We start from the raw sequence: 190,550 nt of genomic DNA, 5'->3' as shown, positions 1-190,550 counted from the left end.
GCTCTCGCCTTGCGCGCGAAAGCGCGCGATCAGCTTGTGCCCGCAGGTCCGGCCGATCCCGAAGCGACGGCACAGCGCACTCACATTCGCACCCGGCGCCAGCGCCAGGCGCACAAATTCTTCCTTCTGGTTCATCACGCTCCTGGCCTCGAATGGCANCACGAACCTCCCCGCGCAAAGCGCACGAAACTGTTCGCGATGTCTTCGCACACCTGTTCGCGATGTCTCCGGTCCAAACAGGGGGGAGATTGGCAGCTGTTGCGGCGGCACTTGCTTTACGACCTCTGCGATTGGCGAAAGCCATAGGGACAGCCGATCTCCCCCCTTGAGGGGGAGATGGCCGGCAGGCCAGAGGGGGGTGCCTTGGCGCGGCATATCAACCAATCCACTCACAGCAGCGCCTCCAACAACCCCGCCGCCTTTTCCGGCCCGTTCTGCACGTGCATCTGCGCCGAGGTCTTCGCCAGCTTCGCCTTTATCCTCGGATCAGTCAGGCATGCTTCGATCTTCGCGACCAGCTCGGCATCGTTCCAATCGTAACGCGGCATGCCGAAGCCGTGGCCGGTTTCCTCGACGCGGGTGGCGTTGTCGTGGCCGTCCCATACATAGGGCATGATGATGGCCGGCTTGCCGAAATAGAGGCACTCGGTGAACGAGTTGTTGCCGCCATGATGAATGACCGCGTCGACCTGCGGGATGACCGAGGGCTGCGGAAACCAGCTATCGACGATGATGTTGCCGGGCACGTCCGTGTACTGGTCCTTGTAGCCGCCGACATTGACCAGCGCGCGGTAGCGCGTCTTGCCGAGTGTAACGATGATGCGCTTCAACAGCTCGACATCGCCGGCGCCGAGGCTGCCGAAAGAGACATAGAGCAGCGGGCCGTCATTATTCTCCGCGAAGGTCGGTACAGCGTAAGGTTTCTCCTGCCGCACGCAGCCTTCCAGATACTGGAATTGTCGGGGATCAAGCGGATGCCGGCGCTTGAACTTTGCCGCTTCGGGATAAAGCAGCAGATTGAGATGGGGCGAGGCCTCGAAGAACTGGCCGACCGGATAGGGCGCCTCGTCGTTGGCGGTGAGGAAGGCGTTGAAGTCGTCATGGATCGGCTTGATCACCGCGTTGAAATGGTCGCGGTAGCGCTGGTGACCGGCATGGTCGCTCTCGCCGCAGCCGGAGAGATGCGGCGGGATATCCTCGTCCTCGATCTCGTTTTCCGAGCAGGAGATGACACGCACCCACGGCTTGCCGAACTGCTTGATGGCCGGGAACAGGATGACGTTATCGACGCAGATGACATCCGGTTTGATGGTGGCCAGAACGCGCGGCAGATCCTTCTGCGCCCATTTGGCGCTGTCGACGATCGCCGTCCAACAGTCCTTCACATAGTTGTCGACCTGGTCGTAGGGCGACTTGCGGAAATTCGGGATGTGGCCGTTGATGAAGTCCTCCCAGAACTTGGCCATCTGCTCGGGCGGCATCGGCTCCGACAGGTTCACCGGATGCGCCTCGAAGCCATAGCCCCTGTAGACCTCGACAAAGCCGGGATCGGACAGGAACACGGCCTTGTGGCCACGGGCCTCGACGGCTTGCGCGATGCCGACGGAATTGAGCGCCGGGCCGTAGGCGGCTTCCGGGAAAAAGGCGATCGTCTTCTGCGCCATCAGGCTTCTCCTCTATTCCTCAAAAATTCTGACATCGGCGGCATCCCAGCCGAGCTCGACCTGGTCGCCCGACGCCACCGGCCGGCGGTCGGCGGCATCTGCGGTGACACGCACCAGGAACGGTTTTGGTGACAAAGGCGTGCGGACATGCAGTTGCAAATCGAGCCCGTGATACGCCAGTGCCTCGACCGTGCCGGTGGTGCGGTTTGCGGTCTCGCCTGATGGGAACAGCCTGATGCGCTCGGGGCGCACGGACGCGACGGCGGGCGCGCCAGGCGAAAGTGCGGCGGGAACCTTACCGGCGATGCGCGCGCCATTCACGGCGACCACGCCATCGGATGACGCTTTGCCGGGGACAAAATTCATCACCCCGATGAAGTCGGCGACGAAACGATCCGCCGGATGTTCATAGATCGCGTGCGGCGTGTCGCATTGCAGCAGCTTGCCGTCCTTCAGCACCGCCATGCGGTCGGCCATCACGAGGGATTCTTCCTGGTCGTGGGTGACGATGACGAAGGTGATGCCGACCTCGTGCTGCAGGCGCTTCAATTCCAGCTGCATGGCGCCGCGCAGTTTCTTGTCGAGCGCGCCGAGTGGCTCGTCGAGCAGCAGCAGCCGGGGCCGCTTGACCAGCGCCCGGGCGAGCGCGACACGCTGCTTCTGGCCGCCGGACAATTGCTCGGGCTTGCGATCGGCGAACGGGACGAGTTCGGTGGTCGCCAGGATGGCATCGACGCGGGAGCGGATTTCGGCCGCGGGCAAACGCTCCATTTCCAACCCGTAGGAGACATTGGCGCGGACGCTCATATGCGGAAACAGTGCATAGGACTGGAACATCAGATTGACCGGCCGCTTGTTGGGCGGGGTCCGGGCGATGTCGTGGCCATCGAGCAGGATGCGCCCGTCATTCGGCGTCTCGAAACCGGCCAGCATGCGCAGCAGCGTGGTCTTGCCGCAGCCGGAGGGTCCAAGCAGCGCGAAGAATTCATTTTCGCGGATATCGAGCGAGATGCCGTCGACGGCGGTGACCTGGCCGAACTTCTTTGACACATGATCGATGGCCAGCAGCGTGCGTGGTTCGCTCATTGGCCGATGATCCCACGGTTAAGGCGCTGCGACAGGGTCAGCGCGGTGATCGAAACCGCCATGACGATCGTCGCCAGCGCGTTGATCTCGGGCGTGATGCCGAAGCGGATCATCGCGTAAATCTGCATCGGCAGCGTGGTCGAGGCGCGACCGGCGCCGGCGGTGAAGAAGGCGATGATGAACTCGTCGACCGACAGCGTGAAGGCAAGCAGCGCGCCGGCGATCACCGCCGGCGCGATGACCGGCAAGGTCACCCGCCGGAAAGTGGTGAGCGCGGATGCGCCAAGATCGGCGGAGGCTTCGACGATCGACCAGTCGAAACTCTTCAGCCTTGCGCGCACCACCGAACAGACGAAGGCGAGGTTGAAGACGACATGGGCAAGGATGATGGTGTGCAGGCCCATGGTCAAATTGAGCATGGAAAAGAACGACAGCAATGCGATCGCCAGCACGATGTCGGGGATGATCATCGGCGCGAAGATCAGCGCTTCGAGCCCCATGCCATATTGCCGGCGCATCTCGACACCGATGGCCAGCAGCGTGCCGAGCAGCGTGGCGATGGCCGTCGAAACGACAGCCACGATCAGCGTGTTGAGCGTTGCGGACAGGATCGCGGAATTGTGGGCTAGGGAGACATACCATTTCAGCGAAAAGCCAGTCCGCCTTCGTTGAAGGATAGCGCCACCAGTACGGCGATCGGGATGTAGAGGAAGGCGAAGACGAGGACGAGCGCGAGCCAGAGCGTGCGCCGCGTGGCGGGGGAGCGCTCAGCCATCGGCTTGACCTCTAGCCTCAGCAGCACGCCCGGCGGCGCGGTCGGTGGCCAGGGCCTGCGCCATCAGCACCAGGAGCATGATGGCGATCAGCGCCATGGCGAGAGCGGCTCCGAAGGGCCAGTCATTGGCGGTCAGGAACTGGTCGTAGACGAGATTGCCGATCATCTGGAAGCGGCCGCCGCCGAGCAGCGCCGGGGTGACGAAATTGCCGATCGACAGCACGAAGACGAAGACGGCGCCGGCGGCGATGCCCGGCACGGTCAGGGGCAGGATGACACGGCGGAGGGTGGTGGCGGCGGAAGCGCCAAGGTCGCGCGAGGCTTCGGCGAGTTCCGGGTTGAGGCGCGACAGCGGTGCGTAGCAGGCGAGGATGACGAAGGGCAAATAGTTGTAGACGAGGCCGGCGATGACGGCGCCCTCGGTGTAGAGCATTGACGGCGGCTCGCCGGTGTAGCCGAACCAGCGCAGGAGCTGGGTGATCAGGCCCTCGCGGTTGAGCAGCACGATCCAGGCGTAAGTCCGGATCAGATAGTTGGACCAGAACGGCAGCACGGCAAAGAACAGGAACACCGGCTGCCACCGACGCGGTGCCGCCGCGATGGCGTAGGCGGCGGCATAGCCGATCACCACCGCGATCAGCGTCGCGGTGCCGGCGATGCGCGCCGAATTGAGGAAAATGCCGGCATAGAGCGGGTCGAAGACCAGCCCGAAATTCTCCAGCGTGAAGGTGTAGTCGATGCCGCCATAGATGCCGCGCCGGAAGAAGGCCAGCGCCAGAACCAGCGCGCACGGCACCACCATCAGCGCGGTCAGCCAGACCAACGCGGGAGCCATCAACAGGGAGGAGCGGGAGGGTTGGTACTTCACGAAGTAACCCCCTCTGCCCTGCCGGGCCCGGCCCTCCGGTGTCGCTCCGGGCGTTCGTCGTTCGGAAAGCCAAGCAATTGGCTTCCCGTCCGCTGCGCGGACCATTCCTCACCCCCCTCAAGGGGGGAGATCGGCAGTTCCGACCTCCCGCCTGCCTTCAAAAGTCGGCGATTTGCAAAAGCGATGCCACAGCCAATCTCCCCCCTTGAGGGGGAGATGGCCGGCAGGCCAGAGGGGGGCGCGACGAAACGCAAGCTTGCTTCCAGGATGCCGTTGGAACCGTCCTTACTGCGCGGCCTTGATCTCGCTGACGATCTTGGAATAGTCGCGCTGGGCTTCGCCGACGTCACGCAGCTGTTCGAACTTGACGAGGTCGGCGACCGGCATCGCCATGTTGGGGAATTTTGCCAGGAAATCGGCCGGCAGGCTTTCCATGGCCGGCTTGTTCGGCACCTTGTAGTCGATGTTCTGCGCTGCCCAGGCGTGGTTCTTGGCGTCGAGCATGAAGTTGATGAACTTGAAGGCGTCGTCCTTGTGCTCGGATGCCTTCATCACCACCATCGTGTCGACCCACAGGTCCGACCCCTCCTTGGGGATGACGTATTTGATCTCGGGCTTTTCGGCGATGCCGTAATTGCACCAGCCATCCCAGGCCTGCACCATCAGCGCCTCGCCGGAAACGAGCTTCGAATAGAAGGTGGTGTCGTCATAGGCGAGCAGGGTCTTCTTGGCTGAGATCAGCAGGTCCTTGACCTCGGCCATCTTGGCCGGGTCCGTCTCGTTGACGGAAAAGCCTTTGTCGAGCTGCCCGGCGGCCAGCAGCCAGCGATCGGTCGCCAGCATGGTGGTCTTGCCCTTCAGCGCATCGGAGGGCGCGAGCAGATCGCTCCAGCTCGTCGGCGCTGTCTTCACCAGGTCCGAGCGGTAGCAGAGGCCTGTCGTGCCCCAGGTGTAGGGCACGGAGAAGGCGTTGCCGACATCGTGCGGCAGTTTTGTCGCCTCGGGATAGAGGTTGGCGAGGTTGGGAATTTTGGCGTGGTCGATCGGTTCGGTCAGGCCGAGCTTGTTCAGCACCTCGGCGAAGGGCGAGGAGACGAAGACCACGTCATAGCCCTTGCCGCCGGCGGCAATCAGCTTGCCCATGATCTCTTCGTTGGTGGCGTGCACCACCACCTCGCCGGAGACGCCAGTCGCGGTCTTGAAGGAGGCCATGGCGTCGGGAGCCATGTAGCCGTCCCAGTTGGAGATGACGAGGTCGGCGGCACCAGCCGGCGCCGACAGCGCGAGGGCAAGGCCGAGAGCGATTGAAGAAACCTTGAGCGCACGGCGCCGCGGGCTGGTAGCGGTCATGGCAGGCTCCCATTCCGGTTGATCGTCGAATTCTGTGCTGGATCCGGCGCGGCCCATGCCGCAGCTCTCGATCCTGTTCCCTCGGTCTTTTTGCTGCCGATTGCAAAGACAGTACTATTGCAGAAAAAAGTACGTCAATCCATAATCTGCCAATCGACCGAGGAATCTGGCTGATTGCGTCCGCGCCGGCGATCGGTCAAACCAATAAGGTCATGTCCGCCACCCGAGACCAGTCATGCAAGCCACAGCCCGACGACCTCGCACCAACCATCTCGATCTGGCTCAGCGCATCCTCGATGTGGCGCGCCAGCGCGGCTTCGAGCCTGGCGCACGGCTGCCCGAGCAGCAGATTGCCTCGCTCTGCAATGTCTCGCGCACGCCGGTCAGGGCGGCGCTGAGCCTGCTCGCCGAACGGGGTGTCGTGCGCTGGGAGGCCGATACCGGCTATCATCTGGCTGTCGACCTTGCCGCGCAGTCGGCAATTGCCACCGAATTGCCCGCTGCGGAGGAGGACGAACTCGCAGAAGCGATCCTGCGCGACCGGTCGGCGCGGCGGCTGGACCAGACGGTGACTGCCGCAGGGCTGATGCGCCGGTACAGCGCTGAGCGAAAGACGGTACTAAAAGCTCTTAATAAACTGACAGAAGAGAATCTGCTGGACCGCGCGCCCGGCCAGTCCTGGCTTTTCCGCCGTGCGCCCGACGATCCGGAGGCGCAAGGTGAGAGCTATGAGTTCCGGCTGCTGCTTGAGCCCGCGGCAATCCTGACTCCGGGCTTTCGACTGGATGGCGCGCGGGCGGCGGCGTTGCGCCAGGGCATGGACGCGTTGTCGGCGCTGCCGGATGCCGTCTTCGACACGCGCGAGTTCCAGCGGCTGGACATCGATTTCCACGGCATGATCGCAGAGGGCTGCGCCAACCGCTTCATCACCGATGCACTGTCCGATCATCTCAGGCTGCGCCGGCTGCCAGGCATCTACGGCGGTGTCAACGTCTTCCGGCTGCGGCAATCCTTGCTGGAACACCTGAACATACTCGACCATCTTGAAAGCCGGCAGTATGAGGTGGCGGCCGACCTGCTTCGCATCCACCTGCGGCTCTCCCGCAACCAGCGACCGCAAGCGGCCAGTCGCGGCGCGCCCGCGCTGTTCGGCATGATCAGCCGGCCGGAATGAAGAGGATTAATTGACGCGTAAAGCCAGCCCGACCATCGCGCTGTTTCCCGAAGCAAGCTTCGGTGCGGCGTTGAATTGCGTCGGCATCGCGCAGGCCTTGCGCGCCAGGGGCGCCCGGCCCGTCTTTATCTGCCATGCCGGCTTCTCCGGTGTCTTTGCCGACTATGGGTTCCAGGAATACCAGCTGCCGACCGACGAGCCGCTGAGCGACAGCGAACGCCAGAGCTATTGGCAGGCTTTCGTGCGCCGGCACCTGCCGCATTTCCGGCTGAGCCCGATCGACCAGCTCGAAACCTATGTCGCGCCGACCTGGCAAGCGATCGTCGACACCGCTGTCAACGCCGAGTCGCCTTTGCGCCAATTGCTGGCACGGCTGAAGCCGGACGCCGTGGTGCTCGACAATGTCATCATGTTCCCGGCGATCGCGACGGCTGGCTGCCCCTGGGTGCGCGTCGTCTCCTGCGCCGAGACGGAATTGCCCGACGCTGAAGTGCCGCCCTATCTCTCGGGAATGGGTGCGGACGACCCGCAACGCGCGGCGTTCGAGGCGCGCTATCTCTCGGCCTCGGCGCCGGCGCATGACCGCTTCAACCGTTTTCGCGTCGATGCCGGCCTGGCACCATTGCCCAAGGGCCTGTTCCTGGAAAGCTCGCCCGACCTCAATCTGCTGCTGACGCCGGCGATCGTGCGGCGCGAACGGGCCGAACCGCTCGACCCGCAGCGCTTCGTCTATCTCGAAGGCTGCGTGCGGTCGGAAGGGCCGTTCGAGGTGCCGGTCTTCCCGCGCAATGGCGGGCCGCTGGTCTATGTCGCCTTCGGCAGCCTCGGCGCCATGGATGTCGGGTTGATCGAGCGCATGCTTGCCGTGTTCGACAGGCTGCCGGCGCGCTTCATCGTCAATGTCGGCGGCCTGCGCGATGCCTATCGGGCGGTGCCCGACAATGTCTATCTCGACGCCTGGTTTCCGCAGCCTTCCGTGGTGGCGAAGTCCGACCTGTTCATCCATCACGGCGGCAACAACAGCTTTTGCGAGGCGCTGCGTTTCGGCGTGCCGTCGCTGATCATGCCCTATTGCTGGGACGGACACGACAATGCGCGCCGCGCCGGAGAGACCGGTGTTGGCGACCATATCGGCCGGGATGCCTGGACCGAAGGAGTATTGGAGAGAGCCATTCTCGGCCTGCTGGCCGACGATGCCATGCGCGCCCGCCTGAGGGACAATGCAGCCCGGATGGCGTTGCAACCCGGAACGGACGTGGCCGCGCAAGCCATACTCTCTCTGATACGGACTTGAACGAAATGCCCGACAAAAACACGAATATCGCCTCCAACGACCCCAAGGCCTGGCTGATCCAGCACGGCATCAATGAAGTCGAGTGCCTGGTGCCCGACATGAACGGCGTGCTGCGCGGCAAGGCCTTGCCAACGGCCAAATTCCTCAAGGCCCTGGAAGACCGCGCGCTCTACCTGCCGAGCAGCGCCTTCCTGGTCAGCATCGATGGCCGCTATACCGGCTCGATCGATGAGGGTTTTGCCTATTCGGACCCGGACATGCGCATGGTGCCCGATGTCTCGACGCTCTGCCTGGCGCCGGGTGCCGGCGCTGGCAAGGCCTACGTCTTCGCTGACGCCTTCCACATGGACGGCAGGCCATGGATGACCTCGCCGCGCCATGTGCTGCGCGCCGTTCTCGATCTCTACCGCCAGCGTGGCTGGCGGGCCGTGGTGGCGCCGGAGCTTGAATTCTATCTCACCGCGCCCAATCCCGATCCGGACAGACCGCTGACCGCGCCGGTCGGCGCCAATGGCCGCGCGGAGGGCGTGCAGCATCCCTATGATATGGCGGCGCTGGAAGAGTTCGAGCCGGTGATCCGTCGCGTCTATGATTATGCCGCTGCCGCCGGGTTGCCGCTCGACACCCTGATCCATGAATCGGGCACGGCGCAGCTGGAGATCAATCTGCTGCATGGCGACGCATTGCCGCTGGCCGACCAGGTGCTGCTGTTCAAGCGGCTGACGCGCCAGGCCGCGCAGCAATGCGGCATGCATGCCACCTTCATGGCCAAGCCGATCGCGGCGCAGGCCGGCAGCTCGATGCATCTGCACATGTCGGTTGTCGATGAGAAGACTGGCAATGCGCTGTTTGCCAGCTCTGACGATGCCGACACCGAAATGTTCGGCCATTTCATCGGCGGCCTGCAGAAATATGTGCCCGAGATCATGCCGCTGTTTGCACCCAACGTGAACTCGTTCCGCCGCATAAGGCCGAACCACAGCGCGCCGGCCAACATCGAATGGTCGCATGACAATCGTTCTTGTGGTTTGCGCGTGCCCGCAGGAGGACGCGCGGCGCGCCGGGTGGAGAACCGGTTGCCGGGTGCTGATTGCAATCCCTATCTGGCGATCGCCGGCTCGCTGCTCGCCGGCTATCTCGGTGTCCAGCAGAAGTTGGCGCGTTCGGCGGAAGCCACGGGCAATGCCTACAAGGTGAAGAGCACGCTGCCGAAGACCATGGAGGAAGCGCTCGACCGCTTCACCGCTTGCGAACCGGTGCGGGCATTGCTCGGCGAGGATTTCTTCCAGACCTATCTGCGCGTCAAGAGCGTCGAACTCGATCTGTTCCAGAGCGTGGTGACGAGCTGGGAACGCGACCATTTGCTGCTGAAGGTGTGATCATGACATCTTCAACGGGTTTCAATTCCGGTCTCGATGTCGGCAAATCCTATTATGTCGCCACCGCCAATACGGCTCCGGACTATCCGGCGCTCGCCGGCGATGTCGACGCCGACCTTGTCGTCGTTGGTGGCGGCTGCACCGGCCTGTCGGCCGCCCTTCATGCCGCCGAGCGCGGCCTGAAGGTGGTGCTGCTCGAAGGTGGCAAGATCGGCTGGGGCGCCTCGGGCCGCAATGGCGGCCAGATGATCCCCGGCCTGCGCAAGGGAGCCAAAGGCCTAGTCAAGCTCTATGGGCCCGAACGGGCGAAGGTGCTGTTCGACCTTGCCTTCGAAGCGCGCGGACTGGTGCTCGACATCATCGAGCGCCATGCCATTGATTGCGATGTCAGGCTGACCGGCCATCTGGTCGGCGCAGTCAACGGCTCCGACCTCAAGGATTTGGAAGACGAAGCAAAGTGCCTCGAGAGCGTGATGAATTTCCGCGACGTCGAGATCCTGTCGGCGGCCGACGCCCGGGCCAAGGTCGACACCCCTTACCATGGCGCGATGTATGAGCCGCTGGGCGGCCACATGCATCCGCTGAACTACACGCTCGGCCTTGCCCGCGCGGCAGTGGCCGCCGGCGTCGTCATCCATGAGAATTCGGTGGCGGTGAAACTGGAGCGCGAGCCTTCGATCCGGGTCTCGACGTCAAAGGGTTCGGTCAAGGCCAAGCATGTCGTCTTGGCCGGTGATGCGCTGCTCAATGGGCTGGAGCCGCGCGTCAACAGCCGCATCATGCCGGTCGGCAACTACATCGTCGCTACCGAGCCGCTGGAAGGCAAACGCAACGTCATCCCGACCAATGTCGCGGTGTCGGACACGCGCTTCGTCGTCAACTACTACCGCATGTCGGCGGATGGGCGGCTGCTGTTTGGCGGCGGCGAGCGCTACACGCCGTCGCCGCCGGCCGACATTGCCGGCTTCGTGCGGCCGCATATGGAAGCCACCTTTCCGCAGCTCAAGGGTTGCCGCATCGATCATGCCTGGGGCGGGCTGGTGTCGGTGACGACGTCGCGGCTGCCGCATGTCGGGCACTATGGCGAGGTCTATTTCGCGCATGGCTATTCCGGCAAGGGCGTCATCCTGTCGACGCTGTCGGGCAAGCTGCTGGCGGAAGCGATTACGGGGGATGCCTCACGGCTCGACCTCTTCTCGACGCTGACGCCGATGCCGTTTCCCGGTGGAACGACGCTGCGTGGTCCGCTCTACGTGCTGGGCATGCTTTGGTACGCGATGCGGGATCGCATCAAGCATTGAGGTCGACCTAAACCACGAAAAAATCCTCAATGCGCTGCCTGGCCTCAAGCAGCGCCGGCAGGATTTCCCGCTCCATCTCCGCGACCGAAAATCGCGCCGATTGCGTCGAGACATTGATGGCCGCGACCGTGCGTTCCGCCCGGTCGCGGATCGGCACGGCGATGGAACGCAGGCCGAGCTCCAGCTCCTCGTCGACGATGGCAAAGCCGGCGGCCTTCGCTCTGCCGATGGCGCCGGCAAGCAGCCTAATGTCGACGATCGTCTTCGGCGTCCGTCTCTCTATGGTCGCTTGGCTGAGAAATGCCTCCAATTCCCCTGGTGTCAGCCCAGCCAGCAGGATGCGGCCCATCGACGTGCAATAGGCCGGCAGCCTGGTGCCGACATCGAGCGATACACTGAGGATACGGCGGCCGGGAATGCGGGCGACATAGACGACATCGTGGCCCGACAGGATCGCCGCCGAGCAGGCCTCGTTCAGCTGCGCCGCCACCGCGCGCATGGTGGGCGCGGCAAAGCTCCACAGCGAGCCGCCGCCGAGCCAGGTGCGTGCGATGGTCAGCAGGCGCGGCGACAGCGAAAACACACGGCCGTCCTGCGTGGCATAGCCGGTGGCAACAAGCGTCAGCAGGAAACGACGGGCGCCGGCGCGGGTCAGGCCGGCTTCCTCGGCCATCTCGGTCAATGTCATGCCCGAGGGATGACGTGCGAGGATTTCCATGACGGCAAGGCCACGCTCGAGCGAGCCGACATGGTCACGGGAAACAGCCTCGTCGTCCATTCGTGTCCTCGGAACGGCATCATTGCCGGGATTGACTCTGTGCCATCCCCTAGCATAGAAAGTATCGCATATAATACATATGTTCGCAATGCGAACTTTTTGAATCCGGAGCCAATGCGATGGTCAAGTTCCTGCCGCTCAAACAGGCCGTTGCGGAGAATTTGAACAATGGCGACTCCGTCGCCTTCGAAGGCTTCACCCATCTGATCCCGACGGCGGCGGCACACGAGGCGATCCGCCAGGGGTTTCGCGACCTGACCCTGATCCGCATGACGCCGGACCTGATCTACGACCAGATGATCGGCATGGGCATGGCGAAGAAGATCATCTTCTCTTATGTCGGCAATCCGGGCGTCGGCCTGCTGCGGCGCGCCCGCGACGCCATCGAGAACGGCTTTCCCCGGTCGATCGAGGTCGAGGAGCACAGCCATGCCGGCATGGCCAATGCCTATGAGGCGGGCGCTGCCGGTCTGCCCTGCGCGGTGTTTCGCGGCTATCGTGGCGCCGGTTTGGCGGCGGTCAATCCGAACATCAAGTCGGTCACCTGTCCGTTCACCGGCGAGGTGCTGGCGGCCGTTCCCTCGATCCGGCCTGACGTCACCTTCATCCATGCGCAGAAGGCCGACAAAAAAGGCAATGTTCTGGTCGAAGGCATCATCGGCATCCAGAAGGAAGCGGTGCTGGCCGCCAGGCGCGCCGTGGTGACGGTCGAGGAAGTGGTCGACAATTTCGACGATCTGCATCCCAATCTGACCGTGCTGCCGCGCTGGACCATCGCGGCGATATCGGTCGTGCCCGGCGGCTCGCACCCGTCCTACGCCCACGGCTATTATGCGCGCGACAACGCCGCCTATCTGGAATGGGACGAGATCGCCGCCGACCGGGAAAAGTTCCAAGCCTGGATGCAGGCAAACGTCATCGAAAAGAGCGCCGACGATTTCGCGGCCCGAGTCGAGCATCTGAGGAAAGCGGCATGAGTGGGCTGGGCTTCACCCCCAACGAGATGATGACCATCGCCGCCAGCCGCGCGCTGGGGAATGACGATGTCTGCTTTGTCGGCATCGGCGCGCCTTCCGCCGCCTGCAATGTGGCGCGGCTGACGCATGCGCCTGGCATCACCTTGATCTATGAGAGTGGCACGATCGGCACCGCGCCCGATGTGCTGCCGCTCTCGATCGGCGATGGCGAATTGTGCGAGACCGCGGTCACCACCGTCGCGGTGCCGGAGATGTTCCGCTACTGGCTGCAGGGCGGCCGCATCTCGATCGGTTTCCTCGGTGCCGCCCAGCTCGACAAGTTCGGCAACATCAACACCACGGTCATCGGCGACTATTTCCATCCCAAGACACGGCTGCCCGGTGGCGGCGGCGCGCCGGAGATCGCGACCTCGTCGAAGGAGATCTACATCACCATGGCGCAGACCAGGCGCGGCATGGTCGAAAAGATCGACTTTTTTACTTCGTTCGGCCATGGCGAAGGCGGCGATCACCGTCAGCGACTGGGCATCGATACTGCTGGCCCGACCTTGCTGATCACCGATCTCGCCATCTGGAGGCCGGACCCGGCGACGAAGGAATTCACCGTCGTGTCGCTGCATCCGGGCGTGACGCGCCAGCAGGTGCAGGAAACCTGTGGCTGGATGGTCAAGTTCGCCGCCGCACTTGACGAAACCCCGCCGCCAAGCGAACTCGAACTCAAGACATTGCGCGACCTGCAGGCCCGTACTAAGGCGGCGCATGAAGGAAGCGGAAAAGGGAAAGCTGCCTGACATGGCCGAGGCCTATATCTGCGACTACATCCGCACGCCGATCGGCCGTTTCGGCGGCTCCTTGTCTTCCGTGCGCGCCGACGACCTCGGCGCCATCCCGCTGAAGGCGCTGGTCGATCGCAATGCCGGCATCGACTGGCAGGGGATCGACGACGTCGTCTATGGCTGCGCCAACCAGGCCGGCGAGGACAACCGCAACGTCGCGCGCATGGCGCTGCTGCTGGCCGGCCTGCCCAAGGAAATCCCAGGCTCGACCGTCAATCGCCTGTGCGGCTCGGGCATGGATGCGCTGACCATCGCCGCGCGCGCCATCAAGGCTGGCGAAGCCGAGTTGATGATTGCCGGCGGCGTCGAATCGATGAGCCGGGCGCCCTTCGTCATGCCCAAGGCCGACACGGCTTTTTCGCGCAATGCCGAGATCTACGACACCACCATCGGCTGGCGCTTCATCAACCCGCTGATGAAGAAGCAGTATGGCGTCGATTCGATGCCCGAGACCGGCGAGAACGTCGCAGAGGATTTTTCCGTCTCGCGCGCGGATCAGGACGCCTTTGCGGTGCGCAGCCAGGACAAAGCGGTCGCGGCACAAGCCAATGGAAGGCTGGCCAAGGAGATCACCCCGGTGACGATCCCGCAGCGCAAGGGCGATGCCGTTGTTGTCAGCAAGGATGAACATCCCCGCGCGGGCACCACGGTCGAGGCGCTGGCCAAATTGCCGACGCCGTTCCGGCAGGGCGGCACGGTGACAGCCGGCAATGCCTCCGGCGTCAATGACGGCGCGGCGGCGCTGATCGTTGCCTCGGAAGCAGCGGTCAAGAAATACGGCCTGACGCCGATCGCCCGCATCCTCGGCGGGGCCGCCGCCGGCGTCGCGCCGCGCATCATGGGCATCGGTCCGGCGCCGGCGACGCAGAGGCTGTGCGCGCGGCTTGGCCTGACGCCGAAACAGTTCGATGTCATCGAGCTCAACGAAGCCTTTGCCTCGCAAGGCATCGCCGTGCTGCGCCAACTCGGCATTGCCGAGGACGCCGAGCAAGTCAACCCGAATGGCGGCGCCATCGCGCTCGGCCATCCCTTGGGCATGTCGGGCGCCCGCATCTCGGGCACGGCGGCACTGGAGCTGCGCGAACGCGGCGGCCGCTATGCGTTGGCAACAATGTGTATCGGCGTTGGCCAAGGCATCGCCATCGCGCTCGAACGGGCTTGATCTGAAGCCCTTTCGGCAGGCCAGATGGGAGATTCCATCTGGCCTGACAAATTTGACCATGTGGACAAAAGTCCGGACCCGTTCCATAGTTCCCCGTCTGACATTTTCGTGAACAACCGGCTCGACACGGCTGTCGAACAGAGGGGAATGCAATGGAAAACCGGAACAACAAATTCCAGATAAAGCGCGACGGGCTGTCGCGGCGCAATGTGCTGGAGCTTGGCGCGCTGGGTCTCGCCGCGGCGATGCTGCCGGGCGCCGCCTTCGCCAAGGACAAGAAGCTGAAAGTGGCGGCGATCTTCGCCACACCGATCGAGGAGCCGTGGGACAATCAGGTCCATGTCGCGCTGCTGAAGGCGCAAAAGGAACTCGGCATCGAATACAAATGGTCTGAAAAAGTGCAGACCGCCGATTTCAGCCGCGTCATGCGCGAATATGCGCAAGGCGGCTACCAGCTGGTGCTGGGCGATGCCTTCGCGGCCGAGCGCGAGTCGCGGCGCACGGCCAAGCAGTTTCCGAAGACCGCCTTCCTGTTCGGCTCAGGCGCCGGCCCGGCCGAACCCAATTTCGGCGTCTTCGACAATTGGATCCATGAGCCCGCCTATCTCTCCGGCATCATCGCCGGCAAGATGTCGAAGTCGGGCACGGTCGGCGCCGTCGCGGCGATGGGCATTCCGGAAGTGAACCGGCTGGTCAACGCCTTCTTCGCCGGCGCCAAGGAGGTCAATCCGAACATCAAGAAGAAGGTTTCCTTCATCGGCTCCTTCTTCGATCCGCCAAAGGCCAAGGAAGCCGCTGTCGCGCAGATCGATGCCGGTGTCGATGTCATCTATGCCGAGCGTTTCGGCGTCATCGAGGCGGCGGTCGACAAGAAGATCCTCGCCATCTCCAACATGTCCGACCAGTCGAGCCTCGGCCCCGATACGGTCATCACCGGCCCGGTCTGGGACATGTATCCGACGGTCGAACAGGCGATCAAGCTGGTCAAGGCCGGCGTCTTCACCGCGCAGGACTATGGCGATTTCTCGCGCATGGCCAAGGGCGGCTCGTTCCTGGCGCCCTACCACAAGTTCGACAAGACGCTGCCCGCCGACGTCAAGGACCTGGTCGAGAAGAAGAAGGCCGAGATTCTGGAAGGCAATTTCCGCGTCGATGTCGACGAGAACACGCCGGTTTCGGATTGATGTCGGGTTTTAGGGGGTAGTGCGCGGCGCCCCCCTCTGGCCTGCCGGACGTTCGTCATTTGGAAAGCCAAGCAATTGGCTTTCCACCCGCTTCGCGGACCATTCCTCAACCCCCTCAAGGGGGGAGATCGGCGGCTTCGTCGATAGCGCTCTTCTTCGACGTGGAAAACTAGCGAAAGCCGAAAGTGACATCCGATCTCCCCCCTTGAGGGAGATGGCCGGCAGGCCAGAGGGGGGTACAGCGCAACCCTATCGGTCAAAGCTGAATTGTGAAGCGATCAGGAGTATCCTTGCCGACGCCCGGCCCACTCATCGAAATGCGCGGCATCACCAAGAGCTTCGGCGCCGTCAAGGCGAACGAGGCTGTCGACCTCAGTGTTGCGCCGGGCGAGATCCTCGGGCTGCTGGGCGAGAACGGCGCCGGCAAGACGACGCTGATGAATGTGCTGTTCGGCGCCTATGCGCCGGATGCCGGCGAGATCCTGATCCAGGGCCAGAAGGTGCGGATCACCAGTTCGGCCGATGCGCTGGCCGCCGGCATCGGCATGGTGCACCAGCATTTTCATCTGGCGCCACGGCTGACGGTGCTGGAAAATCTGCTCATCGGCATCCCGGGCAAATCGGGGCGGCTAGACCGTGCCGGCGGGTTGGCGCGTCTCGCCGAAATCAGCCGCCAGCATGGGCTGACGCTGGATCCCGACTTGCCGGTCTCGGCGCTGTCGGTCGGCGAGCAGCAGCGGCTTGAGATCGTCAAGGCGCTGTTTCGCGGTGCCAAGCTGCTAATCCTCGACGAGCCGACGGCGGTGCTGGCGCCTCGCGAGGTCGACGGGCTGTTCTCGGCGCTGCGGTCGATGGCAGCGCAAGGCCTCGGCATCATCTTCATCTCGCACAAGCTCAACGAGGTGCGGGCGCTGACGCATCGCTGCACGGTGCTGCGGCTTGGCCGTGTCGCCGGCCGTGTCGATGACCCGGCCAACACGACGTCGGCTGAAATGGCGCAACTGATGTGCGGCCACGAGATCGTGCCGCCGGCGCGGGGACCATCGACGCCCGGCGCAGCGGTGCTGACGCTTGACGGCATTTCCACCTCAAAGCATTCGGGCACGGTGCTGCGCGACGTGTCGCTTGCAGTTCGTGCCGGCGAAATCCTCGGCATTGCCGGCGTGTCGGGCAATGGCCAGCGGGCGCTCGCCGAGGTGATCTCCGGCGTGCGCGCGCCCGATGCTGGCCAAATGACGATCGCCGGCCAGAAGGTGTCGCGGTTTTCGCCGCGCGAGGTGCAGGCGCTCGGCCTCGGGCGCATCCCGGAAGACCGCATGACGACCGGTCTGGTGACCAATTTGCCACTCGCCGATTCCATGGTGCTGCCGCGCATCGGCACCGCCGCCTTTTCAGCCAAGGGCCTGCTCAAGCCGGATGCGATCCGCGCCTTTGCCGAAGAACAGATCAAGGCCTATGACATCAGGTGTCCCGGGCCGATGACCCGCGCCGGGGCCCTGTCCGGCGGCAACCTGCAGAAGGCGCTCTTGGCGCGCGAACTGGCTTTCGACCCGAAGGTGTTGATCGTTTCGCAGCCGACGCGCGGCCTCGACATCGGTGCCGCCCGGTTCATCCATGAAAAGTTCCTCGACATGCGGGCCAAGGGCTGCGGCATCATCGTCATCGGCGAGGATCTGGAAGAGCTGCTGGTGCTCTGCGATCGCATCGCGGTGATGTATGAGGGCCGCATTGTCGGCACGCTGGACAGCGCTGATGCGACGATCGCGCGGCTCGGCCTGCTGATGACCGGGGCGGAGGGCCACAGCTGATGTTTCGCCTGGAAGTCCGCACGTCAACGCCCGCCTGGTTCAACCTGGCGCTGCCGCTGCTGGCGATCGTAGCGACGCTTGTGCTTTGCAGCGGCCTGATCGCGCTGGCTGGCGCCGGTGTGCTCGAATCCTATGGCGTGATGTTCACGGCGTCCCTCGGGGATAGCTATGCGATCACCGAAACGCTGGTGCGCGCGGCCCCGATGATCTTCACCGGGTTGGCGGTTGCCGTCGCGTTCCGGGCAAAGTTCTGGAACATCGGCGCCGAGGGGCAGTTGCTTGCGGGTGCGGTGGCGAGCTGCTTCGTCGGTGCCATTCCGATGCCGGGGCCGCTTGCCATGCTGCTGATGGCAATCGCCGGTGCCGCGGCGGGCGCCGCGGTCGCGCTGGTGCCGGCGACACTGCGGGTAAAATTCAAGGTCGATGATGTCGTCAGCTCGCTGCTGCTCAACTCGGTCATCTACTACGCGCTGATGGCGCTGATCGAAGGGCCATGGAAGGATAGCTTCAGCGGTTATCCGATCTCGCCGCCGATCGAGGATTCGGCGAATTTTCCGGTGCTGATCGAAGGCACGCGGCTGCATCTTGGTGTCGTCGTGGCGCTGATCGCGGCACCGTTGATCTGGTTCCTGATCGTGCGCACGACGCTAGGTTTCAGGATTCGGGTCACTGGCGAGAATCCCGAAGCCGCACGCTATGGCGGCATCAACGTCGAACGGGTGCTGATCTCGACCGCGTTGCTGTCCGGCGCGCTGGCCGGCTTGGCCGGTGTCGGCGAAGTCGGCGGCGTGCATTTCCAGGTGATGAGCGACATCTCGCCGGGCTACGGTTATTCCGGCATCGTTGTTGCCATGCTGGCGCGGCTCAATCCGTTTGGCGTCGTGCCGGCGGCGATCTTTCTGGCCGCGGTGATGACCGGGGCCGAGGCGATGTCGCGCGCGACCGGCGTGCCGGCCTTCCTCAGCGACGTCATCCAGGGCACCGCGCTGCTTGCCATGCTGGTAGCGCTGCTGTTCACCGCCTATCGCGTCCGCCGCGTCGGGGCTGCCCGATGAGCGCGGTGTTCGAACAGATCTTTCAGGTCGGCTTTTTGGCCGCCATCATCCGCATCGCCACGCCGTTGGCTCTCGCGACGCTCGGCGAAATGTTCTCCGAGCGGGCCGGCGTGCTCAATCTCGGCATCGAAGGCATCATGCTGCTCTGCGCGATGACCGGCTTCACCGCCACCAGCCTCAGCGGCAGCCTGTGGCTCGGCGTGCTTACGGCGGTGCTGACCGGCATGCTGATGGGCGCGCTGCATGCGCTGTTCACGGTGGCGCTCGGCCTCAGCCAGCATGTCTGCGGCATCGGCGTGACGTTGTTCTCGTCGGGCCTCGCCTATTTCCTCTACCGGCTGATCTTTGGCCAGCAATCGGTGCCGCCGAGCATCAAGGGTTTTCAGACGGTTCCGATCCCGATCCTTTCCGACATTCCGGTGCTGGGGCCGGCGGTGTTCAACCAGTTCGCCCTGGTCTACGTGGCGATCATCGCCATACCGCTCGCCGCCTTCGTGCTCTACCGCACGCCCTGGGGCCTGTCGGTGCGCATGGTTGGCGAGAACCCGCGCGCGGCGGACTCTGCCGGCGTCAGCGTCATTGCCACCCGCTTCCAGGCCGTCATTCTCGGCGGTGCGTTGATGGGGCTGGCCGGTGCCTTCCTGTCGATGGCGCAGTTCAACGCCTTCACCTTCGGCGTCGTCTCCGGGCGCGGCTGGGTGGCGATCGCGCTGGTTGTGTTCGGCCGCTGGGATCCGTGGCGCTCGGCAGGGGCCGCGCTGCTGTTCGCTTTCGTCGATGCGCTGCAACTGCGCATGCAGGCGAGCGGCCTCGGGCATATCCCTTACGAAGCGTTCCTGATGCTGCCCTTCATCTTCACCATCGTCGCGATGGCTGTGATGTCGCGCAACGCGGTGGCGCCGTCGGCGCTGTTGAAGCCGTTCCGCAGGGAAGAACGGTAGGGCAATAGGGCTTGGCATCCGTTCCTCTGGTAGAGGAGGGGCCAAGCTGTCCCTGGGACGAAGAACCTGAAAATAAGCCCATAGGTCCATTTCAGCGCTTAGGGTGATGTGGGCGGCTCTGCCAATCGACCTCCCAGACAGGGCCTCTCAGCAATCGGCAACCAATTAGGTGGCGCATAAGGAAAAATTATTCTGCTTATGGCTCGAAAATAGCAATCGACAAAGTCTACAAGTTTTATAGATTAACGGGCGAGACGGAGGTCGATATGTCCTATATCCAGAACGCTCAGACTGACAGCAGCGGCCAGAGGCTGGCCAATGCCCAGACCTTTCGCCCGGCCTATGCCGGAGCGTTCGCCTATCTCGTCTTTGCCCTTGCGTTTGTGTTCACCGGGGCCGTTGTTCTGGGCCTTATTCCCTAAGGCACCAGATCGACGGGGGCCAGTTTCCCCGCTGTATCAGGCAATCGGAGTTGAATGAACCGGATCCCGGTGCGTTTGCGCGCAGCCGTGGTTCGAATTTCACCGCATCCATGATTCCAGAGATGGAGGAGATGACAATGCCGATCGAATTCACGCATGTCCCCGGCAAGACCGCCGCTGCCGCCATTCCATTTTTCTACGATTTTGCCGAGACGGCAACCAAGCTCGGGCTGATCGAGGATGGCGGTTTCCAGAAGATCGTCGTCGACGATCCGGCCGGACTGCTGACCAACATGGATCTTGCCGCCCAGGTGCTGGATCGCACCTCATCGCTGGAGGTCGTTCTGACCCACTGGGCAGGCGTGGTCGAGCCGACGGTGGCGGCCCGCCAACTGGCATCGATCGACACGAAAAGCGGCGGACGGCTGGCGCTCAGGATGATCAGTGAGCCGCTGAACGACGACGACGCCGAAACACGTCCGGTCGGGCACACGGTCATCTGGCAGCGCATCGATGAATATCTGGTGCTGCTCAAGCGGCTGTGGTCGAACGATCGGCCGTTCGACCATGAAGGCGCTTTCTACAGCATCAAGGGCGGCTATATCGAGCGCAAGGGTCCGCATGGCGCGGACCTCGTCATCCGCATGGGCGGACAGTCTGGAACGGCGCTGAAAGTGGCCGGCCGGCATGCCGACGTTTTCGAACTGGCGCCGGGCTCGATCGATGAGGTCCGGCAGCTGATGGAGCGGGCGCGTGGTGCTGCCGCCGAACATGGCCGGGCGGGCAAGCTGCGCTTCGCGCTGCCGGTCCGGATCCACCGGGGCGCTTCCGCCACGGGCCACAAGGCGGTCGACCTGTCCGGGCCGCCGGCCCAGGTCGCGCTGTCGTTGCTTGCCTATGCCGGGCTAGGCATCGATGAATTCATGATCGTCGGCGTCGACGCACCGCGCGAGATCGCGACAGTCGGCCGGGAAACGCTCGCCCTGCTGCGCAACTCCCTGGCGCGCCGCGAACATGATGCCTTCCAGCCAGGCGCCTATGCGCCTCGTGCCGGGCTGGAGACGCGTGCGGCGGGCTGAAGCCGTCAGTCTTTCGTTGGCCTGTCGCCAAGCCGCGACAGGCCGTCGATGACAGCGGTGGAATCTGCCAGCGCGCCGAAGACGCCGTCCTCGACCGTCACCATGTGCAGGGCCGCCTCGTGGGCTCCCTGGTCGCCGCTGGCACAGGCATCAGAGATCGTCAGGCACTGAAAATTGCGGTCGCAGGCCTCGCGCAGCGTGGTGTGGACGCAGACATCGGTCGTGCATCCGGAAAACATGAGATGCGTGATGCCTTGCGCGCGCAGCACAAGCTCGAAATCCGTATAGGTGAAGGCGCTGTTGCAGGTCTTGTCGACAATGATGTCGTCAGGTGCGACGTCGATCTCCGGGACGATCTGAAAACCCGCGCCCGAGCGCAGCAGGATGTCGGTGCCGTCGAGACCGGAGCGCTTGCGGCGCCATTTCTCGTAGGGTGTCATGTCGGCCATGTCAGCGCGGTAGCCCTGCCTGGTGTGGATAATCGTGACGCCGGCTTTGCGTGCGGCTGATATCAGCCGGTTCACGGTTGGCAGGATCGCCCGCAGCGGCGAGGGGTCATATCCCTGTTTGGCGAAGTAGCCCGTGGTCGACAGGAAATCCTGCTGCAGGTCGATGACGATGAGCGCAGTGTTCTTGGCCATCAGCCTGCCATCATAGGGGTAGTCGAAGGGCGTTGCCTTGATCATCCGCGGTTCTCTCTTCGCCGATTGCGAGGCCCCATCGTGACTGGCGAAGGCGCGGTCGTCTACCGGGTGATGGCCTAAACGCGAAGTTGCCGAGCGCCGTGGCGCCTGCCGGGCAGATGTCGCGCGCCCGTTCGCTATACGCCCGTCGCAACGATTTGTTGACTGTTGCAGTCATCTTAAATGTTGACTAGTAAGGTCATGTTTTATAGTCAACCGGGCATCGGACTGTTGAGGTCAAAAATTGGAAATGCGGGCGGTCGCACGGGAGAAGAGCCATGACCGTGGCTGGAATCGATACCGAGATCGCTTTCCATATCGATGCGGTGCGGTTTGCCGTCGGCGAGCGGACGCTGCTCGGCCCGGTCTCGCTCGAGTTGCAGCGTTCGCGCGTCTATGGGCTGATCGGTCACAACGGCTCGGGCAAGTCGACGCTGATCAAGCTTCTGGCGCGCCAGCAGCCGGCAAGCTCGGGCGCTATCACCTTCGCCAAACGGCCGCTGCCGCAATGGGGCGCCCGTGAGCTCGCCCGCGCGCTCGCCTATTTGCCGCAGACGACGCCGGCGGCAACCGGCCTCACGGTGCGCGAACTGGCAACGCTCGGGCGCTATCCCTGGCATGGCGCGCTCGGCCGTTTCAGCTCCGAAGACAGACGGCATGTCGAGGAAGCGCTTGTGCTGACCGACATGGAAGGTTTCGCCGGCCGGCTGGTGGATGAATTGTCCGGCGGCGAGCGCCAGCGCGCCTGGCTTGCCATGCTGGTGGCGCAGAATGCCGGCGTCATGCTGCTCGACGAACCGATCTCGGCGCTCGACATCGCCCATCAGGTCGAGGTGCTGGGGCTGGTCAGGGAGCTCAGCCGCAAGCGCGACCTGTGCGTCGTCGTCGTGCTGCACGATCCCAACATGGCGGCGCGCTACTGCGATGAGCTGATCGCGCTCAAGGAAGGCAAGCTGCTGACACGCGGCACACCGAGCGAAATCATGCGGGGCGACGTGCTCAAGGGCATTTTCGGTGTCGAGATGGGCGTGTTCGCGCACCCGGTCACCGGTCAACCCGTCGGCTATGTGCAATGACGATTTCGGCGGCGGAAGCGGCTGGCCGCTGTGAGAACAAGGAAGAAGCTCTTGTCTAGACATGGTTTGTTGGCGGCGTTGGTCGCATCGGTGATCCTGGCGGGCGGCAGCGCGACCGCCCAGGAGCAAGCGGCCGGCTCTGCCCCCGCGATCGAGGCCCCTGCCGCGCCCACTGCTGCCGCACCCGCTGCTCCAGCCGCATCAGCGCCCGCCCCAGCTGCCCCCGCCGTACCAGCGCCTGCCACGCCAGAGCCTGCCACACCGGCGGCAGCCGCACCGGCCGAGGCTGCGGGAAGAATGGAGCTGAACCTGCCTCACGATTTGTCGCCATGGGGCATGTTCATGGCTGCCGACATTATCGTGAAGGCGGTGATGATCGGACTGGCTTTCGCGTCGCTCGTCACCTGGACGATATGGCTGGCAAAATCGCTGGAGATTTTCGGCGGCAAGCTGCGCATCCGCCGTGCCCTCCGCGCGATCGGCGATGCCGCCACGCTGAAGCAGGCGAGCCGAGCGCTCGACCGCAGCGGCGGCCCCGGCGCGCTTCTGGTCAAGGCAGCGCAAGAAGAGGCCGTGCTTTCGGCTGGAGCCCTCGACCACGTGTCCGGCGATGGGTTGAAGGAACGGGTCAGCTCGCGCCTGTCGCGCATCGAGGCGGCGGCGTCGCGGCGAATGTCGCGCGGCACCGGCGTGCTGGCGACGATCGGTTCCACCGCGCCTTTCGTCGGCCTGTTCGGCACTGTCTGGGGCATCATGAATGCCTTCATCGGCATTTCGCAGGCGCAGACCACCAATCTCGCCGTGGTCGCGCCGGGCATCGCCGAAGCGCTGCTGGCCACCGCCATGGGCCTCGTCGCGGCAATTCCGGCCGTGGTGATCTACAACGTCTTCGTCCGCTCGATAGCCGGCTACCGGCAGATCCTCACCGATGCCTCGGCGGGCGTCGAACGGCTGGTCAGCCGCGACCTCGATTTCCGCACGATAGCGCCGGCGACGGCCCTGGCGGCGGAGTAGCGTCATGGGAAGCAGAATCCGGCAGAATATGGACGACGATCTCGAGGAGAGCCACGAGATCAACGTCACGCCCTTCATCGATGTCATCCTGGTGCTGCTGATCATCTTCATGGTCGCGGCGCCGCTGGCGACGGTGGATGTCGATATCGACCTGCCGGGCTCGATGGCGAGACCCGCGCCGCGGCCGGAGACACCGCTGTTCCTGACCTTGAAGGATGATCTTACGCTGGCGATCGGCAACGACACCGTGCCGCGCCCGGCCTTCGCCGCCACGCTGGACAGCAGGACAAAGGGCGACAAGCAGACGCGTATCTTCCTGCGTGCCGACAAGGCGGTCGCCTATGGCGACCTGATGGAGGCGATGAACCTTTTGCGTGGCGCCGGTTACCTGAAAGTCGCGCTGGTCGGCCTGGAGGCGGCACCCGCGGCCGATGCACCGGCGCCCGCGACGACGGGAACCGTGATGCCATGATGCAATCGGCCGGTTCTCCCACGGTAGAGCTGTCGCGCCTTCGCGGGCGCGATCTCGGTCTGTGGGTGGGGGCGGCCGCTTTGGTCCTCGGAGCGCATGTTGCGGTTGCCTATGCCGTGCAGAACTTCAGCATGGTCAATGAAGCGGATGGCGGCCCGCCACCAGCCCAGGTGATTGAGATGGCGCCGATGACGGTGATGCCGGCTGTGGAGGAACAGGTCGCGGCGCTGGATGCGGTGACGCCTGACCAGAGCGAGCCAACGCCAACACCGACGACGGAACCGACACCTGAACATGTCGAGAAGGCTGAACCGATTGTCGAACAGCCGGAAGCTGTTGCGCCCGACGAGACCGAGCCCACCCAGACCGAAATGGCTGAGCAGATCGATCAGCCACCGCTGGATGAGGTGATCCCGGACATTGTCGAGGCGGTCGCCCCCGATGTGGTCGTTCCGTTACCTCAGCCGAAGCCGGTCGAGGCGCCGAAGGACAAGAAACCGGTTGAGGCCAAGGCTAAAAAGCCTGTCGACAAGCCTAAACCCAAGAAGGAAAAAGCGGCGCCGCCCAAAACGGTAGCCGCCGCCAGCGCCGATGCCAAGGCTGCGGCCAAGACAGCAGCGCCGAAATCGGCGGAAGCGACGGGGCGATCCGGCGACTCCAGCAAATGGGATTCAAGACTGCGCTCATGGATCAATCGACATACGCGCTATCCGAGTGCGGCGAGAGCCCAACGCGCCGAAGGCAGTGCATACGTAACGTTTACAGTCGACTCGTCCGGCCGGGTGCTGTCTGCCAGATTGACCCGTTCCTCCGGCAATGCCGACCTGGATCGCGCGGCACTTTCCGTGCTCCAGGGAGCTTCCGTTCCGGCACCCCCGCCTGAGCTTGGTGGGCGCCAAAGCCGCACGGCGCCGTTCGTCTTCAACTTGCGCGATTAGCGCGTCCTGGGGCACCGAAACGGTGGTGCCATTGGCCCTCGCGCAGACAGTGACCGATCAGCGGCTCATCGACCGGCAAAGCGCTTCGACCTGTTCCAGATAGAAGCGGCACTTCGTGCGCAGCGTCCTGAGGTTCGGGTCTTCGGCACCATTGATCTCGATGGTCTGCATCATGAAGTCGAAATGGGCGTGAAAGGCATCCGTCGCGCCCCACAGGCTGTCGGCCTGCCAGGTGTCGGCCATTGCCATCGAGACGAGCTGGCGGGCTTCGATGCGCGCGCTATCCGGTGATGGCGGACGGCGAGCGATCAAGGCGTGGAGCTGGCCGAAAATGCCTTCGCTGGCGTCGGCGCTGCTGATGGTTGCGATCATGTTCATCGGCGGGTCCCCCTCAAATCTGCGTGCATTAATGTCGACCTTGCGGGCTGCTGGCGATCAAGGTCGGAATCGCTGCCGTATCGGATGGTCGGCCTCGGATCAGGTTGGTGGCCTCGGCCTCTGCCTGCTCGAACCAGTAGACCATTTCGGCATGGCCGAGGTCGGCGGCGGCCTTCTTCAGGAGCGGCAGCAGACCTTGTAACGCACAAAGTGTCTCCCACCGGTTCGGCTGCGAGCCGGCCGGCGCGCATAAGGCTGACGGTTGCATCCGCTACGCTCTCCTTGGCTGAGCGGGGCTATCCTTTGCATGCATCGGGTTGCCGCTGAGTTGGGCATGTCTTGCCGGCCGCGCGCCGCGCAGCACATCGAAGGCTTCGGCATAGGCCATGCCGAGCAGATAGGAGATCATGGGAAAACGGCTTGCTTCGGCCATCTGCACCAGCTCATTGGTCATCGATGCGATATATTGGAGACTATCGATCTCTGACTGACGTAGGGTCTGATTTGGCACGTGCTTCTCCTGTCATCTGGTGGAACTCAGGGAACGCGTACTGGCTACAACAGACATAATAAGACGGCTAATTAATTGACTGACCCGCGGAATGCGGGCCTGGTTCAGGGGTCGAGAGGGTCAACGCATAGATCGGCGCGTCGGTGAGGCGGTCGAGGCCGAGAAGGCGGTTGATCGCAGAATGGCTGAGCGCCGCCGTGGGACAGGCCGACAAGCCATGCCTGGTCGCGGCCAACATCACGTTCTGGCCGATATGGCCAGCCTCGATCAGCACGACGCGGTAGGCGTTGGCATCCTCATATTTCCACATGGTACGGTCTAGCCTGGCGCAAAGCAGGATCAGGCATGGCATGGCATCCGCCCATTCCTGCCCACCGACCAGCTCGGAGATCTTTGGCAGATGGTTGGCCGGGATCCTGCCGAGATCATGATCGACGGCGGAATAGTGATAGACGCCGGGCTCCAGACCCTCGACGCCAAGTGCTACCACATAGGCTTCATAGGGGTTCCGGGCGCCGCCCGAAGGGGTCATGCCTAGCGGCAGGGCGCCGACGCAGTTGCTGGTCTCGCCGGTAATGCCCATGCCCGCGAACAGGCAGTCGGAGAGCTGCTGCGCGGTGATGGTGGGTGCGGCCGCGGTGCGGTTGGTGCGGCGCCGCGCCATCAGGCTCAGAAGCTCGTTGTCGTCGAGCGCGTTCGGCAGCCGAATGGCGCCCATGGCATTCTTGAGCACGAGGTCGGGCTGCGCGACGTGCCCGGCACGGTCGATCTGGTGTGTCTCGGCCTGTTCAATAGTCATGAACTCTGCGTCCTGGACGCAGAAATGCATCAGCGCGGTCGGGATGCCCCACCTCCACTGTCCGGAAAATTTCGTTTCCTGCTCGGCCAGCGGCGAGCCGGCGGTGACCAGGGCGGAAAAATCAAGTAATTGCGGGACGACGGCGTTGAGGTCGGATTTCGACCATCCTTGGGCGCGCGCGATTTCCGTCGTGGAGGCCCATTCGTCCCAGGACGCAAGAAGGCCAATCACTTCGGGGCTGCATTCGAAGACGCTTCTGGTCAGGAAATTGCACGCCGTGACCTTGTTGGTCCCGGGATAGAAGACAAGCGTTTTTGAAGAGCGCATTTTCATGATGCTGGATGCCGTTTCGTGAATGCGAAGCGCCGACTGGCTGACAGCCCGTCGGCGCCGAGCGGCTTCAGCGCTTGTTGTAGTGCATGCCCTGCGAGAAGAAGACGGTCTGCGTGCCCGCGGTGACCGTCAGCTTCGGGGCATTGGTTACTTTCTTGGCCATTTTTCGTCCCTTTTCCCGACCCCCAATGGGATCTGTTGAGAGATCCCCACAGCAGGATCCGCGAGAAGAAGGGTAAGGTCGAAAGAGTTAATGATTTGTTAAAATTGTAGTAAAGCCAACGTGATCTAAAATATCTTTCCTAACGTTAAAGTCTAAAAAATCGATTTTTCTCAGATAGGGAGTAGGCGTATGCTAGCATACGCTTTTTCGAGATATTCTTATTCTTATTTAGCGTAAGCGAGCGGTTGCTTGATGGCGCGCAAAGGCGTCCTCCGGCTTTGGGGGATCTAGTGGATGGAAACAAGGACCTTAAGCGCGTCGCCACATTCGTTGCGACGCGACGCGCGCTTCAGCCCAGCCAGTCCCGGGCAAGGCTGGCGACAAGTTGATCCATGCCCGGGTCGTCAAGCCTGACGACATGAGCCATGCGGATCGCATGCCGCGGCCGGATACCGGACATATCCTGGCGCATGATGACCGATACGAACGCCGGCCCAGCCTCGGTCAGCAGCATAGCCTTGCCTATCAGCACCGGTTCGGAGATGGGGGCCCATTGCACCGAGATCAGCGACGGTTCGCCGGTCTGACGACGATTGATGCCGCTGAAATAGATCCAGTTCAGGCGCGAGATCGCCACGCCATAGTGGTTGCCGCGCGCCCGCGCCCATGTCGAGCCACGCCGCTCCGACCATCCGGTGACCCTGCGGAATGTGACCAGTTCAGCTTCGCGACGCACGAAGGTCACCGACCGCATCAAGAGGTCGGGACGGGCCGGGATAGAAAAGTAGGTGAAGTAGGTGCCGCCCGCGATCGACGGGGCGGGTGGGCGGATCATCTGGTTGAACAGGCTTTCCGAGATCGGCGGCAGGCCGGGATTCCTGGGCTCGGGAGCACCAGGATCCTGGTAGAGTTCCGCTTCGTCGATGCGGAAATAGTCGCAGATCAGCTTGGCGGTCGCCTTGTTCGGAACGGTCTGGCCCTGCAGGTAACGTTCGAACTGCGTGCGGTTGATACCCAACTCACGGCATACCGCGCTAACCGAAGCATGGTCCTTGCAGAGCCGTCGGAGATTTGCAGCGAGGTTCTCGCGAATGGACACGGTGTTGCTTTCGCAGGCGAATTCATCATTTCAACTCAAGAATCCATATAGCGCCTTCGGTCGCCCCCGCCGAAACGCCTTGTCACAACGCACAGAAAAAACTGATTTGAGAGCCCCAGTCTAATGGGACAGCTTCCAAAAAAAATAGCGCCAATCCGGCAACGGCCATCGCCATAAGTCCAATTGACAATTGCCATGCATCGGAATCGCGCGAAATCGTGTATGGCCTTTTTTGGGAGTATCGGCGCTGCGTCGCATCGCGCTCTATCGAACGGTGCCCGAGCCTTGGCGGCGCGGCAGAGGCGGAGAACCGATTATCCCGCTGGTGGAGCTGAGGAGGATCGAACTCCTGACCTCGTCATTGCGAACGACGCGCTCTCCCAGCTGAGCTACAGCCCCGTCCAACGGATGGCGCATTTATCGGGCGCGGCGGATTTCTGTCAAGGCGGCGTCTTGCCGAAATCCTTGTTGCCCGGAGCGTCGGCTGCCGGCCCTTGCCGGTTTGGCGCGCAATGGCTACATGTCGGCAACAATCGGAGACCGGCATGCTCGCCCTCATTCAAACCATCGTCATGGCGCTTGACCTCTACTGGTGGATCATCATCGCCTCGGCGATCTTTTCCTGGCTGTACGCCTTCAACGTCGTGAACTCGCGCAACCAGTTCGTCGGCAGCATCGGCAATATGCTCTACAGGCTGACCGAACCGGCGCTGCGGCCGATCCGCCGCTTCATGCCGGACCTTGGCGGCGTCGACATCTCGCCGATCATCCTGCTCTTGATCCTGTTCTTCGTCAGGCAGTTCATTCTCACCACGGTAGCGCCGCTGGTGCTGTGAACCCGTCGCTCGCATGAGCACGCCGTTTCGCATCCGCGAGAACGGCATCGACCTGTTCTTGCGGCTGACACCAAAGTCTTCCGTGGACAGGTTGGAAGGCGTCGAGACATCGGCGGACGGGCGAAGCCATCTGAAAGCGCGGGTCCGCGCCGTGCCGGAAAACGGCGCCGCCAATCAAGCGTTGCAGAACCTGGTCGCCAAGGCACTGGGAGTGCCGGCATCGTCCGTCTCGGTCGTCGCCGGCGGCACCGCACGGCTCAAGACGTTGCGTATATTGGGTGATCCCGAGATGCTGGCGCGGGACGTCGAAGCGCTCAGCGGCCAGTCGTCCGGCTGAAGTTCAATCGCCTAACGGCAGGCGGGGATCGTCGACCTTCAGCGTGTTCACGCTTTGCTTGATGCGGCGCAAATTCTCCAGCACCTTGGGGCCACGCGCCTCGGCAACCGATGTCACGATCATGTCGACGATCGCCAGCAGCGCGTAGCGCGACGATGTCGGCTTGTAGATGTTGCCGTCCTCGAGCGGCTGCAGATGGATGACCGTGTCGGCGGCCTTGGCCAGCGCCGAATCAGGCGCGGTGACGGCGATCGTGGTGGCGCCATATTGCTGGGCGACCTGCACCGCTTCGATGACCGAGCGGGCATAGCCTGACACCGAAAAGGCGACCAGCGTGGTCTCCGGCGTGGCAACGGCGGCGTACATGCGCTGCAACTGGCCGTCGATCTGCGCCAGCACCGGCAGGCCGAGCCGGAACAGCCGGTTCTGCATTTCGGTCGCCATCATCGAGGAGATGCCGCCGGAGCCGATGCACAGCACATTGCCCGACGTCGCCAGCCGCTCGGCGACAGTGACCAACGTCGTCATGTCGAGGTTCTCGCTGGCGCGCTGGATGGCTGATATCGCGGCTTCGGTGATGGCCGAGGCGATGCGCTGCTCACGCGCGTCGCGGCTCAGCGGTTCAGGCGACAGATATTGGCCGCCGATGGCGATGGCCTGCGCCAGATAGAACTTGAAATCGCGCAGGCCCTCGCAGCCGAGATTGCGGCAGAAGCGGGTCACCGTCGGTTCGCTGACCCCGACGCGCGCGGCAATTTCGGAGATTGCCGCCTTGGATGCGAAGTCGAGGTCGGACAGAACGAGGCTGGCCAGCCGGCGATCGGATTTGGTGCCGTCCTGCGACATCAGCTGCAGCCGCGTGATGATGTCGGCCGGCGTTTTCATGCCCGTGTTTTCGTCTTCATGTTGCTCGCTTCGTCTTCACGCGATTGCCTTCGCAGGGGTAGGCGTTATAGCGGCAGGCCCGTCGCCTTGTCGAACAGATGGATGTTGCGGGGATCGACCGAGACCGGCAGCAGGTCGCCCGGCCTGACTGGCACCCGGTCGCGGAACACGGCGCGCACCGTATCGGCGCCAATGGCGCCATAGACATGGGTCTCGGAACCCGTCGGCTCGACGACATCCACCTTGAGCGCCATGGCATCGGCCGCTTCACCGATGATGAAGTGCTCGGGCCGGATGCCGGCCTCCACCGCGCTGCCTGCCGGCGCCGCCTTGCCGGCAAGCGCAAGACGCCCGCCGCCGGCCGACTCGAACCAGGTCTTGTCAGGCGTGGTCTTGAGGGCCCCGGACACAAAACTCATCGATGGCGAGCCGAGGAAGCCGGCGACGAACTTGTTGGCCGGCCGGTCATAGAGCTCCAGCGGCGCTCCCACCTGCTGGATCCTGCCGCGATCCATCACGACGATGCGGTCGGCCATGGTCATGGCCTCGATCTGGTCATGGGTGACATAGACGATGGTCGATTTCAGCCGCTGGTGCAGCGCCTTGATCTCGGTGCGCATCTGGACGCGCAACTGGGCATCTAGGTTGGACAGCGGTTCATCGAACAGGAACACCGACGGCTCGCGTACGATGGCGCGGCCCATGGCGACACGCTGGCGCTGGCCGCCCGACAACTGCCGGGGATAGCGATCGAGATAGGAGAACAGGTTGAGGACGCCGGATGCCTTCTTGACCTTTGCATCGATGGCGGTCCGCGCCTCGCCACGGATCTTCGGGCCGAAACCGATGTTGTCGGAAGCCTTGAGATGCGGAAACAGCGCATAGGACTGGAACACCATGGCAATGTTGCGCCGCTGCGGTGGCAGATCGTTGGCGCGCACGCCGCCGATCAGTAGATCGCCAGAGGTGATCGTCTCCAGGCCCGCCAGCATGCGCAGCAAGGTCGACTTGCCGCAGCCGGACGGGCCGACCAGCACCACGAACTCGCCGCTCTTGATATCGAGGCTGATGTTTTCCAGGATCTTGTGCTGCCCGAACGATTTCGACAGGTCGCGGAACTCGACGTCGGTCATGGTTACGCTCCCAAAATGTCGTCGATGAAGGGCAGGCAGCCGGCGGTCAGCCCGGCGTCCACGGGCATCACCACGCCTGTTATGCCCGATGCGCGATCCGATGCAAGGAAAGCCACCGCTTCCGCCACTTCCGCGGCATTGACGATGCGGCCGAGCGGATAGAGCCGCTGCAGCTTGCCAAGGATTTCAGGGTCCTTGGCAAGGCGATGGTCCCAGGCGGCGGTGCGGATCGATCCCGGACAGACGACATTGGCGCGCACGCCGCTGCGGCCAAGCTCGACGGCGATCGATTTGGCATAGGCGTTGATGCCGGCCTTGGCCGCGGCGTAGACGGGATTGCCGAAATGCGCGATGGCATTGACGGAAGAGATGAAGACGACGCTGCCTGAACCGCGTGCGGCCATCGCCTTCACCAGTGGGTCGGCGAAAGTCATCACCCCGGTCAGATTGAGGTCGAGCTCGTGCTCTATTCTGTCGGCGTCGAGCGCGGCAAGCGTCTCGGCACGTGTCCAGCCGGCATTGTTGATCAGGATGTCAGGCACGCCGTCCCGGTCGAGGACAGCGGCGATCCCTGCCTCGATGGAAGTCCGGTCGAGAAGGTTGAAGACATGGCGCGAGGCAAGCTGCGGGCTTGCCAGCGCCGCGTCCGACTGGTCGCAGCCGACCACGCGTGCGCCCCTATCGGCCAACAGCGCGACAATCGCCGAGCCAAGGCCGCCGCCGGCGCCGGTGACAACGGCAGTTCTGCCTTCGAATTCGGCTCTCGAAACCACAGGGATGCTCCTCCAGCATGTCAGGCGGATGCCGGCAGGCTATCGAACGGAATGTAATTAAGCAACACGATAATCTGCTTGCATGCGGCCAATTCATCGATAATGTAGGAAAGTCACATAAATCTGGCGCCAGCCATCGGCACCAAGGGCGCATATGCGCGGACCAAAAATGGGAGAGATCAGATGAACCTTGCCAAATGGACTGTCGGCCTGATGGCCGGAATGAGCATGCTGGCCTTCGCGGCGCAGGCGGAGGCTGGTGAAGTGCGCGTCACCGTTGCCGAATACAGCGCCAAGACCGGCCCGTATTTCGAAGCGGTGAAGAAGGAATTCGAAGCCGCCAATCCGGGCATCACCGTCAAGTTCGAAGTCGTGCCGTGGGATGTGCTGTTGCAGAAGCTGACAACCGACATCACCGCCGGCACCAATGCCGATCTCTCGATCATCGGCACGCGCTGGCTGATCGACTTCGTCCAGCAGGATGTCGCCGAGCCGCTCGACGGCTATATCACGCCCGAATTCAAGGGCCGCTTCATCGACACCTTCCTGTCGCCATCGATCATGGGCGGCAAGACCTACGGCCTGCCGATCGCGGCTTCGGCGCGCGCCATGTATTACAACAAGGACCTGTTCGAGAAGGCCGGCATTGCCAAGCCACCGGCGACCTGGACCGAGTTGCAGGACGATGCGCGCAAGATCAAGGCGCTGGGTTCCGGCACGTTCGGGTTCGGCCTGCAGGGCAAGGAGATCGAGACCGACGTCTATTACTACTACGCCATGTGGTCGCAGGGCACCGAGATCCTCAACAAGGATGGTACGTCGGGCCTCGGCACGCCGGGCGCGCTCGAAGCCGCCAAGCTCTACAAGTCGATGATCGACGAAGGGCTGACCGAACCTGGCGTCACCTCCAACAACCGCGAGGATGTGCAGAATCTGTTCAAGCAGGGCAAGGTCGGCATGATGATCACCGCGCCTTTCCTGTCCAACCAGATCAAGGATGAGGCACCGACCCTGAAATATGGCGTCGCTGCCATCCCGGCTGGTCCGACAGGCGCGCGCGGCACCTATGGCGTCACCGATTCCATGATCATGTTCAAGAACTCCAAGAACAAGGACGAGGCCTGGAAGCTGATGGACTTCCTGTTCACCAAGGAGCAGCGCGCCAAGTTCACGCAAGGCGAAGGCTTCCTGCCGGTGAACAAGGAAGAGGCCAAGATGGACTATTACGTCAACAATGCGGATCTGGCCGCCTTCACAGCGCTGCTGCCCGACGCCCGCTTCGCGCCGGTCATTCCGGGCTGGGAAGAAGTCGCCCAGATCACGTCGGATGCGATGCAGAAGATCTATCTCGGCGGCGACCCCGAGGCAGGCCTGAAGGACGCGGCGGCCAAGGCCAATGCAGTGCTGAAGAAGTAGCTCAAACAAATAGGGCGTATCTCCCTGCGCCCGTGGCGCGCCCCAGACTCAGGCGGGGCGCGCCACTCCCTTGGTTTCCCGCCTGGTGCGGCGGATCCGAAATTCGCATAGAAACTTCTGATCCACGCGCCGAGGCGCAGGCCAGCCGATGCAAAATCGTTTCTTGCCCTATCTCCTGACCTTGCCCAGCCTGCTCCTGGCGGCAGTGGTCATCTTCTGGCCGGTCTGGGACCTGATCCAGATCGCGACGCATGACGTCAACCGCTTCGGCCAGTTGCGCGAGTTCAGCGGCCTTGCCAATTTCGCGGCACTTGCCGCCGATCCGGACTTCGTGGCGGCACTCTGGCGCACCGGCCTTTGGACCGTGCTGGTGGTCGGCGGCGCGCTGCTGCTGTCGGTCCCGGTGGCGATGATCCTCAACACCGATTTCTATGGCCGCGGCATTGCCCGTGTCATCATCATGCTGCCCTGGGCGGTGTCGCTGACCATGACGGCCGTGGTCTGGCGCTGGGCGCTGAGCGGCGAAAGCGGCATGCTGAATTCGGCGCTGCTTGGCCTCGGCATCATCGACCACAACATCCAGTGGCTGGCGCAGGCCAGCACTGCCTTCCCGATGCAGGTGCTGATCGGCATATTGGTGACTGTGCCGTTCACCACGACGATCTTCCTCGGCGGCCTGTCGTCGATCCCGGACGATCTCTACGAGGCGGCGGCGCTCGAAGGGGCGACGCCGCTGCAGCAGTTCCGCGAGATCACCTTTCCGCTCTTAAAACCGTTCATCAACATCGCCATCGTGCTCAACACCATCTACGTCTTCAACTCGTTTCCGATCATCTGGGTGATGACGCAGGGCGGGCCGGCCAACTCGACCGACATCCTGGTCACCCACCTCTACAAGCTGGCCTTCCGCATCGGCAAACTGGGCGAGGCGTCGGCGGTGTCGCTGGTGATGTTCGCCATATTGCTGGTCTTCACCATGATCTATGTGCGCCTTGCCATGCGGGAGCAACGTGCATGAGAAGCAAACTCAAACGCACCATCATCGCCTGGCTGCTGCTGGCGCCGCTGATCGTGGTGACGATCTTTCCCTTCGCGGTGATGTTCCTGACGGCGGTCAAGCCACGGCAGGAGGTGCTGTCGCCGACATGGTGGCCAAGCGAGTTCCGCTGGTCCAACTTCTCCGACATGTGGGTGGCGACCGGCTTCGGCCGAGCGCTGGCCAATTCGCTCTATGTCTCGGTCATCGCTACCGTCGGCGCGATCCTCATCTCCGTTCCCACCGCCTACGCCATGTCGCGCTTTCGCTTTGCCGGCTATGGCGCCTTCCGCCAGTTCCTGTTGATCTCGCAGATGATCTCGCCGATCGTGCTGGTGCTTGGCCTGTTCCGGCTGATGGCGGCCTGGGGACTGGTCGAAAGCACCACGGCGCTGGGCTTCATCTACATGGCCTTCAACGTCGCCTTCACCGTGTGGATGCTGCAGAGCTATTTCGACACCATTCCGCGCGATCTCGAGGAAGCCGCCTGGATGGAAGGCGCCGGCCGCTGGCTGACGCTGCGCAAAGTGTTCCTGCCGCTCTGCCTGCCGGCGATCGCGGTGACTGCGATCTTCACCTTCATCAACGCCTGGAACGAGTTCGTCGTGGCGCTGACCATGCTGCGCAGCCAGGAAAGCTACACGCTGCCGATCCAGGTGTTCTCGCTGGTCGCCGGCCGCTATACGATCGAATGGCATCACGTCATGGCGGCCACGCTGCTGGCGACCCTGCCGGTGGCGATCCTGTTCATCTGGCTGCAGCGCTACCTCGTGCGCGGGCTGGCGCTCGGGGCGGTCAAATAGCAATTCCGGGAAAACTCTGCATGCGCATCTTCACCGCCTCGCTGGCGACCGAAACCAACACTTTCTCGCCGGTGCCGACCGACCGGGCCTCGTTCGAGATGGCGTTCTATGCCGGGCCGGGCAAGCATCCGGAGACACCGACGCTGTGTTCCTCGCCGATCGTCGCCTTGCGCCGGCGCGCGGCGAAGGAGGGGCTGACCGTGATCGAAGGCACCGCCACCTGGGCGGAACCCGGCGGCCTGGTGCAGCGGCAGACCTATGAGGCGCTGCGCGACGAGATCCTCGACCAGTTGCGGGCAGCGTTACCTGTCGATGCGGTCATCCTCGGCCTGCACGGGGCCATGGTGGCGCAAGGCTATGACGATTGCGAAGGCGATCTGCTGGAATGTGTTCGGGCAATCGTCGGGCCTGGAGTGGTGATCGCTTCCGAGTTCGATCCGCACAGCCATCTGACGCCGAAGCGCGTGTCGGCGTGCGATATCATGGCCTATTTCCTCGAATTCCCGCACACCGATTTCTATGAGCGCGGCGAGCATGTCGTCGAGCTTGGGCTGGCGGCGGCTCGCGGCGAGATCAAGCCTGTCATCTCGACCTTCGACTGCCGCATGATCCAGGTGCTACCGACCAGCCGCGAGCCGATGCGCTCCTTCGTTGATCGCATCAAGGCGCTGCACGGCAAGGACGGCGTGTTGTCGGTCTCGGTCATTCACGGCTTCATGGCGGCCGATGTGCCGGAAATGGGCACGCGCATCCTGGTCGTCACCGACAACGACAAGGCCAAGGGCGATGCATTGGCGGAGCGTCTGGGACGCGAGCTTTACGAGCTGCGCGAAAAGACGGCGATGACGATGCTGAACACCGACGATGGCATCGATCGGGCGCTGACCGTTCACGCTGAAAATCCGGGCAAGCCGGTGGTTATCGCCGACATCTGGGACAATCCCGGCGGCGGCGTCCCCGGTGACGGCACTTTCGTGCTGCGCCGGATGCTGGCGCGGGGCCTGGGCAGATTCGGTGTGGCGACGATCTGGGATCCGATCGCCGTGACCTTCTGCCTGGCAGCCGGCGAGGGCGCCGTCATCGACCTGCGTTTCGGCGGCAAGGCCGGCCCGCAGGCCGGCGAGCCGATCGACGCGCGCGTGCGTGTGCTGAAGGCCGTCAACGAGGGATGGCAGAGCTTCGGGCCGAGCCGGGTGACGCTTGGGCCGACCGCGCAGGTCCGCATCGAGGGCACCGAGGTCGACATCATCCTCAACACCAACCGCACCCAGACTTTCGAGCCGGACATCTTTTCCAACATCGGCGTCGATCCGCTCAGCAAGGACATCCTGCTGATCAAGTCGACCAATCATTTCTACGCCGGCTTCGAGCCGATCGCGGCCGAGATCATCTATGTGACGGCGCCGAGTTCATATCCGAGCAATCCGGCGGTGACGGATTACAGAAAGCTGACACGGCCGGTGTGGCCAAGGGTGGCGGATCCTTGGAAGGGTGCCGAGGGCGACGCTGCCGATCTCCCCCCTCGTGGGGGAGATGACTGGTAGGGCAGAGGGGGGTGCGAAGGATCGCGGCTTCACCGGTCCTGCGGGCAAGAAATCGAACGAAGATCGCAGAGCGCCTCGCGGAGGGGTCGGCGGGACAGCGCGCCCCTCTGGCCCGCCGGCCATCTCCCCCACGAGGGGGGAGATCGGCTAATCAGACCAATCCGCGCTTCACCATCATCGCTTCCGGCGAGGGCATCTTGCCGCGAAACGCCGTGTAAAGCTCCTCGGGATCCTTCGAGCCGCCGGCGGCGTAAATGTTCTTCCTCAAGCGTTCGGCCAGCGCCGGATTGAAGGGATCGCCGGTCTCCTCGAAGGCGGCGAAGGCGTCGGCGTCGAGGACTTCCGACCACATGTAGGAATAGTAGCCGGCCGAGTAGCCGTCACCCGAAAAGACATGGCCGAAATGCGGTGTGCGGTGACGCATCGCGATGGTGTCGGGCATGTCGAGTTTTGCCAACGTTTCGGTTTCGAAACGAAGCGGCTCTGCCGGGGCGTCGGGCCGAGCGTGATAGGCCATGTCCATCAAGGCGGAGGATGTGAATTCGACCGTGGCGAAGCCGGCGCCAAAGGTCCGCGTGGCCAGCATCTTGTCGAGCAGCGCCTTTGGCATCGGCTTGCCGGTCTTGACGTGCAGCGCATGCTTTTCCAGCACCGCCGGCACCGTCAGCCAGTGCTCATAAAGCTGCGAGGGCAGTTCGACGAAATCGCGGCTCACCGCGGTGCCGGCGACCGACGGCCAGGTAACATCGGTCAGCATGCCGTGCAGCGCATGGCCGAATTCATGGAACAGGGTTTTCGCCTCATCGACCGACAGCAGTGCCGGCTCACCTGCCGGCGGCTTGGCGAAATTCATGACGTTGTAGATCACCGGCTTCGAGCCATGGCCGAGCTTGTAGCCGGACTTCAGCGCGCTCATCCAGGCGCCGGAACGCTTCGAGGGCCGCGCGAAGTAATCGGCGAGGAACAGGCCGCGCTCGCTGCCGTCGGCGTTTTTCACCACGAAGACACGCGCGTCGGGGTGCCAGGCGGCAATGCCTTTCTTCTCCTCGAAGGTGATGCCGAACAGTTTGGTCGCCACGTCGAAGCAGGCGTCGATGATGCGGTCGAGCTGCAGGTAGGGTTTCAGCTCGGCCTCATCGAAAGCGAATTTTTCGGCGCGCAACTTCTCCTGGTAGAAGCGCCAGTCCCAGGCGGCGAATTTCTCGTTGCTGCCGGCTTCCGCCGCCAGACGCTCCAATTCCTTCTGGTCTGCGGCGGCCTTTTCCAGCGCCTTTTCCCAGACGGGATCGAGCAGCGCATGCACCGCCTTTGGCGTCTTGGCCATGGTGTCGTCGAGCTTCAGGGCAGCGAAGGAGGCGTAGCCGAGCAGATTTGCCTTTTCGGCGCGCAGCTTCAGCATGTCGCGGACCACGGACGTGTTGTCGGTGGCGCCGCCATTCTGGCCGCGCATGGTGAAGGCGCGGAAGGCGATCTCGCGCAGGTCGCGGCGTTCCGAGAAGGTCGTGAACGGCTCGTAGATCGAGCGCGACAGGGTGACGGCGTAGCGGCCCTTCTGGCCACGCATCTCGGCGGCCTCGGCCATCGAACTCCTGACGAAATCCGGCAAGCCGGCAAGGTCGGCCTCATCAAGGAACAACGCCCAGTCGCGTTCGTCGGCCAGCACGTTCTGGCCGAAGCTGGTGCCGAGCGAGGACAGATCCTCGCTGATCTTGGCCAACCGCTTCTTGCCTTCGGCATCGAGCTTGGCGCCGGAACGGACGAAACCTTTCCAGGTCTTCTCCAGCACCCGCAGGGTCTCGGCATCGAGGCCGAGGCTCTCGCGGCGTTGATAGAGGTCGTCGATGCGGGCAAACAGCTTCTCGTTCATCGAGATCGCCGAGAAATGCCGCGACATTTTTGGCGAGATGTCGCGCTCCAGCGCCTGGATGGTGTCGTTGGTGTAAGCGCCGGCGCGGCACCAGAAGATCGACGACACATGATCGAGCGCCTCGCCGCCAAGCTCCAGCGCTGCAAGCGTGTTCTCGATGGTCGGCGCGTCCGCGTTGGAGGCGATCTCGTCGATCTCGGCCTCATGCGCTTTCAGCGCAGCGTCGAAGACCGGGGAAAAATCGCCGTCACCGATATCGGCAAAATCCGGCAGGCCGAGCGGCCCTTGCCACGCGGTCAGCGGATGGGCGGCGAGATCGACGGCTTTCGTGGAGGGCATGGAGGGTCTTTCGCTGGCGTCAAAGAGGTGGGTGTCACCGATGTAGGGCGCTGCCCGCGGGCTCGCAATATGGCAGTTGGCCGATCCGCTTCAGAAGCCCTCGCAGTTTTCGGCGATAGCCGCTTGCGAGTTGGCGGTGATGCGGTTGTTGGCCACCGCGAAGGTCTCCTGCATAAGGACGTCATTGTCGGGGAAGTCGTAGCAGGCGATCACCGTGGTGACGCCGCCCTCGCTCTTCTCGATCCGGTGGCGGATCGCGGCACCGGCAACAGCGCCTTTCCATTCGTCGAGCGAGGTGATGAACTCCTGCTTGCTCTGGACGACGCCGAGGTCATCGAGTTTGATGCGCACATCATCAGCAAGCAGGTCGGCAAGTTCGGTGCGGTCGGCGACCAGCAGCGCCGAATACCAGCGGCTGATGATGGCGCCATCATCGGCGCGGGCGGCAATGATGGCTACCAGCAGTGCGGCCGCCGTGAAAACGACCGAGCGGACGTTCATCACCTGGCGCACCGCTGCGTTCATTCCAGTACCGGCCGCTCGAAATCGCCGGTCTCCTTGTTCATCACCCAGAGCTCGCCGGTCGAAATGTCGAACCAGGCCCCGTGCAGCGACAGCCGCCCCTTGCCTTCGAGGATCGAGACACAGGGGAAGGTCCTGAGGTTGGCGATGGAATAGCGGATCGAGATGCGTTCAAGCGCAGTCTGGCGCTCCGTTGCCGTCATGAAGGTGCTGGAGGAGACCGTTTCGGCGGCCGGTGCGATCAGGCTCATCCATTTGCCGATGAAGTCGCCGGGGGACAGCGGCGCGGAATTCGGGTCGAGAGCGGCGCGGATGCCGCCGCAGCGGCCGTGGCCCATGACGACGATGTTCTTGACCTTGAGGCTCTGCACGGCGAATTCGAGCGCGGCCGAGGTCGAATGGAACTCGCCGTCCGGCTCGTAGGGCGGCACCAGATTGCCGACATTGCGCAGCACGAAGAGTTCGCCCGGCCCGGCGTCGAAGATCGCTTCGGGGGCCGAGCGCGAATCGCAGCAGGCGACGATCATGGTTTCCGGGGCCTGCCCCTCTCGGGCGAGCTCGCGATAGCGGCCGCTCTCGGTGAGGTAGCGGCCATTCATGAAATTGCGGTAGCCGGCGAGCAGGTGGTCGGGAAGATGAGGCATGGGAGGCTAAGGCCTTTCCAGGTTGGAGGCGGCAGCTCTTTGCGGTCGAGAAAAGGCTCTAACGGCAAAAGCCCGTTACGAGCAATGCAGAATTGTGGGGGCTGACCATAAATGCCATGCGCCAAAGCGGGGTGTCCGCCGACATTGTCATGCCCAGATGGCGATCGGTATGCCAAAACCGTCAGCGCGTGGCGGGTCCGGAAACGGCCTGGCCTTGCCGCTGGCGATGCGGCCGGCGATCAGCATCATGACGGCCGCATCGAGGAAATCATCGGCGGCCGCGCCACGCGGCGGCGGCTGGTCGAGGAAGTCCATGGCATAGCCGTGCCGGCAAAGCAGCGCCTTGCGCTCCGCCATGCCGGCCGGATTGACGCCGCCCTTGATCTTCTTCGGCAATTGCATGGCCTGGTCGCCGTTCAGGCGGCAGAAGGCGACTTCCGGATGCGATTCGAAGACCCGGCCGCGCAGATCGGGACGCGCGATCAGCAATGTGTCGATCTCGCGGATTTTCGAAAAGATGCCAAAGGCCTGGATGGAAACGCCGCGCGGCGGGTCGGATGTGGCCCTGGCCACCTCGCTTGCCCTGCGATGCGCGGCATACCAAGCTTCGACTGTGGTGAAGTCTTGCGTGTCGGCATAGAGCGCGGCGCGGGACGGGATCGAAAAGATGCTGGATTGGCGCGCCCCGAGCAGTGGCCTGACCACGGCCTCCGGTCCGCGGCCGCCTTTGCTGGAGAACTCGGGCAGGCCGATCGGCATGTCGACGGCGACAATCGCATCCTTGGGATTTGCCGCGAGCAGTGCGGCGAAGCTGGCAAAGACCTCGACGGTCGGTCCCATGCCAGGCCCGCGCCGCACGGCGATCCAGCCGGCCTTGCAGCCATCGGCGCCGACCAGCACGATTTCGGTCGAGGTCACGCCCGGCGGTCTCGCCCCGGATGCGTGAGGTGGCGCAGCTGCACCATGGCCATCGGATGCGACAGGCTCTGCGCATCGGTTTCGAGCTGCAACTCGTCGCCGCCGCGTTTTGCCGTGCGCGCCAGGATCTCGTAGACCGCCGCCGTGGTCGACTGCAGCGCCTTGATCGGCGGCTGGCCGGAGAGGATGCGAGCGAGGTAGACGGCGGCCGTGAGATCACCCAGGCCGTTCGGCGGCTTGTCGATCAGGCGGTGCTCGGCGAGCAGCGCCTGGGTGCCGTCGAGCAGCAGATTGCCGGTGCCGCCTGAAATCATCGACTGTGCCGAGGTGACCAGCATCGTCGACGGTCCGGCATGGAGTGCCGCCGAGATCACCGATTTCAGGTCCGGCAAGGGAACGCCGGCCATCCATTCCAGCTCATAGCGGTTGGGGGTGGCGATGTCGGCAATCGGCATCAGCAGGTCGCGCATGGCGGCGGCGGTCGGCTCGGGCACGTAGAGGCCACCGGAATCGCCCATCACCGGATCGCAGATATAGATGGCGTCCGGCGTTCTGGCCTTCACCGCGGCGACCAGCGAGGCGACGGCCTCGGCCTGGCCGGCTTCGCCGAGATAGCCCGACAGCACGGCGCCGACCTCGCCCAGCCATGGCGCACGCTCCAAATCGGCCATCAGCGCCTTGAACTGGTCGAGCGGCGGCACGATGCGCGTCGCCCGACCATGGCCGGGATGCCAGGGCAGCGTGACCGTGGGCACCGCCCAGACCGGAAAGCCCAGCGTTTCCAGCGCAAACACAGCGGCACGGTTGCCGACCGAACCGCGCACGACATGGCTGGAAATGACGATGACCGCACGCGGCGCGTCGGTTTGCTCGGCGCTCATTGTTCTTTGATTCCTAACTGCCCCGGATGACGTAAAGCACGAGCCAGACCATCAGGCCCAGCGTCAGAAGCAGGCCGAGTGTTCGGCCAATGCGGGTGCCCCAGATTTCGATCGGATCGTCGCGGTCGGCATCGGCCGCGGAGACGTGGTCGCGCACGCCTTTCGTGGTCCGCGCCACAAACGAGGTACCGGACGGATCCGTTTCGCGCGCGACGCGCTCGAGGATACGGCGCGATTCCCTGTCGCTGTCCTGGCGTTCCGCCATGATGATGTCCCGTTTTGATCGGACCTTATCGCTTTCGCGCGGCCAATCACAGGGCCTTGCGAGGCGCGGGGCATTCCGGGCCGGCCGTTGCCGCCCGAAGCCGTTTTCTTGCGCGCCGATTGTGGTAATGCTTCGCATGCAACTTCTGCCGAGGGATCCCATCATGCTTGCCCAGCGCCTTGCTCGACCATCGACATTCCGCACGCTGCCCGCCTTCCTGATGATGGCAATCGTGCTGCCGCTGCTTGCCGGCTGCGGCTACAACACGATCCCGACGGCGGAGGAAAACGCCAAGGCGGCATGGAGCGAGGTGCTGAACCAGTACCAGCGCCGCGCCGACCTCATTCCCAACCTGGTCGAGACGGTCAAAGGCTATGCCGCGCATGAAAAGGACACGCTCGACGCGGTGGTCGAGGCGCGCGCCAAGGCGACGCAGATCACGGTGACGCCGGAAACGCTGAAGGATCCCGAAGCGCTCAAGAAGTTCCAGGATGCCCAGGCCGGGCTGACCAGCGCGCTGTCACGGCTGATCGCCGTGTCCGAGGCCTACCCCGATCTCAAGGCCAACCAGAATTTCCTGGCGCTGCAGGCGCAGCTCGAGGGCACCGAGAACCGCATCGCGGTAGCGCGGCGCGACTACATCCAGGCGGTCAGGGACTACAATCTGACACTGAAGACCTTCCCGTCGGTGCTGTGGGCGACCTTCTGGTTCCGCAGCAATGAGCCCTACGCAAATTTCACCGTCGACGAAGACAAGATGCAGCCGCCGAAGGTCGATTTCGGTACGAAGCAGGGCGGGTGAGCGTCGACAGTCGTTGGAATAAATCCCGCGAAAAGACGGACCGCTGGCGTGCAAACACCCCCCTCTGTCCTGCCGGACATCTCCCCCTCAAGGGGGGAGATCGGCCGTGGTCCAAGCTTTCGCCAATTTTCAACCTCTCAAAATGAGAGCCGGCAGCGCCGCCGCCAATCTCCCCCCTTGAGGGGGAGATGTCCGGTAGGACAGAGAGGGGGGCCTCGCGTTTACCTCACCTTTCTTGGCCTTCTTGCCTGCATCCTTTCCCTGCCCCTAACCGCCTTCGCCGCCGATCTCCCGGCGCTCACCGGCCGCGTCGTCGACAATGCCGGCATTATCGATGCCGCGACCGAGGCGGCGCTGACGCAAAAGCTTGCCGACTTCGAGAAAAAGGATTCCGACCAGATCGTCGTCGCCACTGTCCCCAGCCTCGACGGCGAGGAGATCGAACCCTATGCCACCCGGCTGTTCCGCTTGTGGAAACTCGGCCAGGCGAAGGAGAACAACGGCGTGCTGTTGCTGGTGGCGCTGAACGATCGCAAGATGCGCATCGAGGTCGGCTATGGGCTGGAAGGCACGCTCACCAATCTGCAGAGCAAGCGGATCATCGAAAACGATATGGTGCCGGCCTTCCGTGCCGGCGATTTCTCCGGCGGCATTTCCAAAGCCGTTGACGATATTGTCATAGTGCTGGAAGGCGGCAGGTGACGACATGACCGCTTGCATAACCAGCTTCTCCCGGCACAGCCGTTACGTGACCCTGACAGCCGCTGCCTTGCTGGCCATGGCGGTCTTGCTCGTCGGCTTCACAGCTCTCGCCGCCGACCTGCCGGCGCTCACGGGGCGCGTCGTAGACAATGCCGGCATCATCGATGTCGAGACCAAGGCGGCGCTGACGCAGAAGCTGGCTGACTTCGAGACTAAGGGCTCCGACCAGATCGTCGTCGCCACCATCCCCAGCCTCGACGGCGAGGAGATCGAACCCTACGCCAACCGGCTGTTCCGGGCCTGGAAGCTCGGCCAGGCGAAGGAGAATAACGGCGTGTTGCTGCTGGTCGTGCCGAACGACCACAAGATGCGCATCGAGGTCGGCTATGGGCTGGAAGGCACGTTGACCGACCTGCACACCAAGCTGATCATCGAAAACGACATGGTGCCGGCCTTCCGCGCCGGTGATTTCTCCGGCGGCATCTCCAAGGCCGTCGACGACATGGTGATGGTGCTGGAAGGCAATCCGGAAGAGCTGATAGCGCGCGGCGAGCGCAATCAGCAGCCGCCGGTCAACACCGACAATCTGTTCTTCAGCGTCTTCATCGGCATATGGGTCATTATCTTCTTCGGTAGCGTTGCGATCAGCGTGCTCTGGCCGAAGTTCGGCCGCAAGATCGGTCCCGGGCGCTACATCTGGCTTGGCACGACGTTACAGATGGGCGGCGGGTCGTCCCGATCAGGGAGTTCCGGCGGCGGTTGGTCATCGGGTGGCGGTGGTGGTGGCTTTTCCGGCGGTGGCGGTTCGTCCGGTGGCGGCGGCTCTTCGGGCAGTTGGTGATCTCATGACAATCCTTGCGATGGAACCGTTCAAATCCTCTCGTTTGGCAGCGACAATCGGCGCTGTGCTGATAGCTTTGACGGTTCTGCTCTTCGGATTTGCCGCCTTCGCCGCCGACCTTCCCGCCCTGACCGGTCGTGTCGTCGACGATGCCGGCATCATCGACGACGCCACCAAGGCTGCGCTGACGCAGAAGCTTGCCGATTTCGAGAAAAAGGGCTCCGACCAGATCGTCGTCGCCACGATCCCCAGCCTCGATGGCGAGGAGATCGAGCCCTATGCCAACCGGCTGTTCCGCTTCTGGAAGCTCGGCCAGGCCGGCGAGAACAACGGCGTGCTTTTGCTGGTTGCCAAGAACGACCACAAGATGCGCATCGAGGTCGGCTACGGGCTGGAAGGCACGCTGACCGATCTACACACCAAGCTGATCATCGAAAACGACATGGTGCCGGCCTTCCGCGCCGGCGATTTCTCCGGCGGCATCTCCAAGGCCGTCGACGACATGGTCATGGTGCTGCAAGGCAATCCGGAGGAGCTGGAAGCGCGCGGCAAGCGCAATCCGTCGCATGCCGCTCCGATGGATCCCATCGTCGCGGCGTTCCTGATCCTGTGGGCGACGATGTTCTTTGGCGGACTTGGGATGGCATTCCTGCCGCCGATGTTCGGCACAAAGCTGTCGCCGGGCGTGTACAAATGGCTGGGCATGACGTTTCGTTACGGCCGGGGGCCAAGCGGGTCATCCTCGGGTTCCAGTGGCTGGACATCCAGTTCGTCAAGCAGCAGCTGGTCGTCGGGAAGCTCCAGCAGTGGCTGGTCGTCGGGGTCGAGCAGCGGTGGCGGCGGGTTTTCGGGTGGCGGCGGCTCGTCCGGCGGTGGCGGTTCTTCAGGAAGCTGGTGAGACAAGATCATGGCAACACGACCGATCAGCCCGCAAGATCATGAGCGCATCGCCGCTGCGATCCGCACCGCCGAGGCCAAAACCGACGGCGAGATCTACTGCGTGGTGGCGCACGCCAGCGACGGCTATTTCGCCCCCGCGGCCCTGATGGCGACGCTTGGCATGCTGATCGTCAGTCTCGCCGTCGCCTATGGGCTGGAGGCATGGTGGCTCACCATCCGCCTGCCGCATTTCGTCATCGCCGAGCTTCTGGCGCTGGCTTGCGTGCTGGCCCTGTTGTGGGCGCTGCCCGGCCTGCGTATTCACATGGCGCCGAGACGGATGCGCTATCAGGCGGCACATGCCAATGCGGTCAAGCAGTTCCTAGCCCGCAACGTCCACCGCACCACGGCGCGCACCGGCGTGCTGGTCTTCGTCTCGATCGCCGAGCGCTATGCCGAGGTGGTCGCCGATGCGGGCATCGACGCCAAAGTCGGCCAGCATGTCTGGGACGGTGTGGTGCGCGATTTGACGGCGCATGCCGGCGATGACCGGCTTGCCGACGGCTTCGTCAAGGCGATCGAGCAGGTGGGGGCGGTTCTGGCCGAGCATTTCCCGGTCACGTCGGGCGACACCAACGAGCTCGACGACCACCTCGTCGAAATCTGAGAGCTTGCCGGCAGGCGCCACTTAGCCGGCTCCACCCGATGTCAGCAGTGTCATGATCGCCTGTGAGAAAGCAGCCGACGAGCCGCCCGGACTCTTGCAATCGGCCGACGCGGGTTTATGGTTAACAAATCATGAATACGCTGACGATCGACATCCGCAAAGCCGACCCGCGCGACGCTGAGGCCATCGCCGAAGTGCACCTGGAAGCGTGGCGCGGCGCTTATTCCGGCATCATTCCGCACCGTACACTGACATCGATGATCAACCGCCGCGGCGCCGACTGGTGGGCGAATGCGATTCGCCGCGCCGCCACCGTTCTGGTGGTCGAGATCGGCGGCACGATCGCCGGCTATGCGACAATCGGCAAGAACCGGGCCCGGGAGCTCAAGCAGCAGGGCGAGATCTACGAATTGTACCTGCGCCCGGAATATCAGGGCATCGGCCTCGGCCGGCGGCTGTTTTCGGCAGCCAAAGCGCGTCTTGCCGATCATGGCCTGAAAGGCATGGTGGTGTGGGCGCTGGAAGACAACCAGAACGCGCTGGCCTTCTACGCCGGTGCCGGCGGCCGTGATGTGGCGGAAGGCGTCGAGATCTTCGAGCAGAAGGCGCTGAAGAAGGTTGCTTTCGTCTGGGAATGACCGTTGAGCGATGATCGCCGAGGCCAAGGCCGATACGCCGTGCGTATCCCGGTGAAATCACGACGCTGAAACATCTTGTGCTGATGATTGAACGAGTCTGATACCATCGGGTCTCGCCTGACGGGCGTGAACACCATTCGCCGCATTGCGCCATTGTGCGCCGCCCGCTATCTCCTCTCAATCGAGAGAGGGACAAAGCCATGCGCATTGAAGCCATAGCCATCGGAAAGAATCCGCCTGAGGACATCAACGTCATCATCGAAGTGCCGATCGGCGGCGAGCCGATCAAGTACGAGATGGACAAGGAAGCCGGCACGCTGTTCGTCGACCGCTTCCTGCACACCTCGATGCGCTACCCCGGCAATTACGGCTTCGTGCCGCACACGCTGTCGGGCGATGGCGATCCGATCGACGTGCTGGTCTGCAACACGCGCGCGCTGGTGCCGGGCTGCGTCATCAACGTCCGGCCGATCGGCGTGCTGGTGATGGAAGACAATGCCGGCCAGGACGAAAAGGTCATCGCCGTGCCGTCACCGAAGCTGACACTGCGCTACGAGAACGTCACCGAATACACGCAACTGCCCGACATCACGCGCCAGCAGGTGCAGCACTTCTTCGAGCACTACAAGGATCTCGAGCCCGGCAAATGGGTCAAGATCGAAGGCTGGCACGATTCCAAATATGCCAAGAAGATGATCGTCGACGCGATCGCGCGGGCGAAGGCGGCTAAGTAGCGCTCAGTTATCGACCCGCCCAAAGGGCGGCACATTGCCGATGACGGTGTGCCGGTCCTTGCCGCAGGCGAAGGTGCGCGCCTTCTCGTCGGCGAGCTTGCGTGCCTGATCGTTGGCCTGTGGGTTGCCGGTGGCCAGCACCAGGCCAACGGTGCAGCCATCGCGGGCATCCATCTGTGCGACCTTGGCAACGAGCAGCACGTCCGTCGATTTCTTCTCATCCTCGGGATTGCTGACCGTGCGGCGGTGGATGACCGCGAAGGGCACGGCCTTGTCGCCGGTCGTTTCGATGCGCCATTCGATCTTGCCACCGGATGAGTTGAAGGCGGAAAAACTCTCCCACGCTGACATCATGTCGTCGCCGGGCGGAAACCCGTAGAACAGCGACTCACGGTCGTCGTCATAGGCGATCAGCACGGGATAGCCGCGATAGCCGGAGCAGGCGAGATCGGCCCAGTCGCCGTCGCTTTCTCCGGCCTGCGCATAGGTCACGCAGTCCTTCTTCGAGTCGAGGTCGGTGTAGGCGCTTGATATGTCGCCGGCATGAGCCGCCTGGCAGAGACCGGCGAGAGTGAGCGGGATCAACAGGCTGCGCATGGCGGACCTCTGGTTCGGGCCGGAGCAGCGTACCGCCAATCGCTATTTCTTCAAGCTTGCTTCGATCAGCAGATCGGCGTTCGTCGCCACAGACTGGGCCGGACCGCCAAGGCCGAACAGCTGGCCGCTGATATAGGCGCCCTCGATCAGGAGCAGCAGGCCGTCGCCCAGAGTGTCGGCGTCGTCAGCGCCCATAGCAGCCGCCATGGCCCGCAGGCGGCGGCGCAGTTCCTGCTTGTTGGCCTCGCTGACCACGCGCGCCGGATGGGTGTGTTCGGGATATTCGACAGCCGCATTGGTCATACCGCAGCCGCGGTACTCGGCCACTTGCGTGCGCTTGCCGATGCGGGTCAGGAAAGCCTTGATCTGGGCGCGCGGGTCGCCGGGATGGGCGTTTACCGCCTCGTCGAAACGCTCCCAGTATTCAAGATCGTATTGCCGGAGGTAGGAAGCGGCCAATTCGTCCTTGGAGGGAAAGCTGCGGTAGAGGCTGGGCTTGGTGACGCCGGCGCGCTTGACGATCTCGTCGACGCCTATCGCCCTGATGCCCCGTCGATAAAACAGGTCATAGGCGACATCGAGGATTTTCTTGGCGGCCTTGGGCGGCGCCGATGCATGATCATCGCTGATGGTCAGTTCAATATTTTTGTCGGTTGGCATGGTGTAACTCGATTGACGTGTACCGATCGGTACGTGTAGATGTTCTCACCCTGCAACGTACCGGTCAGTAACATGATAACTCAATCCCGCCCCTTTGGCCAGCGCTACGCTTTCGTGGTGGTCGGTGTCATCTTTCTTTGCCTGCTGGTCGCGGCCGGGCTTCGCTCCGCCCCCTCGGTCATGATGCTGCCGCTTGAAAACAGCTTCGGCTGGCGGCGCGACGTCATCTCGCTGGCCGCCGGCGTCGGCATCCTGCTCTATGGCCTGACCGGTCCATTCGCCGCCGCGCTGATGGAAAGGATCGGGCTGCGCCGCACGCTGCTTGCCTCGCTGGTGATCATGTCGGGCTCGACGGCGCTCAGCCTGCTGATGACCAAGCCCTGGCATCTCTTCATCACTTGGGGCGTCTTCTCGGGCATTGGCTCCGGCGCCGTCGCCAGCGTGCTTGGCGCCACCATCGTCAATCGCTGGTTCAAGACCAATCGCGGTCTCGTCATGGGGCTGATGTCGGCCTCCAGCGCGTCGGGCATGCTGGTGTTCCTGCCGCTGATCGCCGCGTTGGCGCAATCGGGCGGCTGGCGGCCGGTTGCCATTGCGGTCGCAGTCGCCACGGCGGCCATGATACCGTTCGTCTGGCTGCTGGTGCCGGAGCGGCCGGGCTCGATCGGCATGGTGCGTTATGGGGCCGATGCCGATGACGTGCCGCCGACATCGCCGGCATCGCAAGGCAATTTCCTGGCACATACGCTCAACACGTTGCGCCGCGCCGCCGGCACAAGAGTGTTCTGGTATCTGTTCGCCACCTTTTTCGTCTGCGGCTTCACCACCAACGGCCTGGTCGGCACGCATCTGATCGCCTTCTGTGGCGACATGGGCATCGGCGAGGTGCAGGCCGCCGGTCTGTTGTCGATGATGGGCATTTTCGACCTGATCGGCACGACGCTGTCGGGCTGGCTCACCGACCGTTTCGACCCACGCAAGCTGCTCGGCGTCTACTATGCCATCCGCGGCCTATCGCTGATCTACCTGCCCTATTCCGGCTTCTCGGCGACCAGCCTGATCATCTTCGCGGTGCTCTACGGCCTCGACTGGATCGCCACCGTGCCGCCGACGCTGCGGCTCGCCAACGAGGCATTCGGCGACCGCAGCGGACCGATCGTGTTCGGCTGGATCGTTGCAGGCCATCAGGTGGGTGCGGCCACCGCGGCTGCCTTCGGCGGCACCATGCGCGAGCTGCAGGGCAATTACGAGCTGGCCTTCCTGATCGCAGGCATGACGGCGATCGCCGCTGCCTGTATCTCGCTGCTAATCAATACCAGCCGGCCGGCGTTCGATCCGGAGCCGCAGGCCGCATAGCGGCTGAAATTACGATCGAAGGCGATCTGACGGCAGTCAGGTCGCCTTTCCGTTTCAGGGAGCATCTACGATTGCGTCAAACGGCAAACGGGGCTGACGCCAGTCAATCCGGGTAGCAGATCATCGGAATGTTCGGCCACACCGCGCTGTCGCAGTTGGCACTGACTTGCCTCTGCTTGAAGGCGGTGCTGACCGGTCCCGTCACCATGGGGTCAACGCCATCAGGCGCATCGGCAAAGGCCTGCTCGGCGGTCTGGGTGTCGGACTGCGCAACAGCACGCGCGCCCTTCTGTGTCGCGGCAGCAGACTGGGCGGCGTTGACCGCCAGCAGGACGGCAAAGGCGGCGGACGCAATGAGGGGCCAAAATCGGTTGAGTCTATCGGTCATGATGGTCGAACTGCCCGGGACCTGAATGGTTCCCGCCTTGGTTAACAAAATCATCTCACACGCAGATGCTTAAGATTTGATGAGTATTTGGTGTCGCGCGTCCCCTTTCGCAACTGCGAAAAACCCTGTATGAGCCGCGCAACCGAAAGAGGCAGCGCCTTTGGCCTGCTGCCTGCAACGCTTCCGAGACCAGAACATGAAAATTCGTAATATCGCGATCATCGCGCACGTCGACCATGGAAAAACCACCCTCGTCGACCAGTTGCTCCGGCAATCCGGCTCCTTCCGCGACAATCAGCGCGTCGCCGAACGCGCCATGGATTCCAACGACCTCGAAAAGGAACGCGGCATCACCATCCTGGCTAAGGCGACCTCGGTCGACTGGAAGGATACGCGCATCAACATCGTTGACACACCCGGCCACGCCGATTTCGGCGGCGAGGTCGAGCGCATCCTGTCGATGGTGGATTCGGCCATTGTGCTGGTCGACGCCGCCGAAGGCCCGATGCCGCAGACCAAATTCGTCGTAGGCAAGGCGCTCAAGGTCGGCCTGAAGCCGATCGTCGTCATCAACAAGATCGACCGTCCGGACGCCCGCCATGTCGAGGTCGTCAACGAGGTGTTCGACCTGTTTGCAGCGCTCGACGCCACCGACGAGCAGCTCGACTTCCCAATCCTTTACGGCTCAGGCCGCGATGGCTGGGTCTCCGAGAACCCGGAGGGCCCGAAGGATCAGGGCCTGGCGCCGCTGTTCGACCTGGTCATCAAGCATGTCCCGGAGCCGACGGTTCATCCCGGCCCGTTCCGCATGATCGGTACCATCCTGGAAGCCAACCCCTTCCTCGGCCGCATCATCACCGGCCGCATCGAATCCGGCACGCTGAAGGCCAACCAGGCGGTCAAGGTGCTGCATCATGACGGCACACAGATCGAAACCGGCCGCATCTCGAAGATCCTTGCCTTCCGTGGCCTCGAACGGCAGCCGATCGAGGAAGCCCAGGCGGGCGACATCGTCGCCATTGCTGGCCTGTCGAAGGGCACCGTCGCCGACACGTTCTGCGACATGGCGGTGACCGAGGCGCTGCATGCGCAGCCGATCGACCCGCCGACCGTGACAATGTCCTTCCTCGTCAACGATTCACCGCTCGCCGGCACCGAAGGCGACAAGGTGACCAGCCGCGTCATCCGCGACCGCCTGCTGCGCGAGGCCGAAGGCAATGTCGCGCTGAAGATCGAGGAATCGCCCGACAAGGATTCGTTCTTCGTCTCCGGCCGCGGTGAATTGCAGCTCGCGGTGCTGATCGAGACCATGCGCCGCGAAGGCTTTGAAATCGCCGTGTCGCGTCCGCGCGTCGTCATGCAGAAGGGCGAGAACGGCGAATTAATGGAGCCGGTCGAGGAGGTCGTCATCGACGTCGACGAGGAGCATGCCGGCGTCGTTGTGCAGAAGATGTCGGAGCGCAAAGCCGAGATGGTCGAACTGCGCCCGTCCGGCGGCAACCGCCAGCGCATCGTCTTCCACGCGCCAACGCGCGGCCTGATCGGCTACCAGTCGGAACTGTTGACCGACACGCGCGGCACCGCGGTGATGAACCGGCTGTTCCACGCCTACGAGCCCTACAAGGGCGAACTGCCCGGCCGCACCAATGGCGTGCTGATCTCCAACGAGCAGGGCGAAGCGGTGGCCTACGCCATGTGGAACCTGGAAGACCGTGGCCCGATGGTCATCGATCCGGGTGTCAAGGTCTATCAGGGCATGATCATCGGCATCCATTCCCGCGACAACGACCTCGAAGTGAACGTGCTTAAGGGCAAGAAGCTGACCAACATCCGCGCTGCCGGCAAGGATGAGGCGGTCAAGCTCACCCCGCCGATCCGCATGACGCTGGAACGCGCACTGGCCTGGATCCAGGACGACGAACTGGTCGAGGTGACGCCGAAGACCATCCGCCTGCGCAAGCTCTATCTCGATCCCAACGAGCGCAAGCGCTTCGAGAAGTCGGCCAAGGTGGTCGGCGCGGCGTAATTTTCTGACTTCTGATTGCTTACGAGAGGGGCGGAGCAGCTGATACTTCGCCCCTCTCTTGTTTACCCGCCGGCCGAGCGGATGATGGCTTCGTGGTCCGGCTCGCCGGCCAGATCGACGCGGACCGTCATTCCCGCGCGGGCCGGCTTTCGCAATGCCTTGGCGCCGTCCGGATCGACCACCAGCAGGCGCCGTTCCTCCAGCACCTGAAGCCGCGAGCGCGAAATGCCGAGTTCACTGGCTAGCAAGCGGTCGAGCCGGAGTGATGTCGGCATTTCCAGCCCAAGCTGGAGTTCCAGCGCCGCGCTTTCCCTGGTGCCGCCGAGCACCCGTTTTTGCACGACGACATCGGGAAACTCCTCGAGACGCCCCACCCGATTTCGCAGGGCGATGACATCGAAGGCATGGCGCCGCGCCAGCCCCGGGTCATTGCTCTCGAGCGCCTGCAGCAGCGCCGGTTCGATGTCGCGGCGATTGCAGCGTTCGAAAATGCCGAAATTCCAGGAATTGTCGCAGTCGACGCAACGATAGATCAGCCAGACGTCTATGCGCTTGCCGTTGGCGTTGACGCGAAATTTTCCGCTGCAGCGATAAGCCTTCACAGTGCCGCAGCGATTGCAGTTGATCAGCGGTTGAGGAGCGATTTCGGGCGCAATCGCCCAGTGGATGCGCAGGGTAGAAGACATGCCGGTAAGCCCTTCCCGTCGGGAAGTTCATCAGGCCGGCGATGTCGAGATGCCCATGCGGGCGCGGCGTGGCGGTAGGCTGCGGAGATGGCGAAGTCAGGTGCCGCTGGCGGAAAGCGCGCGACAACGGTTCAGCAGTGCCAAACCGGTCTCGAACCGCCGCCCAGAAGAACACATGAACATGAAGCAGGCACCACGAATGCGGCGCCATCAGGTGTGTCGGGGGAGTTGACGAGACCGGCGGTTACTGGGGCAAAGTGAAGCTCGAAATTGTTTCGCGGCGGGTCTTCTAGCGGGGAGATGTCGAACCGACAAGCGTTTTTGTCGGCGCTACCGCAGCTCAACCGCTTGCGCTAATGTCAGGCCTCAAACGTTGTCGGACAGAGTTCCCCACCATGCATCTCACCTCACTGCTGATTTTCGCCGCCGCCCTGTTTGTTGCCGCCGGTTCGCCCGGCCCTTCGATCGCCGCACTCGTTGCACGTGTCATCTCGAAAGGCTTTCGCGACGTGTTTCCGTTCCTGCTCGCCATGTGGATCGGCGAGGGCATCTGGCTGTCGCTGGCGGTGTTCGGCCTGGCCGTGGTGGCGCAGACTTTTCACTTCGCCTTCGTTGTCGTGAAATGGGTGGGTGTCGCCTATCTAGCTTACCTCGCCTGGAAGATGTGGACGGCACCTGTCGATGCGAAAGAGGGCGAGATGCCACGCGAGGATTCGGCGATAAAGCTGTTTTTCGCCGGCATGGCGGTGACGCTCGGCAACCCCAAGATCATGATGTTCTACCTGGCGCTGCTGCCGACCATCATCGACCTTGCTTCCGTCAGCATTGTCGGCTGGGTCGAGCTGACGGCGACCATGGCGGTGGTTTTGATCGCCATCGATCTCGCCTGGGTGCTCGCCGCCTCGCAGGCGCGTAAGCTGTTGAAGAGCAAGCGCGCCATGAAGATCGCCAACCGGATCAGCGCCACGACGATGGCAGGTGCCGCGGCGGCTATCGCGGCGCGATCCTAAGCCTCACCTTGCCATGGCGTGGTATTCGTCGTTCGGGCGCATGTCGATTGCCGCGGCCACCCGGTTCGACATGTTGAAGAAGGCTGCTGTCGAGGCGATGTCCCAGATGTCGCGGTCGGAGAAACCGGCCTGACGCAGGGCGGCCCGGTCGGCCTCGACGATCTTAGCCGGCTCCTCAGTCAGCTTGACCGCGAATTCGAGCATTGCCGCTTGCCTCTGTGACAGCGCGGCGGCGCGGAAATTCATCACCATCATTTCGCCGAGCGCCGGGTCGCCGGACAGTTGGCGCACCGCCGCGCCATGCGCGGTCAGGCAATAGTAGCAATGGTTGATGGAGGAGACGACGACCGCGATCATTTCGCGCTCGAGCTTCGACAGGCCGGACTCCCCCAGCATCAGATCATTGTACATATCGGTGAAGGCGCGCAGCTTCTTGTCGTCGAAGGCGTAGGCCTTGAGCACGTTGGGAACGAGGCCGAGCTTCTCCTCGCATTTGGCGAAATAGGTTTTCGTCGCGTCGCTCAGCTCTCCTGAGGCCAGATCAAGCGCTGAAATCTTGCCGGTCATGGGTCACTTCTCCTCTTTGGGCACTGCCTTGCCGCCGAATTCCGATAATTCTTGGCAAGCCGTCAAACCTTTGTCGCCAAACAGCGGTCATCTGCTACGATAGTCGTAAAAGCATTCGACGGGAGGGAATAGCGTCATGGCCAGCGTGAAATCCGCAGCTAAGCCAAAGAAAAAAGCCACATCCGCGACAAAGACGGAGGAAAAGCCAGCCAGGCTTGCCGATTATCTGCTCGCCCGCGCGCCCTCCGAAGACATCGCCACCTATGACGCGGCCGCCCTCGAACGCGCCGCCGATCTCGCCGGCCAAGCGGTCGCCGGCCACAAGAAGGGCGAGTGCGTCGTTGCCGTCGATGCCGATTCGGGCGTCACCCGCGAGGGCCGGCCGGTGACGGTCATCACCGTCGTCAACGACAACATGCCGTTCCTGTTCGATTCCATCCTCGGCGAGATCACCGAGACATCAGGCGAACCGACGCTGGTCACGCATCCGGTCATCACCGTTCGCCACGGCAAGCGCGGTGTCGAGGAAATCCTCGGCGACGGCAATTTCGCCAAGGACGACGGCAATCACGACCGGCTGAGCGTCATCCACGTCCATATCCCGCGGCTGACGGCGGAGGCGGCGAACGGCTTGACCGGGCGGCTGCGCAAGATGCTCGGCCAGGTTCACGCCGCAGTCAACGACTGGCGGCCGATGCTGGCCAGGCTTGACCAGGCGATTTCGGAGTTTCGCTATTCGGCGGTGCCGCTCGACAAGAAGAGCGTGGCCGAGGCGATCGCCTTCCTGGAATGGCTGCGCGACGACAATTTCACCTTCCTCGGCATGCGCGAATTCAAATACACCGGCGGCGAGGAAAGCGGCAATCTGGAGCGCGCCGACAAGCCCGGCCTCGGCATCCTGTCCGATCCCGACGTGCTGGTGCTGCGGCGCGGCACTGAAGCGGTGACGACGACGCCCGAGATCCGCGCCTTCCTGCATGGGCCGGAGCCGCTGATCGTCACCAAGGCCAATGCCAAGTCTTCCGTGCACCGCCGCATCTATCTCGATTATATCGGCGTCAAGACCTATACACCCAAGGGTACGCTTGCCGGCGAACTGCGCATCGTCGGCCTGTTCACCTCGACCGCCTACACGCGTTCGGTGATGAAGATCCCGTATCTCCGGTCCAAGGCCGAAACCATCATCGCCAAGTCCGGCTTCGACCGGCACGACCACTCCGGCAAGGCGCTGATCAACGTGCTGGAAAGCTATCCGCGCGACGAATTGTTCCAGGTGCCGGTGCCGATCCTGCGCAAGCACGCCGCAGCCATCCTCGGCCTGGTCGAGCGGCCGCGCGTGCGGGCGCTGGTGCGCGCCGACCAGTTCGACCGCTTCGTCTCGATCCTCGTCTTCGTGCCGCGTGACCGCTATGACAGCGTCGTGCGCGAGAAGATCGGCGCCTATCTGAAAACCGTGTTCGAGGGCCGGCTGTCGGCCTACTACCCGGCCTTCCCGGAAGGCGGGCTGGCGCGCGTGCATTTCATCATTGGCCGCTCCGGTGGCAAGACGCCGAAGGTCGAGCAGGCGACCATCGAGGCGGCGATACGCGACATCGTGCGCACCTGGGAGGATGCCCTTTCCGACGCGGCGGACGCCGATGGCGGGGACCAGGCGTTGACGGCCATCGCCGCGCGGCTGCCTGAAAGCTACCGCGATTCGTTCAGCGCGGCGGTGGCGCTGACTGATGCCGGGCGCATCGCCAAGATCAACGCCGATAATCCGATCGCCATCGACTATTATCGCCATGCCGAGCAGAAGCCGCATCAGGCGGCGCTGAAGATCTATCACCATGGCAGCCCGGTGGCGCTGTCGCGGCGCGTGCCGGTGCTGGAAAACATCGGCTTCCGCGTCATCAGCGAGCGCACGTTCGAGGTCGGCGACGAGCAGTCCGGCCTGGTCTTCATCCATGACATGGAGCTGGAGAACAGCTACGGCAAACCGATCGACCTGACCGATGGCGGCGCGCTGTTCGAGGACGCGTTCCTGTCGGTCTGGCGCGGCGAGATCGACAATGACGGCTATAACGGCCTTGCCCAGACCGCCGGCCTTTGGTCCGGCGAGATCACCATCTTGCGCGCCTATGGCCGCTATCTGCAGCAGGTCGGCATCCCGCAAAGCCAGGATTTCATCGCAGCAGCGCTCAACCGCTATCCCGACATCGCGCGCGGCCTGCACGCGCTGTTCATCGCAAGGCTTGGCCCGACGGCCGAGGGCGAAGGCGTGGTGGCGGCCAAACATCTCAAGGCCAAGATCAAGGACGCGCTGGAAGATGTGCCCAACATCGATGACGACACCATCATCCGCCGCTACCTCAATCTGATCGAGGCCTCGCTGCGCACCAATCATTTCGTTGCCGATACGAAACAGAAGGGCCAGTCACTGGCGATCAAACTCGATTCGCATGCGGTCGAGGGATTGCCGGCGCCACGGCCATGGCGCGAGATTTTCGTCTACGGTTCCGAGGTCGAAGGCCTGCATCTGCGCTTCGGCCCAGTGGCGCGCGGCGGCCTGCGCTGGTCGGACCGCGCCCAGGACTACCGCACCGAGGTGCTCGGCCTGGTTAAGGCGCAGCAGGTCAAGAACGCCGTCATCGTGCCGGTCGGCGCCAAGGGCGGCTTCTTCCCCAAGCGCCTGCCGGCAGGCGGCAGCCGCGACGCGATATTCGAGGCCGGCACCTCGGCCTACAAGAATTTCGTCTCCAGCCTGTTGTCGATCACCGACAATATCGGGCTGGACGGTGTCATTCCACCAGCCGGCGTCATCAGGCGCGACCCTGATGATCCCTATTTCGTCGTTGCCGCAGACAAGGGCACGGCGACCTTCTCCGACACCGCCAACGCCATCTCGGAGAAGCATGGCTTCTGGCTCGACGATGCCTTCGCCAGCGGTGGCTCGGCCGGCTACGACCACAAGAAGATGGGCATCACCGCCAAGGGCGCCTGGGAAGCGGTCAAGCGGCATTTCCGCGAGATCAACCGCGACATCCAGACCTCGCCCTTCACCGTCGTCGGTGTCGGCGACATGTCCGGCGACGTGTTCGGCAATGGCATGCTGTTGTCGCCGAAAACGAGGCTGATCGCCGCCTTCGACCATCGCGACATCTTCATCGATCCCGATCCGGATATGGCGGCCTCGATGGCCGAGCGCGAGCGCATGTTCGCTCTGCCGCGTTCGAGCTGGCAGGATTACGACAAGACCAAGCTGTCGGAAGGCGGCGTGATCGTCTCGCGCAGCCAGAAGTCGATCACCTTGCCGACAGCGGCAGCAGCCGCGATTGGCTTGGCCAAGACAACCGCCACGCCGGTCGAGATCATGACCGCCATCCTCAAGGCGCCGGTCGACCTTCTGTGGTTCGGCGGCATCGGCACGTATCTCAGGGCTTCGACCGAGACCAATGCCGAGGTCGGCGACCGTGCCAACGACGCCATCCGCATCACCGCGCTCGACGTGCGCGCCAAGGTGATCGGCGAGGGCGCCAATCTCGGCGTCACGCAGCGCGCGCGCATCGAGTTCGGCCTGAATGGTGGGCGCTGCAATTCCGACGCCATCGACAATTCGGGCGGCGTCAACTGTTCCGACGTCGAGGTCAACATCAAGATCGCGCTGGCGTCGGCCATGCGCAAGGGGTCGCTGACGCGCCCGGCGCGCAACAAGCTGCTGGCGGAGATGACCGAGGAGGTCGGCGGACTCGTCCTGTCCAACAATTTCGAGCAAACGCTGGCGCTTTCGATCGCGCGCAAGCGCGGTTTGGCCGACATCGCGCATCAGAGCCGTTTCATGACGGCGCTGGAAGCACGCGGCCTGCTAGATCGTGTGGTCGAGACGCTGCCGTCGCCGGCCGCCCTTGCCGAGCGCGAGGCGCGCGGCGAGCCGCTGACCCGGGCCGAGCTCGGCGTGTTGCTCGCCTATGCCAAGATCGTGCTGTTTTCCGACATCGTCGCCAGCGACGTGCCTGACGATGCGCATTTCGACCGCGACCTGATGGGCTATTTCCCCGACCGCATGGCGAAGAAATACGCCACCGAGATCCACGGCCACCGGCTGCGCCGCGAGATCATCGCCCGCGTCGTCGCCAACGATTTGGTCAATCGCGGCGGCCCATCCTTCGTCAACCGGCTGCAGGAAGCCACGGGGCGCACCGCCGCCGACGTGGTGCGCACCTTCGCCGTGGTTCGTGATGGCTTTGCGCTGCCGGCGCTCTATCTCGAGATCGACGCGCTCGACAACCAGATCGACGGCCAGGTGCAGCTCGATCTCTACCAGATGGTCAGCCGGCTGATCTACGTCACCAGCGGCTGGTATCTGAAGAACGATGCCGGGACGGCACCGCTCGGCCAGCGCATCGCCGAACTGCAGGACGCGCGCAAGGCGCTGGAGCCGAAGCTCGCTTCGCTGCTGCCGGCGTTTTCGCGGGAGCGGATCGAGGAGAAGCGGCATGGGCTGTTCAAGGCCGGCGCGCCGGAAAGGCTCGCCGAGCAGCTGGCGCTGAGCGAGGTGGCGGAACTCATTCCCGACATCGCGCTGACGGCGCGTACGGCCGGTGCCGACATCGTCGCCGCAGCCAGGGCGTTCTTTGCGGTCAGCGATGCCTTCCGCATTCCCCGCGTCGAGGATGCGGCACGCTCGATCACGCCGTCGGACTATTATGATCAGCTCGCTTTGTCCCGAGCCACCGACACGATCGGCGCAGCGCGGCGCGGAATTGCGGTCGCAGCACTCACCAGCCATGCCAAGACGGCGGACCCGGTGGCGGCGTGGCTGGAGGCAGGCGGCGAGCGGGTGGCGCGCATCCGCGAGCGGCTGCAGGCGCTGACTGAAGGCGGCGACATCACCGTGTCACGGCTGTCGGTGGCGTCCGGTTTGATGAGCGATCTGACAGGGATGTAGCGGTTTGACCAGAGGCCATCGGGCGAGCGTCGGGCGACAAGTCAGCTGGGTGTTCCTTGTGGCCGCTCGGCTTGAGATGATGAACCAACGATGAGCGAAGACATCTACGACCCGGTGTTCGTCAAAGGTGTCTTCGATCGTTGTTCCGACCAGTACGTCACCTTCAGCTGGATATGTTCATTCGGCTTTACCGAGCGCTGGCGCCGGCAATGCGTCGAGCTGATGCCCGAGCCGCCTGCTTCGGAGCCGAAGGGCTACGATCTGATGGCCGGCACCGGCGAGGTCTGGCCGCATTTGCTCAAACGCTTTCCCGGCATTGGTTCGATAACGGCGGTCGACATCTCGTCGGGAATGCATCAGCGCGCGATGGAACGCCTGCACGCGCACCGTGCCCACAAGATCGCCTTCATCGAGGACGACGTTCTGGCCAGCGACCTGCCGAAAGAAAGCGCCGATTTCATCATTTCCACGTTCGGACTGAAGACCTTCAATGGCGCGCAGCATGCGAAACTCGCAAAGGTGGTCGCGCACTGCCTCAAGCCTGGCGGCGTCTTTTGCATGATCGAAGCGTCCGACCCGAAAGGGTGGTGGTTGAGACCGCTTTATCTCTTCCACTTGAAGGTCATGCTGCCACTGATCGAAAGAACGCTGCTCAGGGGCGCGCAGGATTTCGCGAAGATCGGCACCTACTCGACCAATTTCGGCGACGCCTCCGCCTTTGCCGAAATGCTGCGGGCGGAAGGGCTGCACGTCGAATTCAAACGCTTCTTCTTCGGCTGCTCGACAGCGGTTGCGGGCAGCAAGCCGGCCGCATTTGCGCGGTCATGAAAAAAATGCAGACATGGCGCCCGATGCGGGCGGGGCCGGGGGAATCATCATGGCGGTAGAGACAGTGCAGCGTGCATCCGGGCGCGGCATCTGGGGATGGATGTTCTTCGACTGGGCGGCGCAGCCATTTTTCACGGTCGTCACCACCTTCATCTTCGGTCCGTATTTCGTCTCGCGCATGGCAAGCGATCCAGTCACCGGCCAGGCGGTCTGGGGCTACGGCATCGCTGCCGCCGGGCTGGTCATCGCGATACTGTCGCCGATCCTCGGTTCGATCGCCGACCAGACCGGGCCGCGCAAGCCGTGGATCGGATTTTTCGCCGCGATCAAGATCACCGGCCTCACCCTGCTTTGGTTTGCGGCGCCCGGCTCGAACCTGTTCCTGATCGTGGCGCTGTTCTCGCTGGCGTCGGTAGCTGCGGAATTCTCCACGGTGTTCAATGATTCGATGATGCCGCGGCTGGTGCCGAAGAGCGAGATCGGCCGCATCTCCAACATGGCCTGGGGCCTCGGCTATCTCGGCGGCATGATCGTGCTGATCTTTGTCGTCACCTGTCTCGCCGGCTCGCCGGAAACCGGCAAGACGATCATCGGCATCACTCCGCTGTTCGGGCTCGACCCGAAGCTCGGCGAGGATGCGCGCGCCACCGGGCCGCTGTCGGCCGGCTGGTATTTCCTGTTCATCCTGCCGATGTTCTTCTTCACACCGGATGCCATCAAGGGCATCCCGATAGGGCCGGCGGTGCGCGAAGGCCTGTCGGAATTGAAGTCGACTCTGGTCGAGGTGCGCAAGCGCGGCGGCATCTTCCGCTTCCTCGTCGCCCGCATGATCTACCAGGACGGCGTCAACGCGCTGCTGGCGCTCGGCGGCACGTTCGCGGCCGGCATGTTCCACTGGTCGATCACCGAGATCGGCATGTTCGGCATCATCCTCAATGTCGTCGCCATCTTCGGCTGCTGGATCGCGGCGCGGCTCGACACCGCGCTTGGCTCCAAGGCGGTGGTGATGATTTCGCTGGTCTTGCTGTCCATCGCCACCATCGGCGTGGTGTCGACCGGTCCGGGCTTCACGCTGCTCGGCCTGATCCAGCTCTCGACAGCCGACTCAGGTGGTCTGTTCGGCACTGCGGCCGAGAAGGCCTATATCATGTACGGCTTGCTGATTGGCGTGGCTTTCGGGCCGGTGCAGGCGTCGTCGCGCTCCTACATGGCGCGCAGCGTTACGGCCGCGGAATCCGGCCGCTATTTCGGCATCTATGCGCTGGCGGGACGGGCAACCAGTTTCCTGGCACCATTCCTGGTCGCGACGATCACCGCGCTGAGCGGCTCGGCGCGGCTTGGAATGGCTGTCATCATCCTGTTCCTGGCGATCGGCATGGCGATTTTGGTTCGCACGCCCTATCCGGCGGATCGGCCGGAGGAGTAGCGCCACTTCCTTCCCCCCTTGTGGGGGAAGGTGGCCTCGCTAAGCGAGGTCGGATGAGGGGTGTTCCAGGGAACACCAGCGTCTCACTCCGCTGGAACACCCCTCATCCGTCGCCTGCGGCGACACCTTCTCCCGCAGGGGGAGAAGGAAGAAGGCGCTCAGTGCCGGAAATGCCTGATCCCCGTAAACACCATGGCAATACCGTGTTCATCAGCGGCGGCGATGACGTCCTTGTCGTTCATCGAGCCGCCCGGCTGGATGACGGCGGTGGCGCCGGCGGCGACCGCGGCAAGCAAACCATCAGCGAAGGGGAAGAAGGCGTCGGAGGCGACGACCGAGCCTTTGGTGAGCGGTTCTGCCATGCCTGCGGCCTCAGCGGCATCAAGCGCCTTGCGGGCGGCGATACGGGAGGAATCGACCCGGCTCATCTGGCCGGCGCCGATGCCGACGGTGGCGCCGTCCTTGGCATAGACAATGGCATTCGACTTGACGTGCTTGGCGATGCGGAAGGCGAATTTGAGATCGGCCATCTCGGCCGGTGTCGGTGCGCGTTTGGTCACCACCTTCAGTTCGAGGTCATCGATCACGGCATTGTCGCGGCCCTGGACGAGCAGGCCGCCGGCGACGGATTTGACCGTCGTGCCGGGCGAACGCGGGTCCGGCAGGCCTGCGGTAACCAGCAGGCGCAGGTTCTTCCTCGCCGCGACGATTGCCACTGCCTCGTCGGTCGCATCGGGCGCGATGATGACCTCGGTGAAGGTTTTCACGATCTCTTCCGCCGCCTCGGCATCGAGGGTGCGATTCACAGCCACGATGCCGCCGAAGGCCGAGACCGGGTCGCAGGCGAGCGCCTTGCCATAGGCTTGTTTCAGCGAGGTGCCTTCAGCGACGCCGCAAGGGTTGGCGTGCTTGATGATCGCCACCGCCGCGGAGTGGTCGGGATCGAACTCGCCGGCCAGTTCGAAGGCGGCGTCGGTGTCGTTGATGTTGTTGTAGGAGAGCTGCTTGCCCTGCAACTGCCGTGCCGTGGCGACGCCCGGCCGCTTGTCGCCATTGACGTAGAAACCGGCGCTCTGGTGCGGGTTCTCGCCGTAGCGCATCACCTCGGCCAGCCTGCCGCCAAAGGCGCGCCAGGTCGGATGCTCGATCTCCAGCGCTTCGGCGAACCAGCCGGAGATCGCCGCGTCATAGCTGGCTGTGCGGGCAAAGGCCTTGGCCGCCAGCTTCTTGCGGAAATCCAGCGACAGCGAGCCGATGTTCATCTCCAGTGCGTTCAGCACCGAGGCATAATCGCCTGGGTCGGTGACGATGGCGACATAGGCGTGGTTCTTGGCCGAGGCGCGGATCATCGCCGGGCCACCAATGTCGATGTTCTCGACGATCGCGGCATAGTCGGCGCCGGAGCGACGGACTTCCTCGAACGGATAGAGATTGGAGACGAGGAGATCGATCGGTTCGATGTGGTGTTTGCGCATCGCCGCCGCATGCTCGGGGTCGTCGCGCACGCCAAGCAGCGCGCCATGCACCGACGGGTGCAAGGTCTTGACGCGGCCGTCCATGATCTCTGGAAAACCGGTGAGCTCGGAGACGTCGCGCACCGCCAGACCCGCCTCGGCAATCGCCTTGGCGGTGCCGCCTGTCGAGACCAGTTCGACCCCGGCCGCAGCCAAGGCCCTGGCGAAGTCGATGAGGCCGGTCTTGTCGAAAACGGAGAGCAAGGCACGGCGCACAGGAACGAGGTCCGGAGCGGGAATGTTCTTGGCGGCGACGGCCATGGGCTGGCGGCCTTTCACGGCTGGTGTGATGGATGCCCGCGCCGTAGCACATGATACCGGGAAATCAAACCGGAAGCCTGCCTGGCTGGCCCGCTCAGTTGTTTTCCGGATAGCCGGCGATGCTGGTGCGGGTCAGCTGCCAGTGGACTTCGGTCACTTCCGAGGCCTTGAAGGCAAGCACGATCTGCCGGCTGCGGCGCGGGCCGCCAAGGCCGGCGAAATAGATCGATTCCTCGACCTCAGGCACGACTTCCGCACAGGTGAATACCCAGGTATCGGCCAGATCGGCGGCCAGGACCAAACGATCGTGCTCGTCCTGCAGCAGATTGATGTCGGGGTGGACATGGAAGCGCACGGTGATGAAGTCACGGCCATTGTTGCGGATCGCGGCATTGCCGGGCCGCTGGAACCGGTCCCTGCCCGCTAGCACGTTGCCATTGGAGGAGAGCTTCAGCTCGCGCTCGTGCAGGAAGCCAAAGCGCGGGACGTAGCCGTCATGGCGGGCGACGAAACCGTGAACGCCCTTCTGGTCGATGCGTTTGCACTGCATGTGCTGCGGGCCGCCGATCAGCGGCGAGCCGAGCAGGTCGTTGACCCGTATCGAATGGCTGAAGCGCGCCGACGAGGTGTCGTTGATGGTGGCGGTCGAGTGCGCGGCGGTGGCGCGCGCCAGCGGCCGGAACTCGGCGGCGCCATAGGTGTCGATGCCGGCATTGACGATGTAGTGCTGGCGACCGGACGACAGTTCGAAGGCGAGGCAGCCGGCATGTGCTGCGTTTGACACGTCGACCGGCGGCGGCAGGCCGGTGTCGGCGATCACGGTCGTGCCACCCATCGACAGCCGCTCATAGCCCGAATGCGGCGCATGCAGCAGCGGCGCGCCGGCGGTGTCGTCATGGCGCAATATGGTGGCGATGCGGTCATGGATGGTGGCGCCCATGCCGTTGAAGCGGGCAAGGCTGCCGTCCTGGTGGCGGAAGAAGCGCAGCGCCGGCAGCATGCGGTCGATGGCGCCGATCAGCGCCTGCGGCGGAGTTTCCGCCTGGTTGGCATAGGTCTGGCGCAGCGGCAACAGGTCGGCGAGGATTTCCAGAACCGCCATCGGATTGCGCGAGATATGGCCGCCATCGGCGAGGATCTGGCGGTTAAGTTCCTCGGCGAGGTTGCGGGTGGCGCCGCGCAGCGCCGAGGCAGGCGCCGGCAGGGAAAGGGCGGCGAAGGCCAGCGCGATGCGGGCACGCAGCCGGTCCTTGCCGTCGGGCATTTCGCGCGCCATCGATCTGAGGTAGCGGATCTGGACAGCCAGCGATTTCAGGAAGGCGCGGTAGAAGGGGAACTCGGCCCCCTGCAGCACGACGGAGGAATGCTGCAGCCAGGCGATGATGCGCTTCGCCGTCGTGCCGGGCTCCCAGGCGACGCCGGCAATGTTGTTGCCATGCATGGCGATCCAGTCGGACACCAGCGCGCGGGCATTGGCGGCGGCAAGCTCGGTGCCGGCGGCGCGCATGTGGCGCAGCCAGCGAAAACCATGCAGCGTCTTTTGCCAGCCATGGTTGGGCACATTGATCTGGAATGGCGATTTGCCGCCGGTTTCGACCAGATGTCCCGACAAGGGATAGCGGCCGTAATAGATCTCGAGCGCGATCTGCGGGTCGGCGAGGCGCAGGTCCGGCGGCGCGATCAGGACGCGTTCGGGCGTGCGGCCGGAATAGCGCCAGCGATAGACCGGCCCGGCACGCAGGCGCCGGCGCGTCTTGCGCCAGAACTCCTTCGCGACGAGCGTCCACAGACGCGTCGTGTTGCCGGCAGCAAGTGCCAAAACCCCTCCTGAACGTCCTCTACCCCAGCGCCGAGTTTACATGATTGAACGAGTCGTGCGAAGGCGAATTCCTGGGAAGGGATACGGTCCCCCATACCCTCCCTAAAAAAGTCAGCAAATACGGATAGTTAAATCGTTAGGTGGCTCGGCGCATACGCGCGGCGAAGAAGCCATCCAGACCCGAGCGCTCCGGCGCGCCGAGGTCGAGATCGGCGGGCGTGGTGCGCAGTGTGCCTTGTTTCGTGAGGAACGAATCGATGCCGGCGATCTCGCCTTGCCGCAGCGGATCGTCAACCACATCAGGCGTCGCTTTGAGGAAAGCGCGATGGAGATCCTCGCCTTCCAGCGGATCGAGCGAGCAATTGGAAAAGACGATCCGTCCGCCGGGCTTGACCAGCGTGACCGCGCGGGCGAGCAGCCTGCGCTGCAGGTCCGCGAGCTTTTCGACATCGGCCGCCGTCTTGGTCCATGGCACATCGGGATGCCGCCGCACCGTGCCGGTCGACGAACACGGCGCGTCGAGCAGCACGGCGTCGAACAGTTCTTTCGGCTCGTATTTGATGAGATCGGCCTGGACGATGTCTGCGGCTAGGCCAAGGCGGTCGAGATTTTGCGCCAACCGTGCCAGCCGGTTCTTCGAGGTGTCGACGGCGGTGACCCTGGCGCCGGCCAGGATCAACTGGGCGGTCTTGCCGCCGGGTGCGGCGCAGAGGTCGGCAACGCGCAATCCGCTGACATCGCCGAACAGCCGCGCCGGCAAGCTGGCCGCCGCATCCTGGACCCACCACGCGCCTTCCGCGAAGCCGGGCAGTTCGGTGACGGCGCCGGCAAGATTTTCCACGCGCACCGTGCCGGTCGGCAGCACGATGCCGCCGAGTTTTTCGGCCCAGAGTTCGGGATCGGCCTTGACCGAGAAGTCGACTGGCGCCTCAACGCGATGCGCTTCGAGAATTAGCTTCGCCTTATCGGCGCCGTAGGTGGTCTTCAGCCGGTCGGAAAACCATTTTGGCGCTTCGTCGGTCGCGGCCAGAGCAGCTGGCAATTCCGCGTCCTTGGCGCGCGCCAGCGTGCGCAGCACGCCGTTGACGAGGCCGGAGAAGCGCTGCGTGCGCGGATCGGACTTGGCGTGCGTCACGGCAAGGTCGACAGCGGCGCTGTCGGGAATGTCGAGGAACAGGATTTGCGCTGCCGCCACATGCAGTATGTGAGACAAAGCGGTGGCGTTGGGCGGTAGCGGCTTTTCCAGCCTGCGCGCCAGCAGCCCCGTGATGGTCATGCGGAAGCGTAGTGCGGTGACCAGGATGGCGCGCACCAGGCCACGGTCGCGCAGATCGAGCGCCTTGTATTGCGGGTGGCCGTTCTCGTGGTCGGTCAAACCGTCCAAAGGCGTTCTTGCGTCGATGACGGCAGCGAGCAGCCTTGCCGCTGCCTTGCGGGCTGCGAGACCGGCAACGAAATCGCCGCCGTCCTTGTGGTCCTGATCGCCTGAGCCTGTGGGTCGAGGATCTCTCACGCTCACGACCACCGGCCTTTAGGCCCGGTCGGGTTGCGACCCCACGGATTGGACTTCGGCTTCTCAGGCTCCGCCGGCAACTCGGGTTGCGCGACCTGACCCCACGGGCCGGACGGCTGTTGTTCCTCGGCCTGCCGCTGCGCGGGTGCTTGGCGCGGAGCGGTCTTGATGTCCCCGTCCTCCATGTCACGTGCCATCGCCTGAAGCGCGGCGATGCGGTTGTCGGTGCTCGGGTGGGTGGAGAACAGGCTGTCCATACGCTCGCCGTGCAAGGGATTGATGATGAAGAGATGCGCCATCGCAGGATTGCGCTCGGCATCAGGGTTGGGGATGCGTTCTGCTCCACGGGCGATCTTGTCAAGGGCGGAGGCCAGCCAGAGCGGGTGTCCACAGATTTCGGCACCGCGCCGGTCGGCCTCGTATTCGCGGGTGCGGCTGACCGCCATCTGCACGATCATGGCGGCAAATGGCGCCACGATCATCGCCGCCAGCACGCCGACAAAGCCGAACGGGCTGTTGTTGCGGTTGCCGCCGAGGAAAAAGGCGAAATTGCCGAGCATCGAGATGGCGCCGGCAAAGGTGGCGACGATCGTCATGGTCAGCGTGTCGCGGTGCTGGACGTGGGCGAGCTCGTGCGCCATCACGGCCGCGACCTCTTCATGGGTCAGCCGCTGCAACAGGCCGGTGGAGGCGGCGACCGCCGCATTCTGCGGGTTGCGGCCGGTGGCAAAGGCGTTCGGCTGGGGATTGTCGATCAGATAGGTCCTGGGCATCGGCAGGCCGGCCTGCTTGGCCAATGCCTGGACGATGGCGTAATATTCCGGCGCGTTCTTCTCGTCGACCTCGACGGCATGGTTCATCGACAGCACCATCTTGTCGGCATTCCAGTAGCTGAACAGGTTGGTGCCGGCGGCGATCACCAGAGCGATCATCATGCCGCCCGAGCCGCCGATCAGGAAGCCGACGCCCATGAACAGTGCCGTCATGGCGGCCAGAAGCATGGCGGTGCGAATGGTGTTCATCGTCTGCTCCTGTCCAGATAGCTGTGAAAAGGGGTCGATCGTCCTGGGTTCATGGCTATATGATGGGAAACGCCTGCCCCTGTTTCAATCTGCGGGGAATATCGCATGACCGATGAAACCAGCAAAACGCCCGCCGGCTCGGATGACGACGCGTTGCCAAAAGAGCTGACACCTGCCGCCCGTCGCGCGCTGGCCGAGGCCGAGGCACGGCGCACCGCATACCGCGAGAAGGAAGCCACGCTGCCGAAGGAGATCGGCGGCCGTGGCGGCAAGGAGCCCGGCCGCTACGGCGACTGGGAAGTCAAAGGCCTGACCAGCGATTTTTAGGGATTGATCTAGGCTGCATTGCGCCGAGGCTGCAGTGCAAGCCAGCCGCGCTCATCCACGGTGATGCCAACATTGTTGTAACCCGCAATCGCGGGATGCGGCGTCGCGATTGGATGCTGGTGCGTGGCGTTGATCACCATGACCGAAGCTTGCGCCGCCTCGGCCGCCGCGATGCCGGCCGGAGCATCTTCGAACACCAGGCAGTCGCGCGCGTCGACGCCCAGCTGTTTTGCACCAAGCTGGAAGCAGTCCGGCGCCGGCTTGCCGCGCGAAACATCTTCCGCGGCAACGAGCACTGCGGGGACGGGAATGCCGGCAACCTTCATGCGTGCAAGCGCCAGCGAGCGTGGCGCCGAGGTCACGATCGCCCAGCGTTCCGGAGGCAGCGCCTTGAGAAACGCCACGGCACCAGTGATCGGGAGAATGCCATCGAGATCGGCGGCCTCTGCTTTCAGCAGCACGTCGGCCTCATGCGCGGGGTCGACGCCTGGAAGGGCAAGGCGGCCGACCGTCTCGATCGCCCGCACGCCATGGATGGTCGGCAGGAAGGCGGCGACGTCGAGGCCATGGCGGCGCGCCCAGTCGCTCCAGACCCGCTCAGCCGAGGCGATGGAATTGATGACGGTGCCGTCCATGTCGAAGAGGAAGGCGGCAAACTTTCTGCCAGCAAACATGATTTTCCTTGAAATAGGGAAGGTGTCGAGGGAGCGCCCAACCGTAACGTCCAGGCGCTTGCATGGGAAGGCGCGGCCGCGTCTTTTCGACGGTCCAGGGAACCACGGCAAACCTGCGACGTTTGACCAGAACTGTTTTTCCTGACGATCGAAGGGGACCTGCAATGCTGATCCGGCTCGGCTACGAAATCGCCATTGAATGCACCGAAGCCACTCCTGTGATTTCGCTGCTCGAGATCCACAAGGACAGGCAGGCCGATATCAAGCGGCAAACGCGCGTTCTGACATCGCCCTCGGTGCCGACGAAGCTCTACCAGGATGTGCACGGCAACGCCTGCCGCCGTTTTACCGCTCCCGCCGGCGGCTTTCGTATCCTTTATGATGCCGTCGTCGAAGACGGTGGCGAGACGGATGAGGTCAATACGCTCGCCAGGGAAGTGCCGGTGGCGGAGTTGCCCGACGAAGCCCTGATCTATCTCCTGGGCAGCCGCTATTGCGAGACCGATCATCTCAGCGGGATGGCTTGGCAATTGTTCGGTCAAGTCCCTGCGGGATGGGCGCGGGTGCAGGCGATCGTCGACTATGTCCATAACCGGCTGTCTTTCGGCTATGGCTACGCGCGCTCGACCCGTACGGCCGCGCAAGCGCATGAGGAACGGGTTGGTGTGTGCCGCGACTTCGCCCATCTGGCGATCACGCTCTGCCGCTGCATGAACATTCCGGCGCGTTATGTGAACGGCTATCTCGGCGACATCGGCGTGCCGGCCGATCCGGCGCCGATGGATTTCTCGGCCTGGATGGAGATCTTCCTCGACGGCAAGTGGTACACGTTCGATCCACGCCATAACCAGCCCAGGACCGGCCGCGTCGTCATCGCGCGCGGTCGCGACGCCACCGACGTGCCCTTGCTGCACAGCTTCGGCCCGCACCGGCTCAGCCTGTTCAAGGTGTGGACCTATGAACAGGAAGGCAATCTGTTCAATCCGCCTCATCACGGCATCGACAGGACGGCCAGCGCGCAGATGCTGGCGTAGTCCTTCGTAGCGTTCTGCGTCCCAAATCTCGGGACAATTGGTCCGCTTCGGCACAGCAGGCCTGTGCCGCAACAGGACGTCGCTAAGCGTTCCGCGATTGCCAGGCTTCGAGCATGGTAAGCGGTTCGTAAACATGGCCGAAGCCGCGTTTCCCCGTTTACCGGTCATTCACCTTTGTAAAGAGCGAAATCCAGTAAAAACAACGGGTTGAGAACGACGAGCCGGTTCTGGCGCGTTGCGGGCGTCGTCCGGCTGGAATCCTGCATTGCCTTCATTGCGGCGACGAGGCCGAGGCATGCGGAGGCTGTTGGATGCGAAATTACGGGGGTCTTGTTCACGCGGTCGGCGGGTTCGCCAGACACAGCGGTGGAAATTTCGCAATCCTGTTCGGCCTTGCTGCCTCGGTCTTGGCGCTAGCCGCCGGCTTCTCGGTCAACATCTCACAGCTCTACAATGCCAGATCGAGCCTGCAGGGTGTGGTCGACGCCGCGGTGACCTCGACGGCGCGCGACATCACGACCGGCGCCATTAAGGAAGCCGATGCCAACAAGTCGGTGAAGGCTTTCCTTGACGCCAATGACACCGCCGGAATTCTGCAGCCTGGGCAGATCGTCCTTGACCAGCTGGTCGTCGACAAGATCGCCAAGACGGTGCAGGTGGACGCCCATGTCGATGTCCCCCTGTTCTTCCCGATTTTCGGCAGCGGCGATACGAGGCGCGTCACCGCTTCGACGACATCGCTTTATTCGGACAAGACCATCGAAGTGGCGATGATGCTCGATGTCACCGGCTCGATGGCCGGTCAGAAAATCAAGGATCTGAAGACTGCCGCGGCCAATGCGGTGGACAGTTTCCTGGGCAGCCAGGATCCGAACAAGCCACGGGTTCGCGTTTCGATCGTGCCCTATGCCAATTCGGTCAATGCGGGTCAGCTTGCCGCCAGCAGCGTTTACGTCGAAACCAACGCCAGCCAGCGCAAACAGGCGCCCGGCAATGCAAGTGTCCAGCTGGCTTCGGCTTCGCCGCGCCCAGACAATTGCGCCACCGAACGCAAGGGGATCGATCAGTATTCGGATGCGGGTCCTGACTCCAGCATGGTCAATCGGGACTTTCTGTTGTCGGGCTTTGCCACGAATACACGCACGGCCGCTTGCCCGGTCGCCGCACTCGTCCCTTTGACGGCCGATGCCACCACGCTCAAGAATGTCATCAGGGATCTTGTCGCTTCAGGCGGAACCGCCGGCCATATCGGCGTCCAGTGGACATGGTACATGCTCTCGGAAAGCTGGGGCAGCGTGCTCAATGCTTCGCAGCGGCCAGCCAAGTTCGATCCAAAGAAGGTTGGCAAGTACGCGATCCTTATGACGGACGGCGAATTCAACCTGTCCTATTTCGACGCCACCAGCGTTGGCGAGGTTTACAATGATGCCGGCAAGGAAACGACCCGCACGGCGGCGACAAAACTCTGTGCTGCCATGCGTGACAAAGGCATAGAGATTTTCACGATCGGCTTCAAACTCGATGAGCCGAATGCCGCTTCGACACTCCAGAGTTGCGCCAGCCCCGATACCGGTTCGGTCAAGCACTTCTACCAAGCCGCCGACGGCGGCGAACTGGATGCCGCCTTTCAGACGATCGCCCGCAATATCGAAACCCTTGCGTTGACGAAGTAGGACTTAGCACAAAAGGAAAAGGCCGCCGCTTCTTTCGAAGCTGGCGGCCTTCCGTGTTTCCGTCCGTGGCGCGGCCTGTGGCTGCAACCCCTTGGGGTTACCCGCCGCGCATCTCGCGCCTTAACGGGAAGACTGCTTCCCGAAAGTGCAATCCTGCGAGGCCACGTTCTGGAAAACGAAATCACTCGACATCGGATCACCTCCTTTCGATTTGTTGAACACACACTCATGATGGGGTGCGTCGCAGCAAATGACAAGTGCCATGCAAAAAAAGGCACTCCTGTCGGAAAATGCCGCCAACCAGATCCGCATCCCTCGGCTTGCAGTCCACGGCTCAAACGGACAAGATCGGGCATCGGGCCGTGGGGGGGGAACGAGCATGGACGCCACCGAAAGAGCAGCGCGCATCGTCCGAACGGTGATCGAGGCCCTGAAACCAGGCTTTGCCGTCAGGCTGTGGACCGGCGAGCGGATCGGCCCCGCCGGCGGTCCGGTGCTTGCCATCAACGATCAGGACATCGTCTGGCAGCTGGCCCGCCGGCCGAATTTCTCGACGCTGCTGGAAATGTGGATTTCCAGGACGATCGACGTCGAGAACGGATCGCTGTTCGATCTCTATGCTTTGCCGTCACAGGGAAAGCTACGGTTGAAGGCGTTGCCGAAGCTGGCGATCCTGCGCGACCTGCCCGCCGTTCTGTTCTCGCGACGACAGATGACGAAGCGGTCTGATCTTGCCGGCCGCAATCCTTTCGTCAGCGGCTCCAACAAGCAGGCGATCGAACATCACTATGACATTTCGAACGCCTTCTACCGGCTCTTCCTCGATGAGCGCATGGTCTATACCTGCGCCTACTTCACCGATTTCGCCAATGGCATCGACCAGGCGCAGAAAGACAAGCTCGACCATATCTGCCGCAAGCTGAGGCTGAAGCCGGGTGACCGGCTGCTCGACATAGGCTGCGGCTGGGGAGCGATGCTGATCCATGCCGCCAAGCATTATGGCGCCATCGGCCATGGCGTCTCGCTGTCGCAGGAACAGACGCTTTTGGCACGTGAACGCATCCGCGCCGAAGGGCTGGAGGACAAGATCATCATCGACATCAAGTCCTACACCGATCTCGACGGCAGTTACGACAAGATCTCGTCCATCGGCATGTTCGAGGCCGTCGGCCTTGCCAACCACGCCACCTATTTCTCGACCGTGCACCGGCTGCTGAAGCCGGGCGGCATCTATTTGCACCACGCCATCACAAGGCGCGGCAAGGGCGGCACGAGGAAGACGCTGCGCAAGGGCGCGGAATACAGGGCGCTGATCAAATATATCTTCCCCGGCGGCGAGGTCGACACGATCGGCATGACAACAGGCAATCTCGAGGCGCATGGATTTCTCGTCGCCGACGTCGAGAATCTGCGCGAGCACTATGCCCGCACCTGCAGGCTGTGGGCGGAGCGCCTGCATGCGCGATTCGATGAGGCCATCGCCGAGGTCGGCGAACCCAAGGCGCGGCTATGGCTGCTCTACCTGACCGGCTGCTCGATCACCTTCGATCGCGGCTCGGCGCAGATATTCCAGACTGTCGCCACCAAGCGCGCGCGGGGCCCGAGCGGCCTGCCGCCGACGCGGGCTGACCTGTATCGATAGCGAGCGACCCGCTCGCGCCTATTCCGCAAGGCCAAGCGAGGCGATGTAAGCCGCGGAAGCCAGTATCTTGGACTTGTCCTTGATCTCGATTATGAGGCGCGGGTTGCTTTCGAGCTTGGCAAGCGCGGCAAACACCGAGCGCCATGGAAGCGTGCCTTCACCCAGGCTCCAATGGCGATCGGCATAACCGTCGGCATCCTGCAGGTGGACGTGACGCAGGCGGTTGCCGGCGGCGTGTATATAGTAATCAACCGGGGGAGCACCGGTCGAGCCATGGGCATAATAGGCGTGACCGGTGTCTATGGAGACGGCGACCGCAGGTGAGTTGAAGCTGTCGGCCAACGCCACGCGGATGTGCGGGTCCTTGTCCTCGATGTTTTCCAGCACCATCGTGCAGCCGATGTTCTCGGCCTGCCTGACGGCATCGCGAAGCGTCAGATGGCAGTACTTGATTATCTTCTCCCGCTCGCCGGGATTGTTGTCGAGATTGTTATAGGACCACGTCGTATAGGGGCTGTGGACGACCATATGCGTCGCGCCGATGGCGGCGCAGACCTCAATACCCTGGATGAGACGTTTGCTGACGACAGCGCGGATATCGGGGTCCTGCGAGGCGATGGTGAAACCCCAGAAAGGCCCGTGAATGCCGAGCCGGCCTTCATGTCCGTCGAGAAGCTTGTTGGCGCGGGCGGCGAGCGGTGCCCAATCGCCATTGAGGACATCAGCATCGGCGAAGCTCTGCAGTTCCAGGTCGCGCTGCTTTTCGAGAAGCCAGCCACGGTGGGTTTCGACGTCGGCCAGCGTCATGGCGGCGCCAAGAATGGGTAGGGAGGTCATCGGGACTCCGGTTGATAAGATTTCAAGGTGTCGGGCAGCAAGACAGATCGCGCCGAGGCTGTATGACGCCGTTTTCTGTCATGCATATTACACGCTAAGCCAATCCCGCGACGAGGCGCCGGGACTGCCCTAGACGAACCGCATCGTCGCGCCGACCTCGACCCGCGCCGGCCGGTCCACCGTGCAATAGACGCCGAGATTATGCGCGTTGTGGCGGACCAGGTTGCGCAGGATTCCAGCATCGTGCTCGAAGCCGTCCTGGCTGATGATGGTGAAGCCGCAGCGGCGGCACGGTTCGGAGATGGTCACCAGCAGGTCGCCGATGGCGAGCTTGCGGCCGATCCATTCGGTCTCGGGAAACGAGCCTTCGACCGCCGCCATGTCGACGACGATGTTGGGGCGGAAGCGGCGCGGGTCTGGACTGCCTTCCGGATGCAACGCCTTCAGCCTTGCCAGTGATGCCGTGGTCAAGAGATGGATCGGCGCCTTGCGGTAGCGCGCCGCGGTCAGCGGGCCGGTATAGCCGGGCGCGATGTCCTGGCTGAATGGCCGGATCGAGGCAGCAAAGCCAAGATAGGCTGAGACGGCGTGGTCGCATTCGGCACCTGGCACGGCCAGCCAGTCGCCGTCGGGAACGGCGATCTCCAGGTCTCTATCGCTGGTCAGCCGGGTGCGGATGCGCGGCACCTTGTGCCATTTCACGTCGCGATCGGGCCGGGCGATCTCGTTGTCCGAGACATCGACGAGGCCGAACATGCGGTCGCCGTCGATGGTCTCCAGACTGACTGAAATCGCGTCCTGGCGCTCTCCGGCAAGCGAACTTGCTGGATAGCGCCACAACTGGGTGACAGAGCCTAGTGCCGCCTCGTTCCGCATCAGCCCTTCTTGTTCTGTCGGTTGGCGATGAGGTCGTCGACAACGGCCGGATCGGCAAGCGTCGAGGTGTCGCCGAGCGCGGCAAAATCATCCTCGGCGATCTTGCGCAGGATGCGGCGCATGATCTTGCCCGAGCGCGTCTTGGGCAGGCCGGGCGAGAACTGGATCTTGTCGGGCGAGGCGATGGCGCCGATCTCCTTGCGGACATGGGCGATCAGCTCCTTGCGCAGCTCCTCGGTCGGCTCGACCCCCTTCATCAAGGTGACATAGCTGTAGATGCCCTGGCCCTTGATGTCGTGGGGATAGCCGACGACGGCGGCCTCCGAGACCTTGTCATGGCTGACCAGTGCCGATTCGACTTCCGCCGTGCCCATACGGTGGCCGGAGACGTTGATGACATCGTCGACGCGGCCGGTGATCCAGTAGTAGCCATCGGCATCGCGCCGGCAGCCGTCACCGGTGAAGTACTTGCCCTTGTAGGTCGAAAAATAGGTCTGCACGAAGCGGTCGTGATCGCCATAGACGGTGCGCATCTGGCCCGGCCAGGAATCGGTGATGCAGAGATTGCCGTCGGCGGCCCCTTCCAGCACCTTGCCTTCACCGTCGACCAGTTGCGGCTTGACGCCGAAGAAGGGCCGAGTCGCCGAGCCGGCCTTGAGGTCGGTGGCGCCGGGCAGCGGCGTGATCAGGATGCCTCCGGTCTCGGTCTGCCACCAGGTGTCGACGATCGGCACCTTGCCGTTGCCGACGACGTTGAAATACCACTCCCAGGCTTCCGGATTGATCGGCTCGCCGACCGAGCCCAGCACGCGCAGCGACTTGCGCGATGTCTTCGTCACCGGGCCGTCGCCGGCGCCCATCAGCGCGCGCAGCGCCGTCGGCGCGGTGTAGAAGATGTTGACCTTGTGCTTGTCGATGACTTCCCAGAAGCGCGACTGCGACGGGTAGTTCGGCACGCCCTCGAACATCAGCGTAGTGGCGCCGTTGGCGAGCGGGCCATAGACGATGTAGCTGTGGCCGGTGACCCAGCCGACATCGGCGGTGCACCAGTAGATGTCGCCGTCATGGTAGTCGAAGACATATTGGTGCGTCATCGAGGCATAGACGAGATAGCCGGCGGTGGTGTGCAGCACGCCCTTCGGCTTGCCGGTCGAGCCCGAGGTGTAGAGGATGATCAGCGGGTCTTCCGCCTTCATCTTTTCGGGCTTGCACTCAGGCTTAACCGTCGCGACCTCGTCGTGGTACCAGAGGTCGCGGCCGGGCGCCCAGCCGATCTTGCCGCCGGTGCGGCGCACGACGACGACGTTCTTGACCATCACATCCTGCCTGGCGGCGATGTCGATGGCCTTGTCTGTGTTTTCCTTCAGCGGGATCGGCTTGCCGCCGCGCAGGCCCTCGTCCGACGTGATGACGAAGGTCGATTCGCAATCGACGATACGCCCGGCCAGCGCATCGGGCGAAAAGCCGCCGAAGACGATCGAATGGATGGCGCCGATGCGCGTGCAGGCCAGCATCGCATAGGCGGCTTCCGGGATCATCGGCATGTAGATGGTGACGCGGTCGCCTTTCTTGACGCCGTGCTTCTTCATCACATTGGCGAGCCGGCAGACATGCTCGTAAAGCTCGTTGTAGGTGATCTTCTTGTCGTCGTAGGGGTTGTCGCCTTCCCAGATGATGGCGGTCTGGTTGCCGCGCTTCTTCAGGTGGCGGTCGATGCAGTTGTAGGAAACATTAGTCAGCCCGTCCTCGAACCATTTGATCGAGACCTTGCCGTCGAAGGAGGTGTTCTTGACCTTGCTGAAGGGCTTGAACCAGTCGATGCGCTTGCCGTGCTTGCCCCAGAACTTGTCCGGATTCTTGATGCTGTCGGCATACCATTTGAGATACGTGTCGTTGTCGATCAGCGCATTCTTCTTCCACGCCGGCTGGACGCGATGGACATGAACTTCGGACATTCCTGACTTTCCTCCCGAACCTTTACGCCGGCTTGAAACGCCGGCGGGATCGCGGCGACGCAGCCGCGAATTCGCCGGCATTATTACCAGTTCCGCCGTGACGGCAACATTAGACGTTCGGTTTGCGTGGCGGGATGCCGCACGGGCATCGCCAAGTGCTGTCAGCACTCGGCCTAGCTCGCTGCTAACTGTATGTTTTCGCGTCGAAAAGCCTGTTTCGATCAGGAAAAATCAATAGACAGTTAAGCAACGGCGCGCACAATCTGACGTTGGGAGGAAAGGAGACTCAACCTGGGGACCGCCATGCGCGACCATTCCGAAATGGACCTGATGCTCAAAGGCTATGGCCTGACCACGGCCAAGATTCTCTATCATTTTCCCGATCATCCGCACCTGCTGCAGAGCTTCATCTGGCAGGACTACGACCTGGCGCCGAAGTTTCCGGTGCTGATCCGTTTCATCGAATTCTGGAAGGCCAAGCTCGACGGGCCGCTGCACTCGGTCGTCTACACGCACCAGAAGCTGATCGCGCCGAATGAATGGCGCAAGGTGGATGGCGAGTTCGTGCTGCACTGAGCGTGCCGCAGACGGTCTGTTTCCATTCTCGCGCGGCGACAGCAAGGCGGCTGTCGGCTATCCTCAACCGGCGGCGCGGCAAGGCAGGGTGCCCAAAGCGGCGTTCGCGATTGGGAGAACGGACATGACCGCTTTCGACTATGCCGCGCTGCTGCTTCGGGTCAGCGTCGGCGGCCTGTTTCTTGCCCATGCCTATCTGAAATACTTCGTCTTCACGCCCAAGGGCACGACCGACTATTTCCAGTCGCTCGGCGTGCCCGGCTATTTCGGCTTGATTTCCATTGCCGCCGAAACGGCTGGCGGGCTTGGCCTGATCTCCGGCGTCGCCACGCGGCTGGCGGCCATCCTGCTCATTCCCCTGATGGCGGGCACGATCGTGCTCGTTCACGGCAAGAACGGGTTCTGGTTCACCAATGCGGGCGGCGGCTGGGAATATCCGGCACTGTGGATCGTCTGCCTGGTCGTTATCGCCTTGATCGGCAGCGGCCAGGCGGCACTTTGGCCGATCTGGGGATAGGGTGTTTCCGGGTGCCCGGGTCGCGCGTCACGCGGCCCAGGCAAGGAGATGTCAGACCGCTGGCGGGTTCAGCCGGGCAAAGCCTTCCTGGCGGCGATAGGGGAAATACGGGTAGGGCGCGGTGACTTCGCTTGCCGCGTCGAGTTTTTTTACCTGTTCCGGTGTCAGCATCCAGCCGACGGCACCGAGGTTCTGCCGCAGCTGCTCCTCATTACGGGCGCCGATGATGACCGATGACACGGTCGGGCGCTGCAGCAGCCAGTTGATGGCGATCTGCGGCACGGTCTTGCCGGTTTCCTGCGCCACCGCGTCAAGTGCGTCCATGACCCGGTAGAGATGCTCGTCCGCGACCGGCGGACCGAAGCTTGCGGTGTCATGCAGCCGGCTCTTTTCCGGCAGCGGCTGGCCACGGCGGATCTTGCCGGTCAGCCGGCCCCAGCCGAGCGGGCTCCACACCAGCGCGCCGACGCCCTGGTCGAGGCCGAGCGGCATGAGCTCCCACTCATAGTCGCGGCCGACCAGCGAATAGTAGACTTGGTGCGCGGCGTAGCGCGGGTAGCCGTGGTTGTCGGCTTCGGCCAGCGACTTCATCACTTGCCAGCCGGAAAAATTCGAGACGCCGACATAACGCAGCTTGCCGGCGCGCACGAGGTCATCCAGCGTCGACAGCACCTCGTCGATCGGCGTGCCGGCATCGAAGGCGTGGAGCTGCAACAGGTCGATGTAATCGGTGCCGAGGCGCTTCAGCGCGGCGTCGACGGATTTGATCAACCGCGAACGGGAGGAGCCGCAATCGGCCGGGCCGTCGCCCATTGGCAAAGAGGTCTTGGTCGAGATCAGCACGGCATCGCGACGGCCGTTTATCGCTTCGCCGAGCACCTCTTCGGAAGCGCCGTTCGAATAGACGTCGGCTGTGTCGAACAGATTGACGCCTGCCTCCAGGCAGATGTCGACGAGCCGCCGCGCTTCCTTGGCGTCGCTGTTACCCCAGGCGCCGAACAGCGGACCCGAGCCGCCGAAGGTACCGGCGCCGAAGGAGAGTGCGGGCACTTTCAGGCCCGATGCACCGAGACGTCGATAGTCCATTTTCTTACTCCTGGTGGTGTGAAAGGGAGGGTGTCGAAAGCAAACCGGTTTGCGGAAGGCGTCAGGACCGGACGGAGACAGGCGCGCCGAGCGCGTTGGTACGGTCGAGGCGTAGCGCCAGTCCCGCCACGCCGAGTGCCGCGACCGGCAGCAAGGCGGCGACCCAGGTGAGCGAACCCAGGCCAAGGCCATGGGCGATGACCGCGCCGCCAAGCCAGGCGCCGGCGGCGTTGCCGAGATTGAAGGCGGCGATGTTGAAGGACGAGGCGAGGCTCTGGCCGGCCCCTTGTGCCTTCTCCAGCACCCACATCTGCAGCGGCGCCACGGTGGCGAAGGCGGCGGCACCGAGCAGGCCGACATAGATGACGGCCATGATTTGGCTGTGGATGGCGAAGCTCATGGTTGCCAGCACCAGGGCCAGCACCACGAGGCTGCCGAGCACCGCCGGCACCAGCCAGCGGTCGGCAATCTTGCCGCCGGCGAGATTGCCGGCGATGAGGCCGCCGCCGAAGACGAGCAGGATCGGCGACACGGCTGTTTCCTTGAAGCCGCTTATCTCGGTCAGCAAGGGAGCGATGTAGGTGAAGACGGCAAAGACGCCGGCATAGCCGAGCACGGTGGTGGCAAGGCCGAGCAGGACCGGCGTGCGGCGCAGCACGGCGAGATCGGCGCGCAAATCGTTCTTCTCGGGCGCTGCCTGGCTGCGCGGCACCAACGCCAGAATAACGGCGAAGGCCGCCAGACCAACCACGGTCACCGCCCAGAAGGTGACGCGCCAGCCGAAAGCCTGGCCGAGCCAGGTGCCGAAGGGCACGCCGAGGATGTTGGCGATGGTCAGGCCGGTGAACATCAGCGCGATCGCCGAAGCCTTCTTGTTGGGCGCGACCAGGCCGGTGGCGACGACCGAGCCGACGCCGAAGAAGGTGCCGTGAGCGAAGGCGGTGATGATGCGTGCGCCCATCAGCGTCCAGTAGTCGGGCGCCAGCGCACAGGCGAGATTGCCAATGGTGAAAATCGCCATCAGCGCCAGAAGGACCGTCTTGCGCGGCCAGTTGCCGGTGGCGATGGTCAACAAAGGCGCGCCGATGACGACGCCCAACGCATAGCCTGAAATCAGCTGGCCGGCGGCCGAGATCGAGACGCCGAGATCTTTGCTGACATCGAGCAGCAGGCCCATGATGACGAATTCGGTGACGCCGATGCCGAAGGCGCCGGCGGCGAGGGCATAGAGAGCAAGAGGCATGGCGGTTCCCACTTCGAAGGTGACGAGCGCCTTGTCCAAATCCGCGCCCCGACCGGAAAGATCGTGTTGCCATGCACTGTGAACCAGACTTGCACTGGGCACATTGTCTGTGAAATAGATTCACAGATGGCCAGGTCCGACACAAACCGCTCCGGCGAGATCGAGGTTTTCGTACGCGTTGTGGAAGCGGGCAGCTTCTCGGCTGCGGCACGCGACCTGCGCATGACGCCATCCGCGGTCAGCAAGCTGATCGCGCGGTTGGAGGCGAGGCTCGGCGCGCGACTGGTCAGCCGCTCGACTCGCAAGCTGCAGCTGACGCCGGAAGGGTCGGCTTTCTACGACAGCGGGCTGCGCATCCTGGCCGACATAGCAGCAGCCGAGCGCGAGGCGGCGGCGGGTGCAGCACCGCGCGGGCGGCTGCGCGTCAACACCTATGTGCCTTTCGGCGTCCACCGGCTGATCCCGCTACTGCCACGTTTCCTCGAACGCTACCCCGAGATTTCGGTTGATCTGGTGCTGACCGACAGTGTCATCGACCTGATGGCCGAACGCGCCGATGTCGCCATCCGCGCCGGGCCGCTCGGCGAATCCCGGCTGGTGGCGCGCAAGCTCGGGCAAAGCCCGGTGGTGGTGGTTGCGGCACCCTCCTACCTCGAAACGCAGGGCACACCGCTGACGCCGGCCGATCTCGACGGCCACAACCGCATGGGCTTCGGCTTCGTCAGGCATATAGACGGCTGGCCGTTCCGCGACGCAGAGGGCCGCGTGATCATGGTCCCGATCACCGGCAACACGCTGGTTGGGGACGGCGAGGCGATGCGGCTGATGACGCTGGCCGGCGCCGGCATCGCCCGGCTCGCGCGCTGGCACGTTGCGGCCGATATCGCCGCCGGGCGACTGGTGCAGCTGCTGGAGGATTTTAATCCAGGCGACGAGGAGGCCACCCACGCGGTCTATGTCGGCCAGGGCCGGCATCTGCCGGCGCGGGTGCGCGCCTTTCTCGATTTCCTGGCCGAGAGCGTGCGGCTCTGACGAAGCGCGGCGTTCGAAAAATCGTGTTGCGATGGAGATGAAGCGCCGGTCGACCAACGCGCCATCAAGTCCAAGGCTGGTTCGACAACCCGGCGGCAGCAGGATATGAAATCCCGTCCGTCATCGCTGACACCTCGCGCCCAGGCACCGCGAGCGTTGGCAATTCGGGAGGCGTGAATTGGTCCGCTTGTCCTTGGTCACGGCGTCCCTGCTTGCCATCGCGACGAGGCCGCACGCCCCAACGATCTCCGAGGCTGCCGAGGTCGCGAAAGTAGCCACGCCTGCTGCAAACGCTGGAAATGACAACGTAAAACAGCTCCTTTCTGTGGTTCTGGCGGAAACCGAGGATTTCTGGGGCGCCACCTTCAAAGCCGGCGGATCGACCTATGAGGAGCCCAAGCTGGTTTTGTTCACCGGCCTCATCGCTACCGCATGCGGCCCTGTTTCAGGAACATTGTACTGTGCGGCGGACCACAAAATTTATCTCGATCCGGCGTTCCCCGAGCTTCAACAGATCGGCTTGACCGGCGATTTCGCCAAGGCGTTGATTGTGGCCCGAGAGGTTGGGCATCATGTGCAGACCATCTCGGCCGTTCCGCACGCTGATATCACCGACGGTAACCTGGAAGCCGCCATCATTCGATCGGAACAGGTCGAGCTCCAGGCCGATTGTTTTGCCGGACTGTGGAGCCGCTATGTCTGGGACCGGCATCTGCTTGAGGACAGCGATCTGACCGAGGCCAGGGACCTGCTGCGATCGCTTGGAGACGATCAGGTTGCCAATGCCTCCAAAGGTTCGACTGCAACGCGGAACGGCACCTCAGAACAGAGGATCCGCTGGTATGATCGGGGCCTTGCCGGAAAAGCGATCGCGGACTGCAACACCTCCGACAATCCGCTTTGATGCCGGGCCCATACATCGCCCTGTCGGGCACCCTCATTGGCCGATAGACGTCAATGCTGTTCGGATCTTTTCAACGACGGCGCCGATGTCCGATCTCCCTGACGTGTATTCCCCGTCCGGGTCGTAATATGCGTCTCGCAGCCGCTCCAAGCGCGCAATGACGGCGGCTCCGTAGTCATGCGCCGTACCAGCGACGACGACCTTTTCGAATTCGCCTTGTGCTGCACTGACGGCGCCGACGCAGACTTTCCAGTCGTAAGGGCTGGCAGAAGCGGCGGCTTGGCGATCAGCCATGATGGCAACGATCCTGTCTCGAAACTCCTCAGCGGATGGTGCCATCATCGCCCCTGACATCCCGGTGTGCTGCTCCGATGATGATGCTAGCCGCGAAACCGTGTCCGGTACAGGCGACCAGCGGCCTTGACGAAGCGCGAAAAACGCCGCGCGCCCGAACGGACACGCGGTCTTCCGGAGCATCGCTTTGGAGACGGATCAGGCCTGCGGTGTGAACGGCGCCGGGCGCCGGCCGGCACTTTGACGCTCAAGCATCCAGCCGGGATATTCGGCCGGCAGTGCGCTGACCTCGTCGAGGCGAACCAGATCGTCGGTGTCGAGCTTCAGCTGGGTCGCGGCAAGGTTCTGCTCGAGTTGATCCATGCGGCTGGCGCCGATGATCACGCTCATCACGAAAGGCTTGGCCAGGACATAGCCGAGCGCCACCGTGGCAACGCTCACATCGTGCTTGCCTGCGATCTCGCGCATGACGGCGACGGCCGCCCAGGCACGATCCTCGTTGACCGGCGGAAAGTTGAAGGACGCGCGGCGGCCCTCGCCATTGCCGGGCGCGCCGGGACCGTATTTACCCGACAGCAGGCCGCCGGCCATCGGCGACCACACCATCAGGCCGAGTTTCTCCTCAGCGATAAGCGGCACGATCTCGCGTTCGAGGTCGCGGCCGGCGATCGAATAATAGGACTGGATGGTCTCGAAACGGGCAAAGCCCTTGCGGTCGGCGATGCCGAGCGCCTTGGCGACGCGCCATGCCGCCCAGTTGGAAACGCCGACGTAACGGACCTTGCCGCTGGCAACCAGATCGTCGAGCGCCCGCAGCGTCTCGTCGATCGGCGTCACCGTGTCGGTGCCGTGCAGCTGATAGAGATCGATATGGTCGAGCTGCAGCCGTTCGAGGCTGGCATCGACGGAATCCATGATGTGGCCGCGCGAGGAGCCGCGCTGGTTCGGGCCGTCGCTCATGGCGCCATGGACCTTGGTGGCGATGACCACGCTCGACCTGGCAACGCCGAGATCCCTAAGCGACTGGCCGAGCAGCCGCTCTGTCTCGCCGAAGGAATAGACGTCGGCTGTGTCGAAGAAATTGACGCCGGCGGCGATCGAGCGGCCGACGATCTCGTTGACGCCCTTCTGGTCGAGGCTGGCAATCAGGCCCCATTGGGCATTCTGGCCGGCGGCGCCGAAGGTCATGGTGCCGAGGCACAGTTCGGAGACGAACATCCCCGTATTTCCAAGCTGGTTGTAACGCATGGCGAAGGCTCCAGGGTGATGACACAAAACAAATAGGAACGGTACGTTTCGTTTCCAGTGGTGGCTCAGCTGACATGCCAGACTGGACTAACACTAGCGGCTTGTCAGCGGCTCCCAAAAATTGCCGAGCCGACCCTGACGCTCGTAGCGCCGAAGGCGATGGCCGTCTCATAGTCGCCGGACATGCCCATCGAGAGCTTTTCGACTCCAGCCTCGCGCCCAAGCTTTTCCAGCAATGCAAAATGCGGGCCGGGGTTCTCGTCGGCCGGTGGGATGCACATCAGGCCTTCTATCGCTAGGCCGTGGACATCGCGGCACCGGGCAACGAAAGCGACCGCCTCGCGCGGCTCGATTCCCGCCTTCTGCGGCTCGGAGCCGGTGTTGACCTGAACATAGAGTTTTGGTGCGCGGCCTTGCCGGGCAATCTCCTTGGCGAGTTCAGCGGCGATCTTCTCGCGATCGACGGTCTCGATGACATCGAACAATGCCACCGCCTCCTTGGCTTTGTTGGACTGCAGGGGGCCGATAAGATGCAGCTCGATGTCGGGAAAAGCCTGCTTCAGATCAGGCCATTTGCCTTGTGCCTCCTGCACGCGGTTTTCGCCGAAGACGCGCTGGCCAGCCTCGATGACCGGGCTGATCTCGGCGGATTCAAAAGTCTTGGATACGGCCACCAGCGTCACCGCGCCGGCCTCGCGGCGGGCTTCCTGCTCGGCGGCGGCGATCTTCGCCATGACCGCGAAAAACTGCTGAACCGTGTCACCCATATGCAAATCCCGCTGTTTTGACCCGCGTTTTTAGTCGCCGCGATGCCCATATGGTTGACGGGTTTGCCAAACCATGGTGAACACCCGGACCACATTCCCTGAACTGCCGAGCTGTCGCCCGCGGTTCGCGCATGCTTTTAAGTGAAAAACGCCCCATGGCAACCGAACGATACAATCCGCGCGCGTCAGAGCCCAAATGGCAGAAGGCCTGGGCCGAGAAGAAGCTGTTCGAAGCGCACAATGACGATCCCAAGCCGAAATACTACGTGCTCGAGATGTTCCCCTATCCGTCGGGGAAGATCCATATCGGCCACACCCGCAACTACACGATGGGCGACGTGGTGGCGCGCTACAAGCGGGCCAAGGGATTCAATGTGCTGCACCCGATGGGCTGGGACGCCTTCGGCATGCCGGCCGAGAACGCGGCGATGCAAAACAAGGTCCACCCCAAGGAATGGACCTACCAGAACATCGCCACGATGCGCGAGCAGCTCAAGGTGATGGGCCTGTCGCTGGACTGGGCGCGCGAATTCGCCACCTGCGACGTCGATTACTACCACCGCCAGCAGATGCTGTTCCTCGATTTCGTCGAGAAGGGGCTGGTGACGCGCAAATCCTCCAAGGTCAATTGGGATCCGGAGGATATGACCGTGCTGGCCAACGAGCAGGTCATCGACGGGCGCGGCTGGCGCTCGGGCGCGCTGGTCGAACAGCGCGAACTGACGCAGTGGTTCTTCAAGATCACCGACTTTGCCCAGGATCTGCTGGATTCGCTCGACGGCCTCGACGAATGGCCCGAAAAAGTGAAGCTGATGCAGCAGAACTGGATTGGCCGTTCTGAAGGTTTGCTGATCCGCTGGCCCCTGGCCTCGGACATTGCCAGCGAGCACGAGCTGGAAGTCTACACGACGCGGCCCGACACCATTTTCGGCGCCTCCTTCATGGCGATCGCCGCTGATCACCCGCTGGCCAAAAAAGCTGCCGAGACCAATCCAGAACTGGCGAAGTTCATCGACGAGGTCCGCCATATGGGCACTTCGGTGGCAGCGCTGGAGACGGCGGAGAAGAAGGGTTTCGATACCGGAATCCGCGTCGTCCATCCGTTCGACGACAGCTGGACGCTGCCTGTCTATGTCGCCAATTTCGTGCTGATGGAATACGGCACCGGTGCCATTTTCGGCTGCCCGGCGCACGACCAGCGCGACCTCGACTTCGCCAACAAATACGGCCTGACGGTGGTGCCGGTGGTGATGCCGGAGGGCGAGAATCAGGCGACCTTTCAGATCATCGACGTGGCGTATGGCGACGATGGCGCGATGATCAATTCGCGTTTCCTCGATGGCATGAAGCCGAGCCAGGCGTTCGACGAAGTCGCAAAACTGCTGGAGGAGAAGACGATCGGCAACCGGCCGATGGCCGAGCGCAAGGTGAATTTCCGCCTGCGCGACTGGGGCATTTCGCGCCAGCGCTACTGGGGCTGCCCGATCCCGATGATCCATTGCGAGCATTGCGGCGTGGTGCCGGTGCCGAAGGCCGACCTGCCGGTCAAGCTGCCCGACGATGTCGATTTCGACCGGCCGGGCAATCCGCTCGACCGGCATCCGACCTGGCGGCATGTGACGTGCCCGCACTGCGGCAGGGATGCGCGCCGCGAGACCGACACGATGGACACGTTCGTCGATTCGTCCTGGTATTTTGCCCGCTTCACTGCGCCTTGGGCGCATGAGCCGACCGATCCCAAGGCGGCCAACGAGTGGCTGCCGGTCGACCAGTATATTGGCGGCATCGAGCATGCGATCCTGCACCTGCTCTATTCGCGCTTCTTCACCCGCGCCATGCGCGAGACCGGCCATGTCGATCTGGCCGAGCCGTTCAAGGGCCTGTTCACGCAAGGCATGGTGGTCCACGAAACCTATCGTGTCGGATCGGCATCGAATGGTCGCTGGCTGGCGCCGACCGAGGTGCGGCTGGAAGGCGTCGACGGTGAACGCCGCGCCTTCGACATCGCCACGGGCGAAGACGTGACGATCGGCCCACTCGAAAAGATGTCGAAGTCGAAGAAGAACACGGTCAGCCCGGAAGACATTACCGACGGCTACGGCGCGGACACGGCGCGCTGGTTCATGCTGTCGGACTCGCCGCCCGAGCGCGATGTCGAATGGACCGATGATGGCGCTGCCGGCGCGCATCGCTTCATGCAGCGCATCTGGCGGCTGGCGGCGACAGCGGCCGAGGCACTGGCAGGCGTCAAGCCCGCCGCGGCCGACGCCGGTGAGGCGGGAGCGGTCTCGAAGGCCACGCACAAGATCCTGAAGGCGGTCGGCGAGGACATCGAGAAACTCGGCTTCAACCGCGCCATCGCCCGCATCTATGAACTGGCCAATGTGCTGACCGCGCCGCTCAACGAGGTGGCGGAAGGCAAGGCCGATTTGGCACTGCAGGGCGCCTGCCGGCAGGCGGTGGAGATCCTGGTGCATCTGGTCGCGCCTGTCATGCCGCATCTGGCCGAGGAGTGCTGGGAAACGCTCGGCGGCACCGATCTGGTCGCCGAACGGCCGTGGCCGGTCTTCGATCCGGCGCTCGTCGTCGACAATGAAGTGACCTATCCGGTGCAGGTCAACGGCAAGAAGCGGGGGGATTTGACAATTGCCCGCGACGCGGACCAAGGTGCGGTCGAAAAAGCGGTATTGGCTCTCGACTTCGTGCAGAAAGCACTTGAAGGTAAAGTTCCGCGCAAGGTGATCATCGTGCCGCAGAGGATCGTCAATGTCGTTGCCTGATCGGGAAAAGACAGAGCGGAGCCATTTGCTGCGCCGCATCGCGGTTGCCGGGCTCGTCGGCTCGCTGGCGCTGGTTTCGGCCTGCACGGTGCGGCCGCTCTATTCCAACGCGCCGTTGTCGACGGGCTCGAACGCTACAGCCAATTCCGAACTGGCGTCGATCGCCATCAAGCCGGTCAAGACGCGTTATGCCCAGCAGGTGCGCAACAATCTGATCTTCGGCTTTGGACGTGGCGCCGGCGAGCCGGCCTCACCGCTCTATTCGCTCGATCTCAGCGTGACCGAAGCCGTCGAATCCTCGGCCCTCGTGCAAATCCAGACCGATGAAGACGAGCCGACCGCAGGTTCAGTGACGTTGACCGCCAGCTATACGCTGACCGATGCGAAAACCGGCGCCGTCGTCACGGTCGGTAAGCGCGCGATCACCTCGTCCTTCGACAGGCCGCGGCAGGAATTTGCCTCGTATCGGGCACAGATCGATGCCGAAAACCGCGCAGCGCGCGAACTGGGCGAGGCCCTGCAACTGTCCATCGCCCAGGATCTGGTCCGGCACGGCAAGAGGGCTGGCTAGAACCATTTTTCGCCTCTAGAAAGACGCCATCTCGATCCTGGTGCTCGGCCCGCTTTGCGCTGGCCGAGATTTTTCTTTTTGGCCCTGTGCATGTCGATGAACGGATGATCGTGGGATGACGATCAACGGTTCGAATCCGGCTCGTCCGCCATCGCTGCGAAAGGCACATTTCGTTCGCTCCAACGTGCTGACGGGAAGCAACTGTTAACCACTCGCTCCCTATTGCTCAGCAGACGTTTCAGCGTGAGTCTTGAGAATGGAATCCAAGCGTTTTCCTCGGGTCAATTCATTGAAGCCAGCTTCGCCCGATGACCCCGACGGAAAGCGTTTTGACGGCATTGGCGGCAAGGCGGATGGCCAGCGGACCGGCGCAGCCAAAGCCACCAATTCCCCACCGCCCGTCGATCTCGGAGGCAATGAGAGCCCGGCCTGGCAGGACTATTTCTTCCTGGCGCCCAATGTGCGATTCACGCGCACGCCAGATTACGAAGCGAGCACACGCCATCCACGGCACGAGCAGAATGGCGTCGCGCAAAACGAGCCGCTGGCGCAGCCGGCGCCGCAAACCATCGCAAAATCCGCTGTGGCGTCGCACGCCGCTTCGCCGGCACCGATGAGCAGCCGGAATCCTGCTTTGGATGCTGCCCGACCCGGCAACAGAGCCCCGAACCATGAAAGGCAGCCTGTCGTGCCATCCGGTCCAGCCGGGAATAGCGGCGAAAAGGCGCGGTTGCCGGCGGTGCCGCGGACAGCGGTGACTGCACGTGCATCTGCCCAGGCAATGGCGGCGCCGGTCAAGACACCGGGCCACGAAACCGTGCGCTGGCCCTATCTGTCGGACCACGTCTTTTTCGAGGTCATGGCGCCGTACATGATCGAAGCTCCGTTAGCAGCGCCACGCGCGGTCCCGCGTGCAGCCGCGCCTGATGTCGCCCAGCGGGTCGACGTTCGCGCCGCGCCCACGGCCGATCCCACGGCGCTGTTCCGTGTCATCGAATGCCGTCCGGGCCTGCAAGCTTCGCCGGCGCAGCCGGACGTTCGTCCGGCCAACTCGAACGAAGCCGTGAGCCAGCCGGCGGTGAGCAGCGCGGCGCAGCGAAAGCGGGCGGCGGTCGCAATTCCAGCCGCTGCCAGCAACGCCGTCGTGGCGCAGGCCGCGCAAGGCGTGGAGGAGACCGCCCAGGCTCCGGCCCTGCGCGCATCTTCGCCGCTGCCCATGGTCGGCAAGATCGTGCCAGCCACGACTGGCGAGGCGTATGAACTTCCCTCGGAAGAGCTGCTGCAGCAGCCGCCGGAAGGACAAGGCTTCTATATGTCGCAGGAGCGGCTTGAACAGAATGCCGATCTTCTGGAAAGCGTACTCGAGGATTTCGGCGTGCGCGGCGAGATCATCCATGTTCGCCCCGGCCCGGTCGTCACCCTTTATGAGTTCGAGCCGGCGCCGGGCGTCAAATCGTCACGCGTCATCGGTCTCGCCGACGATATCGCCCGCTCCATGTCGGCGGTTTCAGCGCGCGTCGCTGTCGTGCCCGGCCGCAACGTCATCGGCATCGAGCTTCCCAACGAAACACGCGAAACTGTCTACTTCCGCGAGTTGATCGAATCGCAGGGTTTCCGCAACACCAGCTGCAAGTTGGCGCTTTGCCTCGGCAAGACGATCGGCGGTGAGCCCGTTATCGCCGAACTGGCGAAGATGCCGCATCTGCTCGTCGCCGGCACCACCGGCTCGGGCAAGTCGGTCGCCATCAACACCATGATCCTGTCGCTGCTCTACCGGCTGAAGCCGGAAGAATGCCGGCTGATCATGGTCGATCCCAAGATGCTCGAACTTTCCGTCTATGACGGCATCCCGCATCTTCTGACCCCCGTCGTCACGGATCCAAAAAAGGCCGTCACCGCACTCAAATGGGCGGTGCGCGAGATGGAGGACCGCTACCGCAAGATGGCGCGGCTCGGTGTGCGAAACATCGATGGCTACAATGAGCGCGCCGCCGCCGCGCGCGACAAGGGCGAGACGGTCGTCATGACGGTGCAGGCCGGCTTCGAAAAAGGCACCGGCGAGCCACTGTTCGAGCAGCAGGAAATCGACCTCTCGCCGATGCCCTACATCGTCGTCATCGTCGACGAGATGGCCGACCTGATGATGGTCGCCGGCAAGGAGATCGAAGGCGCCATCCAGCGCCTGGCGCAGATGGCGCGCGCCGCCGGCATCCATCTCATCATGGCAACACAACGCCCATCCGTCGATGTCATCACCGGGACGATCAAGGCCAACTTCCCGACCCGGATTTCCTTCCAGGTGACATCCAAGATCGACAGCCGCACCATCCTGGGCGAGCAGGGCGCCGAACAGCTGCTCGGTCAGGGCGACATGCTGCACATGATGGGTGGTGGGCGCATTTCGCGCGTGCATGGGCCCTTCGTGTCCGATGCGGAGGTCGAGCATGTCGTGGCGCATTTGAAGGCGCAGGGCCGCCCGGAATATCTGGAGACCGTGACCGCCGACGAGGATGAAGAGGAGGTCGACGACGATCAGGGCGCGGTCTTCGATAAAGGATCGGTGGCGGCCGAAGACAATGATTCCACTTATGACGAGGCGGTCAAGGTGGTGGTTCGCGACAAGAAGTGCTCGACGTCCTACATCCAGCGCCGCCTTGGCATCGGCTACAACCGAGCGGCTTCCCTGGTGGAACGCATGGAAAAGGAAGGTCTGGTCGGCGCGCCCAACCATGTCGGCAAGCGCGAGATCATCATGGGCCGGCGCCCACAGGCAGCCCTGCCTGACGATGACGGCGCGGATTGACGGACAGGCTCTCTGTCATTCGCACTGCATAAAAAAGGCCGGTTAACCCGGCCTTTTTCCTTTGAATCCGTGAGACTTCAGCCGATCTTCTGGCCGGTCTTTGCCCAATCGGCGGCGAACTGGTCCAGGCCCTTGTCGGTCAGCGGGTGCTTGACCAGCGCCTTCAGCGTCGCCGGCGGTGCGGTCACGACGTCGGCGCCGATGAGGGCTGCCTGCTTGACATGGTTCACCGTGCGCACCGAAGCGACGAGGATCTCGGTCTGGTAATCGTAATTGTCGTAGATCTGCCGGATCTCCTGGATCAGCTCCATGCCGTCCGAGCCGGTGTCGTCGATGCGGCCGACGAAGGGCGAGATGAACGAGGCGCCGGCCTTGGCGGCGAGCAGCGCCTGGTTGGCCGAGAAGCACAGCGTGACGTTGACCATGCGGTTCATCTGGGTGCGGATCGTCTTGCAGGCCCTCAGGCCGTCCAACGTCAGCGGCACCTTGATGCAGACATTGGGCGCGATCTTGGCCAGCACCTCGGCCTCCACCATCATGTCCTTGTACTCGCTCGCCACGACTTCGGCTGAGACCGGACCTTCGACGATATCGCAAATCTGCTTGGTGACTTCGGCGATCTTGCCGCCAGATTTCAGGATCAGCGACGGGTTGGTGGTGACGCCGTCGAGCAGACCCAGATCGTGGAGCTCGCGGATGTCCTTGATATCGGCGGTGTCGACAAAAAATTTCATGACGGGTCTCCTGACGATTTCGTCGTGCTTGGGGAAGGCACGTTCAGCGTTGCTCTTTGATCTAGACCAAAGTCGGGGCAAGGTCACGCCTCATGATCGAAGATTCGCCCTTTGTCGCGGCCGCACCGGTGCTGGTGCCGATGCCAGCCGAACGCCCCTACACCTATGCCGTGCCTGCCGGCATGCGTGTGGTACCGGGGTCGATCGTGCGGGTGCCGCTTGGGCCGCGCCAGGTCGCCGGCATCGTCTGGGATGGCGCGATCGAAAATATCGACGCCAAAAAGCTGCGCCCGATCGAACAGGTCTTCGACTGCCCGCCGATCGACCGGGCCATGCGCCGCTTCGTCGACTGGGTGGCGCAATACACGCTGTCGGCGCCGGGCATGGTGGCGCGCATGCTGCTCAGGGCGCCTGAGGCTTTCGATCCGGAACCCTGGATCGAAGGCTTGCAGCGCACGCTCATCATTCCGGACCGGATGACGGATGCGCGGGCGCGTGTGCTGGAGACGGCTGAGGGTGGCCTTGCTTGGACGCGCTCGGGGCTTGCGCACGCCGCCGGCGTGTCGTCGACGGTGATCGAGGGTTTGAAGGCGCAAGGCGTGTTCGAGACGGTGATGATTCCGCCGCGCCCGGTGGTGGCCGCGCCCGACCCGAGCTATGCCGTGCCCGAATTGATGCCGGACCAGAGCGACGCCGCATTGATGCTGCGCGCCAATGTCGCGGCCGGCGTGTTCAATGTTGCGTTGCTCGACGGGGTCACCGGGTCCGGCAAGACGGAAGTCTATTTCGAGGCGGTGGCGGCCGCGCTCGATCGGGGCAAGCAGGTGCTGATCCTTTTGCCGGAAATCGCGCTGACCCACGCTTTCCTCGAGCGTTTCCAACAGCGCTTCGGCGCCAAGCCGGGTGAATGGCATTCCGACCTGCCGCCCCGGATGCGCGAAAAAGTCTGGCGGCAAGTGGCGGAGGGCAGCGTGCGCGTCGTTGCTGGCGCGCGCTCGGCGCTGTTCCTGCCGTTCAAGGAGCTTGGCCTGATCGTCGTCGATGAGGAGCACGACCCTGCTTACAAGCAGGAAGACCGCGTCTTCTACAATGCGCGCGACATGGCGGTGGTGCGCGGCCATATCGGCGGCTTTCCGGTCGTGCTGGCATCGGCGACGCCATCGGTCGAAAGCCGGGTCAATGCGAGCCAGGGCAAATACAGCAGAGCCATTCTCTCTGCCCGTTTCGCTGAAGCCGCACTGCCACAGCTGAGGTCGATCGACATGCGGCGCGCGCCGCCGGCACGGGGCGGCTTCCTGTCGCCGGTGCTGATCGACCATATACGCCGGACGCTGGAGAAGAAGGAGCAGTCGCTGCTGTTCCTCAACCGGCGCGGCTACGCGCCGCTGACGCTATGCCGGGTTTGCGGCCACCGATTCGGCTGTCCGGTCTGCTCGGCCTGGCTGGTCGAGCATCGCTTTCGCGGCCAATTGGTCTGCCACCATTGCGGGCACAATGAGCGCCGCCCCGAAGCCTGCCCTGAATGCGGCACGCTCGATCATCTGGTTGCGTGTGGCCCGGGCGTCGAGCGCATCGCCGAGGAGGTCGTCACGCATTTTCCCGATGCGCGCACAATCGTTCTGTCATCCGATCTGATGGGCGGCGTGCGGCGGCTGCGGCTGGAACTGGAGGCGATCGCCGATGGCGAGGCCGACATCGTCATCGGTACGCAGCTCGTCGCCAAGGGGCATAATTTCCCAAACATGACGCTGGTCGGCGTCGTCGACGCCGATCTTGGTCTTGCCAATGGCGATCCACGCGCCGCCGAGCGCACCTTCCAGCTGCTCAGCCAGGTGACCGGCCGCGCCGGCCGCACTGGCAAGAAGAGCCTTGGCCTGCTGCAGACCTTCCAGCCCGACCATCCGGTGATGCGGGCGATCGTCTCCGGCGACGCCGAGGCTTTTTACGAGCGCGAGATCGCCGAGCGTGAACGGGCGGCCTTGCCGCCCTTCGGTCGGCTGGCCGGCGTCATTGTCAGCGCAGTGACGCGCGCCGAAGCCGAGGGTCATGCCCGCGGCCTGCGCCGCGCCGCGTCCGAGGCCACCGATTTGTTCGTGCTGGGGCCGGCGGAAGCGCCGCTGTCCCTGCTCGGCGGCCGCCACCGCTTCCGCCTGCTGATCCAGGGCGAACGCCGCGCCGACATGCAAGGGTTTATCCGCGCCATGCTGGCCAATGGGCCGAAGCAGCGCGGCTCGGTCCGGGTGCAGGTCGATATCGATCCGCAGAGCTTTTTGTGAGGTCGCGCTTTCAGCGTTACGCTGCCTGCAACGAAAAACGGAAGATCACATGAAAACCCTTGGCCTTCTCGGCGGCATGAGTTGGGAATCGACAGCCATCTACTATCGCCTGCTCAACGAGATCGTGCGCGAGCGCCTCGGCGGGCTGCATTCGGCGAAATTGCTGCTCTGGTCGTTCGACTTCGCCGAGATCGCCGAGCGGCAGCATCATGGCGACTGGGATGGTGCCGGCGCGCTTCTGGTCGAGGCCGCGCGCAAGCTTGAGGCGGGTGGTGCGGAGGGGCTGCTTTTGTGTACCAACACCATGCACAAGCTGGCCGACCAGGTGCAGACGTCCGTCTCCATTCCGCTGATCCACATCGCCGACGCCACCGCGGTTGCGGTCAAGCGTGCCGGCATGCAGCGCCCGGCACTGCTAGCGACGCGGTTCACCATGGAGCAGGATTTCTACAAGGGCCGGCTGGCCGAGAAATACGGCCTGTCACCCGTGGTGCCCGATGCTGCCGGTCGCGACATGGTGCATCGCGTCATCTATGATGAGCTCTGCCAAGGCATCGTTAACGACGCTTCGAAGGCTGCCTACATCGCCGAGGCTGAGCGCCTGCGCCGCGAAGAGGCCGCCGACAGCATCATCATGGGCTGTACTGAAATCACCATGTTGATCGGCCAGCGCGATTTCGACATCCCAGTGTTCGACACGACACGCATCCATGCCGAAGCAGCTGTCGAATTCGCGCTCGGTTGATGCGCTGATCCTAAAGTGCCTGATGCCATCTAGCGCGGCGTCTTTCCTCCGCTAGAATGCCCGGAATTCAAAAAAGGCATTTCGAGGGGACAAGATGGATTTTGCGCTTCCATGGCCGACGAGCCAGGGCGAATGGCTGGCATGGTCGAGCGCCGTCGTCACCGTGCTGCTCGGGCTTCTGTTTTTCCTGGCGCCGGGCCTTGCCTTCCGCATCCTGCGCCTGCAGGCCAGACCGGATAAGGCGGCGGCAATTGCCGAGGGGCGCGGCCGGATGTCGGGCTTCTATCTCGGTGTCGGCTTGTGCTGCCTCCTGCTCGCGCAGCCGCTGGTTTACATGGCGCTCGGCTTTTCCTGGCTGTTCACCGCCTTCGGCCGGCTGCTGTCGATGATGTCGGATGGCGCCAACACACCTTTCAATTGGGTTTCCATTGTGGTGGAATTGGCTTTGGCGGCGTTGCCGCTCGCCTTTGCCTTCGGCTTTGTGCCCTGAATCCTTCGCTATTCCGGGGCGCAAGGCAGGCGACTTTCGCCGGATGCGACAATAGTGCCTGAAAACCATGCGGAACGACGCATTGCGGTCTTAAAATGCCTGTGCTAGACGGCAATCGACTTTCGGCCGGGGATAGCGGAAGCCGCGCCTCCGTGCTTGGAAAAATGCAGTAAGGTCAAAGATTTAGCCAGAGTTTTTGCTCGCGCCAACAATCTGCGGCCTGTCAGACAAGAGAAAAGACGGTCCGTGGCCCAATCGTCATCGCCAATCTCAGGTGTCGCAGAACGCTATGCTGGTTCGCTGTTCGAACTGGCATCGCAGGCAAATTCGGTCGCCAAGGTCGAGGCCGACCTCACCAGTTTCGAAACGATGCTGGCCGGTAGCGCCGACCTGACCCGGCTGATCAACAGTCCGGTGTTTTCCAGCGAGGACCAGGCCAAGGCGATCGCTGCGATAGCCGACAAGGCCGGCATCACCGGCCTCGCCGGTAATTTCCTGCGTGTCGTTGCCCAGAACCGGCGGTTGTTTGCCGTTCCCGGCATGATCAAGGCGTTCCGCCAGATCGCGGCCGAAGCCCGGGGCGAGACAGCTGCCGAGGTGACGTCGGCTCACGAGCTGACCGCTGCCCAGCAGACTGAACTCAAGGCGGCGCTGAAAAGCGTTGCCGGCAAGGACGTGTCCATCTCCGTCACCGTCGATCCGTCGTTGCTCGGCGGGCTGGTGGTCAAGATGGGCTCGCGCCAGATCGATACGTCGCTCAAAACCAAACTCAATTCGCTCAAGCTTGCACTGAAAGAGGTCGGCTGATGGACATCCGCGCCGCGGAAATTTCCGCAATTCTGAAAGACCAGATCAAGAATTTCGGCAAGGAGGCCGAGGTCTCCGAAGTCGGACAGGTGCTGTCCGTCGGTGACGGTATCGCCCGCGTCTACGGCCTCGACAATGTCCAGGCCGGCGAAATGGTCGAATTCCCCGGCGGCATCCGCGGCATGGCGCTCAACCTCGAAGCCGACAATGTCGGCGTCGTCATCTTCGGCGCCGACCGCGACATCAAGGAAGGCGACATCGTCAAGCGGACCGGCGCCATCGTCGACGTTCCGGTCGGTCCGGGCCTGCTCGGCCGCGTCGTCGACGCGCTCGGCAATCCGATAGACGGCAAGGGTCCGATCAAGGCAGTCGAGCGCAAGCGCGTCGACGTCAAGGCGCCCGGCATCATCCCGCGCAAATCGGTGAACGAGCCGATGTCAACCGGCCTCAAGGCCATCGATGCGCTGATTCCGGTCGGCCGCGGCCAGCGCGAGCTGGTCATCGGCGATCGCCAGACCGGCAAGACCGCCATCATCCTCGACACGATGCTCAACCAGAAGTCGGTGCACGACAACGGCCCCGAGAAGGAAAAGCTGTACTGCGTCTACGTTGCCGTCGGCCAGAAGCGCTCGACCGTGGCGCAGTTCGTCAAGGTCCTGGAAGAGCGCGGCGCGCTCGAATATTCGATCATCGTCGCTGCCACCGCGTCCGATCCGGCGCCGATGCAGTTCCTGGCGCCGTTTGCCGGCGCCACCATGGGCGAGTATTTCCGCGACAATGGCATGCATGCGCTGATCAGCTATGACGATCTGTCGAAGCAGGCCGTCGCCTACCGCCAGATGTCGCTGCTGCTGCGCCGCCCGCCGGGCCGCGAAGCCTATCCTGGCGACGTCTTCTATCTGCACTCGCGCCTGCTCGAGCGCGCCGCCAAGCTCAACGACGATCTGGGCGGCGGTTCGCTGACCGCTCTGCCGATCATTGAAACGCAGGCCAACGACGTGTCGGCCTATATCCCGACCAACGTGATCTCGATCACCGACGGCCAGATCTTCCTCGAAACCAACCTGTTCTTCCAGGGCATTCGTCCCGCGGTGAACGTCGGCCTCTCGGTCAGCCGCGTCGGCTCGGCCGCGCAGATCAAGGCGATGAAACAGGTCGCCGGCTCGATCAAGGGCGAGCTCGCGCAGTACCGCGAAATGGCGGCCTTCGCGCAGTTCGGCTCGGATCTCGACGCCGCCACGCAGCGCCTGCTCAACCGCGGATCGCGCCTGACCGAGCTCCTGAAGCAGCCGCAGTTCTCGCCGCTGAAGACGGAAGAACAGGTCGCGGTGATCTTCGCCGGCGTCAATGGCTATCTCGACAAGCTGCCGGTCAACCAGGTCGGCAAGTTCGAGCAGGGCCTGCTCAGCCACATGCGTGCGGCCGGCAAGGACGTTCTCGATGCCATCCGCAAGGAAAAGGCGCTGTCGGACGATCTGCGCGCCAAGCTGAAGGCCGAGATCGACGCTTTCGCCAAGACCTTCGCCTGAGCGAAGCGACAAGACGGGATCAGGTTTGAAGCATGCCTTCATTAAAAGACCTTCGTAACCGTATCGCCTCGGTCAAGGCGACGCAGAAGATCACCAAGGCGATGCAGATGGTCGCCGCGGCGAAGCTGCGCCGTGCGCAAGAGGCCGCGGAAGCGGCGCGCCCCTATTCGGAGCGCATGGGTTCCGTGCTGGCCAACATCACCCAGGCGATCGGCGGCGGCGGCGACGCCCCGGCGCTGATGACCGGCACCGGCAAGGACAACGTGCACCTGCTCGTGGTCTGCACCGCCGAGCGCGGCCTGTGCGGCGGTTTCAATTCGCAGATCGCCCGTCATGCCCGCGATCATATCCGCCGGCTTTTGGCCGACGGCAAGCAGGTCAAGATCATCTGCGTCGGCAAGAAGGGTTTTGATATCCTGCGCCGCGACTATGCGTCGATGATCATCGACCGTGTCGACCTGCGCGAGGTCAAGACGCTCGGCTTCGTCAATGCCGACGCGATCGCCAAGAAGGTCATCCATCTCTTCAGCGAGGGCGCCTTCGACGTCTGCACGCTGTTTTATTCGCAGTTCAAGTCGGTGATCAGCCAGATCCCGACCGCGCAGCAGATCATTCCGGCCGGTGTGGCTTCGGCTCCCGCAGCAGTGGTGGATGGCGGCAACGCCGTCTATGAATACGAACCGGAGCCGGGCGAAATCCTCTCCGACCTCATCCCGCGCAACATCTCCGTGCAGGTTTTCCGGGCGCTGCTCGAAAACGCCGCCGGCGAAATGGGCGCCAAGATGAGCGCCATGGACAATGCGACGCGCAACGCCGGCGAGATGATCAACAAGCTGTCGATCACCTACAACCGTCAGCGGCAGGCGCAGATCACCAAGGAACTGATCGAAATCATTTCGGGCGCCGAGGCGCTCTAGGCGTGGTCCGCGGGTCAATCTGCCCGCGACCGGACCGCGTGAGAAACAAAGGACGAAAAGGGTAAAGACGATGGCGAAAGCAGCGACCCCCAAGACGGCGGCCCCCAAGGCAGCAGCGCCCGCGAAGGCGGCAAAGGCACCGGCAGCAGCAGCCAAGGCGGCTCCGGCCAAAGCGGCAGCAGCCCCCGCAAAGGCAGCAGCGGCCAAGACATCGGCAGTGGCCACCAAGGCAACCGGCGTTGTCGGCAAGGTCCGCCAGGTCATCGGTGCCGTCGTCGACGTGCAGTTCGGCGATCACCTGCCGGCGATCCTGAACGCGATCGAGACCACCAATGTCGGCAACCGACTGGTGCTCGAAGTTGCCCAGCATCTGGGCGAAAACACCGTGCGCTGCATCGCCATGGACTCGACCGAAGGTCTGGTGCGCGGCCAGGAAGTGCGCGACACCGGCGCGCCGATCACCGTGCCGGTCGGCCCGGGCATGCTCGGCCGCATCATCAACGTCATCGGCGAGCCGGTCGACGAAGAAGGCCCGGTCGATGCAACCGAAATGCGCTCCATCCACCAGCCGGCTCCGACCTATGTCGAGCAGTCGACGGAAGCGCAGATCCTGATCACCGGCATCAAGGTGCTCGACCTGCTGGCACCCTACGCCAAGGGCGGCAAGATCGGCCTGTTCGGCGGCGCCGGCGTCGGCAAGACCGTGCTGATCCAGGAGCTGATCAACAACATCGCCAAGGCGCATGGCGGCTACTCGGTGTTCGCCGGCGTCGGGGAGCGCACCCGCGAGGGCAACGATCTCTATCACGAGTTCATCGAATCCGGCGTCAACAAGAAGGGCGGCGGTGAAGGCTCCAAGGCTGCACTCGTCTATGGCCAGATGAACGAGCCGCCGGGCGCGCGTGCCCGCGTCGGCCTGACCGGCCTGACGGTTGCCGAGTATTTCCGTGACCAGGGCCAGGACGTGCTGTTCTTCGTCGACAACATCTTCCGCTTCACGCAGGCGGGTTCGGAAGTGTCGGCTCTGCTCGGCCGTATCCCGTCGGCCGTCGGCTATCAGCCGACGCTCGCCACCGACATGGGCGCGCTGCAGGAACGCATCACCACCACCACCAAGGGTTCGATCACGTCCGTGCAGGCGATCTACGTGCCGGCCGACGACTTGACCGATCCGGCACCGGCGACCTCGTTCGCCCACCTTGACGCGACGACGACGCTGAACCGCGCCATCGCCGAAAAGGGCATCTACCCGGCCGTCGATCCGCTGGACTCGACCTCGCGCATGCTCGACCCGCTGGTTGTCGGCGACGAGCACTATGGCGTCGCCCGCCAGGTGCAGTCGATCCTTCAGCGCTACAAGTCGCTGCAGGACATCATCGCCATCCTGGGCATGGACGAGCTGTCGGAAGAGGACAAGCAGACCGTGGCCCGTGCCCGCAAGATCGAGCGTTTCCTGTCGCAGCCGTTCTTCGTCGCCGAAGTGTTCACCGGCGCGCCGGGCAAGCTGGTCGACCTCGCCGACACCATCAAGGGCTTCAAGGGCCTCTGCAATGGCGACTATGATCACCTGCCGGAAGCTGCCTTCTACATGGTCGGCGGCATCGAGGAAGCGGTCGAGAAGGCACAGCGCCTGGCGGCTGAAGCGGCATAAGAAGCGAATAGCGAATAGGGAGTAGCGAATAGGGCAAGACGAGCCGGCCGAGTTTTTTCTACTCGCTACTCACTATTCCCTATTGGCTAAATTGATCATGGCTGAAGCTTTCAAGTTCGAACTGGTCTCGCCGGAGCGCCTGCTGGTTTCCGCAGAGGTAGAATCCGTCGTCATTCCGGGCGCCGAAGGCGAGATGACCGTGATGGCGCACCACGCGCCGGTCATGACCACCATCAAGCCGGGCGTCGTCACGGTGAAGAACGCCTCGGGCGGCGAGGATCGCTATGTCGTGTTCGGCGGTTTCGCCGACATCGTCCCGACCGGTTGCACGCTGCTGGCCGAATCGGCCGTCGCGGTCAAGGATGTCGACCGCGCGGATCTCGCCCGTCGCATCCAGGAAGCCAAGGAAGATGCGGCCGATGCCAAGGACGATCAGTCCCGCAGCAAGGCGGAACAGTTCCTTAGCCAGCTCACCACGCTGGAAGGCGCGATCCTGCCGGCGTAAAATTCGCTTCAGATGATTTGATGAAAAGCGGGGCTTGCCTCGCTTTTTTGTTAGATGCCCAGCGCGGCGAAGGCCAGTGTCGGACCATCGCGCCGCAGGTGCACCAGATGCACGGCCACCAGTTCAATCAGCGTCTGGCGCTCGGCGTGATCCCTGGCGAAGCCGGCCAGGTCGAAGACTGCCGTCACGGTTTCGTTCGCCGGCAACTCCTGGCTCAAAAGCGCGGTCAGCGGCACGTCGAGCGGATCGGTGAAATGGTTTTCGGGCAAGGTTTTTCCGCGCGCGGCGCAAGCGGCGATCCAGGCCGCCACCACCAGTGTGAGATGCACGAACTCAGTACCGGCCTCGAGGCACTCGATGGCGGACGCGATGATACGTTGTGGCAGTTTCTGGCTGCCGTCATTGGCGATCTGCGCCGTGCGGTGGGCGAGCGCGGTGTTTGAAAAACGCTCCGCGAGTTCCTCGGTATAGGTCTTCGTATCGAGCCCGGCGTCCTCGGGCAGGGTCGGGATTGCCTCGGCCCATAACGCATCGACGAACTGCCGGATTGCCGGATCGGCGAAGGCGCGATCGACCGTGGCATGGCCGCTGAGCAGGCCGAGATAGGCGATGCCCGAATGCGCGCCATTGAGGAGCCTGAGCTTCATGTCCTCGAATGGGGCGACATCTCCGACCATGGTGACGCCGAATTTTTCCCAGGCCGGCCGGCCCGCCGGGAAATTGTCTTCGATCACCCATTGGCGGAAGGGCTCCGTCATGACAGGCCAGGCATCCGCGATGCCAAGTTCGCCGGCGATCCGTGCCCGGTCGGTATCCGTGGTTGCCGGCACGATGCGGTCGACCATGCTCGAGGGAAAAGCGACTTCATTGGCGATGTGGCCGGCGATGCCAGTACCGCCCCTCAGGCCAAGTGCGGCATCCCGCAACGCGGCGAATTCGGTCAGCAGCCGATGCAAGGTGGCGCCGTTGGCCGGCAGGTTGTCGCAGCAAAGCACGGTAAAGGGCGAGGTACCGGCGGCGCGCCGCCGGGCAAGCGCCTCGGTGAGAAAACCATGCGCCGTCTTCGGGAAATGTAGGTTCGCCAGGTCATGGGCAATGTCCGCGTGGGCAGCGTCCAGGCCGCCGCCGGCTGCCCTGAGATAAGCCTTTTCGGTGATGGTCAGCGTGACGATCCGGGTGCGCGGATCGGTCAGCGCGGCCAGCACCGCGCCGGGGTCTTCCGGCGCCACCAGCAGCGAGCCGATCGAGCCGATGACGCGCGGCTCCTCCTTGCCGCTGCTGCGGATCGCCAGCGTGTAGAGCCCGTCCTGCGGCGCCAGCGCATCGCGCGTGTCCGCGCTGCGCAATGAGACGCCGACGATGCCCCAGTCCGTCTCGCCCGCCGCCAGGCAGTCGTCGACATAGGCGGCCTGATGGGCGCGATGGAAGGCGCCGACGCCCAGATGCACGATGCCCGGGGCGATCTTGCGCCGATCATAGCCCGGGATCGAGACCCTCTCAGCTAGCGACCGTAGCGTGGTGTCGGACAAATGGCTGCTTGTCATCATATCACACGGGCTGAGGGCTTCGGATGGTGCGTCATGGAGATATCCCTGCGCAGCGGATGACAGGCGGCGTAACACCTGTTTGTGCCTGCCGCAAGGATGCCCGTTTCCGACAGTAAGTTGACTTCGATTCCGCCCGAACGTACCGGTATCAAACTTGGAAGGAGACGCTTTCCCATGGTCGCACTGAACGATCCGGACCTGCTGTTTCCCCCAGAAGCGCATTCTCGCTCGATCGCCCGCGATCTCTATGCCGGCATCAAGGGCCTGCCGATCGTCAGCCCGCATGGCCATACCGATCCGCGCTGGTATGCGCTGAACGAGCCATTCCCGGATCCGGCGCAACTGCTCATCGTGCCCGACCACTACATTTTCCGCATGCTGTTCAGCCAGGGCGTGCGGCTGGAAGATCTCGGCGTGGCGACCCTCGATGGCGCGTCGGCCGAGACCGACGGCAGGATGATCTGGCGGCGCTTTGCCAAGCACTATTATCTGTTCCGCGGCACGCCGACCCGGCTCTGGTTCGACCATGTGCTGGCCGACCTGTTCGGCATCGAAGAGCCATTGAGAGCTGAGACAGCTGATCGCCACTACGACACGATCGCAACGCTGCTGCAGTGGGAGAATTTCCGTCCGCGCGCTTTGTTCGAACGTTTCAACATCGAGGTCATCGCGACGACCGAAGGCGCGCTCGACGATCTCAGATGGCACAAAATGATCCGCGACAGCGGTTGGGAAGGGTGCGTCATCACCGCCTATCGGCCGGACGCGGTTGTCGATCCTGATTTCGAAGGGTTTTCGGCCAATCTCGACCGGCTCGGCGAAATCACCGGCTGCGACACGGGCAGCTGGGCCGGCTATCTCGATGCGCATCGCCAACGGCGTGCCTTTTTCAAGAGCTTTGGCGCGACTTCGTCGGATCATGGCCATCCGACGGCCGAGACCGCCAATCTCTCCGATGCGGCGGCGCAGGAGCTGTTCAACCGCATCCGACGCGGCTCCGATGACGAGCGCGAGCGCAAACTGTTCCGCGCCCAGATGCTGACCGAAATGGCCAAGATGAGCCGGGATGACGGGTTGGTGATGCAGATCCATCCCGGCTCCTGGCGCAACCATTCGACTGACATTTTCAAGAAGTTCGGCCGCGACAAGGGTTTCGATATTCCGACGCGGACCGATTATGTGACGGCGCTGAAGCCGCTGCTCGACTGCGTCGGGCTGGAGCGTGACCTGACCATTGTGCTCTTCACGCTCGACGAAACCAGCTATGCGCGCGAACTGGCACCGCTCGCCGGCGTCTACCCGGCGCTGAAGCTCGGCCCCGCCTGGTGGTTCCATGACAGTCCGGAAGGCATGCGCCGCTTCCGCGAGATGACCACCGAGACGGCCGGTTTCTACAACACCGTCGGCTTCAATGACGACACCCGCGCCTTTCCCTCTATCCCGGCCCGCCACGACGTGGCGCGCCGGGTCGACTGCGCGTTCCTGGCGCAGCTCGTCGCCGAGCACCGGCTGCGCGAGGACGAGGCGCATGAGCTGGCAGGGGAATTGGCCTATACGCTTGCCAAGAAAGCCTATCGGCTCTGATGCATGCCGATGCGATTACCGTTGGCCAGCCGTCGACGATGAGGAGATGACGATGACAAAGATCTTCGCCCATGCCGGCGAGAGCGACTGGACGTCGACGCCAGACGGCAACCGCCGCCGCGTTCTCCTCTCCACCGATGAGCTGATGCTGGTCGAGTTCGGCTTCGACAAGGGCGGTGTCGGCGCCCTGCATTCGCATCCGCATGTCCAGTCAAGCTATGTCGCCGAAGGCCGTTTCGAGGTGACGATAAATGGCCAAACCGAAATCCTTGGGACCGGCGGCAGCTTCATCGTGCCATCCGGTCTGGTGCACGGTGTCAAGGCGCTGGAAGCGGGGCGGCTGGTCGACAGTTTCACGCCGCACAGGGCTGATTTTCTCGCCTGAAGGCGGATCGCCGCCGCCGGCCCATCATCCCGGTATTGAAGCGGCGACGCTGGTCAGGTGATGTGCCTGAGCAGGGCGAAAAGCCGCTCGAACGTCTTGCCGTAAGGTGGGCGCAGCATGGCTCCCGCGCTCAGGCGTGACTGCAGGAAAACCGGCTTCTCCTTGCTGAAGGTACGGAACCCCCATTCGCCATGATAGGCGCCCATGCCGCTGGCGCCGACACCGCCGAAGGGCTGGTTTTCCTGCACCAGATGCAGCATGCAATCGTTGATGGTGACGCCACCGGCGACGGTCTCGTGCAGGATGCGTTGCCGGTTGCCACGGTCGTTGCCAAACCAGTAGAGCGCCAGCGGCCGGTCGGCCCGGTTCACATGGTCGATGGCGTCATCGACGGTGGTGTATTCGACGATCGGCAGCACCGGTCCGAAAATCTCCTCGCGCATCAGCCGCAGGTCCGGGCCGGCATTGCTGACCAGGGTCGGCAGAAGCTTCCGGCTCGTGGCGCCGAATTCTTCGCCGGCCGGGTTGATTTCGGTGACTTCGGCACCGGCGTCGCGGGCTTCCGCGATCATGGCTCGCAGGCGCTGAAAGTGCCGGTCGCTGATGATGGCTGTATAGTCGGGATTGTCGCGCAAAGTGGGATAGAGCCGCGCCACCGCGGTTGCGAGCTTGGCGGCGACGGTACCGGCCTGTCCCTTCGGTACCAGAAGATAATCCGGCGCGATGCAGGTCTGCCCGGCATTGAGCAGCTTGCCATAGGCAATGCTGGCCGCGGCCGCATCGAGGTCACACGAGGGATCGAAGATTGCCGGCGACTTGCCTCCGAGTTCCAGCGTGATCGGCGTCAGGTTGGCGGCGGCGGCGATCGCGACCTGGCGGCCGACCGCGGTCGAGCCGGTGAACAGCAGATGATCGAACGGCATTGAGACGAAGGCTTTGCCCATTTCGGCATCGCCGGTGATGACGCTCAACTCGTCAGCGGCAAAATGCTCGCCGGCAAGTTTTGCCAGCAGCTCCGAGAAAGCCGGTGTCAGTTCGGACGGCTTGACCAGCACACGGTTGCCGGCGGCAAGCGCGGCCGTGACAGGCGCGACGGCGAGCTGAAAGGGGTAATTCCACGGCGAGACGATGCCGACCACACCGAGCGGCTGCGGTACGAGGCGGTTTTTGCCAGGCAGGAACGGCAAGGTGGTGGCGACGCGACGCTCCCGCATCCAGCCCTTCAAGTGGGACAGTGTGTGGCGGATGCCGGCGCGCACGACAAACAGTTCGGCAAGGCGCGTCTCGTGTTTCGAGCGGCCGCCAAAGTCGCTGTTGATGGCGGCGCAGATCTCCGCCTCATGCCGCTCGGTCAGATCCAGCAGGCGCTTCAGGCGGTCTTTCCGCACGCTCAGGTCTGGAAAGGGCTGCTTGTCGAAGGCCGCGCGTTGCAAACGGAACAGTTCGCCAAGGACGTCCTGTCTCACCTGCAGCATCGTGCCCTCCCTGGCTCGTCTGGCGAAGCTTACATCCTAGCGCGTGAAGGAATCCAGCGGGGGTGCAGGTGTCGCTGGGGAAGCTGCTCGCCGAGCGTTTCCGTGGAGGCTTCTGGCGGCAAGCGACAGAGTGGCCGTCGAGGCATTGGTCCCACCCCGATTGACTCACAGCTAGGTTGCTAGCATACTAGCCAAATGAGCGATGAAGAGGTCAAGCAGTTCAACGTCTATCTGCCCATCGGCCTGATCCGGCGGGTGAAACATCATGCGATCGAGGCTGAGCAATCGCTGTCAGCTTTGGTTGCCGACGCGCTGCGGGCCTATCTCGACGCCTACCAACAGCCCGGAAAATCACCGGGGAAGGAGCGCTTAAATGACGACTGAAGGAATCCAAGCCGTCTATCTGACGACGCACAATTGGGGAAAAGCCGCCAAGTTCTTCCAGGCGCTCGGCTACACCTTGGAGTTCGACACCGGCCACAATTCCGGACAGCTCCGCAATGGGGTCAATCCCTACATCTTCATCGCCGAGGTTCCGCAGACCGAAGAGCCGGCAACGCGTCTTGTCTTTCGCGTACCCAATGAGAGTGCCGTGCCCACGGATCCCATCGTGGAGGTGGTCACGCCATTTTCCGACACCCACTGGGGCAGCAGGGAGATGACCATGCGTGATCCGGACGGGCGCCTCTGGAATCTGGAAACACCGCCAAAGGGCTGACGAGCAGGAGCCGGGCATTGGGGGTGCGAAGGAAAGCAGATGCGTAACCCAGGAAAGCTAGCGCCGGACGATACGGCATTGCGCGTCGCCCTGTGGCGCGCGCTGCACGTCGAGGTCGATCCGCCGCCACATGTCATCGAGGACAGGGTTGGCCTCGATCTCGCGGCGCCGGGGGAAGATTGGCGCGGCCGTCCCGACATGGAGCCGGTCGCGACGAAGTTCTTTCGCGCCTCCATCGTTGCCCGCGCTCGCTTCGTCGAGGATCTTGTCGTCGACCAGGTCGGCCAAGGGGTCAGCCAGTATGTCATTCTCGGCGCCGGTCTCGACAGTTTTGCCCAGCGCAAGCCCGAGATCGCCTCGCGCCTCAAGATCTTCGAGATCGACCGACCGGGCACCCAGGCCTGGAAGCGCCGTCGCCTGGTCGAGCTCGGCTACGGCATACCGGACTGGCTGCACTTTGTGCCGGTTGATTTCGAGGCGGGTGGTTCCTGGTGGAAGGAATTGGTGGCTGCCGGTTTCGATGACGGCAAGCCGGCAATCATCGTCTCCACCGGTGTCAGCATGTATCTCGGCAAGGACGCGAACATGGCTACGCTGCGTCAGGTCGCAGCCCTCGCCCCCGGATCGGTCTTCGCCATGACATTCCTGCTGCCGCTGCAACTGGCGGATCCCGAACTGCGTCCTGGGCTCAAGATGGCGGAGAAGGGAACGCGGGCAAACGCGACGCCTTTCATCAGCTTCTTCACGCCGGTGGAGATTCTGGCGTTGGCTCGCGAAGCCGGCTTCAGCCAAACGCGGCATGTTTCATCGGCCGAGCTTGCCGAGCTCTATTTCGCCGGCAGAACAGACGGCCTGCGGCCACCGAACAATGCCGAGGAGTTTCTGGTGGGGATAGCGTAGCTATCCCTGATATGGCGCCGAGATCGTTTTCTTCAAGACTGTCGGAACGCCGGAAATTCGCATAGTTATGTCGCCCCTTCGGTAAAATCGGGGCGTCCATGAACCACACCAATTCCTCTCATGACACGACTGCAACGCGTTCACCCGAGATGAACGCGACCGCGACGCGTTCACCCGGGATGCTGCCCGCTTTCAAAAGTGATGCGCTCAGAGACCGCTACATGGCGGCTTACGATGCCATGCTGCGGGACTGGCCGGTCGCCTTTGAGGAGTTTGACCTGACGACCCGCCTGGGGCCGACGCATGTCATCGCCAGTGGCCCACCGGATGCGCCGCCGCTCTTGTTGTTAACCAGCTTTGCCGGCACCGCCACGGTCTGGCGCCTGAACGTTGCCGGCCTCAGCCGCCGCTACAGGACGTATGCGGTCGACGTCATCGGCCAGCCGGGCAAGAGCCTGGCGAGGCGGCGGCTGCGGAACCGCCACGACTATGCCGAGTGGCTCGGCGATGTCCTCGATGCGCTGAACATCAAGCGCACTTCGATCGTGGGCTGCTCTTTCGGCGGCTTTCTCGCTCTGAACCAGGCGTCGCTGACACCGGAACGGGTCGACCGCGTCGTGCTGATCAGCCCGGTCGGCACCTTTGCCTCGCAATTCTGGAAGCTGACCTGGTCGGCGCGGATCAAGCGACCCGTCGTCAGGCTGTTGCGCCGCATGACTGGCCGCACGCGGGCGCCCAGCATGGCCGATCTCGGCATCCGGCCACCTCGTGATGCGACCTGGGGCGCGTTGATGGCGGCAACGATGGGTGCGGTGTCGAAGCTGAGCATCATTTCGCCTGCAGTGCTCAGCGGCCGCGAGCTGCGCGCCATCCGTGCACCGACATTGCTTCTGATCGGCGACGGCGAAAAGCTCTACGGGCCGGCTGCGATGCTGGCGCTGGCACGGCGGCGGATGCCTGGCATCGAGGGCGCGATCGTTGCGGGAGCCGACCACATCGCAGCCATGGCGCAACCCGATGATGTCAACGAGCGGATCATCGCGTTTCTGGAAAGGGGCGTTGTGGTTGGATGACGGCTGCGCTACTCCAAGGCGTCACGCGGAGAGTCTCTTGATCGGTTTCCACATCCTCTCCAATCTCCGAAAAATCGCTTCCCGTCGGGTCTCTGCCTGATGTCGGCACAGGCGGCGAGCATTCGGGCCGAGGATCCCAAGCGGCGCGTCCTGAAGGACGTGTTCGGTTTCGACGATTTCCGTCCCGGCCAGGCCGATGTCATGGATGCGCTTCTCGGCGGGCGCCATGTGCTGGCCGTGATGCCGACGGGCGCGGGCAAATCGCTGTGCTACCAGGTGCCGGCGCTGGTTCTGGGCGGGCTCACCATCGTCGTGTCGCCGCTGGTGGCGCTGATGCAGGATCAGGTCGCCGCCTTGCGCCTGGCGGGCGTGGCCGCCGATACGATCAATTCCTCGATCGACCGCGAGGCCAATGTTGCCGCCTGGCGGCGTGTGGCTTCCGGCCAGACGCGGCTGCTTTATCTGGCACCGGAGCGGCTGATGACCGAGCGCATGCTCGATGCGCTCGCAAGGCTCGACGTCAGCCTGATCGCCATCGACGAGGCGCATTGCATCTCGCAATGGGGACCGGCTTTCCGGCCTGAATATGAGGATTTGTCGCGGCTGCGGCACATCTTCCCCAACGTGCCGATCATCGCGGTGACGGCGACGGCGGATGAGAGCACGCGCAGCGACATCGAAGCACGGCTGTTCGCCGAGCGGGTCGAAACGCTGGTGCTCGGTTTCGACCGGCCCAACATCAAGCTGGCGATCGCGGCCAAGCAGGACAGCAAGCGGCAATTGCTCAACTTTATCGAGCGTCATCCAGGCCGCAGCGGCATCGTCTACTGCCTGTCGCGCAAGAAGACGGAAGAGATGGCGGCCTTCCTCGAGAAGAACGGCGTCACCGCACTCGCCTACCATGCCGGCATGAGCAAGGAGGCGCGTGAGGCGAACCAGAACAGCTTCATGACGCTGTCCGGCGTCGTCATGGTGGCGACTATCGCCTTCGGCATGGGCATCGACAAGCCTGATGTCGCCTATGTCTTCCACACCGATATGCCGGGCAGCCTGGAGGCCTATTATCAGGAGATCGGTCGTGCCGGCCGCGATGGCCGCGATGCCGAGGCGCATATGCTGTTCGGTCTCGGCGATATCCGCATGCGGCGGTTGTTCATCGACGACGAGGACGCATCGGCCGAGCACAAGAAACGATCGCACCAGCGGCTCAACACCTTGATCGGTTATTGCGAGACGGCGCAATGCCGGCGCCAGGTGCTGCTCGGCTATTTCGGCGAGGAGGCGCAGCCCTGCGGCAATTGCGACAACTGCCTCGACCAGGTGCCGCGCGCCGATGGCGGCGCCGAGGCGCGCATCATCCTGGCTGCGGTCGCCCAGAGCGGCGAACGCTTCGGCGCCACGCACGTCATCGACATCCTGATTGGCCATGAAACCGAAAAGGTGCTGGCCAGGGGCCATGAAAGGCTCGCCTGCTTCGGCAGCGGCGTGGCGCAGAAGAAGGATTTCTGGATGTCGCTGATCCGGCAGCTGGTCGCCGGCGGTTTCCTCGAGCCGGACCCGAGTGGCCATGGTGGCCTCGCCATCGCCGAGCAGGGCAATGCGCTTGGCCGGGGCGAGGTAGCGTTCCGCTATCGTGTCGAATTGCGCAGCCGTGCCATGCGCAAGATGCGCGCGGCCGAGGGTTCAGGCGCCGAAGGCGTTGATGCTTCGCTGCTGGCGACGCTCAAGACACTTCGCCTGCGTCTGGCGAAGGAGCGCCAGGTGCCGGCCTATGTGGTGTTTTCCGATCGCACGCTGATCGACATGGCCGAACGCTGTCCGCGCGACCTTGATGCCTTCGCTGAAGTGAACGGCGTGGGCGCTGCCAAGCTCAAGGAGTTCGGCCAGGTTTTTCTGAGCGCAATCGCCGCGCACCAATCGGGCGGCTTGGCCTGAAGGCCGGCCCTGCAATCTTCACATCTGTATCGACATGCCGCCATCGACGGTCAGGACGTGTCCGTTGACGAAGGAGGCCGCATCGCTGGCAAGGAAAAGCGCGGCACCGGCGATCTCCTGCGGCCGCCCCCATCGCTGCAGCGGAACCCGCTGGCGGGCGAAGGCAACCAGATCGGGATTTGCCGCCATCGCGGCATTGGTCTCGGTGGCGAACATTCCCGGTGCGATGGCGTTGCTGGTCACGCCGTGGGCGCCATATTCGACGGCCATGCTGCGCATCAGCCCGGTCAGCCCCTGCTTGGCGGCTGGGTAGATGGCATCGCCGGGGCGCGCCATCTCACCGACGATCGAGGTCACGGCGATCAGCCGGCCATGGCCCTGGGCCTTCATGATCTCCGCCGCATCGCGTGACAGCGAGATCGCCGACAAGAGGTCCGTCCGGATCAGATCGAGGATGTCGTCGTCGTTGAAGGCGGCGAGCGGCCGCCTGTCGCGGGCACCGACATTGTTGACGAGGATATCGAGCCGGGCACGGCTCTTGCGGATGTCGGCGATCATCGCACGGCCTGCCCCGATGTCGGCGACGTCGAAGACCGCAGCCTGCGCACTGCCGCCATCTCCGGTGATGGCGGCAACGGCGGCGTTCAGCGTTGCGGCAGTGCGTCCCGTTACCACGACATGGGCTCCGGCTTCGGCAAAGGCGCGCGCGATCTCGAAACCGAGGCCGCGTCCGCCGCCGGTGATCAAGGCCACACGTCCCTCCAGGGAAAATCGGTCGAAAACGCTCACAACAGGCGGCCTCTGCACGCATGCGACGGGAACCGATCCCATCCGGCAATCGGCGGCTTGGTCTCAAGCCTATCGTTCAATCGAAGCCGGTCAACTGAACTTAATGCGCGGAGGAATGCGTTTTGCCGGGGAGTGCCAGTGCATGGGATGGTCCGCGACCGCGCGCTGATCGACATGGCCGAGACGCTGTCCGCGCGATCTCGACGCGTTCGCCGAAGTGAATGGCGTTGGAGGGGCGAAACTCAAGGAGTTCGGGAAGATTTTTCTGAGCACCACTGCGGCGCACCAATCCGGCCAGTTGAGCTGAAGAAGCGTTTCACGCTTCACGTCACTTGTTGAAATTCGCGATAAACTGTCCGAATTGCTGGGTGGGGGCGCGCGCGAACATCTCCTTTGGCTCACCCAGGCAATCCACCTCGCCCTTGTGCAGGAACATCACCTTGCTCGATACGTCGCGGGCAAAACTCATTTCGTGCGTTACCACCAACATGGTGCGCCCTTCCTCCGCAAGCGAGCGCATGACCCGCAGCACCTCGCCGACCAGTTCCGGATCGAGCGCGGATGTCGGCTCGTCGAACAGCATCACCTTGGGGTTCATCGCCAAAGCGCGCGCTATGGCGGCGCGCTGTTGCTGGCCGCCCGACATATGCGGGGGATAGTAGTTGCGACGCTCCCATATCCCCACGCGCTTCAGCAATGCCTCGGCCTGCTCCAGGCACTCCGCCCGGGGACGCTTCAGCACATGCGTCGGGGCGGCGACGAGGTTCTCAAGCACCGTCATGTGCGACCAGAGATTGAAGCTTTGGAAAACCATGGCGAGGTTGGCGCGGATTCGCTCCACCTGACGGATATCGGCCGGCACCTGATTGCCGTCTCGTCCAGGCTTCATCTTGATGAGTTCACCATCCACACGCACTTCGCCGGAGTCCGGGGTCTCCAGCAGGTTGATGCAACGCAGCAGCGTGCTTTTGCCTGAACCCGACGAACCGAGGATGGAGATGACATCGCCCTTGTGAGCCTCGAGCGAAATGCCTTTGAGCACCTCGTGATTGCCGAAACACTTGCGCATATCCTTGACGCTGATGGCTGACGCCTCGTCGGGGGACGATGCCGCATTCGCGGCAGCGGCAAGACTTGCCGACATCACAACACCTCCGGGACGGGTTTGATTTGCTGGGACTGGTCAGGCGCGGGGCGCAGATGCGGTGAAAGCGAATATTCAACCCAGGCAAACAGCCGGGCGATCGACAGGTTGAGCAGCAGGTAGATGACACCGGCGCAGGTCAGCACCTCGATCGGCCGGAACGTGTCGTGCTGGATTTTCTGCGCCGTCCCCATCATCTCCATGATCGTGACCACGGAAGCGAGAGCGGTCGCCTTCGTCATCAGGATGATCTCGGTCGAATAAGCCGGCAAGGCCAGGCGCAGCGCTATGGGCAATGTCACAATGCGGAACCGTGTGAATGGAGACATGCCGAAAGCCTTGGCAGCCTCGATCTGCCCGACCGGCACGGCACGGAGTGCGCCGCGGAAAATCTCGCTCTCATAGGCGGCGGTGTTCAAGGCCATGGCGACGATCGTGCAATACATGGGGTCGCGCAGGATCGGCCACAGGATAGGGCTGTGGCGCACGAAATCGAACTGGGAAAGTCCGAAATAGATCAGATAGAGCTGCACCAGCAGCGGCGACCCACGGAAGACGAAGACATAGGCGCGGGTGAAATACTCGCCGGATTTGGAGCCCGAGGCCCGCAGCCAGGTAAGGCCGGTGGCGATGATCAGGCCGAAGGCTATGCCGAAGAACCAGATTTCAAGCGTCAGCGGCAGTGCCTTCAGCACGCTCCACATGGTCGAAAGGTAGAAGTCGTAATCCACCGCCACCTCTTACTTTGGACGCAGAAAGCTGCGTGAGGTGTAACGCTCGGCCTTGTCGAAGATCGGCGTCGAGATCGACGTCATCACGAGGTAGAGGATGCCGGCGACCGTGTAGAAAAGCAGCGAATGGTGTGTTGAACGCGCGGCCTTGTTGGCCGTCAGCATAAGCTCGGCGACGCCGGTGACCGAGATCAAAGCCGAATCCTTGATGGTCAGCTGCCACACATTGCCCAGCCCCGGCACCGCCAGGCGCAGCACCTGCGGCATGATCACGAGGCGAAAACGCAGCCAGGCCGACATGCCGTAGGCCCGCGCCGCTTCCAGTTCGCCGCGCTGGATCGCCAGAAACGACCCGCGGAAGACCTCGGCCTGATAGGCGCCCGAAATGATGCCGACCGCGAGCACGCCGCCGAGGAAGCTCGGCATGTTCAAAATGTCGGTCGAACCGATCGATCCCGTGGACCGCGCCACGCCGGTCAGGATCTGCGTGCCGCCATAGTAGAAAAGGTAGATGATCAAAAGCTCCGGCTCACCGCGGAACACGGTCGTGTAGCTCTCGCCGATAAACCTCAGTCCGCCTCGATGCGATAGCTTGGCCGCCGCCACGAGCGATCCCAGCGCAGCGCCGATCAACATCGAAACCATGGTGACGGCGAGCGTCCAGCCAATACCCCAGAGCAGCTGCAAACCCCAGCCGGCAGCCAACAGCTCATAGGCCGTCGACAGCTGATCCTTGAGACTGTTGAGAAAGCCCACCTACGCCTCCCCGGGCGTCAAGATACGCATCGACGGGCTGATCCCCCTCAATGCAAAACGGGAGCAGCCTTGGCTGCTCCCGTTGCGACATTACTTGGTAATGTCGATCTTGAACCACTGCATCGAGTATTTCGACACCGAGCCGTCATCGAGAGCGGCCTTGAGCGCCTTGTTGTAGATATCCTGCAGGTCCTTGTCGGTCTTGCGGAAGGCAGCACCGATGCCCGGTCCCAGGATCGGACCGCCCTTGAACTGCGGCCCGACAAACTCCAGGTCCTTGGCGTCGGGCTTGGCCAGCGTGCCGAGGAAGTAGGTGGTGTCGGCGAAGGCCACGTCGAGGCGCCCGGCCATCAGGTCGAGGTCATGCTCGTCGGTGGTCTTGTATTCATGGACGTTGGCGACATCCTTGAGATATTTGTCGGCAAACGTCGCCTCCGTGGTCGAAACCTGCAGCCCGACATTCTTGCCGGTCAACTCCTTGCGCAGCGTATCGAGCGCCGCCTTGGACTCGGCGTCATCCTTGGAAAGATCGATCATCTTGCCGCTGTTGGACAGCTGTGCCAGCGGCCCACTCTTGTCGGCAAGGAAAGCCACCGGCGATGAGGCATAGGGGATCGAGAAGTCGATGGTCTTCAGGCGCTCATCGGTGATCGACATGCCGTCCATGACAACGTCGAACTTGCCTGCGGTCAGGCCCGGAACGACGCCGTCCCAATCCTGCGCCACGATGTTGCATTCGAGCTTCGCGCGGGCGCAGACGTCGTTAAGGATGTCCACCTCGAAGCCGACGATCTTGCCGCTGGCGTCGGTCTGGTTCCACGGGGCGTAGGAACCCTCCATGGCGACAGTAACGGTCTTCCAGTCCTTGGCCAACGCCGGGGCGATAGCTGAGGTTGAACAGGTCAGTGCCAGCGCGGCAAGCGCGATCCAGCGTGATGATGTCAAGATATGTTCTCCCATTTTTTGTTCTTTGAACCCTCTGATACCAATTGCTTAACCCAGCCCCAATTCTGCGACAAGGGCTGTTTTCCGCTCCGCATTGAGCGCATTCCTGACGTTGCGCGGGTGCAAGCCCTGCGGCACCGGGAAAACCCGGCGCGATGGCGGGGTTACCTTGCTAAGCTACTGTCTTGCCGAAGTAAGCTATCGCGCGGTGCGGCCCGCCGGCTGTTTACAGCCTTCGCCCTTGCGCCATGGCTGTGCGTGATCGGCGCCAGGCGTGCCATCAAGATATCGTGAACCGGCGAAGTCCTTTGAAAGCCCTCGGGTACGTTTCAAGGGCGAATGGTCCGGCACAGGCTTCATCGGCGCCGCTCGAGGATCATCCCGGCATGATGCAGGACATCGTCAATAAAGTCGCCATCGGCCGTGAAACCGGTGTCGTCCCAATAGTCGACGTGATTGCCCGTGACGACATAGCGGCCCTGATAGGCCTTTTCACGCTTTCCACGGGCTTCGACATAGCGGCCGTTCGGCAGCAGTTCATGGCGGATAAGGCCGTCTTCGGTCACCCAAAGGCCGGCATAATTGTGCGGTTGGTTGTTCATCTTCTCATCTTCCTCGGCAATGGCAAATTGGGCTGATATCAAACAGAGCGACGTTGCAATGATGAGGCTGCGCATCAGAGCAGGATGGATCCTGCCCGGGGTCATGCTCAGTGCGCCGCCCGTGTCGGACGCACGACTATCTCGTTGACGTCGACGTCGTCGGGCTGCTCGATGGCGAAGCGCACAGCCCGGCCGATGGCATCCGGCTGCAGCGCAATCGCGCGGTAGGTCTTCATCGCCTGAGCGGCAATCGTGTCGGTGATGGTATCGGCCAGTTCGCTGTCGACCACGCCGGGGTGGATGCAGGTGACGCGGATGTCGTCCCGCTCCTGTCGAAGGCCGTCGGAGATGGCTCGCACCGCATATTTTGTGGCGCAATAGACCGCCGCCGTCGGCGAGACGGTCAGCGCGCCCACCGAGGCGATGTTGATGATGTGGCCGGCTCCCCGTGCCGTCATCTGCGGCAGCACGGCGGCGATGCCGTGCAGTACGCCCTTGATGTTGACGTCGACCATGCGGTCCCATTCGTCGACCTTCATCGATGCCATCAGCGACAGCGGCATGATGCCGGCATTGTTGATGATGACGTCGACCTGCCCCCAGGCCTGGCGCGCGGCTTGCGCGAAGGCGGCGACATCGGCCCGGTCGGTCACGTCGAGCCTGCGGGTCATCACTTGCCCGCCCTTCGCCCGGATCTCGTCCGCCAGTTCTTCCAGCCTGTCGGTGCGGCGCGCACCCAGCATCAGCCTGGCGCCGGCAGCCCCCAACTCGCGGGCAATGCCGGAGCCAATCCCGCTGGAGGCTCCGGTGATGAGAACGACCTTGTCGAGTGCCATTGCAAAAATCCTTTCGTCTTCGATGGGATCAAGATTGCCCTGACTGTATCTTTCAGCCATTGTTGCGATAAGGCATCTAATTGTTGCCGAAGTGGAAAGCTGAGCTAACCAATGTTGCCTGATCTCAATATGCTTTCGGTGTTCGCACTCGTCGCCGAGGAACGCAGTTTTCGGGCGGCGGGCGAACGGTTGGGGGTCAGCCGGTCAGCGGTCAGCCAGACGATCCGGCGGCTGGAGGAAAACCTCGGCATCGCGCTGGTTTCGCGAACGACGCGCAGCGTCAGCCTGACCGAGGCGGGAGAGCAGCTATACGAAGATGTGGCGCCGGCCATCGCCGACATGCGCACGGCGCTCAGCCAGACCGAACAGTGGCGCGACCGGCCGCGCGGACAATTGCGCCTGGCCGTCTCCTCGATCGCCGAGCGCTTCCTGTCGGGACCGTTTCTCGCCGGCTTCGCCGAGGCCAACCCCGAAATCCAGCTCGATGTCACGGTGACAGACGAGGAATTCGACATCGTCGCCGAAGGCTATGATGCGGGTGTCCGGCTGGGAGAGGTCATCGAACAGGACATGATCGCTGTGCCCGTCGCCGGCGACGAACGGCAGGTGACGGTCTGTTCCCCGGCCTATCGCGACCGCTTCGGCATCCCTGCGCATCCCGCCGAGCTTGCCGCGCATCGCTGCATCGGCTGGCGGCCCTCACCCAAGGCGGTTCCCTACCGCTGGGAATTCACCGAGGACGGCAAGGATTTCAGCGTCGCGGTCGCGCCTGAAATCACCACCAACGACATGGCGCTGATGATCAAGCTGGCCGTGGCCGGTGCCGGCATCACCTTCGGCATGGAAGAGAGTTTTCGGCCCTTCATCAAGCGGGGGGAACTGGTTCCGATCCTCGATGACTACTGCGCGCGCTTTGCCGGTTTCTATCTGTATTATCCCAGCCGCCGGAACGCCGCGCCAAAGCTGCGTGCGCTGGTCGAGCATGTGAGGCGGCAGGAATGGTGATCGCCGTCAGTTGGGTTCTGTCCGCCAAAACTGCTTTCTTGCGAAGGTCTTGCCCGATCCCGTCTTGAAGTATCGCTCGAGTTGCCGTGCGTTGGCCTTGGTCTCGACAGCAACGTAAGTTTTCAAGGTTACGGGCAGATAGGTCTTGGTCGATATTACATGGCCCATCGATGCGATGCGATTCAAGCCGACGTCGAAGGTCGTTTGTCGATCCGACATAGATATCGCCGTTACGGAGTTGCAGGAAATACACGCACCACATAGTCCCCCTGCGCTACTTCGTAGCTTCGGGCGACACTCCTAAGCCCGATTGCGTTTTCGGGTGGCCCGCCACCCGAAAACCGCAGGGCATAGGGTGGCGGAGAGGGAGGGATTCGAACCCCCGATGGGCTTGCACCCATGCCGCATTTCGAGTGCGGTGCATTCGACCACTCTGCCACCTCTCCGCGGTCATGGTCGGCCGTTGCCGGCGCGGCGCACTAGATAACGGCTGAACGGGCAGGTTACAAGGCTAAATCCGCCGATATTTGGCTTGTCATCCGGCCTGTCGGGCAAGCAGCGGATTCAAGGCGTTATTTGCCGGTCACTGGCCCGGCACGCCATAGGCGGCCTTGGCGGTCATCGCCGCGATGACGCTTTTCTCCAGGGCGCCATAGACCTTGCCGTCATTCTCGCCGGAAAAGATCACCACGGCGGCATAGCCGGCTTCGTTGACGAAGAAGAACGAGCCGCCGGTCTTGGGGTAATCGGGCATGTGATGGTGCAGCAGGCCATCATGGTAGTACTGGGTGCCAAGCGCGGTGTGTTTCATACAGACGCCGAGGGCGTAGCTCGGACTGCCCTGGAAACGCGGGCAGGGCGCCTGGGTCGGCGGTGATTTCTGCCCCTTCGCATAGCCCGGATCGCCCGGCAGGGCGTCGAGCCATTGGCGTGTCGTCGGGCCGAGAACGCCGGACTGCTTGTCGAAGGCGTAGAGGAATTTGGCGTAGTCCTGAGCCGAAATATCCCAGCCGCCATTCGGTCCCCGCGCGGTAAGCGTGTCGTCGATGACGCCGGCATTCGCCGGCATGCCAAGCCTGGTGAAGACCTTGCCGCAGGCCGTGCGGTAGGCCTGGTTGCCGAGCACCTGCGCGATATAGCCCAAAATTAGATAGCCACTGTCACTGTAGGAGATCGTGCTGCCGGGGGCGAAGTCGAGCATGGCCTGTGCCGCCGACTTGAACGAAGCACTGACCGAATGGTCGTTCTTGTCGTCGAAGGCGTTTTTCGTCAGGCCGGCGCGATGGGTGAGCAATTCGTCGATGGTGATGGTGGTAAAACGTGGATCGGTCGGCGCGTTGGCGCCGTTGTTGCGCTTGAAATAGCCGGCCAGCACGCTGCCCAGCGTATCCGTGAACGCCAGGCGCTTGTCATCGACCAGACCGGCGATGCAGACGCCGGTGATGGCTTTCGACAGGCTGGCGATCGGGTGCCGTTCGGTCGGTTTCCAGCCATGGTCGTAGGAGCCGACCAGGTTCTGGTGCAGCGCGACGGCAACCTCTGCGTCCGCGATATGATGGTCCTTCATCCATGCGGTGACGACGCCATCGACGCTTTCGGCAACCGGATTTGGCGCAGACAGCGCGGGCTGCCATGCCAGCAGCATCAAACCAAGGCAGAGTCTCCACCAGCCACGCATCCCAGCCTCCCCCGACGGCAAACGTCTGGCCATGTTGGCACGGCTGGTCCGCGCCGGCCAATAACAGTCTCGGCAACGGCTGTTTGCCTTGACTCACATCAAACCTTCGGTTAGGGACAGCGCGCAATCGGCGTGGAGGGTTCTTCCACGCCGCTTGTTTTTTGAACCCGCAGACTGACAAAAAGACGGCCGAACCGCCAGAGGCGGTTCATCAAGGCCGACCGAACAGCGAAAGGCAAAAAATGTTCGCAGTCATTAAAACGGGCGGTAAGCAGTATCGCGTTGCCGCCAACGATCTCCTGAAGATCGAAAAAGTCGAAGCCAATGTCGGCGATATCGTCGAAATCGGCCACGTTCTCGCGCATGGCGAGGGCGAGAATGTCACGTTCGGCGCGCCGTTCGTCAACGGCGCTCTGGTTACCGCCGAAGTCGTCGAGCAGGGCAAGAACCGTACGGTCATCGCTTTCAAGAAGCGCCGCCGTCAGAATTCGCGCCGCAAGATTGGCCATCGCCAGCTTTTGACCACCGTGCGGATCTCCGAGATCCTGCTGGACGGCGCAAAGCCGACGAAGACGGCAGCGGTGAAGGCACCGAAGAAGGAAGCCAAGGCCGAAGTGGCCCCCGAGGCGAAGGCCGAGGCCGCGCCGAAGGAAGCCAAGGCCAAGAAGGAAGCTGCCCCCAAGGCTGAAGTGACGGCCGAGACGGCTGCCGCGCCGCTGTTCAAGGCGCCGAAGGGCGAGCCGGACGACCTGACGGTGATCAAGGGCATCGGCCCGGTCGCTGCCAAGGATCTCGCCGAGCAGGGCATCATCACCTTCGCGCAGCTCGCCAAGCTCTCCGACAAGGATGTCGCCAAGATCGACGAGCACATGCCCTTCAGCGCCGACCAGATCAAGGACTGGCGCGAACAGGCCAAGGAACTGACGAAGAAGTAATTTTTCCGGCGAAACATCAGCCGGATCGGACTTGAAACGGAACGCGAACGCGTTCATAAGGCCTTTTAGGCGCCTTGCGGCGCAACGGAGTTAGTTAGATGGCACACAAGAAAGCTGGCGGCTCGTCGCGCAACGGTCGCGACTCGCATTCCAAGCGTCTGGGCGTGAAGAAGTTCGGCGGCGAAGCCGTCATCCCGGGCAACATCATCATTCGTCAACGCGGCACGACCTGGCATCCGGGCGTCAATGTCGGCATCGGCACTGATCATACCCTTTTCGCGCTCGAATCCGGCGCCGTGACCTTCAACAAAAAAGCCAATGGCCGAACCTACGTATCGGTCAACCCGATTACCAAAGCCGCGGAGTAGCCGGTTCCGCACTAGAACACCGGCGCCCCATCTCGGGAACCGGTGTCTGGAGAAGCCAGAAAAAGGATCAGGGGAGATGGGTTTCCATCTCCCCTTTTTCTTGCGCCTGGAGAACTCAAATGGTTGCCGAAGCTGAAGACACCGAAGACGAAAGTTACGCGATAGACTGCCCGGTGCTGGTCACCGAGCGCATGGTGATGCGTGCGCCGCGCGAAAACGATGTCCCCCAGCTGGTCGAACTTGCCGACAACCGTCACGTCGCCGAAATGCTGGCGCGCATGCCGCACCCCTATGGCGAGGCCGAGGCGCGCGCCTTTCTCGCCATGACCCGGTCGCGCCGCGCCGGCATCGCCTATGCGCTGACGCTGGCCGGCACCGACACCTTCGTCGGCTGTGCGGGCTTGAACACCACCGATCGCGGGCTGGAACTCGGCTACTGGATCGGCGAACCCTTCTGGAAGCGTGGCTATGCGACGGAAGCCGCCCACGCGCTGGTCGACCTAGCCTTCCAAAAGACATCGATCCAGGTGCTGCATGCTTCGACCCGGGTCATCAATCCGGCCTCGCGCCGGGTGATCCACAAGTGCGGCTTCCAGTATGCCGGCCAGGGCATGCTGAACTCGATCGTCGCCGGCCAGGTGCCGGTCGAGCGCTACAGGTTGGACAGGAAGACGTGGACCAGCCTGCGCAACTGGGTCCACTTCTAGATGGGTCGATATTCAGGTGAGGCCGGCCTGCGAATGGCGGCCTCCTGCGCTTCCGGTGCTCACGTACTTAAGTACGCTGCGCGCCGGTTCTCGGAAGCCACCATTCTCGGCTCGGCCTGACCTGAATCTCGACACACCTAGGCGCATGGTGCCAAAGTAAAAAGCCAGGACCAAGTTTGGACTCAGCCCAGTTCGACCCATACCGGCAGATGGTCCGAACCGGTCGCTTGCCGGTCGACCCACAGGCGCTTCAGCGACCGGGCGAGCGAGGCGCTGGTGAAGACATAATCGAGGCGCTTGTAGCGGCTGGCGTTGGTGGGGTCTTCGGGGTCGACCCAACTGACGAGATCGTCGCCGGTGGCGTTGAGGCGCATGGCGGCATCGACGGCGAAGTCGGCGGTCAGCGGCATGCCGAATTCATGGTCTGGCCGGCCGGCGAGTTCGACATATTCGGGCGAGCCAGCCAGCATGTTGAAATCGCCCATGCCGACAAAGGCTTCGGGATGGGGCAATTCCGGCAGGCCGATCTCGGCGACGCCGGACAGCGCGCCGCCTTCGAGCGCATAGTTCAACAGGCGCTGGCGCAGGAACTGGATCTGGCTGGCGCGTTCGACCGGGCTGCGGTGATCGAGATGGATGGAATAGAAGCGGATGAAACCAAGCGGCGTCTCGATCAGTGCTTCCAGCGCGCCACGCTGGAAGTTCATCATCTCGAAGCTGCGGCTGCGCGGCAAAAGCAGGTTGCGCGACAGATGAATGGGTGTCTTCGACAGCATCATATTGCCAAGCTGGAACGTCGTGGTGATGGCGCGGCCGCTCTCGATGCGCGAGCCGATATTGGCCTCGAAATTGCTGCCATAGACGGCGAAATAGTCGGGCAGCGCCTCGCCGATCTCGGCGACCATATCGCGGCTGCCGTTCCTCGGGTTGTTGCGGGTGACCTCCTGCAGCGCGATGACATCCGCGCCGCGCACGGCATCGGCGATGCGCGCGACATCGTACTGGCCATCAAGACCGATGCCGTACTGGATGTTGTAGGTTACAAGCTTCATTCCGACATTTCTCCGGCCAACCCCACGCGGCCATTGTCACAAAACGGCCTCGCCCTTCGCCGCGCCTTGGTTTAGATCAAGGCCCAAGGTTTAGAGCAATGCCGCAAGGCCAATAAAAGAAACTGCACTCCCATGAAATTTCTCGATCAAGCCAAGGTCTATGTCCGCTCCGGTGACGGAGGCTCCGGTTCGGTGTCGTTCCGGCGCGAGAAATTCATCGAGTTCGGCGGGCCGGATGGCGGCGATGGCGGCCGTGGCGGCGATGTCTGGCTGGAAGCGGTCAATGGGCTGAACACGCTGATCGACTATCGCTACCAGCAGCATTTCAAGGCCAAGACCGGCGTCCACGGCATGGGCCGCAACATGACCGGCGCCAAGGGCGCTGACGTCACGCTGAAGGTGCCGGCAGGAACGCAGGTGTTCGAGGAAGACAATGAGACGCTGATCTGCGACCTGACCGTGGTCGGCCAGCGGTTTCTGCTCGCCAAGGGCGGCAATGGCGGCTTCGGCAACCAGCATTTCAAGACCTCGACCAACCAGGCGCCGCGCCGCGCCAATCCCGGCCTTCCCGGTGAAGAGCTCAACATCTGGCTGCGGCTGAAGCTGATCGCCGATGCCGGGCTGGTCGGGCTGCCCAATGCCGGCAAGTCGACATTCCTTGCCGCCGTCACCGCGGCCAAGCCGAAGATCGCCGACTATCCGTTCACGACGCTGCATCCCGGCCTCGGCGTCGCGCGCATCGACGCGCGCGAATTCGTCATCGCCGACATTCCCGGCCTCATCGAAGGCGCGCATGAGGGCGTCGGCATTGGCGACCGCTTCCTTGGCCATGTCGAGCGCACGCGCGTGCTGCTGCACCTGGTCTCGGCGCAAGAGGAAAATCCGGGCAAAGCCTACAAGACCGTGCGCGCCGAACTCGAAGCCTATGGCAACGGGCTGACCGACAAGGTCGAGATCGTGGCACTTTCCCAGGTCGACACGCTCGACGCCGATGCGCGCAAGAAGAAGGTCGCCTCGCTGAAGCGTGCGGCCGGCCGCGCGCCGATGCTGTTGTCCGCCGTCACCGGCGAAGGTGTCGAGGCGGTGCTGCGGGGGTTGATGACGGTGATTGCCGAGGCGCGGGCACTGGCCACTCCGGTGGTCGAGACGCGCTGGGACAAGTAAGGCCATGCAGTCGCTGAAAAAATACCGGCGCATCACCGTCAAGATCGGCTCGGCGTTGCTCGTCGACCGCGCGAGCGGCCTGAAGCGCGACTGGCTGGCCTCGCTCGCCGACGACATTGCCCTGCTTGCGCAGGGTGGCGCTGAGATCCTTGTCGTGTCGTCCGGCGCCATCGCGCTTGGCCGCACCATCCTTGGGTTGGGCAAACGCGCCCTGAAGCTCGAGGAAAGCCAGGCGGCGGCGGCCGTTGGACAGATCGCGCTCGCCGGTGCCTGGTCGGATGCGCTCGGCAAGGGCTGCCTGAAGTCGGGTCAGATTCTTTTGACCCTCGGCGATACCGAGGAGCGCCGCCGCTACCTCAATGCGCGGGCGACGATCTCGACGTTGCTCAAGATGAAGGCGGTGCCGGTCATCAACGAGAACGACACGGTGGCGACCTCCGAAATCCGCTATGGCGACAATGACCGGCTGGCCGCGCGCGTCGCGACAATGATGGGCGCTGACCTCCTGGTGCTGCTCTCCGACATTGACGGGCTCTATACGGCGCCGCCAGCGCGTGATCCCGATGCAAAATTCATTCCGGTGGTCGACCGCATCACCCCCGATATCGAGGCGATGGCGGGCGCGGCCGCCTCCGAACTGTCGCGCGGCGGCATGCGCACCAAGCTCGACGCCGGCAAGATCGCCACCGCCGCTGGCACCGCCATGATCATCACCTCGGGCACGCGGCTGTCGCCACTGATGGCGATCGAGCGCGGCGAGCGTGCCACATTCTTCAGGCCGAGCGCCAATCCGGTCAAGGGCTACAAGACCTGGATCGCCGGTCAGCTCGAACCGGCTGGCCGGTTGACGGTCGATGCCGGCGCCGTCGGCGCGCTGACATCGGGCAAATCGCTGCTGCCGGCCGGCGTCAAGCTGGTCAGCGGCAATTTCTCACGCGGCGACACGGTGGCGATCCTGTCGCCCGAGGGACGCGAGATCGCGCGCGGACTGGTTGCCTATGATGCCGCCGATGCCGTAAGGATCGCTGGCCTGAAGACGGCCGAGATCGAAACCGTGCTCGGTTACGAAGCGCGTTCGGCGATGATCCACCGCGATGATCTGGTGGTGAGTCACGCTGGAGGCGACATAAGCGGAGGATGAGCCATGCTGAAGCTGCATGAAAAATCCGGGGACGACACCGTGGCGCTGATGGCCGATATTGGCCTCCGCGCTCGCGCTGCCGCCCGACCGTTGGCCGTCGCCACCACCGCCGCCAAGAATACCGCACTCCGTGCCATGGCAGACGCGATCCTTGCCCGTGAGCAGGACATTCTCGACGCCAACGCAATCGATGTGTCGAATGGCGAGGAATCGGGCCTGTCCGGATCCTTCATGGATCGGCTGAAGCTCAATCCGGCGCGCATCCGTGCCATGGCCGATGGCATCCGCGAGATCGCGGAACTCAAGGATCCGGTCGGCGACGTGATCGCCGCGTGGGAGCGGCCGAACGGTTTGCAGATCGAGCGCGTTCGCACGCCGCTCGGCGTCATCGGTGTCATCTATGAAAGCCGGCCGAATGTGACGGCGGATGCCGGCGCGCTCTGCCTCAAGGCCGGCAATCCGGTGATCCTGCGCGGCGGTTCGGATTCGCTCAATTCGTCCGCCGCCATCCATGCCTGCCTGGTCGAAGGCCTGAAGGCTGCCGGCCTGCCGGAAGACGCCATCCAACTGGTGCCGACCACCGACCGCGCCGCTGTCGGCGAGATGCTCAAGGGGCTAGGTGGCGCGCTCGACGTCATCATTCCGCGTGGCGGTAAAAGCCTTGTCGGGCGGGTGCAGAGCGAGGCGCGGGTGCCGGTGTTTGCCCATCTCGAAGGCATCTGCCATCTCTATATCGACCGATCGGCCAATCTCGACATGGCGGTGAAGATCGCCGTCAACGCCAAGATGCGACGCACCGGTGTCTGTGGTGCGGCCGAGACGCTCCTGGTCGACCGTGCGGTGGCATCAACCCATCTTGTGCCGATCCTTGGCGCACTGCGCGCGGCCGGCTGCGAGATCCATGCCGATGCCGAAGTGCTGAAGGTGTTTTTCGATGCCAAGCCGGCCACCGATGCCGACTGGGTGACGGAATATCTCGACGCCATCATCGCGGTGAAGCTGGTCGACGGGATTGCCGGCGCCATCGACCATATCGAGACCTTCTCCTCGCATCACACCGAGGCGATCATCGCCGAGGACAGCCAGGCGGTGGAGCGGTTCTTCAACGAGATCGATTCGGCGATCCTGCTGCACAATGCCTCGACGCAGTTCGCTGATGGCGGCGAGTTCGGCATGGGCGCCGAGATCGGCATCGCCACGGGCAAGATGCATGCGCGCGGCCCGGTTGGCGTCGAGCAGCTGACCTCCTTCAAGTACCGCGTGCGCGGGTCGGGACAGGTGAGGCCTTGAAGCTTTTCGTTCCTAGAGCCTGAGGCGTTGCGCGCGCGGACCCCCCTCTGCCCTGCCGGGCATCTCCCCCTCAAGGGGGGAGATTTGATGTTGTTTCGGGTTTCGCCAATCGCTGCCGTCGCAGAGTTTCTGACGTCAATAAAGTTGCCAATCTCCCCCCTTGCGGGGGAGATGTCCGGCAGGACAGAGGGGGGTGCCTAGCGCCATGCTGTCGTCGTCCCCAACCCCTGTTCCTTCCCACTACCTGAAAATGCCGCACGCCGAAAAAGGCCTGGCCGTCGGCCTGTTCGGCGGCTCGTTCAACCCGCCGCATGCCGGCCATGCGCTGGTCGCCGAGATCGCGCTCAGGCGCCTGGCGCTCGACCAGCTGTGGTGGATGGTGACGCCGGGCAACCCGCTGAAGAGCACGCGCGAGCTAGCGCCGCTGGCAGAGCGGCTGCAACTGTCGGAGAAGATCGCCAGGAACCCGAAGATCAAGGTCACCGCTTTCGAGGCCGCGCACAATGTGCGCTACACCGCCGACACGCTGGCGCTGGTCAAGGCGCGCAATCCCGGCATCGACTTCGTCTGGATCATGGGTGCCGACAGTTTGCGCGACTTCCACCGCTGGCAGCGCTGGCGCGAGATCGTGCTCACCTTCCCGATCGCGGTTATCGACCGGCCGGGCGCGACGCTGTCGTTCCTGTCATCGGTCGTCGCCAAGACCTTCGATTATGCCCGTATCGATGAAGGCGACGCGCCGCTGCTTGCCCGCATGCAGGCGCCGGCCTGGACCTTCATCCACGGCCCGCGCTCATCGCTGTCGTCGAGCGCGATCCGCAGGATGGCGAAGTCGTGATAGATCCCGGTCTGCCCACCGTCCACGCTTTCTGGATCGGCGGGCCGCTCGGGCCGATGCAAGTCGCCTGCCTCAAATCCCTCGTCCGCCTTGGTCACCGCACCGTGCTGCACGTCTACGATGATCCCGGCGATGCGCCGTCGGGCGTAGAGCTCGCGGACGCGACGAACATCCTGCCGCGCCAGCGCGTTATCGTCCACCGCAATGGCAGCTATTCGCTGTTCGGCAATATCTTCCGCTACAAGCTGCTTACCACCGGGGCCGAGATCTATGTCGACTGCGACATGTATTGCATCAAGCCCTTGCCGCGCCGTCCTTACATGTTCGGCTGGGAGAGCCCGACCCGGATCAACAATGCGGTGCTGAGCCTGCCCGTGGACTCGCCGATCCTGGGCGATCTCGCCGGGATGGTCGATCATCCCGAGCGGTTTCCGGAATGGTATTCATGGAGCAAGCGGTTGCGCTTCGGCGCTCGGCGCGCGCTCGGGCAGCTCAAGGGGTTCGAGAACCTGCCGCATGCCTCGCTCGGGCCGCCACTGCTGACCCATCTGGTGCGCAAGCACGGGCTACTCGACCAAGCATCGGCCCAGAATGTGTTCTATTCCAATATCGAAGGCCAGGGCACGCTGCTCGATCCGCAACGGTCCATCGCCGACCTGATCAAGCCAGATACTTTGGCAATCCACCTCTGGCGCGGTTCGTTGCGCAAGCTGTCGTTCGCCGACGTGCCGCCGACCTCGCCGCTCGGCGAAATCCTGGCCATGTGAAGTTCCGCACGGCCGCCCGTCCGGCGATGTCGCTTTTGCGGCGGCTTTTCGCCGTACACTGGGCGATGGTGCATGAATGCTGGACAAGAACCGGGCCACGATCGAGCGAGATCACGACAGCGCGCCGACGCCGCTGATCGCGATTGCCAGCGTCATCGTGTCGATGGCGCTGATCGCCGTCGGCAACGGGCTGATGTTTGCCTATATCCCGGTCCGGCTTGGTGTCGAAGGCTTCGATCCGACCTGGGCCGGGCTCATCATAACCGGCCTTTCGGCCGGCGGCCTCGCCGGCTGCATCCTGACCGGGCCGCTGGTGCGCAGGGTCGGCCATGCCCGCGCCTTCATGGTGCTGTCGGCGCTGATCGCGCTGGCCAATGCCGCCGTCGGCGCCGGGCCGCATCCGGTTTTCTGGATCGCCGCCCGTGCCCTTTACGGCTTTGCCATATGTGGCCTGTTCATCGTCGCGCAGAGCTGGCTTAACGATGCCGTCGCCAATGCCATACGCGGCCGGGTGATGGCCTTTTTCTACGTCGCCTATGTCGCCGGGCTAGGTGTTGGCTACGCGACGCTGGCGCTGGTCGACGTCAGGACCGCGGATGCGCCGTTGATCGGCATCGTCTTCACGGCCCTGTCGATCCTGCCTGTCGGCATGACGCGGCTGGCGCAGCCACCGGCGCCGCAGGCGGCCTCAGTGGCGCTGCGCCGGGCATGGCGGATTTCGCCGGTCGGCGTCGCCGGCATGCTTGCGGTCGGCGGCCTGTCGATGGCAATCGCCGGCTTCGCGCCGATCCATGCCACAGCCAAAGGCTACAGCCAGGGCGATGTGGCGCTGCTGCTTTCGGCGATGCCGGTCGGCACGCTGATCCTGCAGATCCCGCTCGGCTGGATCTCCGACCGCACCGACCGTCGCTACGTGCTGATCGCGGCTTCCGCGCTCGCCATGGTCGCGGGTGTTTTGGCGCTTGGCTTCGACGGTGGCGCGCTGAGTGCACTGGTGGCGATCTACATCATCTGGGATGGCGCGTCGGAATCGATTTATTCGCTCTCCAGCGCACATGCCTCCGACCGTGCCGGCAAGGAGGACATGGTGGCGCTGTCCAGCTCGCTCTTGTTTGCATGGTCGCTGTCGGGGTTCATCGTGCCGGGCATCGTGACCGCGCTGTCGGCCGTCTTTGGAACGCAGGCGTTCATCTACGTGGCGATCCTCATCGCCGCCATCTTCTGCCTGTTCGTGCTGTTGCGCGTGTTCACCACGCAAGCCGTTCCGGCCACCGAGACCGGCAGCTTCGCGCCGATGACGGCGCAGGCGCCGCTGCCGGTCGAACTCGCCTATGCGCCTGAAGATAGTACCAGGAAATCGGGCTGACCGCTGGCCGACGAGGCTTCGCTCTTGATGCCTGGCGACTATGCTTCCACGTCTGCGTCTTGAAACTGTCAGGGAACTCTGCCTATCTAAGCGGTGTCACCTGCTTTAGGGGGTGATTTGGTTGTTCTTGCTGCGAAAGGAAATACACTGAGAACAGCACTGCGGAAGAAGGCCGATATCATGCCTTCGCCGGCCGGGATCAGCGTAGACGACGCCGTGTCCCGTGCCATCAAGACGGTCCTTGCCAGTCTGGAAGACTCCAAGGCCGAAAATATTGTCTCAATCGACATTCAGGGGAAATCGAGCCTCGGCGACTACATGGTTGTCGCGTCGGGTCGATCGCACCGTCATGTCTCGGCTGTCGCCGACCATCTCCTCAAGGCGCTCAAGGATGCCGGCCTCGGCACGGCGCGCGTCGAGGGGCTGTCCGGTGCCGACTGGGTCCTGATCGATTCAGGCGATATTATCGTCCACGTCTTCCGCCCCGAAGTCCGCGACTTCTACAATCTCGAAAAGATGTGGCAGTCACCGGATCTCGAGGAAGAGACCCTTCACTAAGCTGCTCTGTGTCGTTGCCCAAAATCGGATTTCAGCTTTGGGCGACATGCACTAACGGCTTATAGAGGCGGGATGAAGATTTCAGTTCATGCCGTGGGCCGGATGAAAGCCGGCCCCGAGAGGGAACTTGCCGACCGCTATTTCGAGCGGTTCGCCAAGAGCGGGCCTGCGGTCGGGCTCGAATTCGCCGGGATTACCGAGATCGCCGAGGGCCGGGCGCAGAGCGCTGCCGAGCGCCAACGTGACGAGGGTTCAAGGCTGCTGGTGCAGCTGCAGCCGGGCACGGCCCTGATCCTGCTCGATGAGCGCGGCAAAAACCTTTCCTCGCAAGATTTCGCCAATCGCATCGGGCAGTTGCGCGATGGCGGCCGCAAGGCGCTGGTGCTCGCCATAGGCGGCGCCGACGGTCACGATCCGTCGCTGCGCGACCAGGCCGAACTGAAGCTGTCGTTTGGCGCGCTGACTTGGCCGCATCAGCTGGTGCGCGTGATGCTGGGAGAGCAGCTCTACAGGGTGGCGACGATCCTCTCCGGCCACCCCTATCATCGCTCGTGAGCCTGCCGCTACAGTTGCCGCCAGCTGTGATTCGTTGCCTGTCGCCCGGATTTCCGCCCCAATGCCGCGCAAGATCGAAATCTCTGGTTTTTGTGCATGTCGTTTTCCCAAAACCGGGGACCATTTTGGGCGACATGCATTCGGGGCGGGCTCTTCAAACATGGTTGATGGTTCGTTAACGATGCCGCGGATAGAGTCGATGGCGAATGTCTGAAGGCTGGAAATCGACACTGAGGTTATTAACGGGGGGCTCAACAAGTAGCTCCTGGCGCGCGCGCTGCGGTATCGCGGCAGCGGCGATGCTTTTGTCGTTCAATGCAACGCGAGCCGAGAACACGCTCGACATGGCGCCCGATCCGGACCAGAGCCGTGCCGAATATGAACAGGTTTCCAAAGAGATAACGCTGTCGTCGGAACGGCTGGCCAAGCTTGCCGCCGATATCGCCGCGGTCAAGAAGGACCATGCCTCGATCACAGCCGCGCTGATCCAGTCGGCAATGACCGAGCAGAAGCTTGGCCAGGACATCGAGGACATCGGCGCCAAGCTGGAGGGGCTGAAGGGCCAGCAACAGAAGATCCGCGCTTCGCTTGTGGCGCGCCGCGACGTGCTGGCCGAAGTGTTGGGCGCGCTGCAGCGCATGGGGCTCAACCCGCCGCCGGCGATCCTGGTCAAGCCGGAGGACGCACTGTCGTCGGTGCGCAGCGCCATCCTGCTCGGCGCCGTGGTGCCGGAATTGCGCCAGCAGACCGACAGCCTGCTGGCAGACCTCAAGGAACAGACCCGGGTGACGGCCTCGATCGAGGCAGAACGGGCGCGGCTGACGGATGCCGTCGGCGAGCAGACAGCGGAAAAGAAGCGGCTCGGCATGCTGCTCGAAGCCAAGCAGAAGCTCGAGGCTGATACGCAGGCGCAAATGGCGGCCGAACAGCAGCGTTCCGAGCAACTGGCGGCAAAGGCCTCTAGCCTCAAGGATCTGATCGCCTCGCTCGAAGCGCAGGCCGACAAGACCCGCAAGGCCGCGGATGCCGCAAAGGCAGCCTCCGCGGGGGATGGCAAGACGGATGGTGACACAACGGCATCGCTGGCGTCATTGCCGGTTCCCGAAGGCAACCAACTCACCGCGACAGCGCCCTTTTCAGCGCTGCAGGGGCAGATCGCGCTGCCGGTCACCGGCCGAATCAAACGCCGGTTTGGCGCCGATGACGGTAACGGCGCGGTGATGCTTGGAGACATGCTTGCGACACAATCGGGAGCCATCGTCACCGCTCCGGCGGATGGGAATGTGCTTTATGCGGGGCCGTTTCGCTCTTATGGTCAACTCTTGATCCTCAACGCTGGCGACGGCTATCATGTCGTTTTGGCGGGGATGAGCAGAATCAGTGTCGTGACCGGCCAGTCGGTGCTCGCAGGAGAGCCGGTCGGCGCGATGGGAGAGGCCCGGGTGGCAAGCACCTCGGTTTCGAAGAATGGAAATGCCACGCCGGAACTTTATGTCGAGTTCCGCAAGGATGGAAAACCCGTCGATCCGGCCCCATGGTGGGCGGACCGTTTTTCTGGAAGGACGTGAAATGATGCGGAAACTGTCGCTTCTGTTTGCCGGTGCGCTGATGGGCGCGTCCGCCATGAGCCTTGTCTATGGCGCTCCTGGCGCGTCGGCGAACGCTGCGGGGTCGGAGACCTACAAGCAACTGGCGATCTTCGGCGACATCTTCGAGCGGGTGCGGGCACAGTATGTCACGCCGCCCGACGACAAGTCGCTGGTCGAGAACGCCATCAACGGCATGTTGTCCTCGCTTGACCCGCACTCCTCCTACATGAACGCCGAACAGGCGCAGGACATGCGCGTCCAGACCAAGGGTGAGTTCGGCGGCCTCGGCATCGAGGTCACCATGGAGAACGACCTGGTCAAGGTGATCACGCCGATCGACGATACGCCGGCCGCCAAGGCTGGTGTGCTGGCCGGCGACTACATCGCCAAGATCGACGGTGAGGAGGTTCGCGGCCTGACGCTCAACGACGCGGTCGAGAAGATGCGCGGCCTGGTCAACACGCCGATCAAGCTCACCATCCTGCGCCAGGGCGCCGACAAGCCGATCGAGCTGACGGTGGTGCGCGACATCATCAAGGTCAAGGCGGTCAAGTTCCGAGTCGAGAACGACATCGGCTACATGAAGATCACCTCCTTCACCGAAAAGACCTATGACGACCTCGAGAATGCCATCGACACCATCAAGAAGCAGGTGCCGGACGACAAGCTCAAGGGCTACGTGCTCGACCTGCGCCTCAATCCGGGCGGCCTGCTCGACCAGGCGGTGAGCGTGTCCGACGCCTTCCTGAAGCGCGGCGAGATCGTCTCGACGCGTGGCCGCGATCCGAAGGACGTCACCCGCTTCGACGCCAAACCGAAGCAGGTCGACGACGTCAACGGCAAGCCGATCATCGTGCTCGTCAATGGCGGCTCGGCCAGTGCGTCTGAAATCGTCGCCGGCGCGCTGCAGGATCTGCGCCGCGTCACGGTGGTCGGCACGCAGTCCTTCGGCAAGGGTTCGGTGCAGACCATCATTCCGCTCGGCGAGAATGGTGCGCTCAGGCTGACGACGGCGCTCTATTACACGCCGTCCGGCAAGTCGATCCAGGGTAAGGGCATCACGCCCGACATCAAGGTCGACCAGCCGCTGCCGCCGGAACTGCAGGGCAGGGACCTGACCCGTGGCGAATCGGACCTCAAGGGTCACATCAAGGGTGCCGACGAGAGCTCGACCGGCTCGGGCTCGGCAGCCTATGTGCCGCCGGATCCGAAGGATGATCTGCAGCTCATCTTCGCCGAACAGCTGCTGCGCGGCCAGAAGACCGATCCGGCCTTCCCGCCCAATCCGGACAAGGCCGTGCTCAACCAGTAAGGGCCAGTCTGGCCGGTTGAACGAAGCAATGCGATGCTGCCGGGACCGAAAGGTTCCGGCAGTTTGATTCGGGGGCAGGCGAGGCCCCGAGATGCGGCGCCAGGGTGCGCCCCGGGGACAAGGCTTGGCTGATATCGGCAAGGACATCGAACGCCCGCTTGGACAGACTGTCCGGGCGCCGCGTGCTGCCCACAAGGTGAGCACCGGTGCGGTCGCCACAGCATTTGTCGTTGTGGCCGTGGTCGGCATTTCCGGGGCGATCGCGCTCAGGGAAAAGCCGTTCCGCAAGCCGCAAGAGGTCGCCGTCTCGACGCCGAAAGTGACGGCGGCGGCCGAGCCCGCTGCCGCGCCATCCGCTTTGGCCCCGGTCGCAGCGCCAAAGGTTGAAACGCCAACCAAGACCGGTGGTCCCCAGATCATCCATGTGCAGAAGGAGGAGGGCGATGGTCCTCCACAAGCGGCCATCGTCATCCGCGATCCGTCTGCTGTCGGGCAGAACCTGAAGATCGCGCATCTTCCCGACAAGGCACTGATCGAAGCCAGCGACACCGGACCCTTGCCGATGCGCTCCGCTGACGGAAGGCGGCCGTTCGATGTGTATGCGCGGCCCTGGTCCGGCTCACGTGGCGCGCGCATTGCGATCGTCATCGGCGGACTTGGCGTATCGCAGACCGGCACCCAGGCGGCCATCGCCAGGCTGCCGCCGGAAGTGACGCTGGCCTTCGCGCCGCAAGGCAACAGCATCGGCCGCTGGATGCAGGCTGCCAGGCAGAGCGGCCATGAGATCGTCATGCAGGTGCCGCTCGAACCGTTCGATTATCCCAAAGTAAACCCCGGCCGCAACACGCTGACGGTGGCGGCGAGCGCGGACGAGAACATCAAAAATTTGCACTGGGCGCTGTCGCGGACGACGAACTATACCGGCGTCATGAATTATATGGGCGCGCGGTTTTCCGCCGACACGGCGGCGATGGAGCCGTTCATGGCCGAACTCGGCAAACGCGGGCTCGCCTATATCGATGACGGCTCCTCGGCGCGCAGCCTGGCGCCTGATCTGGCGCTGAAGGACGGTGTGCCCTTCGTCGCCGGCGACATGGCTATCGACGCGGTGCAGGATCGTGGCGCCATCCTGAAGAAACTGGACAGTCTCGAAGCCACCGCGCGGGCCAAGGGCTCGGCCGTCGGCATCGGCTCGGCCTTCGACCTGACGGTCGACACCGTCACGTCGTGGATCGCCGAGGCCAAGAAGCGCGGCATCGAGATCGTGCCGATTTCAGCGGTGGCCATCGATCCGCAAAAGGGCTAGCCACGCCTGATCGCAAATTTCTCGAAGGACAGATGATGGCAAAGAAAGTCGATCGTGAAACGCTGCCTTATCGCCCGTGTGTCGGGCTGATGATCCTCAACGCCGAGGGCCTGGCCTGGGTCGGGCATCGCATCGTCGAGCCCGATAGCGAGTTTGCCGGCGCCACGCAGCTCTGGCAGATGCCGCAAGGCGGCATCGACAAGGGCGAAGAGCCGCTGCAGGCGGCGGAGCGCGAGCTTTACGAGGAGACCGGCATGCGCAGCGTCTCGCTGATGGCCGAGGCGCCGGACTGGATCAACTATGATCTGCCGGACGACCTCGTCGGCATTGCCTTGAAGGGCAGGTATCGCGGCCAGACGCAGAAATGGTTTGCCTTCCGCTTTCACGGCGATGCCAGCGAGATCCAGATCAACCCGCCGCCGGGCGGCCACACCGCCGAATTCGATGAATGGTCATGGCGACCGATGCAGGACCTGCCCGACCTGATCGTACCGTTCAAGCGCAGGGTCTATGAGGAGGTGGTGGCGGCGTTCAGCCATCTGGCGCGGTAGAGACTCTGGCTAAGGTTGCCGCGCCGCGGCGCTGGTCGTATTGATGGCTGATGCAACGAGGGTCGCCATGAACGACGCCGTCAACCGGACTGCTGGGAACACCGTCACCCGTTGGCCGGTCAGCGATGCGGCGGCCGGGGCGATCCTGACCGTCGATCTCGTCGCCATCCGTGAGAACTACCGGCGGCTGAAGGCAAAGCTGGCCGGCGTGCGCTGCGCCGGTGTGCTCAAGGCCAATGGCTACGGCCTTGGCGCGGCACAGGTGGCTGAAGCGCTGGCCAGCGAAGGCTGCGACATCTTCTTCGTCGCGCTGCTGGCCGAGGGCATCGACTTGCGCCGGGCGGTCGGGGCTGGCCCCGAAATCTACGTGTTGAACGGGCTGCCACCGGGTTCCGAACCGGAAGCGGTTGCGGCCAGGCTTTGCGCTGTCATCAACAGTGCCGGCCAGCTGAAGGCCTGGCGCGAGGCGGCACGCGGCGCCGGCCGCGCATTGCCGGCCGCCATCCAGGCCGACAGCGGCATGTCGCGGCTTGGCATGGCGCCGGCGGAGGTTGCGGCGCTGGCCGGGGACGCCGGTGCTTTCGACGGCATCGACGTCAGATATGTGATGAGCCACCTCGCCTGCGCCGACGAGCCGCGCCATCCGGCCAACGAGCAGCAGCGACTGGCGTTCGAGCGGCTGCGCGCCATGCTGCCCCGGGCGCCTGCCTCGCTTGCAAACTCCTCCGGCATTTTTCTTGGGTCCTCTTACCACTACGATCTCGCCCGCCCCGGGGCCGCGCTTTACGGCATCAACCCGACGCCCGGCGAACCCAATCCGATGCTGCCTGTCGTGCGGCTGCAGGCGAAGGTGGCGCAGACGCGCAGCGTCGAAAAAGGCGCCGGCATCGGTTACGGCCATACCTATCACGCGCAGGGCCCGCTCAGCCTGGCGACCATTTCGTTCGGCTATGCGGATGGCTGGCTGCGCCGCTCCGCTTCGGCAGCCTGGTTCGATGGCGTGCGCTTGCCTTTCCTTGGGCGCGTGTCGATGGATTCGATCATTCTCGACATTTCCGCTCTACCGCCCGGCAGGCTGCACGAGGGCGATCTGGTCGAGTTGCTGGGTCCCTCGCAGAGCGTCGACGATGCCGCCGGCCATGCCGGCACGATCGGCTATGAAATCCTGGCCAGTCTCGGCTCGCGCTTTCACCGGCGCTACGTCAATGAATAGCCCTTAGGGCTAGCCCCTTGGCGGGCGCGGCAAAATCCGGCAGACATGGAACGATGTGGCCGATATCGGCGGCGTGGAGCGTGACGCGATGAAGATCATGGTGCTGGGTGGTGGCGTCATCGGGGTGACCACGGCCTATTATCTCGCCGAGGCCGGCCACGAGGTGACGGTGCTCGACCGCCAGAAGGGCCCGGCGCTGGAAACCAGCTTCGCCAATGCCGGTGAGATTTCGCCCGGCTATGCCTCGCCCTGGGCCGGGCCCGGCATTCCGCTGAAGGCGATCAAATGGTTGCTGATGAAGCATGGCCCGCTGGTGGTGCGGCCGGCCTTCGACCCGCATATGTGGACGTGGCTGGTCAAGATGCTGCGCAACTGCACGGCCGAGCGCTATGCCATCAACAAATCGCGCATGGTGCCGCTGGCCGAATACAGCCGCGATACGCTGAAGGCGCTGCGCGAGGCGACCGGCATCAGCTATGACGAGCGGACCCAGGGCACACTGCAGCTGTTTCGCGCGCAAAAGCAGCTCGACGGCACCGGCGGCGATGTCGAGGTGCTGAAGAAATATGGCGTGCCTTACGAAATCCTCGACCAGGATGGCTGCATCGCGGCGGAGCCTGGGCTGGCCGGCGTGCGCGAGAAGTTCGTCGGGGGGTTGAGACTGCCGCATGACGAGACCGGCGACTGCAAGATTTTCACCGAGAAATTGGCCGAACTCTGCGTGGCGCGTGGCGTGAAGTTCGAATACGACACGACGATCTGGCGCGTCACCCGCAGCCGCAACCGCATTTCCAATATCAGCACCAGCAAGGGGTTCAAGGCCTCCGAAGCCTATGTGATGGCGCTGGGCAGCTACTCTGCGGGTTTCATGCGCAAGATGAAACGGTCGATCCCGGTCTATCCGGTCAAGGGCTATTCGATCACCGTGCCGATCAAGGATGCCGCCCTGGCGCCGGTGTCGACCGTGATGGACGAAACCTACAAGGTGGCGATCACCCGGCTTGGCGACCGCATCCGCGTCGGCGGTACGGCGGAGATTTCCGGCTTCGACCTTCGGCTGCATGAATCGCGGCGGCGCACGCTCGAACATTCGGTCGGCGATCTCTTTCCGGGCGCCGGCGCCATGCGCGACGCGACCTTCTGGTGCGGGCTGCGGCCGATGACGCCGGATGGCCCGCCGCTGATCGGCCGCACCGAACTTTCCAATCTCTTCCTCAACACCGGCCATGGCACGCTTGGCTGGACCATGGCCTGCGGCTCGGCCAAGGTGCTGGCCGACATCATGTCGAACAAGGTGCCCGACATCGATGCGCGCGCCCTGGCGCAGGAGCGCTACCTGAAATAGGTCGCTGCGTCCTCTTGGGTGGATGCAATTCCCAAGGGAAAGCGCTACGCGCTTTTCCCGGGAAAACCGCTTCACACTTTTCTTGGAATTGCATCAGAACGCCTGACTGACCCAGGCCTCGTCGAACAGCAGCCGGTAGGCCCACGGGATCGTCACATCAGTCGAAACCGGGTTAGAGTGGGCGAGATAGTCGTCATAGACCGGCTTCATCCTGACATAGAAGGCGGGATCGAGCACCATCATGCCGTTCTCCGAATCGTGGAAGAAGCTGCGGTTGTTGAGGTTGACCGATGAGATGGCGACCAGCCTTTCGTCGATCATCATGATCTTGGAATGCAGCACCACATCGGGCGCCTTGAATTCGCGGATGTTGATGCGGTCGCCATATTTCTCGACGAACAATTTGTTGAGCGCGGTGAGGAATTTGCCGCCAATATCGCCCTTGAGGTCGATGCGGCCGACGATATCGATCTTGACGCCACGGGCAAGCGCCCGGTCGACGGCCTGGGCGAGGCCGGGCGTCAGATTGAGGTAAGGGTTGACGATCTGGATATCGTGCCGGGCGGCATCGACCAACTCGACGAAATAGGCCTCCAGCGCATGGTCATCCTCATAGGGCACCGAGATGAAATGCCGGGCATTGCCCCGGGGGCGGCCATCTCCGCGCACCGGGATCGAGAAGGAGCGCGCCAGATTGGTGTCGGCGTCGCGCAACCATATCGTCGACAGATGCGCGGCGAGCGTCTCGACCGTGGCACTGTCGGCGAACTCGATGTCGAAGTCGCTCCAGTTCGAATAGTAGTTCAGCGAAAGCCCGTCGGTCTTGCCGTATTGCTGCAGGTCCGGGTAGCGCGACAGGTCGATCGGCTGATGGAACAGGAAGCCATCATGGATGTTGCGGCCGCCGATGATGACGCGCGAGCGCGCCGGGTCCTGCGCCAGCGTCGCTAGCATCTTGATGTGCAGGACCTTGTGCAATTGCGAGATCTGTTCGTCGATCGGCGCGCCATGGTCCGCGCGCCAGCGGTATTCCTGTAATTCGACATTGGGGAATTCGGCCGCCAGCCGGTGCAGCATGGCGTCGTCCTTTTCGCGCTCCAGCACATCGGTGACCATGATGCGCACCTTGGTGCCAAGGGCCGCATGATGGCGGATCAGCCGCTCGATGATGCGGCCGGAAAAGTCGGCCTTGAATTCGAGCGAGGACAGATAGATCAGCTTCAGCCTTGGCGCCCTGGAGAAATCAAGCGGCAGTTCCGGGTCGCCCTTGTCTATTGCCGCATCGGACAGCGGCGCGCCCATCAGCGCCTCGACCTTGGCGTTGAAGCCGTCACGCGATTTGCGCAGCAGCCTGGGCTCGCCGATCGGCAAGGCGCAGGTCTGCGACAGCCAGCGGCTGGCATAGAAGGCGCGCTCAAGCGGATCGAGGTCGGCGCTGTTAGGGACCGGGCAGCGCTGGTAGCGGCTGTCGAGGCTCGCGAGTGAGGGATCAGCGGTCTCTTCGCGCCGGATGGTGAGCGGCGCGCCGGCCGGGGCAATGCTTGAACGGATCCTTGCCATGCAGCGGTTCAGGCTGTCGCTCGGAAACAGGCTGACCGTGTCGTCTTCGCCCGACAGGCGAAAACGGAACGTCGCGCCGGCGCCGATGGTGCGTGAGGCCCCGACGGCCCGGATCGCCAACGCGCCATCGCAGGTAGCCTCGATGTCGGCCGGCTGCTTGCCGGCCTGGCGCACGACGATCTCGGTGCTGCGCGCCTGCAGGCCGGAGAAATCGAACGTCTTCGGGGCCGTGGGCCGCGCCGCCGCATCGATGTAGAGCGTCTGCCGCGACACCCGCCAGCTTCCGTCGAAATGGCCCTCGCCGCCGCCATCGCCGGTTGGCGCCAGATGTGCCTTCGCGACCGGCCCGGCCAATTGCTGCAGCGTGGAATAGGTCGCCTGGAAGTCCCTATTCTGGACGTCGCGGCGGTTGCGCCCGAACGGGCCGGTGCCGTTGGCGCGATCCATGGCGCCGAGCTGGTTGTGGGCGAGGAGCGCCAGGAACCGCCTTTGGTAGTCGCTGCTCCCGGCATCGCCGAAAAATTGCGACGCCGCGACCTGCGGCCCGGGCGTGCTGGCCGACAGAGAGGGGCGCGCGCAGGCTTCCTGTCCCGGCAGAAGGTCGCAGGCATTGCGGCTTGTGCCGGCACAACCGGCAAGGACGGCGATCGCCAACCCGAACAAAGCGAGGATGATGGATGCGCGGCTATTCACCCAGTCACTCCGGCCTTCATCGCGCTCAACTGCGCCGGGTCGCGCGGCGGCATGAAGCCCTGGGGAAAGATCTTGCAGACGGGGATGGCGAAGGTAGCGATCAGCAATTCCGCCTCGTCGCGCATCTTGCGGGGCGCCGTCTTGTCGTCGCGGATCGTCCTGGCCGAGGCGACGAGCGCGCCATCACAGTCGCAATGGTTGTGGCGGGCGATGTAGCAGGCGTCATGGGTCTGGCAGACCGCGTCGAGGCGGTCGACCGGGCGGGCCGACAGATCGCCGGTGCGGGTGCCGGGTCCACAGTAATTGCCGATGACGAAAGGCGAGGGGCGCGCCATGGCGTAGCGGATCGGCTTGGGCAATTCGGCTTCCGGTACCTTGGTCCATGGGTTGGCACAGGCCGAGACAAAAACCAGCGGCAGGATGGCAAGAACGGCTCGCATTTCTATCCGCGCCAGCTTTCTAAACGATTTCCCCACCCGGCGATCCGGCCCATGGCTCGTGATCGCACGCCCTGATGCCACACTGGCCGGTTTTGTGGCAAGGAAAAGGCGGCGGGTGGTGAGCTCTTTCGTTCTCGATGGACCCTGACAGCGCTTCTACAGGAAGAGGCCCCGCTCCCGCTCAACCGCCCTGGTGATGAAGCTGGCGACGATCTGGATGCGGCGCAGCGGCCGGACCGATTCGTGATAGACCAGCCAGTAGGCGCGGCGGATGGGTGCCACCACATCGACGGCCACCAGTTCCGGCATCGAGCGGGCGACGAAGGTGTGCAGGATGCCGATGCCGGCGCCCGAGCGCACCGCTTCGGCCTGGCCGAGCGCCGACGAGATGGCGAAGCTGGTGCGCCAGTCCGCGCTGAATTCGGCGGCGTAGTCGAGCGACGGGCTGACGATGAGGTCAGGCACATAGCCGATGAGCGTGTGCCGACCGATCTCGGCTGGGGTTTTGGGCAAACCATGCGTGTCGACATAGCTGCGGGAGGCAAACAGACCGAGGGAATAGTCAACCAGCTTTCCCGCCACCAGCCGGCCTTCGGTCGGCCGCTCGACCGTAATGGCGATGTCCGCCTCGCGCCGGGATAAAGAGAAGGAGCGCGGCACCGGCACGAGCTGGATCGTCAATTCGCGGTGCAGCGCGGTCAGTTCACCGAGACGCCTGGCGAGGAAGGCGACGCCAAAGCCGTCCGGCGCGCCGATGCGCACCGTACCCGAGATGTCATCGCCTTCGCCCGATATGGTCGAACGCGCGGCGATCATGTCGCCTTCCATGCGCTCGGCAATATCGAGGAAGCGCATGCCGGCCGGCGTCAGTTCGCTGCCGGTGGTCAGCCGACGAAACAGTTTCGTGCGCAACGCCTCCTCGAGTGCTGCGATGCGGCGCGAGACGGTGGCGTGGTTGAGTTCCAGCCGTTTGGCGGCGCCAAGGATCTGGCCGGCGCGGGCGACGGCAAGGAAAACACGAACGTCATCCCAGTTCATGGAATCCCCAGGAGATATCTTGTGACGCCCCATTTGCGGGAATTGATGCACACTCGTCAATCGATATCTAATTTACGCACAACGGTTGCGTTCTCCCTCGCGTTGCCATCCGACGATCAAAGGCAGACAATGCAGCATCACAAACAAAGGGAGAGAAAGCATGATCGAATACGGTCATTTCATCGGCGGCAAGCATGTCGCCGGCACCAGCGGACGCAAGCAGGACGTCATGCAGCCGATGGACGGCACCGTGCGCGGCACGGTGGCGCTGGCCTCGCAGGCGGAACTGCGTGCGGCGGTCGAGAACGCCAAGGCGGCGCAGCCGAAATGGGCTGCGACCAACCCGCAGCGCCGCGTGCGCGTATTGATGAAATTCCTCGAACTGGTCGCCCGCGACTATGACGAACTGGCCGATATCCTGGCGCGCGAGCATGGCAAGACGATCGCCGACGCCAAGGGCGACATCCAGCGCGGCCTCGAAGTGGTCGAAGTCTGCATCGGCGCGCCACACATGATGAAGGGCGAGTTCACCGATGGCGCCGGTCCCGGCATCGACGTCTATTCGATGCGCCAGCCGCTCGGCGTCGTCGCCGGCATCACGCCATTCAACTTCCCGGCGATGATCCCGCTGTGGAAGATCGCGCCGGCAATCGCTTGCGGCAATGCCTTTATCCTGAAGCCTTCGGAGCGTGATCCCGGCGTGCCGCTGCGCATCGCCGAACTGTTCCTCGAGGCTGGCCTGCCTGCCGGCATCCTCAACGTCGTCAATGGCGACAAGGACGTGGTCGACGCCATCCTCGACGATCCCGATATCAAGGCCATCGGCTTTGTCGGCTCGACGCCGATCGCTCACTACATCTATTCGCGCGGCACAGCGGCGGGCAAGCGCGTGCAGTGCTTCGGTGGCGCCAAGAACCACATGATCATCATGCCCGACGCCGACATGGACCAGACCGTCGACGCGCTGATCGGCGCCGGCTACGGCTCGGCCGGCGAGCGCTGCATGGCGATCTCGGTGGCTGTTCCGGTCGGTAACGACACGGCCAACCGGCTGATGGAAAAACTGATCCCGCGCGTCGAGAGCCTGAAGGTCGGCCCGTCGACGGATTCGTCGGCCGATTTCGGGCCCGTCGTGACGGCGCAGGCGCTGGAGCGCATCAAGGGTTATGTCGACACCGGCGTCAAGGAAGGCGCCAAGCTGGTCGTCGACGGCCGCGGCTTCAAGATGCAGGGCTACGAGAATGGCTACTATATGGGCGGCTGCCTGTTCGACAATGTGACGGCCGATATGCGAATCTACAAGGAAGAGATCTTTGGGCCGGTGCTCTCGGTGGTGCGCGCGCCGACCTATGAGAACGCCATCCAGCTCGCCAACGACCATGAGATGGGCAACGGTGTTGCGATCTTCACCCGCGACGGCGACGCCGCGCGCGACTTCGCAAGCCGTGTCCAGGTCGGCATGGTCGGCATCAACGTGCCGATCCCGGTGCCGATCGCCTACTACACGTTCGGCGGCTGGAAGGCGTCGTCCTTCGGCGACCTCAATCAGCACGGCCCGGATGCGTTCCGCTTCTACACCAAGACCAAGACGGTGACCTCGCGCTGGCCGTCCGGCATCAAGGACGGTGCGGAGTTTGTCATCCCGACGATGAACTGATTTCAGGATACATATTGGGACTTGAGAAGAGCGCGGCGAGAGTCGCGCTTTTTCTTTTCTGGCTTATCGCGTCGCAGCCACCTCGGCATGGCCGCGCAGCAGCGCCATCAGCCGCTTGGCATCCTTGGCTGCGGCCTCTTCGTCGCCGTCGAGGATCGAGCGGATCAGCGCGACGTGATGTTCGGCTGACTCGGCGAGGCCTGTGTCCGCCTTGTAGCGGAACCAGAAGCGGCGGCTGTGGGTCTGCAAGGGGGCGGCCAGCCGGGCGGCGAACGGGTTGTCGGCGGCCATCGCCAGCGCTTCGTCGAGCGCCTTGTCGGCCTGGATGAAGGCAAGCACATTGCCTGATATGACCGCCTTCTGCATGGCAAGGGCGGCCTCGTGGAACAGGTCGGCGGCCTCACGGGTGACGAAGCGGGCGGCCGAACGGGCCAGCACCACTTCCACACCGCGGCGGGCGTCGAGCACGCGCAGCCAATCGCCGGGATGCAGTGGCGCGATCGCTATGCCGGCGCGTGGTCTGACGTCGAGCAGTCCTTCCCAGGCCAGACGCTGGATCGCCTCGCGCAACGGCGTGCGGCCCAGTGCCAGCCTTTCGATCAGCGCCCCCTCGGTGACAAAGCTCGCCGGTGCCAGTTCCAGTGTGACGATCATATTCTCGAGCACGCGGTAGGCCTTGGCCGCCGCCGGCTCGGATGCGGTACTTGCTTCCATGGATATCAAAGGCGATCTCCTGATATATTTTAGATATATCATAAGAGAATCCGCATTGACAGCCGGTTTCTTAACAGATATACCGCTGATATATCAGATGGAGAAATGACTATGTGGACCGGAGTTTTCCCCGCCGTCACGACCAAATTCACCGCCGACGATCGCCTCGACCATGCCGAGATGGAGCGCTGCTTCACCTTGCAGATGGAAGCCGGCTGCGACGGCATCATCGTCTGCGGCTCGCTCGGCGAAGGGCCGATGCTGTCGCCTGACGAGAAGATCGAGGTGCTGAAGACCGCGCAGAAAGTCGCCGGCAAGAAGCCGGTGCTGCTGACGGTCAACGAGGCCGGCACCCGCGAGGCCGCCAGCATCGCCAAGCGCGCCGCCAAGGAGGGCGCCAACGGCTTGATGGTGGTGCCAAGCCCGATCTACCACACCAATGCGGAAGAGACGGTCGCGGCCCTTCGCGCCGTAGCGCAGGCCGGCGACCTGCCTGTCATGATCTATTCCAATCGGCTTGCCTACCGCGTCGACGTCAGCGTCGACCAGATGGAAGAGCTGGCTTCGGACAAGCGCTTCGTCGCCATCAAGGAGTCTTCCGACGACATCAGGCGCTCGACCGAGATCATCAATCGGCTCGGCGACCGCTACGATCTTTTCACCGGCGTCGACAACCTGGCCTTCGAGGCGCTGTCGGTCGGTGCCATCGGCTGGGTGGCCGGCCTGGTCACCGCTTTCCCACGCGAGACCGTCGCCATCTACCAGCTGATGAAGCAGGGCCGTCGTGAGGAGGCACTCGCCATCTATCGCTGGTTCCGTCCGTTGCTCGACCTCGATGTCTCGACCTATCTGGTCCAAAACATCAAGCTTGCCGAAGTGTTCGCGATCAACACAAATGACCGCGTGCGCATGCCGCGCCAGCCGCTGTCGGGCGAGCGCCGCAAGGCGGTTGAAAAGATCATCAAGGACGCGCTGGCGGTGCGGCCGACCTTGCCGCAGTTCTGAGGGCTCTCTTCTCCTCGTTAACGGGGAGAAGATGGCGGCAGCCAGATGGGGGCAGCGCCGACGTGACAGGAAATTCCAAGCTGACAGATGTGGGGCGCCGCCCCCCATCCGCCCTTCGGGAACCTTCTCCCCGGGAAGAAGGTGAGGAAATCGCCATTGTCGGCGGCGGCATCATCGGCATCTGTGCTGCTGCCTTCCTTGCCGAGGCAGGGCGCAGCGTGACAATCTTCGACCGCACCGGCATCTGCGAGGAGACGAGCTCCGGCAACGCTGCCGCCTTTGCTTTCTCCGACGTGCTGCCGCTGGCGCACAAGGGCATGATCAAGAACCTGCCGAAATGGCTGGCCGATCCGCTCGGGCCGCTCAGCATTCCACCCGCCTATCTGCCAAAGCTGCTGCCCTGGCTGATCCGCTTCTGGCGCGCCGGCGCGCCGGCGAAATACGAGGCGAGCCTTGCCGCCCAGGCCGGCATGATGAAGCTCGCAGAAGCGGAATGGATGGACATGCTCGATCGCTCCGGCACGCGGCCGATGCTGCGCGAGGACGGCTCGCTCGAACTCTACGAAAGCGAAGCGGAGTTCCGCGCCGGGCTGGTGGGATGGTCGGCGCGCCAGCGTTTCGGCATCGGCTTCCGCCATGTCGGGGGTGAGGAACTGGCACGCTTGCAGCCGGGGCTGTCGCCGCGCTTCGTCAAGGGCACCTTCGTGCCCGGATGGAAAACGGTCGCCGACCCAAAATTGCTCGGCAAAGCTATATGGGCTTACGCCGAGGCCAAGGGCGCCCGCTTCGAAAAGGCTTTGATCAGCCAAGTCGCGGCTGACCAGGATGGCGTGACATTGACGCTGGCCGACGGCACGACCCGGCAGGCCATGCACCTCGTCGTCGCTGCCGGCGCCTGGTCACATCTGCTGGCAAGGCAACTCGGCGATCGTATTCCGCTGGAAACCGAACGTGGCTACAACACGACACTGCCGAAGGACGCCTTCGACGTGCAGCGGCAGCTGATCTTTTCCGGCCATGGCTTCGTCATCACACCGCTGGAAACGGGCCTGCGCGTCGGCGGTGCCGTCGAACTCGGCGGCATCGAGCGGCCACCCAATTACAACAGGTCGAAAGCGCTGCTGCAGAAGGCGCAAAAATTCCTGCCGGGGCTCGATCCCTCAGGCGGGCGCGAATGGATGGGGTTCCGGCCCTCGCTGCCGGATTCGGTGCCGGTCATCGGCAAGGCGTCGGGAAGCCGGCCGGTGGTCTATGCCTTCGGTCACGGTCATCTCGGCCTGACTCAGGCGGCCGCAACCGGACGGTTGATCCGGGAACTTGTCCTGGGGCAGACTCCGTCTGTTGATCTGGCCCCCTTCAGCCCACAACGTTTTTGAGTTCATCGCGGTTTTGAATCTTTCGAGGAACGACATGGCCAAGAAATCCTTCTTCTGCATCGACGGCCACACTTGCGGCAATCCGGTGCGGCTGGTTGCCGGCGGCGGGCCGCTGCTGCAGGGCTCGACGATGATGGAACGGCGCGCGCATTTCCTCGCCGAATATGACTGGATCCGCACCGGACTGATGTTCGAGCCGCGCGGCCACGACGTGATGTCGGGCTCGATCCTCTACCCGCCGACACGCGAGGATTGCGATATCGCCATCCTGTTCATCGAAACATCCGGCTGTCTGCCGATGTGCGGCCACGGCACCATCGGCACGGTCACGATGGCCATCGAACACGGGCTGATCAAGCCGAAGACGCCCGGCATGCTTCGGCTCGACACGCCGGCCGGCCTGGTCATCGCCGAATACAAACAGGTTGGCGATTATGTCGAGGAGGTGCGCATCACCAACGTGCCGTCCTTCCTTTATGCCGAAGGGTTGACAGTCGAATGTCCCGGCCTTGGCGAGATCACCGTCGATGTCGCCTATGGCGGCAATTTCTACGCCATCGTCGAGCCGCAGAAGAACTTTCGCGACATGGCGGATCATTCCGCCGGCGACCTCATTGCCTGGAGCCCGGTGGTGCGGCAGCGGCTCAACGAGAAATATTCCTTCGTGCATCCGGAAAATTCCGGCATCAACCGGCTCTCGCACATGCTGTGGACCGGCAAGCCGACTGTCGAGGGGGCCGACGCCCGCAATGCCGTCTTCTACGGCGACAAGGCGATCGACCGCTCACCGTGCGGCACCGGCACTTCGGCGCGCATGGCGCAGCTTCATGCCAAGCGCAAGCTCAAGGCCGGCGACGCCTTCGTGCACGAATCGATCATCGGTTCGCTGTTCAAGGGCAAGGTCGAAAAGGAGGTCACCGTCGCGGGCAAGCCGGCGATCATTCCCTCGATCGGCGGCTGGGCGCGGATGACCGGATTGAACACGATCTTTATCGACGACCGCGATCCGTTCGCGCATGGCTTTGTCGTCAAGTGATAGAGGCAGACCGCTGATCATCAGCATCGACCGAGACCTCCCGGCGAAACCAGTCGGCGAAGGTGATCGCGGCGGGTGAAGCATCCTCCGACATCGTCAGGAAATAGCTCTTGTCGCGGTTGGTCGAGATATCAGACAGAACCACCAGGTCGCCGCGCTTCAGCTCGTCGCGAAAAACGTCGACCGGACAGAGTGCTACGCCATGGCCGGCGATGACCGCCGTGGCGAGGATGTTGAAGTCGGCGAAGACCGGACCGTTGCCGACATCGACATCGGGCACGCTGGCTTCGGAAAACCACTCACTCCAGCCCAGCCGGTTCTCGTCATGCAACAGGTCCGCGGCGGCGATCCCCGAAGGCGTTCGCAGATGCTCCTTTCGGGCCAGATAATGCGGGCTGCACACCGGCCGGTTCAGGCGTGAAAACAGTTTGAGGCTGGTGACGCCAGGCGTCGGATCGGCTCCGAGCGTGATCAGCACATCGTTCTCATCATCTGCGAGCCTGTCCTCGGCTTTGGCATAGGCGACCCGCATGCCGATATCGGGATGGCTGGCGGTGAAATCCGGCAGGCGGGGTACGAGCCAGCGGCTGGCGATGGACGGTATGCAGCCTACGGAAATTGTCACCGATGCTGTATTACGGCGGATGCGCCGGCACGTGGCGCCAAGCTCGGCAAGGGCGCCGCTTGCGGACGCCTGCAGGATCACGCCGGCATCCGTCAGCCGGACCTTGCGTGCGTCCCTGTGGAACAGAGGCACGCCCAGCCACGCCTCTAGCCGCCTTATCTGGTGGCTGATGGCCGGGTGCGTGACGTGAAGTTCTTCGGCGGCCGCCGAAAAGCTCAAGCGACGGGCGGCGGCTTCGAAAGCGCGGATGGCATTCAGCGGGGTATAGTCCATCTGTAAAATTTACTAACATGTCGGGTGAGAAGCAATCATTTGAATGTCCGGCTCCACTGCGGCACTCCTGTATCCATTCCACAGGCCCTGTTGCCATTCCTGGCTAGGGCCACGACCTGCGGGGGAGAAAACGTGTTCACCAGACAATTGGCTGATGTAGAAAAATCTGACTTCTTCGTGAATTGGGGCAACGGCACCAGCCACCGCCTGCTGACACAACAGGACGGCATGGGCTTCACCGTCTGCCACACGGTCGTGCGTGCCGGCAGCGAATCACGGCTCCACTACGTCAGGCATTTCGAGGCCTGCTACTGCATCGCCGGCGCCGGTGAGGTCGAAGACATGTCCGGTGAAGTGCATCGTATCGAGCCGGGCACGATCTATGTGCTCAATGAACATGACGAACACTTTCTGCGTGCCGACGCTGCAAGCGATATGATCCTGGTCAGTGTCTTCAACCCTCCGCTGCAGGGCACCGAGCGGCATGCGCTGAGTGAGAATGGGGGATCAGCGTATTGATCCGGAATAGGGCAATTGTTCCTCGATCGGTAGCCAGGCAAGCGCAGCTGCATTGAACACCATCGCCGTCGAGGCCAGCCAGTCGTTCACGCACGGCTTTGAGGTCAGGCAGGAGGAATCCTGACCCAACGGAAAGGAGTGTGGCGGAAAAGTGAACCGTGTCAGGAACGCAACGATTCTTCTCATCACCTAATTTTGACGGTGGTTTCTTCGAGACGAAGCGCATTATGTGTCTGAATCATCAAAGACATTGCGTTATGCCAATGATAGGGTCCGCGATAGTCCAGGGGTCGGGTACAAAAAACGGGCGATCGGAAAGGCGTGCTTCGAAAACACGCATGGCGATCAAAAAATCACGTTGCAATCCGGGCTCGAAACTTTACGACTAGGGGAAATACGAAAAGGAATGCGTCTGCATGGGCGACATTCCAGGGGAGCCATGTACACATGCAGTATTTTGTCCAGCAGCTTATCAACGGGCTGACGCTGGGATCGATCTATGGGCTGATCGCGATCGGCTACACGATGGTCTACGGCATCATCGGCATGATCAATTTCGCCCATGGCGATATCTTCATGGTGGGCGCCTTCGCGGCGCTGATCGTTTTCCTGATCCTCACGTCGCTGTTTTATTCGGTGCCCGTGGTCATCGCGCTGCTGGTCATGATGATCGTGGCGATGCTGCTGACCAGCCTCTACAACTGGACGATCGAGAAGGTGGCCTACCGGCCGCTGCGCGGTTCGTTCCGGCTGGCGCCGCTGATCACCGCCATCGGCATGTCGATCGCGCTGTCGAATTTCGTCCAGGTGACGCAAGGCCCGCGCAACAAGCCGATCCCGCCGATGGTATCGCAGGTCTACAACATCGACGGCGTCAGCGTGTCGCTGAAGCAGATCATCATCGTCGTCGTCACCGCGCTGCTGCTGGCGCTGTTCTGGTACCTGGTCAACAAGACCTCGCTTGGCCGCGCCCAGCGCGCCTGCGAACAGGACCGCAAGATGGCGGCGCTGCTCGGCATCGATGTCGATCGCACCATCTCGATCACCTTCATCATGGGCGCCGCGCTTGCCGCCGTCGCCGGCACGCTGTTCCTGATGTACTATGGCGTCGTTGCCTTCTCCGACGGCTTCACACCTGGTGTGAAAGCCTTTACGGCGGCGGTGCTCGGCGGCATCGGCTCGCTGCCGGGTGCCGTGCTCGGCGGGCTGTTGATCGGCTTCATCGAGAGCATGTGGTCGGCGTATTTCTCGATCGACTACAAGGACGTCGCGGCGTTCTCGATCCTGGCGATCGTGCTGATCTTCCTGCCTTCCGGCATTCTGGGCCGGCCAGAAGTCGAAAAGGTCTGAGATCATGGCCGTCACCGTATCTCCCGAGCGCGACACCGTCGCCACCCCTGTCCAACGCGCCCTCAAGGAAGCGTTCTATGCCGGCGCCATCTCGCTTGGCCTGTTCGTGCTGTTCATCGGCCTGAAGACCGGTCAGAACATGCGCAATGAACTGGTCGTGACGACGCGCTGGGGCCTGCTCGCGGCCGTGGTGATTGCCACCGCCGTCGGCCGCTTCCTCTATATCGCCTATGGCCAGCCCTTCATGGCCAGCCAGAAGATAACCAACGTTGCCACCGGCCTGTTGCCGGCCAGCGTGGCGTCACGATTCTTCCAGTTGCCGTGGTTCATCGCGGCAGCCGTCGCCGCGGTGCTGCTGTTCGCGGTCAATAGCTCTCTCGCCGGATGGGTTGGGGCAGAACCGGCCGGTTATCTGCAGTTCCTGCGCGCCCTGGCGGTCATCTATGTGCTGGCTGGCGTGATCTACTATTTCCGCGCCTTCATCCACACCAACTTCACCAAATTGGGCATCACAGCGTTGGTGCTGTATCCCATCCTGGTGGTCGTGGTGCTGTCGCTGAACGCCTGGTCGATCACCGGCGGGCTGCAGGGTTCGCTGAAATGGGTCGACAATTTCGGCATCCAGATCCTGATCTATGTGATGCTGGCCTGGGGCCTGAACATCGTCGTTGGCCTCGCCGGCCTGCTCGATCTCGGCTACGTCGCCTTCTATGCACTTGGCGCCTATGCGTATGCGCTTCTCGCCACGCAGTTCGGCCTGTCGTTCTGGATCCTGTTGCCGGCCGCTGGCGCCATGGCTGCCCTGTGGGGCGTGCTGCTCGGCTTCCCCGTGCTGCGCCTGCGTGGCGACTATCTGGCTATCGTGACGCTGGCTTTCGGCGAGATCATCCGCCTGGTGCTGATCAACTGGCGCGAGGTCACCAACGGGTCGGCCGGCATTTCCGGCATTCCCAAAGTCAGCTTCTTCGGCCTGATGTCGTTCAACGTGTCGGACCCGAACTACATCGCCAAGGTGCTGCACATCGCCCAGTCAGGTGCCTACTACAAGATTTTCCTCTACTACCTGATCCTGGGCCTGTGCCTGCTCACCGCCTTCGTCACCGTCAGGCTGCGCCGTCTGCCGGTCGGTCGCGCATGGGAAGCGCTGCGCGAGGACGAAATCGCCTGCCGCTCGCTCGGCATCAATACGACGACGACCAAGCTGACGGCCTTTGCCACCGGCGCCATGTTCGGTGGCTTTGCCGGCTCTTTCTTCGCCGCGCGGCAAGGCTTCGTCAGCCCGGAATCCTTCGTCTTCCTGGAATCGGCCATCATCCTTGCCATCGTCGTTCTCGGTGGCATGGGCTCCCTGGTCGGCATCGCGGTGGCCGCGATGGTGATGATCGGCGGCACCGAGGCGCTGCGCGAACTCGATTTCCTCAAGCAGATCTTCGGGGACGATTTCACCCCGGAACTCTACCGCATGCTGCTGTTCGGCATGGCCATGGTCATCGTCATGCTGTGGAAGCCGCGGGGCTTCGTCGGCAGTCGTGAACCAACCGCCTTCCTCAAGGAGCGAAGGGCTGTCTCCGGATCCTTCACCAAGGAGGGTCACGGCTGATGAACGCGACCACGCAAATGAACGGCGCTATCCTGCAGGTCGATCACCTGTCGATGAAGTTCGGCGGCCTGGTCGCCATCGGCGACCTGTCCTTCACCGCCAAGCGCGGCGAGATCACGGCGCTGATCGGGCCCAATGGTGCTGGCAAGACCACAGTGTTCAACTGCATCACCGGCTTCTACAAGCCGTCGGAAGGCATGATCACGCTCAACCGCGCCGACGGCTCAAGCTTCCTGCTGGAACGTCTTCCCAATCATGAGATCCCGGCGCGCGCCAAGGTGGCACGCACCTTTCAGAACATCCGCCTGTTCTCCGGCATGACGCTGCTGGAAAACCTTCTGGTTGCCCAGCACAACAAACTGATGAAGGCCTCGGGCTATACGATCCTTGGCCTGTTCGGTTTCAGCAGCTACCGCAAGGCCTCGGCCGAATCGGTGGAGCTTGCCAAGCACTGGCTGGAGAAGGCCGATCTCGTAGACCGTGCCGACGACCCGGCCGGTGACCTGCCCTATGGCGCGCAGCGGCGCCTGGAGATTGCGCGTGCTATGTGCACGGGGCCGGAGCTTCTGTGCCTCGACGAGCCGGCGGCCGGCCTCAATCCGAAGGAATCGGCGGCGCTCAACGAACTGCTGATCGACATCAAGAACACGTCGGGCACCTCGATCCTGTTGATCGAGCATGACATGTCGGTGGTCATGCAGATTTCCGACCATGTCGTGGTGCTGGAATATGGCCGCAAGATTTCCGACGGCAATCCGCAGTCGGTGCGCACCGATCCGCGCGTCATCGCCGCCTATCTCGGCGTCGACGACGATGAGGTCGAGACCGTTCTGACCGAGGTCGGCGACGAGGATGTCATCGAACAGCTCGATACGGGCCCTGACTCCGCGCATGGCCCGGGGACATCGTCGTCATATCTTGCCGGACCGGTGAGCGACACCGTTGGCCACAGCACCGGCGAACGTGTCACCGTGTCGAAGGGCGCCTCGAAGGCGGCGCAAGTCGATGCCCGTGCCGCCAGTGTGGCGAGCAAACCTGTTGTGGCGGCGCCGACCCCGGCCAAGCCAGCCGCGAAGGCGGGCGCGGCGAAAGCGGCACCGAAGAAAACGGCAGCCAAGGCGCCCGTGGCAAAGGCTGCAGGCGTTTCGAACCGGCTGCCGGCTCCGCGTGGCGGCAAGGCCGACAATCTGACCCGCATCAAGGGCATCGGTACGGTCAACGAGAAGAAGCTCAACGAACACGGCATCTTCCATTTCGACCAGATCGGCGCCTGGAAGAAGACCGACGTCGAGGCCGCCGAAGCCTATCTTGCCTTTGATGGACGCATCACGCGCGAGGAATGGGTCAAGCAGGCCAAGTTGCTCGGCCAGGGCAAGGATACGGAATTCTCGCGCCGCGTCGATGCGGGTAAGGTGGCGACCAGCCATGCTGCCGCAAAGACTGCCGCTGTCAAACCCGCGGCGGGCAAGCGCGGAGGGAGCAAGTGATGGCCGGGACAACGCTGCTCGATATCAAGGGTGTACAGACCTACTACGGCAACATCCGGGCGCTGAACGGGGTCGATGTCTCCGTCAATGAGGGTGAGATCGTGGCACTGATCGGCGCCAATGGCGCCGGCAAGTCGACGCTGATGATGACCATCTTCGGGGCGCCCCGCGCCCGCACGGGTACCATAACTTTCGCCGGAACCGATATCACCCAGTTGCCGACGCACGAAATCGCCCGCATGCGGATTGCCCAGTCACCAGAGGGGCGGCGTATCTTCCCGCGCATGACGGTGATGGAAAACCTGCAGATGGGCGCCAGCCTCGACAACCTCAAATACTATGGCGAGGATGTCGAGAAGGTGTTCACGCTGTTCCCGCGGCTGAAGGAGCGCATCGCCCAGCGCGGCGGTACGCTGTCGGGCGGCGAGCAGCAGATGCTATCGATCGGGCGCGCGCTGATGGCGCGACCGAAACTGCTTCTGCTCGACGAGCCGTCACTGGGCCTGGCGCCGCTGATCGTCAAGCAGATCTTCGACGCCATCCGCGAGTTGAACCGCACGCAAGGGCTGACCGTGTTCCTGGTCGAGCAGAACGCATTTGGCGCGCTCAAGCTCGCCACGCGCGGCTATGTCATGGTCAACGGCAATGTGACGATGAGCGGCACCGGCAAGGAACTGCTCGCCAATCCCGAAGTGCGTGCCGCCTATCTCGAAGGCGGACATCACTGAGTTCAGGAGACTTCCCCATGCAAGGCATTCTCTACGAGGAACCGTCGATCTGGCAGTTCTTCTTCGTCACGTGCCTGCTCGGCGGCTGGGCGGCATGGATGACCGGCAAGGCCAGCGCCCAGACATGGCGCAGCTTTCCGCAGCTGTTCGTCTATATGCTCGGCCTTGGCATCGGCATCCGTTTCATCCATCACGCGCTGTTCAACGGCACGATGTTTTCGCCGCACTACTATATCGTCGACACCATCGTGCTGATGATACTGGGCTTCGTCGGCTATCAATACACACGAACCAACCAGATGGTCACACAGTATAATTGGCTCTACGAAAGAGCTTCAATCTTGAGCTGGAAACCGAAAGGTTGACGTTCATCATTAACGCCGCTTCAGGGATGAATCGGCGTGACAAGTGCCTGAAAATCGGCAAACTATGCCTTCTGCGATAAGGGTGGGCATCGCATGAAAGCTTCATCCACGCCCACTCCGTTAATGGGAGCGTTTAAATGAAAAAGTCACTTTTGTCCGCCGTGGCCCTGACCGCGCTTGTCGCGTTCAGCGGCAACGCGTGGGCTGATGTATTGTTCGCCGTTGCCGGTCCGATCACCGGCCCGAACGCGGCCTTCGGCGCGCAGCTGCAGAAGGGTGCCGAAGCGGCGGTCGCGGCGATCAATGCCAAGGGCGGCATCAATGGCGAGCAGATCAAGCTCGAAATCGGCGACGACGTCTCCGATCCGAAGCAGGGCATCTCGGTCGCCAACAAGTTCGTCGGCGACGGCGTCAAGTTCGTGATCGGCCACTTCAACTCGGGCGTCTCGATCCCGGCCTCGGAAGTCTACGCTGAAAACAACATCGTCGAAATCACGCCGGCCGCAACCAACCCGAAGTTCACCGAGCGCGGCTTGTGGAACGTGTTCCGCACCTGCGGACGCGACGATCAGCAGGGCAGCATCGCCGGCGGCTATATCGCCGCGAATTTCAAGGATGCCAAGGTCGCGATCGTGCACGACAAGACCCCTTACGGCCAGGGCCTTGCCGATGAAACCAAGAAGGCGATGAATGCCGCCGGCGTCACGGAAGTGATGTATGAAGGCATCAATGTCGGCGACAAGGACTTCTCGGCGCTGATCGCCAAGATGAAGGAAGCCGGCGTCACCCTGATCTACTGGGGCGGCCTGCACACCGAAGCCGGCCTGATCATCCGCCAGTCCGCAGACCAAGGCCTCAAGGCAACGATGATGTCGGGCGACGGCATCGTGACGGACGAGCTTGCAGCGATCGCGGGCGACGCCGTCGCCGGTACGCTCAACACGTTCGGACCCGATCCGCGCCTGATCCCGGCCAACAAGGAACTCGTCGAGAAGTTCCGTGCGCAGGGCTTTGAGCCGGAAGCCTACACGCTCTACGCCTATGCCGCCGTGCAGGTGGTCGCCGAGGCGGCCGCTGCCGCCAAGACGAACGACCCGCAGGCCGTTGCCAAGGCGATGCATGAAAGCGGTCCGTTCCCGACCGTTCTGGGCGATCTCGCCTATGACGCCAAGGGCGATCCGAAGCTGCCGGGCTACATCATGTACGAGTGGAAGAAGAAGGACGACGGAAAGTATTCCTGGTTCCCGAAATAAGCCACTCAGACAGGTCTGAGACCAACGATGCCCGGCGCCTTGCGCCGGGCATTTTCTTTGGCGCGTTCCGGCGCCGATGACCTTCCTTGATGGGTCTTCGTAGCCGAGCGAGATCGCATCCAGGATCGAAATTGTCGCCCTTGTTTCCGTCCGTTCGGGCTGAGGCGTGCGAGTGTTGGCCGGATAATTGATTTAAATCGGTTTAAATCAGCGTTGATTTTGTTTGCACTGCAGCATTTTCACGCTAATCATTGCACCGATTTCCCGTTCCTTCCGCTGCTGGAGCCCAGTCCTTGGCCATCACGAAGATCCTCGTCGCCAACCGGTCCGAAATCGCCATCCGCGTCTTTCGCGCGGCCAACGAGCTGGGCCTCAAAACCGTGGCGATCTGGGCCGAGGAAGACAAATATTCGCTGCACCGCTTCAAGGCCGACGAAAGCTACCAGGTCGGCCGCGGCCCGCATTTGACCAAGGATATGGGGCCGATCGAGAGTTATCTGTCGATCGAGGAAGTGATCCGCGTCGCCAGGCTTTCAGGTGCCGATGCCATCCACCCCGGCTACGGGCTTTTGTCCGAAAGCCCCGAATTCGCCGAAGCCTGTGCGCAAGCGGGCATCACCTTCATCGGCCCGAAGCCGGACACGATGCGCCGGCTCGGCAACAAGGTCGCCGCGCGCAACCTCGCCATCGAGGTTGGCGTGCCTGTCATTCCCGCCACCGATCCGTTGCCTGACGACATGGAGGCGGTCAAGAAGCTGGCCAAGGAGATCGGCTATCCGGTGATGCTGAAGGCGTCGTGGGGCGGTGGTGGGCGCGGCATGCGCGCCATCCGCGCAGAGACCGACCTTGCCCGCGAAGTGATGGAAGGCAAGCGCGAGGCGAAAGCCGCCTTCGGCAAGGACGAGGTCTATCTCGAAAAGCTGATCGAGCGTGCCCGCCATGTCGAGGTGCAGGTGCTTGGCGACACGCATGGCAGTGCCGTGCATCTGTTCGAGCGAGACTGCTCGATCCAGCGCCGTAACCAGAAGGTCGTCGAGCGGGCGCCGGCGCCATACCTGCAGATGTCGCAGCGCGAGGAGCTTTGCGGCTACGCGCTGAAGCTCGCCCGTGAAACCAGCTATATCGGTGCCGGCACGGTCGAGTTCCTGCAGGATGCCGACAGCGGCAAATTCTATTTCATCGAGGTCAATCCGCGCATCCAGGTCGAGCACACCGTCACCGAGCAGGTGACCGGCATCGACATCGTCAAGGCGCAGATCCACATCCTCGACGGCTTTGCCATCGGCACGCCGGAATCGGGCGTGCCCGCGCAAAGCGACATCAGGCTGAACGGCCATGCCTTGCAGTGCCGTATCACCACCGAGGATCCCGAGCACAACTTCATTCCGGATTATGGCCGCATCACCGCCTATCGCGGCGCTACCGGCTTCGGTATTCGCCTCGACGGCGGCACCGCCTATTCCGGCGCGGTCATCACCCGCTTCTACGATCCGCTGCTGGAGAAAGTGACGGCATGGGCACCGACGCCGGCCGAGACGATCGCGCGTATGAATCGCGCGCTGCGCGAGTTCCGCATCCGTGGCGTCGCCACCAACCTGACCTTCCTCGAAGCGATCATCAACCACCCGAGCTTTGCCGACAATTCCTACACGACCAGGTTCATCGACACGACGCCGGAGCTGTTCCAGCAGGTCAAGCGCCAGGACCGGGCTACCAAGCTCATCAACTACCTGGCCGACGTCTCGGTCAACGGCCATCCCGAGACGCGCGGCCGGCCGACACCAAAGGCCGATGCGGCCGCACCTGTCGTGCCCTACCTCAACGGCAATGTGCCGGGCGGCAGCAAGCAGAAGCTGGACGTGCTCGGCCCGGAGAAGTTCGCCGCCTGGATGCGCGAGCAGAAACAGGTGCTGGTCACCGACACGACGATGCGCGACGGCCATCAGTCGCTGCTGGCGACGCGCGTGCGCACGCATGACATTGCCGGCATTGCCGGCACCTATGCGCGGGCCTTGCCGCAGCTGTTGTCATTGGAATGCTGGGGCGGCGCCACTTTTGACGTCGCCATGCGCTTCCTCACCGAGGACCCTTGGGAGCGGTTGTCGCTGGTGCGTGAAGCAGCCCCCAATCTGTTGCTGCAGATGCTGCTGCGCGGCGCCAATGGCGTCGGCTACACCAACTATCCCGACAATGTCGTGCAGCATTTCGTCAAGCAGGCGGCTGCCGGCGGCATCGACCTGTTCCGCGTCTTCGACTGCCTGAACTGGGTCGAGAACATGCGCGTCGCCATGGACGCGGTCGGCGCCGAGGGCAAGCTGTGTGAGGCGGCGATGTGCTACACCGGCGACATTCTCGATCCGGCGCGGGCCAAATACGACCTGAAATATTATGTCGGCCTGGCCGGCGAATTGCAGGCCGCCGGCGCCCACATCATCGCCGTCAAGGACATGGCCGGGCTCTTGAAGCCGGCTGCGGCGCGCGTGCTGTTCAAGGCGCTGCGCGAGGCGACCGACCTGCCGATCCATTTCCACACCCACGACACGTCAGGCCTGTCGGCGGCGACCGTGCTGGCGGCGGTGGAGAGCGGCGTCGACGCCATCGACGCTGCGATGGATGCCTTCTCCGGCAACACCTCGCAGCCTTGCCTGGGCTCGATCGTCGAGGCGCTGAAGGGCACCGAACGTGACCCCGGCCTCGACCCGCAATGGATCCGGAAAATCTCGTTCTACTGGGAAGCGGTGCGCAACCAGTACGCCGCCTTCGAAAGCGACCTGAAGGGGCCGGCCTCGGAAGTCTATCTGCACGAAATGCCTGGCGGCCAGTTCACCAACCTCAAGGAGCAGGCGCGCTCGCTCGGGCTGGAGACGCGCTGGCACGAAGTGGCGCAGACCTATCACGACGTCAATCTGATGTTCGGCGACATCGTCAAGGTGACGCCGTCATCCAAGGTCGTCGGCGACATGGCGCTGATGATGGTCAGCCAGGACCTGACCGTCGCCGATGTCGAGAACCCGGCCAGGGACATTGCCTTCCCGGACTCGGTCGTCTCGATGCTGCGCGGCGATCTCGGCCAGTCGCCGGGAGGGTGGCCTGAATCGCTGCAGAAGAAGGCGCTGAAAGGCGACAAGCCGATCACGGCGCGGCCCGGCTCGCTGCTCAAGCCCGCCGATCTCGCGGCCAGCCGCAAAGAGATCGAGGAGAAGCTCGAGCGCAAGCTCAGTGAGTACGAATTCGCCTCGTGGCTGATGTATCCGAAGGTGTTTACCGACTTCGCCGGCGCGCAAGAGACTTACGGCCCGGTCAGCGTTCTGCCGACGCCGACCTATTTCTACGGCATGAAGTCCGAAGATGAGATCTTCGTCGACATCGAGAAGGGCAAGACACTGGTGGTGCGTTGCCTCGCCATCGGCGATGTCGACGACAAGGGCATGGTCACCGTGTTCTTCGAGCTCAACGGCCAGCCGCGGCGTGTCAAGGTGCCCGACCGGGCGCATGGCGCGTCCGCCGCCAAGGCGCGCCGCAAGGCCGAGCCTGGCAATGAGGCGCATGTCGGCGCGCCGATGCCGGGCGTGATCTCGGCCCTTTCGGTCGCTGCCGGCCAGGCGGTGAAGGCGGGTGACGTGCTGCTTTCCATCGAAGCGATGAAGATGGAAACGGCGTTGCATGCCGAGCGCGACGGCACCGTCGCCGAAGTGCTGGTCAAGGCCGGCGATCAGATCGACGCGAAGGATCTGTTGATCGCCTTCGGTTAGTCGACATCTTTCCACGGGGTGGCTGTCTGCATCATGGCGGCAGCGTTGGTTCGACCGTCGATAACGGCTTGACCCGATGCCCCCGGTCGGGCATCGAACCGCTGAATTTGCTGCGGCCTGTTTTCCCGAGTCGCGGCACGGAATCAATTTTTGGAGAAAAACATGGCCGACGATATCACCGATACCAGCCAGACTGTTGCCGCCGGCCAGCTGCGTGCCCTCATCGAGCGCATCGAGCGGCTCGAAGAAGAAAAGAAGACGATCGCCGACGACATCAAGGAAGTGTTCGCCGAGGCCAAGGGCACCGGCTTCGACACCAAGGCGATCCGCACCATCATCCGGCTCCGCAAGAAGGACCAGGCCGAGCGCCAGGAAGAGGACGCCATCCTCGACCTGTACATGGCCGCGCTCGGCATGGTGTGATGCCAAGCCTCTCATGACTTCCCGAGGCGGTCATGAGTGAATTCGACTTCGGTGGCCGCCGGGCCTCGGAATTCCGCCATCGCGGCTTCTGGACGCTGTTCGCTGAGCGGCACCCTGAGGAAATAGTCCGGCTGGTAAGGCGCGGACCCTGGTTCTGGCAGCGCGGGCTGCCCGACTTCGCTTTGGTTCTTTCCATGTATGTCGCGCCGGCGCAGAACCATGTCGGCGTCTTCTTCGGCCGCAACGAAAAGTTCGGCGCCACGCAAAGCTGGTCGCGGTTGAAGCCGTTCCAGCCGGCGATCGAGGACCGGCTGAAGCTCAGGCCGGAACAAAGCAGCGAGGGCCTCGGCATCAATTCGATGTGGCGGGTCAACTGCTATGCCGAGGACAATTGGCCTGCCATGACCGACTGGTTGGTGACGGAATGCTCGCGTGTCGAGCGCGCCGTCACCGAAGTGCTTGGACAGGAGTAGGGCGTCGATGTCCGCGGATTTCTTCCGCTCGCGTTGGCTTGGCCAGGTGCCGCTCGATCGGTTATTCTGGCGCGACATGCTGCTCGTCGGCACCATGATCAGCATGGCCTCGTCAGCGCTGGCGCTTGTCCTGCTTGGACTGAAAATGCCGCTCTGGCTGGTTTTGGCAGCGCATTTCGCGCCTGTGCCCTATACCATCTTCCTGACCATTTCCGTCTGGCGAACGGCAGAGAAATCGGGCGGCGCCAGGGCTTCGCTGATGATGCTGGGCTCGGCGCTCTGGCTTATCGCCACCGTGGTCGTTTGAAGCAGCGCGCATACGAAAAAGGGCGGCCGAAGCCGCCCTTTGCTGAAAGCTTGCAGAATGCCGGTCAGGCCGCCGGCTCGAATTTCAGCGCCACGCCGTTGATGCAGTAGCGCAGGCCGGTCGGCGGCGGGCCGTCCTCGAAGACGTGGCCGAGATGGCTGCCGCAGCGGGCGCAATGGCATTCGGTGCGGACCATGCCATAGCTGCGGTCGACGGTGTTCTCGACCGAACCGGGCACCGGGTCGTTGAAGCTCGGCCAGCCGGTGCCGCTCTCGAACTTCAGCTTGGATTCGAACAGCGGCTGGTCGCAGCCGACGCAGGAAAATGTGCCGGCGCGCTTCTCGTAGAGCAGGGCGCAGCTTCCCGGCCGTTCGGTGCCATGATTGCGCATGACCGCATACTGCTCCGGCGTCAGCCGGGCGCGCCATTCGGCGTCGGTGCGGGTTACGGGGTAGGTGTGGGTGTCCATTTGATCTCCTCAGCCTTGGCGGCTCGTTGTTGATTGCAACCGGATATTCGCACCAACATAGGCATTTGTTACGGGTTTGCCCAGATTCAGGTGATGCAGGCCTGCAAATGGCAGCGCCCTGCGCTTCCCCATTCTACGGCGTCGCAGTAGAACTGAGCTCACGTACTTCAAGTACGCTCCGCTCCGGCCTTCGCCGGCCGAAGCCCTCAGAAATGCCTCCGCTCTATGAAGGCTACGGCCGGCGAAGGCCGGTTCTCGGTATCAACCATTTTCGACTCGGCCTGACTTGAATCTCAGCCGTCAGCCGGTAGATCAATGCTTCCTCGAAAGCTGTTTCGTCGCGCTTTCGAGCCCGGCCAGGGTCAGCGGGAACATGCGGCCGCCGAAGATGTCGCGGATCATCGCGATGGAATGGGTGTAGCCCCAGTTCTTTTCGTTCTCGGGATTGAGCCATACCGCGTTCGGCCATTGCTGCAACAGGCGGCCGAGCCAGACGGCGCCTGCCTCCGGATTCCAGTGCTCGACCGAGCCGCCGGGATGGGCGATCTCGTAGGGGCTCATCGAAGCATCGCCGACGACGATCACCTTGTAGTCCGGGCCGTATTTGTGGAGGAGGTCGAAGGTCGGGATCACCTCGGCATGGCGGCGTCGGTTGTCCTTCCACACGCCCTCGTAGAGGCAGTTGTGGAAATAGAAATATTCGAGCTGGCGGAATTCGGCGCGCGCGGCCGAAAACAGTTCCTCGACGCTCTTGATGTGGTCGTCCATCGAGCCGCCGACATCGAAGAACATCAACAGTTTTACGGCGTTGCGCCGCTCGGGCCGCGTCTGCACGTCGAGATAGCCGTGCTCGGCGGTGGCGTGGATGGTGCCGGGCAGGTCGAATTCTTCCTCCGCGCCCTCGCGCACCCAACGGCGCAGCCGCTTCAGCGCGATTTTGATGTTGCGGGTGCCAAGCTCGACGGCATCATCGAAATTCCTGAACTCGCGCTTGTCCCAGACCTTCACCGCGCGGCGGTTGCGGCTTTCGTGCTGGCCAATGCGCACGCCTTCGGGATTGTAGCCATAGGCGCCGAAAGGCGAGGTGCCGCCGGTGCCGATCCATTTCGAGCCGCCCTGGTGGCGGCCCTTCTGCTCCTCGAGCCGCTGCTTCAGCGTCTCCATCAGCTTTTCGAAACCGCCCAGCGCCTCGACCAGTTTTTTCTCCTCCTCGCTCAGGTGCTTTTCGGCGAGCCGGCGCAGCCATTCCTCGGGGATATTGGCGACGTCAACCGCATCCGGACCACCCATCGCCTCGATGCCCTTGAAGACATGCGCGAACACCTGGTCGAAGCGGTCGATATGGCGCTCGTCCTTCACCAATGCAGCACGGGCAAGGTAATAAAAACCCTCGACATCATAGTCGACCAGCCCGGCCTCCAGACCCTCCAGCAGCGACAGATATTCCCTTAGTGAAACGGGAACACGCGCTGCCTTAAGTTCGAGGAAGAAGGGGATGAACATTCTTCTATCTACAGCAGATCATACTCGATGAAGCCGGTGCGGCGTGCGACATGGTCGTACAGCTTGCGGGCGGTGGTGTTGGTCTCGTGCGTCATCCAGTAGACGTTCTTGACGCCGATTTTTTCCGCCTCTTCCTTCACTGCCTTGATCAGGGCCGCACCGATGCCCTTGCCGCGCACATCCGGGTCGGCGAACAGATCCTGCAGATAGCAGTTGTTTTTCTCGGACCAGCCGGAGCGGTGATAGAGGTAGTGAGTGAGGCCGACCGCCTTGCCGTCGAGCGTGGCGACAAAACCCTTGGGCTCGAACTCACCCGCCGTGAACAGCCGCTTCCAGGTGACGGCGTAGACCTCTTCCGGAAGCTTGGTATCGTAGAAGGTGAGGTAGTCGGTCCACAGACGCCGCCAGTCGGCGTGGTCGGCCTGCACCAGGGGGCGGACGGTGATCTCGGTCATTTCGGTTCCTCCAAAGTCTGATCCGGACGGAATCAGGCCGGACACAGCTTCGCCTAAACCGCAGCCGAATTGTACTCGCGAAATGCGGTGGCCAGCACATGCAGCACCTCGCGCGCCCGCGGCACCAGTGTGTGCGAATGCAGGACCACTTCGGACGGGTCAAGCGGCGGCAGGCCAAGCTTGCGGCCAATCTCGACCAGGCCGGGAGGAACGACGCGGTAGGCCAGCGCCGAAACGGCGAAGCCCGCCGAAACCGCAATGTTGACGGCCGCGCCGCCGCCACCCACAAATGCCTCCTCCCAAGCGATGCCTGCCTTGTCCAGTGTCTCGACCGCCCGCACACGATCCGGGCAGCTGCATATGGTGCTTAGAAGCGCCAGGCGCAGCGGCGTCCCGCGCTGCCATTCGAAGGAAGGGGTCGCGAACCAGCCATAGTGATTGCGCGACAAGGTTTTGCCCGGACGGCTGTCGCCTTCGCGGTGAACGATGATCGCATCGAGTTCGCCGCGATCGAACGCTTCTTTCAGAATGGTTGAGGTGTCGATCCTCAAACTGAGCGTGAGCGATGGATCGTGCGCATGGAGCTGCGCGATCAGGACGGAAAGCTCGGGGCCGGCGACATGGTCGACAAAGCCGAGCGCGAGCCGGCAAGGGGCTTCGGCGAACTCGGCCATGGCGCGCTCATGCGCGGCCAGGAAATCGCGTGCGGAGGGCAGGAAAACAGCGCCCTTCGCCGACAGGCTGACGCGGCGCGGCGTGCGCTCGATCAGCCGAGCTCCGAGCTTTTCCTCGAGCCGGCGCAGCTTGACGCTGATCGTGGCCTGGGTGCTGCCGAGCGCTGCGGCGGCACGGGTGAAGCTGTGCAGGTCCGCCACCATCACGAAGGTGCGGACGGCATCGACATCGAGGGTGGTCATTTAAAAGCTTTCCATTGGCCAGCATGCCAATTTGTCATTTCTGATATAGCCAACCATAGCCTTTTTTCATGGTCAAGTCTCATCTATGTCAGCCTGACCGCGGTTTGAAGTGCGCCGCCTCTCCCTGTTTCGATGGAAAGTGACCGATATGCCATTTCAGATTGAACGAAACACCGTTGCGCTTGTGGGGGCTTGCCTTGCCTCGCTGCTGTTTGGCCTCGAAATCTCCAGTGTCCCGGTGATCCTGCCGAAACTGGAAAGCGTGCTTGCCGCCGATTTCAAGGATTTGCAGTGGATCATGAACGCCTACACCATCGCCTGCACCACGGTGCTGATGGCGACGGGAACACTGGCCGACCGTTTCGGCCGCAAACGCGTGATGGTGATCACCACCATTGCCTTCGGCGTGGCCTCGCTGCTGTGCGGTCTTGCACAAAGCGCTTCGCTTCTGATCGTCGCGCGTTTTCTGCAAGGGCTGGCGGGGGGCGCGATGTTCACCTGCAGCGTGGCGGTGCTGTCCCACCAGTTCCAGGATGGCGGCGCCCGCGGCAAGGCCTTTGTCGCCTGGAGCGTCGTCTCCGGCATCGGGCTTGGGTTTGGTCCAGCCACTGGCGGATTGATCGTCGCGTTCTCGAGCTGGCAGTGGGTGTTCCTCATCCATGTACCGCTGGCGATGCTGGCCCTTGCCTTCATCGTCGCCGGGGTCACGGAATCGCGCGATCAAAACGCCCAGAAGCTCGATCGGGCGGGCATCCTGACGCTCTCGTTGGCGGTGTTTGGCTTCTCCTATCTGATCACGCAAGGCACTGATCTCGGGGCCGGCGCCCGCATTGGCGTGATTGTTGCGTCGGTTGCGGCTTTCATCGCGTTCCTGGTCGCCGAGAGGGTCAACCCCTATCCGATGTTCGATTTCTCCGTCTTCCGCATCCGCCAGTTTTCGGGCGCGATCATGGGCGCGGTCGGCATGAATTTCAGCTACTGGCCATTCATCATCTACCTGCCGATCTATTATTCCGGCGTGCTCGGCTACGACAGCACCACGACTGGCCTGCTGCTCTTGGTCTACACGCTGCCCTTCATGGTGATGCCGCCGATCGCCGAACGCATTCGTGCGCGCTATCAGGCGCGGATCGCGATTCCCCTCGGCCTGCTCACGCTGGGGATCGGTTTCATCGCCATGTGGGTTGGGTCCGGGCTCGAGGGCGCCAGCTGGCTGACCATGCTGCCCGGCACGCTGATCGCCGGCATCGGCATCGGGCTCACCAATTCGCCGACCACCAACACCACCACCGGCGCGGTGTCGCCGGATCGCGCCGGCATGGCCTCCGGCATCGATATCAGCGCGCGCCTGATCACGCTCGCCATCAACATCGCGGTGCTCGGCCTGTTGCTGACGCAGGGGATTGTTTCTTACCTGCGCGGCGCCTTCGGCCCAGCGTTCAACCCCGGCGAAGTACGCGCACTGGCGGAAAGGATTGCCACCGGAAATCTCGATGGCCTCGCACGGGAGACGCCGAAGCTCGCAACCCTTGACCCGTCCGGCGCCATTGTGCATGCCGCCCTGGTCAATGGCTTCGGCTGGGTCATGCTCTATTGCGGGATCGGCGTCCTTGCCCTGTCGGTCATCGGTTTCGTCATCTTCGGGCCGAAGACCGTCGCGCCGCAGGAGCGAGGGTTTGCCGCCGCCGAGTGAGCGGCCGAAGCCCGCTCGTATCGCGAGCTTCGCCCGATCTTCACCCCTGCCGCCGCGCCATGAAGGCGAGCCGCTCGAACAGATGTACATCCTGTTCGTTCTTTAGCAGGGCGCCGTGCAGTTTGGGCAGTGCATTCTTGGGGTCGGCGCGCAAATCCTCGGGCGCGATGTCGTCGGCGACCAGCAGGCGGATCCAGTCGAGTGCTTCGGAGGTCGATGGCTTCTTCTTCAGGCCCGGCACGTCGCGGATCTCGTAGAACTGGGTGAGTGCTGCCCGCACCAGATTCTGCTTGATGCCGGGATAATGGACGTCGACGATCTTGTGCAGCGTCTCGACATCGGGAAAGCGGATGTAGTGGAAGAAGCAGCGGCGCAGGAAGGCGTCGGGCAGTTCCTTCTCGTTGTTGGAGGTGATGATGACGATTGGCCTGATCGCGGCGCGGATGGTCTCGCCGGTCTCGTAGACGAAGAACTCCATCCGATCGAGTTCCTGCAGGAGGTCGTTGGGGAATTCGATGTCGGCCTTGTCGATCTCGTCGATAAGAAGCACGACCTTCCTGCCGGCCGCGAATGCCTCCCACAGCTTGCCGCGCTTGATGTAGTTCTTGATGTCGTTGAACCTGGCATCACCGAGTTGGCTGTCGCGCAGCCGCGACACGGCATCATACTCGTAGAGGCCCTGTTGCGCCCGGGTCGTCGATTTGACGTGCCATTCGATGAGGTCGAGGCCAAGGGCCGCCGCCACCTGGCGGGCAAGCTCGGTCTTGCCGGTGCCGGGCTCACCCTTGACCAGCAAAGGCCGTTCCAGCGCGATCGACGCATTGACCGCCACCATCAGATCCTTGTCGGCGACGTAGTCCGCCGTGCCTTCGAAACGCATTCTGGCTCCTCGATTATTCATCGCGACCGTAAGGACGCGGGCCAAGCTGTGCAAGGGCGTGCCGGCTGCGACGAATGGGCTTGAAACCCGGGATGGAAATATCCGTTGCTAGGGCAAGGCCGCTTGGCAGGCCGAAGGGCGGCGACATGAACGAAAAGATATCAGGCAAGACAGCACTGCAGATCGTCGTCGCGGTCTTGGCGGCAACGCCGGTTCTGGTGGGCTTGGAAGGCATTCTGTCCGGGCCGAAGTTCCTGCATGAAACCGCGCCTTGGCCGGTCGATCTCGACAGCCATTTCCGCTTCCTGTCCGGATTTTTCTTGGCCATCGGCCTTGCCTGGTACAGCTGCATTCCCCGTATCGAGGCGAAGACCGAGCGGTTCCGGCTGCTTGCCGCCTGCACGTTTACTGGCGGCTTGGCACGGCTTGTTTCGCTGTTTTTGTCCGGCGCGCCATCGCTGGGTCACCTCGCCGGACTCTGTGTCGAACTGCTTGCGGTGCCGGCGCTGGTCTGGTGGCAGGGCCGCGTTGCGAATAAAGCCGCCTGGAGTGGCCGTCTCACTGGCGCTTGACCGATGAGCGGCCTATATTGGGGAGGACGGTCTGTGCTTCCCGGCAGGAGAACATTTTCCCCGGGGCCTTAACGATCCTTAGGGAGCTGTCCCTGGGAAGACCCGTGGGTTTTCTCATACGGCGCCCACCTACTTTGTAGGTTCCCGGGATCGCTCTCTCCACCGGTTGTGTGGATCGTCACTTATTGCCTGTCTCCACGCATTCCGGTGGATGATGCGGTAGAAAACGTCGCTCCTAAAACGCCATCCAGATCTGACCTTTTCTATCGTCCGCGCATGACATCCTCAAAAGACCTGAAAAAGCAGCTGCGGCTCGAGGCCCTTGGGCGCCGGGATGCGCTCGATGAATTCTGGCGGGTGGAGGCAGCGCTCGAAATGGCCGAGACGGCGCGCGATCATCTCGCTATCGAGGCCGGCGAAATCGTGTCCGGCTTCTGGCCGATGCGTTCGGAAGTCGACGTCAGGCCATTGATGTTTGCCTTGCGTGAAAAGGGGGCGAGGCTTTGCCTCCCCGCCATTCTCGACAAGACCACCATCGTCTTTCGCGAACTGGTGCGCGGCGCGCCGATGGTGGACATGGGTTTTGGCACGGTCGGACCCCATGAAGAGGCGGAGATGCTTGATCCCTCGGTGATGCTGGTGCCGGTCGCTGCCTTCGATGCGCGCGGCCACCGCATCGGCTATGGCGCCGGCTATTACGACCGCGCCATCGCCAAACTTGTCGACAAGGGACATGCCCCCCGGCTGATCGGCATCGCCTTCGACTGCCAGGAGGTTGCGCAGGTTCCGGACGAGCCCCACGACGTGGTCATTCCGGAAATACTGACGGAGAGCGGGTTGCGCCGCTTCGAGGCAAAATTGTAGATAAGTACAAGGGACGCATGATCTTTTCGCAGACGTCATGCAGCTTTTGCTTCGCTGACATCAGGTGCGGGATCATATGAGACTTCTCTTCCTCGGTGACATGGTTGGAAAGACGGGCCGCACGGCAGTGTGGGAACAACTGCCTGGCCTGATCTCCGACTTCAAACTCGACTTCGTCATCGTCAATGGCGAGAACGCAGCCGGCGGCTTCGGCATCACCGAAGAAATCTTTCGCGAGACGATCGCCGCCGGCGCCGATGTCGTCACCACCGGCAACCACGTCTGGGACCAGCGCGATGCGCTGGCCTTCGCGCCGCGCGAGGAACGGTTCCTGCGCCCGTCCAATTTTCCCAAGGGCACGCCGGGGCGCGGCTCCGGTGTGTACATCTCCAGGGGCGGCGCGCGCGTGCTGGTCGCCAACATCATGGGCCGGGTGTTCATGCATCCCGAACTCGACGACCCCTTCCAGGCGGGTGAGCGCGAGCTTGCCGCCTGTCCGCTCGGCGAGCAGGCGGATGCGGTGGTCATCGACTTCCACGCCGAGGCGACGTCGGAAAAGATGTGCTTCGCCCATTTCGTCGACGGCCGCGCCAGCCTCGTCGTTGGCACCCACACCCACCAGCCGACCGCCGACCACCAGATCCTCAATGGCGGCACCGGCTATCTTTCCGATGCAGGTATGTGCGGCGATTATGATTCCTCGCTCGGCATGGACAAGGAGGAGCCGCTCAACCGGTTCCTGTCGAAAGTGCCGAAAGGCCGTTTCGAGGCAGCGACCGGACCTGCAACATTATGCGGTGTCGGCGTCACTATTTCCGATAGAACCGGACTGACCGAGAAGATCGCGCCGTTTCGTCGCGGGCCTCGGCTTGAAGAAACGGCTCCATCTTTCTGGTCCTGACATTGATATAGAGGTTTGTAGTACCTAACTGCCGGCGACACTGCTCTAGATCGTAGGGGACGACCTCCATGCAGGTTATAGAATTCCTGGCGCCGCATTTTCACTTCGTTTCCGACCCAACGGCCTGGGTCGCGTTGTTGACGCTGGTGGTGCTGGAGATTGTGCTCGGCATCGACAATCTGATCTTCATCTCGATCCTGACCAACAAGCTGCCGGAAGCGCAACGGGCCCGTGCCCGCCGGCTTGGCATCTCGGCGGCGCTGATCATGCGGCTGGTGCTGCTCGCCACCATCTCGATCATCGTCCAGCTGACGACGCCGGTGTTCACCGCCTTCGGCCATGGCTTCTCCTGGCGCGATTTGATCCTGATCGCCGGCGGCCTGTTCCTGGTCTGGAAGGCGACCAAGGAGATCCATCACGCGGTCGATCCCGACGACCACCAGGATACGATGCTAGGCGGAACGCTGCAGATCAGCCTTGCCGGCGCGATCTTCCAGATCCTGCTGCTCGACCTCGTCTTCTCGATCGATTCGATCATCACCGCCGTCGGCATGACCGACGAAATCGCCATCATGTACATCGCCGTGATCGTGGCGGTGAGCGTGATGATGCTGGCGGCCGGACCGCTGGCGGATTTCATCGCCAAGAACCCGAGCATCGTGATGCTGGCGCTGGGCTTCCTGCTGATGATCGGCATGACGCTGATCGCAGACGGCATGGGCTACCACGTGCCCAAGGGCTACATCTACGCGGCGATGGGTTTTTCGGCCCTGGTCGAAGGGCTCAACATGCTGGCGCGGCGGCGGAAGAAGTCTGGGTCCGGCGGCGGGCACTGAGCGATCGGCAGCGGGATCATCATGACCAACCGCGCCCCAGCTCGGCGCCGCTGGACGAATTGAGCCGATTTATCTATAAGCCGGCCATTCCGACAGAGAACGCCGTGCTTCCGCGGGTTGCAGCGCCGACGCTCTGAAATTTTGAATTCGAGCATTTTTGCAAAGGCGCGGTGATCGACCTCGCCGCAAAATGCTCTAGCCGAGAAGGCGACAGGGGTGCCATGGCTGGCCATTCACAGTTCAAGAACATCATGCACCGCAAGGGCCGCCAGGACGCGGTGCGGTCGAAAATGTTTTCCAAGCTGGCGCGCGAAATCACCGTCGCCGCCAAGAGCGGAACACCCGATCCATCGATGAATCCGCGCCTGCGCCTGGCGATCCAGAACGCCAAGGCCGTGTCGATGCCGAAGGACAACATCCAGCGCGCCGTCAACAAGGCCTCCATGGGCGATGCCGAAAACTACGAAGCCGTGCGCTACGAAGGCTATGGCCCAGGCGGCGTCGCCGTCATCGTCGAGGCCTTGACCGACAATCGCAACCGCTCGGCGTCGAATGTGCGTGCTGCCTTCACCAAGGCCGGCGGCGCGATGGGCGAAACCGGTTCGGTCTCCTTCATGTGGGACCGTGTTGGCGAAATCTATTATCCGGAATCGGCCGGCAGCGCCGACAAGGTGATGGACGCGGCGATCGAAGCCGGCGCCGACGACGTGGAAACCGACGAGGAAGGCCACACGATCTATTGCGCCTTCGAGGCGCTTGGCGAGGTGTCGAAAGCACTGGAAAGCGCGCTCGGCGAGGCGGAATCGGTGAAGCTGATCTGGCAGCCGCAGAACAATGTTCCAGTCGACGAGGAACGGGCACAGTCGCTGATGAAGCTGGTCGCCACGCTTGAGGATGACGATGACGTGCAAAGCGTCTACGCCAACTTCGAGGTCGACGAAGAGACCTTGGCCAAGCTCAGCGCGGCGTGAGTTTCTGACCGTCACGCGGAAGTGTAGAGGAACACCATAGTCAACGACTTCCCGCCCAACGTATAGCTCAGTGAGTTATCGACGGGAGGGGATTGAAGTTGCCACTGCGATGGCCTGGCCTCGCCGGGGTGGCATATGGCGTCGGTTCCTCGCTTTGGTCATCGACTACCTTGTCGTGATGATACCCCTCTATTTTCTGGTTGCTGGCCTGTTCCTGGTGGCCGGCGGTGGGGTGAAGGATCACTTCGTAGAAATATGCAGGTCGGGCAAGGTGCATGGCGGTCTGTTGCCCGAACGTCGGCAAGTGTGCAAATCTTATAACTTCGACGTTCCAGTTGCCGATTGGGCGGTCGAAAAAGCTAAGATGGCCCAGCTTGCAAAGTCCGAGACGGTTTCGATCAAAGTTGGTTCGGAAGAGACGTTTCGACTTACGACATTGGATCAGGGTTTACTCCAGTTACCCGCCCTGGCGATCTATCTTCTTGTCATGGAGATGGCCTTGGGCCGATCAGTCGGCACGCGGGCTTTGGTGCTCGTCGTGTATGACGAGAATAACTGGCAGAGAAAAGGCTTGCCCTTGCAAAAGGCGCTGCGTCGACAGGCGATCAAGTTTCTCGGCGCTCTCCCCCTCGTACTGACAGGGGCCTGGTCTGCCTTTCAGATCTGGGGGAGCGTTCCGGGACCTGCGCCGAGCTATTCCTGGCTGGAAATAGTGACTGCCTTGGCTTTGATCTGGCCGCTCTGGATCGGAATATCGATAGCGTTGGGCCATGAGCCGATCCATGATCGGATAGCCGGCACAACCGTTCGCACCCGCGAGACACATGAATGAGCCTTTTTGAGAAACCTCGGATCGTCATCACCTATTGCACGCAATGCATGTGGCTGCTGCGTGCCGGCTGGATGGCGCAGGAACTGCTCTCCACCTTCGGCACCGAACTCGGCGAGGTGACGCTGGTGCCCGGCACCGGCGGCATCTTCACCATCTCCTGCAACGAGACGCTGGTCTGGGACCGCAAGCGCGATGGTGGTTTTCCCGACGCGGCGAAACTCAAGCAACTGGTCCGTGATGTCATCGATCCGGATCGCGACCTCGGTCATTCCGACCGCAAAGGCCACACGCACAAAGACCCCGCCTGAGCGGAGTCCTTTGCGTTTCGTAAGGCCTCCTGGAGCAATGCTTAAAGCAATGCGAAGATAAAGCAGGCCATCGCCACGATGGCGGTGATGGTGCGGACGTGGTTCCACATCACCCAGTCCCTGAGAAAGCTGGTCCACACGGAGGCGCCATTGGTGCTGGCTGGGTCGACGGCGGCGAGCGCATCGTTGAGCGGCACGTTGAAGACCATGGTCACGATCGGGTTGCCGACGAGATAGATCAGGGCTCCGGCGAGAAGCCAGAACGAACCTGGCTGGCTCCAGCCGATGATGGCGCCGGCGATAAGCACGAGGCAGACCAGCCCGGTGCCGAACAGTGCCGTCATGAAGGTCGGCGTGATCACTGTGATGTTGATCGAATTCATCGCCGCGATGCCTTGCGGGACAGGCAGTCGGGCAAGTGCGGCCATGACGAAGTTGGAAAAGGCGAAGAACACGCCGCCGACGACCCCGGAGCCGATCGCGGCGATGATGGTTAGGGTGGGGAAAAGCTTGATCATCTCAGTTACTCCAGATTCGGCTAGCGGCGGTTTCTTTTGCGTAGGCGGAGAAGTCTTTCGGCCCGCGGCCGAGCACACGCTGGACGCCGTCGGTGAGTGACTCGTTGCGGCCGTCGAGCACCTGGGTGAAGAGTTCGTCGAGCAGCCAGACAATTTCGGGTGGCAGTTCATGCGACGCGACAGAGGCCGTGAACTCGTCATGCGAAATTCTGACAAATCGGATGTCGCGTCCTGCCGCCTTGGCAATTTCGGCGACCGCGTCGGCAAAACTCAACAGCCGCGGCCCTGTGAGCTCATAGAGCTGGCCGACATGACCGGGCTGGGTCAGCACGGCTTCGGCGGCGTCAGCGATGTCGTCGACATCGACAAAGGGTTCGCCGACAGGTCCGACCGGCAGTGCCATCTCGCCCGCCAGCAGCGGCTCGACGAGAAAGCCTTCGCTGAAATTCTGCGAGAACCATGCGCAGCGCAGGATCGTCCAGTCGGCCCCGGAAGCCTTCAGCATCTCTTCGGCGCGCTGCGCCTCGTGCTCGCCGCGGCCCGACAAAAGCACCAGCCGGCGAACGCCATGCCGCACGGCAAGGCGGGCGAAGGCACCGATCACTTCGGCGGCGCCCGGCACGGCGATGTCGGGATAGTAGCTGATGTAGACGGCGCTGACGTCGTCCAGTGCAGGAGCCCAGCTTGCGGGAGCTTCCCAGTCGAAGCGAGGCGCGGCGGAACGAGAACCGATCCGTACCGGAATGCCGCGCGCTGTCAGCCGCTCGGCGAGACGGCGGCCGGTCTTGCCGGTGCCGCCGAGGATCAGGATTGGTTTGGTTGTCGTGTCAGTCATCTCTGGGTGTCCCTGTTTGAAAACATGAGAAATCCTCACATTTGCAAAACGTGATAAACCCTCGTATTTTGTGAGTCAAGCCGCTTCCTGGCGATTTTGTTGAGGTTGGAGCTAGAGATGGACGACACCGAAGCCACCGTTTCCTCGCAGGAGCAGATCGCTTCGCCGCGCCGGGCGCCAAGCCAGCAGCGCAGCCGCGAGCGGGTCGAGCGCATGCTGGCCGCCGCCTCGGCGCTGATCGCCGAGCAAGGCAGCGATGCCATGCGCATGGGCGAAGTCGCCGAACGGGCAGGGGTGTCGATCGGCTCGCTCTACCAGTTCTTTCCCGACAAGCGGGCGATCATCTGGGCATTGGCCGAGCGCCATACCACTGAAAGCCAGGCCTGCATCTCGGCCGAGCTCAAGGATGTCAGCGACGCCGAAGGCCTGCGACGGGCTTTCTCGGAGTTGGTCGATATCTATTATCGGCTGTTCCTGGCCGAGCCGGTGATGCGCGACATCTGGTCGGGTACGCAGGCTGACAAGGCGCTGCGCCAGCTCGAACTCGCCGACAGCCGCGCCAATGCCGAATTCCTCGTCGCGGTGCTGAAGCGATTGCGTCCCGGCGCCGACCCCGTCTCCCTGGAGACCACGGCGTTTCTCGTCTGGCAAATGGGCGAGGCCGCGATGCGGCTGGCGATCTCCGTCGAGCGGCAGGAGGGCGACAGGCTGGTCGCCGCCTACAAACGCATGGCGCTCCGGGAATTGCTGGCCGAGTAGGATGCTCGCACCCTCCCACGAGGGGGAGGTAGGGCCAAGTGCTGGCCCGAGGCGATCTGCATCGGTTGCAACAAAAAACCCGCCACAAGGGCGGGTTTTTGATCTGCAAGACTTGTTTGGCTTAGAGGCCGAAACCTTCGAAGCGCTTCTTGAATTTCGACAGACGGCCGCCGCGGTCGAGCAGGGTCTGGTGGCCGCCGGTCCAGGCCGGGTGGGTGCTCGGGTCGATATCGAGGTTCATCGTATCGCCTTCCTTGCCCCAGGTCGAACGGGTCGTGTATTCGGTGCCGTCGGTCATGACGACCTTGATGGTGTGGTAGTCGGGATGGATAGCGCTCTTCATGGCTCGGTTCCTGGCTTGCCGGCGCGGCTGACGGGCATAAGCCTGCGTCGATGCGCCTCTTTTTAAAACTCGAAGCTGCAGCTATTGAGGAGCCACGGCTTCTAAAACGGTCGGCGAGCCTATACATCAGGCGGAATTGAATCACAAGGCCGCGGCAAGCGCATATTGAGGCGCATGAAGCTGAAGCGGCTAGAGGACACACCAAGATGGCGCAATCAAGCAGCGCAGACGAGCGCCGACGCTCGCTCAAGCCGCTCCGCCGCCTGTTCCCCTATATCACCAGATATCGCACGCTGGTCGTAGGCGCCCTTATCTCGCTGGCCATCGCGGCGGCAACGACATTGGCGCTGCCGCTGGCCGTGCGGCGCATGATCGACCATGGTTTCTCGTCAGCCAGCACCACCTTCATCGCCGAATACTTTGCCGCGCTGGTGGCGATGGCCGCGGTGTTGGCGGCGGCATCGGCCGGCCGCTACTATTTCGTCATCACGCTTGGCGAGCGCGTCGTCGCCGATATCAGGCGCGATGTCTTTGCCCATGTGACGACGCTGTCGCCCGCCTTCTTCGACACCGCCCAGTCGGGCGAGATCGTGTCACGGCTCGCCGCCGACACCACGCAGGTCAAGTCAGCGGTCGGCGCGACAGCATCGGTCGCGCTGCGCAACGTCATCCTCGGCCTCGGCGCCTTGGGAATGATGGTCGTCACCAGCCCGAAACTGTCCAGCCTGGTCATTGCGGCCATTCCAATCATCGTGCTGCCGCTGGTCGCCTTCGGCCGTTCGGTCAGGCGCAAATCGCGTCAGGCGCAGGACACGCTTGCCGATGCGACGGCCTATGCCAGCGAGCAGATCGGCGCGGTGCGCACGCTGCAGGCCTTCACCAACGAGAAGCTGGTCACCGGCCATTTTTCGGGCGCGGTGGAGGCTGCCTTCGAGGCCGCGCGCTCCTCGATCTTCGCGCGCTCCTTCCTGACCTTTTTTGCCATTTTCACCATCTTCTCATCGGTCGTGGCGGTGCTGTGGTTCGGCTCGCGCGATGTGCTCGAAGGCACGATATCGCCCGGCACGCTCGGCCAGTTCCTGCTCTATTCGGTGTTCGCCGCCGGCGCGCTCGGCGCGCTGTCGGAAGTCTGGGGCGAACTCGCCCAGGCGGCTGGTGCGGCCGAGCGGCTGACCGAGATCCTGGCCGAGAAGCCGGCGATCCGGGCGCCGGCCGATCCAAAGCCGCTGCCGGCGGTCGCCAAGGGCGCGATCACCTTCGACGATGTCTCCTTCTCTTATCCGGCGCGCCCCGACCGTGCCGCCGTCCACGGCCTGAGTTTTCAGGTCATGCCCGGCGAGACGGTTGCGATTGTCGGCCCTTCGGGCGCGGGCAAGAGCACCGTCTTCTCCCTGATCCTACGCTTCTACGATCCCGAAACCGGCAAGATCCTGATCGATGGCGTCGACGTGCGCGAAGCCGATCCCGTTTCGGTGCGCGAGCGCATCGCCATCGTGCCGCAGGATGTCACCATCTTCGCGGCCACCGCGCGCGACAATATCGGCTTCGGCCGCCCAGGCGCAGGCAACGCCGAAATCGAGGCCGCGGCTAAGGACGCGCTTGCCGACGAATTCATCCTCAGGCTCGAGAAAGGCTATGACAGCCAGGTTGGCGAGCGCGGCGTGACGCTGTCCGGCGGCCAGCGCCAGCGTGTGGCGATCGCCCGCGCCATCCTGCGCGACGCGCCTATCCTGCTGCTCGACGAGGCGACCTCGGCGCTCGATGCCGAAAGCGAGACGCTGGTGCAGGTCGCGCTGGAACGGCTGATGCAAGGCCGCACCACCATCGTCATCGCGCACCGGCTGGCGACGGTGCTGAAGGCCGACAGGATCCTGGTGATGGATGGCGGCCGTATCGTCGAGGAAGGCACGCATCAGAGCCTGGTCGCCAAGGGCGGCATCTATGCGCGGCTGGCCAAGCTGCAGTTCGAGACCGGCGCCAGCGCCTTCAGGGGCGCGGCGGAATAGGCATTTCCTGGCTCAGTTCGCCTCGGTTTCGGCATAGCCGAAATTGTAACTCCAGGAGGCGTTGTCGGTCATCTTCCGGCGTGATCTGAGATAGGAACCGATCTCCTTGGCAGGAACCCGGTCGCCGATCGTCTTGAGATACCAGTCGACCTGAAACTCGGTCGGCGTGCTTGACCAGCGCGCCTTGAAGGCGACATAGGGCGTGATCACGTCGTCGGACTTCTCGGGGCCGACAAACGCCGCCTTCAGATTCCTGACGATGCACTGATGGCGCTTGAACATCGGGCTGCCGAGCCAGATCGGCCCGGTTCGGCCAACCATGTCCGGCTCCGGCAAATTGCTGATGCCGACATCGGCCTTCAGCGGAAAGTTCTTGACGAGATCATCGGCGTCGAGATCCTCGGCCGGCAGTTCATAGGATTCGACCGTCGTGACGACGTTGCGATCGCGGTCGTCATGTGTCGACAACGGCGCCAGGCTTGTCATCCCGGGATACTGCCGGTTGTAGTATTGAATATAGTCGTCGGCGAGCTTGGTGGCCGATTGCGAAACCAGCCTGTAGCGCATGCCGTCGGCATCCGCGTCCCGATAGGTCGTGCTGACCGTCAGCTTGAGCGCCTCGCCCTTGAGTTTGGGAAAATCGAACGCTTCGCTGACGAAGGTGGTCGGCTGGAAGAGTTCCTTGCGCTCCATCCTCTCCATCTGCGCTTTGCCGGCGACGATCGGCAAGGCAAAGCCATAGTCGGGCGCAACAAGGTTTTCGGCCCGGCCGCCCTGCAGGTAGTTGGTCGCGTCGATCCAATAGATCTGGCTTTTGATCGTCGCCTTGACGATCACGTGGTCGAAGGCGCGGATCGTTGGCAGCATGTCGCCAAGCGCCAGTCCGTCGTCAAGATCGGTCAGGGCCGGATCGGCCTGAACGCCAAGCCGGCGCAGGCTGGAGGCAAGCAGCAGGGCTTTGTCCTTGCAATCGCCGAAACCCGAGGCAATCACGGTGCCTGGGCTGCGGGGAATATAGGAGCCACGGCCCATCGACAGGCTCACATAGCGGATGGTGTCCTGGACCAGCCGCATCGCCTCGATCATGCGGTCTTCCGGGCTGGCGTATCTGGCGGCGATGTCGTCAAGTTTCGATGCGAACGCGGCCGGCAATTCCTGGTCGAGCCGATAGTAAGGCAGCATCGCATCGACGACATCCTGCCATTTGGCTGTCGAGGAAATCTGGACCGTCGGATAGGAGAGAAAATCCGCCGGCAGGTTCTCCTCGGGCTTGACCGGCGCAGGGTTGACGCTTTGCCAGATGTAGGTTTTCGACGCGCTGTCGGTCTTGATATCCGGCTGGATGTCGGTCCGGACCTGGCGGATCTCCAAGGGCTGGTTCGCAGGCCATACCACCTTCTCGCGAATGAGCGCTATGGGTTCGCCCCAGGCCACGGCGACCGAGTGGAAAAACAGATCTGCGCCGACGATCGGTGTCCTGACGGTGGTCCGGCCGTAGTCGATGATGTCGCCGACACGGACATCGTCGACATTCACATAGGCCGTCAGCCAGCCGTCGAACAGGCCTTTCTCTGCATCCTTCTCGCGCCGAAACACATCGAAACTAGCCCCAGGCAGACGGTCGATGACCACGCCGTCGCGGATGATGTTCAACCAGTTCATCGTGACCTGCGACGTCGCCGGGTCGAATTCGAAATTTATGGCGGCGCCGCGCTCGAGCCCGGTGCGGTCGACTATCTTGTAGGCATAGCGGTCGAAGGCCTCGATGCCGCCGGGCTGCTGCCTGATCTGATATTCCGAGACAAGGTTGGAGATGCCGCTCTTGATCTGGCTGTCGAAGCGCGGGTCCGCCTTGGGAAGCTCGATCCGGTCGATCCAGGCGCCGGGGCTGCCCTTGTGGATTTCGGCATCGGCCATGGCCGGCGCGCAGAAAATCGCAAAGGCAATCAAGACGAAAAGCCGTGTGATCGCAGAAGATGTCACCGGAAAGCACCCGCCCTTATGATCCGCACGTCAATATACGGGCGGACCACCAGTGATAGAAAAGTAGAGGCGATACCGCAAGACAGGGGGATCGGTCATCGCCCGGCGATGATGGATCATTGCAGTCTTATCTACCGGGCGTCGTCGCCGGTCACTAAAATCGGGATGGCACGGCGGCCGCCCTCATCCGCCGTAGCGCTGCTTCAGGTGATTGACGAAATACACGGCGTTGAGCTTCTCGCCGGTGGCGCGTTCGAGCAGGTCCGGCGTCGACCAGCGCGAGCCCTGCGACCATATCTTCTTGCGGCGCCAGTCATTGATGGCTGCGAAATTCCCTTTCGCCAGATCGTCATCGGCGGAAGGGTGCTCCCGCGTCAGCGCGGCCCACTGCTGCGCCGCCATCATGGCGCCGAGCGTATAGGAGGGGAAATAACCGAATGCGGCGCCCGGCCAATGCACGTCCTGCATCGGCCCATCGGCCGGATTGTCAATGGTGGAGAGGCCGAGATAGTCGCGCATCTTGGCGTCCCAGGCTTCGGGGAGATCGGCCACTTCCAGCCTGCCCGAGACCAGCTCCTGCTCCAGTTCGTAGCGCAAGATGACATGCAGGGGATAGGTCACCTCGTCGGCGTCGACGCGGATCAGGCCGCGCTCGACGCGATGCACATGCGGCAGGAGATCGTCGAGCGACCAGGCCTCGCCAAGATGCTTTTCCACCACCTGCAGCGCCCATCGCCAGAAGGCGGGATTGCGGCCGACCTGCTTTTCGACGAACAGGCTCTGGCTCTCATGCACGGCCATGCCGCGCGCCTTGCCCAGCGGCCAGTGCGCCCATGCCTTCGGCAGGTTCTGTTCGTAAAGCGCATGGCCGGTCTCGTGCAGCACGCCCATCAGCGCCGACAGGAAATCCGACGTCTTGTAGCGAGTGGTGATACGCACGTCGCTCGGCACGCCGCCGCAGAAAGGATGGTGCGACACCGACAGCGAGCCGTGCGTCAGGTCGAAACCGACCGCCGCCATCATGGCAAGGCCGAGTTCGCGCTGCTTGTCGATCGCATAGGTGCCTGACAGCGGCTTCAGCGGGTGCTTGCGCAGCCGCGCCTCCTGGATCGCCAGCGCCTCGGGTACAAATCCTTTGAGGAAGGTCTTCAGGTCGGCGAACACGGGCGTGATGTCGGCTGTGCGATTGCCGGGGTCGTATTGCTCCATCAGCGCGTCATAGGGGGCAAGGCCGAGCACGTTTGAGCGCAGGGCCGCCTCTTCGCGCACCAGTGCCACCACGCCCTCGAGCGCCGGCTGAAAGCCTGCCCAATCGTTCTTGGCGCGCAGGTCGCGCCACAATTGCTCGCAACGCATGCGCGCCGTTGTCTGGCGTTCGACGAATTCGACCGGCAGGCAGGTCAGGTTGGTGTACTGGCGCCGCAATTCGGCGAGAGCCGCGCGCTGCCCGTCGTCGAGTGCCTCGCCTTCGGCGGCGGCGATCCAGTCGGCGATTTCCGGCGCGGTCGCCCTGGTGTGGTACATGCCGGCCAGTGCCGCCATCGCCTCGGCACGCTTCTCACCGCCGCCGACGGCCATGTGCGTCGCTTCATCGGCGCCGAGGATAGCCAGCGCGTGCTCAAGCGCTTCGAGCTTGTGGCCGAGGTCGTCGAGTTTCTGAAAAGACATGGCGGCTTCCGTGATTGAGGACGGCGCGAAAAGACACCAACGCAAAAGCGTTGGCAACCCTTAGAGCGGCTCACCGTTTCACGGACACGGCAAACCACTCCAACTCTTGTTTTGACGCAATTCCGGACGCAAAATCGCTTCACACTTTTCCTGGAATTGCTTTAGGCGCCATCCGGCAGATGCACCTTGCGCAGGCGATGCCACACATGAAATGCTGATAGAGCGGTTCATCGTTTCGCGGAAACGATGAACCGCTCTATCTTGTTGTTTTTGGCGCAATTCCCTAGGGAAAGCGCTGCGCGCTTTTCCTGGGAAGACCGTTTCACACTTTTCCTGGAATTGCTTGGCGACGCATGAAGGGGGAACACATGATCGGCAACATCCTGGTCGGGCTGGTGGCCTTGATCCATGTCTACATCGTCTATCTCGAGATGGTGCTGTGGGACACGCCATACGGCCACAAGACGTTCCGGCTGACGCCGGAATTCGCCAGTGCCTCGAAGGTGCTCGCCGCCAATCAGGGCCTCTACAACGGATTTCTCGCCGCCGGCCTGATCTGGGGGCTTTACCTTGGTGCCGCCGGTTTTCAGGTCAAGGTTTTCTTCTTGTTGTGCGTGGCGGTCGCCGGCCTCTACGCCGCGGCGACGGTCGGCCGCAAGATATTGTTCATCCAGACCGTGCCTGCGGTGGTCGCCCTGATCGCGGTCTGGCTTGGTTGGTAGGGAAGCGGGACAGTTGAGGAAAAAGGACGCCCGCGGGATTGGGGTCCCGAAGGCGCCAAATGGTCCCTTCCTCTTGAACCTTGCCAGAGGCTTCAGCCGTTCGGATAGCTTCCGCCGTCGGAGCCGTCACCCATGAGGAAACCGCTGCCGATATCGATCCTCAAGCGCTGGTCGACACGGTCGAGATGACCCAGCAGATCATGATACTGCGCGGCCGGTATCCTGCCGTGATCCGACGCGGCAATCCTCTCGGCCGCTTGGCGGATCTGGTTGGTGCGCATTTCCAGGTGTTCCGCCACGGCCGGGGTGATGTTGTTGGCCTGGCGTGCGTCGACTATGCCCTGGCGGACACCTTGAGCCTGTTCGATGAGAGCTTCGACACGCGGACCCGTCAAGTCGGTCGGGGCGGCGGCATCGAGGGCGCCCTTGTGATGGCCCGCGGCATAGGCGCCTGCGAGCGGGATGGCGACGAGGAACGCCGTCAGGGTTGCGGTTCTGAGCGAGGGGGTAAAAGAGCGCATCGTTGCGTCTCCTCCTGAAGAGGAAGGCAGCGGTTCTTTCGCCTGCCTTCCAGCTGTCGGCCGTCCGGTTCCGTCGCGTCGCGATGAGGGGGGATTCATCGCCGGCGGTTCTCGGCCTGCACAGGACGCTAGGACTGCTTTGCGACGATGTGTAATTAAAAAAAGATAATCTTTTCAGGCCTTGCCGGCTCGGCTCTGCGCCCTAGAGTTGAGTCGGCGAACAAGTTCGCGTGACTTTTCCGTGATGATGGATCACCGTTCGGTGAGCTTCAGTTCAATACGGCGGTTCTTGTTGCGCGCTTCATCCGTATCGGCGGGGTCGAGCGGCTGGAACTCGCCGAAGCCGGCGGCGACCAGCCGGTTTGCCGGTACGCCGTTCTCGATCAGGAACTTCACCACCGAGGTCGAACGCGCTGTCGACAGCTCCCAATTGTCGCGATAGCGGCCGGTGCCGGACAGCGGCTTGTTATCGGTGTGGCCGTCGACGCGCAGCACCCAGTTGATCTCGGGCGGGATTTCCTTTTGCAGTTCGATGATGGCGTCGGCGAGCTTCTTCATCTCGACCTTGCCAGCATCGTTGATCACCTCGGAGCCGGTCGGGAACAGCACTTCCGACTGGAAGACGAAGCGGTCGCCGACGATGCGGATGTTCTCGCGGTCGGCGAGGATCTCGCGCAGGCGGCCGAAGAAGTCCGAGCGGTAGCGGTTCAGTTCCTGTACGCGCTGCGCCAGGGCGACGTTCAGGCGGCGGCCGAGATCGGCGATCTTGGTGTTGGAATCGTGGTCGCGGGTTTCGGATACGTTGAGCGCATCCTCAAGCGCGCCGATCTGTTTGCGCAATGCTGCAATCTGCTGGTTGAGGATCTCGACCTGGCTCAATGCCTGCTGGCTGATCTGGCGCTGGCTGTCGAGCTCGCCGCCGAGCTCCACGGCACGCTGGGTGGCAGCGTCGCCGGCGCCCGCGCCTTGCGCCAGCAATTGTTCGAGCCGGCTCTTCTCGGCCTCCGCCGCTGACAGCGATGCCTGCAGATTGGCCAGCGAATCATCCTTGTCCTGCGCCGTCGAACGCTCTAGCGCCAGAAGCTGCGTCAGTTCGTTGATCTGCGAATTGAGACGGGTGAGTGCCGTGTCCTTGCCGGAGAGTTCGCGGCCGAGCAGGAACTGCGCCAGCACGAAGACGGTGAGCAGGAACATGATGGCCAAGAGCAATGTCGACAGCGCGTCGACGAAGCCTGGCCAATAGTCGATGCGGCGATCGGTGCGCCGGCCCCTGGCGAGCGCCATGCTAGTGCACCCCGGGCTTCTTCAGGGCGTCGGCGATCTTTTCCAACGTGTTGCGCATCGCCTTCTGCTCGTCGGACTGCGCCTCGACCCAGTCGCGCATGATCTGCTGTTCGGAGCGCATGTTCTTAACTAGCCCGGAAATGCCATCGGCGAGATTGGCCATGGCGGTGGCGACGCGCGGGTTGGAGCCGCCGCCATTCTCCTGCATGCTGCGCAGCCGTTCGGACAGCACCCTGATCTCGTCGGAGGATTCGGCCTTCGCCGGGTCGGAGACGACGATGTCGGACGACAGGTCGGTGACCGAGGACAGCCAGTTTTCCAGCTCGGTGTAGAAGCGGGTCTGGGCGCGGCCGGCTTGCAGGTCGAGGAAGCCGAGGACAAGCGAGCCGGACAGACCGAACAGCGAGGACGAGAAGGCCGTGCCCATGCCGGCCAGCGGCGCCGACAGGCCCTGCTTCAGCGAATCGAGCACGGCGGCGGCATCACCCGTGCCGGGATCGAGCGATTCGATGGTCTCGCGGATCGAGCCGATCGTGTTCAACAGGCCCCAGAAGGTGCCGAGCAGGCCGAGGAACACCAAGAGGCCGACGAGATAGCGCGAGGTGTCGCGGCTTTCGTCGAGGCGCGTGGCGATGGAATCCAGCATCGTGCGCATCGAACTGGTCGAAAAGGCCGTCGCTGACGAGCGGCCGATCATCGCCTTCATCGGCGCCAGCAGCACTGGTTCGGTGGTCTCGGAGCCGGCACGGAAGGAGTTGACCCAGCGCACTTCGCGAAACAGCCGTCCGACCTGGGCGAAGGCCAGCAGGATGCCGACCGCAAGCACGCCGACGATGAGGCCATTGAGGCCGGGATTGCTGCCAAAAGCCGTCGAGATCTGGCGGGTCAGGATAGCGGCAATGAAGGCGACGATGGCCAGGAAGATGACCATGGTCAGCAGAAAAACCTGCGGACTCGACAGTTTGTGCGGATCGTAGATCAGGACGTCGGAGCGCCTGCCCATGCCGAAGGATTTGAGAAAAGCCATCCGTGCCCCGTTTCCGATGCCGCCGATCACGTAGCTGGCGACTCTAAACGGAATTGTGACCAAATTGAATGGCGCTTGGCAATATTGCCACACCGATAGTCATTGTCAGAGGCGATTGATGACCAGACAGTCGACCATGGCGGCCAGATGCAGGCCGGCGCCGGTAACGACGAAGCCGTGCCACAACGCATTGTGGAAGCGTAGCGCCTTCCAGGCAAAGAAGATGACACCGCAGGAATAGACGACACCACCGGCTATGATGAGCGCAAGCGACGTCGTTGGCAGGGTCTGGACAAGCGGCTTTGCCAGGAGGATGCCGCTCCAGCCGATGGCGAGATAGAAGACAACAGCCAACCGGTCGAAACGGCCGGGAAAAAACACCTTGATGGCGATGCCCATCGCCGCGGCGCTCCAGACGAGGACGATCATCCAGCTGGCCAGCGGTGAGCCGTCGAGCTGGGCCAGGAAAGGCGTGTAGGTGGCGGCGATCAGCAGATAGATCGCGGCGTGGTCGAAGCGCCGCAAGACCCATTTGGCCGGCGACGTCACCGGCCACAGATTGTACGTCATCGACACGGACAGGACGGTGAGCAGCGAAACGACATAGAAGGCGGCGGCGATGTATTCGCCCGGCCCGACCCGAAACGCCGCCAGCGCCAGCAGCGCCGAACCGGCCGCTATCGCCAGCACGATGCCGACAGCATGGACGATGCCGTCGGCGATCATCTCCGCGCGGGAATAGTGCCAGCGGCCGACAAAAGGGATTTCGAGTTGCGGCGGGATATTTGTCATCATTCGTCCTGCGTCACCCCTTCATCTGGGCAACCGCGAGACAGTATTTCAAGGTTTGTTTGCCGTTTTACGACTGCGGCGCTTCAGCGCGCCGTGCCGTGTCAGCGCGGCTTGCCTGTCAACGAGAGGGGAGCGGTTTTTTCACCGTCTTCAGCAACGCGCGCTGGATGACCTCATTGCCGGCGACGACCGAGCCGTTGTCGAGCATGTCCTGCCCGCCTTCCATGTCGGAGACGAAACCGCCCGCCTCGCGGATCAGGAGCAGGCCGGCGGCGATATCCCAGGCCGACAGGCCGGTTTCCCAAAAGCCGTCCATGCGGCCGGCGGCGACATAAGCGAGATCGAGCGCGGCGGAGCCGAGCCGACGCACGCCCGAGACCTCGGCCATGACGTTGCGCAATTCGACGAGGAAATTGCCGTGGTGGCCGCGTCCCAGATGCGGCATGCCGCAGCCGATCACCGTGTCGACCAGCTTGGTGCGGCCGGAGACGCGCAGCCGGCGGTCGTTCATGAAGGCGCCACCGCCGCGCTCGGTCGTATAGAGCTCGTCCATGGCTGGATTGTAGATGACACCGGCCACGATCTGCCCCTGGCGCTCCAGCGCGATCGAGACGGCGAAGAGCGGAATGCCATGCAGGAAATTCGTGGTGCCGTCGAGCGGATCGACGATCCAGCGGTGCTGGTTGTCATCGCCTTCGACCACGCCGCGTTCTTCCATCAGGAAGGCGTAGCCGGGACGCGCCTTCGACAGCTCGGCAAACAGAATGTCCTCGGCCTTGCGATCGGCCTGGCTGACATAGTCGCCTGGCCCCTTCAGCGAGACCTGCAGGTTCTGGACCTCGCCGAAGTCGCGCGACAGCGAGCGGCCGGCTTTCATTGCGGCCTGGACCATGACGTTAAGAAGGGCTGAGCGTGCCATCGTGTGTCTTCCTGTACCCGCGCGTCAGTCTGCGCGGCGCACGTAAGTGATTTCGTTGGTGTCGACGATGATGCGTTCGCCGGCGCCGATAAAGGGCGGCACCAGGACACGGATGCCGTTCTCCAATATCGCCGGCTTGTAGGAGGACGCGGCCGTCTGTCCCTTCACCACCGGGTCCGCCTCGGTGATGGTCAGCGTCACATAGTCGGGCAGTGAGATGCCGATCGGCCTCTCCTCATAGAGCTGCACCGTCACCATCATGCCATCCTGCAGGAAGGCGGCGCGGTCGCCGACGAAGTCCTTGTTTAGTTCGAGCTGTTCGTAGCTTTGGGTGTCCATGAACACCAGCGCGTCTTCCTGTGCGTAGAGGAAGGAAAAATCCTTCAGGTCGAGGCGGATCTGCTCGACCGTTTCAGCCGAACGGAAGCGCTCGTTGAGCTTGGTGCCGTTGATGAGGTTCTTCAATTCGACCTGGTTGTAGGCGCCGCCCTTGCCGGGCTTGACGGTGTTGGTCCTGACCGCCACCCACAGACCGCCATCGTGCTCGATGACGTAGCCGGGACGGATTTCGTTGCCATTGATCTTGGCCATGATGATGGGATCCGGAATGCTGCCAACGGCCAGGCCGTCGGTATGGGATGTTCGCTGGGAAAGCGATTTCGGGCTCCCAAGACCACAAAACACCGGAAGAGGCAAGGGAGCGGGCGGGAAGGGCCGCGGCGCCGGGCAATAGCATGCGCCATTATCAGGGCAGGCGGTTCGCCTTCTGCAGGGCCTGTTTGGTCTGGTCCTCGCTCAGCCCTTGCAGGAAATCGTCCATATCGGAATCGATCAGGCCGGCGCGGCGGGCAACGATGTACCAGGCGCCGGCGAGCACCAGGTCCGGGTCAGTGCCGATGCCTTGCATATAGAGTTTTGCCAGGCGGTTCTGGGCGGCGACATTGCCACCTTCCGCAGCTTGCCTCGTCCAGCCGAAAGCCGATTTCAGGTCGCGTCCACCGCCGCGGCCCTCGATCATCCAGGCAGCGAGATCGATCTGCGCGGTGTCATAGTTCTGCCGTGCGGCCTGTGCCAGCAGGCGCCTTGCCTGCGCATCGTCGCGCGGCTTGCCACCAACGCCGTTGGCATAGATCTGGGACATGGCGTACTGGGCGTCGGGGAGACCGGTCGCGGCGGCGCGCTCATAATAGGAGACCGCCTTGGCCAGGCCGGCGTCGCCGGGATCCTGCTGGACCAGCATCTGCGCGAAATTGAACTGCGCCAACTGGTTGCCGGCTTCGGCGGCGGCCTGCATCAACGCGTAGGCCTCCTTGGTGTCCTTCTTGACGTAGCGGCCGTCGAGCAGCATCAGCGCATATTGGAACTGCGATTCCGGTACGCCCTGTTCCGCGGCGGCGGCGTACCATTTCGCCGCCTCCGCCGCGTTCAACGGCACGCCCAGCCCGCGCGACTGGATCTCGGCCACCAATGTCTGCGCCGCCGGGTCGCCATTCTGGGCGCGGACCAGCGCGAGATCGTAGGCCGTCTTGTAGAGTCCGCGCTGAAAGGCGCCGTAGGCTGCGTCGGCCGGCTTGGCCCCGAAGCGGTCGGGATTGACGCTGTCGGCCGAGGGCAGCGGTGCCGGCTCCGCCGTGGTGGCGGGCTGCGGCAGCTGCTTTTCGATCGGCTTGTCGGTGTGCACGCCGATTTCAGGCTTGGGCTGCGGCAAGGGTATGGTTTCGGCTGCGGCGGCCTGAATCATGACCGCTGCAAGCAAGGCCTGAAGGGGAAGCCTCACCGGAGCCACATCAGTCCTCGAAGCGCGGCGCGGTTTCGTCGAGCAACGCATTGGCCCGGGCGATCGCCGCTTGCGGATCGACGCCATCAGCGAACACCGCGCTCGACAGCGCGACGAACTCGGCGCCGGTGGCGGCCACTTCCTCCACGGAAGCCAGATCGGATCCGGCCATGACGATGCAGGGGATCTGGATCATGTCAGCCCACCAGCGCCCCAGCGACAGGTTGCGTGGGTGCGGCTCGGGCTTGTTGTCGTAGCCGAAGCGGCCGAAAAAGATGTAGTCGGGCCGCGTCTCGCCAAGCTCGAGCGCATCGTCACGCGTCTTGGCGCCGTCGGTGCCGACCATCATTTTCGCCTGGAAATGCTCGATCGTCTCGGCGAGTTCGGCCTTGGAGACCTCGACATGGATGCCGTCGGCCTGGACGCGCCCCGCGATGCGGGTGTCGCCGGCAATGACGACGGCCACGCCCGCGGCCTGGGCCGCAGGAACGATCTTTTCGGCGAAAGCCTGGAAGGAAGCTTCGTCCATGCCGTTCTCGGGCAGGATCAGCGAGGCGACGTCGCCGCCGTCGAAGGCGGTGGCAATGCGGGCGGCCGGCACGCCGGGCGGCGCGATCAGCACGATGCGGCAGCGGTTTGGGGGCGTTGCGTCATTCATGGTTCTTCAATCCCGGTTTCGCCTATGCCGGGCGAAGATGGTTGGATTGCGGCATAGAGCAAACTGCCCGCTTTGAACAGGCGGGCAGCCAGGATCGCGATTTGGCGGCAGGGGCGGCCGTTTTACTTGATTGGTTGCGGGCTCGTTACGGACGTTTTCGACTTCCACAATGTCCAGCCGCGATTCATGCCCGCCGCAGCAAGCAGGATAGCGGCGGCGCCGACGACCTGGCTGAGATGCAAGCGATGGCCGAAGGCGGTGACGTCGACCAGGATGGCAACGACCGGATAGATGAAGGACAGCGATCCCTGCAGAGGCGTCGGCAGCTTCTGGATTGCTCCGTACATCAGTATGTACATCAGGCCGGTGTGGACGACGCCGAGCGTCGCCAGCATGGCCCAGCTCCATGGGTCGGCCGAAAGATGCGTGAGATTGGCGAAGGGCGCCAGCATGACGACACCGACGCAGACCTGGATGAGCGCGATCAAATGCGGCGGCGTACCCTTGAGCTTCTTGGTGACGATGGCCGCGACGGCCCAGAAGAAGGCAGCGGCCAGGGCCATCAGGATGCCGGCAAAATAGTTTGTGCCGACATCACCCGCGTCAGGGGCGGCCTCGACGATCAGCACCATGCCGGCGAAGGCTATTGCCAGCCAGGTCAGTTTGGTCAGGGTCAGCCGCTCGGCGAAGAAGAGTGCGCCGAAGCCGACCAGCATGAAGGGCTGTGTGTTGTAGACAGCGGTGGCGATCGAGATCGACGCGCGGGAGAAGGCACTGAACAGGAGCAGCCAGTTGATGACGATGGCCGCACCGCCGAGTGCGGCGAGGCCAATGACGCGCAGCGACAGCCTGTTGCGCAGCAATCCGAGGCAAGCGCAGATGACGAGCAACGTTACCGCGCCGAAGGCGCAGCGCCAGAACACGACATCCATGATCGGCTGGCCGGACATGATGACGAACCATCCGATCGTTCCCAGGATCGCCATTGCTGACGACATTTCGACCGTGCCGCGTACCGTATCGTTCATGATAGACCTTTGAGCCAGTTGAGACATCATAATCTCATGCGGCGTGGGCGCTTTCCATCATGTGGAAAAGGCGATATGGATATGTAACCTAATTATATTAGGCATTCATGCCGAATCAGAGAGAAATATGAAATGCTGGATGATCTCGACCGAAGTCTCCTCGAAATCCTGGTGAGGGATGCACGAACCTCGCTGAAAGATTTGGCTTCCCAGGTCGGGCTGTCGTCGCCAAGCGTTTCGGAGCGGCTTAGGCGGCTCGAGGAGCGCGGCGTCATACGGGCGTTCACCGTCGAGATCGATCCGCTGGCGCTCGGCTATACGTTGCAGGCGATCGTGCGCATCAAGCCTTTGCCGGGCAAGCTGCACGTCGTGCAGAAGCTGATCGAGGAGATTGCCGAGTTTGGCGAATGCGACAAGGTGACGGGCGACGACTGTTTCGTCGCCCGGCTGTTCGTGCGCTCGATCGGCGACCTCGACGGCATTCTCGACCGCATCGCCGACAAGGCCGAGACCAGCACCGCCATCATCAAGGCGCAGCCGATCCGGCGGCGGCCGCCACCGCTTGGGTTGCCATCGGCCTCATTGTCTTGACTCCGCATGGCCATGGTGGAAAGGCGCTGTCGGTCCGCCAGATGGCTGGCTGAGGAACGAGCAAGACATGGCGCAGAATATCTACGACCAGTCGGATTTCTTCGCGGGCTACAGCCGGCTTGGCCGGTCAATCGAAGGCCTGGACGGTGCTGCCGAATGGCCGGCGCTGCGCGCGATGCTGCCTGAAGTTAGGGGTTCAAGGGTTGTCGATCTCGGCTGTGGCTTCGGCTGGTTCTGCCGCTGGGCGCATGAGCATGGGGCGAGCCAGGTGCTTGGGCTGGACCTTTCGGAAAAGATGCTTGCCCGCGCGCGAACCGCCGGTCCGGAGACCGGCATCACGTATGAGGCAGCCGACCTCGACCAGCTCAGCCTGCCGCAAGGCGGCTTCGATCTCGCCTACAGTTCGCTTGCCCTGCATTACGTCGAGGACGTCGTGCGCCTGTTCAGGACGGTGCATCAGGCGCTGTCGCCCGGCGGGCATTTCGTCTTCTCGACGGAACATCCGATCTACATGGCTCCCAGCAGGCCCGGCTGGGCGATCGATGCCGAGGGCCGCAAGACATGGCCCGTCGACCAGTATCTGGTGGAAGGCCCGCGCAAGACCGACTGGCTGGCCAAGGGCGTGGTGAAACACTACCGCACCATCGGAACCACGCTCAACACGCTGATCCGGTCCGGCTTCACGATCGGGCATGTCGAGGAATTCCGCCCGACGGACGCCCAGATCGCGGCCAAACCGGAACTGGCGGAAGAGCTCGAGCGACCGATCTTCCTGCTGGTCTCGGCGCGGCGATAGGGCAGGCGCTGGCCGGGATTTCCAGTCGCCCGAGACGTTATTCTGGGTTATCAAGCATTGACGCGCGCTTTCCCTCCAGACCAGTCCCTCCCATGTCAGGCATGCTTCTCGATCCGTGGTTCTACGCGGCCGCCATCCCGGCGGTCATTCTGGTCGGCCTGTCCAAGGGCGGCTTCGGCGGCGCTGTCGGTTTCGTCGGCGTGCCGCTGATGGCGCTGACCATCCCGCCGGTGCAGGCGGCCGCCATCCTGCTGCCGATCCTGTGCCTGATGGACATCGTCTCGGTGTGGACGTGGTGGGGCGTCTACGACAGAAAGATGCTGGTCGACATGATGCCGGGCGCCGTCGTCGGCATCGGCCTCGGCTGGCTGACGGCCGCACTGGTCACCGAGGAGGCCGTGCGGCTGATCGTCGGCGCTGTCGCCATCATCTTCGTGCTGCGCTGGCTCTATTTGCAGTTTCGCCATGGCTCCGACCATGCGGCCGAACCCAACCGCGTCGCGGCCGCGATCTGGGGCACGGTCGCCGGCTTCACCAGCTTCGTCGCCCATGTGGGCGGCCCGCCCTTCCAGGTCTATGCACTGCCGATCCGGCTTGATCCGAAGGTGCTGTCGGGCACGGCGGCGATCTTCTTTGCCGCCACCAATGCTCTGAAGCTCGTGCCCTATTTCGCGCTTGGCCAGTTTGACACCGCCAATCTGACGGCGTCCGCGGTGCTGATGCCGCTGGCGCCGCTGTCGACCATCGCCGGTGCCTGGCTGGTGCGGCGCATGCGGCCGGAGATCTTTTATCCCTTCACCTACGCCACCGTCGCGGTGGTGGCGCTGAAGCTGGTCTGGGATGGTATCGCCGGCCTTCTCTAGGCTCAGGACTCATTGATCAGAGCCAGAAGATTACGGTTGCAGCGATGCAGATCGCGGACATGAAGGTGTGGGCGCAGCGGTCATAGCGTGTGTGGATGCGCCGCCAGTCCTTGAGCCTGCCAAACATGTTCTCGATCTTATGGCGGCTTTTGTAGAGCAAGGTGTCGTGCGGGATCGGCAGATTGCGGTTGGCTTTGGACGGGATACAGGCGACTATGCCGCGCTTGGCCAGGGCCGTGCGGAACCAGTCGGCGTCGTAGCCTTTATCCCC

General features: G+C 63.3%; 183 protein-coding genes, 2 tRNA genes, 1 other RNA gene and 4 pseudogenes. 111 read left to right on the top strand and 79 right to left on the bottom strand.

The window, feature by feature from the left end; genetic code table 11:
- Positions 1–389: 389 nt before the first annotated feature.
- The 5 genes and pseudogenes from A3A9_RS0120785 to A3A9_RS0120765 form a co-directional block, all read right to left on the bottom strand.
- Positions 390–1,664: a glycosyltransferase gene (locus A3A9_RS0120785; RefSeq protein WP_027060493.1), complete on the bottom strand. Its 1,275-nt coding sequence runs from the start codon at positions 1,662–1,664 to the stop codon at positions 390–392.
- Between the two features lie 12 nt (positions 1,665–1,676).
- The gene (locus tag A3A9_RS0120780) at positions 1,677–2,750 is read right to left on the bottom strand and encodes an ABC transporter ATP-binding protein (RefSeq protein WP_027060492.1); all 1,074 of its coding nucleotides are present in this window, start codon (positions 2,748–2,750) and stop codon (positions 1,677–1,679) included.
- Positions 2,747–3,525: pseudogene (locus tag A3A9_RS41255) on the bottom strand (ABC transporter permease). Before A3A9_RS41255 ends, A3A9_RS0120780 begins: the two are co-directional and overlap by 4 nt.
- Positions 3,518–4,360 (bottom strand): ABC transporter permease, encoded by an 843-nt coding sequence (locus A3A9_RS0120770; protein WP_027060491.1) that lies wholly within the window; start codon positions 4,358–4,360, stop codon positions 3,518–3,520. Before A3A9_RS0120770 ends, A3A9_RS41255 begins: the two are co-directional and overlap by 8 nt.
- Positions 4,361–4,678: 318 nt before the next feature.
- Positions 4,679–5,743, bottom strand: coding sequence for a polyamine ABC transporter substrate-binding protein (locus A3A9_RS0120765; protein ID WP_027060490.1), 1,065 nt, complete (start codon positions 5,741–5,743; stop codon positions 4,679–4,681).
- Positions 5,744–5,978: 235 nt separating this feature from the next.
- On the opposite strand from A3A9_RS0120765, the gene A3A9_RS0120760 reads away from it, so the two are divergent.
- Genes A3A9_RS0120760 through A3A9_RS0120745 form a run of 4 tightly spaced genes read left to right on the top strand, consistent with a single transcriptional unit; the run spans position 5,979 to position 10,891 of the window.
- Positions 5,979–6,917, top strand: coding sequence for a GntR family transcriptional regulator (locus A3A9_RS0120760; RefSeq protein WP_027060489.1), 939 nt, complete (start codon positions 5,979–5,981; stop codon positions 6,915–6,917).
- A gap of 10 nt (positions 6,918–6,927) precedes the next feature.
- Positions 6,928–8,211, top strand: coding sequence for a glycosyltransferase (locus A3A9_RS0120755; RefSeq protein WP_027060488.1), 1,284 nt, complete (start codon positions 6,928–6,930; stop codon positions 8,209–8,211).
- Between the two features lie 5 nt (positions 8,212–8,216).
- Positions 8,217–9,590 carry a glutamine synthetase family protein gene (locus A3A9_RS0120750; RefSeq protein ID WP_027060487.1) on the top strand — a complete coding sequence of 458 codons (1,374 nt, stop codon included), beginning with the start codon at positions 8,217–8,219 and terminating at the stop codon, positions 9,588–9,590.
- 2 nt (positions 9,591–9,592) lie between these two features.
- Complete coding sequence (locus tag A3A9_RS0120745) at positions 9,593–10,891, top strand: NAD(P)/FAD-dependent oxidoreductase (RefSeq protein WP_027060486.1); 1,299 nt, start codon at positions 9,593–9,595, stop codon at positions 10,889–10,891.
- 7 nt (positions 10,892–10,898) lie between these two features.
- On the opposite strand, the gene A3A9_RS0120740 is transcribed toward A3A9_RS0120745, so the two are convergent.
- Positions 10,899–11,669: an IclR family transcriptional regulator domain-containing protein gene (locus A3A9_RS0120740; RefSeq protein ID WP_027060485.1), complete on the bottom strand. Its 771-nt coding sequence runs from the start codon at positions 11,667–11,669 to the stop codon at positions 10,899–10,901.
- 119 nt (positions 11,670–11,788) lie between these two features.
- Here A3A9_RS0120740 and A3A9_RS0120735 point away from each other — a divergent pair, with 119 nt between their 5' ends.
- The 9 genes from A3A9_RS0120735 to A3A9_RS0120695 all read left to right on the top strand — a co-directional run bounded on the left by A3A9_RS0120735 (position 11,789) and on the right by A3A9_RS0120695 (position 21,133).
- Complete coding sequence (locus A3A9_RS0120735; protein ID WP_027060484.1) at positions 11,789–12,646, top strand: CoA transferase subunit A; 858 nt, start codon at positions 11,789–11,791, stop codon at positions 12,644–12,646.
- Positions 12,643–13,437 carry a CoA-transferase subunit beta gene (locus tag A3A9_RS0120730; RefSeq protein WP_027060483.1) on the top strand — a complete coding sequence of 265 codons (795 nt, stop codon included), beginning with the start codon at positions 12,643–12,645 and terminating at the stop codon, positions 13,435–13,437. Before A3A9_RS0120735 ends, A3A9_RS0120730 begins: the two co-directional genes overlap by 4 nt.
- A gap of 1 nt (position 13,438) precedes the next feature.
- Positions 13,439–14,644 (top strand): 3-oxoadipyl-CoA thiolase, encoded by a 1,206-nt coding sequence (gene pcaF / locus A3A9_RS0120725; protein WP_027060482.1) that lies wholly within the window; start codon positions 13,439–13,441, stop codon positions 14,642–14,644.
- A gap of 152 nt (positions 14,645–14,796) precedes the next feature.
- Positions 14,797–15,828 (top strand): BMP family protein, encoded by a 1,032-nt coding sequence (locus A3A9_RS0120720; protein ID WP_027060481.1) that lies wholly within the window; start codon positions 14,797–14,799, stop codon positions 15,826–15,828.
- 317 nt (positions 15,829–16,145) lie between these two features.
- Positions 16,146–17,636, top strand: coding sequence for an ABC transporter ATP-binding protein (locus tag A3A9_RS0120715; protein WP_033838696.1), 1,491 nt, complete (start codon positions 16,146–16,148; stop codon positions 17,634–17,636).
- A complete protein-coding gene (locus A3A9_RS0120710; protein WP_027060479.1) occupies positions 17,636–18,691 on the top strand; it encodes an ABC transporter permease in 1,056 nt (351 codons plus the stop codon). Before A3A9_RS0120715 ends, A3A9_RS0120710 begins: the two co-directional genes overlap by 1 nt.
- A complete protein-coding gene (locus tag A3A9_RS0120705; protein WP_027060478.1) occupies positions 18,688–19,632 on the top strand; it encodes an ABC transporter permease in 945 nt (314 codons plus the stop codon). Before A3A9_RS0120710 ends, A3A9_RS0120705 begins: the two co-directional genes overlap by 4 nt.
- Before the next feature lie 266 nt (positions 19,633–19,898).
- Positions 19,899–20,054, top strand: coding sequence for a hypothetical protein (locus tag A3A9_RS45260; RefSeq protein ID WP_010912229.1), 156 nt, complete (start codon positions 19,899–19,901; stop codon positions 20,052–20,054).
- Positions 20,055–20,191: 137 nt separating this feature from the next.
- Entirely contained in the window at positions 20,192–21,133 is a 942-nt protein-coding gene (locus A3A9_RS0120695) for an LLM class flavin-dependent oxidoreductase (protein ID WP_027060477.1), read from the top strand.
- Positions 21,134–21,138: 5 nt separating this feature from the next.
- On the opposite strand, the gene A3A9_RS0120690 is transcribed toward A3A9_RS0120695, so the two are convergent.
- Entirely contained in the window at positions 21,139–21,819 is a 681-nt protein-coding gene (locus A3A9_RS0120690; RefSeq protein WP_027060476.1) for a cysteine hydrolase family protein, read from the bottom strand.
- 275 nt (positions 21,820–22,094) lie between these two features.
- Here A3A9_RS0120690 and A3A9_RS0120685 point away from each other — a divergent pair, with 275 nt between their 5' ends.
- From A3A9_RS0120685 to A3A9_RS0120670, 4 genes are read left to right on the top strand one after another with little or no spacing between them, the layout of a single operon-like run.
- Positions 22,095–22,892 (top strand): ATP-binding cassette domain-containing protein, encoded by a 798-nt coding sequence (locus A3A9_RS0120685; protein ID WP_082222157.1) that lies wholly within the window; start codon positions 22,095–22,097, stop codon positions 22,890–22,892.
- 51 nt (positions 22,893–22,943) lie between these two features.
- Positions 22,944–23,906 (top strand): tonB-system energizer ExbB, encoded by a 963-nt coding sequence (gene exbB / locus A3A9_RS0120680; RefSeq protein ID WP_027060474.1) that lies wholly within the window; start codon positions 22,944–22,946, stop codon positions 23,904–23,906.
- A gap of 4 nt (positions 23,907–23,910) precedes the next feature.
- The gene (gene exbD / locus A3A9_RS0120675; RefSeq protein ID WP_027060473.1) at positions 23,911–24,378 is read left to right on the top strand and encodes a TonB system transport protein ExbD; all 468 of its coding nucleotides are present in this window, start codon (positions 23,911–23,913) and stop codon (positions 24,376–24,378) included.
- A complete protein-coding gene (locus A3A9_RS0120670) occupies positions 24,375–25,316 on the top strand; it encodes a TonB family protein (protein ID WP_027060472.1) in 942 nt (313 codons plus the stop codon). The genes exbD and A3A9_RS0120670 overlap by 4 nt, the downstream gene beginning before the upstream one ends.
- 57 nt (positions 25,317–25,373) lie before the next feature.
- On the opposite strand, the gene A3A9_RS0120665 is transcribed toward A3A9_RS0120670, so the two are convergent.
- The 6 genes from A3A9_RS0120665 to A3A9_RS0120635 all read right to left on the bottom strand — a co-directional run bounded on the left by A3A9_RS0120665 (position 25,374) and on the right by A3A9_RS0120635 (position 28,998).
- On the bottom strand, positions 25,374–25,694 hold the full coding sequence (locus A3A9_RS0120665) for a hypothetical protein (RefSeq protein ID WP_027060471.1): 321 nt from the start codon (positions 25,692–25,694) through the stop codon (positions 25,374–25,376).
- Positions 25,695–25,722: 28 nt separating this feature from the next.
- The gene (locus A3A9_RS42765; RefSeq protein WP_082222156.1) at positions 25,723–25,962 is read right to left on the bottom strand and encodes a hypothetical protein; all 240 of its coding nucleotides are present in this window, start codon (positions 25,960–25,962) and stop codon (positions 25,723–25,725) included.
- A 3-nt stretch (positions 25,963–25,965) separates the two neighbouring features.
- A complete protein-coding gene (locus tag A3A9_RS0120655) occupies positions 25,966–26,205 on the bottom strand; it encodes a hypothetical protein (protein ID WP_027060470.1) in 240 nt (79 codons plus the stop codon).
- Positions 26,206–26,272: 67 nt separating this feature from the next.
- Positions 26,273–27,331, bottom strand: a complete 1,059-nt coding sequence (locus tag A3A9_RS0120650; RefSeq protein ID WP_245279087.1) for a SagB/ThcOx family dehydrogenase — start codon at positions 27,329–27,331, stop codon at positions 26,273–26,275.
- A 518-nt stretch (positions 27,332–27,849) separates the two neighbouring features.
- Positions 27,850–28,599 carry a helix-turn-helix domain-containing protein gene (locus tag A3A9_RS0120640; protein WP_027060468.1) on the bottom strand — a complete coding sequence of 250 codons (750 nt, stop codon included), beginning with the start codon at positions 28,597–28,599 and terminating at the stop codon, positions 27,850–27,852.
- A 323-nt stretch (positions 28,600–28,922) separates the two neighbouring features.
- Positions 28,923–28,998, bottom strand: a tRNA-Ala gene (locus A3A9_RS0120635).
- A gap of 146 nt (positions 28,999–29,144) precedes the next feature.
- Here A3A9_RS0120635 and A3A9_RS0120630 point away from each other — a divergent pair.
- Together A3A9_RS0120630 and A3A9_RS0120625 are read left to right on the top strand one after the other, a co-directional pair.
- Positions 29,145–29,435 carry a YggT family protein gene (locus tag A3A9_RS0120630; RefSeq protein ID WP_027060467.1) on the top strand — a complete coding sequence of 97 codons (291 nt, stop codon included), beginning with the start codon at positions 29,145–29,147 and terminating at the stop codon, positions 29,433–29,435.
- Positions 29,436–29,448: 13 nt separating this feature from the next.
- Entirely contained in the window at positions 29,449–29,772 is a 324-nt protein-coding gene (locus tag A3A9_RS0120625; RefSeq protein ID WP_027060466.1) for a DUF167 domain-containing protein, read from the top strand.
- A 3-nt stretch (positions 29,773–29,775) separates the two neighbouring features.
- On the opposite strand, the gene A3A9_RS0120620 is transcribed toward A3A9_RS0120625, so the two are convergent.
- The 3 genes from A3A9_RS0120620 to A3A9_RS0120610 form a co-directional block, all read right to left on the bottom strand.
- Positions 29,776–30,657 (bottom strand): MurR/RpiR family transcriptional regulator, encoded by an 882-nt coding sequence (locus tag A3A9_RS0120620; RefSeq protein ID WP_027060465.1) that lies wholly within the window; start codon positions 30,655–30,657, stop codon positions 29,776–29,778.
- Positions 30,658–30,722: 65 nt separating this feature from the next.
- Positions 30,723–31,790 carry an ABC transporter ATP-binding protein gene (locus A3A9_RS0120615; protein WP_027060464.1) on the bottom strand — a complete coding sequence of 356 codons (1,068 nt, stop codon included), beginning with the start codon at positions 31,788–31,790 and terminating at the stop codon, positions 30,723–30,725.
- Positions 31,791–31,792: 2 nt separating this feature from the next.
- A complete protein-coding gene (locus tag A3A9_RS0120610) occupies positions 31,793–32,563 on the bottom strand; it encodes an SDR family oxidoreductase (protein ID WP_027060463.1) in 771 nt (256 codons plus the stop codon).
- 183 nt (positions 32,564–32,746) lie between these two features.
- Here A3A9_RS0120610 and A3A9_RS0120605 point away from each other — a divergent pair, with 183 nt between their 5' ends.
- The 4 genes from A3A9_RS0120605 (at position 32,747) to A3A9_RS39165 (ending at position 37,362) form a co-directional block, all read left to right on the top strand.
- The gene (locus tag A3A9_RS0120605) at positions 32,747–33,979 is read left to right on the top strand and encodes an ABC transporter substrate-binding protein (protein ID WP_027060462.1); all 1,233 of its coding nucleotides are present in this window, start codon (positions 32,747–32,749) and stop codon (positions 33,977–33,979) included.
- Between the two features lie 148 nt (positions 33,980–34,127).
- Positions 34,128–34,997, top strand: a complete 870-nt coding sequence (locus tag A3A9_RS0120600; protein ID WP_027060461.1) for a carbohydrate ABC transporter permease — start codon at positions 34,128–34,130, stop codon at positions 34,995–34,997.
- The gene (locus tag A3A9_RS0120595; protein ID WP_027060460.1) at positions 34,994–35,818 is read left to right on the top strand and encodes a carbohydrate ABC transporter permease; all 825 of its coding nucleotides are present in this window, start codon (positions 34,994–34,996) and stop codon (positions 35,816–35,818) included. The genes A3A9_RS0120600 and A3A9_RS0120595 overlap by 4 nt, the downstream gene beginning before the upstream one ends.
- Positions 35,819–35,838: 20 nt before the next feature.
- The gene (locus A3A9_RS39165; RefSeq protein WP_051371048.1) at positions 35,839–37,362 is read left to right on the top strand and encodes a M81 family metallopeptidase; all 1,524 of its coding nucleotides are present in this window, start codon (positions 35,839–35,841) and stop codon (positions 37,360–37,362) included.
- A gap of 151 nt (positions 37,363–37,513) precedes the next feature.
- Here the strand turns inward: A3A9_RS39165 and A3A9_RS0120585 are convergent, their stop codons facing one another.
- The 6 genes from A3A9_RS0120585 to A3A9_RS0120560 form a co-directional block, all read right to left on the bottom strand.
- A complete protein-coding gene (locus A3A9_RS0120585) occupies positions 37,514–39,568 on the bottom strand; it encodes a M3 family metallopeptidase (RefSeq protein WP_027060459.1) in 2,055 nt (684 codons plus the stop codon).
- Positions 39,569–39,658: 90 nt separating this feature from the next.
- Positions 39,659–40,093: a hypothetical protein gene (locus A3A9_RS0120580; protein WP_027060458.1), complete on the bottom strand. Its 435-nt coding sequence runs from the start codon at positions 40,091–40,093 to the stop codon at positions 39,659–39,661.
- A complete protein-coding gene (locus tag A3A9_RS0120575; protein WP_027060457.1) occupies positions 40,090–40,734 on the bottom strand; it encodes a carbonic anhydrase in 645 nt (214 codons plus the stop codon). The genes A3A9_RS0120580 and A3A9_RS0120575 overlap by 4 nt, the downstream gene beginning before the upstream one ends.
- Before the next feature lie 147 nt (positions 40,735–40,881).
- Positions 40,882–41,652, bottom strand: a complete 771-nt coding sequence (locus tag A3A9_RS0120570) for a DUF429 domain-containing protein (RefSeq protein WP_027060456.1) — start codon at positions 41,650–41,652, stop codon at positions 40,882–40,884.
- Positions 41,649–42,533: a pyridoxal kinase PdxY gene (gene pdxY / locus A3A9_RS0120565; protein WP_027060455.1), complete on the bottom strand. Its 885-nt coding sequence runs from the start codon at positions 42,531–42,533 to the stop codon at positions 41,649–41,651. Before pdxY ends, A3A9_RS0120570 begins: the two co-directional genes overlap by 4 nt.
- A gap of 13 nt (positions 42,534–42,546) precedes the next feature.
- Positions 42,547–42,798 carry a hypothetical protein gene (locus A3A9_RS0120560; protein WP_027060454.1) on the bottom strand — a complete coding sequence of 84 codons (252 nt, stop codon included), beginning with the start codon at positions 42,796–42,798 and terminating at the stop codon, positions 42,547–42,549.
- Positions 42,799–42,961: 163 nt separating this feature from the next.
- Between A3A9_RS0120560 and A3A9_RS0120555 the strand changes: the two genes are divergently transcribed.
- The 7 genes and pseudogenes from A3A9_RS0120555 (at position 42,962) to ppa (ending at position 48,061) form a co-directional block, all read left to right on the top strand.
- Complete coding sequence (locus A3A9_RS0120555) at positions 42,962–43,600, top strand: LemA family protein (protein ID WP_027031770.1); 639 nt, start codon at positions 42,962–42,964, stop codon at positions 43,598–43,600.
- 252 nt (positions 43,601–43,852) lie between these two features.
- Positions 43,853–44,293: pseudogene (locus tag A3A9_RS39160) on the top strand (TPM domain-containing protein); the annotation flags it as partial.
- A gap of 85 nt (positions 44,294–44,378) precedes the next feature.
- Positions 44,379–45,143 (top strand): TPM domain-containing protein, encoded by a 765-nt coding sequence (locus A3A9_RS0120545; protein ID WP_245279089.1) that lies wholly within the window; start codon positions 44,379–44,381, stop codon positions 45,141–45,143.
- Positions 45,144–45,162: 19 nt separating this feature from the next.
- Positions 45,163–46,041, top strand: a complete 879-nt coding sequence (locus A3A9_RS0120540; protein ID WP_033838688.1) for a TPM domain-containing protein — start codon at positions 45,163–45,165, stop codon at positions 46,039–46,041.
- 9 nt (positions 46,042–46,050) lie between these two features.
- Entirely contained in the window at positions 46,051–46,689 is a 639-nt protein-coding gene (locus A3A9_RS0120535) for a TPM domain-containing protein (protein ID WP_027060451.1), read from the top strand.
- A gap of 131 nt (positions 46,690–46,820) precedes the next feature.
- Positions 46,821–47,327, top strand: a complete 507-nt coding sequence (locus A3A9_RS0120530) for a GNAT family N-acetyltransferase (protein WP_027031766.1) — start codon at positions 46,821–46,823, stop codon at positions 47,325–47,327.
- 200 nt (positions 47,328–47,527) lie between these two features.
- A complete protein-coding gene (gene ppa, locus A3A9_RS0120525; protein WP_027031765.1) occupies positions 47,528–48,061 on the top strand; it encodes an inorganic diphosphatase in 534 nt (177 codons plus the stop codon).
- Positions 48,062–48,064: 3 nt separating this feature from the next.
- Here the strand turns inward: ppa and A3A9_RS0120520 are convergent, their stop codons facing one another.
- Both A3A9_RS0120520 and A3A9_RS0120515 read right to left on the bottom strand, forming a co-directional pair.
- Entirely contained in the window at positions 48,065–48,658 is a 594-nt protein-coding gene (locus tag A3A9_RS0120520) for a hypothetical protein (protein WP_027060450.1), read from the bottom strand.
- Between the two features lie 42 nt (positions 48,659–48,700).
- Positions 48,701–49,318 carry a TetR/AcrR family transcriptional regulator gene (locus A3A9_RS0120515; RefSeq protein WP_027060449.1) on the bottom strand — a complete coding sequence of 206 codons (618 nt, stop codon included), beginning with the start codon at positions 49,316–49,318 and terminating at the stop codon, positions 48,701–48,703.
- Between the two features lie 72 nt (positions 49,319–49,390).
- On the opposite strand from A3A9_RS0120515, the gene A3A9_RS0120510 reads away from it, so the two are divergent.
- Complete coding sequence (locus tag A3A9_RS0120510) at positions 49,391–50,674, top strand: MFS transporter (protein WP_027060448.1); 1,284 nt, start codon at positions 49,391–49,393, stop codon at positions 50,672–50,674.
- 103 nt (positions 50,675–50,777) lie between these two features.
- On the opposite strand, the gene A3A9_RS0120505 is transcribed toward A3A9_RS0120510, so the two are convergent.
- Positions 50,778–51,062 carry a hypothetical protein gene (locus A3A9_RS0120505; protein WP_245279086.1) on the bottom strand — a complete coding sequence of 95 codons (285 nt, stop codon included), beginning with the start codon at positions 51,060–51,062 and terminating at the stop codon, positions 50,778–50,780.
- 196 nt (positions 51,063–51,258) lie between these two features.
- Here A3A9_RS0120505 and typA point away from each other — a divergent pair, with 196 nt between their 5' ends.
- Positions 51,259–53,088, top strand: a complete 1,830-nt coding sequence (typA, locus tag A3A9_RS0120500) for a translational GTPase TypA (protein WP_027060446.1) — start codon at positions 51,259–51,261, stop codon at positions 53,086–53,088.
- A gap of 62 nt (positions 53,089–53,150) precedes the next feature.
- Here typA and A3A9_RS0120495 read toward each other — a convergent pair whose 3' ends face one another.
- On the bottom strand, positions 53,151–53,774 hold the full coding sequence (locus A3A9_RS0120495; protein ID WP_027060445.1) for a DUF1062 domain-containing protein: 624 nt from the start codon (positions 53,772–53,774) through the stop codon (positions 53,151–53,153).
- 395 nt (positions 53,775–54,169) lie between these two features.
- On the opposite strand from A3A9_RS0120495, the gene A3A9_RS0120490 reads away from it, so the two are divergent.
- Positions 54,170–54,784, top strand: a complete 615-nt coding sequence (locus A3A9_RS0120490) for a LysE family translocator (RefSeq protein WP_027060444.1) — start codon at positions 54,170–54,172, stop codon at positions 54,782–54,784.
- Positions 54,785–54,787: 3 nt separating this feature from the next.
- Here the strand turns inward: A3A9_RS0120490 and A3A9_RS0120485 are convergent, their stop codons facing one another.
- On the bottom strand, positions 54,788–55,351 hold the full coding sequence (locus A3A9_RS0120485; protein ID WP_027060443.1) for a peroxidase-related enzyme: 564 nt from the start codon (positions 55,349–55,351) through the stop codon (positions 54,788–54,790).
- A gap of 136 nt (positions 55,352–55,487) precedes the next feature.
- Between A3A9_RS0120485 and A3A9_RS0120480 the strand changes: the two genes are divergently transcribed.
- The 3 genes from A3A9_RS0120480 (at position 55,488) to A3A9_RS0120470 (ending at position 62,532) form a co-directional block, all read left to right on the top strand.
- On the top strand, positions 55,488–60,278 hold the full coding sequence (locus tag A3A9_RS0120480) for an NAD-glutamate dehydrogenase (protein ID WP_027060442.1): 4,791 nt from the start codon (positions 55,488–55,490) through the stop codon (positions 60,276–60,278).
- Between the two features lie 90 nt (positions 60,279–60,368).
- Positions 60,369–61,106, top strand: coding sequence for a class I SAM-dependent methyltransferase (locus A3A9_RS0120475; protein WP_027060441.1), 738 nt, complete (start codon positions 60,369–60,371; stop codon positions 61,104–61,106).
- A gap of 49 nt (positions 61,107–61,155) precedes the next feature.
- Entirely contained in the window at positions 61,156–62,532 is a 1,377-nt protein-coding gene (locus A3A9_RS0120470) for an MFS transporter (RefSeq protein WP_027060440.1), read from the top strand.
- Positions 62,533–62,690: 158 nt separating this feature from the next.
- Here the strand turns inward: A3A9_RS0120470 and purH are convergent, their stop codons facing one another.
- From purH to htpX, 4 genes are all read right to left on the bottom strand, one after another.
- Positions 62,691–64,307, bottom strand: a complete 1,617-nt coding sequence (purH, locus tag A3A9_RS0120465; RefSeq protein WP_027060439.1) for a bifunctional phosphoribosylaminoimidazolecarboxamide formyltransferase/IMP cyclohydrolase — start codon at positions 64,305–64,307, stop codon at positions 62,691–62,693.
- Positions 64,308–64,401: 94 nt separating this feature from the next.
- On the bottom strand, positions 64,402–66,126 hold the full coding sequence (locus A3A9_RS0120460) for a heparinase II/III family protein (RefSeq protein ID WP_027060438.1): 1,725 nt from the start codon (positions 66,124–66,126) through the stop codon (positions 64,402–64,404).
- Between the two features lie 136 nt (positions 66,127–66,262).
- Complete coding sequence (locus tag A3A9_RS0120455) at positions 66,263–67,651, bottom strand: RsmB/NOP family class I SAM-dependent RNA methyltransferase (protein WP_027060437.1); 1,389 nt, start codon at positions 67,649–67,651, stop codon at positions 66,263–66,265.
- A complete protein-coding gene (gene htpX / locus A3A9_RS0120450; RefSeq protein ID WP_027060436.1) occupies positions 67,642–68,661 on the bottom strand; it encodes a zinc metalloprotease HtpX in 1,020 nt (339 codons plus the stop codon). The genes A3A9_RS0120455 and htpX overlap by 10 nt, the downstream gene beginning before the upstream one ends.
- Positions 68,662–68,766: 105 nt before the next feature.
- Between htpX and A3A9_RS0120445 the strand changes: the two genes are divergently transcribed.
- On the top strand, positions 68,767–68,988 hold the full coding sequence (locus A3A9_RS0120445) for a DUF1674 domain-containing protein (RefSeq protein ID WP_027031749.1): 222 nt from the start codon (positions 68,767–68,769) through the stop codon (positions 68,986–68,988).
- An 8-nt stretch (positions 68,989–68,996) separates the two neighbouring features.
- Here A3A9_RS0120445 and A3A9_RS0120440 read toward each other — a convergent pair whose 3' ends face one another.
- The gene (locus A3A9_RS0120440; protein WP_027060435.1) at positions 68,997–69,662 is read right to left on the bottom strand and encodes an HAD-IA family hydrolase; all 666 of its coding nucleotides are present in this window, start codon (positions 69,660–69,662) and stop codon (positions 68,997–68,999) included.
- Between the two features lie 164 nt (positions 69,663–69,826).
- Here A3A9_RS0120440 and A3A9_RS0120435 point away from each other — a divergent pair, with 164 nt between their 5' ends.
- From A3A9_RS0120435 to A3A9_RS0120425, 3 genes are all read left to right on the top strand, one after another.
- A complete protein-coding gene (locus tag A3A9_RS0120435) occupies positions 69,827–70,696 on the top strand; it encodes a transglutaminase-like domain-containing protein (RefSeq protein ID WP_027060434.1) in 870 nt (289 codons plus the stop codon).
- Between the two features lie 311 nt (positions 70,697–71,007).
- Positions 71,008–72,369: a pilus assembly protein gene (locus tag A3A9_RS0120430; RefSeq protein ID WP_027060433.1), complete on the top strand. Its 1,362-nt coding sequence runs from the start codon at positions 71,008–71,010 to the stop codon at positions 72,367–72,369.
- A gap of 379 nt (positions 72,370–72,748) precedes the next feature.
- On the top strand, positions 72,749–74,011 hold the full coding sequence (locus A3A9_RS0120425) for an SAM-dependent methyltransferase (RefSeq protein WP_027060432.1): 1,263 nt from the start codon (positions 72,749–72,751) through the stop codon (positions 74,009–74,011).
- Between the two features lie 18 nt (positions 74,012–74,029).
- On the opposite strand, the gene A3A9_RS0120420 is transcribed toward A3A9_RS0120425, so the two are convergent.
- The 3 genes from A3A9_RS0120420 to acs all read right to left on the bottom strand — a co-directional run bounded on the left by A3A9_RS0120420 (position 74,030) and on the right by acs (position 77,679).
- Positions 74,030–74,848: a sugar phosphate isomerase/epimerase family protein gene (locus A3A9_RS0120420; protein WP_027060431.1), complete on the bottom strand. Its 819-nt coding sequence runs from the start codon at positions 74,846–74,848 to the stop codon at positions 74,030–74,032.
- A gap of 129 nt (positions 74,849–74,977) precedes the next feature.
- On the bottom strand, positions 74,978–75,724 hold the full coding sequence (locus A3A9_RS0120415) for an MOSC domain-containing protein (protein ID WP_027060430.1): 747 nt from the start codon (positions 75,722–75,724) through the stop codon (positions 74,978–74,980).
- On the bottom strand, positions 75,724–77,679 hold the full coding sequence (gene acs, locus A3A9_RS0120410; protein WP_027060429.1) for an acetate--CoA ligase: 1,956 nt from the start codon (positions 77,677–77,679) through the stop codon (positions 75,724–75,726). The genes A3A9_RS0120415 and acs overlap by 1 nt, the downstream gene beginning before the upstream one ends.
- A 303-nt stretch (positions 77,680–77,982) precedes the next feature.
- Here acs and A3A9_RS0120405 point away from each other — a divergent pair, with 303 nt between their 5' ends.
- Both A3A9_RS0120405 and A3A9_RS0120400 read left to right on the top strand, forming a co-directional pair.
- Positions 77,983–78,255, top strand: coding sequence for an usg protein (locus A3A9_RS0120405; protein ID WP_027060428.1), 273 nt, complete (start codon positions 77,983–77,985; stop codon positions 78,253–78,255).
- A 124-nt stretch (positions 78,256–78,379) separates the two neighbouring features.
- A complete protein-coding gene (locus tag A3A9_RS0120400) occupies positions 78,380–78,772 on the top strand; it encodes a DoxX family protein (RefSeq protein WP_027060427.1) in 393 nt (130 codons plus the stop codon).
- Positions 78,773–78,823: 51 nt separating this feature from the next.
- On the opposite strand, the gene A3A9_RS0120395 is transcribed toward A3A9_RS0120400, so the two are convergent.
- The gene (locus tag A3A9_RS0120395; protein ID WP_027060426.1) at positions 78,824–79,858 is read right to left on the bottom strand and encodes an aldo/keto reductase; all 1,035 of its coding nucleotides are present in this window, start codon (positions 79,856–79,858) and stop codon (positions 78,824–78,826) included.
- Between the two features lie 61 nt (positions 79,859–79,919).
- Positions 79,920–81,101, bottom strand: a complete 1,182-nt coding sequence (locus A3A9_RS0120390; RefSeq protein ID WP_027060425.1) for an MFS transporter — start codon at positions 81,099–81,101, stop codon at positions 79,920–79,922.
- Positions 81,102–81,227: 126 nt separating this feature from the next.
- On the opposite strand from A3A9_RS0120390, the gene A3A9_RS0120385 reads away from it, so the two are divergent.
- A complete protein-coding gene (locus A3A9_RS0120385) occupies positions 81,228–82,133 on the top strand; it encodes a LysR substrate-binding domain-containing protein (RefSeq protein ID WP_027060424.1) in 906 nt (301 codons plus the stop codon).
- Between the two features lie 178 nt (positions 82,134–82,311).
- A complete protein-coding gene (locus A3A9_RS39155; protein ID WP_082222152.1) occupies positions 82,312–83,037 on the top strand; it encodes a neutral zinc metallopeptidase in 726 nt (241 codons plus the stop codon).
- A 33-nt stretch (positions 83,038–83,070) separates the two neighbouring features.
- Here A3A9_RS39155 and A3A9_RS0120375 read toward each other — a convergent pair whose 3' ends face one another.
- The 3 genes from A3A9_RS0120375 to A3A9_RS0120365 all read right to left on the bottom strand — a co-directional run bounded on the left by A3A9_RS0120375 (position 83,071) and on the right by A3A9_RS0120365 (position 85,346).
- On the bottom strand, positions 83,071–83,331 hold the full coding sequence (locus A3A9_RS0120375; RefSeq protein ID WP_152536145.1) for a hypothetical protein: 261 nt from the start codon (positions 83,329–83,331) through the stop codon (positions 83,071–83,073).
- 198 nt (positions 83,332–83,529) lie between these two features.
- Positions 83,530–84,579 carry an aldo/keto reductase gene (locus A3A9_RS0120370; protein WP_027060422.1) on the bottom strand — a complete coding sequence of 350 codons (1,050 nt, stop codon included), beginning with the start codon at positions 84,577–84,579 and terminating at the stop codon, positions 83,530–83,532.
- Between the two features lie 104 nt (positions 84,580–84,683).
- Positions 84,684–85,346, bottom strand: a complete 663-nt coding sequence (locus A3A9_RS0120365) for a YggS family pyridoxal phosphate-dependent enzyme (RefSeq protein ID WP_027060421.1) — start codon at positions 85,344–85,346, stop codon at positions 84,684–84,686.
- A gap of 155 nt (positions 85,347–85,501) precedes the next feature.
- On the opposite strand from A3A9_RS0120365, the gene leuS reads away from it, so the two are divergent.
- The 3 genes from leuS to A3A9_RS0120350 all read left to right on the top strand — a co-directional run bounded on the left by leuS (position 85,502) and on the right by A3A9_RS0120350 (position 91,500).
- Complete coding sequence (gene leuS, locus A3A9_RS0120360; protein ID WP_027060420.1) at positions 85,502–88,126, top strand: leucine--tRNA ligase; 2,625 nt, start codon at positions 85,502–85,504, stop codon at positions 88,124–88,126.
- A complete protein-coding gene (locus tag A3A9_RS0120355; RefSeq protein WP_027060419.1) occupies positions 88,113–88,697 on the top strand; it encodes an LPS assembly lipoprotein LptE in 585 nt (194 codons plus the stop codon). Before leuS ends, A3A9_RS0120355 begins: the two co-directional genes overlap by 14 nt.
- 256 nt (positions 88,698–88,953) lie before the next feature.
- Positions 88,954–91,500, top strand: coding sequence for a DNA translocase FtsK (locus A3A9_RS0120350; RefSeq protein ID WP_027060418.1), 2,547 nt, complete (start codon positions 88,954–88,956; stop codon positions 91,498–91,500).
- Positions 91,501–91,577: 77 nt separating this feature from the next.
- Here the strand turns inward: A3A9_RS0120350 and fsa are convergent, their stop codons facing one another.
- Entirely contained in the window at positions 91,578–92,234 is a 657-nt protein-coding gene (fsa, locus tag A3A9_RS0120345) for a fructose-6-phosphate aldolase (RefSeq protein ID WP_027060417.1), read from the bottom strand.
- 92 nt (positions 92,235–92,326) lie between these two features.
- Between fsa and A3A9_RS0120340 the strand changes: the two genes are divergently transcribed.
- The 8 genes from A3A9_RS0120340 (at position 92,327) to A3A9_RS0120305 (ending at position 101,154) form a co-directional block, all read left to right on the top strand.
- Positions 92,327–94,510: a primosomal protein N' gene (locus A3A9_RS0120340; protein ID WP_027060416.1), complete on the top strand. Its 2,184-nt coding sequence runs from the start codon at positions 92,327–92,329 to the stop codon at positions 94,508–94,510.
- A gap of 49 nt (positions 94,511–94,559) precedes the next feature.
- Complete coding sequence (locus A3A9_RS0120335; protein ID WP_027060415.1) at positions 94,560–95,255, top strand: aspartate/glutamate racemase family protein; 696 nt, start codon at positions 94,560–94,562, stop codon at positions 95,253–95,255.
- A 94-nt stretch (positions 95,256–95,349) separates the two neighbouring features.
- On the top strand, positions 95,350–95,745 hold the full coding sequence (locus tag A3A9_RS0120330; RefSeq protein ID WP_027060414.1) for a DUF4345 family protein: 396 nt from the start codon (positions 95,350–95,352) through the stop codon (positions 95,743–95,745).
- Between the two features lie 246 nt (positions 95,746–95,991).
- Positions 95,992–96,552, top strand: coding sequence for a F0F1 ATP synthase subunit delta (locus A3A9_RS0120325; protein WP_027060413.1), 561 nt, complete (start codon positions 95,992–95,994; stop codon positions 96,550–96,552).
- Positions 96,552–98,081 carry a F0F1 ATP synthase subunit alpha gene (atpA, locus tag A3A9_RS0120320; RefSeq protein WP_027060412.1) on the top strand — a complete coding sequence of 510 codons (1,530 nt, stop codon included), beginning with the start codon at positions 96,552–96,554 and terminating at the stop codon, positions 98,079–98,081. The genes A3A9_RS0120325 and atpA overlap by 1 nt, the downstream gene beginning before the upstream one ends.
- A gap of 32 nt (positions 98,082–98,113) precedes the next feature.
- Entirely contained in the window at positions 98,114–98,998 is an 885-nt protein-coding gene (locus tag A3A9_RS0120315) for a F0F1 ATP synthase subunit gamma (protein WP_027031723.1), read from the top strand.
- A gap of 70 nt (positions 98,999–99,068) precedes the next feature.
- Positions 99,069–100,649, top strand: a complete 1,581-nt coding sequence (gene atpD, locus A3A9_RS0120310) for a F0F1 ATP synthase subunit beta (RefSeq protein ID WP_027060411.1) — start codon at positions 99,069–99,071, stop codon at positions 100,647–100,649.
- Between the two features lie 97 nt (positions 100,650–100,746).
- Positions 100,747–101,154: a F0F1 ATP synthase subunit epsilon gene (locus A3A9_RS0120305; RefSeq protein ID WP_027060410.1), complete on the top strand. Its 408-nt coding sequence runs from the start codon at positions 100,747–100,749 to the stop codon at positions 101,152–101,154.
- Positions 101,155–101,204: 50 nt separating this feature from the next.
- On the opposite strand, the gene A3A9_RS0120300 is transcribed toward A3A9_RS0120305, so the two are convergent.
- Positions 101,205–102,698 (bottom strand): mannitol dehydrogenase family protein, encoded by a 1,494-nt coding sequence (locus A3A9_RS0120300; protein WP_027060409.1) that lies wholly within the window; start codon positions 102,696–102,698, stop codon positions 101,205–101,207.
- A gap of 177 nt (positions 102,699–102,875) precedes the next feature.
- On the opposite strand from A3A9_RS0120300, the gene uxaC reads away from it, so the two are divergent.
- A complete protein-coding gene (gene uxaC / locus A3A9_RS0120295; RefSeq protein WP_027060408.1) occupies positions 102,876–104,285 on the top strand; it encodes a glucuronate isomerase in 1,410 nt (469 codons plus the stop codon).
- A gap of 46 nt (positions 104,286–104,331) precedes the next feature.
- Positions 104,332–104,670, top strand: a complete 339-nt coding sequence (locus tag A3A9_RS0120290; RefSeq protein ID WP_027060407.1) for a cupin domain-containing protein — start codon at positions 104,332–104,334, stop codon at positions 104,668–104,670.
- Between the two features lie 53 nt (positions 104,671–104,723).
- Here A3A9_RS0120290 and A3A9_RS0120285 read toward each other — a convergent pair whose 3' ends face one another.
- Positions 104,724–106,145 carry a coniferyl aldehyde dehydrogenase gene (locus A3A9_RS0120285; protein WP_027060406.1) on the bottom strand — a complete coding sequence of 474 codons (1,422 nt, stop codon included), beginning with the start codon at positions 106,143–106,145 and terminating at the stop codon, positions 104,724–104,726.
- A 195-nt stretch (positions 106,146–106,340) separates the two neighbouring features.
- Between A3A9_RS0120285 and A3A9_RS0120280 the strand changes: the two genes are divergently transcribed.
- From A3A9_RS0120280 to recQ, 5 genes are all read left to right on the top strand, one after another.
- Positions 106,341–106,529 carry a ribbon-helix-helix protein, CopG family gene (locus A3A9_RS0120280; protein WP_027060405.1) on the top strand — a complete coding sequence of 63 codons (189 nt, stop codon included), beginning with the start codon at positions 106,341–106,343 and terminating at the stop codon, positions 106,527–106,529.
- Complete coding sequence (locus A3A9_RS0120275; protein WP_027060404.1) at positions 106,519–106,863, top strand: VOC family protein; 345 nt, start codon at positions 106,519–106,521, stop codon at positions 106,861–106,863. The genes A3A9_RS0120280 and A3A9_RS0120275 overlap by 11 nt, the downstream gene beginning before the upstream one ends.
- A 39-nt stretch (positions 106,864–106,902) precedes the next feature.
- A complete protein-coding gene (locus A3A9_RS0120270) occupies positions 106,903–107,763 on the top strand; it encodes a class I SAM-dependent methyltransferase (protein WP_027060403.1) in 861 nt (286 codons plus the stop codon).
- A 221-nt stretch (positions 107,764–107,984) separates the two neighbouring features.
- Positions 107,985–108,836 carry an alpha/beta fold hydrolase gene (locus tag A3A9_RS41825; RefSeq protein ID WP_161634521.1) on the top strand — a complete coding sequence of 284 codons (852 nt, stop codon included), beginning with the start codon at positions 107,985–107,987 and terminating at the stop codon, positions 108,834–108,836.
- Positions 108,837–108,935: 99 nt separating this feature from the next.
- Positions 108,936–110,771: a DNA helicase RecQ gene (recQ, locus tag A3A9_RS0120260; RefSeq protein ID WP_027060402.1), complete on the top strand. Its 1,836-nt coding sequence runs from the start codon at positions 108,936–108,938 to the stop codon at positions 110,769–110,771.
- An 18-nt stretch (positions 110,772–110,789) separates the two neighbouring features.
- Here the strand turns inward: recQ and A3A9_RS0120255 are convergent, their stop codons facing one another.
- A complete protein-coding gene (locus A3A9_RS0120255) occupies positions 110,790–111,560 on the bottom strand; it encodes an SDR family oxidoreductase (protein WP_027060401.1) in 771 nt (256 codons plus the stop codon).
- Between the two features lie 156 nt (positions 111,561–111,716).
- On the opposite strand from A3A9_RS0120255, the pseudogene A3A9_RS46500 reads away from it, so the two are divergent.
- Positions 111,717–111,867 (top strand): annotated as a pseudogene (locus A3A9_RS46500) (HRDC domain-containing protein); the annotation flags it as partial.
- 21 nt (positions 111,868–111,888) lie between these two features.
- Here A3A9_RS46500 and A3A9_RS0120250 read toward each other — a convergent pair.
- The 6 genes from A3A9_RS0120250 to A3A9_RS0120225 all read right to left on the bottom strand — a co-directional run bounded on the left by A3A9_RS0120250 (position 111,889) and on the right by A3A9_RS0120225 (position 116,574).
- Complete coding sequence (locus A3A9_RS0120250) at positions 111,889–112,704, bottom strand: ABC transporter ATP-binding protein (protein ID WP_051371041.1); 816 nt, start codon at positions 112,702–112,704, stop codon at positions 111,889–111,891.
- A complete protein-coding gene (locus A3A9_RS0120245) occupies positions 112,704–113,435 on the bottom strand; it encodes an ABC transporter permease (RefSeq protein ID WP_033838691.1) in 732 nt (243 codons plus the stop codon). The genes A3A9_RS0120250 and A3A9_RS0120245 overlap by 1 nt, the downstream gene beginning before the upstream one ends.
- A 9-nt stretch (positions 113,436–113,444) precedes the next feature.
- Complete coding sequence (locus A3A9_RS0120240) at positions 113,445–114,191, bottom strand: ABC transporter permease (RefSeq protein WP_245279085.1); 747 nt, start codon at positions 114,189–114,191, stop codon at positions 113,445–113,447.
- A 90-nt stretch (positions 114,192–114,281) separates the two neighbouring features.
- Entirely contained in the window at positions 114,282–115,136 is an 855-nt protein-coding gene (locus tag A3A9_RS0120235; RefSeq protein WP_245279084.1) for a transporter substrate-binding domain-containing protein, read from the bottom strand.
- A 356-nt stretch (positions 115,137–115,492) separates the two neighbouring features.
- Entirely contained in the window at positions 115,493–115,813 is a 321-nt protein-coding gene (locus A3A9_RS0120230) for an Atu4866 domain-containing protein (RefSeq protein WP_082222158.1), read from the bottom strand.
- Between the two features lie 32 nt (positions 115,814–115,845).
- Positions 115,846–116,574 carry an SDR family oxidoreductase gene (locus tag A3A9_RS0120225; protein WP_027060397.1) on the bottom strand — a complete coding sequence of 243 codons (729 nt, stop codon included), beginning with the start codon at positions 116,572–116,574 and terminating at the stop codon, positions 115,846–115,848.
- Positions 116,575–116,685: 111 nt separating this feature from the next.
- On the opposite strand from A3A9_RS0120225, the gene A3A9_RS0120220 reads away from it, so the two are divergent.
- On the top strand, positions 116,686–117,579 hold the full coding sequence (locus tag A3A9_RS0120220) for a LysR family transcriptional regulator (protein ID WP_027060396.1): 894 nt from the start codon (positions 116,686–116,688) through the stop codon (positions 117,577–117,579).
- A gap of 214 nt (positions 117,580–117,793) precedes the next feature.
- On the opposite strand, the pseudogene A3A9_RS45790 reads toward A3A9_RS0120220, so the two are convergent.
- From A3A9_RS45790 to A3A9_RS0120205, 3 genes and pseudogenes are all read right to left on the bottom strand, one after another.
- Positions 117,794–117,841 (bottom strand): annotated as a pseudogene (locus A3A9_RS45790) (GIY-YIG nuclease family protein); the annotation flags it as partial.
- 94 nt (positions 117,842–117,935) lie between these two features.
- Positions 117,936–118,025: transfer RNA gene (locus A3A9_RS0120210), tRNA-Ser, on the bottom strand.
- Positions 118,026–118,162: 137 nt separating this feature from the next.
- Positions 118,163–119,257, bottom strand: a complete 1,095-nt coding sequence (locus A3A9_RS0120205) for a serine hydrolase domain-containing protein (protein WP_161634520.1) — start codon at positions 119,255–119,257, stop codon at positions 118,163–118,165.
- A gap of 242 nt (positions 119,258–119,499) precedes the next feature.
- Here A3A9_RS0120205 and A3A9_RS0120200 point away from each other — a divergent pair, with 242 nt between their 5' ends.
- The 3 genes from A3A9_RS0120200 (at position 119,500) to A3A9_RS0120190 (ending at position 121,267) form a co-directional block, all read left to right on the top strand.
- A complete protein-coding gene (locus A3A9_RS0120200; RefSeq protein WP_027060394.1) occupies positions 119,500–120,192 on the top strand; it encodes a 50S ribosomal protein L21 in 693 nt (230 codons plus the stop codon).
- Positions 120,193–120,290: 98 nt separating this feature from the next.
- Positions 120,291–120,560 carry a 50S ribosomal protein L27 gene (gene rpmA, locus A3A9_RS0120195; protein ID WP_027031700.1) on the top strand — a complete coding sequence of 90 codons (270 nt, stop codon included), beginning with the start codon at positions 120,291–120,293 and terminating at the stop codon, positions 120,558–120,560.
- A 119-nt stretch (positions 120,561–120,679) separates the two neighbouring features.
- On the top strand, positions 120,680–121,267 hold the full coding sequence (locus A3A9_RS0120190; protein WP_027060393.1) for a GNAT family N-acetyltransferase: 588 nt from the start codon (positions 120,680–120,682) through the stop codon (positions 121,265–121,267).
- Positions 121,268–121,449: 182 nt separating this feature from the next.
- Here the strand turns inward: A3A9_RS0120190 and A3A9_RS0120185 are convergent, their stop codons facing one another.
- Complete coding sequence (locus A3A9_RS0120185) at positions 121,450–122,319, bottom strand: endonuclease/exonuclease/phosphatase family protein (RefSeq protein ID WP_027060392.1); 870 nt, start codon at positions 122,317–122,319, stop codon at positions 121,450–121,452.
- A 132-nt stretch (positions 122,320–122,451) separates the two neighbouring features.
- Here A3A9_RS0120185 and obgE point away from each other — a divergent pair, with 132 nt between their 5' ends.
- The 14 genes from obgE (at position 122,452) to A3A9_RS0120115 (ending at position 137,314) form a co-directional block, all read left to right on the top strand.
- On the top strand, positions 122,452–123,483 hold the full coding sequence (gene obgE, locus A3A9_RS0120180) for a GTPase ObgE (protein WP_027060391.1): 1,032 nt from the start codon (positions 122,452–122,454) through the stop codon (positions 123,481–123,483).
- Between the two features lie 4 nt (positions 123,484–123,487).
- Positions 123,488–124,624: a glutamate 5-kinase gene (gene proB / locus A3A9_RS0120175; protein ID WP_027060390.1), complete on the top strand. Its 1,137-nt coding sequence runs from the start codon at positions 123,488–123,490 to the stop codon at positions 124,622–124,624.
- 48 nt (positions 124,625–124,672) lie between these two features.
- Positions 124,673–125,914, top strand: coding sequence for a glutamate-5-semialdehyde dehydrogenase (locus A3A9_RS0120170; RefSeq protein WP_430515893.1), 1,242 nt, complete (start codon positions 124,673–124,675; stop codon positions 125,912–125,914).
- Between the two features lie 250 nt (positions 125,915–126,164).
- A complete protein-coding gene (locus A3A9_RS0120165; RefSeq protein ID WP_027060388.1) occupies positions 126,165–126,752 on the top strand; it encodes a nicotinate-nucleotide adenylyltransferase in 588 nt (195 codons plus the stop codon).
- The gene (locus tag A3A9_RS0120160; protein ID WP_027060387.1) at positions 126,749–127,519 is read left to right on the top strand and encodes a hypothetical protein; all 771 of its coding nucleotides are present in this window, start codon (positions 126,749–126,751) and stop codon (positions 127,517–127,519) included. Before A3A9_RS0120165 ends, A3A9_RS0120160 begins: the two co-directional genes overlap by 4 nt.
- A 76-nt stretch (positions 127,520–127,595) precedes the next feature.
- Positions 127,596–128,885, top strand: a complete 1,290-nt coding sequence (locus A3A9_RS0120155) for an MFS transporter (protein ID WP_027060386.1) — start codon at positions 127,596–127,598, stop codon at positions 128,883–128,885.
- Between the two features lie 180 nt (positions 128,886–129,065).
- Positions 129,066–129,443 carry a ribosome silencing factor gene (rsfS, locus tag A3A9_RS0120150; RefSeq protein WP_027060385.1) on the top strand — a complete coding sequence of 126 codons (378 nt, stop codon included), beginning with the start codon at positions 129,066–129,068 and terminating at the stop codon, positions 129,441–129,443.
- Between the two features lie 72 nt (positions 129,444–129,515).
- Positions 129,516–129,998: a 23S rRNA (pseudouridine(1915)-N(3))-methyltransferase RlmH gene (gene rlmH, locus A3A9_RS0120145; protein WP_027060384.1), complete on the top strand. Its 483-nt coding sequence runs from the start codon at positions 129,516–129,518 to the stop codon at positions 129,996–129,998.
- 206 nt (positions 129,999–130,204) lie between these two features.
- Positions 130,205–131,566: a murein hydrolase activator EnvC family protein gene (locus A3A9_RS0120140; RefSeq protein WP_027060383.1), complete on the top strand. Its 1,362-nt coding sequence runs from the start codon at positions 130,205–130,207 to the stop codon at positions 131,564–131,566.
- A 1-nt stretch (position 131,567) separates the two neighbouring features.
- The gene (locus tag A3A9_RS0120135) at positions 131,568–132,899 is read left to right on the top strand and encodes a S41 family peptidase (RefSeq protein WP_027031688.1); all 1,332 of its coding nucleotides are present in this window, start codon (positions 131,568–131,570) and stop codon (positions 132,897–132,899) included.
- 124 nt (positions 132,900–133,023) lie between these two features.
- Positions 133,024–134,205, top strand: coding sequence for a divergent polysaccharide deacetylase family protein (locus tag A3A9_RS0120130; RefSeq protein WP_027060382.1), 1,182 nt, complete (start codon positions 133,024–133,026; stop codon positions 134,203–134,205).
- A 35-nt stretch (positions 134,206–134,240) separates the two neighbouring features.
- Complete coding sequence (locus tag A3A9_RS0120125; RefSeq protein ID WP_027060381.1) at positions 134,241–134,756, top strand: RNA pyrophosphohydrolase; 516 nt, start codon at positions 134,241–134,243, stop codon at positions 134,754–134,756.
- 67 nt (positions 134,757–134,823) lie between these two features.
- Complete coding sequence (gene alr, locus A3A9_RS0120120) at positions 134,824–135,969, top strand: alanine racemase (RefSeq protein WP_027060380.1); 1,146 nt, start codon at positions 134,824–134,826, stop codon at positions 135,967–135,969.
- A gap of 64 nt (positions 135,970–136,033) precedes the next feature.
- Positions 136,034–137,314 carry a D-amino acid dehydrogenase gene (locus A3A9_RS0120115; RefSeq protein ID WP_343286134.1) on the top strand — a complete coding sequence of 427 codons (1,281 nt, stop codon included), beginning with the start codon at positions 136,034–136,036 and terminating at the stop codon, positions 137,312–137,314.
- A gap of 93 nt (positions 137,315–137,407) precedes the next feature.
- Here the strand turns inward: A3A9_RS0120115 and A3A9_RS0120110 are convergent, their stop codons facing one another.
- From A3A9_RS0120110 to A3A9_RS0120100, 3 genes are all read right to left on the bottom strand, one after another.
- Positions 137,408–139,567 (bottom strand): phospholipase D-like domain-containing protein, encoded by a 2,160-nt coding sequence (locus A3A9_RS0120110; protein ID WP_027060378.1) that lies wholly within the window; start codon positions 139,565–139,567, stop codon positions 137,408–137,410.
- Positions 139,564–140,007, bottom strand: a complete 444-nt coding sequence (locus tag A3A9_RS0120105) for a hypothetical protein (protein WP_027060377.1) — start codon at positions 140,005–140,007, stop codon at positions 139,564–139,566. The genes A3A9_RS0120110 and A3A9_RS0120105 overlap by 4 nt, the downstream gene beginning before the upstream one ends.
- A 156-nt stretch (positions 140,008–140,163) precedes the next feature.
- The gene (locus A3A9_RS0120100; RefSeq protein ID WP_027060376.1) at positions 140,164–141,045 is read right to left on the bottom strand and encodes a LysR family transcriptional regulator; all 882 of its coding nucleotides are present in this window, start codon (positions 141,043–141,045) and stop codon (positions 140,164–140,166) included.
- A 160-nt stretch (positions 141,046–141,205) separates the two neighbouring features.
- On the opposite strand from A3A9_RS0120100, the gene A3A9_RS0120095 reads away from it, so the two are divergent.
- Entirely contained in the window at positions 141,206–142,702 is a 1,497-nt protein-coding gene (locus A3A9_RS0120095; RefSeq protein WP_027031680.1) for a CoA-acylating methylmalonate-semialdehyde dehydrogenase, read from the top strand.
- A 63-nt stretch (positions 142,703–142,765) separates the two neighbouring features.
- On the opposite strand, the gene A3A9_RS0120090 is transcribed toward A3A9_RS0120095, so the two are convergent.
- Positions 142,766–143,458, bottom strand: coding sequence for a GntR family transcriptional regulator (locus A3A9_RS0120090; RefSeq protein WP_051371039.1), 693 nt, complete (start codon positions 143,456–143,458; stop codon positions 142,766–142,768).
- A gap of 69 nt (positions 143,459–143,527) precedes the next feature.
- Here A3A9_RS0120090 and A3A9_RS0120085 point away from each other — a divergent pair, with 69 nt between their 5' ends.
- The 3 genes from A3A9_RS0120085 to A3A9_RS0120075 all read left to right on the top strand — a co-directional run bounded on the left by A3A9_RS0120085 (position 143,528) and on the right by A3A9_RS0120075 (position 146,833).
- Complete coding sequence (locus tag A3A9_RS0120085) at positions 143,528–144,421, top strand: dihydrodipicolinate synthase family protein (RefSeq protein WP_027060374.1); 894 nt, start codon at positions 143,528–143,530, stop codon at positions 144,419–144,421.
- A 62-nt stretch (positions 144,422–144,483) separates the two neighbouring features.
- Positions 144,484–145,797, top strand: coding sequence for an NAD(P)/FAD-dependent oxidoreductase (locus A3A9_RS0120080; RefSeq protein ID WP_027060373.1), 1,314 nt, complete (start codon positions 144,484–144,486; stop codon positions 145,795–145,797).
- Positions 145,798–145,831: 34 nt separating this feature from the next.
- Positions 145,832–146,833: a 4-hydroxyproline epimerase gene (locus tag A3A9_RS0120075; protein WP_027060372.1), complete on the top strand. Its 1,002-nt coding sequence runs from the start codon at positions 145,832–145,834 to the stop codon at positions 146,831–146,833.
- On the opposite strand, the gene A3A9_RS0120070 is transcribed toward A3A9_RS0120075, so the two are convergent.
- Positions 146,826–147,731, bottom strand: coding sequence for a LysR substrate-binding domain-containing protein (locus tag A3A9_RS0120070; protein WP_027060371.1), 906 nt, complete (start codon positions 147,729–147,731; stop codon positions 146,826–146,828). The genes A3A9_RS0120075 and A3A9_RS0120070 overlap by 8 nt on opposite strands.
- A gap of 132 nt (positions 147,732–147,863) precedes the next feature.
- Between A3A9_RS0120070 and A3A9_RS0120065 the strand changes: the two genes are divergently transcribed.
- From A3A9_RS0120065 to A3A9_RS41820, 11 genes are all read left to right on the top strand, one after another.
- Positions 147,864–148,250 carry an ectoine synthase gene (locus A3A9_RS0120065; protein WP_027060370.1) on the top strand — a complete coding sequence of 129 codons (387 nt, stop codon included), beginning with the start codon at positions 147,864–147,866 and terminating at the stop codon, positions 148,248–148,250.
- A 447-nt stretch (positions 148,251–148,697) separates the two neighbouring features.
- Positions 148,698–149,600 (top strand): branched-chain amino acid ABC transporter permease, encoded by a 903-nt coding sequence (locus A3A9_RS0120060; RefSeq protein WP_027060369.1) that lies wholly within the window; start codon positions 148,698–148,700, stop codon positions 149,598–149,600.
- Positions 149,601–149,604: 4 nt separating this feature from the next.
- On the top strand, positions 149,605–151,200 hold the full coding sequence (gene livM / locus A3A9_RS0120055) for a high-affinity branched-chain amino acid ABC transporter permease LivM (RefSeq protein ID WP_027060368.1): 1,596 nt from the start codon (positions 149,605–149,607) through the stop codon (positions 151,198–151,200).
- Entirely contained in the window at positions 151,200–152,687 is a 1,488-nt protein-coding gene (locus A3A9_RS0120050) for an ATP-binding cassette domain-containing protein (protein ID WP_027060367.1), read from the top strand. Before livM ends, A3A9_RS0120050 begins: the two co-directional genes overlap by 1 nt.
- Positions 152,687–153,415, top strand: coding sequence for an ABC transporter ATP-binding protein (locus tag A3A9_RS0120045; protein ID WP_027060366.1), 729 nt, complete (start codon positions 152,687–152,689; stop codon positions 153,413–153,415). The genes A3A9_RS0120050 and A3A9_RS0120045 overlap by 1 nt, the downstream gene beginning before the upstream one ends.
- A 17-nt stretch (positions 153,416–153,432) precedes the next feature.
- Complete coding sequence (locus A3A9_RS0120040) at positions 153,433–153,780, top strand: DUF6867 family protein (protein ID WP_027060365.1); 348 nt, start codon at positions 153,433–153,435, stop codon at positions 153,778–153,780.
- Between the two features lie 137 nt (positions 153,781–153,917).
- Positions 153,918–155,033: a branched-chain amino acid ABC transporter substrate-binding protein gene (locus A3A9_RS0120035; RefSeq protein WP_027060364.1), complete on the top strand. Its 1,116-nt coding sequence runs from the start codon at positions 153,918–153,920 to the stop codon at positions 155,031–155,033.
- Between the two features lie 293 nt (positions 155,034–155,326).
- Positions 155,327–158,785: a pyruvate carboxylase gene (pyc, locus tag A3A9_RS0120030; RefSeq protein WP_027060363.1), complete on the top strand. Its 3,459-nt coding sequence runs from the start codon at positions 155,327–155,329 to the stop codon at positions 158,783–158,785.
- A gap of 162 nt (positions 158,786–158,947) precedes the next feature.
- The gene (locus tag A3A9_RS0120025; RefSeq protein ID WP_027031664.1) at positions 158,948–159,208 is read left to right on the top strand and encodes a DUF2312 domain-containing protein; all 261 of its coding nucleotides are present in this window, start codon (positions 158,948–158,950) and stop codon (positions 159,206–159,208) included.
- 32 nt (positions 159,209–159,240) lie between these two features.
- Complete coding sequence (locus A3A9_RS0120020; RefSeq protein WP_027060362.1) at positions 159,241–159,681, top strand: hypothetical protein; 441 nt, start codon at positions 159,241–159,243, stop codon at positions 159,679–159,681.
- 7 nt (positions 159,682–159,688) lie between these two features.
- Positions 159,689–159,988, top strand: coding sequence for a hypothetical protein (locus A3A9_RS41820; RefSeq protein WP_051371035.1), 300 nt, complete (start codon positions 159,689–159,691; stop codon positions 159,986–159,988).
- Between the two features lie 64 nt (positions 159,989–160,052).
- Here A3A9_RS41820 and msrB read toward each other — a convergent pair whose 3' ends face one another.
- The 4 genes from msrB to A3A9_RS0119995 form a co-directional block, all read right to left on the bottom strand.
- Positions 160,053–160,457 (bottom strand): peptide-methionine (R)-S-oxide reductase MsrB, encoded by a 405-nt coding sequence (msrB, locus tag A3A9_RS0120010; protein WP_027060360.1) that lies wholly within the window; start codon positions 160,455–160,457, stop codon positions 160,053–160,055.
- A 312-nt stretch (positions 160,458–160,769) separates the two neighbouring features.
- Positions 160,770–161,960, bottom strand: a complete 1,191-nt coding sequence (locus A3A9_RS0120005) for a vWA domain-containing protein (protein ID WP_027060359.1) — start codon at positions 161,958–161,960, stop codon at positions 160,770–160,772.
- An 8-nt stretch (positions 161,961–161,968) separates the two neighbouring features.
- Positions 161,969–162,415 (bottom strand): GNAT family N-acetyltransferase, encoded by a 447-nt coding sequence (locus tag A3A9_RS0120000; RefSeq protein WP_027060358.1) that lies wholly within the window; start codon positions 162,413–162,415, stop codon positions 161,969–161,971.
- A 53-nt stretch (positions 162,416–162,468) separates the two neighbouring features.
- Entirely contained in the window at positions 162,469–163,332 is an 864-nt protein-coding gene (locus A3A9_RS0119995) for a LysR family transcriptional regulator (RefSeq protein ID WP_027060357.1), read from the bottom strand.
- A gap of 148 nt (positions 163,333–163,480) precedes the next feature.
- Here A3A9_RS0119995 and A3A9_RS0119990 point away from each other — a divergent pair, with 148 nt between their 5' ends.
- Complete coding sequence (locus tag A3A9_RS0119990) at positions 163,481–165,025, top strand: MFS transporter (protein ID WP_027060356.1); 1,545 nt, start codon at positions 163,481–163,483, stop codon at positions 165,023–165,025.
- A 40-nt stretch (positions 165,026–165,065) separates the two neighbouring features.
- Here the strand turns inward: A3A9_RS0119990 and A3A9_RS0119985 are convergent, their stop codons facing one another.
- Positions 165,066–165,905: an AAA family ATPase gene (locus A3A9_RS0119985; protein ID WP_027060355.1), complete on the bottom strand. Its 840-nt coding sequence runs from the start codon at positions 165,903–165,905 to the stop codon at positions 165,066–165,068.
- Positions 165,906–165,997: 92 nt separating this feature from the next.
- Here A3A9_RS0119985 and A3A9_RS0119980 point away from each other — a divergent pair, with 92 nt between their 5' ends.
- The 8 genes from A3A9_RS0119980 to A3A9_RS0119950 all read left to right on the top strand — a co-directional run bounded on the left by A3A9_RS0119980 (position 165,998) and on the right by A3A9_RS0119950 (position 171,189).
- On the top strand, positions 165,998–166,477 hold the full coding sequence (locus A3A9_RS0119980) for a DUF4345 domain-containing protein (RefSeq protein WP_245279083.1): 480 nt from the start codon (positions 165,998–166,000) through the stop codon (positions 166,475–166,477).
- Between the two features lie 25 nt (positions 166,478–166,502).
- Positions 166,503–166,658: non-coding RNA, 6S RNA (gene ssrS, locus A3A9_RS42175), on the top strand.
- Between the two features lie 95 nt (positions 166,659–166,753).
- Positions 166,754–167,341, top strand: a complete 588-nt coding sequence (locus A3A9_RS0119975) for a 5-formyltetrahydrofolate cyclo-ligase (RefSeq protein WP_027060353.1) — start codon at positions 166,754–166,756, stop codon at positions 167,339–167,341.
- Between the two features lie 76 nt (positions 167,342–167,417).
- A complete protein-coding gene (locus A3A9_RS0119970) occupies positions 167,418–168,242 on the top strand; it encodes a TIGR00282 family metallophosphoesterase (RefSeq protein ID WP_027060352.1) in 825 nt (274 codons plus the stop codon).
- 68 nt (positions 168,243–168,310) lie between these two features.
- Complete coding sequence (locus A3A9_RS0119965) at positions 168,311–169,078, top strand: TerC family protein (RefSeq protein ID WP_027060351.1); 768 nt, start codon at positions 168,311–168,313, stop codon at positions 169,076–169,078.
- 221 nt (positions 169,079–169,299) lie between these two features.
- Positions 169,300–170,049 (top strand): YebC/PmpR family DNA-binding transcriptional regulator, encoded by a 750-nt coding sequence (locus tag A3A9_RS0119960; RefSeq protein WP_027060350.1) that lies wholly within the window; start codon positions 169,300–169,302, stop codon positions 170,047–170,049.
- Between the two features lie 109 nt (positions 170,050–170,158).
- Positions 170,159–170,881: an RDD family protein gene (locus tag A3A9_RS0119955; RefSeq protein WP_027060349.1), complete on the top strand. Its 723-nt coding sequence runs from the start codon at positions 170,159–170,161 to the stop codon at positions 170,879–170,881.
- Entirely contained in the window at positions 170,878–171,189 is a 312-nt protein-coding gene (locus A3A9_RS0119950) for a SelT/SelW/SelH family protein (RefSeq protein WP_027060348.1), read from the top strand. The genes A3A9_RS0119955 and A3A9_RS0119950 overlap by 4 nt, the downstream gene beginning before the upstream one ends.
- A 41-nt stretch (positions 171,190–171,230) precedes the next feature.
- Here the strand turns inward: A3A9_RS0119950 and A3A9_RS0119945 are convergent, their stop codons facing one another.
- Entirely contained in the window at positions 171,231–171,707 is a 477-nt protein-coding gene (locus A3A9_RS0119945) for a DUF1772 domain-containing protein (RefSeq protein WP_027060347.1), read from the bottom strand.
- Position 171,708: 1 nt separating this feature from the next.
- Positions 171,709–172,542 (bottom strand): NAD(P)H-binding protein, encoded by an 834-nt coding sequence (locus tag A3A9_RS0119940; protein ID WP_027060346.1) that lies wholly within the window; start codon positions 172,540–172,542, stop codon positions 171,709–171,711.
- Between the two features lie 117 nt (positions 172,543–172,659).
- On the opposite strand from A3A9_RS0119940, the gene A3A9_RS0119935 reads away from it, so the two are divergent.
- Positions 172,660–173,301, top strand: coding sequence for a TetR/AcrR family transcriptional regulator (locus A3A9_RS0119935; protein WP_027060345.1), 642 nt, complete (start codon positions 172,660–172,662; stop codon positions 173,299–173,301).
- A gap of 121 nt (positions 173,302–173,422) precedes the next feature.
- Here the strand turns inward: A3A9_RS0119935 and rpmE are convergent, their stop codons facing one another.
- Positions 173,423–173,644, bottom strand: coding sequence for a 50S ribosomal protein L31 (rpmE, locus tag A3A9_RS0119930; RefSeq protein ID WP_027031640.1), 222 nt, complete (start codon positions 173,642–173,644; stop codon positions 173,423–173,425).
- Positions 173,645–173,850: 206 nt separating this feature from the next.
- Between rpmE and A3A9_RS0119925 the strand changes: the two genes are divergently transcribed.
- A complete protein-coding gene (locus A3A9_RS0119925; RefSeq protein WP_027060344.1) occupies positions 173,851–175,650 on the top strand; it encodes an ABC transporter transmembrane domain-containing protein in 1,800 nt (599 codons plus the stop codon).
- A gap of 12 nt (positions 175,651–175,662) precedes the next feature.
- Here the strand turns inward: A3A9_RS0119925 and A3A9_RS39135 are convergent, their stop codons facing one another.
- Together A3A9_RS39135 and A3A9_RS0119915 are read right to left on the bottom strand one after the other, a co-directional pair.
- A complete protein-coding gene (locus tag A3A9_RS39135; RefSeq protein ID WP_152536142.1) occupies positions 175,663–177,633 on the bottom strand; it encodes a DUF3857 domain-containing protein in 1,971 nt (656 codons plus the stop codon).
- Positions 177,634–177,816: 183 nt separating this feature from the next.
- The gene (locus A3A9_RS0119915) at positions 177,817–179,301 is read right to left on the bottom strand and encodes a carboxypeptidase M32 (protein ID WP_027060343.1); all 1,485 of its coding nucleotides are present in this window, start codon (positions 179,299–179,301) and stop codon (positions 177,817–177,819) included.
- 368 nt (positions 179,302–179,669) lie between these two features.
- Between A3A9_RS0119915 and A3A9_RS0119910 the strand changes: the two genes are divergently transcribed.
- Entirely contained in the window at positions 179,670–180,023 is a 354-nt protein-coding gene (locus A3A9_RS0119910) for a DUF1304 domain-containing protein (protein ID WP_027060342.1), read from the top strand.
- A 92-nt stretch (positions 180,024–180,115) separates the two neighbouring features.
- On the opposite strand, the gene A3A9_RS0119905 is transcribed toward A3A9_RS0119910, so the two are convergent.
- From A3A9_RS0119905 to A3A9_RS0119865, 9 genes are all read right to left on the bottom strand, one after another.
- Entirely contained in the window at positions 180,116–180,544 is a 429-nt protein-coding gene (locus A3A9_RS0119905) for a hypothetical protein (protein WP_027060341.1), read from the bottom strand.
- A gap of 252 nt (positions 180,545–180,796) precedes the next feature.
- A complete protein-coding gene (locus tag A3A9_RS0119900; RefSeq protein WP_027042027.1) occupies positions 180,797–181,828 on the bottom strand; it encodes a peptidoglycan -binding protein in 1,032 nt (343 codons plus the stop codon).
- Position 181,829: 1 nt separating this feature from the next.
- Positions 181,830–182,855, bottom strand: coding sequence for a MotA/TolQ/ExbB proton channel family protein (locus tag A3A9_RS0119895; RefSeq protein WP_027060340.1), 1,026 nt, complete (start codon positions 182,853–182,855; stop codon positions 181,830–181,832).
- Between the two features lie 105 nt (positions 182,856–182,960).
- Complete coding sequence (gene trhA / locus A3A9_RS0119890; protein ID WP_027060339.1) at positions 182,961–183,647, bottom strand: PAQR family membrane homeostasis protein TrhA; 687 nt, start codon at positions 183,645–183,647, stop codon at positions 182,961–182,963.
- A gap of 118 nt (positions 183,648–183,765) precedes the next feature.
- Positions 183,766–184,566 (bottom strand): inositol monophosphatase family protein, encoded by an 801-nt coding sequence (locus A3A9_RS0119885; RefSeq protein ID WP_027060338.1) that lies wholly within the window; start codon positions 184,564–184,566, stop codon positions 183,766–183,768.
- A gap of 24 nt (positions 184,567–184,590) precedes the next feature.
- A complete protein-coding gene (efp, locus tag A3A9_RS0119880) occupies positions 184,591–185,157 on the bottom strand; it encodes an elongation factor P (RefSeq protein WP_013529127.1) in 567 nt (188 codons plus the stop codon).
- A gap of 154 nt (positions 185,158–185,311) precedes the next feature.
- Complete coding sequence (locus A3A9_RS0119875) at positions 185,312–186,307, bottom strand: tetratricopeptide repeat protein (RefSeq protein WP_430515892.1); 996 nt, start codon at positions 186,305–186,307, stop codon at positions 185,312–185,314.
- 46 nt (positions 186,308–186,353) lie between these two features.
- The gene (locus tag A3A9_RS0119870) at positions 186,354–187,001 is read right to left on the bottom strand and encodes a thiamine phosphate synthase (RefSeq protein WP_027060336.1); all 648 of its coding nucleotides are present in this window, start codon (positions 186,999–187,001) and stop codon (positions 186,354–186,356) included.
- A gap of 122 nt (positions 187,002–187,123) precedes the next feature.
- A complete protein-coding gene (locus tag A3A9_RS0119865; protein WP_027060335.1) occupies positions 187,124–188,029 on the bottom strand; it encodes a DMT family transporter in 906 nt (301 codons plus the stop codon).
- Between the two features lie 132 nt (positions 188,030–188,161).
- Between A3A9_RS0119865 and A3A9_RS0119860 the strand changes: the two genes are divergently transcribed.
- The 3 genes from A3A9_RS0119860 to A3A9_RS0119850 all read left to right on the top strand — a co-directional run bounded on the left by A3A9_RS0119860 (position 188,162) and on the right by A3A9_RS0119850 (position 190,279).
- Positions 188,162–188,620 (top strand): Lrp/AsnC family transcriptional regulator, encoded by a 459-nt coding sequence (locus A3A9_RS0119860; RefSeq protein WP_027060334.1) that lies wholly within the window; start codon positions 188,162–188,164, stop codon positions 188,618–188,620.
- A 67-nt stretch (positions 188,621–188,687) separates the two neighbouring features.
- Positions 188,688–189,416: a class I SAM-dependent methyltransferase gene (locus tag A3A9_RS0119855; RefSeq protein WP_027060333.1), complete on the top strand. Its 729-nt coding sequence runs from the start codon at positions 188,688–188,690 to the stop codon at positions 189,414–189,416.
- A 92-nt stretch (positions 189,417–189,508) separates the two neighbouring features.
- On the top strand, positions 189,509–190,279 hold the full coding sequence (locus A3A9_RS0119850; RefSeq protein WP_027060332.1) for a sulfite exporter TauE/SafE family protein: 771 nt from the start codon (positions 189,509–189,511) through the stop codon (positions 190,277–190,279).
- A 16-nt stretch (positions 190,280–190,295) separates the two neighbouring features.
- Here A3A9_RS0119850 and A3A9_RS0119845 read toward each other — a convergent pair.
- Positions 190,296–190,550, bottom strand: a 255-nt coding sequence (locus tag A3A9_RS0119845; protein ID WP_027060331.1) for an IS5/IS1182 family transposase, incomplete at its 5' end; no start/stop codon positions are given.

It is taken from the genome of Mesorhizobium loti CJ3sym, assembly GCF_000472785.1.
GTDB lineage: Bacteria > Pseudomonadota > Alphaproteobacteria > Rhizobiales > Rhizobiaceae > Mesorhizobium > Mesorhizobium loti_E.
The sequence above is the reverse complement of the archived record's forward strand: the minus strand, read 5'-3'. Positions and strand labels throughout refer to the sequence as shown.

Coding starts and splice junctions, on each gene's coding strand:
- A3A9_RS0120785 (WP_027060493.1), bottom strand. CDS start 1,664: ATGGCGCAGAAGACGATCGCCTTTTTCCCGGAAGCCGCCTACGGCCCG.
- A3A9_RS0120780 (WP_027060492.1), bottom strand. CDS start 2,750: ATGAGCGAACCACGCACGCTGCTGGCCATCGATCATGTGTCAAAGAAG.
- A3A9_RS0120770 (WP_027060491.1), bottom strand. CDS start 4,360: ATGGCTCCCGCGTTGGTCTGGCTGACCGCGCTGATGGTGGTGCCGTGC.
- A3A9_RS0120765 (WP_027060490.1), bottom strand. CDS start 5,743: ATGACCGCTACCAGCCCGCGGCGCCGTGCGCTCAAGGTTTCTTCAATC.
- A3A9_RS0120760 (WP_027060489.1), top strand. CDS start 5,979: ATGCAAGCCACAGCCCGACGACCTCGCACCAACCATCTCGATCTGGCT.
- A3A9_RS0120750 (WP_027060487.1), top strand. CDS start 8,217: ATGCCCGACAAAAACACGAATATCGCCTCCAACGACCCCAAGGCCTGG.
- A3A9_RS0120745 (WP_027060486.1), top strand. CDS start 9,593: ATGACATCTTCAACGGGTTTCAATTCCGGTCTCGATGTCGGCAAATCC.
- A3A9_RS0120740 (WP_027060485.1), bottom strand. CDS start 11,669: ATGGACGACGAGGCTGTTTCCCGTGACCATGTCGGCTCGCTCGAGCGT.
- A3A9_RS0120735 (WP_027060484.1), top strand. CDS start 11,789: ATGGTCAAGTTCCTGCCGCTCAAACAGGCCGTTGCGGAGAATTTGAAC.
- A3A9_RS0120730 (WP_027060483.1), top strand. CDS start 12,643: ATGAGTGGGCTGGGCTTCACCCCCAACGAGATGATGACCATCGCCGCC.
- pcaF (WP_027060482.1), top strand. CDS start 13,439: ATGGCCGAGGCCTATATCTGCGACTACATCCGCACGCCGATCGGCCGT.
- A3A9_RS0120720 (WP_027060481.1), top strand. CDS start 14,797: ATGGAAAACCGGAACAACAAATTCCAGATAAAGCGCGACGGGCTGTCG.
- A3A9_RS0120715 (WP_033838696.1), top strand. CDS start 16,146: ATGCGCGGCATCACCAAGAGCTTCGGCGCCGTCAAGGCGAACGAGGCT.
- A3A9_RS0120710 (WP_027060479.1), top strand. CDS start 17,636: ATGTTTCGCCTGGAAGTCCGCACGTCAACGCCCGCCTGGTTCAACCTG.
- A3A9_RS0120705 (WP_027060478.1), top strand. CDS start 18,688: ATGAGCGCGGTGTTCGAACAGATCTTTCAGGTCGGCTTTTTGGCCGCC.
- A3A9_RS45260 (WP_010912229.1), top strand. CDS start 19,899: ATGTCCTATATCCAGAACGCTCAGACTGACAGCAGCGGCCAGAGGCTG.
- A3A9_RS0120695 (WP_027060477.1), top strand. CDS start 20,192: ATGCCGATCGAATTCACGCATGTCCCCGGCAAGACCGCCGCTGCCGCC.
- A3A9_RS0120690 (WP_027060476.1), bottom strand. CDS start 21,819: ATGATCAAGGCAACGCCCTTCGACTACCCCTATGATGGCAGGCTGATG.
- A3A9_RS0120685 (WP_082222157.1), top strand. CDS start 22,095: ATGACCGTGGCTGGAATCGATACCGAGATCGCTTTCCATATCGATGCG.
- exbD (WP_027060473.1), top strand. CDS start 23,911: ATGGGAAGCAGAATCCGGCAGAATATGGACGACGATCTCGAGGAGAGC.
- A3A9_RS0120670 (WP_027060472.1), top strand. CDS start 24,375: ATGATGCAATCGGCCGGTTCTCCCACGGTAGAGCTGTCGCGCCTTCGC.
- A3A9_RS0120665 (WP_027060471.1), bottom strand. CDS start 25,694: ATGAACATGATCGCAACCATCAGCAGCGCCGACGCCAGCGAAGGCATT.
- A3A9_RS42765 (WP_082222156.1), bottom strand. CDS start 25,962: ATGCAACCGTCAGCCTTATGCGCGCCGGCCGGCTCGCAGCCGAACCGG.
- A3A9_RS0120650 (WP_245279087.1), bottom strand. CDS start 27,331: ATGCGCTCTTCAAAAACGCTTGTCTTCTATCCCGGGACCAACAAGGTC.
- A3A9_RS0120630 (WP_027060467.1), top strand. CDS start 29,145: ATGCTCGCCCTCATTCAAACCATCGTCATGGCGCTTGACCTCTACTGG.
- A3A9_RS0120625 (WP_027060466.1), top strand. CDS start 29,449: ATGAGCACGCCGTTTCGCATCCGCGAGAACGGCATCGACCTGTTCTTG.
- A3A9_RS0120620 (WP_027060465.1), bottom strand. CDS start 30,657: ATGAAAACGCCGGCCGACATCATCACGCGGCTGCAGCTGATGTCGCAG.
- A3A9_RS0120615 (WP_027060464.1), bottom strand. CDS start 31,790: ATGACCGACGTCGAGTTCCGCGACCTGTCGAAATCGTTCGGGCAGCAC.
- A3A9_RS0120605 (WP_027060462.1), top strand. CDS start 32,747: ATGAACCTTGCCAAATGGACTGTCGGCCTGATGGCCGGAATGAGCATG.
- A3A9_RS0120600 (WP_027060461.1), top strand. CDS start 34,128: ATGCAAAATCGTTTCTTGCCCTATCTCCTGACCTTGCCCAGCCTGCTC.
- A3A9_RS0120595 (WP_027060460.1), top strand. CDS start 34,994: ATGAGAAGCAAACTCAAACGCACCATCATCGCCTGGCTGCTGCTGGCG.
- A3A9_RS39165 (WP_051371048.1), top strand. CDS start 35,839: ATGCGCATCTTCACCGCCTCGCTGGCGACCGAAACCAACACTTTCTCG.
- A3A9_RS0120585 (WP_027060459.1), bottom strand. CDS start 39,568: ATGCCCTCCACGAAAGCCGTCGATCTCGCCGCCCATCCGCTGACCGCG.
- A3A9_RS0120580 (WP_027060458.1), bottom strand. CDS start 40,093: ATGAACGCAGCGGTGCGCCAGGTGATGAACGTCCGCTCGGTCGTTTTC.
- A3A9_RS0120575 (WP_027060457.1), bottom strand. CDS start 40,734: ATGCCTCATCTTCCCGACCACCTGCTCGCCGGCTACCGCAATTTCATG.
- pdxY (WP_027060455.1), bottom strand. CDS start 42,533: ATGAGCGCCGAGCAAACCGACGCGCCGCGTGCGGTCATCGTCATTTCC.
- A3A9_RS0120560 (WP_027060454.1), bottom strand. CDS start 42,798: ATGGCGGAACGCCAGGACAGCGACAGGGAATCGCGCCGTATCCTCGAG.
- A3A9_RS0120555 (WP_027031770.1), top strand. CDS start 42,962: ATGCTTGCCCAGCGCCTTGCTCGACCATCGACATTCCGCACGCTGCCC.
- A3A9_RS0120545 (WP_245279089.1), top strand. CDS start 44,379: ATGGCGGTCTTGCTCGTCGGCTTCACAGCTCTCGCCGCCGACCTGCCG.
- A3A9_RS0120540 (WP_033838688.1), top strand. CDS start 45,163: ATGGAACCGTTCAAATCCTCTCGTTTGGCAGCGACAATCGGCGCTGTG.
- A3A9_RS0120535 (WP_027060451.1), top strand. CDS start 46,051: ATGGCAACACGACCGATCAGCCCGCAAGATCATGAGCGCATCGCCGCT.
- A3A9_RS0120530 (WP_027031766.1), top strand. CDS start 46,821: ATGAATACGCTGACGATCGACATCCGCAAAGCCGACCCGCGCGACGCT.
- ppa (WP_027031765.1), top strand. CDS start 47,528: ATGCGCATTGAAGCCATAGCCATCGGAAAGAATCCGCCTGAGGACATC.
- A3A9_RS0120520 (WP_027060450.1), bottom strand. CDS start 48,658: ATGCGCAGCCTGTTGATCCCGCTCACTCTCGCCGGTCTCTGCCAGGCG.
- A3A9_RS0120515 (WP_027060449.1), bottom strand. CDS start 49,318: ATGCCAACCGACAAAAATATTGAACTGACCATCAGCGATGATCATGCA.
- A3A9_RS0120510 (WP_027060448.1), top strand. CDS start 49,391: ATGATAACTCAATCCCGCCCCTTTGGCCAGCGCTACGCTTTCGTGGTG.
- A3A9_RS0120505 (WP_245279086.1), bottom strand. CDS start 51,062: ATGACCGATAGACTCAACCGATTTTGGCCCCTCATTGCGTCCGCCGCC.
- typA (WP_027060446.1), top strand. CDS start 51,259: ATGAAAATTCGTAATATCGCGATCATCGCGCACGTCGACCATGGAAAA.
- A3A9_RS0120495 (WP_027060445.1), bottom strand. CDS start 53,774: ATGTCTTCTACCCTGCGCATCCACTGGGCGATTGCGCCCGAAATCGCT.
- A3A9_RS0120490 (WP_027060444.1), top strand. CDS start 54,170: ATGCATCTCACCTCACTGCTGATTTTCGCCGCCGCCCTGTTTGTTGCC.
- A3A9_RS0120485 (WP_027060443.1), bottom strand. CDS start 55,351: ATGACCGGCAAGATTTCAGCGCTTGATCTGGCCTCAGGAGAGCTGAGC.
- A3A9_RS0120480 (WP_027060442.1), top strand. CDS start 55,488: ATGGCCAGCGTGAAATCCGCAGCTAAGCCAAAGAAAAAAGCCACATCC.
- A3A9_RS0120475 (WP_027060441.1), top strand. CDS start 60,369: ATGAGCGAAGACATCTACGACCCGGTGTTCGTCAAAGGTGTCTTCGAT.
- A3A9_RS0120470 (WP_027060440.1), top strand. CDS start 61,156: ATGGCGGTAGAGACAGTGCAGCGTGCATCCGGGCGCGGCATCTGGGGA.
- purH (WP_027060439.1), bottom strand. CDS start 64,307: ATGGCCGTCGCCGCCAAGAACATTCCCGCTCCGGACCTCGTTCCTGTG.
- htpX (WP_027060436.1), bottom strand. CDS start 68,661: ATGAACACCATTCGCACCGCCATGCTTCTGGCCGCCATGACGGCACTG.
- A3A9_RS0120445 (WP_027031749.1), top strand. CDS start 68,767: ATGACCGATGAAACCAGCAAAACGCCCGCCGGCTCGGATGACGACGCG.
- A3A9_RS0120440 (WP_027060435.1), bottom strand. CDS start 69,662: ATGTTTGCTGGCAGAAAGTTTGCCGCCTTCCTCTTCGACATGGACGGC.
- A3A9_RS0120435 (WP_027060434.1), top strand. CDS start 69,827: ATGCTGATCCGGCTCGGCTACGAAATCGCCATTGAATGCACCGAAGCC.
- A3A9_RS0120430 (WP_027060433.1), top strand. CDS start 71,008: ATGCGAAATTACGGGGGTCTTGTTCACGCGGTCGGCGGGTTCGCCAGA.
- A3A9_RS0120425 (WP_027060432.1), top strand. CDS start 72,749: ATGGACGCCACCGAAAGAGCAGCGCGCATCGTCCGAACGGTGATCGAG.
- A3A9_RS0120420 (WP_027060431.1), bottom strand. CDS start 74,848: ATGACCTCCCTACCCATTCTTGGCGCCGCCATGACGCTGGCCGACGTC.
- A3A9_RS0120415 (WP_027060430.1), bottom strand. CDS start 75,724: ATGCGGAACGAGGCGGCACTAGGCTCTGTCACCCAGTTGTGGCGCTAT.
- acs (WP_027060429.1), bottom strand. CDS start 77,679: ATGTCCGAAGTTCATGTCCATCGCGTCCAGCCGGCGTGGAAGAAGAAT.
- A3A9_RS0120405 (WP_027060428.1), top strand. CDS start 77,983: ATGCGCGACCATTCCGAAATGGACCTGATGCTCAAAGGCTATGGCCTG.
- A3A9_RS0120400 (WP_027060427.1), top strand. CDS start 78,380: ATGACCGCTTTCGACTATGCCGCGCTGCTGCTTCGGGTCAGCGTCGGC.
- A3A9_RS0120395 (WP_027060426.1), bottom strand. CDS start 79,858: ATGGACTATCGACGTCTCGGTGCATCGGGCCTGAAAGTGCCCGCACTC.
- A3A9_RS0120390 (WP_027060425.1), bottom strand. CDS start 81,101: ATGCCTCTTGCTCTCTATGCCCTCGCCGCCGGCGCCTTCGGCATCGGC.
- A3A9_RS0120385 (WP_027060424.1), top strand. CDS start 81,228: ATGGCCAGGTCCGACACAAACCGCTCCGGCGAGATCGAGGTTTTCGTA.
- A3A9_RS0120375 (WP_152536145.1), bottom strand. CDS start 83,331: ATGGCTGATCGCCAAGCCGCCGCTTCTGCCAGCCCTTACGACTGGAAA.
- A3A9_RS0120370 (WP_027060422.1), bottom strand. CDS start 84,579: ATGCGTTACAACCAGCTTGGAAATACGGGGATGTTCGTCTCCGAACTG.
- A3A9_RS0120365 (WP_027060421.1), bottom strand. CDS start 85,346: ATGGGTGACACGGTTCAGCAGTTTTTCGCGGTCATGGCGAAGATCGCC.
- leuS (WP_027060420.1), top strand. CDS start 85,502: ATGGCAACCGAACGATACAATCCGCGCGCGTCAGAGCCCAAATGGCAG.
- A3A9_RS0120355 (WP_027060419.1), top strand. CDS start 88,113: ATGTCGTTGCCTGATCGGGAAAAGACAGAGCGGAGCCATTTGCTGCGC.
- A3A9_RS0120350 (WP_027060418.1), top strand. CDS start 88,954: ATGGAATCCAAGCGTTTTCCTCGGGTCAATTCATTGAAGCCAGCTTCG.
- fsa (WP_027060417.1), bottom strand. CDS start 92,234: ATGAAATTTTTTGTCGACACCGCCGATATCAAGGACATCCGCGAGCTC.
- A3A9_RS0120340 (WP_027060416.1), top strand. CDS start 92,327: ATGATCGAAGATTCGCCCTTTGTCGCGGCCGCACCGGTGCTGGTGCCG.
- A3A9_RS0120335 (WP_027060415.1), top strand. CDS start 94,560: ATGAAAACCCTTGGCCTTCTCGGCGGCATGAGTTGGGAATCGACAGCC.
- A3A9_RS0120330 (WP_027060414.1), top strand. CDS start 95,350: ATGGATTTTGCGCTTCCATGGCCGACGAGCCAGGGCGAATGGCTGGCA.
- atpA (WP_027060412.1), top strand. CDS start 96,552: ATGGACATCCGCGCCGCGGAAATTTCCGCAATTCTGAAAGACCAGATC.
- A3A9_RS0120315 (WP_027031723.1), top strand. CDS start 98,114: ATGCCTTCATTAAAAGACCTTCGTAACCGTATCGCCTCGGTCAAGGCG.
- atpD (WP_027060411.1), top strand. CDS start 99,069: ATGGCGAAAGCAGCGACCCCCAAGACGGCGGCCCCCAAGGCAGCAGCG.
- A3A9_RS0120305 (WP_027060410.1), top strand. CDS start 100,747: ATGGCTGAAGCTTTCAAGTTCGAACTGGTCTCGCCGGAGCGCCTGCTG.
- A3A9_RS0120300 (WP_027060409.1), bottom strand. CDS start 102,698: ATGACAAGCAGCCATTTGTCCGACACCACGCTACGGTCGCTAGCTGAG.
- uxaC (WP_027060408.1), top strand. CDS start 102,876: ATGGTCGCACTGAACGATCCGGACCTGCTGTTTCCCCCAGAAGCGCAT.
- A3A9_RS0120290 (WP_027060407.1), top strand. CDS start 104,332: ATGACGATGACAAAGATCTTCGCCCATGCCGGCGAGAGCGACTGGACG.
- A3A9_RS0120285 (WP_027060406.1), bottom strand. CDS start 106,145: ATGCTGCAGGTGAGACAGGACGTCCTTGGCGAACTGTTCCGTTTGCAA.
- A3A9_RS0120280 (WP_027060405.1), top strand. CDS start 106,341: ATGAGCGATGAAGAGGTCAAGCAGTTCAACGTCTATCTGCCCATCGGC.
- A3A9_RS0120275 (WP_027060404.1), top strand. CDS start 106,519: ATGACGACTGAAGGAATCCAAGCCGTCTATCTGACGACGCACAATTGG.
- A3A9_RS0120270 (WP_027060403.1), top strand. CDS start 106,903: ATGCGTAACCCAGGAAAGCTAGCGCCGGACGATACGGCATTGCGCGTC.
- A3A9_RS41825 (WP_161634521.1), top strand. CDS start 107,985: ATGGCGGCTTACGATGCCATGCTGCGGGACTGGCCGGTCGCCTTTGAG.
- recQ (WP_027060402.1), top strand. CDS start 108,936: ATGTCGGCACAGGCGGCGAGCATTCGGGCCGAGGATCCCAAGCGGCGC.
- A3A9_RS0120250 (WP_051371041.1), bottom strand. CDS start 112,704: ATGTCGGCAAGTCTTGCCGCTGCCGCGAATGCGGCATCGTCCCCCGAC.
- A3A9_RS0120230 (WP_082222158.1), bottom strand. CDS start 115,813: ATGCGCAGCCTCATCATTGCAACGTCGCTCTGTTTGATATCAGCCCAA.
- A3A9_RS0120225 (WP_027060397.1), bottom strand. CDS start 116,574: ATGGCACTCGACAAGGTCGTTCTCATCACCGGAGCCTCCAGCGGGATT.
- A3A9_RS0120220 (WP_027060396.1), top strand. CDS start 116,686: ATGTTGCCTGATCTCAATATGCTTTCGGTGTTCGCACTCGTCGCCGAG.
- A3A9_RS0120205 (WP_161634520.1), bottom strand. CDS start 119,257: ATGCGTGGCTGGTGGAGACTCTGCCTTGGTTTGATGCTGCTGGCATGG.
- A3A9_RS0120200 (WP_027060394.1), top strand. CDS start 119,500: ATGTTCGCAGTCATTAAAACGGGCGGTAAGCAGTATCGCGTTGCCGCC.
- rpmA (WP_027031700.1), top strand. CDS start 120,291: ATGGCACACAAGAAAGCTGGCGGCTCGTCGCGCAACGGTCGCGACTCG.
- A3A9_RS0120190 (WP_027060393.1), top strand. CDS start 120,680: ATGGTTGCCGAAGCTGAAGACACCGAAGACGAAAGTTACGCGATAGAC.
- A3A9_RS0120185 (WP_027060392.1), bottom strand. CDS start 122,319: ATGAAGCTTGTAACCTACAACATCCAGTACGGCATCGGTCTTGATGGC.
- obgE (WP_027060391.1), top strand. CDS start 122,452: ATGAAATTTCTCGATCAAGCCAAGGTCTATGTCCGCTCCGGTGACGGA.
- proB (WP_027060390.1), top strand. CDS start 123,488: ATGCAGTCGCTGAAAAAATACCGGCGCATCACCGTCAAGATCGGCTCG.
- A3A9_RS0120170 (WP_430515893.1), top strand. CDS start 124,673: ATGGCCGATATTGGCCTCCGCGCTCGCGCTGCCGCCCGACCGTTGGCC.
- A3A9_RS0120165 (WP_027060388.1), top strand. CDS start 126,165: ATGCCGCACGCCGAAAAAGGCCTGGCCGTCGGCCTGTTCGGCGGCTCG.
- A3A9_RS0120155 (WP_027060386.1), top strand. CDS start 127,596: ATGCTGGACAAGAACCGGGCCACGATCGAGCGAGATCACGACAGCGCG.
- rsfS (WP_027060385.1), top strand. CDS start 129,066: ATGCCTTCGCCGGCCGGGATCAGCGTAGACGACGCCGTGTCCCGTGCC.
- rlmH (WP_027060384.1), top strand. CDS start 129,516: ATGAAGATTTCAGTTCATGCCGTGGGCCGGATGAAAGCCGGCCCCGAG.
- A3A9_RS0120140 (WP_027060383.1), top strand. CDS start 130,205: ATGTCTGAAGGCTGGAAATCGACACTGAGGTTATTAACGGGGGGCTCA.
- A3A9_RS0120135 (WP_027031688.1), top strand. CDS start 131,568: ATGATGCGGAAACTGTCGCTTCTGTTTGCCGGTGCGCTGATGGGCGCG.
- A3A9_RS0120125 (WP_027060381.1), top strand. CDS start 134,241: ATGGCAAAGAAAGTCGATCGTGAAACGCTGCCTTATCGCCCGTGTGTC.
- alr (WP_027060380.1), top strand. CDS start 134,824: ATGAACGACGCCGTCAACCGGACTGCTGGGAACACCGTCACCCGTTGG.
- A3A9_RS0120105 (WP_027060377.1), bottom strand. CDS start 140,007: ATGCGAGCCGTTCTTGCCATCCTGCCGCTGGTTTTTGTCTCGGCCTGT.
- A3A9_RS0120100 (WP_027060376.1), bottom strand. CDS start 141,045: ATGAACTGGGATGACGTTCGTGTTTTCCTTGCCGTCGCCCGCGCCGGC.
- A3A9_RS0120095 (WP_027031680.1), top strand. CDS start 141,206: ATGATCGAATACGGTCATTTCATCGGCGGCAAGCATGTCGCCGGCACC.
- A3A9_RS0120090 (WP_051371039.1), bottom strand. CDS start 143,458: ATGATATATCTAAAATATATCAGGAGATCGCCTTTGATATCCATGGAA.
- A3A9_RS0120085 (WP_027060374.1), top strand. CDS start 143,528: ATGTGGACCGGAGTTTTCCCCGCCGTCACGACCAAATTCACCGCCGAC.
- A3A9_RS0120075 (WP_027060372.1), top strand. CDS start 145,832: ATGGCCAAGAAATCCTTCTTCTGCATCGACGGCCACACTTGCGGCAAT.
- A3A9_RS0120070 (WP_027060371.1), bottom strand. CDS start 147,731: ATGGACTATACCCCGCTGAATGCCATCCGCGCTTTCGAAGCCGCCGCC.
- A3A9_RS0120060 (WP_027060369.1), top strand. CDS start 148,698: ATGCAGTATTTTGTCCAGCAGCTTATCAACGGGCTGACGCTGGGATCG.
- livM (WP_027060368.1), top strand. CDS start 149,605: ATGGCCGTCACCGTATCTCCCGAGCGCGACACCGTCGCCACCCCTGTC.
- A3A9_RS0120050 (WP_027060367.1), top strand. CDS start 151,200: ATGAACGCGACCACGCAAATGAACGGCGCTATCCTGCAGGTCGATCAC.
- A3A9_RS0120045 (WP_027060366.1), top strand. CDS start 152,687: ATGGCCGGGACAACGCTGCTCGATATCAAGGGTGTACAGACCTACTAC.
- A3A9_RS0120040 (WP_027060365.1), top strand. CDS start 153,433: ATGCAAGGCATTCTCTACGAGGAACCGTCGATCTGGCAGTTCTTCTTC.
- A3A9_RS0120035 (WP_027060364.1), top strand. CDS start 153,918: ATGAAAAAGTCACTTTTGTCCGCCGTGGCCCTGACCGCGCTTGTCGCG.
- A3A9_RS0120025 (WP_027031664.1), top strand. CDS start 158,948: ATGGCCGACGATATCACCGATACCAGCCAGACTGTTGCCGCCGGCCAG.
- A3A9_RS0120020 (WP_027060362.1), top strand. CDS start 159,241: ATGAGTGAATTCGACTTCGGTGGCCGCCGGGCCTCGGAATTCCGCCAT.
- A3A9_RS41820 (WP_051371035.1), top strand. CDS start 159,689: ATGTCCGCGGATTTCTTCCGCTCGCGTTGGCTTGGCCAGGTGCCGCTC.
- msrB (WP_027060360.1), bottom strand. CDS start 160,457: ATGGACACCCACACCTACCCCGTAACCCGCACCGACGCCGAATGGCGC.
- A3A9_RS0120005 (WP_027060359.1), bottom strand. CDS start 161,960: ATGTTCATCCCCTTCTTCCTCGAACTTAAGGCAGCGCGTGTTCCCGTT.
- A3A9_RS0120000 (WP_027060358.1), bottom strand. CDS start 162,415: ATGACCGAGATCACCGTCCGCCCCCTGGTGCAGGCCGACCACGCCGAC.
- A3A9_RS0119995 (WP_027060357.1), bottom strand. CDS start 163,332: ATGACCACCCTCGATGTCGATGCCGTCCGCACCTTCGTGATGGTGGCG.
- A3A9_RS0119990 (WP_027060356.1), top strand. CDS start 163,481: ATGCCATTTCAGATTGAACGAAACACCGTTGCGCTTGTGGGGGCTTGC.
- A3A9_RS0119985 (WP_027060355.1), bottom strand. CDS start 165,905: ATGCGTTTCGAAGGCACGGCGGACTACGTCGCCGACAAGGATCTGATG.
- A3A9_RS0119980 (WP_245279083.1), top strand. CDS start 165,998: ATGGAAATATCCGTTGCTAGGGCAAGGCCGCTTGGCAGGCCGAAGGGC.
- A3A9_RS0119975 (WP_027060353.1), top strand. CDS start 166,754: ATGACATCCTCAAAAGACCTGAAAAAGCAGCTGCGGCTCGAGGCCCTT.
- A3A9_RS0119970 (WP_027060352.1), top strand. CDS start 167,418: ATGAGACTTCTCTTCCTCGGTGACATGGTTGGAAAGACGGGCCGCACG.
- A3A9_RS0119965 (WP_027060351.1), top strand. CDS start 168,311: ATGCAGGTTATAGAATTCCTGGCGCCGCATTTTCACTTCGTTTCCGAC.
- A3A9_RS0119960 (WP_027060350.1), top strand. CDS start 169,300: ATGGCTGGCCATTCACAGTTCAAGAACATCATGCACCGCAAGGGCCGC.
- A3A9_RS0119955 (WP_027060349.1), top strand. CDS start 170,159: ATGGCCTGGCCTCGCCGGGGTGGCATATGGCGTCGGTTCCTCGCTTTG.
- A3A9_RS0119950 (WP_027060348.1), top strand. CDS start 170,878: ATGAGCCTTTTTGAGAAACCTCGGATCGTCATCACCTATTGCACGCAA.
- A3A9_RS0119945 (WP_027060347.1), bottom strand. CDS start 171,707: ATGATCAAGCTTTTCCCCACCCTAACCATCATCGCCGCGATCGGCTCC.
- A3A9_RS0119940 (WP_027060346.1), bottom strand. CDS start 172,542: ATGACTGACACGACAACCAAACCAATCCTGATCCTCGGCGGCACCGGC.
- A3A9_RS0119935 (WP_027060345.1), top strand. CDS start 172,660: ATGGACGACACCGAAGCCACCGTTTCCTCGCAGGAGCAGATCGCTTCG.
- rpmE (WP_027031640.1), bottom strand. CDS start 173,644: ATGAAGAGCGCTATCCATCCCGACTACCACACCATCAAGGTCGTCATG.
- A3A9_RS0119925 (WP_027060344.1), top strand. CDS start 173,851: ATGGCGCAATCAAGCAGCGCAGACGAGCGCCGACGCTCGCTCAAGCCG.
- A3A9_RS0119915 (WP_027060343.1), bottom strand. CDS start 179,301: ATGTCTTTTCAGAAACTCGACGACCTCGGCCACAAGCTCGAAGCGCTT.
- A3A9_RS0119910 (WP_027060342.1), top strand. CDS start 179,670: ATGATCGGCAACATCCTGGTCGGGCTGGTGGCCTTGATCCATGTCTAC.
- A3A9_RS0119905 (WP_027060341.1), bottom strand. CDS start 180,544: ATGCGCTCTTTTACCCCCTCGCTCAGAACCGCAACCCTGACGGCGTTC.
- A3A9_RS0119900 (WP_027042027.1), bottom strand. CDS start 181,828: ATGGCGCTCGCCAGGGGCCGGCGCACCGATCGCCGCATCGACTATTGG.
- A3A9_RS0119895 (WP_027060340.1), bottom strand. CDS start 182,855: ATGGCTTTTCTCAAATCCTTCGGCATGGGCAGGCGCTCCGACGTCCTG.
- trhA (WP_027060339.1), bottom strand. CDS start 183,647: ATGACAAATATCCCGCCGCAACTCGAAATCCCTTTTGTCGGCCGCTGG.
- A3A9_RS0119885 (WP_027060338.1), bottom strand. CDS start 184,566: ATGGCACGCTCAGCCCTTCTTAACGTCATGGTCCAGGCCGCAATGAAA.
- efp (WP_013529127.1), bottom strand. CDS start 185,157: ATGGCCAAGATCAATGGCAACGAAATCCGTCCCGGCTACGTCATCGAG.
- A3A9_RS0119875 (WP_430515892.1), bottom strand. CDS start 186,307: ATGATTCAGGCCGCCGCAGCCGAAACCATACCCTTGCCGCAGCCCAAG.
- A3A9_RS0119870 (WP_027060336.1), bottom strand. CDS start 187,001: ATGAATGACGCAACGCCCCCAAACCGCTGCCGCATCGTGCTGATCGCG.
- A3A9_RS0119865 (WP_027060335.1), bottom strand. CDS start 188,029: ATGAACGATACGGTACGCGGCACGGTCGAAATGTCGTCAGCAATGGCG.
- A3A9_RS0119860 (WP_027060334.1), top strand. CDS start 188,162: ATGCTGGATGATCTCGACCGAAGTCTCCTCGAAATCCTGGTGAGGGAT.
- A3A9_RS0119855 (WP_027060333.1), top strand. CDS start 188,688: ATGGCGCAGAATATCTACGACCAGTCGGATTTCTTCGCGGGCTACAGC.
- A3A9_RS0119850 (WP_027060332.1), top strand. CDS start 189,509: ATGTCAGGCATGCTTCTCGATCCGTGGTTCTACGCGGCCGCCATCCCG.